The sequence below is a fragment of the Aquimarina atlantica genome (assembly GCF_000626715.1).
Classification (GTDB): Bacteria; Bacteroidota; Bacteroidia; order Flavobacteriales; family Flavobacteriaceae; genus Aquimarina; species Aquimarina atlantica.
On record NZ_AQRA01000002.1, the window covers coordinates 1 to 230,686 of the forward strand.

Annotated in this window: 232 protein-coding genes and 1 riboswitch (1 of these 233 cut by a window edge); of the genes, 117 read left to right on the forward strand and 115 right to left on the reverse strand. The window is 33.0% G+C overall.

Features of this window, described 5'->3' with window-relative positions:
- Positions 1 to 103: 103 nt before the first annotated feature.
- From ATO12_RS04375 to ATO12_RS25910, 3 genes are all read right to left on the reverse strand, one after another.
- Positions 104 to 772 (reverse strand): response regulator, encoded by a 669-nt coding sequence (locus tag ATO12_RS04375; RefSeq protein WP_034239444.1) that lies wholly within the window; start codon positions 770 to 772, stop codon positions 104 to 106.
- Between the two features lie 16 nt (positions 773 to 788).
- Positions 789 to 2,744: a tetratricopeptide repeat-containing sensor histidine kinase gene (locus ATO12_RS04380; protein ID WP_034239446.1), complete on the reverse strand. Its 1,956-nt coding sequence runs from the start codon at positions 2,742 to 2,744 to the stop codon at positions 789 to 791.
- A gap of 87 nt (positions 2,745 to 2,831) precedes the next feature.
- Entirely contained in the window at positions 2,832 to 2,996 is a 165-nt protein-coding gene (locus tag ATO12_RS25910; protein WP_165583330.1) for a hypothetical protein, read from the reverse strand.
- Between the two features lie 334 nt (positions 2,997 to 3,330).
- On the opposite strand from ATO12_RS25910, the gene ATO12_RS04385 reads away from it, so the two are divergent.
- From ATO12_RS04385 to ATO12_RS04460, 16 genes are all read left to right on the forward strand, one after another.
- Positions 3,331 to 3,879 (forward strand): hypothetical protein, encoded by a 549-nt coding sequence (locus tag ATO12_RS04385; RefSeq protein WP_131248773.1) that lies wholly within the window; start codon positions 3,331 to 3,333, stop codon positions 3,877 to 3,879.
- 420 nt (positions 3,880 to 4,299) lie between these two features.
- Positions 4,300 to 5,475: a molybdopterin molybdotransferase MoeA gene (locus tag ATO12_RS04390; protein WP_034239451.1), complete on the forward strand. Its 1,176-nt coding sequence runs from the start codon at positions 4,300 to 4,302 to the stop codon at positions 5,473 to 5,475.
- A gap of 168 nt (positions 5,476 to 5,643) precedes the next feature.
- Positions 5,644 to 5,979, forward strand: a complete 336-nt coding sequence (locus ATO12_RS04395; RefSeq protein WP_034239454.1) for a winged helix-turn-helix domain-containing protein — start codon at positions 5,644 to 5,646, stop codon at positions 5,977 to 5,979.
- A gap of 16 nt (positions 5,980 to 5,995) precedes the next feature.
- Positions 5,996 to 6,580 (forward strand): molybdenum cofactor guanylyltransferase, encoded by a 585-nt coding sequence (gene mobA, locus ATO12_RS04400; protein ID WP_051575623.1) that lies wholly within the window; start codon positions 5,996 to 5,998, stop codon positions 6,578 to 6,580.
- Positions 6,564 to 6,800: a MoaD/ThiS family protein gene (locus tag ATO12_RS04405; protein WP_034239455.1), complete on the forward strand. Its 237-nt coding sequence runs from the start codon at positions 6,564 to 6,566 to the stop codon at positions 6,798 to 6,800. The genes mobA and ATO12_RS04405 overlap by 17 nt, the downstream gene beginning before the upstream one ends.
- A gap of 23 nt (positions 6,801 to 6,823) precedes the next feature.
- Positions 6,824 to 7,930, forward strand: a complete 1,107-nt coding sequence (gene moeB / locus ATO12_RS04410; protein ID WP_034239457.1) for a molybdopterin-synthase adenylyltransferase MoeB — start codon at positions 6,824 to 6,826, stop codon at positions 7,928 to 7,930.
- 41 nt (positions 7,931 to 7,971) lie between these two features.
- Entirely contained in the window at positions 7,972 to 8,415 is a 444-nt protein-coding gene (locus tag ATO12_RS04415) for a molybdenum cofactor biosynthesis protein MoaE (RefSeq protein WP_034239460.1), read from the forward strand.
- Positions 8,416 to 8,753: 338 nt separating this feature from the next.
- The gene (gene moaCB, locus ATO12_RS04420) at positions 8,754 to 9,665 is read left to right on the forward strand and encodes a bifunctional molybdenum cofactor biosynthesis protein MoaC/MoaB (RefSeq protein WP_034239462.1); all 912 of its coding nucleotides are present in this window, start codon (positions 8,754 to 8,756) and stop codon (positions 9,663 to 9,665) included.
- A complete protein-coding gene (gene moaA / locus ATO12_RS04425; protein WP_034239464.1) occupies positions 9,658 to 10,662 on the forward strand; it encodes a GTP 3',8-cyclase MoaA in 1,005 nt (334 codons plus the stop codon). The genes moaCB and moaA overlap by 8 nt, the downstream gene beginning before the upstream one ends.
- 236 nt (positions 10,663 to 10,898) lie before the next feature.
- The gene (locus ATO12_RS04430; protein WP_034239465.1) at positions 10,899 to 11,738 is read left to right on the forward strand and encodes a universal stress protein; all 840 of its coding nucleotides are present in this window, start codon (positions 10,899 to 10,901) and stop codon (positions 11,736 to 11,738) included.
- Positions 11,739 to 11,762: 24 nt separating this feature from the next.
- Positions 11,763 to 13,184 (forward strand): cardiolipin synthase, encoded by a 1,422-nt coding sequence (gene cls, locus ATO12_RS04435; RefSeq protein WP_034239467.1) that lies wholly within the window; start codon positions 11,763 to 11,765, stop codon positions 13,182 to 13,184.
- Positions 13,185 to 13,198: 14 nt separating this feature from the next.
- Positions 13,199 to 13,978 (forward strand): patatin-like phospholipase family protein, encoded by a 780-nt coding sequence (locus ATO12_RS04440; protein WP_034240395.1) that lies wholly within the window; start codon positions 13,199 to 13,201, stop codon positions 13,976 to 13,978.
- Entirely contained in the window at positions 13,975 to 14,607 is a 633-nt protein-coding gene (locus ATO12_RS04445) for a Crp/Fnr family transcriptional regulator (RefSeq protein WP_034239469.1), read from the forward strand. Before ATO12_RS04440 ends, ATO12_RS04445 begins: the two co-directional genes overlap by 4 nt.
- A 151-nt stretch (positions 14,608 to 14,758) precedes the next feature.
- On the forward strand, positions 14,759 to 16,171 hold the full coding sequence (locus tag ATO12_RS04450) for an MBL fold metallo-hydrolase (RefSeq protein WP_034239472.1): 1,413 nt from the start codon (positions 14,759 to 14,761) through the stop codon (positions 16,169 to 16,171).
- Positions 16,172 to 16,247: 76 nt separating this feature from the next.
- Positions 16,248 to 16,805, forward strand: coding sequence for a YeeE/YedE family protein (locus tag ATO12_RS04455; protein ID WP_034239474.1), 558 nt, complete (start codon positions 16,248 to 16,250; stop codon positions 16,803 to 16,805).
- A gap of 4 nt (positions 16,806 to 16,809) precedes the next feature.
- On the forward strand, positions 16,810 to 17,223 hold the full coding sequence (locus ATO12_RS04460; protein ID WP_034239476.1) for a DUF6691 family protein: 414 nt from the start codon (positions 16,810 to 16,812) through the stop codon (positions 17,221 to 17,223).
- Here ATO12_RS04460 and ATO12_RS04465 read toward each other — a convergent pair.
- From ATO12_RS04465 to ATO12_RS04535, 15 genes are all read right to left on the reverse strand, one after another.
- On the reverse strand, positions 17,212 to 18,216 hold the full coding sequence (locus ATO12_RS04465) for a 2-hydroxyacid dehydrogenase (protein ID WP_034239478.1): 1,005 nt from the start codon (positions 18,214 to 18,216) through the stop codon (positions 17,212 to 17,214). The two genes, ATO12_RS04460 and ATO12_RS04465, sit on opposite strands and share 12 nt — an antisense overlap.
- A complete protein-coding gene (locus ATO12_RS04470) occupies positions 18,197 to 18,862 on the reverse strand; it encodes a hypothetical protein (protein WP_034239481.1) in 666 nt (221 codons plus the stop codon). Before ATO12_RS04470 ends, ATO12_RS04465 begins: the two co-directional genes overlap by 20 nt.
- 19 nt (positions 18,863 to 18,881) lie before the next feature.
- Positions 18,882 to 19,403, reverse strand: a complete 522-nt coding sequence (locus ATO12_RS04475; protein ID WP_131248774.1) for a hypothetical protein — start codon at positions 19,401 to 19,403, stop codon at positions 18,882 to 18,884.
- A 4-nt stretch (positions 19,404 to 19,407) separates the two neighbouring features.
- A complete protein-coding gene (locus ATO12_RS04480) occupies positions 19,408 to 19,851 on the reverse strand; it encodes a hypothetical protein (protein ID WP_034239486.1) in 444 nt (147 codons plus the stop codon).
- A 102-nt stretch (positions 19,852 to 19,953) separates the two neighbouring features.
- Positions 19,954 to 20,397, reverse strand: a complete 444-nt coding sequence (locus ATO12_RS04485; protein WP_034239488.1) for an Hsp20/alpha crystallin family protein — start codon at positions 20,395 to 20,397, stop codon at positions 19,954 to 19,956.
- 100 nt (positions 20,398 to 20,497) lie between these two features.
- Complete coding sequence (locus tag ATO12_RS04490) at positions 20,498 to 20,920, reverse strand: hypothetical protein (RefSeq protein WP_034239490.1); 423 nt, start codon at positions 20,918 to 20,920, stop codon at positions 20,498 to 20,500.
- A gap of 277 nt (positions 20,921 to 21,197) precedes the next feature.
- Positions 21,198 to 22,154 (reverse strand): hypothetical protein, encoded by a 957-nt coding sequence (locus ATO12_RS04495; RefSeq protein ID WP_034239493.1) that lies wholly within the window; start codon positions 22,152 to 22,154, stop codon positions 21,198 to 21,200.
- Between the two features lie 64 nt (positions 22,155 to 22,218).
- Entirely contained in the window at positions 22,219 to 23,589 is a 1,371-nt protein-coding gene (locus ATO12_RS04500; RefSeq protein ID WP_034239495.1) for an MBL fold metallo-hydrolase RNA specificity domain-containing protein, read from the reverse strand.
- A gap of 11 nt (positions 23,590 to 23,600) precedes the next feature.
- On the reverse strand, positions 23,601 to 24,437 hold the full coding sequence (locus ATO12_RS04505; RefSeq protein WP_034239496.1) for a restriction endonuclease: 837 nt from the start codon (positions 24,435 to 24,437) through the stop codon (positions 23,601 to 23,603).
- 35 nt (positions 24,438 to 24,472) lie between these two features.
- Complete coding sequence (locus ATO12_RS04510) at positions 24,473 to 24,895, reverse strand: hypothetical protein (RefSeq protein WP_034239499.1); 423 nt, start codon at positions 24,893 to 24,895, stop codon at positions 24,473 to 24,475.
- Between the two features lie 76 nt (positions 24,896 to 24,971).
- Positions 24,972 to 25,823 (reverse strand): universal stress protein, encoded by an 852-nt coding sequence (locus ATO12_RS04515; RefSeq protein WP_034239500.1) that lies wholly within the window; start codon positions 25,821 to 25,823, stop codon positions 24,972 to 24,974.
- A gap of 66 nt (positions 25,824 to 25,889) precedes the next feature.
- The gene (locus ATO12_RS04520) at positions 25,890 to 26,738 is read right to left on the reverse strand and encodes a universal stress protein (RefSeq protein WP_034239501.1); all 849 of its coding nucleotides are present in this window, start codon (positions 26,736 to 26,738) and stop codon (positions 25,890 to 25,892) included.
- An 85-nt stretch (positions 26,739 to 26,823) separates the two neighbouring features.
- Positions 26,824 to 27,678, reverse strand: a complete 855-nt coding sequence (locus ATO12_RS04525) for a universal stress protein (protein ID WP_051575624.1) — start codon at positions 27,676 to 27,678, stop codon at positions 26,824 to 26,826.
- 40 nt (positions 27,679 to 27,718) lie between these two features.
- Positions 27,719 to 28,570, reverse strand: coding sequence for a universal stress protein (locus ATO12_RS04530; protein WP_034239503.1), 852 nt, complete (start codon positions 28,568 to 28,570; stop codon positions 27,719 to 27,721).
- A 12-nt stretch (positions 28,571 to 28,582) separates the two neighbouring features.
- The gene (locus tag ATO12_RS04535; RefSeq protein ID WP_034239505.1) at positions 28,583 to 29,431 is read right to left on the reverse strand and encodes a universal stress protein; all 849 of its coding nucleotides are present in this window, start codon (positions 29,429 to 29,431) and stop codon (positions 28,583 to 28,585) included.
- A gap of 140 nt (positions 29,432 to 29,571) precedes the next feature.
- On the opposite strand from ATO12_RS04535, the gene ATO12_RS04540 reads away from it, so the two are divergent.
- The 9 genes from ATO12_RS04540 (at position 29,572) to dsrP (ending at position 40,798) form a co-directional block, all read left to right on the forward strand.
- Positions 29,572 to 31,968: a heavy metal translocating P-type ATPase gene (locus tag ATO12_RS04540; RefSeq protein ID WP_034239506.1), complete on the forward strand. Its 2,397-nt coding sequence runs from the start codon at positions 29,572 to 29,574 to the stop codon at positions 31,966 to 31,968.
- 2 nt (positions 31,969 to 31,970) lie between these two features.
- Entirely contained in the window at positions 31,971 to 32,576 is a 606-nt protein-coding gene (pdxH, locus tag ATO12_RS04545) for a pyridoxamine 5'-phosphate oxidase (RefSeq protein WP_051575625.1), read from the forward strand.
- A 551-nt stretch (positions 32,577 to 33,127) separates the two neighbouring features.
- Positions 33,128 to 34,390: an alginate export family protein gene (locus tag ATO12_RS04550; protein ID WP_034239510.1), complete on the forward strand. Its 1,263-nt coding sequence runs from the start codon at positions 33,128 to 33,130 to the stop codon at positions 34,388 to 34,390.
- 7 nt (positions 34,391 to 34,397) lie between these two features.
- A complete protein-coding gene (locus ATO12_RS04555) occupies positions 34,398 to 34,637 on the forward strand; it encodes a hypothetical protein (RefSeq protein WP_025664352.1) in 240 nt (79 codons plus the stop codon).
- A 4-nt stretch (positions 34,638 to 34,641) separates the two neighbouring features.
- On the forward strand, positions 34,642 to 36,966 hold the full coding sequence (locus ATO12_RS04560; protein WP_034239513.1) for a molybdopterin-dependent oxidoreductase: 2,325 nt from the start codon (positions 34,642 to 34,644) through the stop codon (positions 36,964 to 36,966).
- 3 nt (positions 36,967 to 36,969) lie between these two features.
- Positions 36,970 to 37,668, forward strand: a complete 699-nt coding sequence (locus tag ATO12_RS04565) for a nitrate reductase cytochrome c-type subunit (protein WP_034239515.1) — start codon at positions 36,970 to 36,972, stop codon at positions 37,666 to 37,668.
- Positions 37,661 to 38,287 carry a cytochrome c3 family protein gene (locus ATO12_RS04570; RefSeq protein ID WP_034239517.1) on the forward strand — a complete coding sequence of 209 codons (627 nt, stop codon included), beginning with the start codon at positions 37,661 to 37,663 and terminating at the stop codon, positions 38,285 to 38,287. The genes ATO12_RS04565 and ATO12_RS04570 overlap by 8 nt, the downstream gene beginning before the upstream one ends.
- Before the next feature lie 44 nt (positions 38,288 to 38,331).
- Entirely contained in the window at positions 38,332 to 39,453 is a 1,122-nt protein-coding gene (locus tag ATO12_RS04575; RefSeq protein ID WP_025664356.1) for a 4Fe-4S dicluster domain-containing protein, read from the forward strand.
- A 124-nt stretch (positions 39,454 to 39,577) separates the two neighbouring features.
- The gene (gene dsrP, locus ATO12_RS04580) at positions 39,578 to 40,798 is read left to right on the forward strand and encodes a sulfate reduction electron transfer complex DsrMKJOP subunit DsrP (protein ID WP_034239519.1); all 1,221 of its coding nucleotides are present in this window, start codon (positions 39,578 to 39,580) and stop codon (positions 40,796 to 40,798) included.
- A 54-nt stretch (positions 40,799 to 40,852) separates the two neighbouring features.
- Here dsrP and ATO12_RS26580 read toward each other — a convergent pair whose 3' ends face one another.
- Complete coding sequence (locus tag ATO12_RS26580) at positions 40,853 to 40,987, reverse strand: hypothetical protein (protein ID WP_255409737.1); 135 nt, start codon at positions 40,985 to 40,987, stop codon at positions 40,853 to 40,855.
- A gap of 656 nt (positions 40,988 to 41,643) precedes the next feature.
- On the opposite strand from ATO12_RS26580, the gene ccoS reads away from it, so the two are divergent.
- From ccoS to ATO12_RS04620, 8 genes are all read left to right on the forward strand, one after another.
- A complete protein-coding gene (gene ccoS, locus ATO12_RS04585) occupies positions 41,644 to 41,838 on the forward strand; it encodes a cbb3-type cytochrome oxidase assembly protein CcoS (protein ID WP_024768150.1) in 195 nt (64 codons plus the stop codon).
- Position 41,839: 1 nt separating this feature from the next.
- A complete protein-coding gene (gene ccoN / locus ATO12_RS04590) occupies positions 41,840 to 44,041 on the forward strand; it encodes a cytochrome-c oxidase, cbb3-type subunit I (protein ID WP_034239522.1) in 2,202 nt (733 codons plus the stop codon).
- Positions 44,042 to 44,046: 5 nt separating this feature from the next.
- Entirely contained in the window at positions 44,047 to 44,232 is a 186-nt protein-coding gene (locus ATO12_RS04595; protein WP_024768152.1) for a CcoQ/FixQ family Cbb3-type cytochrome c oxidase assembly chaperone, read from the forward strand.
- Positions 44,229 to 45,119, forward strand: coding sequence for a cbb3-type cytochrome c oxidase N-terminal domain-containing protein (locus ATO12_RS04600; RefSeq protein WP_034239524.1), 891 nt, complete (start codon positions 44,229 to 44,231; stop codon positions 45,117 to 45,119). The genes ATO12_RS04595 and ATO12_RS04600 overlap by 4 nt, the downstream gene beginning before the upstream one ends.
- Positions 45,120 to 45,194: 75 nt before the next feature.
- Complete coding sequence (gene ccoG / locus ATO12_RS04605; protein WP_034239525.1) at positions 45,195 to 46,616, forward strand: cytochrome c oxidase accessory protein CcoG; 1,422 nt, start codon at positions 45,195 to 45,197, stop codon at positions 46,614 to 46,616.
- 122 nt (positions 46,617 to 46,738) lie between these two features.
- A complete protein-coding gene (locus tag ATO12_RS04610) occupies positions 46,739 to 47,185 on the forward strand; it encodes a FixH family protein (RefSeq protein WP_034240398.1) in 447 nt (148 codons plus the stop codon).
- A gap of 3 nt (positions 47,186 to 47,188) precedes the next feature.
- Complete coding sequence (locus ATO12_RS04615) at positions 47,189 to 47,890, forward strand: sulfite exporter TauE/SafE family protein (protein ID WP_034239527.1); 702 nt, start codon at positions 47,189 to 47,191, stop codon at positions 47,888 to 47,890.
- A gap of 357 nt (positions 47,891 to 48,247) precedes the next feature.
- Positions 48,248 to 49,132, forward strand: a complete 885-nt coding sequence (locus ATO12_RS04620; protein WP_034239529.1) for a sterol desaturase family protein — start codon at positions 48,248 to 48,250, stop codon at positions 49,130 to 49,132.
- 73 nt (positions 49,133 to 49,205) lie between these two features.
- Here the strand turns inward: ATO12_RS04620 and hemN are convergent, their stop codons facing one another.
- From hemN to ATO12_RS04640, 4 genes are all read right to left on the reverse strand, one after another.
- Positions 49,206 to 50,570, reverse strand: coding sequence for an oxygen-independent coproporphyrinogen III oxidase (gene hemN, locus ATO12_RS04625; protein ID WP_034239530.1), 1,365 nt, complete (start codon positions 50,568 to 50,570; stop codon positions 49,206 to 49,208).
- A gap of 97 nt (positions 50,571 to 50,667) precedes the next feature.
- Positions 50,668 to 51,504: a universal stress protein gene (locus tag ATO12_RS04630; protein ID WP_034239533.1), complete on the reverse strand. Its 837-nt coding sequence runs from the start codon at positions 51,502 to 51,504 to the stop codon at positions 50,668 to 50,670.
- An 84-nt stretch (positions 51,505 to 51,588) separates the two neighbouring features.
- A complete protein-coding gene (locus tag ATO12_RS04635; protein ID WP_034239535.1) occupies positions 51,589 to 52,650 on the reverse strand; it encodes a response regulator in 1,062 nt (353 codons plus the stop codon).
- On the reverse strand, positions 52,647 to 53,882 hold the full coding sequence (locus ATO12_RS04640) for a PAS domain-containing sensor histidine kinase (protein WP_034239537.1): 1,236 nt from the start codon (positions 53,880 to 53,882) through the stop codon (positions 52,647 to 52,649). The genes ATO12_RS04635 and ATO12_RS04640 overlap by 4 nt, the downstream gene beginning before the upstream one ends.
- 106 nt (positions 53,883 to 53,988) lie before the next feature.
- Between ATO12_RS04640 and ATO12_RS04645 the strand changes: the two genes are divergently transcribed.
- The 8 genes from ATO12_RS04645 to ATO12_RS04680 all read left to right on the forward strand — a co-directional run bounded on the left by ATO12_RS04645 (position 53,989) and on the right by ATO12_RS04680 (position 58,893).
- Positions 53,989 to 54,396 carry a hypothetical protein gene (locus tag ATO12_RS04645; RefSeq protein ID WP_034239539.1) on the forward strand — a complete coding sequence of 136 codons (408 nt, stop codon included), beginning with the start codon at positions 53,989 to 53,991 and terminating at the stop codon, positions 54,394 to 54,396.
- An 18-nt stretch (positions 54,397 to 54,414) separates the two neighbouring features.
- Positions 54,415 to 55,299, forward strand: coding sequence for a DnaJ C-terminal domain-containing protein (locus ATO12_RS04650; protein ID WP_034239541.1), 885 nt, complete (start codon positions 54,415 to 54,417; stop codon positions 55,297 to 55,299).
- Between the two features lie 10 nt (positions 55,300 to 55,309).
- Positions 55,310 to 55,603, forward strand: coding sequence for a chaperone modulator CbpM (locus tag ATO12_RS04655; protein WP_034239544.1), 294 nt, complete (start codon positions 55,310 to 55,312; stop codon positions 55,601 to 55,603).
- A 200-nt stretch (positions 55,604 to 55,803) separates the two neighbouring features.
- The gene (locus ATO12_RS04660; RefSeq protein WP_034239546.1) at positions 55,804 to 56,691 is read left to right on the forward strand and encodes an RsiV family protein; all 888 of its coding nucleotides are present in this window, start codon (positions 55,804 to 55,806) and stop codon (positions 56,689 to 56,691) included.
- 60 nt (positions 56,692 to 56,751) lie between these two features.
- Positions 56,752 to 57,051: a thioredoxin gene (gene trxA / locus ATO12_RS04665; RefSeq protein WP_034239549.1), complete on the forward strand. Its 300-nt coding sequence runs from the start codon at positions 56,752 to 56,754 to the stop codon at positions 57,049 to 57,051.
- Between the two features lie 2 nt (positions 57,052 to 57,053).
- Positions 57,054 to 57,698 carry a deoxyribose-phosphate aldolase gene (deoC, locus tag ATO12_RS04670; protein WP_034239550.1) on the forward strand — a complete coding sequence of 215 codons (645 nt, stop codon included), beginning with the start codon at positions 57,054 to 57,056 and terminating at the stop codon, positions 57,696 to 57,698.
- A 6-nt stretch (positions 57,699 to 57,704) separates the two neighbouring features.
- The gene (gene deoD / locus ATO12_RS04675; protein ID WP_034239553.1) at positions 57,705 to 58,403 is read left to right on the forward strand and encodes a purine-nucleoside phosphorylase; all 699 of its coding nucleotides are present in this window, start codon (positions 57,705 to 57,707) and stop codon (positions 58,401 to 58,403) included.
- A gap of 283 nt (positions 58,404 to 58,686) precedes the next feature.
- A complete protein-coding gene (locus ATO12_RS04680) occupies positions 58,687 to 58,893 on the forward strand; it encodes a hypothetical protein (protein WP_034239555.1) in 207 nt (68 codons plus the stop codon).
- Positions 58,894 to 59,021: 128 nt separating this feature from the next.
- On the opposite strand, the gene ATO12_RS04685 is transcribed toward ATO12_RS04680, so the two are convergent.
- Positions 59,022 to 59,861 (reverse strand): universal stress protein, encoded by an 840-nt coding sequence (locus ATO12_RS04685; RefSeq protein ID WP_034239557.1) that lies wholly within the window; start codon positions 59,859 to 59,861, stop codon positions 59,022 to 59,024.
- 132 nt (positions 59,862 to 59,993) lie between these two features.
- On the opposite strand from ATO12_RS04685, the gene ATO12_RS04690 reads away from it, so the two are divergent.
- From ATO12_RS04690 to ATO12_RS04700, 3 genes are all read left to right on the forward strand, one after another.
- Positions 59,994 to 60,266 carry an acylphosphatase gene (locus tag ATO12_RS04690; RefSeq protein ID WP_034239559.1) on the forward strand — a complete coding sequence of 91 codons (273 nt, stop codon included), beginning with the start codon at positions 59,994 to 59,996 and terminating at the stop codon, positions 60,264 to 60,266.
- 132 nt (positions 60,267 to 60,398) lie between these two features.
- Entirely contained in the window at positions 60,399 to 61,052 is a 654-nt protein-coding gene (locus ATO12_RS04695) for a WG repeat-containing protein (protein ID WP_034239562.1), read from the forward strand.
- A 19-nt stretch (positions 61,053 to 61,071) separates the two neighbouring features.
- On the forward strand, positions 61,072 to 61,737 hold the full coding sequence (locus tag ATO12_RS04700; protein ID WP_034239565.1) for a peroxiredoxin: 666 nt from the start codon (positions 61,072 to 61,074) through the stop codon (positions 61,735 to 61,737).
- Positions 61,738 to 61,933: 196 nt separating this feature from the next.
- On the opposite strand, the gene ATO12_RS04705 is transcribed toward ATO12_RS04700, so the two are convergent.
- The 5 genes from ATO12_RS04705 to ATO12_RS04725 form a co-directional block, all read right to left on the reverse strand.
- Positions 61,934 to 62,383 (reverse strand): YHS domain-containing (seleno)protein, encoded by a 450-nt coding sequence (locus ATO12_RS04705; protein ID WP_034239567.1) that lies wholly within the window; start codon positions 62,381 to 62,383, stop codon positions 61,934 to 61,936.
- 87 nt (positions 62,384 to 62,470) lie between these two features.
- The gene (locus tag ATO12_RS04710; RefSeq protein WP_034239568.1) at positions 62,471 to 62,989 is read right to left on the reverse strand and encodes a DUF350 domain-containing protein; all 519 of its coding nucleotides are present in this window, start codon (positions 62,987 to 62,989) and stop codon (positions 62,471 to 62,473) included.
- 5 nt (positions 62,990 to 62,994) lie between these two features.
- Positions 62,995 to 64,014 (reverse strand): hypothetical protein, encoded by a 1,020-nt coding sequence (locus ATO12_RS04715; protein WP_034239570.1) that lies wholly within the window; start codon positions 64,012 to 64,014, stop codon positions 62,995 to 62,997.
- Between the two features lie 2 nt (positions 64,015 to 64,016).
- On the reverse strand, positions 64,017 to 64,997 hold the full coding sequence (locus ATO12_RS04720) for a LuxE/PaaK family acyltransferase (protein WP_034239573.1): 981 nt from the start codon (positions 64,995 to 64,997) through the stop codon (positions 64,017 to 64,019).
- A gap of 116 nt (positions 64,998 to 65,113) precedes the next feature.
- Complete coding sequence (locus ATO12_RS04725; protein WP_034239574.1) at positions 65,114 to 65,461, reverse strand: T9SS type A sorting domain-containing protein; 348 nt, start codon at positions 65,459 to 65,461, stop codon at positions 65,114 to 65,116.
- A gap of 450 nt (positions 65,462 to 65,911) precedes the next feature.
- On the opposite strand from ATO12_RS04725, the gene ATO12_RS04730 reads away from it, so the two are divergent.
- Complete coding sequence (locus ATO12_RS04730; protein ID WP_034239577.1) at positions 65,912 to 67,318, forward strand: MATE family efflux transporter; 1,407 nt, start codon at positions 65,912 to 65,914, stop codon at positions 67,316 to 67,318.
- 73 nt (positions 67,319 to 67,391) lie between these two features.
- Here the strand turns inward: ATO12_RS04730 and ATO12_RS04735 are convergent, their stop codons facing one another.
- Positions 67,392 to 70,661, reverse strand: coding sequence for a CHAT domain-containing protein (locus ATO12_RS04735; RefSeq protein WP_034239579.1), 3,270 nt, complete (start codon positions 70,659 to 70,661; stop codon positions 67,392 to 67,394).
- Positions 70,662 to 70,785: 124 nt separating this feature from the next.
- Here ATO12_RS04735 and ATO12_RS04740 point away from each other — a divergent pair, with 124 nt between their 5' ends.
- Together ATO12_RS04740 and ATO12_RS04745 are read left to right on the forward strand one after the other, a co-directional pair.
- On the forward strand, positions 70,786 to 71,367 hold the full coding sequence (locus tag ATO12_RS04740; protein ID WP_034239582.1) for an RNA polymerase sigma factor: 582 nt from the start codon (positions 70,786 to 70,788) through the stop codon (positions 71,365 to 71,367).
- A gap of 96 nt (positions 71,368 to 71,463) precedes the next feature.
- Positions 71,464 to 72,198 (forward strand): tetratricopeptide repeat protein, encoded by a 735-nt coding sequence (locus ATO12_RS04745; protein ID WP_034239584.1) that lies wholly within the window; start codon positions 71,464 to 71,466, stop codon positions 72,196 to 72,198.
- 236 nt (positions 72,199 to 72,434) lie between these two features.
- Here ATO12_RS04745 and ATO12_RS04750 read toward each other — a convergent pair whose 3' ends face one another.
- Positions 72,435 to 74,282: a thrombospondin type 3 repeat-containing protein gene (locus ATO12_RS04750; RefSeq protein ID WP_081801971.1), complete on the reverse strand. Its 1,848-nt coding sequence runs from the start codon at positions 74,280 to 74,282 to the stop codon at positions 72,435 to 72,437.
- Positions 74,283 to 74,793: 511 nt separating this feature from the next.
- Between ATO12_RS04750 and ATO12_RS04755 the strand changes: the two genes are divergently transcribed.
- Entirely contained in the window at positions 74,794 to 75,408 is a 615-nt protein-coding gene (locus tag ATO12_RS04755; protein WP_034239588.1) for a DUF6261 family protein, read from the forward strand.
- Positions 75,399 to 75,566 (forward strand): hypothetical protein, encoded by a 168-nt coding sequence (locus ATO12_RS25915; protein WP_165583331.1) that lies wholly within the window; start codon positions 75,399 to 75,401, stop codon positions 75,564 to 75,566. The genes ATO12_RS04755 and ATO12_RS25915 overlap by 10 nt, the downstream gene beginning before the upstream one ends.
- A gap of 166 nt (positions 75,567 to 75,732) precedes the next feature.
- On the opposite strand, the gene ATO12_RS04760 is transcribed toward ATO12_RS25915, so the two are convergent.
- The 5 genes from ATO12_RS04760 to ATO12_RS04780 all read right to left on the reverse strand — a co-directional run bounded on the left by ATO12_RS04760 (position 75,733) and on the right by ATO12_RS04780 (position 85,965).
- On the reverse strand, positions 75,733 to 77,703 hold the full coding sequence (locus ATO12_RS04760; protein WP_034239591.1) for an autotransporter outer membrane beta-barrel domain-containing protein: 1,971 nt from the start codon (positions 77,701 to 77,703) through the stop codon (positions 75,733 to 75,735).
- 39 nt (positions 77,704 to 77,742) lie between these two features.
- Entirely contained in the window at positions 77,743 to 80,562 is a 2,820-nt protein-coding gene (locus tag ATO12_RS04765; RefSeq protein ID WP_034239594.1) for a TonB-dependent receptor, read from the reverse strand.
- A 516-nt stretch (positions 80,563 to 81,078) separates the two neighbouring features.
- Entirely contained in the window at positions 81,079 to 82,383 is a 1,305-nt protein-coding gene (locus ATO12_RS04770) for a hypothetical protein (RefSeq protein ID WP_034239596.1), read from the reverse strand.
- Between the two features lie 41 nt (positions 82,384 to 82,424).
- Positions 82,425 to 85,223, reverse strand: a complete 2,799-nt coding sequence (locus tag ATO12_RS04775) for a TonB-dependent receptor (protein ID WP_034239598.1) — start codon at positions 85,221 to 85,223, stop codon at positions 82,425 to 82,427.
- Between the two features lie 382 nt (positions 85,224 to 85,605).
- Entirely contained in the window at positions 85,606 to 85,965 is a 360-nt protein-coding gene (locus ATO12_RS04780; RefSeq protein ID WP_025664391.1) for a toxin-antitoxin system YwqK family antitoxin, read from the reverse strand.
- A 269-nt stretch (positions 85,966 to 86,234) separates the two neighbouring features.
- Between ATO12_RS04780 and chrA the strand changes: the two genes are divergently transcribed.
- The 5 genes from chrA (at position 86,235) to ATO12_RS04805 (ending at position 93,297) form a co-directional block, all read left to right on the forward strand.
- Positions 86,235 to 87,365, forward strand: a complete 1,131-nt coding sequence (chrA, locus tag ATO12_RS04785; RefSeq protein ID WP_034239600.1) for a chromate efflux transporter — start codon at positions 86,235 to 86,237, stop codon at positions 87,363 to 87,365.
- 280 nt (positions 87,366 to 87,645) lie between these two features.
- Positions 87,646 to 88,845 carry a porin gene (locus ATO12_RS04790; RefSeq protein ID WP_034239602.1) on the forward strand — a complete coding sequence of 400 codons (1,200 nt, stop codon included), beginning with the start codon at positions 87,646 to 87,648 and terminating at the stop codon, positions 88,843 to 88,845.
- A 77-nt stretch (positions 88,846 to 88,922) separates the two neighbouring features.
- Positions 88,923 to 91,313, forward strand: a complete 2,391-nt coding sequence (locus ATO12_RS04795) for an inorganic phosphate transporter (RefSeq protein ID WP_034239604.1) — start codon at positions 88,923 to 88,925, stop codon at positions 91,311 to 91,313.
- 221 nt (positions 91,314 to 91,534) lie between these two features.
- Positions 91,535 to 92,218 (forward strand): response regulator transcription factor, encoded by a 684-nt coding sequence (locus ATO12_RS04800; RefSeq protein WP_034239607.1) that lies wholly within the window; start codon positions 91,535 to 91,537, stop codon positions 92,216 to 92,218.
- Positions 92,218 to 93,297, forward strand: a complete 1,080-nt coding sequence (locus ATO12_RS04805; RefSeq protein WP_034239609.1) for a sensor histidine kinase — start codon at positions 92,218 to 92,220, stop codon at positions 93,295 to 93,297. The genes ATO12_RS04800 and ATO12_RS04805 overlap by 1 nt, the downstream gene beginning before the upstream one ends.
- Here ATO12_RS04805 and ATO12_RS04810 read toward each other — a convergent pair.
- Positions 93,235 to 94,290, reverse strand: coding sequence for a glycosyltransferase (locus tag ATO12_RS04810; RefSeq protein ID WP_034239612.1), 1,056 nt, complete (start codon positions 94,288 to 94,290; stop codon positions 93,235 to 93,237). The genes ATO12_RS04805 and ATO12_RS04810 overlap by 63 nt on opposite strands.
- Before the next feature lie 327 nt (positions 94,291 to 94,617).
- Here ATO12_RS04810 and trmB point away from each other — a divergent pair, with 327 nt between their 5' ends.
- The 5 genes from trmB to ATO12_RS04835 all read left to right on the forward strand — a co-directional run bounded on the left by trmB (position 94,618) and on the right by ATO12_RS04835 (position 97,830).
- The gene (gene trmB / locus ATO12_RS04815) at positions 94,618 to 95,292 is read left to right on the forward strand and encodes a tRNA (guanosine(46)-N7)-methyltransferase TrmB (RefSeq protein WP_034239614.1); all 675 of its coding nucleotides are present in this window, start codon (positions 94,618 to 94,620) and stop codon (positions 95,290 to 95,292) included.
- Between the two features lie 14 nt (positions 95,293 to 95,306).
- Entirely contained in the window at positions 95,307 to 95,936 is a 630-nt protein-coding gene (locus tag ATO12_RS04820; RefSeq protein ID WP_034239615.1) for a LysE family translocator, read from the forward strand.
- On the forward strand, positions 95,927 to 96,271 hold the full coding sequence (locus tag ATO12_RS04825; RefSeq protein WP_034239617.1) for an MGMT family protein: 345 nt from the start codon (positions 95,927 to 95,929) through the stop codon (positions 96,269 to 96,271). The genes ATO12_RS04820 and ATO12_RS04825 overlap by 10 nt, the downstream gene beginning before the upstream one ends.
- Positions 96,272 to 96,447: 176 nt before the next feature.
- Positions 96,448 to 97,587, forward strand: a complete 1,140-nt coding sequence (locus tag ATO12_RS04830) for an Mrp/NBP35 family ATP-binding protein (protein ID WP_034239619.1) — start codon at positions 96,448 to 96,450, stop codon at positions 97,585 to 97,587.
- Between the two features lie 3 nt (positions 97,588 to 97,590).
- Positions 97,591 to 97,830, forward strand: coding sequence for a NifU family protein (locus ATO12_RS04835; protein WP_034239621.1), 240 nt, complete (start codon positions 97,591 to 97,593; stop codon positions 97,828 to 97,830).
- A gap of 50 nt (positions 97,831 to 97,880) precedes the next feature.
- On the opposite strand, the gene ATO12_RS04840 is transcribed toward ATO12_RS04835, so the two are convergent.
- From ATO12_RS04840 to ATO12_RS04850, 3 genes are all read right to left on the reverse strand, one after another.
- Positions 97,881 to 99,008: an acyltransferase family protein gene (locus tag ATO12_RS04840; RefSeq protein WP_205625223.1), complete on the reverse strand. Its 1,128-nt coding sequence runs from the start codon at positions 99,006 to 99,008 to the stop codon at positions 97,881 to 97,883.
- 116 nt (positions 99,009 to 99,124) lie between these two features.
- A complete protein-coding gene (locus ATO12_RS04845) occupies positions 99,125 to 100,303 on the reverse strand; it encodes a helix-turn-helix domain-containing protein (RefSeq protein WP_034239622.1) in 1,179 nt (392 codons plus the stop codon).
- Between the two features lie 13 nt (positions 100,304 to 100,316).
- A complete protein-coding gene (locus ATO12_RS04850; RefSeq protein ID WP_034239624.1) occupies positions 100,317 to 101,219 on the reverse strand; it encodes a metallophosphoesterase family protein in 903 nt (300 codons plus the stop codon).
- Between the two features lie 177 nt (positions 101,220 to 101,396).
- Between ATO12_RS04850 and ATO12_RS04855 the strand changes: the two genes are divergently transcribed.
- From ATO12_RS04855 to ATO12_RS04875, 5 genes are all read left to right on the forward strand, one after another.
- On the forward strand, positions 101,397 to 102,128 hold the full coding sequence (locus tag ATO12_RS04855) for a sulfite exporter TauE/SafE family protein (protein WP_316932914.1): 732 nt from the start codon (positions 101,397 to 101,399) through the stop codon (positions 102,126 to 102,128).
- Between the two features lie 124 nt (positions 102,129 to 102,252).
- Complete coding sequence (locus ATO12_RS04860) at positions 102,253 to 103,035, forward strand: MlaE family ABC transporter permease (RefSeq protein ID WP_034239626.1); 783 nt, start codon at positions 102,253 to 102,255, stop codon at positions 103,033 to 103,035.
- Positions 103,035 to 103,787 (forward strand): ABC transporter ATP-binding protein, encoded by a 753-nt coding sequence (locus ATO12_RS04865; RefSeq protein WP_034239628.1) that lies wholly within the window; start codon positions 103,035 to 103,037, stop codon positions 103,785 to 103,787. The genes ATO12_RS04860 and ATO12_RS04865 overlap by 1 nt, the downstream gene beginning before the upstream one ends.
- Positions 103,788 to 103,815: 28 nt before the next feature.
- A complete protein-coding gene (locus tag ATO12_RS04870) occupies positions 103,816 to 104,784 on the forward strand; it encodes an MlaD family protein (protein ID WP_034239630.1) in 969 nt (322 codons plus the stop codon).
- Positions 104,785 to 104,804: 20 nt separating this feature from the next.
- Positions 104,805 to 105,293, forward strand: coding sequence for a hypothetical protein (locus ATO12_RS04875; protein ID WP_034239632.1), 489 nt, complete (start codon positions 104,805 to 104,807; stop codon positions 105,291 to 105,293).
- A 90-nt stretch (positions 105,294 to 105,383) separates the two neighbouring features.
- Here ATO12_RS04875 and ATO12_RS04880 read toward each other — a convergent pair whose 3' ends face one another.
- The 3 genes from ATO12_RS04880 to ATO12_RS04890 are packed head-to-tail and all read right to left on the reverse strand — an operon-like array spanning position 105,384 to position 108,410.
- The gene (locus ATO12_RS04880; RefSeq protein WP_034239634.1) at positions 105,384 to 106,058 is read right to left on the reverse strand and encodes an ABC transporter ATP-binding protein; all 675 of its coding nucleotides are present in this window, start codon (positions 106,056 to 106,058) and stop codon (positions 105,384 to 105,386) included.
- Positions 106,059 to 106,065: 7 nt separating this feature from the next.
- Positions 106,066 to 107,328 carry an ABC transporter permease gene (locus tag ATO12_RS04885; protein ID WP_034239636.1) on the reverse strand — a complete coding sequence of 421 codons (1,263 nt, stop codon included), beginning with the start codon at positions 107,326 to 107,328 and terminating at the stop codon, positions 106,066 to 106,068.
- Positions 107,328 to 108,410: an efflux RND transporter periplasmic adaptor subunit gene (locus ATO12_RS04890; protein WP_034239638.1), complete on the reverse strand. Its 1,083-nt coding sequence runs from the start codon at positions 108,408 to 108,410 to the stop codon at positions 107,328 to 107,330. The genes ATO12_RS04885 and ATO12_RS04890 overlap by 1 nt, the downstream gene beginning before the upstream one ends.
- 202 nt (positions 108,411 to 108,612) lie before the next feature.
- On the opposite strand from ATO12_RS04890, the gene hpf reads away from it, so the two are divergent.
- Positions 108,613 to 108,915 (forward strand): ribosome hibernation-promoting factor, HPF/YfiA family, encoded by a 303-nt coding sequence (hpf, locus tag ATO12_RS04895; RefSeq protein WP_034239640.1) that lies wholly within the window; start codon positions 108,613 to 108,615, stop codon positions 108,913 to 108,915.
- Between the two features lie 563 nt (positions 108,916 to 109,478).
- Entirely contained in the window at positions 109,479 to 110,330 is an 852-nt protein-coding gene (locus ATO12_RS04900) for a M12 family metallopeptidase (RefSeq protein WP_034239642.1), read from the forward strand.
- A gap of 103 nt (positions 110,331 to 110,433) precedes the next feature.
- Here ATO12_RS04900 and tyrS read toward each other — a convergent pair whose 3' ends face one another.
- Entirely contained in the window at positions 110,434 to 111,729 is a 1,296-nt protein-coding gene (gene tyrS / locus ATO12_RS04905; protein WP_034239643.1) for a tyrosine--tRNA ligase, read from the reverse strand.
- 267 nt (positions 111,730 to 111,996) lie between these two features.
- On the opposite strand from tyrS, the gene ATO12_RS04910 reads away from it, so the two are divergent.
- A complete protein-coding gene (locus tag ATO12_RS04910; protein WP_025664410.1) occupies positions 111,997 to 112,179 on the forward strand; it encodes a hypothetical protein in 183 nt (60 codons plus the stop codon).
- A 102-nt stretch (positions 112,180 to 112,281) separates the two neighbouring features.
- A complete protein-coding gene (locus ATO12_RS04915; protein ID WP_034239646.1) occupies positions 112,282 to 113,301 on the forward strand; it encodes an NAD-dependent epimerase/dehydratase family protein in 1,020 nt (339 codons plus the stop codon).
- On the opposite strand, the gene ATO12_RS04920 is transcribed toward ATO12_RS04915, so the two are convergent.
- Genes ATO12_RS04920 through ATO12_RS04930 form a run of 3 tightly spaced genes read right to left on the reverse strand, consistent with a single transcriptional unit; the run spans position 113,267 to position 115,853 of the window.
- Positions 113,267 to 113,782 carry a DUF4296 domain-containing protein gene (locus tag ATO12_RS04920; protein WP_034239649.1) on the reverse strand — a complete coding sequence of 172 codons (516 nt, stop codon included), beginning with the start codon at positions 113,780 to 113,782 and terminating at the stop codon, positions 113,267 to 113,269. The genes ATO12_RS04915 and ATO12_RS04920 overlap by 35 nt on opposite strands.
- Positions 113,779 to 115,119, reverse strand: a complete 1,341-nt coding sequence (locus tag ATO12_RS04925; RefSeq protein ID WP_034240401.1) for a dihydroorotase — start codon at positions 115,117 to 115,119, stop codon at positions 113,779 to 113,781. Before ATO12_RS04925 ends, ATO12_RS04920 begins: the two co-directional genes overlap by 4 nt.
- A 2-nt stretch (positions 115,120 to 115,121) precedes the next feature.
- On the reverse strand, positions 115,122 to 115,853 hold the full coding sequence (locus ATO12_RS04930) for a polyprenol monophosphomannose synthase (protein WP_034239650.1): 732 nt from the start codon (positions 115,851 to 115,853) through the stop codon (positions 115,122 to 115,124).
- 96 nt (positions 115,854 to 115,949) lie between these two features.
- On the opposite strand from ATO12_RS04930, the gene ATO12_RS04935 reads away from it, so the two are divergent.
- Positions 115,950 to 116,603, forward strand: a complete 654-nt coding sequence (locus ATO12_RS04935) for a DUF4271 domain-containing protein (RefSeq protein ID WP_034239651.1) — start codon at positions 115,950 to 115,952, stop codon at positions 116,601 to 116,603.
- 34 nt (positions 116,604 to 116,637) lie between these two features.
- The gene (locus ATO12_RS04940; RefSeq protein WP_034239654.1) at positions 116,638 to 117,384 is read left to right on the forward strand and encodes a uroporphyrinogen-III synthase; all 747 of its coding nucleotides are present in this window, start codon (positions 116,638 to 116,640) and stop codon (positions 117,382 to 117,384) included.
- Positions 117,385 to 117,460: 76 nt separating this feature from the next.
- Here the strand turns inward: ATO12_RS04940 and pckA are convergent, their stop codons facing one another.
- Both pckA and ATO12_RS04950 read right to left on the reverse strand, forming a co-directional pair.
- Positions 117,461 to 119,017: a phosphoenolpyruvate carboxykinase (ATP) gene (pckA, locus tag ATO12_RS04945; protein ID WP_034240404.1), complete on the reverse strand. Its 1,557-nt coding sequence runs from the start codon at positions 119,015 to 119,017 to the stop codon at positions 117,461 to 117,463.
- A 69-nt stretch (positions 119,018 to 119,086) separates the two neighbouring features.
- Entirely contained in the window at positions 119,087 to 119,485 is a 399-nt protein-coding gene (locus tag ATO12_RS04950) for a DUF423 domain-containing protein (protein ID WP_034239657.1), read from the reverse strand.
- Between the two features lie 137 nt (positions 119,486 to 119,622).
- On the opposite strand from ATO12_RS04950, the gene ATO12_RS04955 reads away from it, so the two are divergent.
- Both ATO12_RS04955 and ATO12_RS04960 read left to right on the forward strand, forming a co-directional pair.
- Positions 119,623 to 120,993 (forward strand): saccharopine dehydrogenase family protein, encoded by a 1,371-nt coding sequence (locus ATO12_RS04955; protein ID WP_034239658.1) that lies wholly within the window; start codon positions 119,623 to 119,625, stop codon positions 120,991 to 120,993.
- Positions 120,994 to 121,139: 146 nt separating this feature from the next.
- Positions 121,140 to 121,610 (forward strand): Lrp/AsnC ligand binding domain-containing protein, encoded by a 471-nt coding sequence (locus tag ATO12_RS04960; RefSeq protein WP_034239661.1) that lies wholly within the window; start codon positions 121,140 to 121,142, stop codon positions 121,608 to 121,610.
- Between the two features lie 60 nt (positions 121,611 to 121,670).
- Here the strand turns inward: ATO12_RS04960 and ATO12_RS04965 are convergent, their stop codons facing one another.
- The 4 genes from ATO12_RS04965 to ATO12_RS04980 all read right to left on the reverse strand — a co-directional run bounded on the left by ATO12_RS04965 (position 121,671) and on the right by ATO12_RS04980 (position 127,788).
- Complete coding sequence (locus ATO12_RS04965; protein WP_034239663.1) at positions 121,671 to 122,363, reverse strand: zinc metallopeptidase; 693 nt, start codon at positions 122,361 to 122,363, stop codon at positions 121,671 to 121,673.
- A gap of 109 nt (positions 122,364 to 122,472) precedes the next feature.
- The gene (gene ald / locus ATO12_RS04970) at positions 122,473 to 123,588 is read right to left on the reverse strand and encodes an alanine dehydrogenase (protein ID WP_034240406.1); all 1,116 of its coding nucleotides are present in this window, start codon (positions 123,586 to 123,588) and stop codon (positions 122,473 to 122,475) included.
- A gap of 346 nt (positions 123,589 to 123,934) precedes the next feature.
- Positions 123,935 to 126,748, reverse strand: a complete 2,814-nt coding sequence (leuS, locus tag ATO12_RS04975; protein ID WP_034239665.1) for a leucine--tRNA ligase — start codon at positions 126,746 to 126,748, stop codon at positions 123,935 to 123,937.
- 104 nt (positions 126,749 to 126,852) lie between these two features.
- A complete protein-coding gene (locus ATO12_RS04980; protein ID WP_034239668.1) occupies positions 126,853 to 127,788 on the reverse strand; it encodes a 2-dehydropantoate 2-reductase in 936 nt (311 codons plus the stop codon).
- Positions 127,789 to 127,987: 199 nt separating this feature from the next.
- On the opposite strand from ATO12_RS04980, the gene ATO12_RS04985 reads away from it, so the two are divergent.
- From ATO12_RS04985 to ATO12_RS05015, 7 genes are all read left to right on the forward strand, one after another.
- Positions 127,988 to 128,866, forward strand: a complete 879-nt coding sequence (locus tag ATO12_RS04985) for a cell division protein FtsX (protein WP_034239670.1) — start codon at positions 127,988 to 127,990, stop codon at positions 128,864 to 128,866.
- Between the two features lie 59 nt (positions 128,867 to 128,925).
- Entirely contained in the window at positions 128,926 to 129,330 is a 405-nt protein-coding gene (locus tag ATO12_RS04990; RefSeq protein WP_051575626.1) for a hypothetical protein, read from the forward strand.
- Entirely contained in the window at positions 129,314 to 129,577 is a 264-nt protein-coding gene (locus tag ATO12_RS04995) for a DUF3098 domain-containing protein (RefSeq protein WP_034239671.1), read from the forward strand. Before ATO12_RS04990 ends, ATO12_RS04995 begins: the two co-directional genes overlap by 17 nt.
- 64 nt (positions 129,578 to 129,641) lie before the next feature.
- Positions 129,642 to 130,436, forward strand: a complete 795-nt coding sequence (locus tag ATO12_RS05000) for an undecaprenyl-diphosphate phosphatase (RefSeq protein ID WP_034239673.1) — start codon at positions 129,642 to 129,644, stop codon at positions 130,434 to 130,436.
- A gap of 12 nt (positions 130,437 to 130,448) precedes the next feature.
- Positions 130,449 to 131,156 (forward strand): tRNA pseudouridine(55) synthase TruB, encoded by a 708-nt coding sequence (truB, locus tag ATO12_RS05005; RefSeq protein ID WP_034239675.1) that lies wholly within the window; start codon positions 130,449 to 130,451, stop codon positions 131,154 to 131,156.
- Positions 131,157 to 131,189: 33 nt separating this feature from the next.
- Positions 131,190 to 131,882, forward strand: a complete 693-nt coding sequence (locus ATO12_RS24620; protein ID WP_051575627.1) for a hypothetical protein — start codon at positions 131,190 to 131,192, stop codon at positions 131,880 to 131,882.
- Positions 131,883 to 132,548: 666 nt separating this feature from the next.
- Positions 132,549 to 133,253, forward strand: coding sequence for a hypothetical protein (locus tag ATO12_RS05015; protein WP_051575628.1), 705 nt, complete (start codon positions 132,549 to 132,551; stop codon positions 133,251 to 133,253).
- Positions 133,254 to 133,363: 110 nt separating this feature from the next.
- On the opposite strand, the gene ATO12_RS05020 is transcribed toward ATO12_RS05015, so the two are convergent.
- The gene (locus tag ATO12_RS05020) at positions 133,364 to 133,978 is read right to left on the reverse strand and encodes a thioredoxin family protein (protein WP_205625224.1); all 615 of its coding nucleotides are present in this window, start codon (positions 133,976 to 133,978) and stop codon (positions 133,364 to 133,366) included.
- A 287-nt stretch (positions 133,979 to 134,265) separates the two neighbouring features.
- Here ATO12_RS05020 and ATO12_RS26330 point away from each other — a divergent pair, with 287 nt between their 5' ends.
- The 4 genes from ATO12_RS26330 to ATO12_RS05040 all read left to right on the forward strand — a co-directional run bounded on the left by ATO12_RS26330 (position 134,266) and on the right by ATO12_RS05040 (position 139,039).
- The gene (locus ATO12_RS26330) at positions 134,266 to 136,539 is read left to right on the forward strand and encodes a WGR domain-containing protein (RefSeq protein ID WP_205625225.1); all 2,274 of its coding nucleotides are present in this window, start codon (positions 134,266 to 134,268) and stop codon (positions 136,537 to 136,539) included.
- A gap of 134 nt (positions 136,540 to 136,673) precedes the next feature.
- Positions 136,674 to 137,981 carry a leucine-rich repeat domain-containing protein gene (locus ATO12_RS05030; protein ID WP_051575629.1) on the forward strand — a complete coding sequence of 436 codons (1,308 nt, stop codon included), beginning with the start codon at positions 136,674 to 136,676 and terminating at the stop codon, positions 137,979 to 137,981.
- Between the two features lie 51 nt (positions 137,982 to 138,032).
- Entirely contained in the window at positions 138,033 to 138,596 is a 564-nt protein-coding gene (locus ATO12_RS05035) for a DNA-3-methyladenine glycosylase I (protein WP_034239677.1), read from the forward strand.
- 38 nt (positions 138,597 to 138,634) lie between these two features.
- Positions 138,635 to 139,039, forward strand: a complete 405-nt coding sequence (locus tag ATO12_RS05040; RefSeq protein ID WP_034239679.1) for an ACT domain-containing protein — start codon at positions 138,635 to 138,637, stop codon at positions 139,037 to 139,039.
- A 1-nt stretch (position 139,040) separates the two neighbouring features.
- On the opposite strand, the gene upp is transcribed toward ATO12_RS05040, so the two are convergent.
- The 4 genes from upp to ATO12_RS05060 all read right to left on the reverse strand — a co-directional run bounded on the left by upp (position 139,041) and on the right by ATO12_RS05060 (position 141,899).
- Positions 139,041 to 139,694: a uracil phosphoribosyltransferase gene (upp, locus tag ATO12_RS05045; protein WP_034239681.1), complete on the reverse strand. Its 654-nt coding sequence runs from the start codon at positions 139,692 to 139,694 to the stop codon at positions 139,041 to 139,043.
- Between the two features lie 88 nt (positions 139,695 to 139,782).
- On the reverse strand, positions 139,783 to 140,421 hold the full coding sequence (aat, locus tag ATO12_RS05050; protein WP_034239682.1) for a leucyl/phenylalanyl-tRNA--protein transferase: 639 nt from the start codon (positions 140,419 to 140,421) through the stop codon (positions 139,783 to 139,785).
- Between the two features lie 221 nt (positions 140,422 to 140,642).
- Positions 140,643 to 141,014: a DUF3127 domain-containing protein gene (locus ATO12_RS05055; protein ID WP_025664437.1), complete on the reverse strand. Its 372-nt coding sequence runs from the start codon at positions 141,012 to 141,014 to the stop codon at positions 140,643 to 140,645.
- A 12-nt stretch (positions 141,015 to 141,026) separates the two neighbouring features.
- The gene (locus ATO12_RS05060) at positions 141,027 to 141,899 is read right to left on the reverse strand and encodes a flavin reductase family protein (RefSeq protein ID WP_034239683.1); all 873 of its coding nucleotides are present in this window, start codon (positions 141,897 to 141,899) and stop codon (positions 141,027 to 141,029) included.
- A 134-nt stretch (positions 141,900 to 142,033) separates the two neighbouring features.
- On the opposite strand from ATO12_RS05060, the gene ATO12_RS05065 reads away from it, so the two are divergent.
- Together ATO12_RS05065 and ATO12_RS05070 are read left to right on the forward strand one after the other, a co-directional pair.
- Positions 142,034 to 143,221, forward strand: coding sequence for a sensor histidine kinase (locus ATO12_RS05065; protein WP_034239686.1), 1,188 nt, complete (start codon positions 142,034 to 142,036; stop codon positions 143,219 to 143,221).
- A gap of 81 nt (positions 143,222 to 143,302) precedes the next feature.
- Positions 143,303 to 143,662, forward strand: a complete 360-nt coding sequence (locus ATO12_RS05070; RefSeq protein ID WP_034239687.1) for a hypothetical protein — start codon at positions 143,303 to 143,305, stop codon at positions 143,660 to 143,662.
- Here the strand turns inward: ATO12_RS05070 and ATO12_RS05075 are convergent.
- From ATO12_RS05075 to greA, 3 genes are all read right to left on the reverse strand, one after another.
- Positions 143,659 to 144,069 carry an acyl-CoA thioesterase gene (locus ATO12_RS05075; RefSeq protein WP_034239689.1) on the reverse strand — a complete coding sequence of 137 codons (411 nt, stop codon included), beginning with the start codon at positions 144,067 to 144,069 and terminating at the stop codon, positions 143,659 to 143,661. The genes ATO12_RS05070 and ATO12_RS05075 overlap by 4 nt on opposite strands.
- 4 nt (positions 144,070 to 144,073) lie before the next feature.
- Positions 144,074 to 144,463, reverse strand: a complete 390-nt coding sequence (locus tag ATO12_RS05080) for an HIT family protein (RefSeq protein ID WP_034239690.1) — start codon at positions 144,461 to 144,463, stop codon at positions 144,074 to 144,076.
- A 126-nt stretch (positions 144,464 to 144,589) separates the two neighbouring features.
- Positions 144,590 to 145,066 carry a transcription elongation factor GreA gene (gene greA, locus ATO12_RS05085; RefSeq protein ID WP_034239693.1) on the reverse strand — a complete coding sequence of 159 codons (477 nt, stop codon included), beginning with the start codon at positions 145,064 to 145,066 and terminating at the stop codon, positions 144,590 to 144,592.
- A 120-nt stretch (positions 145,067 to 145,186) separates the two neighbouring features.
- Between greA and ATO12_RS05090 the strand changes: the two genes are divergently transcribed.
- Positions 145,187 to 145,618: a Rieske (2Fe-2S) protein gene (locus ATO12_RS05090; RefSeq protein WP_034239694.1), complete on the forward strand. Its 432-nt coding sequence runs from the start codon at positions 145,187 to 145,189 to the stop codon at positions 145,616 to 145,618.
- Positions 145,619 to 145,646: 28 nt separating this feature from the next.
- Here the strand turns inward: ATO12_RS05090 and ATO12_RS05095 are convergent, their stop codons facing one another.
- From ATO12_RS05095 to ATO12_RS05140, 10 genes are all read right to left on the reverse strand, one after another.
- Positions 145,647 to 146,057 carry a hypothetical protein gene (locus ATO12_RS05095; RefSeq protein WP_131248776.1) on the reverse strand — a complete coding sequence of 137 codons (411 nt, stop codon included), beginning with the start codon at positions 146,055 to 146,057 and terminating at the stop codon, positions 145,647 to 145,649.
- 60 nt (positions 146,058 to 146,117) lie between these two features.
- Positions 146,118 to 147,257 (reverse strand): 2-iminoacetate synthase ThiH, encoded by a 1,140-nt coding sequence (thiH, locus tag ATO12_RS05100; RefSeq protein WP_051575630.1) that lies wholly within the window; start codon positions 147,255 to 147,257, stop codon positions 146,118 to 146,120.
- Positions 147,257 to 147,607, reverse strand: a complete 351-nt coding sequence (locus ATO12_RS05105; RefSeq protein ID WP_034239698.1) for a four helix bundle protein — start codon at positions 147,605 to 147,607, stop codon at positions 147,257 to 147,259. Before ATO12_RS05105 ends, thiH begins: the two co-directional genes overlap by 1 nt.
- An 87-nt stretch (positions 147,608 to 147,694) precedes the next feature.
- Positions 147,695 to 148,468, reverse strand: coding sequence for a thiazole synthase (locus ATO12_RS05110; protein WP_034239700.1), 774 nt, complete (start codon positions 148,466 to 148,468; stop codon positions 147,695 to 147,697).
- A 3-nt stretch (positions 148,469 to 148,471) separates the two neighbouring features.
- Positions 148,472 to 149,119: a thiamine phosphate synthase gene (locus ATO12_RS05115; RefSeq protein ID WP_034240428.1), complete on the reverse strand. Its 648-nt coding sequence runs from the start codon at positions 149,117 to 149,119 to the stop codon at positions 148,472 to 148,474.
- An 11-nt stretch (positions 149,120 to 149,130) separates the two neighbouring features.
- Positions 149,131 to 149,907 carry a hydroxymethylpyrimidine/phosphomethylpyrimidine kinase gene (locus tag ATO12_RS05120; RefSeq protein WP_034239701.1) on the reverse strand — a complete coding sequence of 259 codons (777 nt, stop codon included), beginning with the start codon at positions 149,905 to 149,907 and terminating at the stop codon, positions 149,131 to 149,133.
- A gap of 18 nt (positions 149,908 to 149,925) precedes the next feature.
- Complete coding sequence (locus ATO12_RS05125) at positions 149,926 to 150,528, reverse strand: thiamine phosphate synthase (protein ID WP_034239703.1); 603 nt, start codon at positions 150,526 to 150,528, stop codon at positions 149,926 to 149,928.
- An 83-nt stretch (positions 150,529 to 150,611) separates the two neighbouring features.
- The gene (thiC, locus tag ATO12_RS05130) at positions 150,612 to 152,471 is read right to left on the reverse strand and encodes a phosphomethylpyrimidine synthase ThiC (protein WP_034239705.1); all 1,860 of its coding nucleotides are present in this window, start codon (positions 152,469 to 152,471) and stop codon (positions 150,612 to 150,614) included.
- Positions 152,472 to 152,547: 76 nt separating this feature from the next.
- Positions 152,548 to 152,769, reverse strand: a complete 222-nt coding sequence (gene thiS, locus ATO12_RS05135; RefSeq protein ID WP_240486098.1) for a sulfur carrier protein ThiS — start codon at positions 152,767 to 152,769, stop codon at positions 152,548 to 152,550.
- A 51-nt stretch (positions 152,770 to 152,820) separates the two neighbouring features.
- Positions 152,821 to 152,920: riboswitch (TPP riboswitch) on the reverse strand.
- Between the two features lie 63 nt (positions 152,921 to 152,983).
- Positions 152,984 to 155,203, reverse strand: coding sequence for a TonB-dependent receptor (locus ATO12_RS05140; protein ID WP_034239707.1), 2,220 nt, complete (start codon positions 155,201 to 155,203; stop codon positions 152,984 to 152,986).
- Between the two features lie 370 nt (positions 155,204 to 155,573).
- Between ATO12_RS05140 and ATO12_RS05145 the strand changes: the two genes are divergently transcribed.
- Positions 155,574 to 158,006 (forward strand): hybrid sensor histidine kinase/response regulator, encoded by a 2,433-nt coding sequence (locus ATO12_RS05145; RefSeq protein ID WP_034239709.1) that lies wholly within the window; start codon positions 155,574 to 155,576, stop codon positions 158,004 to 158,006.
- Here the strand turns inward: ATO12_RS05145 and ATO12_RS05150 are convergent.
- From ATO12_RS05150 to ATO12_RS05185, 8 genes are all read right to left on the reverse strand, one after another.
- The gene (locus ATO12_RS05150; protein ID WP_034239712.1) at positions 158,003 to 159,364 is read right to left on the reverse strand and encodes a sigma-54-dependent transcriptional regulator; all 1,362 of its coding nucleotides are present in this window, start codon (positions 159,362 to 159,364) and stop codon (positions 158,003 to 158,005) included. The two genes, ATO12_RS05145 and ATO12_RS05150, sit on opposite strands and share 4 nt — an antisense overlap.
- Before the next feature lie 170 nt (positions 159,365 to 159,534).
- The gene (locus ATO12_RS05155) at positions 159,535 to 159,870 is read right to left on the reverse strand and encodes a hypothetical protein (protein WP_034239713.1); all 336 of its coding nucleotides are present in this window, start codon (positions 159,868 to 159,870) and stop codon (positions 159,535 to 159,537) included.
- A gap of 194 nt (positions 159,871 to 160,064) precedes the next feature.
- Positions 160,065 to 160,466 (reverse strand): alternative ribosome rescue aminoacyl-tRNA hydrolase ArfB, encoded by a 402-nt coding sequence (arfB, locus tag ATO12_RS05160; RefSeq protein ID WP_034239715.1) that lies wholly within the window; start codon positions 160,464 to 160,466, stop codon positions 160,065 to 160,067.
- On the reverse strand, positions 160,463 to 162,028 hold the full coding sequence (locus ATO12_RS05165; RefSeq protein WP_034239716.1) for a DUF4301 family protein: 1,566 nt from the start codon (positions 162,026 to 162,028) through the stop codon (positions 160,463 to 160,465). The genes arfB and ATO12_RS05165 overlap by 4 nt, the downstream gene beginning before the upstream one ends.
- Complete coding sequence (locus tag ATO12_RS05170) at positions 162,012 to 162,593, reverse strand: AAA family ATPase (protein ID WP_034239718.1); 582 nt, start codon at positions 162,591 to 162,593, stop codon at positions 162,012 to 162,014. The genes ATO12_RS05165 and ATO12_RS05170 overlap by 17 nt, the downstream gene beginning before the upstream one ends.
- Positions 162,554 to 163,186, reverse strand: coding sequence for a nicotinamide riboside transporter PnuC (pnuC, locus tag ATO12_RS05175; protein ID WP_034239720.1), 633 nt, complete (start codon positions 163,184 to 163,186; stop codon positions 162,554 to 162,556). Before pnuC ends, ATO12_RS05170 begins: the two co-directional genes overlap by 40 nt.
- Entirely contained in the window at positions 163,170 to 163,430 is a 261-nt protein-coding gene (locus ATO12_RS05180; RefSeq protein WP_034239722.1) for a hypothetical protein, read from the reverse strand. Before ATO12_RS05180 ends, pnuC begins: the two co-directional genes overlap by 17 nt.
- A gap of 55 nt (positions 163,431 to 163,485) precedes the next feature.
- Positions 163,486 to 164,127 (reverse strand): 4'-phosphopantetheinyl transferase family protein, encoded by a 642-nt coding sequence (locus tag ATO12_RS05185; RefSeq protein WP_034239725.1) that lies wholly within the window; start codon positions 164,125 to 164,127, stop codon positions 163,486 to 163,488.
- Between the two features lie 131 nt (positions 164,128 to 164,258).
- Here ATO12_RS05185 and ahcY point away from each other — a divergent pair, with 131 nt between their 5' ends.
- Entirely contained in the window at positions 164,259 to 165,569 is a 1,311-nt protein-coding gene (gene ahcY, locus ATO12_RS05190) for an adenosylhomocysteinase (RefSeq protein WP_034239727.1), read from the forward strand.
- A 101-nt stretch (positions 165,570 to 165,670) separates the two neighbouring features.
- Here ahcY and ATO12_RS05195 read toward each other — a convergent pair whose 3' ends face one another.
- From ATO12_RS05195 to mutY, 10 genes are all read right to left on the reverse strand, one after another.
- A complete protein-coding gene (locus ATO12_RS05195; RefSeq protein ID WP_034239730.1) occupies positions 165,671 to 166,006 on the reverse strand; it encodes a hypothetical protein in 336 nt (111 codons plus the stop codon).
- 39 nt (positions 166,007 to 166,045) lie between these two features.
- Positions 166,046 to 166,648, reverse strand: coding sequence for a hypothetical protein (locus ATO12_RS05200; RefSeq protein WP_034239732.1), 603 nt, complete (start codon positions 166,646 to 166,648; stop codon positions 166,046 to 166,048).
- A 197-nt stretch (positions 166,649 to 166,845) separates the two neighbouring features.
- Positions 166,846 to 167,106 carry a 50S ribosomal protein L27 gene (gene rpmA, locus ATO12_RS05210; protein WP_034239735.1) on the reverse strand — a complete coding sequence of 87 codons (261 nt, stop codon included), beginning with the start codon at positions 167,104 to 167,106 and terminating at the stop codon, positions 166,846 to 166,848.
- Between the two features lie 49 nt (positions 167,107 to 167,155).
- Positions 167,156 to 167,719 (reverse strand): 50S ribosomal protein L21, encoded by a 564-nt coding sequence (gene rplU, locus ATO12_RS05215; protein ID WP_034239738.1) that lies wholly within the window; start codon positions 167,717 to 167,719, stop codon positions 167,156 to 167,158.
- Positions 167,720 to 167,819: 100 nt separating this feature from the next.
- Entirely contained in the window at positions 167,820 to 168,293 is a 474-nt protein-coding gene (locus ATO12_RS05220) for a DUF4199 domain-containing protein (protein ID WP_034239739.1), read from the reverse strand.
- A 98-nt stretch (positions 168,294 to 168,391) separates the two neighbouring features.
- Positions 168,392 to 169,267 (reverse strand): DMT family transporter, encoded by an 876-nt coding sequence (locus ATO12_RS05225; protein ID WP_034239742.1) that lies wholly within the window; start codon positions 169,265 to 169,267, stop codon positions 168,392 to 168,394.
- A 94-nt stretch (positions 169,268 to 169,361) separates the two neighbouring features.
- Positions 169,362 to 169,934 (reverse strand): gliding motility lipoprotein GldD, encoded by a 573-nt coding sequence (gldD, locus tag ATO12_RS05230; RefSeq protein WP_034239745.1) that lies wholly within the window; start codon positions 169,932 to 169,934, stop codon positions 169,362 to 169,364.
- Positions 169,915 to 171,246, reverse strand: a complete 1,332-nt coding sequence (locus ATO12_RS05235; protein WP_034239748.1) for a gliding motility-associated protein GldE — start codon at positions 171,244 to 171,246, stop codon at positions 169,915 to 169,917. Before ATO12_RS05235 ends, gldD begins: the two co-directional genes overlap by 20 nt.
- 24 nt (positions 171,247 to 171,270) lie before the next feature.
- Positions 171,271 to 171,732, reverse strand: coding sequence for a single-stranded DNA-binding protein (locus ATO12_RS05240; protein WP_025664476.1), 462 nt, complete (start codon positions 171,730 to 171,732; stop codon positions 171,271 to 171,273).
- 217 nt (positions 171,733 to 171,949) lie between these two features.
- The gene (gene mutY / locus ATO12_RS05245; RefSeq protein ID WP_034239752.1) at positions 171,950 to 173,008 is read right to left on the reverse strand and encodes an A/G-specific adenine glycosylase; all 1,059 of its coding nucleotides are present in this window, start codon (positions 173,006 to 173,008) and stop codon (positions 171,950 to 171,952) included.
- Positions 173,009 to 173,138: 130 nt separating this feature from the next.
- Here mutY and ATO12_RS05250 point away from each other — a divergent pair, with 130 nt between their 5' ends.
- The 5 genes from ATO12_RS05250 (at position 173,139) to ATO12_RS05270 (ending at position 176,837) form a co-directional block, all read left to right on the forward strand.
- Positions 173,139 to 173,429: an HU family DNA-binding protein gene (locus tag ATO12_RS05250; protein WP_024768281.1), complete on the forward strand. Its 291-nt coding sequence runs from the start codon at positions 173,139 to 173,141 to the stop codon at positions 173,427 to 173,429.
- Positions 173,430 to 173,715: 286 nt separating this feature from the next.
- On the forward strand, positions 173,716 to 175,254 hold the full coding sequence (locus ATO12_RS05255; RefSeq protein ID WP_034239757.1) for an Rne/Rng family ribonuclease: 1,539 nt from the start codon (positions 173,716 to 173,718) through the stop codon (positions 175,252 to 175,254).
- 349 nt (positions 175,255 to 175,603) lie between these two features.
- Positions 175,604 to 175,855 carry a hypothetical protein gene (locus ATO12_RS05260; RefSeq protein WP_034239759.1) on the forward strand — a complete coding sequence of 84 codons (252 nt, stop codon included), beginning with the start codon at positions 175,604 to 175,606 and terminating at the stop codon, positions 175,853 to 175,855.
- A 57-nt stretch (positions 175,856 to 175,912) separates the two neighbouring features.
- Positions 175,913 to 176,134: a hypothetical protein gene (locus ATO12_RS05265; RefSeq protein WP_034239762.1), complete on the forward strand. Its 222-nt coding sequence runs from the start codon at positions 175,913 to 175,915 to the stop codon at positions 176,132 to 176,134.
- A gap of 223 nt (positions 176,135 to 176,357) precedes the next feature.
- Positions 176,358 to 176,837, forward strand: a complete 480-nt coding sequence (locus tag ATO12_RS05270) for a hypothetical protein (protein WP_034239766.1) — start codon at positions 176,358 to 176,360, stop codon at positions 176,835 to 176,837.
- A gap of 821 nt (positions 176,838 to 177,658) precedes the next feature.
- Here the strand turns inward: ATO12_RS05270 and ATO12_RS05275 are convergent.
- From ATO12_RS05275 to ATO12_RS05295, 5 genes are all read right to left on the reverse strand, one after another.
- Positions 177,659 to 179,386 carry a helix-turn-helix domain-containing protein gene (locus ATO12_RS05275; RefSeq protein ID WP_034239768.1) on the reverse strand — a complete coding sequence of 576 codons (1,728 nt, stop codon included), beginning with the start codon at positions 179,384 to 179,386 and terminating at the stop codon, positions 177,659 to 177,661.
- Positions 179,387 to 179,648: 262 nt separating this feature from the next.
- The gene (locus ATO12_RS05280) at positions 179,649 to 179,858 is read right to left on the reverse strand and encodes a hypothetical protein (protein WP_034239771.1); all 210 of its coding nucleotides are present in this window, start codon (positions 179,856 to 179,858) and stop codon (positions 179,649 to 179,651) included.
- Positions 179,859 to 179,981: 123 nt separating this feature from the next.
- The gene (locus ATO12_RS05285; RefSeq protein WP_081801972.1) at positions 179,982 to 181,691 is read right to left on the reverse strand and encodes an AraC family transcriptional regulator; all 1,710 of its coding nucleotides are present in this window, start codon (positions 181,689 to 181,691) and stop codon (positions 179,982 to 179,984) included.
- A complete protein-coding gene (locus ATO12_RS05290; RefSeq protein ID WP_034239777.1) occupies positions 181,688 to 182,557 on the reverse strand; it encodes a thiopeptide-type bacteriocin biosynthesis protein in 870 nt (289 codons plus the stop codon). The genes ATO12_RS05285 and ATO12_RS05290 overlap by 4 nt, the downstream gene beginning before the upstream one ends.
- A gap of 101 nt (positions 182,558 to 182,658) precedes the next feature.
- Positions 182,659 to 184,944: a lantibiotic dehydratase family protein gene (locus ATO12_RS05295; protein ID WP_051575631.1), complete on the reverse strand. Its 2,286-nt coding sequence runs from the start codon at positions 184,942 to 184,944 to the stop codon at positions 182,659 to 182,661.
- A gap of 373 nt (positions 184,945 to 185,317) precedes the next feature.
- Between ATO12_RS05295 and ATO12_RS05300 the strand changes: the two genes are divergently transcribed.
- The 18 genes from ATO12_RS05300 to ATO12_RS05355 all read left to right on the forward strand — a co-directional run bounded on the left by ATO12_RS05300 (position 185,318) and on the right by ATO12_RS05355 (position 196,279).
- The gene (locus ATO12_RS05300; protein ID WP_034239780.1) at positions 185,318 to 186,493 is read left to right on the forward strand and encodes an HlyD family secretion protein; all 1,176 of its coding nucleotides are present in this window, start codon (positions 185,318 to 185,320) and stop codon (positions 186,491 to 186,493) included.
- 143 nt (positions 186,494 to 186,636) lie between these two features.
- Complete coding sequence (locus tag ATO12_RS05305) at positions 186,637 to 188,820, forward strand: peptidase domain-containing ABC transporter (protein ID WP_034239782.1); 2,184 nt, start codon at positions 186,637 to 186,639, stop codon at positions 188,818 to 188,820.
- A gap of 80 nt (positions 188,821 to 188,900) precedes the next feature.
- Positions 188,901 to 189,233 carry a hypothetical protein gene (locus tag ATO12_RS05310; protein WP_025664488.1) on the forward strand — a complete coding sequence of 111 codons (333 nt, stop codon included), beginning with the start codon at positions 188,901 to 188,903 and terminating at the stop codon, positions 189,231 to 189,233.
- A 96-nt stretch (positions 189,234 to 189,329) separates the two neighbouring features.
- A complete protein-coding gene (locus ATO12_RS05315; RefSeq protein WP_025664489.1) occupies positions 189,330 to 189,512 on the forward strand; it encodes a hypothetical protein in 183 nt (60 codons plus the stop codon).
- Between the two features lie 76 nt (positions 189,513 to 189,588).
- A complete protein-coding gene (locus tag ATO12_RS26335; protein WP_034239785.1) occupies positions 189,589 to 189,903 on the forward strand; it encodes a hypothetical protein in 315 nt (104 codons plus the stop codon).
- Positions 189,904 to 190,443: 540 nt separating this feature from the next.
- On the forward strand, positions 190,444 to 190,590 hold the full coding sequence (locus ATO12_RS25920) for a hypothetical protein (protein ID WP_165583332.1): 147 nt from the start codon (positions 190,444 to 190,446) through the stop codon (positions 190,588 to 190,590).
- Positions 190,591 to 190,608: 18 nt separating this feature from the next.
- On the forward strand, positions 190,609 to 190,770 hold the full coding sequence (locus ATO12_RS25925) for a hypothetical protein (protein ID WP_165583333.1): 162 nt from the start codon (positions 190,609 to 190,611) through the stop codon (positions 190,768 to 190,770).
- 532 nt (positions 190,771 to 191,302) lie between these two features.
- On the forward strand, positions 191,303 to 191,485 hold the full coding sequence (locus tag ATO12_RS05325) for a hypothetical protein (protein WP_025664492.1): 183 nt from the start codon (positions 191,303 to 191,305) through the stop codon (positions 191,483 to 191,485).
- A 46-nt stretch (positions 191,486 to 191,531) separates the two neighbouring features.
- Positions 191,532 to 191,714 (forward strand): hypothetical protein, encoded by a 183-nt coding sequence (locus ATO12_RS05330; protein WP_025664493.1) that lies wholly within the window; start codon positions 191,532 to 191,534, stop codon positions 191,712 to 191,714.
- Between the two features lie 10 nt (positions 191,715 to 191,724).
- Complete coding sequence (locus tag ATO12_RS25930) at positions 191,725 to 191,862, forward strand: hypothetical protein (RefSeq protein ID WP_159025429.1); 138 nt, start codon at positions 191,725 to 191,727, stop codon at positions 191,860 to 191,862.
- Between the two features lie 106 nt (positions 191,863 to 191,968).
- Entirely contained in the window at positions 191,969 to 192,532 is a 564-nt protein-coding gene (locus tag ATO12_RS05335; RefSeq protein ID WP_034239788.1) for a hypothetical protein, read from the forward strand.
- A gap of 151 nt (positions 192,533 to 192,683) precedes the next feature.
- Positions 192,684 to 194,219 (forward strand): vitamin K epoxide reductase family protein, encoded by a 1,536-nt coding sequence (locus tag ATO12_RS05340; protein ID WP_034239791.1) that lies wholly within the window; start codon positions 192,684 to 192,686, stop codon positions 194,217 to 194,219.
- Positions 194,220 to 194,367: 148 nt separating this feature from the next.
- Positions 194,368 to 194,523 (forward strand): hypothetical protein, encoded by a 156-nt coding sequence (locus ATO12_RS25935; RefSeq protein ID WP_165583334.1) that lies wholly within the window; start codon positions 194,368 to 194,370, stop codon positions 194,521 to 194,523.
- Positions 194,524 to 194,545: 22 nt separating this feature from the next.
- Positions 194,546 to 194,701, forward strand: coding sequence for a hypothetical protein (locus ATO12_RS25940; protein WP_165583335.1), 156 nt, complete (start codon positions 194,546 to 194,548; stop codon positions 194,699 to 194,701).
- 44 nt (positions 194,702 to 194,745) lie between these two features.
- Positions 194,746 to 194,916 carry a hypothetical protein gene (locus ATO12_RS25945; RefSeq protein ID WP_165583336.1) on the forward strand — a complete coding sequence of 57 codons (171 nt, stop codon included), beginning with the start codon at positions 194,746 to 194,748 and terminating at the stop codon, positions 194,914 to 194,916.
- 54 nt (positions 194,917 to 194,970) lie between these two features.
- A complete protein-coding gene (locus ATO12_RS05345) occupies positions 194,971 to 195,159 on the forward strand; it encodes a hypothetical protein (protein ID WP_034239793.1) in 189 nt (62 codons plus the stop codon).
- 123 nt (positions 195,160 to 195,282) lie between these two features.
- Positions 195,283 to 195,759 (forward strand): hypothetical protein, encoded by a 477-nt coding sequence (locus ATO12_RS05350; protein ID WP_034239796.1) that lies wholly within the window; start codon positions 195,283 to 195,285, stop codon positions 195,757 to 195,759.
- A 40-nt stretch (positions 195,760 to 195,799) separates the two neighbouring features.
- The gene (locus tag ATO12_RS05355; protein ID WP_034239798.1) at positions 195,800 to 196,279 is read left to right on the forward strand and encodes a regulatory protein RecX; all 480 of its coding nucleotides are present in this window, start codon (positions 195,800 to 195,802) and stop codon (positions 196,277 to 196,279) included.
- Positions 196,280 to 196,333: 54 nt separating this feature from the next.
- On the opposite strand, the gene ATO12_RS05360 is transcribed toward ATO12_RS05355, so the two are convergent.
- The 4 genes from ATO12_RS05360 to ATO12_RS05375 form a co-directional block, all read right to left on the reverse strand.
- Positions 196,334 to 197,728 (reverse strand): S41 family peptidase, encoded by a 1,395-nt coding sequence (locus ATO12_RS05360; RefSeq protein WP_034239800.1) that lies wholly within the window; start codon positions 197,726 to 197,728, stop codon positions 196,334 to 196,336.
- A 303-nt stretch (positions 197,729 to 198,031) separates the two neighbouring features.
- Positions 198,032 to 199,231: a serine hydrolase domain-containing protein gene (locus ATO12_RS05365; RefSeq protein WP_034239803.1), complete on the reverse strand. Its 1,200-nt coding sequence runs from the start codon at positions 199,229 to 199,231 to the stop codon at positions 198,032 to 198,034.
- Between the two features lie 48 nt (positions 199,232 to 199,279).
- Positions 199,280 to 200,680 carry a S41 family peptidase gene (locus ATO12_RS05370; protein WP_034239807.1) on the reverse strand — a complete coding sequence of 467 codons (1,401 nt, stop codon included), beginning with the start codon at positions 200,678 to 200,680 and terminating at the stop codon, positions 199,280 to 199,282.
- 95 nt (positions 200,681 to 200,775) lie between these two features.
- A complete protein-coding gene (locus ATO12_RS05375) occupies positions 200,776 to 201,969 on the reverse strand; it encodes a helix-turn-helix domain-containing protein (RefSeq protein ID WP_034239809.1) in 1,194 nt (397 codons plus the stop codon).
- 312 nt (positions 201,970 to 202,281) lie between these two features.
- Here ATO12_RS05375 and ATO12_RS25950 point away from each other — a divergent pair, with 312 nt between their 5' ends.
- Positions 202,282 to 202,446: a hypothetical protein gene (locus tag ATO12_RS25950; RefSeq protein ID WP_165583337.1), complete on the forward strand. Its 165-nt coding sequence runs from the start codon at positions 202,282 to 202,284 to the stop codon at positions 202,444 to 202,446.
- A 121-nt stretch (positions 202,447 to 202,567) separates the two neighbouring features.
- Here the strand turns inward: ATO12_RS25950 and ATO12_RS05380 are convergent, their stop codons facing one another.
- From ATO12_RS05380 to ATO12_RS05395, 4 genes are all read right to left on the reverse strand, one after another.
- The gene (locus ATO12_RS05380; protein WP_034239812.1) at positions 202,568 to 203,452 is read right to left on the reverse strand and encodes a cupin-like domain-containing protein; all 885 of its coding nucleotides are present in this window, start codon (positions 203,450 to 203,452) and stop codon (positions 202,568 to 202,570) included.
- Between the two features lie 165 nt (positions 203,453 to 203,617).
- A complete protein-coding gene (gene bioB, locus ATO12_RS05385; protein ID WP_034239814.1) occupies positions 203,618 to 204,721 on the reverse strand; it encodes a biotin synthase BioB in 1,104 nt (367 codons plus the stop codon).
- Between the two features lie 83 nt (positions 204,722 to 204,804).
- Positions 204,805 to 205,767 (reverse strand): alpha/beta fold hydrolase, encoded by a 963-nt coding sequence (locus ATO12_RS05390; protein WP_034239817.1) that lies wholly within the window; start codon positions 205,765 to 205,767, stop codon positions 204,805 to 204,807.
- A gap of 83 nt (positions 205,768 to 205,850) precedes the next feature.
- Complete coding sequence (locus ATO12_RS05395; RefSeq protein WP_034239819.1) at positions 205,851 to 207,011, reverse strand: beta-ketoacyl synthase N-terminal-like domain-containing protein; 1,161 nt, start codon at positions 207,009 to 207,011, stop codon at positions 205,851 to 205,853.
- A gap of 128 nt (positions 207,012 to 207,139) precedes the next feature.
- On the opposite strand from ATO12_RS05395, the gene ATO12_RS05400 reads away from it, so the two are divergent.
- A complete protein-coding gene (locus ATO12_RS05400) occupies positions 207,140 to 207,589 on the forward strand; it encodes a cytochrome c oxidase assembly factor Coa1 family protein (protein ID WP_034239821.1) in 450 nt (149 codons plus the stop codon).
- A complete protein-coding gene (locus tag ATO12_RS05405; protein WP_240486099.1) occupies positions 207,570 to 208,580 on the forward strand; it encodes a hypothetical protein in 1,011 nt (336 codons plus the stop codon). Before ATO12_RS05400 ends, ATO12_RS05405 begins: the two co-directional genes overlap by 20 nt.
- Here the strand turns inward: ATO12_RS05405 and bioA are convergent.
- Genes bioA through ATO12_RS05425 form a run of 4 tightly spaced genes read right to left on the reverse strand, consistent with a single transcriptional unit; the run spans position 208,577 to position 212,048 of the window.
- Positions 208,577 to 209,842, reverse strand: coding sequence for an adenosylmethionine--8-amino-7-oxononanoate transaminase (gene bioA / locus ATO12_RS05410; protein WP_034239826.1), 1,266 nt, complete (start codon positions 209,840 to 209,842; stop codon positions 208,577 to 208,579). The two genes, ATO12_RS05405 and bioA, sit on opposite strands and share 4 nt — an antisense overlap.
- Positions 209,843 to 209,884: 42 nt before the next feature.
- Positions 209,885 to 210,505 (reverse strand): dethiobiotin synthase, encoded by a 621-nt coding sequence (gene bioD / locus ATO12_RS05415; protein WP_034239828.1) that lies wholly within the window; start codon positions 210,503 to 210,505, stop codon positions 209,885 to 209,887.
- The gene (locus ATO12_RS05420) at positions 210,502 to 210,903 is read right to left on the reverse strand and encodes a putative signal transducing protein (RefSeq protein WP_034239830.1); all 402 of its coding nucleotides are present in this window, start codon (positions 210,901 to 210,903) and stop codon (positions 210,502 to 210,504) included. Before ATO12_RS05420 ends, bioD begins: the two co-directional genes overlap by 4 nt.
- Entirely contained in the window at positions 210,900 to 212,048 is a 1,149-nt protein-coding gene (locus tag ATO12_RS05425; RefSeq protein ID WP_034239833.1) for an aminotransferase class I/II-fold pyridoxal phosphate-dependent enzyme, read from the reverse strand. Before ATO12_RS05425 ends, ATO12_RS05420 begins: the two co-directional genes overlap by 4 nt.
- A 159-nt stretch (positions 212,049 to 212,207) precedes the next feature.
- Here ATO12_RS05425 and ATO12_RS05430 point away from each other — a divergent pair, with 159 nt between their 5' ends.
- Together ATO12_RS05430 and ATO12_RS05435 are read left to right on the forward strand one after the other, a co-directional pair.
- A complete protein-coding gene (locus tag ATO12_RS05430) occupies positions 212,208 to 214,010 on the forward strand; it encodes a M61 family metallopeptidase (protein ID WP_034239836.1) in 1,803 nt (600 codons plus the stop codon).
- Positions 214,011 to 214,017: 7 nt separating this feature from the next.
- Positions 214,018 to 214,557 (forward strand): GNAT family N-acetyltransferase, encoded by a 540-nt coding sequence (locus tag ATO12_RS05435; protein WP_034239838.1) that lies wholly within the window; start codon positions 214,018 to 214,020, stop codon positions 214,555 to 214,557.
- Here ATO12_RS05435 and ATO12_RS05440 read toward each other — a convergent pair.
- From ATO12_RS05440 to atpD, 5 genes are all read right to left on the reverse strand, one after another.
- Positions 214,535 to 217,378, reverse strand: coding sequence for an alpha/beta hydrolase family protein (locus ATO12_RS05440; RefSeq protein WP_131248777.1), 2,844 nt, complete (start codon positions 217,376 to 217,378; stop codon positions 214,535 to 214,537). The two genes, ATO12_RS05435 and ATO12_RS05440, sit on opposite strands and share 23 nt — an antisense overlap.
- Positions 217,379 to 217,497: 119 nt before the next feature.
- Positions 217,498 to 218,361: an alpha/beta hydrolase gene (locus ATO12_RS05445; protein WP_034239841.1), complete on the reverse strand. Its 864-nt coding sequence runs from the start codon at positions 218,359 to 218,361 to the stop codon at positions 217,498 to 217,500.
- A 126-nt stretch (positions 218,362 to 218,487) separates the two neighbouring features.
- Positions 218,488 to 219,252, reverse strand: coding sequence for a LytTR family DNA-binding domain-containing protein (locus ATO12_RS05450; protein WP_165583338.1), 765 nt, complete (start codon positions 219,250 to 219,252; stop codon positions 218,488 to 218,490).
- 130 nt (positions 219,253 to 219,382) lie between these two features.
- Positions 219,383 to 219,661 (reverse strand): F0F1 ATP synthase subunit epsilon, encoded by a 279-nt coding sequence (locus ATO12_RS05455; protein WP_025664517.1) that lies wholly within the window; start codon positions 219,659 to 219,661, stop codon positions 219,383 to 219,385.
- A 71-nt stretch (positions 219,662 to 219,732) separates the two neighbouring features.
- Positions 219,733 to 221,241 carry a F0F1 ATP synthase subunit beta gene (atpD, locus tag ATO12_RS05460; RefSeq protein WP_034239846.1) on the reverse strand — a complete coding sequence of 503 codons (1,509 nt, stop codon included), beginning with the start codon at positions 221,239 to 221,241 and terminating at the stop codon, positions 219,733 to 219,735.
- A 271-nt stretch (positions 221,242 to 221,512) separates the two neighbouring features.
- Between atpD and ATO12_RS05465 the strand changes: the two genes are divergently transcribed.
- Complete coding sequence (locus ATO12_RS05465; RefSeq protein ID WP_034239848.1) at positions 221,513 to 222,787, forward strand: sterol desaturase family protein; 1,275 nt, start codon at positions 221,513 to 221,515, stop codon at positions 222,785 to 222,787.
- A 51-nt stretch (positions 222,788 to 222,838) separates the two neighbouring features.
- On the opposite strand, the gene ATO12_RS05470 is transcribed toward ATO12_RS05465, so the two are convergent.
- From ATO12_RS05470 to ATO12_RS05485, 4 genes are all read right to left on the reverse strand, one after another.
- Positions 222,839 to 224,323 (reverse strand): SGNH/GDSL hydrolase family protein, encoded by a 1,485-nt coding sequence (locus ATO12_RS05470; RefSeq protein ID WP_034239851.1) that lies wholly within the window; start codon positions 224,321 to 224,323, stop codon positions 222,839 to 222,841.
- 32 nt (positions 224,324 to 224,355) lie between these two features.
- Entirely contained in the window at positions 224,356 to 227,118 is a 2,763-nt protein-coding gene (locus tag ATO12_RS05475; protein WP_034239855.1) for a TonB-dependent receptor, read from the reverse strand.
- A gap of 239 nt (positions 227,119 to 227,357) precedes the next feature.
- Positions 227,358 to 229,205, reverse strand: coding sequence for a glutamine--fructose-6-phosphate transaminase (isomerizing) (gene glmS, locus ATO12_RS05480; RefSeq protein WP_034239858.1), 1,848 nt, complete (start codon positions 229,203 to 229,205; stop codon positions 227,358 to 227,360).
- 22 nt (positions 229,206 to 229,227) lie between these two features.
- On the reverse strand, positions 229,228 to 230,686 hold the 3' portion of the coding sequence (locus tag ATO12_RS05485; RefSeq protein WP_034239860.1) for a DUF4270 domain-containing protein. The gene runs 185 nt beyond the window's last position; only the last 1,459 of its 1,644 coding nucleotides appear in the window; its start codon lies beyond the right edge, outside the window — the gene reads right to left on this strand; it ends in the stop codon at positions 229,228 to 229,230.

The window sequence follows — 230,686 nt, forward strand, 5'->3', positions numbered from 1 at the left end:
CTACTTTGGAGTAGTGTTTTAGTACCTCTAACTTCAAGCTTCCGACACCTGTCACCCTGAGCCCTTCGATAAACTCAGGACAGGCCTGTCGAAGGGCAAACCTCTACAAAAGGCCTAAGTCTTTGGTCATTGCTACCAGGTGAATGGCATTTTTGGCTTTAAAATTATATTTTAATTTATTAAGTCGCTTCTCTATAGAGCTGGTACTATTAGGAGAAATTTGATTTTTCTTAAAATGATTCCCTATCTCTTCCTGGGTAAGGCCATCAGACAAGTGCTTTAATAATAAAATATCATAATCCTGGAGCTCGAAAACATTATTCTTACTCATTGCACTTTCTAATTGTGGGGATACGTATCGAATGTTGTTAAACACATCGGTAACCGATTTTACCAATTCGTTTAGTCCATAGCGTCCTTTGCATACATAACCATCTATGCGTTGTTCTGCAAAAAACGATTTAATTTTACCGGGTCTATCTTCCATAGAATAAATAATAACTTTAACATTAGGTTGGATCTCTCGTATGGCTTCTACTAGTTCAATCCCCGAAGCCAATTTTCGTTCTCTATGACTCTCTTTAAACGAAAGATCTGTGATCAACAGATCAAATGGGGCATCATCACTAATTGCTCTTCTAAATTTTAACAGAGCATCATCACAATATTGTGCTTGTTGTATTTCATCAATCCCAGTTCTTTCTCGAAGAATGTGTGCGATACCATGGCTAATACTACCAAGATCTTCTGTAACTAAAACTTTCTTAAACATAAGCTCTATATTATAATTAATTTGGAAAATTTATCTTTGCTTTAAAGCCTTTTCCTTTTGCTGATTCAAAGATAAATGATCCCCCGATCGTTTTTATACGGTTTTCCGTATTTTGGAGTCCGTTACTATATATTATTTCTTCTGCGGCTACGCCAACACCGGTGTCAGCATACGTGATTACTACCCCTTTGGGCGTTTTCTTAAATGTGATTGCCACCAGCTCGGCATGGCTATGTTTTTTCATATTTACCATTAATTCTTGCAAAGTACGGTGTACAATGATCTTTTTTTCGGGGTTTATTGCCTGCCAATTAATCTCATCGATATCTTTAATAATAATCTTGGTACCATTGGTACTATAACTACTTAACATACCATTAAGTTCGGTAGCATATTCCTCTCCTGTTCTAAAACTATTATGCTCCCTAGAGATATCCCGGGTGGTATGATATATTTCTTCTAATTTATCTAATACTTCAGGGTCATTTTGATCATTTTGCATCTGTATCATCACCTGGTATACATCATTGGCCAGCTCATCATGTAGTTTTTTAGAGATACGTGCTTCTGCATTATAGACTTCTCGTATTTTTTCTCGCCGTAGTCGCTGCCTGTATAAATAAAACACCAGTACTCCTATTAAAAAAACAAACAGCGTACTAAACAGATAAATCACCTGTTGCCGTTCTTTCCTGGCCGTTTCTGCTTTTAGGACCAGGTTTTCGTTGGTGAGTTTATCGTTTTCATACCGGGTTACCGCATAGATCTCCCGGTTGCTTTGGTTTGCTTCTCTTAACTGAATATGGATTTCTTTAAATTCCTTAGCCTCTTTGTTAGTTGCTTCTCTTAACTCAAATATATATCCTAAAGCCTTAAGGATCGATGTTAAGCTGTTCCATTTTTTTGCATTTTGATAGGCCGTTTCTGCATATTGTAACGCTTTGGTTTTATTTTTATCCAAATAATATTTGGTCAGATATATATTACTTGTCACTAACCCTTCAATGTCATTGATTTTCTTTCGTATATCCAATGCATTAAGTAATAAGGTTTCAGAATTCTTGTTGTCTTTATTTTCTAGCCATTGTACATATCCTAGATTACTAAGTACTCTTGTATATTCTTTTTTGTCTTTTTGCACTATAGGATTAGATACTAGTTCAGAAAAAATCGAAATTGCTGACTTATAATTCTTTTGATCTGCAAGAATATTAGCCTTTGTATTCTTAAAAATCAAAATGTTATTAACTCCTACTGCTCGCACAGATACACTATCCTTAGCAAGAGCGAGTGCTTTCCCATTATATTTTAATGCTTCACTATAATTTTTTTGCTGCCTATTTGCTACTGAAATGATATGGTATAAACCTGCAAGGCTTCTTATGTCTGAAGTATGTTCTAAATATTTCACTCCATCTACTGCTGTCGTCTTACTCCCCGAATAATCCCCTAAGAAAGTTTGAATATTTGCCATACTTAGCAAGATTTTACCTGCTTTAAGAGTATCTTTATCTATTCTCGATATTCTAAAAGCTTCATTATAATAGTTAAAAGCATTAGCCAATTGATTATTTTTTTTATAGTATATCCCTAATTTATTAGATGCCCTTGCCATATATATAGTATCACGATTTTGTTTTGCCAAATCATATAGCTGATGTGTGTATATAATGGCACTATCATATAATTTAGCTTTACCTAATAACCAGGTTTTTTGCATTAACCCTTTATAAATCAAAGAATCTTGCTTGGATAACCAAGCACCTTCTAAAAAAGAGCTAACATGATACAATCGCATTGATAGAGGCAAGGAATCTACATTACTTAAACTATATCGTTGAAGTATATTCTCTAATTGTTTTGAAGATAACAAAGTTTCTACTTTTGTTTGGCCAAAAATAGGTTTAGCGCTACATAAAATCAGTAGTGCAATTGTTATAATAAAGAAGAGATCGACACGCCAAAGTTTCATCCCTCTAAAATACTAAATAAAATCCGGTGTATACAGCAAATTTATACTATATACACCGGATTAATAACTTATACTATTTTCTTACAATTACTGGCCTCCTCCTGTATCTTCATTGGTATCAACTGTTCCATCTCCTTCAGTAGCAACTGTCTCAATAGAAATATCTTCTGTATCGTTAATATTATCTGCAGTACAAGATGCAAGGTTTGCCGTGATAAAAAGGGTCATAAGTAGGTATAAAAAAGTTCTCATAATATTTTATTTTTTTAAGATTTAACATGGGGATTGCTGCCTGGTTCTACACCAGGGATTTGGGATAGCAATCAAATAGTGCGGGAATATTCCCTCGTTTTTTCGGAAAGTTGAAATCCGGTGCGGTAGTGTTTAGCCACTTTCCTTTTGAGCTTTTACCATCGCGCTACGGATTTCCGTAACATCTAAATCCATACATTTACTATGTTAGCAAAATGAAACTGGAACTAATTGTTGAAGCGAATTTATAAAGACCCCAAGTCTATATCGGTAAACAATTCCAAGGATTCCAAAGATTCCATTGAAATCCTAAAGATTCCAATAACCTATGCCTATGAGAACAAAAACAAGTGTGACGTACAAGAATGAGATTCTTGAAAAGTACAAAAGGGAAAAAGGAGGAGAAATGAACTGTTATCTCCAGGAACCAACCCGAAAACAAATTAAAGAAGCCTGCTTATGGCTACTAAACCGTAGAAAAGAGAAGTATGACGAAAGTATTCTAAATCGCTTTTTTCAATTTGAAGAAGGAGAAAACAAAGCATACGCTATCGAACGTGTTCACGGTGACAAATTTAAACCCATTATCAATTTTTTAACAGGAGAAACAAAATCAACCACTCCTGCTAATCTAGAGTTAATCGCATGGCTTATCGATTTTAAGCCAAGACCCTTATCTATTTACTTAAAATCAAATACTGAGAATGAAATAACATTACCTGAGTCGTTTCAGAAAACAGAAAATGCCTACTATCTTAAAAATGAAAACCAGGTTGTAGATATCATTCCTGAAACCAAAGTGATCGAAAAAACAGATAAGAGTATTACCATTATCTCGCAGATCAATCCCACGCTTAGGATTACGACTATCGTATCTTTATAGATGAGGGATTCCGTAAAAAAGACCTATTAACTTATATTAAATTAAGTTTAGTATAAGTCGAGCAAGTAACAAGTGTAGTCATAGGGTGTCTGTCAAAATGTAATTGGAAAAACATGATTTTATAATCATTGACAAGGCCCAGACTAACTTTTAAAGAGTTTATTCAAGGAATAGGATCAACTCAACCCTAAGTGTAAGACCCCATAGGTGCATACTGAACATGATTCGGTATTCTTGTGGGGTCTTTTTAATGATGCATACTGGTTATCGACCATAGTACATTCATCCTAATTAATCAAACCTCACAGGTCTTAGAGACCTGTGAGGTTTAAAATCCTATCAGGTAGCTACAAAACTTTTCAGAATAAAGTTTTACGAATCAAATTTCGCTGTATCTTTGTATACACAACGAAATTACCTATGATAGCTGTAGAAAAAGCCCTTGAACTCATCAATAATAACATCAAAAAAACAGATGTAATTATTACAATACCTATATCAAAAGCATTGGGATATGTACTGGCAAAAGATGTCCTGTCTCCCATTAATATGCCACCTTTCAGGCAATCTGCAATGGATGGATATGCTTTGGGATCTGTCGAAGAGAAAACATTTGATCTAATCGGCGAAGTAAAAGCCGGGGATAATACCGATCCCAATCTCGAACCAGGTAAAGCGATTAGAATTTTTACGGGTGCTCCTGTACCATCGCGAGCAAAGGCTGTTATCATGCAAGAAAAAGTAGAAATACAAAATAACCAGGTACTATTACAAGAAACTGTACTGCCTAATGCCAATATTCGTCCTCTTGGAGAGCAAATAAAAAAAGATGATATCGCGCTCCCCGAAGGGACTGTAATTACTGCTGCTGGTGTAGGATACCTTGCATCTTTGGGAATCACCCATGTACAGGTTTATCAAAAACCTTCTATAGCAATTATCGCTACAGGAAATGAATTAGTACCACCAGGACAAACTCTTAAATATGGACAAATCTATGAGAGTAATTCGATCATGCTATCGACTGCTTTGACTGATGTAGGATTTGCCGATATATCTTATTTTAAGGTAGAAGACGAATATGATATCACGCTTGCCCTTTTAGAAAATACAATAACGCATTATGATGCGGTTTTAATTTCTGGAGGAATATCAGTTGGAGATTATGATTTTGTAGGTAAAGCACTAAGAGCATTAGATGTCGATGAAATTTTTTATAAAGTAAAGCAAAAACCAGGAAAGCCACTTTATTTTGCCAAAAAACAAGGTACAACCATATTTGCGCTACCTGGTAATCCTGCTTCTTCACTAAGTTGTTTTTATATCTATGTACTCCCTGCGTTACTCAAAATCTCTGGATATAAAGAGTATCACTTAAAACAAACTACTGCTAGTTCTAACCTCAAATATGCAAAAAAAGGTCAAAGAGCAGAGTTTTTAAAAGCATATGCCGAAGAGGATAAAGTAACCATCCTTGACGGACAAGCATCTTCTATGCTACGATCTTTTGCCCAGGCCAATGCCTTGGTTTATCTTCCCGAAGATGTAACAGAAATTAATATTGGTGATACGGTACAGGTGATCAATTTGCCATAAAATTGGTGTGAATGTAAGGATTAGACCTCACAGGTTTTAAAAACCTGTGAGGTCTGGTTCGAATTATTTTTTTGTAGTATTAACTTTTTCAGTTGGCTAAAAATCTTTTAAAAGAAAAACATCTCTAAAAAAATCGTTGTATCTTTGAAAACCTAACGGTTTTATGATATGGATTATGTAATAAAAAGTAGAATTTGGATAGAATCTGAACATGGTGTGTTTTTGGGCGAAGGAAGAGTAAAATTATTAAAAGCGATCGCTCAGACAGGTTCTTTAAGCAAGGCTGCCGGTGATTTAGGTATGTCATATAAAAAAGCCTGGAACTTATTAGACAGCATGAACAAATCTACCAAAGAACCTTTGGTGATTACTTCTACCGGTGGTAAAGGCGGTGGCGGGGCTAATCTCACTCCGTATGGCGAGAAAGTCATTGAAACATTCGATACCATTAATCAAAAATGTTGGGAATTTCTGGATAAAGAGCTAAAGCAAATCTCGCTATAACCATTGTAACATTTATATGATTGACCCAAAAAATATAACAGGAATTATCCTTGCAGGAGGTAAAAGTTCTAGAATGGGACGAGAAAAAGGATTGATCTTACTCGATGGTAAGCCTTTTATTCAACATAGTATTGATGCATTGCGCCCATTGGTTAATACCATACTCATCGTTAGCAGTAATGCTGATTATGACGCTTTTGGAGTTACAAGAGTTGAAGATATTATAATTGAATCCGGACCATTAGCAGGGTTACACTCTGGATTAACGCATAGTAAAACAGAACATAATTTGGTTATTAGCTGTGATGTTCCTTTAGTGACGACTAAATTCTTAAAAAAACTACTATCCTATGAAAAAGAAGATTATGATATCATTCAATTTGAAGCTGAAGGGAAAAGTATTCCGCTAATCGCATTGTATAAAAAACAATGTGCAGATCGATGCCAGGAATTACTGGCAAATGGCGAGCGACGTTTACGCAAACTCGTTTCCGCAGTAAAAACAAAAACCATTACTGTACTTGAAAAAGAACGTCTTTTGGTAACCAATATGAATACCGTTGAGGATTTAAAAACAATTACAAATGCAATTGACCATTAAATATTTTGGTATGCTGGCCGAGGCCACAACAATTAATGAAGAATACTTGCAAACCGAGGTTTGTTCGGTTTCTCAATTAGTAAAAAAACTAAAAAATCAATACCCAAAATTAGATAATGCTGATTTTAAAGTTGCAATTGATCAACAATTAGTTGACCAAAATCATATTATTAACTCAGAAGTAGAAGTAGCTTTGTTGCCCCCATTCGCTGGTGGATAATTTAATTATTCAAAATATAGATTATGAATTCTTTTAATCCCAGATATCATAGACAAATCATCTTACCCGAGATTGGTACTGCCGGTCAGGAAAAACTAGATACTGCTAAAGTATTAGTGATCGGGGCAGGTGGACTGGGGTGCCCTGTACTACAATATCTTACAGCAGCGGGAGTAGGCACAATTGGTATTGTTGATTTTGATACTGTAGATATCTCTAACTTACATCGCCAGATTTTATATGGCACCGATTCTTTGGGAATAAACAAGGCTGTAGCAGCAAAACAACGCCTTACAGACCTTAATCCTACGGTAACTATTCATACATATACAGAAAAACTTACTCCAAAAAATGCCATACCCCTTTTTTCTGACTATGATATTATTGTTGATGGGACCGATAATTTCTCTACCCGATATCTAGTTAGTGATGCCTGTATTATTACAGATAAACCGCTGGTATATGGAGCTATTTTTAAATATGAAGGGCAAGTCTCTGTATTTAATTATCAAAATGGTCCTTCTTATCGATGTTTATTTCCCGAACCTCCAAAAGCAGGAAGCGTTCCTTCTTGCTCAGAGATAGGTGTTCTGGGAGTATTACCGGGTATTATTGGTAGTATGCAAGCCAACGAGGTTCTTAAAATGATTTTAGACCTGGGTGATGTACTTAACGGAAAACTGCTAATGTACAATTGCTTAACTACGCAATTCTCATCTTTTACTATTAATCGTGTTGCAGCAGAAATCTCTAAAGTACTCGATGCTGCACATTGTTTTGAAACCACAGATTACGATCTTTTTTGTGGTGTGAAGCAAATTTCAGAAATCACTGCCCAAGAAGCTTTTTTAGTAAAAAACGCTCAATTTATAGATGTTCGTGAAACTCATGAGCAACCAAAAATCGAATATTTAAATCCTATCTATATCCCATTAGGTAGTCTCGAACAAGAATTACATACTATTTCTAAAGAAAAAGAAACGATAGTCTTTTGTCAATCCGGTATTCGAAGTAAAAGAGCGTTAGACATCTTACTTCAGAATGGATTCGAAAACATATCTCATATAAAAGGAGGAGCTATTGCTTTACATGAAATTATACCAGACCTCACAGGTCTTAGAGACCTGTGAGGTCTAAAGACATTTGGATTAAAAAGATCTAAAAAATAACTATGGAAAAAAAGAAACCAAAAAATGTATTTGTACAAGGTCCTATTTCGTCAGAATTTATAGGAACATCTATTGCAAAACATCAAACTAAAACCAGTATAGGAGCCCATAATATATTTTTGGGGCAGGTTCGAGCAGATGAAATTGATGGTAAGATCGTTACAGCTATTGACTATACCGCTTATGAAGAAATGGCAAATCAAAAGTTTCATGAAATACGAGAAGCCACTTTTGAAAAATTTGACCTTACCTGCATGCATATTTATCATAGCTTAGGAACGGTAAAAGCCGGAGAGATTTGTCTTTTTGTGTTTGTATCTTCCCCAAGAAGAAAAGTAGTTTTTAAAGCCCTGGAATATGTGGTTGAAGCTATTAAAGCAGATGTTCCCGTTTTTGGAAAAGAGATTTTTGAAGATCAAACACATCAGTGGAAACAGAATAACTAGTCCTATTTTATGAATTCTAAAAAAACAAGAATCGAAAAAGAAATGATGAATGAAACAAAATAACTCATGGTTTGTCATTCCAGCCTAGGCTGGAATCCAAAATAAAACTAAGTGCTAAAACTTAAAGATTAATATTCTTTCGTTTCATGCTAATTAAGAAGATTTGAATGGATTTAGTTTTAGATTGCCATGATTAGATCACATTATGGATCCCAGCCTACGCTGGGATGACAAAATAAGATAGAAAATAATATGTTTGCCATTCTGATGTATCCCAGACTGGCATTCTAAATATAGTTAGTATAGAAATACTAATTATAAAAATTGAAATACAACATATGGTAGACATCACTCATAAAACATCTACATTAAGAATTGCGACAGCTCAAGCAATTGTAAAGGTTAGTAAACCCGAAACTATAGCAGCTATAGAACAAGGAACTGTCCCAAAAGGAGACGTATTTGCTATGAGTAAAGCCGCAGGATTGCTTGGTGTAAAAAAGACTCCGGATTTACTTCCGGATTGTCATCCATTACCTATTGAATATACCGGAATTGAATATACCATTGAAGGATTAGAAATTACAGTTTTGGTTACTATAAAAACAATTTACAAAACTGGTGTAGAGGTAGAAGCTATGCATGGAGCAAGTGTTGTAGCTCTAAATATGTATGATATGCTAAAACCAATTGATAAAGGTGTCGAGATTCATCATATCAAATTGATCAATAAAAAAGGAGGGAAATCTGATTATAAAGATAAATTTAGAAGAGATCTTAAAGCTGCTGTTATTGTTTGTTCTGATACTATTGCTGAAGGAAAGAAAGAAGACAAAGCTGGTAAAGCGATCATCACAAAATTAGAACAATGCGAAGTTGACATCTTAGAATATGTAATCATTCCCGATGAAGCAAAAATCATACAGGAAAAAGCAAAAAAATATCAACAACAAGGAGCAGATCTTATTATTTATACGGGGGGTACCGGTCTCTCTAAACGAGATGTTACTCCGGATGCTTTACGACCGCTTTTAGACCGAACCATTCCCGGTATCGAAGAGGCTGTACGTAAATATGGGCAAGATCGTATGCCCTACTCTATGTTATCCAGAAGTGTAGCAGGAACGATCAAAAATACTCTGGTATTAGCATTACCAGGCTCTACTAATGGAGCAAGAGAGTCTATGGATGCTATTTTTCCTGAAGTATTGCATGTGTTTAGAATTTTAAAAGGAGCGAGACATGACTAAGTCAAACATACTTACAGATACCTTTGGCAGAAAGCATAACTACCTACGTATTTCGCTCACAGAGCGTTGTAATCTTCGGTGTACCTATTGCATGCCTGCAGATGGAATTCAATTATCCCCAAAAGATCATCTTATGACTTATGAGGAAATTTATACCATCGCCAAAGAATTTGTAAATATGGGGGTTACCAAAATTCGATTAACAGGAGGAGAGCCTTTGATACGCAAAGATGCTGCTCTTATTATGGAAAAACTCTCCTCACTTCCTGTTCAATTAACACTAACTACCAATGGCGTGATCGTGGATAAATTTATAGATCACTTCAAAAAATGTGATATTAAAACCCTTAATGTTAGCTTGGATTCTCTCGATACTCAAAAAAATAAAGAAATTACTCGTAGATCATATTTCGAAAAAGTATATCAGAATATCATTTTATTGGTTAAAGAAGGTTTTCAGGTAAAAGTGAATTGTGTTTTGATGAAAGGGTTTAATGATGATGAAGTTATTGATTTTATTAATTTGAGTAAAAACCTACCTGTGCATGTTCGATTTATCGAGTTTATGCCTTTTGATGGAAATCAATGGAATATGGAGAGGCTGGTTTCTTTACAAGAGATTCTTTCTAAAGTACATTCTAATTTTGAAAAGAATGTTATTGTAAAACTCTATGACGCCCCTAATGACACTACAAAAAGTTATCAAATAAAAGGATATCAAGGCACTTTTGCTATCATAAGCTCTGTGACTAATCCATTTTGTGATGGTTGCAACAGAATACGTCTAACTGCAAACGGGCAGATAAAAAACTGTTTATTCTCTTCAAAAGAATCAGATCTTTTGACCAAACTAAGAGCAGGAGAATCAATAATCCCTATCATTCAAAACGCAGTACAAACCAAATTTAAAGTACGCAATGGGATGGATACATTGGAGAAATTTAACCAATCAGATATGCATTCTAATAATCGTAGCATGATTGCTATTGGAGGTTAACTTTTCCTGGATAAAGATAATAGGTTAACATCATGACCAATATCATAGTTGTTTTATGCTATCTGGTTTATTTTTAGAACTATAAATCTTTTACACATGAAACGAATATTAAGAAAATTAAAAATTGCTTCACAAAAGAAGATGTTTAAATTTTCTTAATGTGAGAACGGAGTGGTTACATACGTTCTCAATTTTATAATTAATGTGTTATCAAGTAATTACTAAAATTTAAACGTATGAAAAATATCCTTCTCCCTACCGACTTTTCAGACAATGCCAGAAACGCAATACATTATGCTTTAGAGTTTTTTAAAAATGAACTCTGTACTTTTCATCTATTTAATGTACAAAAAGCATCTAAGTATACCACAGATGATCTTATGGCTGCTCCCGCTAATACCACAATACACCAAACGGTAATTAGTGATGCTAAAAAGAAACTTAGCCAAATGGTCGAAGAATTAACCGACCAATATCCAGACGAAAACTATACATTTAATACTGTTACTGATTATGATGTCTTTATAGATGCTATACGACAAGCAGTTAAATCTAAAAATATTGACCTAATCATTATGGGAACAAATGGTGCTACAGGAGCATCAGAAGTTGTATTTGGCAGTAATACACTTAATGTTATTCGCAAAATAGATTGCCCCATAATTGCCATTCCGCAAGGGTATAAATTTAAAGATCCAAAAACCATTTTATATGCTATTGATTACTGGGATCATTTTAATACAGAAGGTATCGAACCTTTAATGGATACTATCATAAAACATAAATCTTCTTTACGAATTCTTAAAATCAAAGAAGATGATACTATTACTGTAGCCGATTTTGATGACAAAAAACATATGAAGGAGTTTTTTAAAGAAATAAATCATACCTTTCATTCTATTATCAATGTACCAACTGCTTTGGCTATAAATAGTTTTGTACAAATTATGGATATTGATATGACAGCTATGTTTATTAAAAGAGAAACCTTTTTGGATCGATTTTTTAAAGGATCTGAAACTTCTAAAATAAGTTATGGAACAAGAGTGCCTCTTTTGATTATGCACAGCCAATAAATCTTATAAAACTCATACAATAAAATGTTATTATATATTGCTACTACGCTGTATATCCTGCTGGGAATTTTTATTGTTATACGACTGCTTTTAAATGGAATGCGGCCTACAAAAACACTGGCCTGGCTTCTTACTATTTTTACGATTCCTGTTGGTGGCATCTTTTTGTACCTTATGCTTGGCAGAAATCGTAGAAAAAATAAATTATTCCGGTTAAAACATACACCAAAAGTAACCTCATACATTACAAAAGCATTAGATCAATATTCTCCAATAACAAAAGAAGAATATGCAGAACACCACAAAATCATTTCTCTAATTACCAAAAACTCCTACTTTGCCCCCTGCACGGGAAATGATATAAAATTGCTTAAAAATGGTGAGGCTACTTTTCAGGCGATATTTGATGCTTTAGAGAACGCAGAACATTTTATACATTTAGAATATTACATTTTTGAAGAAGGCAAATTAACATCTGATCTTTTTGAGCTTTTTCAGAAAAAAGTAAAAAACGGAGTAAAAGTACGTGTACTATATGATGGTATAGGTAGCATGTCTTTGAGCAAGAAGTATGTTAAAAAACTACAATACATCGGTGTCGAAATCCATAAATTCTTGCCTATAAAATTTGGCAAATTTTTATCATCGATAAACTATAGAAACCATCGTAAAATCATTGTAATAGACGGTAAGATTGCATTTACGGGAGGTATTAACGTGTCTGATAAATACGTAAAAGGTGATGCTAATCTAGGAGTTTGGCATGATATGCATTTACAACTCAATGGTCCTGTTGTTCACAGTCTTCAGGCTATTTTTGCAATGGATTGGTATATGATAAGCGCTAATGATGAAGTTATGGATACTTCATATTTTCATACCTATAAAAAAACAGAAGGTTCTACAGCTCAAATCGTACATAGTGGCCCGGATTCTGATTTTTCGGCAACCCAACAGATGTATTTTTCTATAATTAATGAAGCCAAAGACTATATCTATATTACAAACCCCTATATTATCCCTGGAGAATCTATTCTCGATGCATTAAAAGTTGCCTCAATGAGTGGTATTGATGTAAGAGTATTGCTTTCAGAAAAATCGGATAACGTTATAGTCAAATGGTGTATTCGTTCTTATTTTGAAGATTTGCTACAGGCGGGAGTAAAAATATACTTATTCTCTGAAGGTTTTATACATAGTAAAACCATTGTAGCCGACAATACCATATCATCTGTAGGAACAACTAATATGGATGTTAGAAGTTTTGAACAAAACTATGAAGTGAATGCAGTAATCTATGACGATAATTTTGCTATAGAATTAAAAGATGATTTTTTAAGAGACATAAAAAATAGTAAACAACTGGATTTTAACATTTTTAAACAACGTCCCTGGAGTGAAAAATTAAAAGAAGGTTTTGCTAAAATCTTTAGTCCGGTTTTGTAAATTTATTGATGAAAATGAAAGCATTTAAAAACATAGGGATAGTACTTTCTGGCGGAGGATTTAAAGGTGTTGCGCACATAGGAGTTATACACGCCCTTGAGGAAGCCGGAATAACTGTTGATTTTGTTTCAGGGACAAGTGCGGGAGCTATAGTAGGCTCACTATATGCAGGTGGTTATTCTCCAGAAGAAATAAAAAATTTCTTTACCAAAACCCCTTTGTTCAAATTAAATCGGTTCTCCCGAAAAAAAGCTGGCTTTTTAGATTCTGAAAAATTCTATAATGACCTGCTTACTTATTTCCCCGAAAATTCCTTTGAATCCTTACATAAAAAACTATTTGTTACAGCAACCAACCTTATAGAAGGAACAACAAAAGTATTTAATACAGGAAAGTTGATAAAACCTTTGTTGGCATCTGCTGCATTTCCTGGTGTTTTTACTCCGGTAACTATCAATAATGAGTTATATGCAGATGGTGGAATTTTAGATAATTTCCCCGTATCACCGCTCAAAAAACATTGTGATCTAATTATTGGTGTAGACGTATCCCCAATCAGGAAGCCAAAAATTTCTGATTTTAAGCATTCATACAATGTTATGCAACGAGCCTATTATCTTAGAGCCATGCCAAATGCCGAAGTTAAGTTTAACCTCTGCGATATAATAATTCAACCAAAAAAATTGGTTAATCATGGTATTTTTAGCAGTAGTAGCTTAGATAAAATATATGATCTTGGGTATCAGGAAGCAAAATTACAATTAGGATTATTCCTAAAAAATCAAGAAGGATGATTAAAGAAATAAAAAATAAATATGGCCACCTTTTTGAAGACGAATTGCTCGAAGAAATTAATCAGGTAGGAACTTTTAAAGAAATCCCCGAAGGCTTTGAACTCATCAAACCCGGAAGCTATATTAAGTTTATGCCCTTGATCATTAGTGGGGCCATAAAAGTGCTTAGAGGAGATCATGATGGTGACGAATTATTGTTATATTTTTTAGAACAAGGAGATACCTGTGCTATGACATTATCTTGCTGTCTGGGACATCATAAAAGTGAAATTAAAGCCATTGCAGAGACTGATACCAAATTAGTAATGATTCCTATTAAAAAAATGGAAGAATGGACAACAAAATACAAATCCTGGAGAAACTTTGTTTTTAGCAGCTATCATAAGCGATTAGTAGAAACCATTGAAACCATCGATAGTATTGCCTTTCTAAATATGGATGATCGTTTATTAAAATATCTTAAGGATAAAGCCAAAATCAGTCATACCAAAATCATCAATACTACACATCAGCAAATTGCATATGATCTTCATACGTCTAGAGTAGTAATCTCCCGATTGCTTAAAAAACTTGAAAAAAAAGGTATTGTTAAACTTAACAGAAACAATATCGAAGTATTAGAACTGTAAACTGTTGGTATTCTTTATAAAGAATACCGTTTAAACAAGCTTTGTAACAATTGTTACTGTATTGCAATAATAATTGCCTTATTTTTGAAAAATAAATAATAAATGCATAGCTTCTCTTCCTAAAATCAAGAAAAGCTTAAAAACAGAATACATGAAGATAGAACAAATATATACAGGATGTCTCGCCCAGGGAGCTTATTATATTGAAAGTAACGGTGAGGTAGCAATTATAGACCCTCTACGAGAAATAAAATCATATACAGAAAAAGCAGATGAAGATAATGCAAAAATCAAGTATATTTTTGAAACTCATTTTCATGCAGATTTTGTAAGTGGTCATGTAACACTGGCCAAAGAAACTGGTGCTGATATTATTTTTGGTCCTAGTGCCAATCCTTCTTTTGAGGCAACAATTGCTGAAGATGGACAAGAGTTTCGACTAGGAGAAATTACCATAATTGCGTTACATACTCCGGGGCATACTATGGAGAGTACCACTTATCTACTTAAAGATGCTACAGGTAAAGATCATGCCATTTTTAGTGGAGACACCTTATTTCTTGGCGATGTTGGTCGCCCGGATCTCGCTCAAAAAGCTGCACATATGACCAAAGAAGATTTGGCAGGAACACTTTATGACAGTCTGCGTACCAAAATTATGCCTCTGGCAGATGATGTTATTGTATATCCTGCGCACGGTGCTGGTTCTGCCTGTGGTAAAAACATGATGAAAGAAACGGTAGATACTTTGGGAAATCAAAAGAAAATGAATTATGCGCTTAGAGCAGATATGACCAAAGAAGAATTTATAAAAGAAGTGACTGATGGATTACTGCCTCCTCCCTTATATTTTCCGCTTAATGTAAAAATGAATAAAGAAGGTTATACCGATATAGACGAGGTAATTCAAAAAGGGACAAGACCGTTTTCTCCAAATGATTTTGAAGCTCTCGCCAATGAAACCGGAGCTGTAGTTCTAGATGTAAGACATCAGACCGAATATGTAAAAGGGCATATCCCGAGATCAATATTTATAGGTATAGATGGTGGATTCGCACCTTGGGTTGGAGCCTTAATCGCAGATGTACAACAACCTATTTTATTAGTAACACCAGAAGGAAGAGTAGAAGAAACAATTACCAGATTATCACGAGTAGGATTTGATAATACCCTGGGATATCTCGAAGGTGGTTTTGAAGCCTGGAAAAAAGCAAGTAAAGACTATGATACCTTAACTTCAATCTCTGCATTAGAATTTAAAAATGCTTTAGAAGAGGAGAATACTCCTGTTTTTGATGTACGTAAAGAAAGTGAATTTATAGCAGAACATATTGACGACGCACATAATACACCATTGGATTTTATTAATGATTATTTAGCCGAATTTCCTACCGATAAAACTTTCTATGTACATTGTGCAGGAGGATATCGCTCTGTAATTGCAGCATCTATATTAAAAAGTCGTGGTATTCATAACCTTATAGATATAGCCGGAGGTTTTAAGGACATAAAAGAAGTAGGCATTAAAACTACAGATTATGTGTGTCCTTCTACCATAAAGTAAAATATAACAGTTTTGTAACCAGAGTTACAGACAACTCGTTTTCAATTTAATTACTTTGCCTAAAAAATTAATATAAATGAATTGGATTTATAATCCCTGGCCGTGGTATGTATCGGGACCACTAATCGCATTAGTATTATTTTTATTGCTAATGGTTGGAAAAAGATTTGGTATGTCATCTAATCTAAGAACAATATGTACTATCTGTGGAGCGGGAAAAACATCAGATTTTTTCAGATTTGACTGGAAGGCTCAACAGTGGAACCTTATTGTGGTACTTGGTGTCATTATAGGAGGGTTCATTGCCAATACTTTTTTATCGGTAGACAATTCTGTATCTATTGATCCAAAAGTCGTTTCTAACCTTCAATCCAAGGGGTTTAATAGTGCCGGAACGGAATACATGCCTGATATGTTATTTTCTAATGAAGCCTTAACAGATCCTAAAATACTCTTTTTACTCATAATCGGCGGACTATTTGTAGGCTTTGGAGCCAGATATGCCGGCGGGTGTACTTCGGGGCATGCTATCTCTGGATTAAGCAATCTGCAATTACCTTCTCTTATTGCTGTGATTGGATTTTTTATTGGCGGGCTGACCATGATACACTTTATTTTTCCTTTAATTTTTTAAACATATGCGTTCAATTATATATTTAGGTATTGGTATTTTCTTCGGAATTGTTTTATTCAAATCTGAAGCTGCATCGTGGTTTAGAATCTATGAAATGTTTCAGTTTGGATCCTTTCATATGTACGGAATTATTGGCTCTGCAGTAGGATTAGGTATTCTCATTACTCAAGTTATAAAAAGATTTAAAATAAAATCGTTTTATGGCGATCCTATAACTTTTGCTCCTAAAGACAGAAGTTTTAAAAGATATATGTTTGGTGGTATCCTATTTGGATTAGGGTGGGCTCTAGCAGGAGCGTGCCCCGGGCCCATGTTTGCGCTTTTGGGAGCTGGTTATGTACCAATTCTAATTGTACTTATCTCTTCTATACTGGGTACTTTACTATACGGAGTAGTTAAAAACAAACTACCCCACTAACTCTGGCGTCAATTCGTTTTTGCCTGGTTTATTTTGTTGCCAGCAATTAATATTATAAATAGTTGTTTCTGCAATAGTAGTAAGCGCTTCCTGGGTAGCAAATGCCTGATGAGGAGTAAGAATCACATTGGGCAAATCAATAAGTTTTTGTAGTGTTTTATCCTTAGATTTGTTTTCAGAATGATCATAAAAAAAGATTCCACTTTCATGTTCATACACATCTGTACCATATCCAGCTATACTTTTTGATACTAAAGCTTGTAATACATCTTGTGTATGCACTAATGCACCCCTTCCAATATTGATGAGAACTGCTTCTTTTTTCATCTGTTGAATTCGATCCATATCTATAAGATGATGTGTCTGACTATTAAGTGGTGTGCATAAAAAGATAATATCAGATTGCTTACATAAATTGTCGAGGTTCATATATGATACCTGGTATTTTTCTTCTAATTTTTTATCCTCATAAATATCATGGCCAATGATATCACAATTAAACCCATGCATAATTCTGGTAATTGTTTTTCCTATTCTTCCGGTTCCAATAACACCAACAGTTTTTTTATTGATATCAAAACCTACAAGGTGGCTCAATGAAAAATTATATGTGCTCACTTGAGCATTAGAAGATATGAGTTTACGACTAAGGGCTAACAATAATGCAACGGCATGTTCTGCTATGGTTTGCGGAGAATATCCGGCTGCATTAGCCACTTTGATTCCTAACTTTTTGGCTGTATTAATATTGACATTATCATATCCTGTAGAACGAAGCGCTATATGTTTGACTCCAAACTCTTTTAATCTTTCTAAAACCATAGAAGATCCATCATCTGCAGAGAAAATAGATATAGCATCAAAACCTAACGCAAGCTCAGCTGTTTTTGGAGTTAGTCGTTCTGGCACATATTTAATTTGATGCTTTTCGTTATTTGCTTTTTCCAGAAAGGGGATTTCAAAATCCTTGGCGCTATATATCAATATCTTCATTAGTATGTTCTTCAATAATTAATAATTGTTGTCCTTTTAGTGCCCAAACCAACACTTTAACATAGTCACTTACTGCTTTTTTAATATTTTCAGGTTCTGTAATATCTATTGATCCTTTCCATATTAATTCTTTTTCTTTATCTGGGCAAATGCAATATAGTGAAGATTCTGCATGAAAAATTTGATATTCTTCATAATAATCTTCATCATAATATATATCCTGATTTTCATAATAGTCATCCCTAAAACTGTCAAATGTTTTATCCAGGTTTCTATATGCTTTTACAACGGTTACTTTATCTTCGACTCCTAATACTTTAGAAAGTAAAATCGCATCAAAGCCATTTTCTATAAGTTGAGACTCAAGAGCCATCATTTCTTTTTCGGTTTTTGGAGAGGTTGTAAAAGAACTCTCAAAATAATCTAAACTTCTTATGGCATTAACACCACTTTTCTTCAGTTCTGTTGCTAATTTCTTTTCGAATACTTTTCGGGCACTTTCATCTGGAGTAATCCCAATAACCAGAACTTTTTGAGCCTCAAACGTATCAATATCGGGATTTTTCCAGTTTTCGACTAATTCGCTAGATGAGCAACTGTACAGTAATCCACTAATAGCTAAAAGATATATATATAATTTGTTCATGTTTTCTTGGTATAGGTTATTAAAATGTATGTAAACTTTTTGGCTTTATAATTTTATCTAATCGTTCTACTACTATATTGGTATATTCTGGTGTTTTTTCGATAATAGATTCGCCAGATATTACATCAACACCTTCTAAGGCTATATTACTGCTTCCTACAGTAGATAGGATAATGAGCTTGTCTAATTGATCCGGATGGTTTTTAATAAACTTTTTTACATTTCTCGGTGGGCTTCCATACTCCCACGAATTAATGATAACTAAAGCATCCCACTTGTCAATATTTACAGTAAACATCGTATACACATCTATTATCTTAAAATGAACTGCATCATTTTGATAATGCCTAATGACCCCCTGAACCAAAGAATCTTTGAATCTACTTCCTTGTGAGGCTATCAAAACTTTAGTTTCGAGATTAGCATCATTAACTTCAAAAGGGATTACAGTATCCATAGAATAGGTATACTCATACCACACCCAAAATCCGGCAAAGAGTATCAAAACAGAAAACACTATGATTTTTAGTATGCGTCTCATCTACTTAACTCAATAGACGTTTTTGTTTGCCTTCTTTCATTATAGTTTTTATCAAATCAAAAACCTTTCTTTTGGTTTCTTTATAACTATTTAGGTATTTACTTACTGCCATTGTTAACTCCCAATGATCTTCTTTGTATTGTTTTTCCTCTACAGGTTGATCAATTCCATCTAACAATATGGTAAGTTCATTATGGTGATTAATTATTTTTTTTAGTAATGGATCGAGACCTTTCCTGCTAAGAGATAGTTCTTGTAGTATGTTCTTACTTTCTTCAAAAATCTTTTTTGAAATTAGTTGTATTGTATGGTTTTCTATAAGTTCATCTAAAAAATGCTGTTCATCTTTGATGAATTTAAGTTCTGACACCCAGTTTAGAGAAATCTCATGTAATTCTTCCGGGCTTCGCCATTCTACATATTTTATATTGGGTTGCTTTGCTTTCATGATTTCCTGATTATTAGTTTAACATCTTAAAATCACCATCTATAAATAAAAAAAGACAGAGAATAATGTCCCTAAATCTATTCTCTGCCTTTCTTGTATAGATTAATCTATTTCAATTACCTTTTTGGGTTGTTCTTTTGCTTCTTCCTTTTTTAGAAGATTAAGAGTAAGCACCCCATTTTTGTAGACAGCTTTAACCTTTTCATCCTGGTTTACGCTAGTTGGTAACTGTAATTTTCTATCGAACTCATTATAACTAAATTCTCTACGTGTGTACTCTTTATCCTCTTCTACTTCTTCTTTACTTTTTTGAGCACAAATGTGTAACACATCATCTTCCATAGTTACTTCAATATCCTTTTTTGAAAAACCAGGAACTGCGAGTTCAATTTCAAAATTATCCTCGTTTTCTTTGACATTCATTGCAGGAAGATTTCTGTCTTTTACAAAAAAATCGTCTGCAAAAAAATCATCTGTATCTAACCATGTAGAAACACGGTCATTGATCCAGGGAAATCTACTTTTGTTAAATTTAATTAATGACATAATGTTAAGGTTTAATTAGAGTTATTATTACATTAAAATTAAGTAGATAACAGGTAGATTAAAATGATAATTATCACCTAAGCAGCCTTTTAACCTATATTTAACTTTGTTTTTTATTCTTTTTTAAAACTCCACCCGCGTACAGAAAAACTTCAGATTTTAACCTACTGAAATTTTTATAGAAGTCATCAAAAGTACGTCTTACCAGAATATGATTTTTATAGTAAAAATTGTCACAAGAAATAGTATCGCATTCTAACATACCTCCTAATTCACTTTCGTGTGTTCTTATACCTTGATTTATGTGCTGTATCTCTTTCTCTATCTCTTCGATTTGCTGTTTAAACTCTTGTAATCGTTCAAAAAGATTAGGAGTAGTAGGTTCAAAAACGTAAGAATTTAATAATTGATTAATAAAATGTATTTCGCCTTCGATAAATCGAAGACTTGATTTCCATTTTAAGATATCAAAATGAATTTCTTTTAATTCTTTATCAGAGGTATTATCTGTTGCTGCCATCATATTTTCTAGGTTTTAAAACTTGCTAAAAAGATACTTAACTTTAAGTGATCAAAAAGTGATAATTATCAGGTTTTGTGACTTTTAACAGGAATTAGTTTACAAAGCGTAATACTATCTTTTCGAGTCTTTCGATTTTGTTCGAAACAGATCAACAACACCTATAATAATAAGACCTCAACTACACTCGTCCTTACACTTATAAGTCATTTCATATTTTATTGTTATGACCTTAAAGCATTATTAAATAGTGATTTGAATGTTCTGTGATTGTTAGTTTTTATCCTTTAATTATATCTATAATATCTAATCTTTTTCGTATCCTTTCTGGGTATTCTTTTACTTTACCTATTCGTAAAAGCATTTGTATTTCTTTATCTATCTTTAATGATGTTTTTAATAAATCATAATATTCTTTTTCTTCTAATATTTGACTCATAGGATGAACCGCAATTTGGCTATCTATACATTCTAACCAAACTTGTTCTAACAATCTTCCTGTTTTTATCAATTCGGCTTTACCATAAGAATCGGATGTGATCAAAATATATCCTGAACAAGAATTTAGCTGTTTTTTTACACGCTTAATAGAACTTTTTATGAATGTTTTTCTCGTGACTGATTTTTTTGTAAAAAAAAGATTGAATAAAAAACGTCTAATTCCTTTTATTTCTAATGCTTCAGTTGTCATTCCATCTTTTCTATGTTTTTCTTCTCTATAAGAAAAAATCATCCATTTTGCCAATTCTCTAAGCTTACTAATATCTTTCATCTGAAAACTATACGCATCTAAAGAGTAATCAATGATTTTTTTGGTTTCTTTATTTTCTATTGGAAAGTACCAAATACTATCTGATAGGTTAATTAATTTTGTTATTGTTGTATCGTCTATTTTTATATCTAAATATGGTTTTCTAATTGTTAAACGTTTCTTTATCAATTCAATATTTCGATTTGTTTTTATCAAACTATTATCTTGTTGAAGATCAAGGATTATTTCGGCATCATTAATTGTTACAGCCGAACTATACCCTAAATCTTGTGCAGACAACACACAGTTTTCTACAAATGCCCCTATTGAAATCCATGTTTCCCTATTGTTTGGATCAACAAATGGTAATACTCTAGCATAATTAGGGTACACTTTAATCTTATTATTTTTTGGTATCTCAACAGTCCACATTTGAGCATTATGACTACTTGGAGCATAAGAGCCGTATGTTATTATTTCTTTCATATCAGTAGTTTAAGAATAACTAAGTTTTTTTATTCCTCGCAGTAGCTCTGGTTATCATAAAAAATCAAACCAAAATCTCTATAACCTCATGTAGTTTAGGAATCTGAACTTTCCATTGATATGTATCTTGTATTTTTACGCGCAATACATCTGCAGGAGTTGCTTCGCCATGAATCAAAAATACTTTTTCGGGAACATTCTTAATCTCACTCATCCAATCTAACAATTCTTTCTGATCTGCGTGGGCAGATAGACTTTCTATATTATAAATCTTTGCTTTTACAGGATAATATTTACCAAATAGTTTGACCTCATGAGCTCCTTCTTGCAATTGTCTTCCACGAGTTCCTTCTGCTTGAAACCCCACAAGTACAACAGAGGTATTAATATTATCTATAAGCTGTTGTAAATAAGTAAGTACTCTGCCTCCGGTAACCATTCCGCTACCCGCAATAACAATTTTGGGACGGGGATTATCGACCACTTCCCATGTTTCTTTATAAGACATTACAATATTGGTATGATTGCAAATAGCATGATATTCGTTCATAGGTAATTTATGCCAGTCGGAAAAGCTTTCAAAAACAGAAAGCACATTGTTTCCCATCGGGCTATCTACATAAACAGGAAGGTTGGGGATTCGATTTTTTTGATATAATTTCCAAAGTATATACATCAAAGCTTGTAATCTCTCTACCGCAAATGAAGGAATGATTAAAACTCCTTTATTATACAATGTATCATTAATCAAAGTGATAAGTTTTTCTTCGACATCTTCATGAGGGTGTAACTTATTACCATAGGTGCTTTCTATAAAAAGAAAATCGGCCCAATCTGGTTTTTCTGGAGCATAAAGTAATACATCATCTGCTCTTCCCAGGTCCCCAGAAAACACCAATACCTTTCCGTAAAGATGTAACTCTATAAAAGTAGATCCTATAATATGTCCGTTATATCTAAATCTAAACTGTATATCTTGAGATAACGAAACCCATGTATCTTTCTCTTCTCTTTTAAAATATTTAATTGTTTTCTCTACATCATTCTTGGTATAAAAAGGTAATGCAGGATCATGCTTAGAGTACCCCTCTTTATTAGCTTTTTCGGCTTCTTCTTCGTGTATCTTTGCACTATCTCTTAAAATAATTTCTGTAATTGCCAATGTAGGTGCAGTAGCTACAATATCACCTGTAAATCCTTGTTTAATTAACCTTGGTAAATAACCTGTATGATCCAAATGCCCATGTGTAAGCAGTACTATATCAATCGCAGAAGCATCGATAGGCAAATCTTGCCAATTTAATTCTCTTAATTCTTTAACTCCTTGAAACATCCCACAATCGATCAGTATATTTTTTTGAGGAGTTTCGAGATAAAACTTAGATCCGGTAACCGTTCCTGCAGCTCCTAAAAAGTGAATTTTAATTGATGGCATAAGACTTTATTTTATGCTGTACATAGCATTTTTATTTCATTTACAATTTTTTGTTTTCGCTGTTCAGAAATGCCTAAATGATCCAGAAAAAAAATCTGTTCTATCAATTGTTTTGCTAAAACAATATTTCGGCTTAATAAAAATTGTTTTTCACGATTTGTTAAAAGCGTAGAAACCGTTATTGGATATAACCCTAAACGATCGATTCTATCTTTAAGGCTATTTTCTATAGGATAATCCCAACTTAATAAATATAAGCCCGCACACTCACCATATTGAATTGCTTCTTTTGTAAAACGCGTGTTGGTCACAACCCAACCATGATTAGGTATTATTTCTCCATTATTTTTATGGTGTGTTTCAATATCCCTAAATCGAGAATGTATATACAAAGGGACTTTTACATTACAATTACGCCCTTCTTCGCTATGAAACTTACATTCTATAACCAGATAGTCACTACTTTTTCTGGCTATTACATCAACTTCATGAGAGACACACATACCTTGAATGATTTGCCCAACTTCTACTTGATAACCCGAATACTGCAATATAGATGCAACAAAACGTTCGAAAGGAAAACCTGTTGGTCCTAATTCATAAATTGCTTTTTTTAGTTTGTATTTTGAAGCAAAAACAGATTTCTTCTTTTTTAGTAATGCAAAAGCTCGATTATAAATCTCTCTGGTAGAAATTCCTTGATATAATTCGTCTCTAACGACTCCCAGAATATGCTCTATTGCTTTATCATCTGCACCACTTCGTTTTAAGGAATTGCGAAGTTTTCGGAGTGAAAATTTAACTTTTTCTCCAGAAGATTTTATAACATCAAAATTTTGGTTTTGCATTAAAATTATTCAAATATTAAATACAACTAAATATCTTAATGAATACGTTGTTGATCTTTTTTGAAATATGACCTCATCAAAGCCTTGGTCTGATTATCGGTCATACTATCTGCTTTGAGCACATCTTTTACCTTTTCACCAACATCTTTATAGTGGGTTGTCAATTCTTTATTAAATTTTTCTCCTGTCTCTGCAGGTCCATAAATCACAATTCTATCTGCATCTTTTATAAGAGGAACAATCTTCTTAAAATAGGCTTTAAATTGATGTTTCTCTCGTTCGAGATATTTACTATCCTGAACTACATCCTGCGGTCCTCCTTTAAGTCGTGTTCCAGAACCACCGTGAATACGAAAGTTTTCAATTTCTGAAAGTACAGTAGTCATATCCTCGCTATCTTCTTTAACAGAAATGATATGAGCCTTTTCTTTATCTATCCAAATTCCTATATGTTTCATTTGTTTAATTTTTTTATGGTTAAAAAGTATTAACAGCAGTTATTAAGTGCAAACTGCCTGATCATAGAATATCTACTTAATTTGCCAAATCATGTAAGGCCAGTACAGGTACTTGAGAATGATGTCCCAAATTTTTCACCATTGGTCTTGAAAATATACTTCCAAAAAAACTGTGTTTTCTATTAATAAAAGTAATCATATCACTCCCCCGGCTTTCTACAAAACTGTTAAGCCCTCCTTTTACATCTATATTATGCAGTGTATGAAAAGTATATTCTATACCATCCAGATATTCTACAAGTAATCCCTTATTGTTTTCTTGTTCTTCATCAAGATCATCATCATTTGTAACATGAAGAATTCTTATTTCGGCATTTGTGATTCGTGCTATTTCAATTAGATATTGAAGTTCTCTTCGCTTAATCTGAGTTCTATAATCTGTTGGAAATACAATTTCTTTTGGTTCCTTATAATTAGTATTTTCTGGTATTGCCATAACAGGGCAATTTCTTACTTTTTCCATCACTAAAACTGTATTACTACCGTAAATCAGATCTCCAGCATTAGTCGTTCCTTTGGTTCCCATAACGATCATTTCGATATCCTTTTTTTCTACGGTATCTTTGATCGCACTCAATACATTATTGAATTGAGATATCATAAAAAATTTATGGTTAGGGTTATCATCTCTAAAACTTAACCTTTCTTCGATTTTACTTAAGCCCTTTTCTGATTTCTCTTTGGCCTCTTCATAAAGTCGTTCTCCTGGTTCGGGAATCATCATACTTTCTAATGCATAACCTGTTGCATTAAACACATTAAGCACGTAAAAATCACATGTTTCGTTTTTATATAGCTCTATAGCATAGAGTATAGCATTCCACGCGTTTTTTGAAAAATCCGTGGGCAACAAAATCTTTTTTTTCATCACTTAGGTCTTTAGGATTAGTCTTATAAATGTATGGGAATAGCCTTGTAAAAACTATGACAATTATCAGCTTACCTCAGGAATAACTAAGAAAGGAATAGTTGTATGAAATCCTATTTTTTTTATTACCGGTTCGTGAGTGATATTTTCTATAAGACTATGTTTATATTTTGACATACATAGCATATCAACATTCATCTCATCAATAAATTCATTAATAAGTTTTGCTTTTTGAGTAAACCGGGGAATCCAATGAATACAATAGTTATAGTCTTTGAAATTTTCTTTAAGACTCTTAAGATTATGTTCTTGTATTTCGTCTAATTTTTCTTTTTCATGAATATGCATTATCCTAATATTTGAAGAAAACGCAGTAACAATCTCTATAAGAGGTTTTAGAGACTCTATGCTATAGAGGCATTTAAAATCTGTTGCAAAAGCAATCTCTGTAGGTTTTTTAAAATCAAATTCATCTGGTACCGCCAATATCGTACAATCCTTAATATTATTAATGACTTTAACTGTATTGCTTCCTATAAGAACTTCTTTAGCACCACTGGCTCCCTTAGTCCCCATAACTACAAGATCAATATTTTTACTTTTTATAGTTTTGTTAATGGTATCGGTAAGTTTTTTGGAAACAGAAATAGTCTCAAATGTATGCTTAAAATCTTCTGTATCTCTAACTATAGAATGAAGTGTTTCGGTAAGCTTTTCCTGCGACTCATTGCTTAATTCCTGATATAACAAATCTCCTTTGGCAGTATTAATCCTACTCGTTAAAACCGGAGTATCTACATCAAAAGTATTTAAAATATAAAATTGACACTCTTGATCCTGAAATAATCGGGTCGCATAAAAAAGTGCACCATAGGCATTATTAGAAAAATCTGTGGGAACAAGTATCCTTTTCATTGTTTTTCAGTTTTACAAATTATATCATAAAACTAGTTGTATAATAGCAAGAATACTATGACAAATCTCATGTCTGTATAAACTCTTAAATCGCAGTATCAGCCGGGATCACTAAAAAAGGGATTATAGTACTAAATGTCATTTTTTTGATAATCGGTTCTTTTATTATTCTTTCTACAAAACTGTGCTCATAATTAATCATTACCAGAATATCGATTTCTAGTTCTTCAATAAATTCCTGAATAGCATGTTCTACAGTTGAAAAATCAGGCATGACATGAAAATCATATTTTACACGTTTAAAATAATGTTCTAATGAACTAGAATTATAATGCTGAGAAGGATCTAATTCGGGTTCATCATATATATGAATCATCCTAACAGTTGCATTCTGACTTTTTGCTAATTCTAGTATTGGAGCGATCTCTGCCTTATGATACATTCGCTCAAAATCTGTTGCAAAAGCTATTGCCGAAATTTCTTTAAAATATGAATCATCAGGAATAATAAGGATTGGACAATGAGATACATTCTTAACCACTTTTTGTGTGGTACTCCCCAAAAAAATATTTTTACTCCCGGTCGTTCCTTTAGTACCAATAACAACAATATCAAAAGTACTATCTTCTAGAAGTTTGTTCATGTTTTGAACCAAAGATCCTTTTTTACTTATAGTTTTAAAAGTATGATGTAATCCTGGTGTAGAATTATGGATATCTTCTAAAGTCATTTTTAGTCCTTCCTCAGACTCCATCTTAATCGCTTCATAAAGATGACCAATACGCTGCGAACTCACCACACTTATAAGCTGTACTGGTTCAAGATCATATGTATTTAACAAATAAAACTCACAAGTAACATTTCTATATAATTCTATAGCATACAATATAGTATTCCAAGCATTATCAGAAAAATCTGTAGGGATTAGAATTTGTTTCATTTGTCTATATTTATCAGACCGACCGGGTCTAGAATTAATATTACGATATCCTTTCTTTAGAAGGAATCACCAAAAAAGGAATATTGGTATGATAGGCTACTTGGTTAATTACTGGTTTGAATAAAAGATTTTCAAAGAAAGAATGCTTATTATGGATCATGACCAATAAATCGATTTTGTACTTTTTCTGAAAATCTTCTACTGCCTCTAGTACATCCACACCTTCAGCAATGTGAAAAACATGAGTATTATTTTTAAAATATTTATCCAGGTCTTCTTTAATCTTTTGCTGTTCAACTCCTAAGGAAACTCCAGAATATGCATTTAAGATATTGAGTTTACAAGTGTATTTATCACAAATTTCTTTTACTAAAGGTAAATATTTATTATCAATACTAAGATTATAATCTGTTGGGAACAAAATATCTTTTGGTTTTTCAAATTCAAAACCAGAAGGAACTGCAATAACAGGGCAATTTACTTTTTTTATCGTATACATCGTATGTGTCCCTATAAAGACTTCTTTGGCACCAGTAGCCCCTTTGGTTCCCATTACAATGAGATCAATATTATATTTTTCGACAACCGACTTGATTTCTCCTATTAGCGTATTAAAAACCGATAATCTAACAAAACTGTGTTTAGGGTTATTAAATTCTTCTTTGATTTTTTCTTCTGTTCGTTCGATATCCCGTTTAGAATTTATCATTGCAATATCTTCCATGCCATACGGTGCAGGGTTCTCGATAAGATACCCTGTATGATAGGATACAGGCGTAAATGTATTGAGCAAATAAAAAGTAACTTCTTCATCTCTAAACAAACATAAAGCATATCTAATCGCATTAAATGCATTATCAGAGAAATCGGTAGGTAATAAAATTCGTTTCATCTCTATATAATTTTAATATCGTTGTAAATTTTGCATCACTAAAAAAGGAATCTTAATATGCAGTCCTATTTTATCAATTGTAGATCGATCTAAAAGATTTTCTAAATAAGAACGTCTTGAGTTTACCATTACCAAAAAATCTATTTCATTACGTTCTATAAACTGGTTTATAGCATAGGTAAGATCTTTTGCCGTCTCTTGATGAAATACTAATTCTGCATTAGGTAATGATGCTTTTAAAAAATGTTTATTGTCTTCTTGCCTGATAGAAAGCTTGTCAAAGTTCGAGATATATAAAAAATTAATAATAGATCTGAAGCTTTTAGTTAATGTGCTAAATAATTTTAGTTCTCTTCGTTTAAATGGTAATTGATAATTTGTAGGAAATAGAATATTTTTTGGCGCATTATAACTACAATCACTTGGGACTACCAATACAGGGCATTTTACATATTTAAGAACCTGTAAAGTATTACTTCCAAAAGTAAGCTTTCGGTCATTAGTTTCTCCTCTTGTTCCCATAATCAGAATATCCATATTTTCTTTATCTACCAAATCATTAGCTTCATCAATTAAGCTTCCAAACATGGATAACAATTTATACTCATGTCTAGGATTGGGTGAAATATTCTTTATTTCTGAAAGCGTTTTCTCTAGTGCTATATTCGAGTTTTTATGCACTCTTTCCTTTAGTTCATCAAAAATCTCACGAGAAACTACGGTGTTATGGTCGTATACCTCATCGGCATAAGCATGTAGAATAAAGAAATCACACCGTTCATATTTAAAAAGTTCGACAGCATATCGTAAAGCATTCATGGCATTTTCTGAAAAATCTGTGGGGACTAATATTTTTCTCATAGTTTACTTTTTTTGATATGTTGTACTCAAAACTAGGTAATTGCAGATGCAAAAACTATGATTTTTGTCAGCATAAGAATCATGACATTTGTCATATTATATAAATGCATACTTTTTGATATTTGCAGCAAACAAATTCTATGTCAGAGCATACTTGTTTTCACTGTGGAGATGATTGCAGTAAGACGGTAATCAAATTTGATCAAAAAACATTCTGTTGTAATGGGTGCAAAACTGTATTTGAAATTTTTTCGACTCATGATTTATCCTGTTATTATGACTTACAGTCTGCTCCTGGCGCCATTCCTGAAGAAATTCAAGGAAAATACGATTATCTCGACACTCCTGATATTGCTGAAAAATTAATAGAATTTAAGGACGGTAACACCCAAATCATCACACTATATATTCCACACATGCATTGTAGTTCCTGCATTTGGATATTAGAAAATCTACACAAGCTTCAACCAGCGATTACTGCATCTCAAGTTAATTTCCCAAAAAAAACAGTTCGTATTACTTTTAATAGTGATCGTGTCTCCCTTAAAGCATTAGTTGTTTTACTTAATTCTATAGGCTATGAACCCTATATTAGTCTGGATGACTACACCACAGGGAAGACACAAATAAATCGAAGTTTGATTTATAAACTAGGTATTGCCGGTTTTGCTTTCGGAAACGTGATGTTTTTATCGTTTCCTGAGTATTTTGAAGTATCTGAATACTGGTTAGAACAATACAAACATGTTTTTCGTTGGTTAATGTTTACTTTTTCATTGCCTGTTGTATTTTATGCTGCGCAAGATTATTTTATTTCTGCCTATAAAGGAGTACGATCTAAAATATTAAATATCGATATTCCCATTGCTTTAGGGATTCTGGTTCTTTTTCTAAGAAGTACTACAGAAATAATTTTTGATTGGGGCACTGGTTTCTTTGACAGCCTTACCGGGCTGGTATTTTTTCTGTTACTAGGAAAATTTTTTCAGCAAAAAACGTATTCCTTTTTATCTTTCGAAAGAGATTATAAATCTTATTTCCCAATTGCAGTAACAAGAATTGCTATTGCAAAACATAAAAAAGAAAGAAAGGAAGAAAATATACAAGTCTATGACATTAAAAAAGGCGATCGATTATTGATCAGAAATGGAGAGTTAATTCCTGTAGATGCTATTCTTATCGAAGGTGATGCTCAAATTGATTACAGTTTTGTAACTGGCGAAAGTGAATCGGTCACCAAACAATCAGGTGATACTCTTTTTGCCGGAGGTAGACAACTTTACGGAGCTATAGAAATCGAAGTTTTAAAATCTGTAGAACAAAGCTATCTTACTCAATTATGGAGTAACGATGTATTTAATAAAGATAAAACGGCTTCATTTACCAATCTTACCGATACGATAAGTAAATATTTTACAATTACAATCCTGTGTATTGCCGTACTTGCTACTTCTTTTTGGTTATTTGTTGATTCTTCAAAAGCTGCACAGGTATTCACAGCAGTACTTATTATCGCCTGTCCATGTGCATTAGCACTAGCAAGACCATTTGCCCTAGGCAATATCCTTCGCATCTTCGGAAAAACCAAATTCTATCTCAAAAATGCAGATGTTATAGAACGATTAGCTAAGGTAGATACTATGATTTTTGACAAAACCGGTACCATAACCACTACAATTACGAACGAAGTGACTTATGAAGGAATGCAACTAACGCCCGAAGAAGAATCCTTGCTTAAAAACACCTTACGCGCATCAAATCACCCTCTTAGCAGAACGCTTTATGATATATTGGCAGAACAAGATATTTTAACTCTAGACGAATATCATGAACATATCGGAAAAGGAATTGAAGGTAAACTTGAAGAGGACACTATCAAAATAGGGTCTGCAAATTTTGTGGGACAGAACATTAATTCTGAAATTAAAGACACTACAGTTCATATTAGTACTAATGAACAATATAAAGGCCATTACGTTTTTCATAATCAATATAGAAAAGGAGTTAAAAAAGTATTTGATCAACTATCTGAAGATTACAAACTCGCTATTTTATCGGGAGATAATGAAGGCGAAAAAGAATATTTAAAAAAACTACTCCCCAAAAACACTTCTTTACTTTTTGATCAAAAACCAGACGATAAACTAAACTATATCAAATCATTACAACAACATAACCAAAATGTCATCATGGTTGGTGATGGATTAAATGATGCCGGAGCCTTAGCCCAAAGTGATGTAGGTATAGCCGTTTCAGAAAATGTAAATGTGTTTTCTCCTGCATGTGATGCTATTCTTGATGCTTCAAAATTTGATACTATATCGGTTTATCTTAACCTATCCAAAAAAGCGATTGCGATTATTAAATCAAGTTTCGTTCTGTCGTTTTTATATAATATAATAGGCTTATACTTTGCTGTTACGGGGCAACTCTCTCCTGTGATAGCAGCAATACTAATGCCATTAAGTTCTATCTCTATTGTTGCATATGTTACCGTACTTACCAACTGGTCTGGAAGAAAATTAATATCAAAATAACAATGAATACTCCTGATGACCATAATCCGATTCAACATTTTCAGCAATGGTTTTATGAGGTAGATAAAGCTCATCCCGAGGATGAAGCTAATGCAATGTTACTCTCCACCATCGGGGTAGATGGTTTTCCCAAAAGTAGAATTGTATTATTAAAACGCTTCACCTGGGAGGGTTTTATCTTTTTTACTAACTATAACAGTGAAAAAGGAAAGGCCATAGCACACAACAATAAAGTTTCTATTGCCTTTAATTGGACAGCAGCAAAAAAGAACGTCTTAATTGAAGGAGAAGCAGAAAAAATTGCCGACAACTTATCAGAAGGATATTTCGAATCACGACCAGAGGGTAGTAAATTAGGAGCCTGGGCTTCTGATCAAAGTAAAGTAGTTTCTTCGCGCAAAGTTCTAGAAGATCAACTAAAACACTACGAAACTAAATTCAAAAATCAGACTATTCCAAGGCCAGAGCATTGGGGAGGATACATGATTAGGCCCAATAGATTTGAATTTATAGAACACAATGAGATAGAAGAATATACTTGTACCATAATATACAAACTTCTACCAGATTATAAGTGGCTTAAGGACATAGAATATACTCATAAATAGATACTAGTATTCGTTCATCATGACCATATTAAAAATATAAATTTCTGAGTATTTCACTTTAATTTCCAAAAAATTGAATCTATACAACAATTATTTTGCTAAATATCTAATGCCAAAATTAATTTTTCTAACAAAGTCTGTTTTATATAAAACCATCTATAATTAACATTTTTTTTGGTTATAATATTAGCACACCGCAAGTTAGACGTGCCTTCAAAAAAGAAAGGAATTCTTTCTTAAAATTCTATTCTTATTTAGATTTAATTAATATACAAACTTTATGACAATTATCATGCTTTAAGATCCTATTTGGGAATAGTTTTATCCGTATATTATAAGGTGAAAAGACATCTAACTATTTGTTTATTTCTAATTTAAGAAAAATAAATAGTGTACTCAGAGTATTATTAAAAATGAGAATAATGGTTGAATTTGCACCTTGTATTTAATCAATTTTTTTACGTTAAAAAAACTAAAACTGATTGATATCATTGCACGCAATAATAAATGAACCAATATTTACCGTAGTTAATTTATAATCAAATCTTACTATGAAACTCGTTAAACTTAGTACCCTCATTTTTTTCACATTACTTATTACAACTACTAATGCTCAATTAAAAATCGATGCCGAAGTACGACCACGATTCGAATACAGACATGGATTTAAAACACTGTTCCCAGATGATGCAGACCCCGCAGCATTTGTGTCCCAGCGCACACGATTAAATGCTGGATATAAAACAGAGAAACTAAATTTTTACGTAAGCCTTCAGGATGTAAGAGTATGGGGAGATGTGCCTCAACTCAATACAGCAGATAAAAATGGTTTTAGTGTTCAACAGGCCTGGGGAGAAATTCTTTTTAACCCCAACATTTCATTAAAATTGGGTCGCCAGGAAATTTCATATGATGATCAACGTATTTTTGGAAATGTCGGTTGGGCACAGCAAGCAAGAAGCCACGATGCTGCTCTTATAAGATACAACAAAGATAGTTTTAAGTTTGATCTGGGTTTTGCATTTAATCAGGGAGAAGAATCCTTAACAGAAACTACACTTACGACACCAAATACATATAAAAGTATCCAATACGCCTGGCTACACAAAGATTGGGAGAATTTTTCGGGAAGTTTCCTTTTTCTTAACAATGGATTACAGTATACAGATGATACCAATTCTGATAATAATGAAACCAGATATAGCCAAACTGTAGGAACTCATTTAAAATATAAAACAGGAAAACTTGGTTTTACATCTAATCTTTATTATCAATTTGGAAATGATCTGGGTGATAATGACTTAAGTGCATATTTATTAGGCCTAGAGGCAGATTATAAATTATCAGAACAATGGAAAATATTACTTGGAGGAGAACTACAAAGTGGGAATGATAATGGAGCACCTGCTAATGGAGATAACGAAGCATTTACTCCTTTTTATGGTACCAATCACAAGTTTAATGGATTAATGGATTATTTCTATGTAGGAAACCATATCGGGAACGTAGGACTAATCGACTTGTATCTAAAAGCTAATGTAAAATTTAATCAAAAATCTACATTAAATGTGGCTGCTCACAATTTTATGGCCGCCGCAGATTTACCAGGAGATGAATCTAAACAACTGGGTACAGAAATAGATCTGGTTTATTCCTATAATTTACAAAAGAATGTAAACATCAAAGCTGGATATTCTCACCTCTTTGCTTCAGACGGAATGGAGGTACTGAAAAATAATTTTGATGGGAATACCAATAATTGGGGATGGATCATGGTGACAATTAAACCAACTCTATTTACAACCAACAAATAATAAAATTATGCCAATTAAGAGTTATTTAGCCCATCCACAAAAAGGAGAAAAAAATGAGCTTATCAATGCACTATCTTCAATAGAGCAATGTGAAGTCATGCCAGCCAATAATAAGGATGTACTCATCTTAATTACAGAGACTGAAAATGAAACTGAAGAAGCAATTCTAAAAGAAAAACTGGATACTATAGAAAGTCTAAAATTATTGGCTATGGTTTCTGGATTTAATACACCACAAAACAATTAGTATTATGTATACCTCTCTCACAAATAGAAGAAAATTCATAAAAAAGATGGCTATGTTGTCTGCCATGACCGCTGCAGCAACTATGTTTCCGGGAATCTTATTTGCAGACGAACAGGAAAAAGGATTGCCAAGCGGTGATATCGATTGGACAAAAGCTCCATGTAGATTTTGTGGTGTAGGATGCGGAGTGCTTATAGGAACCCAAAACGGAAAAGCTGTTGCCGTAAAAGGAGACCCTAAGAGTAGTGTTAATAAAGGATTACTTTGTGTAAAAGGATACCATCAAATCATGTGTATTCAATCAAAAGATAGGCTAACTCATGCATTGGTAAAGAAAAATGGTCAATATGTTAAAACTCCAATCAATGAAGCTTTAGACATTGTTGCCAACAAAATGAAAGACACTATTCAAAAACATGGTAAAGATAGTGTCGCGATGTATACTTCTGGTCAATCTACAATTCCTGAAGGATATGTTGCTTCAAAATTAATGAAAGGTGCAATTGGTACAAATAACTTAGATTGTAATGCCCGTTTATGTATGGCAAGTGCTGTAGCTGGTTTTTTAACCACTTTTGGTGCTGATGAACCTATGGGCTGTTATGACGATATCGACCATGCCGACTATTTTATTACATGGGGTAATAATATGGCAGAAATGCATCCCGTATTATTCTCCAGAATGCTCGAACAAAAAAATAGAAGAGGTGCTAAGATTATTGATTTTGCAACACGTACAACACGTTCTAGTACTGCATCTGATAGATCTATATTATTTGAACCTCAAACAGATTTGGCCGTTGCCAATGCAATTTGTTATGAAATTATCAAAAATGGATGGGTAAACAAGTCTTTTGTAGAAAAACATTGCAATTTTAGCAAAGGACTAACCAATATGGGATATGGCCTCGAAGATAAATACAAATTTAAAGACAAGCCGCAAAAAATAGATTTTGAAGCTTATAAAAAATTCTTAAACGATTATACTCCAGAAAAAGTAGCTAAGTACTCAAAAGTATCTGCAAAAGATATTAAGTATTTAGCCGCTATATACGGAGATCCAAATAAAAAGGTGGTTTCTTATTGGTGTATGGGAATGAATCAACACACCAGAGGAACGTGGATGAACAACTTAGTCTATAACATCCATTTACTTACCGGAAAAATTTCACAACCGGGAAATGGACCATTTTCACTAACAGGGCAACCATCTGCTTGTGGTACGGCAAGAGAAGTAGGTACTTTTACGCATAAGTTACCCAAAGGAGTCGTGATGAACGAAAAACATAGACGTCTGGCTGCAAAAATATGGAAAGTACCTTATGAACGTATCCCTGCTAAACCAACGTATCATGCCACAGAAATGTTTAGAGCAATTGATCGTGGAGATATTAAATTTATTTGGACACAAGTAACTAACCCGTTGGTTTCGATGCCAAAAACAAGCAGGTATAGACCGGGTATGGAGCAAGACTCCTGTTTTGTTGTAGTTTCTGATGTTTTTCCTACACCAACATCTGATGTTGCAGATGTTATTTTACCAGCATCATGGCATATAGAAAAAAGTGGATTGTACGGAAACTCTGAACGAAGAACACAACATTGGGATAAAATGGTAGATGGCCCAGGAGAAACCACTCCTGATGCATGGATGACCATTGAAGTTGCAAAACGAATGGGATATGGTGATTTATTTCCATATAGTGAAGAAAACCATGTTGAAGAAATTTATAATGAATACCGGCAGTTTCATGAAGGAGCAAAACACGGGATGGCACCTTTAGAAGTTCTGAAAAAAGAATCTGGTGTAATATGGCCATATGTAAACGGAAAATCTACACAATGGCGTTTCAATGCAAAATATGATCCGGCTTGTTCTAATGGCGAAGATTTTCATTTTTATGGAAAACCAGACGGAAAAGCAGTCATATGGCAACGCCCATATGAACCGGCTCCAGAAGAACCCGATAATGAATATCCTTTTTGGCTAAATACCGGAAGAGTTGTTGAACATTGGCATACGGGCTCTATGACCCGTAGAATCCCTGTTTTACATAAAGCGATGCCAAGTGCCTATGTAGAGTTTCATCCCGAAGACGCAAAAGCATTAGGAATTAGAGATGGCGAAAATATAAAAGTAACATCTCGTAGAGGTTCATGCATATTACCTGCATCCATAAATAAAAGAGGGTTGCCTACCAAAGGCCAGGTCTTTGTGCCTTTCTTTGACGAAAACATGTTAATTAACGACGTTACTTTGGATGCTTTTTGCCCAATTTCTAAAGAACCTGATTATAAAAAATGTGCTGTTAAAGTTGAAAAAGCATAGGCTATGAAAAAGAGACTCGGAATCATATCACTTTTTTTAGTATTGTTCATAGCCTTTATCACTATTTGGAATTATAGTTATCAAGAAGGTTTGGAAGAAAGTTATATCCCTATTGAGGAAAGCTCAACCGAAACATTTATTCCTTTAGAGAGTGGTGTGTTCAAACGTTCTGGATTGGCATTAGAGTATGCAAATATGCCTGTTGATGAAGAACATCAAAGATCACTTGATACTTATTATGATAACAGGGCATATCCTGGGGCACCACCCAGTATCCCACACCCTGTTAAGGAAGAAATGAGTTTAGGGGCAAATACCTGTTTGCAATGTCATGAAAACGGAGGTTTCGTTACCAAATTTAATGCGTATGCACCAGTTACACCTCATCCAGAAATGGTTAATTGCAGGCAATGCCATGTAGTACAAAACACTAAAACTCTCTTTACCGAAAATGGTTTTGCAAAGGCTCATGCTCCAAAAGTTGGGATAAATAATGCTTTACCCGGGAGTCCGCCAATGATACCGCATCAAATACAAATGAGAGAAAATTGTTTGTCTTGTCATGCCGGACCCGCAGCTCCAAAAGAGATCAGAGTATCTCATCCAGAGCGTACAAATTGTAGGCAATGTCATGTTCCTAAAGAAAAAACGGTAACAGATATTGAAGTTTTCACAAGAGCTAATAGTATTGAAAATGAATAGATATAATAACATACATATTCTGATATATACTTTCCTTACCGTTATATTATTTTCTTGTAAACACGGAGAAGGTGAATACCATAATATTACAGATAAAATAGAAGCCAAGAGCAAAAATTATCACGGCACCTCTATTTCCTCAGAACAGTATTTAGAAGGTATAAAGACAATCAAAATCACAGAAGGAGAGCACACATTTTTGATTCCTGAACGTAAAAGCGAAATCAAATCATATGCCTGTACCGAATGTCATACCAAACCATTAGAAGAATTAAAAAGTGAAAACCCTTCAAAAAAAGCACACTGGGATATCAAGCTGGCTCATGCAGACCTAAATACTATGAATTGTATTACTTGTCATAATGGTAATGATATGGATAACTTAACCAGTTTAACAGGCAAAGACATTGATTTTAATAGAAGCTATACATTATGTAGTCAATGCCACAATAAACAGTTTAAAGATTGGAAAGGTGGTGCACATGGCAAAAAACTAGGAGGATGGGCTCCTCCCAGAGCATCAATGACCTGTGTAAATTGCCATAACCCACACAAGCCTGGTTTTGAGACCAGGTGGCCTGCCGGGTATAATACTCAAAAAGTAAAAGAACGAGAATAGTTTAGTTATCACACTTTTATGTAATATCTCTTAACAATTTAACAATGAGCGACAATACTAAAAAATGGTTTTCTCTAAACCTAAATAGCAAAAAGAAACAAAATACAGGTTCTTGCGGTTGTGGAAAAACATCTGGTGGATGCGGCTCTCATACTAAAGATCAAATTAGTGATAAAGAATTTGATGCTGCGGTAGATGCAGCTATTGGCGACGAACGCAAAAAAGATGGTTTTGACCAGGTTTTTGATGTACAAATGGATCGCCGAACTGCTTTTAGGAAATTGACCGCTAGTTTAGTCATCGGAGCTGGAGCAGTAAGCACATCTTGTAATCTGACTTCTGGAGAAGAAACCAAAGAAAAAGCACAAATCGATTGGGAAGAACAGTTTAAAGGCAACTACAAATTAATGACCGATGAGGAGAAAAAAGCCACTGTGGATCGATTAGTACGTTCCTACCAGTTACGAAAAGGGAAAAATATAAGTATGTCTTCTAAAAATGCAGAGAAAGATGTGCTTTTTGGATATGCTTTTAATATCTCTAAGTGTCAAGGATATATGGATTGTGTAAGTGCCTGCGTTGAAGAAAATAATCAGGATCGAAATTCGCAGATGGAATATATTCGAATTCATGAAATGAAAGATGGAAAAGGCCTTAAGTTTGATGAAGCCGATGACAATTATTACCATGAAGTCCCCGCAGAAGGTCATTTTTATATGGGAACACAATGTTTTCATTGTGACAATCCCCCTTGTGTAGAAGTTTGCCCTGTGCAAGCTACATGGCGTGAAGAAGATGGATTAGTAGTCGTAGATTATGACTGGTGCGTTGGCTGTAGGTATTGTATGGCTGCTTGCCCATACGACGGCCGACGATTTAATTGGAGTACTCCCGAAGTTCCTGAAAATGAAATTAACAAAAATCAACATTACTTAGGGAATCGTATGCGTAAAAAAGGGGTAATGGAAAAATGTACTTTCTGTGTACAGCGTTCACGAGCTGGTAAAAATCCTGCTTGTGTAGAAGCTTGCCCAACAGGGGCACGAATTTTTGGAAATTTATTAGACCCCGACAGCACAATACGATGGGTTCTCAATAATAAAAAAGTATTTAGACTAAAAGAAGATCTTGGGACAGAACCTAAGTTCTGGTATTTTATGGATTAACAAAATTGCGTGAGGGATTGAAACGGCATCCTTTTCTGTTACTCTGATTTTGTCGAAGAATAAGAAGTAACAGAAAAGATATAGTGGAAAGCCCGACCCTGTGGGCACGCCAAAAAAACAACACATGAAACGACTTAAAGTTTTTGGAAGCTTAGTTAAAGATAGCTTAGATACTACCACTCAAGGCTCAAAAAAATACCACATCTGGATGGCATTTTTGACCTTTATTATGCTCATTGGGATGTATTGTTATTCTTTACAAATAGAACACGGCCTAAGCGTCACAGGGATGACCGACAGAGTAAGCTGGGGACTGTATATTTCTAATTTTACATTTCTGGTTGGTGTTGCTGCAGCTGCAGTAATGCTCGTTATGCCAACTTATGTATTAAAAGATATTGATTTTAAACAAGCTGTGCTTATTGGCGAAGGGCTGGCCGTTGCAGCATTGATTATGTGCTTAGCCTTTGTTGTAGCCGATATGGGTGGGCCATCTGTATTGTGGCATATGATACCGGGAATCGGAGTCTTTAATTTTCCAGCTTCGATGTTAACCTGGGATGTTATTGTACTTAACGGATATCTATTTTTAAATATCTCTATTCCGTTTTATATTTTGTTCAGACGCTATCAGGGAAAAGTACCTAATCCAAAAATCTATGTCCCGGGAGCGATATTATCTGTATTTTGGGCAGTAGGTATTCATTTGGTAACTGCTTTTTTATATCAGGGATTACAAGCTCGTCCTTTCTGGAATAACGCATTATTAGGGCCTCGATTTCTGGCATCTGCCTTTGCTGCAGGGCCTGCCTTGATTATCCTTGTTCTAGCCATCATAAGAACATTTACAGAATTTAAAATAGAAGATAAAACGATCAAAAAAATTGGTATGATCGTTACTGTAGCAGCCCAAATCAACCTGATCATGTTAGTGTCTGAATTGTTTAAAGAATTTTACGCCCCTACACATCATAGTGAAAGTGCATACTATCTATTCTTTGGTTTACATGGTAAAACTGCATTATTACCTTGGATATGGACAGCGATTCCTCTAAACGTTTTAGCAACTGTGTTACTAACTTTTGGTAAGCTGCGTAACAATTTAAAGGTGTTATATTTCTGCTGTTTTATTCTTTTTATAGCCATCTGGATAGAAAAAGGATTCGGCTTGATCGTTCCTGGTTTTATTCCCGGGCCTTATGGAAAAATTTCGGAATATACTCCTACGGGAATAGAAATTGGAGTAACTCTTGGCATTTGGGCTTTAGGAGCTTTTATTTTTACCATACTTGCGAAAACTGCTATCAAGATAGAAACAGGAAAATTACAATTTAGAAAAAAATAAAGAAGGCCGAATTTTTAATAAAATTCGGCCTTTTAGTATCTAATAACTCGTAGCTTAATGTGCGTAGCGCTTAACTCCGGTGAACAAAGTATCTTCATAATTATAAAGCTTTGGTACACAATCCAAAAACATATTTTGTTTTTGAGTTGCTGTTTTTAGTTGTTTTCTGATATTTCGTAAAGTTCTCATGATGGTTAGTTTTTGATCCCAAGTTATTGGGATAGATTGATAAATATTTGTTATCTATATCGCCTTTTCGAATTCCAGGTATATCCGATAGGAGCGTTTAATTTTCTTGTAATTCTGTTACTGTCTATAGTTCTCATGATTTTTGTTTTTTTGATTGATGTATAAATTGTTGATTTTCTAATAGGTGTTAAAATTATCTGTATCGTCTTTTCGAATTCCAGGTGTATCCAATTGGTGCATTTAATTTTCTTGTGATTCTATTACTGTCTATAGTTCTCATAATTTCCGTTTTTTGATTGATGTATAAATTGTTGATTTTTTAATAGTTGTACTTAAAACTATCTATAACGTCTTTTTGAATTCCAAACATAACCTTTGGTTGCCGTTAATTTTTTAGTGATTTGATTGTTGTCTAAAGTTCTCATAATTTCTGTTTTTATAATTGATATATACCTACTAGACGTCGATAAATCATTTTCGTTACAGTACTATGTATAAAAAGGTACTATTTTAACAATTATTAACATTATATGTGTATAAAAGCTGTACAAAACCGGATATTCTTATTAAGAACGGTCTTAAATAATAAAACCTGATAAATGTCATTTTTTTAGAAGGTGTTCGCCCATACTTTTGGCTTATAATCAAAAGTAAGTATGGGTGTAATCTATATACTCTTAACGATTAGTATTATCGTTGCCATCGTCTTTTTTATTAGCTTCATAATATCGGTCAGAAATGGTCAGTATGATGATGTCTATACTCCTTCTGTTAGGATGCTTTTTGATGATGAACTTATAAAGGAAAGTAAAGAAAAATCTTCGGAATCCACTAAAACTAAACAATCTTAATATGGAAATGGAACAATTCTATTACGATAATAAAATCGTAAAAAAATTCTTATATGCCACTCTATTCTGGGGTATTGTTGGGATGTCTGTAGGCTTACTACTGGCGTTTCTATTTTTATTCCCAAATCTAACAGACGGAATCTCATGGTTAAGCTTTGGGAGATTAAGACCATTACATACCAATGCTGTTATTTTTGCATTTGTTGGTAATGCTATTTTTGCAGGAGTATACTACTCTACTCAACGTTTGCTAAAGACCCGTATGTTTAATGACACGCTTAGTAATGTTAACTTCTGGGCATGGCAATTGATTATCGTTGGTGCGGCTATTACACTTCCGTTAGGGTATACCACTTCAAAAGAATATGCTGAGTTAGAATGGCCTTTTGATATTGCCATAGCTGTTGTTTGGGTAGCCTTTGGATGGAATCTTATAGGAACCATTTTAAAAAGAAGACAACGCCATATGTATGTTGCTATATGGTTTTACCTGGCCACTTTTGTTACGGTTGCTGTTCTTCATATTTTTAATAGTCTTGAGTTACCTGTTAGTGCTTTAAAAAGTTATTCGGTATATGCAGGTGTTCAGGATGCACTGGTACAGTGGTGGTATGGTCATAATGCAGTTGCATTCTTTCTTACTACTCCTTTCTTAGGATTAATGTACTATTTCATTCCAAAAGCGGCTAATAGACCTGTATATTCCTATCGATTGTCTATTGTTCACTTTTGGTCTTTAATATTTATCTATATCTGGGCGGGACCTCATCACCTTTTATATTCATCTTTACCCGATTGGGCACAGAATCTTGGTGTAGCATTTTCTGTTATGCTAATTGCTCCATCCTGGGGAGGTATGATTAATGGATTACTAACATTAAGAGGTGCCTGGGACAAAGTACGTACCGATCCTGTATTAAAATTTATGGTAGTTGCCATTACTGGTTATGGTATGGCTACTTTTGAAGGACCAATGTTATCTCTAAAAAACGTAAACGCCATTGCGCATTTTAGTGATTGGATTATTGCACACGTGCATGTTGGTGCTTTAGCCTGGAATGGATTTTTAACCTTTGGGATGGCGTATTGGTTAATTCCAAGATTATTCAAAACCAAATTGTGGTCAACGGGGTTGGCTAATGCTCATTTCTGGATTGGTACTCTGGGGATCATCATGTATGCATTACCAATGTATGTTGCCGGATTCGTACAAGCTTCTATGTGGAAACAATTTAATCCAGACGGAACGCTTACTTATGGTAATTTCTTAGAAACTGTAAATGAAATTATCCCAATGTATTGGATGCGTGCCATAGGTGGAAGTTTATTCATCTTCGGAATGTTTATCATGTTATACAACGTTATTAAAACTATAAAAAGTGGTAGTGCTGTGACAGATGAGCTTGCAGAAGCTGCTCCACTTACCAAAGTAACTAAACACAGAACCGCTAAAGAAGGATATCACACCTGGTTAGAGAGAAGACCTGTAAAACTAACCATTTTTGCTACTATAGCCATCTTAATTGGAGGTATCGTACAAATAGTTCCTACTTTAATGGTAGAATCTAATATCCCTACGATTACTAGTGTAAAGCCATACACTCCTCTTGAGTTAGAAGGAAGAGATATTTATATTAGAGAAAGTTGTGTATCCTGTCATTCACAAATGATTAGACCTTTCCGTAGTGAAGTAGAACGATATGGTGAATACTCTAAAGCTGGCGAATATGTCTATGATCATCCTTTCTTATGGGGAAGTAAACGTACCGGACCTGATTTAATGAGGATTGGAGGGAAATATTCGGACAACTGGCACTTAAATCATTTTTATGATCCGCAAACAACCTCATCGGGATCTATTATGCCAAGCTATAAATGGCTGATCAAAAACAAACTTGATCGTTCTCAAACAGAAGATAAAATGAATGCTATGGTGACTTTGGGTGTTCCTTATACTCCAGAAGAAATCGCCAGAGCACAACAATGGATGGACGAACAAGCAACTACAATAGAGAAAAATTTGTATACCGATCCTGATTTTGTAAAAACCTATGAAGCCGATAAAAAATATGCACAAGAAAACGGGTTGGATTTTATCGAGATGCGTGATAGAGAAGTTGTAGCCTTGATTGCTTATATCCAAAGGTTAGGAACCGATATAAAAGTTAAAAATAAAGAAACCGTAGTTCAAACTAAAGAATAAACGCCATGCTAAAATTTATAAAAGGCCACATGGAAAGTATAGAAGGTATTGAAATCTATCCAATGATTTCGCTACTTATCTTTTTCATCTTCTTTGCCGCATTATTCTGGTGGGTTTTCACCGCAAAAAAAGAGCATATAAAAGAAGTAAGCCAAATTCCATTAGAAACTGAAAACGAAAACGTGTTATGAGAAGTACTGCATCCTATATAAGAATTATTGCTTTTCTATTCTTAGCATACCTATTAATAGAAATAACAGTAGAATCAGGAGAACAATCTGCATTTATAGCACAACCTCTCACCTGGTTAGTATTAGGTATGGTTTTATTGTTTATTGTAGCAATAGAAATTAGTTTAGAAGCATTAAGAAGTATCCTCTTTCGTTCTTTAAAACCTGATGCGCAAGAACGCTACATTCTGGCCGAAAAAGCTAAAAAGGAAAAACAATTTAAATGGATTAAAAGTATCTATTTAAAACTCCTGGATAGTAAACCTGTTGAAAAAGAAGAAGAAATTATTCTGGATCACAATTATGATGGGATTAAAGAACTTGATAATAATCTTCCACCATGGTGGGTATACGGCTTTTATGCTACTATTATATTTGGTATCGTCTATTTGGTACGCTTTCATGTATACAATGATTATACCCAGGCAGAAGAATATGAAACCGAAGTAGCCGAAGCTAAAATTGCTATTGAAAAATACAAAAAAACGGCTAAAGATCTAGTAGATGTAAATACAGTTACATTACTAACAGATGCTTCTGATATTAGTGCCGGAAAAGCAGTGTATACTACCAATTGTGTTGCTTGTCATAAGGCAGATGGTGGCGGAGGTATCGGACCTAATCTTACCGATGAGTATTGGATTCTGGGAGGTGGAATTAAAAATGTATTTAGAACAATTTCTGAAGGAGGAAGAGATGGAAAAGGAATGGTTGCCTGGAAACAAACTCTTAAGCCTGTTGAAATGGCACAAGTAGCGAGTTATATCATTACATTAGGAGGTACAACTCCAGCCGAACCAAAAGAACCTCAGGGAGAAATTTGGACTGATCCCGATGCCCAGAAATAAAAAATAGAAGGAAAAATTTCTGAAACCGCTTTGGATTTGATAAACATAGCGATCAATATATAAAATTAAAAACCATTGGAAACACCCGAAAACGAGAAATTTAGAGATTCTATCGGTACCATAAACGAAGAAGGTAAACGTGCCTGGGTGTATCCTAAAAAACCCAGTGGTAAGTATTACAATTATCGTAAGTGGGTAAGTTATGGCTTATTAATATTTCTATTTGCTGCTCCTTTTATCAAAATTAACGGTAATCAGTTTTTATTATTTAATGTCCTCGAACGTCGTTTTAATATTTTTGGAGCACCATTTTGGCCACAGGATTTTCATTTATTTGTCATCTCTATGCTAATAGGGGTCATATTTATTACCCTTTTTACAGTAGCTTTTGGTAGATTATTTTGCGGCTGGGTTTGCCCCCAAACTATCTTTATGGAAATGGTTTTTCGCAGGATAGAATACTGGATCGAAGGTGATCGCGGAAAACAAATTCGCCTGAACAAACAACCCTGGAATGCAGAAAAGATTCGAAAACGTACTCTTAAATGGATTATATTTTTTATCATTTCGTTCTTAATTGCTAATATATTTTTAGCCTATTTAATCGGGAGCGATGTATTGTTAGGATACATCATTGATGGACCACTACAACACATAAGTACCTTAATCTCCTTACTTATATTTACCGCCGTTTTCTATTTTGTATTCGCATGGTTTAGAGAACAGGTTTGTATTATTGCTTGTCCTTATGGGCGGTTACAGGGAGTACTACTTGATTCTAAATCAATTGTAGTGGCATATGACTATAAACGTGGAGAAAAAGAAGCAGGGAGAGCTAAGTTTAAGAAAAATGAAGATCGTATTTCTACCGGAAAAGGAGATTGTATTGATTGTTTTCAGTGTGTACATGTTTGTCCAACAGGAATCGATATTCGTAACGGCACACAACTAGAATGTGTAAACTGTACTGCCTGTATTGATGCCTGTGATCATATGATGGAAAAAGTAAACCTTCCGAAAGGATTAATACGATATGCCAGTGAAGATAACATTGCCAAAAAAGCCAAATTTAAATTCACCCCAAGATTAAAAGGATATAGTGCTGTTCTCATAATTTTAACTGGTGTTTTACTGGGAATGTCATTTCTAAGAAACGACGTAGAAGCAAACATCTTACGACTACCAGGACAATTATACGAGAGAAAAGAGAATAACATCATTAGTAACGTATACACCTATAAATTGGTTAATAAAACTACAACAGAAATTGAAGATGTTCGTTTCGAATTGATGTCTCATAAAGGAAAAATAGAGCTGGTAACTCACAAAAATTTTAGTGTTCCTAAACAAGGAATTGCCGAAGGTACTTTATTTATTGAAATTAATGGTGCAGCACTAAAAGGTGATAGTGACCGATTAAAAATCGGAGTATATAGTAATGATAAATTAATTGAAACAACAACTACCGCATTTTTAGGACCTAGAAGTTATAGATAATAAAAAATATAAATTACAGTGGATTGTAGCCTTTGCCCGAATGACAAGTGTATTTTGATATTTTGTTCCTTTTCATCATTCTGGCATGGGCCCAACCCATAACCGAACTAAAGAAAAATATTATGAAAATAAACTGGGGAACCGCCATTGTATTAGTATTTATAGGGTTTATCTCTTTTATCCTATATTTTGTTGTGAAAATGAATACCAATACAAATTATGAGCATGATTTGGTAACAGAAGATTATTACAAACAAGAACTCGCTTTTCAGAATGAAATCAATGCTGAAAAAAACTCAAAAGCCCTACGAAAAGACATTATAGTAAAAAAAACAGCCAAAGGTCTGGTAATTTCATTTCCGGAAGACAAAAACTACAGTGATATTTCTGGAACCATATCCTTATATAGGCCATCGAATAAGAAGCTAGATTTCGAAATTCCTATTTCACTCTCTGCTTCAGAATTAATAATTGAAGATAAAAATCTATTAGAAGGACGTTGGAATATCACCATCGATTGGAAATACGATAACATTTCATATTTGTATAAAAAATCACTTACATATTAAAAAATGCTTATCTCTGCATTCATACTAGGCTTATTGGGTAGTTTTCACTGTGTAGGAATGTGTGGCCCCATTGCCTTTATGTTGCCGGTAAATAAATCTAATACTATTCAAAAATTCTTTCAGGTATTTCTATATCATTTTGGGCGATTATTGTCGTATAGTATCATTGGATTATTCTTCGGAATTATAGGAAAGAGTTTAAATATTTTCGGGTTACAACAAAAATTATCTATTGCAGTTGGCGTTTTGATGATCATAATTGTAATGATCCCTTATCAAACTTTTTCTAAATACAATTTCTCGAAACCGATCTATAAAATCATCTCCAGAGTCAAAAATGCTCTAGGCTTAGCCTTAAAAAAGAAAACACCAGATACTTTTCTTTCTATTGGCTTCTTAAATGGTTTCTTGCCTTGCGGCTTAGTTTATATGGCTGTTTTTGGAGCTATTGCCTCTGGTCATATCCTTAAAGGTAGTTTATATATGACTTTTTTTGGATTAGGAACCATCCCTTTAATGACAATGGCTGTATATGCCGGGAATTTTTTAACCCGAAAAGCCCGACAACATGTTCAAAAAGTTATTCCGGTGTTTGTAGTCATAATTGGATTATTATTTATCATACGTGGCCTTGGATTAGGGATTCCATACCTTTCTCCCAAGCCTGCAACCGAAATAGTTTCTGCAAATTTTGAGTGCCATTAACTACTTATTTTAATAGATTATATTTTAATTATAACAGAACATAAAACCTGTGTTTTATAACACAATGACCTTAACAGAATACTCTTCTCTACTTGCCCCAGTATATATTGTAACCTTTGTTACTGAAACAAAGAATGAAAAACGTTAATTTTATAAGTTAAAACAACACGTATTTACCTAATGAAAAGATGAAACTTCATTAAAAAAGTGGTACTCAATTTATGGTAACAATTATTCGGAATACTATATTGTTTTTGGCACTTTGATACATCGGCATTAAAACTATTCATTATCTGTGTAGTGAAGTTATTGTAATGATTTACTTTTTGAACCAGATGAGAGAACAAAAAAATAATTATGGAAAAATATGTAAATGCATTCGTCGACTCTTTTATAGGTAATGTACAATGGACCTGGAAATCAATACTATTTGAGGTTCCCTGGTACATGAATTATTTCTGGGGTCTTATTATTATATCACTTGTAGTATGGGGATTGGAAATTGTTTTTCCGTGGAGAAAAAATCAATCCATTTTTAGAAAAGACTTTTGGCTGGATGGTTTTTACATGTTTTTTAATTTTTTCCTTTTTGCTATTGCTATAAGTGGTTTTTATAAGCTACTTGAAGTGATTTTTACAGACATTGGGATTTCTGCAAAAACATTAACTTTAATTGATATTTCCAGCCTTTCTACAGGCGTACAACTTTTATTGTTTTTTATTGTACTCGACTTTGTACAATGGTTTACTCATATTTTACTTCATAAGTATCCTTTTCTATGGAAATTTCATAAAATACATCACTCTGTTAAAGAAATGGGATTTGCAGCCCATCTAAGATATCACTGGATGGAAAACATCTTTTATAAACCTCTTAAAACTATTGGTGTAATGGTTTTAGGCGGCTTCGAACCAGAGCAGGCTTACATTGTACATTTTCTGGCCATTACAATAGGTCATTTTAATCATTCGAATATAAAAATCACCTGGGGACCGTTTAAATACATTCTCAATAATCCTGTCATGCATTTATATCATCATTCTTATGCACTACCTAAAAATTCTTATGGGGTCAATTTTGGGATTAGTCTAAGTCTTTGGGATTATATCTTTAAGACCAATTATATTCCCGAGGATAGCGGGACAGTAGCATTAGGATTTCCTGGGGATGAAAAAATCCCAAAAAGTTTCATTGGTCAAATCATTTATGGCTTTAGAACATCAAAACAGAAAAAAGAATAGTTTGTCAAATTTTTAAGATAAGTCCGCTATCTCAACAAGGCACCTCTCGTAAAATTAAACTCCACAATGTGAATTAAACAGTCATCGAGAACAACATCGTCTCTGGTATTTTACGTTGTAATCTAAGGTCAAAAGCCATACAAATATTACGAACAAAAGGTCTACCTTTTTCTGTGACACTTATATGTGAATCATTAATTGTCAATAATTGATCTGCTTCTAATTCTTTTAAGTTCTGTAAGACCTCTGGTAATTCTTTAAAATACATATGATCATCTTCCCATTTGGTATAAAAATGGCACATCAAATTAAGAATATGCTTTCGTATGATCTGATCTTCTATAGTTAAAATATGCCCTCGATAAACAGGAATAATACCTTCTCTTACCAAATGTTGATATTCTTCTACTCCTTTTACATTTTGGGCAAAACCATACCAACTATCGCTAATTGCAGATACTCCCAAACCAATCATTGCATGTGTTTTGGAGGCAGTATATCCCATAAAATTACGATGTAGAGTTTGATTTTCCATAGATTGGTATAACGAGTCATTTTTTAATGCAAAATGATCCATCCCGATTTCTACATAACCTACTTCAGAGAGTAGCTTTTTTCCTACTTCATATTGTTTTCGTTTTTGCTCTCCTGTTGGGAGATCTGATTCGTTAAAACCACGTTGCCCATTACCTTTTTGCCATGGCACATGTGCATAACTGTAAAATGCCAACCGATCGGGTAGTAATTCTTTAGTCTTTAAGATCGTATGAACGACCGCTTCCTGAGTTTGAAAAGGTAACCCAAAAATGATATCATGTCCTACCGAAGTAAAACCAATTTCTCTGGCGGTCTCTGTCACATATTTTACATTCTCAAAAGGTTGAATTCTATGAATTGCTCTCTGTACCGTTTCATTATAATCCTGAACTCCAAAACTTACTCTTCTAAAACCAACATCATACAACGCCTGCAAATGTTCTCGAGTAGTATTATTAGGGTGTCCTTCAAAACTTAATTCACAATCTTTTGCTTGTTCTACTCCCGAGAAAATCCCATTAATTAAGTACTGCAAATTATCTGGTGAAAAAAACGTAGGTGTGCCTCCTCCCAAATGTAACTCTTTAATTTTGGGCTTAGTCTCAAAAATATTAAGGTATAATTGCCATTCTTTTAAGACCGTATTTATATAAGGTTCTTCTACATCATGTCGTTTTGTAATACGTTTATTACAGCCACAAAAAGTGCACATACTTTCACAAAATGGCAGGTGAATATATAAACTTATCCCTTCTTCTTCATTACTTTCTACAAATGACCGTTGTATAGATGATGTCCATTTTTTTAATGAAAAAGTATTGATATCCCAATACGGAACGGTAGGATAACTTGTATATCGAGGTCCCGGAATATTATATTTGTGAATTAAATTAGTGCACATTTTTTTTGTTTTTAGAACTGTTCTTAGTTTTCAACATGGTTGGTTTCAACCTAATTGGTCATACAACCCAACTATTTCTTCTTTTCTCATTTATAAGTCACTCATGCAATACCAAAAAAGGAATATTGATGTGATAACTTATTTTTTCGACTGTAGGGTGAAATAAAATACGTTGGAAGAAATTAAGGTTTTTGGCAATCATAGTAATCATATCGATATCCCTGCTTTCAACAAAACATTGTATAGCTTCTTCGATATTGGGATTAGACAGGAAATGAAAACTATGTTCTATAGTATCAATAGAGTCATCTAAAAAATCTTTATTCTTTTTTTGTCGATCGGTTAATTCTTGTTCTTTTTTAGCAACATGCAAAACCCGTAAAGCAGCTTCATTTAATGTAAGAGTATCCATAATCGTATTTAATACTCTACTTTTATATAACATATTATAATCTGTAGGAAATGCTATTTCTCTAGGCTTAGTATACCTGGCTTTTTCGGGTATTACCAAAACCGGGCATTTTACTTTTGTAATTACATCTCCTGTATTACTACCTATAGTTTTTTCTTTAATCCCCGAAGCTCCTTTGGTTCCCATAACAATAAAATCAATATTCTTTTCCTTGACCTGTTTTCTAATCGCATCTACAAAAAAGATATATTCATTAATGGTAAAAAAGCTATGTTTTGTATTTAAAGGTAATTTCTCTATTCTCTTAAGCAATGATTGCATTTGCCCTGTATCGCTTTGGGTGCTTTTTTCTAAGACTGTTTTTTTTGAACCATAAAAAGAATCTCCTCCTATCATTTCTTCAAAGGGAGAGACATGTAACAAATAAAAATTACATTTCACCCTTTTAAAAAATGACAATGCGTATGTAATAGCATTCCACGAATTTTCAGAAAAATCTGTAGGGATCAGGATGTTCTTCATTTTTAATACTTTCTAATACAACAAATGTATTAGGATGTACTCATGAAAAATATGATAAAAATCAGTTTGGGTACTTTTGTATTTTTATTCTACTAACTGAAGACCAGGTAAATCCAAAATTTTTATGTTACGCCCTTCAATCTCAATCAATCCATCTTTTTTAAAACTGGATAGTGTTCGTATCAAACTTTCTGTTGCAATTCCGGCAACACTAGCCAAATCATTTCTGGATATTTTTATGTTATCCTTAGGTTTTTTATTCAATACATCGGCAAATTGAAGTATGGTTTGAGCTGTTTTTTTGCGTACCGAACTATAAGCCATTTGTAATAGCTGTTCTTTAATTTCGGAAAGATTATCGGTAAGTAACTCCATCAACTCAAGAGAAATATTCTTACTTTTTTCAAGAATCTCTTTCAAATTATTTTTTGATATTCCTGCTAATTCTGAGTCTTCGACTGCTGTTGCCGATTCTAGATAGGGTGTATTATCTATAAACGACGTGAATCCCAGGAAATCATCGGTTTTGTATAAAGTGGTGATTAGTTCTTTACCATTCTCATCCATTTTATGACTTTTAACAACCCCTTTTAGGATTAGGTATATATTATTAGAATGCTCTCCTTCTTCATAGATGACCTCTCCTTTTTTAAATTTAGAAATCTCACCATGATCATCAAAAAAATTCTTAAGCTCATGTAAATTTCTAAGTACACTATCGTCAGAAGTATTTGTAGTAGTAGGAAGTTCTTGATCTTTAACAACTTTAGAGAGTATTGCCGCTTTTGCAAGACGACTTTCGATTGCACTTAATAGTTCTTCCTCTTCAAAAGGTTTGGTTAGATAATCATCGGCTCCCAAATCCATTCCTTTTCGAATCTCTTTATGCTCTGTCTTTGCAGATAGAAATATAAAAGGAATATGATTGGTTGCTATATCATAGGATAGTGCCTCAAGTACTCCATATCCATCAACCTCTGGCATCATAATATCACAAACAATAATATCTGGCTTTTCTTCTTTTGCTTTAGCAATACCTACTTTTCCGTTTGGAGATGTGATTACTTTATAATCTGAAAGCTCCAATAGTTCTGCAGTATTTTCTCTAAGTGCCGTATCATCTTCGATTAAAAGAATAGTTTTCATGACTCGTGGGTATTGGTTGTAGGTATAGTAACTGTAAAGGTAGATCCTTGATTTTCCTTACTTGTAAAAGTAATACTCCCACCCAGGTTTTCCAAATGGGTTTTCACAATATTTAATCCAATACCAGTTCCTTGATCTAACAAGGCGTTTTCTGCTCTAAAATATCGTTTAAAAATGAAGTCCTGTTCTTTTTTAGGAATACCAATACCATGGTCGATAATCTTAAATGTAAGGATATTATCTTCGAAACACACCTGTAAATCAATTACTGTATGTTCTCCAGAATATTTGATTGCATTATTAATTAGATTTGTAAGTACAAGTTCTAAAATCTTTTCATCAAATTCTATAACATAATCATCAATATCCTTAGGGTAATTTATTCTCTGTCCGTCTTTTAGTAACATATTAGCATCATATACCACTTCGTTAACCACTTTACTAAGTGGGAACTGACTATACTTATAAGTTACTTTTCCTGTTTCGAGTCGTTCAATAGATAAGAAATCATTAAGGATATTATCCAGATATTTTACTTTGTTTTTTATAGTATCGAGATGTTTTTCTCGCTTTTCTTGTTGTTCTGTTTTGGTATATTTACCCGTAAGTGTGGCCGAAGTAAGAATACCACTTAATGGTGTTTTAAACTCATGTGAAACGAGCGAAAGGAATTTTGTTTTTAGCTCACTTAAATCTCTTTCCTTTTTTAAAGATTCTTTAGTTTGAGCTTCGGCTTCCATACGAAGTTTTACTTCTTCTTTTAATTCTTGTATGGTCTGGTGTAGTTCTTCTGTACGTTCTTCTATTTTTTGCTCTAGCTTAGCGTTTAAATCTTGTATTTGCTGTTCTTGTTCTTTTCGAAGTGTAATATCGATCACAAGAGCCATTACATAATTGTTACCATAAATTGCAAATGGATTTAAACCTGCTTCTACCGGAAACTCAGAACCATCTTTTCGTATCCCAAAAAGATCTCGTCCTGCTCCCATATGTCGTTTTTCACTATGCTCTACAAAACCATCAAAATGTTTTTTGTGGCCATGATGGTATTTTTTTGGTATCAACGTATTAAGGTGTTTTCCTACTAACTCATCGGTATCATAACCAAAAATAGTATTAGCAGATCCATTAGTCGCCACTATTGTCTGTTTTTCGTTCACCACAATGATACCTTCTGAAATGGCCTCAGAAAGTAATTTGAAAATGTTATTATCTTTTTCGAAAACTTTCATGTTTCAAAAGTAATCATTTTGATTTGTTACCAGAACTGATTTATATCATAAAAAATATGAACTGATCTGATTACATTTATATTCATTAACCGATAATTTTTATGATATGAATACTGCTCAGAACACAGGGATTACATTTTATCAAAACCTTGGCAAGCTATTTTATGCTATTGCTGCGTCAGATAAAATAGTTCGTAAATCAGAATACGATTCTTTACGTAAAATTGTAAAAACAGAATGGTTAAATGTAGATGATATTGAAGATGAGTTTGGTGTCGATGCTTCTTTTCAAATCGAGATTGTTTTTGACTGGCTTGATTATGAAGAATTGAGCGCAGAAGAGTGTTTCATTCAATTTGAAACTTTTTATAAAGAACACAAATCTCGTTTTACACAAAGATTAAAGCAATTGATCTGGACTACAGCTAATGCTATAGCTGGTGCATTTTCTGGTAAAAACAAATCCGAATTAATGATGCTCGGGCGATTGAAATTAATTTTTGAAAAACAATAATTAATTTTTGGTTAGCATATGGAGTTTATTGATTACTATAAAATATTAGGGGTTTCAAAAACTGCTTCGGATAGTGACATTAAAAAGGCATATAGGAAATTGGCTAGAAAATATCATCCTGATTTAAACCCTAATGATAAAGAGGCAGAAAGGAAATTCAAAGAAATTAATGAAGCCAATGAAGTTTTAAGCAATTCTGAAAACCGAAAAAAATACGATCAATACGGTAAAGACTGGAAACATGCTGAGGAGTTTGAAAAAGCTAAACAATCACAGCATCAGTATAAAAATACCGGGCAACAGCATTACAGAAATTATTCTGATAGTGATTTCTCTGATTTTTTTGAATCTATGTTTGGAGGCTCCAGAAGAAGTACTGCATATGGCAGAACCCGATACAGAGGAGAAGATTACAATGCAGAGTTACATCTTAATTTAATCGATGTTTATAAAACACACAAAAGAACATTAACGGTTAACAAAAAAAATATTCGAATCACAATTCCCGCAGGAGTTGAAAACGGGCAAACCATAAAAATCAAAAACCATGGAGGTCCCGGAATCCAAGGTGGACCTAATGGTGACCTGTATATCACTTTTGTTATCGAAAACAAAACTCCTTTTAAACGCAATAAAAGTGACCTTTACCTACATGTTGACATTGATCTATATACAGCAGTATTAGGAGGTGAAATTATGATTGAAACTCTTGACGGAAAAGTAAAACTAAATGTAAAACCCGAAACTCAGAATGGCACCAAAATAAAGCTAAAAGGAAAAGGGTTTCCTGTATATAAAAAAGAAGGACAATTTGGGGATCTCTTTGTTACATATACTATCAAAATTCCAAAAAACCTGTCTGAGCAACAAAAAGAATTATTTAGAACATTATCCAAGCTTTAAATGTATTATAATGACTAAAGGACATCTTATACCAGTATTAGAATTCTGCACACGCCACGAGATAGAATTCTCTTTCATAAACTCATTACATGAGTTTGGATTAATTGAAATTACTACAATTCGGCAAACTGCATTTTTAAACTCTGAAGAATTACCCAGACTCGAACAAATTATACTATTCAATAAAGAATTAGAAATTAACCTCGAAGGTGTCGAAGTCATTATGCGTTTGTTAGAACGAGTTCATCAAATTCAAAATGAAATGAATATACTTAAAAACAAATTAGGACTATATGAAAATTAGCTTTTATAGCAGTTCAAAAATTTAATCTGTATAGATCAACTTTTAAAAAAGTGGGGTATTACAGGTTTTTTAATTACACACTACATAACAAAAGGTGGGTTTCATTAGAAGCTCACCTTTTTATTCATTAACCAAGCTGATCAATATCATATTTTTTGATGGTTCGCTATCTTACTTTTATAGAAACTAAAAACTTTTGTATGAAAACTCTTATCACTTGTTTCGTTTTTTTAAGTTTAGTCGCTTGTAAAAAACAAACTCCTATTCAGAAACCATCAGAACAAAAAGAAACTGAACAACAACATACAGAACAAAAAGCAGAAGATACCGTATCTGTTTTCTCTGAAGAAAGCCTCGAGCTAGATCAGGAAAAAACAAAAGCAATAAAAAGAGAACGATTAATCACTGCCAAAGATGATAAAACTCAATTACAAGAGTTAGTAGTTTCTAAAAGCTTCTTAAAAGAAGAAGATCTTTATGTTTTAGATTACCAATACCCATACCTAAATGAGAAAATTGATCCCTTATACTCGGTATTTAATGATTTTATTTCGGAAAACTATCTGAATATTGAAAAAACTGAAAATCAAATCCTTGAAGACAAAGAGTTACTTTGTGATACCTTAAAAATTAATAGGTTTAGAGATAAGAGGGTAATTGATTATAAAATTTATAGTGTAAAAAATGATCGTATTAGTGTTGTACTTTACAAAGAGAATTATTATTCTGGGATGCTATATTCTACCTACCTCTTTGATTGTATAAACTTTGACCTTAAGAAACATAATTTCATTTATTTTGATGATTTCTTTGAAACTGGTACAGAAGAAGAAGTATTTACAACTATTAATACAATTATAAAGGACGGTATTAGTTCTGGCGAATTGTATTATGACTGTTGGGAACTGTCAAAAGGAGATTTTAAAGCTTATAAAAACAATTTTGTTGTAAATGATGATACCGTAGAATTTTATTTTGATGATTGTGTTATTTGTCCTTCCTATACAGGAACGTATTCTATAGAAATTCCTATTAAAAACATAATGCATCTTATCAAAAAATATAATGACCGTCCTATAGTAAGTTAATTTCTTTAATTAAAAAATTTCTCGGCTCATTATTATAACTTAGCAATTAAAAGAGAATAGATGAAAAGTAGTTTTAGCAATATCATAGAATCAAAAACACCTGTATTAGTAGACTTTTATGCAGATTGGTGTGGCCCTTGTAAAATGCTTGCTCCTATTCTTAAGGAGGTTAAAGATGAACTAGGAGACAAGATCAAGATTGTAAAGATAGATGTAGACAAAAACCAACCTTTGGCATCAAAATACCAGGTTCGCGGTGTTCCTACAATGATTTTGTTTAAAGATGGCAAACAGCTTTGGAGACAATCTGGAGTATTGCAAAAAAATGATTTGCTTGGCATAATACATTCACACCAATAACCATGGCATTCAATACATATATAGATCACACATTATTAAAAGCAAATGCTACTGTTGATGATATTAAAAAACTTTGTGCAGAGGCAAAAGAACACCATTTTTACGCCGTTTGTGTAAACAGTTATTACGTTGCTTTGGCAGAGAGTGAATTAATGCATACAGATGTTAATATAGCCGCTGTAATAGGTTTTCCTTTGGGAGCTACAATCACTAAAGTAAAAGTGTACGAAGCCCAACAATGTATTGATGAGGGTGCAAATGAAATTGATATGGTACTTAATATCGGGCTATTAAAATCTGGATATTATAAAATCGTAGAAGAAGAGATAAAAGCAATAAAAAAAGCAATTGGAAAACATGTTTTAAAGGTAATTTTTGAAAACTGTTATCTCACAGACGAAGAAAAGAAAATCGCTTGCCAATTATCTCTCAATGCTGGAGCAGATTTTATAAAAACATCAACTGGTTTTGGTACTGGTGGTGCTACTATAGAGGATATACAATTGATGAAAAATGAAGTGAAAAATGCAATTCAAATAAAAGCTTCTGGAGGAATCAGGGATGCAGAAACAGCAAAACAATATATTGATTTAGGTGTATCCAGAATTGGTACCTCATCTGGGATCACTATAGTAACTTCAAAATAAAATAAGATGAGTTTACATATTGCAGCACAACCGGGAGACATAGCAGAAACCGTCTTATTACCAGGAGATCCTATTCGTGCAAAATGGATTGCACAAACCTTTCTCGACAATCCTATCTGTTATAATGAAGTTAGAGGGATGCTAGGGTATACCGGAAGTTATAAAGGTAAACCAGTCTCTGTACAAGGAACCGGAATGGGGATTCCCTCTGCTCTAATCTACAGTCATGAGCTTATTAATGATTATGGAGTTAAGAATCTAATTCGTGTAGGCTCTGCAGGTTCATATCAAAAAAATATTAAGCTTAAAGATATTGTTATTGCAATGGCCGCTTCTTCTACTTCGAATATCAATACTGCACGATTTACAAATTCTGACTATTCTCCTACTGTAGATTTTGAGTTATTTATGAAAGCAATACAATATGCAAAAGATAATAACATTTCTATTAAAGCCGGAAATGTATTATCCTCTGATGAATTCTACGAAGATGATCCTAACTCATATAAGCGCTGGGCAGAGTTTGGAGTGCTTTGTGTCGAAATGGAAACAGCTGGATTATACACTATTGCAGCAAAACATAATGTTAAAGCCTTAGCTATTTTAACGATATCTGATTCATTAGTCACAGGAGAAAAAACTTCTTCAGAAGAAAGAGCAACTACTTTTAATAAAATGGTTGAAATTGCTCTAGGAACTCTTTAAAAACTCTGTTATCTATGGCTATGATACCATTTCTAACTTAAATTTACTCAATAAAACACATTTACACCACCTAATTACCTCATAAACAAATTCTTGTTTATTTTCCTCATGGTTCCTTTTTAGAGTAATTTTCAAAGTTAAATTAGTGTAAAACAATCAAAAAGAGGAATATTAGAACAATTATTTTTTTACTTTAGTATAGGTTTTTCTGTAAAAATTGGACATACACCCTAGATGTCTTTAAATGATCAAAGGTTTAATCAATATTTAATTTTTTTATATAATGAAAAAGCAAATTTTAAACATTGTAAAAGTTTTAAGTAAGGACGAACAAAAGGATATACAAGGGTCTGGCGGCTCATTTCCTTATCCTCCTGTATCAGAGTGTAATAAATATGTAAATCAACAATCCTGTGAGGCTAATCCACAATGTGTGTGGGGTGATTGGACTTTTGAAGGAAATGGTACAGAATCTTGTGCAAAACCTTAATTTATAGTTATACCATTTTATTTATTCTATAATTTTTAATACCAACACCTAAGGTGAAATGTCTATTTTGCTTTGCAGGGTAGTATAAACCTCACAGGTTGTAAAAAAACCTGTGAGGTTTTTTTTATCTATATTTTAAATGTGATTACAGGTTTGTTTGCATGATTTGCAATATCCTCGCCTATACTTCCATTAAAGAAATGTGCCAAACCACGACGACCATGGGTAGGAATCGCAATGATATCTGCATTAATCTTTTTACTATAATTAAAAACTCCGCTTTCTACACTATAGTCGTTAAAGTAGGTTACCTTATCGTACATATCCAGATTACCAGAATCTGCTTTAAAAAGAAATTCTTTTACTCGTTCTTCTATTTGATTCGAACTTCTAAATTGTTCTCCCGGTAAATTAACATATAGCAAATGTACATTAGCATCTAGAGTTTTAAATAACTTCATTGCATTATGATAGGCTTTAATATTTTCTATCTTAAAATCACAGGCAAATACAACTTTATTTAAAGCAAAATTATCGACAGGATTCTTTATTACCAAAACAGGGATGTCGGATGTACGTACTACTTTTTCTGTATTTGATCCTATAAACACCTCTTCTCGTAAACCGCTAATACCATGAGATCCCATTACAATTAAATCTGCTTCATTTTCATGGGCAACTTCATTAATCTCGCTAAAAATCTTATAGTTTTGTACAGTCTCTGTAACCTGAATACCTTTTAGGTATTCTTTATCCAGAAAAGTGCTAAACCTTTTTTCGGCAAGTTTCATATAATACATTGCTTCATTTGCCTCTTGAGTTTCATTTTTAATCAATACAGCTTCAGACAATCCCAGCATATGCAATACTATGATTTCAGCATTTTGTTGTTTAGCTAATAGTGCCGCAACCTGTAATGCGTATTCTGAATATTCTGAAAAGTCTATGGGTACAAGAATTTTTTTCATGATTATCTGTTTTTATAATATCAAAATTAGAGGATGTTATTGCCAATTAAAATGATAATTATCATATCAATACAATACATAACATACCTTAAAAATAATTTTTTATAGTACCTTTAACTATTACTATACGCAATGCAAAAACATTATAATATTACAGTAAAAGGAAAAGTTCAGGGAGTCTGGTATAGAAAAAACACTCAGGAAAAAGCCATAGCGCTACAAATTACAGGAAACGTAAGAAATCTTCCTAACGGAAATGTTTACATAGAAGCCGAAGGAGATAAAAATCAACTTAATCTCTTATTAGAATGGTGTGCTATAGGTCCTGAATTTGCAAAAGTAGATGCCGTATCTTTTGAAGAAGGTGACTTGCAACTTTTTAAAAGCTTTGATATTTTGCGTTAGTTCCCCTTTTTAGGCTTTATTGCTAATTAAATCATAAATTAATTTAAGCTCTTGTTAAGTATGACATTTCTCATTTTAATCTGTTTAAACAGATAGTATTTTTAGGTTATAATCTTTAAAAATACATCAACAATGAAAAATGTACTTATTTTATTCATGAGTATACTTATTTTTCCTTTTTCAGGGTTTACTCAGGTTTTAATAGATATTGAAGAGATTACTCCTTTTCATGAAGAAGTTGCCGCGATACGAAAAGGTAATAAATGGGCTTTTATAAATACAAATGGAGAAATTATAATTGACTATAGAGATGATTTGGTTTGGCATTCAAATCCAGAAGCAACAACCAAAAAAAAGAGTCAAAAACAATTTATACCCTACCCTAGCTTTAGTGAAGGATTATGCATGATAAAGCAAATGAAAAATGGGGTTTATTATTATGGTTATATCGATAAAAGAGGAAAAACCAGTATTCTGCCCGAATTTCTAAATGCTACATCTTTTAATAAAGGATACGCCATCGTCTTAAAAGTTTCTAAAGAAGAATTGGGAAGAAATCACCTACTACACAAAAAAGTAGTATCCTATAGTTATGATGAGGTAATTATTGACTCTTCTGGCACTGTCAAAATACATTTAACAGCACCTAAGAACTTTACCTTAACAAAAAATAAACTAAAGTGGCCCCCTGCTATCGAATCACATTTTATTGCACCAAATCTTGTAGCAGTAAAAAACAAGAATAACTCCTGGAATCTACAGAATGTAGATACTTCTTCAAATTAACATTAAAAATATTTATATTATGGAATCAACAGAAGTAGAAACAAGTAGCATGCCTAGAATAGGCGATGATGCACCAGATTTTGACGCGCTAACTACACATGGTAATTTAAAATTTTCTGAGTTTGCAGACGGAAAATGGGTGATCTTGTTTTCGCACCCAGCAGATTTTACACCAGTATGTACAACAGAATTAAGTGGTTTTGCAGAAAGAAAACAAGAGTTTGAAACTCTAAATACTAAACTTATTGGGCTAAGCATTGATAGTATTCATTCTCATCTTGCTTGGGTAAATAATGTAAAAGAAAAAACCGGAGTATATCTTGACTTTCCGATAATTGCAGATCTGGATATGAAAGTTGCCAAATTATACGGCATGTTACAGCCTAATGAAAGTGCAACAGCAGCTGTTCGAGCCGTATTTTTTATAGACCCATACCAAAAAATCAGACTTATTATGTATTACCCGCTTAATGTAGGACGTAATATGGATGAAATCCTTAGAGTATTACAAGGTCTACAAGTGTCTGATGAACATAAAGTAGCTTTACCACTGAATTGGAAAAAAGGAGATAAGGTAATCGTTCCTCCTCCTAAAACTCTAGAACAAATGGAAGAAAGAATACAAGATACTTCTTGTGAAAAAATAGATTTTTATCTAGCTAAAAAAGAATTACATCTCAACTAAAAATAATAGATATTGAGAATACAACCAAGCCTCTCATCTTTTGATAATTCTGAGAGGCTTTTTACTACCAATAACAGATTATCTTTATTATACAAAAACAACAAAGCCTACCAGAGTTTCCTCCTAGCAGGCTTTGTCAACTAACCAATCAATTATTGAAAAAACTTAGCATTACATGCAGCTCAATAAGACTGCATTACTTTTTTATTTTAATTTTTTGCCAATTCGTATCTGCTTTCTTTTGCAACTTTGGAGCATCTTCTTTTATCCATTTATCCAATGTATTAATTCCCCATGCATTATAAAACAGGTATAACTTACCATCTCTTATTTCAAAGGTTTTAGGATTTATATCTACTTTTTCGCTATTCACTGCTACTGCATAGGCACAATACCCTCCATATTGTGGAACATATCTTTCAGGATTATTTTTAAACTTCTCTAGATTTTCCTGATTTGCAAATTTGTAGTTTACTTTATCATGAGTAGCTACAAATTTACTACTTCCTTTAACTGCTTTGTTATTAAAGTATTCTGTTACATCGTACCCTTCTGCTACAAAATCTTTATTCGTATTATAATCTATTTGTTGAGCACTTACTGTTGCTATAAAAACAAAAAATAGTATCGCTATGTATGGTTTCATGTATTCGTTTTATTACGCTCTCACACATTAAGTCGTAAAAAAAACCAATCATTACATTTTTAACATAATTATAAGGTAATTAAGCTATTACAGCAGAAAATTAGTAGTTTCTGGATACGGTATAAGAGCACTAATCAATAGACTAATGCTATCTTTTGCAATTAAGGTAATGGATAATAATGTAGCAGTAACTATTACAGCAGAAGCTACATTATTTTGTTGAATATCTTTAAACTCATTTACACCTTTGGTAAGAGCAGAAAAAAGTAAAAAAACCGAAGTATTAATGAGCAAGGCAAATATAAAACCGATACCTAGATATAAGCCAGAATATTGAATAATTTCTCCAAGCATGATTTCATTTTCTCCAGACATCGATAGTCGAATCATATTGGTTATCGATGGGATAATCTCTCCTAGAATCATACCAATCGATAAAATAATTCCTGCTGCAAAAACAGAAAAAGCCATATTATCTTCTCTAAAGGAGATATTTTTAAAAAATACGCTTTGCAGGATTTTAAAAGAAATAAACAGTATGAGTACAGAAACGACAATAGCAAGTACTATTTCTATAAAAGCAAGGGTTAATAGTTTCGTTTGCATGATTTTTAGGTGTTAGTTAGTACAATATACCAATGATTTACGTTACCAAAATTTTTGGGTAATGTGCCAATAGTAAAATGTTTATTTGTGGTCTCCCACAAGTAATATCGTTTTCCATTCTGCACTTTATATATTCCTTTTGCCGGGATATGTAACCCAAGAACAGAGTGCTTATAATAATCGCTATTAAGAATAGCTACATCATATCCAAAATAACTAAGAATAGCATAAATAATTACGGTTCTGGTATCACAATCTCCTTTTAGATTCCCCATAAAACCTACAGGGTTTTGGATTCCGAAAGGAATATTACCGATACAACAATCAGGACATTCTTCTAATATCACTCGAATAGATTCTTCATATTTTTCTGGAGATTCACAATCATTTTCAAAAACAAAAGCATACGGAATATCTTGTATAAATGTCACTACCATTTCTGCAAACTCAAATTGATTTAGTTTACTTGAGTTTTTAATGGTAGTAAGTTCTTTAAGAATTAAATCTAGTCTCGGCGTATCAGAAGTTGCAAGATATTGATACAACTTACCCCAGGATTGCTGTTTATGTTTTTGTACGGTATTATAATATTCTTTTCTAGACAAAAAATAATCCTTTTCCCGAATCGAAAATTTTCCTTTATAAGTGTTACCATAATTATCTGTCCATTGTCGATTCTGCCGTAATAGTACTATAGAATCGCCTTCTTCCAGAGCTTTCTCTCGATAAATGTATTCTGAAATATCAGATTTTTGGCTTTCTATAAATATCGGAATAGTATCCAACATATGTCGTAATCCTAGTATAGATCCCAAAACAAATGTACTATACAATATATAACGCCATTGAAATCTTTTTTGATTGCTCTCTAATTTTCCTAATAACCACGAAAGCAATACTAACACTAATGCAAAGGCCCAAAACAAAGAAATAGAGAAAAAAGCTTGTACAACACTACTGCTCACCAAAGAGATTAATATAATCGCCGGAAACGAAAAACAACCTAGTTTCTTTTTAATTGCCATATTTATAGTGCCATTAAATTACAGCCTCTGATATCACTATGATCAAATCTACCAATAATTTCGAAACCTTCATCGGTATACGTTTTACCTAAATCCTGAGTAGCGATAAAAGAGCATGAATTTATATTTGCCAGATCTATAACATTTATACCTCCTGTTTTATTAACTCCTAATTGAGTTAAAGCATCTTCGGGATTTCTGATCGAAACTTTCATCCAGGGAGGGCAATAAAAAAGTCCATCTTTTTTAGAATAGGCTTGCGATAATAATTCTGTCATCCCATATTCGCTATGAATCTGAGAAACGCCAAAACCATTTTTAAGAATCTTATGTAATTCTTCACGAATCATTTCTTTTCTACGACCTTTCATACCACCAGTTTCCATAATTATTGACCTCTCATTTAATCGTACATCATAATTCTCAACAAGGTCTAATAAAGCAAATGAAACTCCCAAAAGCAGTATTTTTTTATCTTCTGCGATAAGTTGCCGAAGAGTCTCTATCAATTTTTTAGTATCATGCAAATAAAACCCACTTTGCGGATGATTACTATCATTGATCAATTTTTCGGCCATATATACCAAAGAAGAGCCATCTCTTTCTAAATAAGAAGGTAGTAATGCCAAAACTATATAATCTGTAATATCACCATAGAAATGTTGAAATCCTTTTCTAAAACTTCTTTCATACACTGTAAGATCACTAACATAATGTTTACTGGTCACATTACCTGTTGTACCGCTGCTGGTAAAAACTTTATGTATAGAAGCTCTACTGCTTACAATTTTCTCTTGTTTAAAGAATTGAATTGGTAAATATGGAATATCATCAATACATTTTACCGAAGCTTTTGCTATTCCTAAAAGATTACAAAACCTCTGGTATGTTAAATTGTTACTGTATTGATATCTAAAAACACGTAGGGCCGATCTCTCAAAATCTGTGTTGTTTTGAATAGAAAAAATAGTATCAGCCTGCATAAGATTTGTTCAACAAATTTTGTAGAACAAAGGTATAAAAAGAGCGCCTTTTTAGACTTGTTTTTTTACATTATAAAAAACAAGACGGCTCAAAAGAAAGTATTTTAAATCAAAAATTATTTAATAATAAGTTTCTTAGTAGCTTTAAGATCACCTTCGGTAACTTTAATTACATATACACCAGGATTTAAATGGGTAATATCTAATTCTTTACCAATTAAAACTTTAAAAAGTACTTTTTCTCCTAAAACTGTAAAAATTGAAACTGTCTTGGTAAGGTTTTTAGTAGAGGTAATGTATAATACACTTCCAGCAGGTGCTGGATTGGGGAACAAACGCAATCCTTCGATTTTTATGCTCTTCGAAGCTTGTGTTTCGGCCGTATCAGACTGTGCTTGGATTCCTGGAGCAAAGGAAAAGCAGATAAGACTAATACATGTAAGCAGCAAGTAGATTTTTTTCATACAAAAATTTATTTTGGGGCAATAAATATACAACATAAAAATTAAAAACATTACAAATTATTAGCATACTTGTGTATAAAACCCAGATTTAATGGTAGTTCTGTACACAAATTACGGTTTTCACTTACTAGATATCTTGATTTTATTCTTACCATCAAAATTATCATTTCTATCCTTAATTTTATCTTTTTTATACTGCAGCTATGCTATATTTTTTTAAAAAGATATCATCATAGATTTGAGAATTTAAAATTCTTACTGGCAAAAAAATCAAAATGAATTCAAATTTAAATTTTGTAAATCAAAAATAATGCCTGATATTTGTTTCATTATGAAGTTATAAAAGAATTATGTACATAATTGTGCGCATAGAGACCTCTCGATTTAGAAGCTAAGAATTCCTTCTTTAGCATCTCTTATTTATATTTTCAATTCGTAATTCTTATTATAATGACTCAAAAAAAACTTACACTTACACGTATATTTTCATATTTCAAAATTGCACTAACTGGTAAAGAACAAGAATTCACTTCAGGGAGTATTCGCAGAGCAGTTTTCATGCTTTCTGTACCTATGGTTCTAGAAATGATGATGGAATCTATCTTTTTTCTTGTAGATGCTTACTATGTTTCTAGTCTTGGGGCGAATGCTATAGCTACTGTAGGATTAACAGAATCTGTACTTACTCTGGTATATGCTATTGCTATTGGACTTAGTATGGGAGTTACTGCAATTGTTGCTCGCAGAGTGGGTGAAAAAGATATTAGTGGTGCCTCTCAAACAGCAATACAATCTATTCTTTTAGGAATAGTAATTGCTGCAATAATTAGTTGTATCGGTATTCTTTTTCCGAAAGAAATACTTGGACTCATGGGAGCCGAACCCGATCTTATCGCAGATGGATATGGTTACACTCAAGTATTATTAGGTGGAAACGTGACCATCATGCTTCTGTTTTTAGTTAATGCTGTATTTAGAGGCGCAGGTGACGCTTCTGTAGCAATGCGAGTGTTAATCTTTTCTAATATATTAAATATCATTCTGGATCCGATTTTTATTTTCGGGTTTGGCCCTGTTCCTGCTTTTGGTGTACAGGGAGCTGCGATTGCTACAACTATAGGTAGAGGTAGTGCCGTAATATTTCAGTTACTCATTCTTTTTTATGGCTGGAGTAAGATCAAAGTGGCTTTTAAAGATATTGTTTTTAGAGCCGGAATTATGCTTAATCTAGTTAAAGTCTCTTTGGGAGGGATCGGACAATTTATTATCGGAACATCTAGCTGGGTATTCTTGATGCGAATTATGGCTGAATTTGGTAGCGAAGTACTGGCAGGGTATACAATTGCTATTAGAGTATTAATGTTTACGCTAATGCCTTCCTGGGGAATGAGTAATGCTGCGGCTACATTGGTAGGTCAAAATTTAGGTGCTGCAAAGCCAGAACGTGCCGAGCAATCGGTTTGGAAAACAGGAAAATACAATGCCTATTTTATGGCTATTGTATCTATATTTTATCTCTTATTTGCAGAAGTAATTATAAGAATCTTTAGTGATGAAGCATTAATCATAGAATATGGAGCCTTAAGTTTACGTGTAATTGCTGCAGGTTACGTATTCTATGCCTACGGTATGGTGATCATACAATCTTTTAACGGAGCAGGTGATACCAAAACTCCTACTGTCATTAATTTCTTTTGCTTCTGGGTATTCCAACTTCCATTTGCATACCTGGCAGCCTTAATCCTAAATTGGGGCGCAATGGGTGTATTTCTTGCGATTACCTTTGCCGAAGTTTTAATCGCAGTGATTGGGATTATCTGGTTTAAAAAAGGAAAATGGAAAGAAGTAAAGGTATAGTATCATTCCTCATATATGATGAAGTTGAAAATTAGTTCTCACAGATCGTCATGAAGATTTGTGAGAACTAATGTTATTTTACCTTAATCGTATTCATTCGTTTTCTGTACAGAAATACTCCCAAAACTAGAATCACACAACATGTTAATATCCCAAAAATCCAATATAATGTATTATTTGTACTCAAAGTAATAGGGTCAGAATTACCAACAAGATAAAACCCGCTCCAATAAAACGGATGCATATAATTTATATGAGCAGTATTTAGATATTTTAATTTAGCCTGTTGTAAAGCTTTAGCTTTGTTCATTCCAGTCTTAAGATTAGCATAGAAATATTTCATCAACTCTGGAGTAGTTTGATCAGATATTTCCCAATTACTTAATAATAAGCTTTTGGTTCCTGCATATTGAAACGCATTTCCCAAGCTCATAATACCTTCTCCTTTAGCAATTTTTCCTGTTCCTGTATTGCATGCACTTAGGACAGTAAGTTCTGCGGGGATAGTTAGTGCAAATAATTCATGACTATATAGCTGATCATCTTCTAATGAGTCGTTGCTTTTGGTAAAGTATAACTTAGAATTTTCCGGATGTTCATTATTTACTTCTCCATGCAAAGCCAGGTGAAGAATACTATATTGAGATGCATTTTCTTTAAAATTAGCTTCATTAGCTTGTGAACCATAATAATACTTTCCGTCAATAATATCTGCGATAGCTTTTATCTCCTTTCGAGTACCGGGCAAATCCTCTATCGCACCTCTTAAATCAGATAATCGCAAGGTATTTGTAGTTTCTAGTTGTGTACTGTCTGTAAATGAAAAAGCAAGACATTCTTGTAGGGTAGCTACCTCTGTGGGATTTTTGTCCTTAGCAAACAAAACATTGGCAGAATTGGCATAAGAAATTGCGTGTTTACGAAGCAGGTAAGGGAAATGCTTAGGGTCATTAGAAACTTCTTTTTGAGTATGTAATACATCAAAATTAAGATGCCATATGGGGCCATCAGGTATAACAATTAATTGATTTCCTTTAATTTTTGATGCTATTGGTTTAAATAAGGCAGTATATAGTTGTGAAGCCAAATCTTTATAGGATTGTACATTTCTGGAAATAATAGTTTTATGAAAATCTTCTATATCCTGTTGCAGCTTAGACGTATCTATTTTGGTAAGATCTATAGCATTTTTTGAGATGGTAAAGATATATGCCATACTATCTGTGGTAAAAAATTCTAGTAACGTAGTGTTATCCGGGAGTTGTTTTTGAACATTTTCTACAGACAAAAAAGTAGTATTGTATTTTAAACGGTAATATTTTGGATAGGTATTTTCTAAAACTGTATATAACGAATCCTGCTGAGTTCTAATCCTGAATATTTTGTCTTCGAATAAGGCAAGTTTTGTACTATCTATATTGGTGTTAGATTGCTCTTTGACAATTTGTGAGGTATAAAAAGCAAAATCTGTTTTTAAGTTTTTTTCGAACTCTACGGTTTCTAAAGGTAAATCAGAAAACTGTTTGGCATTACTTTCTTGTAGTAGTTCCTGTAAGGTATTGGCTTTACTCTTTTCGCTATAATAAAAAGCCCGGGATAAAGCTTCAGGGTCTTTTGTAGCCTGATATAATAGGTAATTCGTTTCTATAGCGTTCGCATAAATTTCTTTAACGGTTTTTGAAAAAGTAAGTTTATCTTGATAATCCTGAGTGGTTTGTCTAACATAAGTGATTAAAGAATCTATTTCTGAATAAGATTTTATAGCCTTTTGTAAATTGGAAATTTCTCCTTTTTGTTTATATAAAGCTTTATGGATTTTTCCTTTGATCTGGATAGAGTTTAATGCTATTTTTATATCCAAAAACTCTGTTGTTTTCTCTTTTTTTAGAGGTATAACATTTGTGTTTATTGCTTTTTTACAGTATTCTAATGCTTCTTTATATTTTTTATTTCTGTATGCAATTGTTGCAAAATTATTATAAATTTCAGAATTATATGGATGACTTTCTCCTAAGATTTTAAAATTAATATTTAAAGCTTTTTTAGAGAAGAATATTGATTTGTCATAGATGTTTTTTTCTAAATAACATTCAGATATGTTAGCATATATATCTGAAATTTTAGGATGCAATTCTCCATAAGCATTTTTGTAAATTTCAATAGATTTATTAAAGTATTCTATGCCTTTATTGATATCTCCGTTTTTAAAGTGTACTACAGCAATATTATTATAACTTCTTCCCAAACTAGGATGTTTGTCATTATAAGTATTAATAAAGACTTCTTTTGCTTTATGATAATATTTTAAGGCTTCTTCTGGATTTTCTTTTATTCTAAAAATATTTCCCAAATTAATAAAAGACATGGCAGTTGAATTATGCTGTTCTCCATATATTTTTCTTCTTATTGTCAATGCTTTTTTATGATAACTTAATGCTTTATCATATTTTCCTAATATTTTATAAGTATTTCCTATATTATTGTACAACGAAGCTGTTAATTTTTCTTCTTCTTTTTCTAGATTTAATTGAATCTTTAATGCTGTTTTATAACTCTCTAATCCCTTGTTAAAATTACCTTTAGACATGAAAAGATTTCCTAGGTTATTATAACAAAATACATTTTTAAGATGATTGTGATGAAATACTTTTTTTTGAAAATCAATTGCTTTATATAAGCTTTCAGTGGCCTTGCTATAATCACCTTTTTTCCAATAGATTACAAAAATATTATTATAATAGATTCCGATATTGTCATTAATTTCGTTTTTATTATGTTTAGCTATTTTTAATGCTTTTCTATAGGAATTTATAGCTAAATCAAGTTCGTAAGTTTTGGAATAAGTTCTGCCTAAACAATTATATGAGTCAGCAATATCTTTATGATTTGCTTTAAGAATTTGAGATCTAATTCTTAAAGCTTTTTTAAAGTATAATAATGCTTCAGAATAATTTCCTTTTTCGTAATGATACCATCCTATATTATTTATAGCATTTGCTTTTTCTTTATGATTATCAGAAAACTTTGATTCGCAAATTTTTAAAGCTTTTTCAGCAGACAATAATGAACTATCCAGATCAATATTATCAGTATATCGATAATTAATTGCAATTTTATTATAACAAGAAGCTACTTTTTCCCAGGATTTAGTAGTTTTATAAATATCTAGTGCTTTCTTAAAGTATACAACAGCGTTATCAGCTTTTAACTTTTCAGATAACGAATCTGCTTTTTTATAATATTGATTGCCAGTAATAGTGTATTTTACAGATTGTGCAGATAAAAAATTACTAAAAATAAATAAGAATACTATACTAATTTTTACACCGAAAAAATATTTCATACATTCTAAGATTTGCTAACAATTCGTTAACCACAAAGAACTTAAAATTGTTGTTTTTTAGTTTACATTTAGAGCAATTTAACCATATCATAACATTGTAGACAGTATACAATACTTAAGACTTATGAAGGATAAAAAAGATCAGGAAATCTTAAGAGGCATATTGGCAGGAGATAGAGCAGTAATCAAAACCTTTTATAAAGAAAATTTTAACTATATCAGAGGGTATGTTGTACAAAATTCAGGAAGTAAGGAAGATGTAGAAGATGTGTTTCAGGATGCTTTAATGATATTATATGAAAAATTAGAATCAGGCCCTCTCGAACTTCATGCTTCTTTACGCACCTATTTTTTTGCTATTTGCAAAAATCTATGGAAAAAAAGATTACGAAAAAAAAGTAAAGTATTTACTACCGATACAGTTTTTGAAATCTCTGAAGAATTAGATGACGATATATTGCAAAGGATAGAAAATCAAGATAGAGAACATATTTATCATAAATATTTTTTACAATTATCCGCTACTTGCCAAAAATTATTATCCTTAGTTTTTGAAGAAAAGAGCATGCGGCAAATTGCAGAGAAAACAGGATACTCTGAAGGGTATGCCAGAAAGAAAAAGTTTGAATGCAAAAAACACTTGATGGATCGCATAGAAAGTGATCCTGCTTACAAAGAATTAAGAATACATACTACACAAGAATAGAGATTATGAAATGAGCCATAATAACCCGGTTAATACCAACCAAAATGATTATTGGCGAATTCCATCTGACGGATAAAAGCAAAATAAAATAAACAGATGAAAAGATCCTTATCAAGTTTTGACAAAATAGAAGATTTTCTGGCTAATCGATTATCTGCAAAAGATAAAGCAGCTTTTGAAAAAGAGATGGTTCTACATCCTGATTTGGAACTTGAAGTAGAAAAACATAAGGTTTTACGAGACGTGTTGCAAAACAAAAAAAGCTTACATTTTAAACGGCAACTGCAAAGTATCCAACAAGAATTTTATACGGAAGAAAAAAACAATACAAAACAGAAGCTGTATAGATACCTTAGAGTAGTAGCCATTGCTATTATAGTACTAGGGTTAGGTGGGATACTATGGAATACCTATATTGCCCAAAATAAGCTCCAAGACTTATATATAACCTATTATTCGCAATACCAAATCTCTGGTAATTACAGAAGTGAAGTAGAAGATACATGGAAAGTCGTAATACAACATTATACCAAAAAGGAGTATACTAAAGCAATTTTAACTTTTGAAGCTAAAAACCTGACATCAATTCCCGATGAAATAAAATTATGTCTTGGTAACGGTTATTTGTATATAGAAAAAGAAGAAGAAGCAAGACGTATGTTTGCTAATATAGATCCCGAAAGCGGGTTTTATGAAGATGCGCTTTGGTACCTGGCACTAACCCATATAAAGATGAAAAAAGATAAAGAGGCTATAGTTGTTCTCGAAAAGATTATAAAATACAATGGAAAATATAAAAATAAAGCTATAACACTTAAAAATAGCTTATAAAATTAATTAAAAATCTTTTCTTTATCCTAGTTAATTTTCATAGCCAAGTGATATAAACTTTTGGTATAACAAAAAATAAATAATCGCAAAACCATAAAACAAAATCAAGTATCTAAAATTAAACGTTTTATTAGACCTCACAGGTTTTAAAAACCTGTGAGGTCTAGATAATATACTTATGAATCAAGAACAATTATTTCTTGTCTTATCCTTAGAAATTTTTGATTAGTTTGTACCTATTTACCAACCTTATAGGTTTTTGTACCGTTTTTGATGATATAAAAACCTTTGGGTAACTGTTTGATGATTTCTTTTTCTTCGGTTTCATTACGCACAGTATGGCTTGATTGTAAATTACCGTATATATCATAGATTGCTATAGTGTAAGGCTTTTCTACTTCAGAATCCGATTGTAGAAAGTCCTTTAGTTTAGAGCAGGTAATACATCTAACATAGGTTGGGATATTTACAAAATTATTACTTCTGTTTTTATCTCCTCCTCCTGGCTCTACGTCTATTACGATATAATACTGTCCTTGCGCCGCTCTAAAATCATCATAATTCACATTTGCCTTCACAACATAGGTTTGGTTTGCCTGTAAACTAGGAATAGTAACTGTTTTGTTGTTCGCTTTTAACCCTTGTGTACTATTGTATCCCTGAGATAGATAGAAATTTACGTCTACCGCTTCAGATGGGGCATTACCGATATTTTCTATAGTAAAAATCATGTTTACAGAGCCAGATGCACCACCTTGGGTAAAATTTAAAAAATGCTTTCTAAAAGGAAAAGTCCCTCCTGCAAATCCAGGATTTAATAGATTTAATTGAGAAGGACAACTACTACAGGTACTGGTTACTATCGTATTAGATTCTGTAAGGCGTAAATCATATTTGGCATTGTTGTCTATAGGATCACATACATCTCCTATACCATCATTATCCGTATCTAATTGGTTAGGATTATATTTGTTAGGGCAATTGTCATTGCTATTAGAAATGCTATCACCATCACGATCAGTATCACATACATCTCCAACACCATCTCCATCGAGATCTGCCTGATCACTATTACTGTTATTAGGACAATTGTCACAAACATTTCCTTTACTATCTCCATCATTATTTGCTTGATCTGGATTGTAGTTAGTAGGGCAGTTGTCTATTTCATTAGCAATACCATCACTATCGTCATCGCAAAAGATATTAACAGGATTAGTGCTAAAAATATCTCTTGGATAGGTATCTCTATCAATTTCAGGTGTATTCCTAGTATCTACTATATATAGATAATCTATTTTCCCATCTAATTCTCTTCTATATACTTTGTTTTTAGATAATGGTTCAAAAGAATCTACATTAAACCTAAAGATTGGCAAATTATGAAATTCATTAGAACATAAGGTTGATAGAGCTTTAGCTTCGGTATTTCCCAGATATCTTACTTTGTGTTGTTTATCATATTGTCCAGGGCATACTTGTATGGGGTTATCACTAAAAAGAGATCTGTCATATGTATCTCTATCGGCTGCAGTAGTATTATATGTTTTCGTAATTAACATATAGTTAATTTTATTACCATCTTTCCTAATATATATTCCTCCCTTATTTAGTTTGCCTTGCATATGTATGTTTGTAGATAATATCGGTAAACTTTGATGATTATTAGTTTTGCATAAATTTTGAGCAGCTTCACTAAAAGTAGTTCCTAAATTTTTATAATCATGTCTCTTACCATATGGATTATTGCAAATATCATTGATTAATGTAAAGTCGTTAAAACCATAAGCGTCCCTTTCGTCATTATATGATGAAATCTTAGTAATTAAAAAGTAGTCAATATCACCCGAATCGTTTAATTTATAAATTTTACCCACTAAAAGAGCTGTCGAAGATCCGACAACATTAAATCTAATTGTTCTAAGATTACTCACATTAGTATTACCAGAGCAATACACATTAACTGCTTCAGATAAAGTAGCTCCCAATCTTTTTGTTTCATATCCTCTATCTGTATTAGCTCTAATAACAGAAGAAATCATGAATATTGTAATTAATAGCAAAAAGCATTTCAAGTTTTTCATAATAAAAAGGTTTTAAAAGTTAGATTTATATTTTATACGGGTTAATCCCTTTTAAAATAAAAATGTTACTGCCAAAAAAACGTTGTTAATGATTACTTAACATAGCTTATTTAGAATAGAACATTAAGTTGTTAAGTCTTTTGTTTTTAGTATATAAAAATTAACCTCTTTACAATAATGCCTCTACCTTTTGAGAATTGTTCTAACATTTCTAAAAAAAATGTAAAATATATTCCCAGTTCCGAAAAATGAAACTGCTGTACTTTATCCTTGTATCAACAAAAGATAAAAAACATAGAACGTATTGAGGTTAATATGACAGAAATCCCGAGAGGTATAGCCCCTTAAATAAAACACGCCCCAGAATTTCGGACACGGTTTTCCGAGTTCGAAAAGTAATCCCCGGTTTTCTGGGACGATTTTCCTTGCCGGGAAAGTGATGTCAGAAAACCGGGGGCAATTTTCCTAAACATAGAATCATTCTAAATAACAATTATAAATATTTACATACATGAACACATTAGTAGTAACACCACAAGTAAAGAGTTTTAAAAACGGAGAATTTTCTAAATATATCCGAACACTTCTTCAATTAAGTGAAGAAGAAGATTTGGATACCATGGAGCTTTCTGACTTTGTTAAAGAGCTTAATACAGCATATAACAATTTTAAGAAGGTATATAAGAAAAATCGCGGGAGTATACTTACCCCCGAAATGGTACGATATGATAACCAAAGGGATAACAGTCTTAAATTATTACAACGCGGTACAAAACTTATTGCAGATTTTGCCGGGGATGAAAAAGATCGCCATCAGGCTAATCTAATTTATGCCACTATAAGCAAACATGGCAAAGAAATCTACAATATGGCATATAACCAGCAAGGCGGGGTAATGGACGAAATTATAGAGGATATAGAAGGTAGTACAGAATTAAGTGCCGCAATAGATAATTTACACCAGCGTAAATATTTTGATGAGATGCGCACAGCCCATAAAGCTTTTGACAGTGTTTTTAAAGCACGGGTAAAAGAACAACAACAAGAGCAAACCACAGTAAGTATCACCGAGTTGAGAAAACTAACAACCGTGCATTACGGGAGCTACTGGATTGGGTGTTTATAAGAGCTAAAACCAAAGGGATAGATCTTTTTGAAACATATATCGGCAATCTTAATGCGCTTACCATTCAATATAACCAATCAGTAGAACGACGCCTTAATGGTAACTCAAGTACCAATCAGGAACTTGATGATGACTTTGATCAGGATCAGGGAGAATAATATCAATTCTAATACAAAAACGCTTTCTTAGACCTTCAAGGTTTCGAAAACCTTGAAGGTCTATACCCACAAACCTGGATGTTTTTGATTAAAAAGCCATTCTAACATAAAAAAACACCCTCAAAAATATGAGGGTGTTTCTATAATGTGGCTAATTCTAAATTTCTTATAGGCCAGCAGACCTCCAAGTCCATGCAGAAATATCTACTTGATTTCCTGTGTTATAAGGATTTGTTGTAGTAGCATCTGCTCCATCAATTTGTACATTAGATAAAGCTCCAGCATCTTTCATATCAACATTTGTTGCGTACCCACTTAAGAAGATATTAGTGATAGTTGCTCCAGATTGTTTTTTAAACTGCAGTGCTGTACCATTTTGTGTAGAGATAGCGGTAAAGTTTATTAACTTAGGGTTTTCATTAGCTCCATCAGCTTCTAGAGCCGTCGAGAAACCAGCAATTGTATGAGAAACATATGTGTTTGTTACTGTACCATTCCATCCTTCTGTCCAATCTACAGCATCATCAGCGTTGTTTTCTAAGTAAAGATTTGTAGCAGATACTGTTCCTCCAAAGAATTCAACTCCATCATCTGCTCCATCAACAACAGCTATATTTTCTACAACTGTACCTGATCCAACAGCATAAAAAGAAACACCATTATATTGAGAGTCAGGATTGATTTGAGCACCTGTTCCTTTGATTACTAAGTATTTTACAGATCCCGAGTTGTCTGCATCATTTGTGCCTCCGTAAATAAATCCACCTACTTCTGCAACTGCATCTACACCAGCTGTTGTAGTAGCTTTACCACATATAGTAAGACCACCCCAATCACCAGGGTTACCATCTTTAGAAGACATTACTACTGGATTAGCAGCAGTACCTTGAATGTCTATTTTACCTCCTTTTAGCACTGCGATGTATACACTCACTCCTCCAGCTCTAGCAGTAATTTTAGTTCCAGCAGGAATTGTTAATGTAACTCCGTCCTGAACTAATAAAAAAGATTCTAATTCGTAAGCTACAGATGCATCTAAAGTTAGATCACTTGTTAGACTTCCTCCTAATTTACCAGTAAGGCTCAATTGAGCTCCTATCCAAGTCCATCCTGTAATATCCACAGTAGCCGCAAGATTATAAGCTTTTGCAGGATCTGCAGTAGCACCATTTAAATTCACATTAATTAAAGCACCACCATCTTTCATATCTACAGAAGTTTTATATCCTACAAGCGAAAGTCCTGTGATAGTAGCTCCTGATTGTTTTTTGAACTGTAAAGCAGTACCACTGCCTCCATTTGCTTGAAAAGTATTTACTGCGGTAAGATTATTGATCTTAGGGTTTTTGTTTTCTCCATCGGCTTCAACTACAGTAGAGAATCCATCATTTGTATGAGCAACATAGGCATCATCAATAGTACCATTCCAACCTTCTGTCCAATCAATAGAATCATCTTGGTTATTTTCTAAATAAAGTTTTTTAGCAGATACTGTTCCTCCAAAAAATTCAACTCCATCATCTGCTCCATTAATTACAGCAATATTTTCTACAACTGTTCCTGATCCAACCGCGTAAAAAGAAACTCCGTTATATTGAGCATCTGGATTAATTTGAGCACCAGTTCCTCGAATCACTAAATACTTAATAGATCCAGAGTTATCTGTATCATTTGTACCACCGTAAATAAATCCACCTACTTCTGCAACTGCATCTACACCCGCTGTCGTAGTAGCTTTACCACATATAGTAAGACCACCCCAATCACCAGGATTACCTTTTTCAGAAGACATAACCACTGGACTAGCAGCAGTACCTTGAATATCTATTTGTGCTCCTTTTAATACAGCAATATATGATTCTGTACCACTAGCTTTAACTAGAATATTAGTTCCTGCAGGAATTGTTAATTTAGTACCTTCTTTAACTATAAATTTACCTGTTAGTTCATAAGTTGTACTAGCATCTAAAGTAAAATTTTCCTCTAATTCTCCATTCATTTCACCTTTTTTAAGTTTATCTGCTGTAGTTTCTGCAGATGGAGGAGTAGGAGCATCATCATCACTACTACAAGACGAAAATACAAATGCACCTAAAGCAAGAGTAATCGTGCTGATTTTTAAGATTAACTTTTTCATTTTGTTTTAATTTTTGTTCGTATTTAATTTTTGAGTATTCTAAAATGTATAATTAAGGCTTAGACTTATCGTACTTCCTTTTTTATAAGAAAGTATTGTTTCTTCCGCCTCATTAACTGGATTGTTATTAGTGTCAAACCTAATTCCAGCTTGATTTTCTTGAGCTATTAATTGAGTTTGTTTAATTTTTGGATTTAGCAAGTTTCTTGCTGTTAATTTAACTTTCAATTTGTCATTGATTTGTTTACTAAGAATAAGATCCATTGTTACAAATCCATTTTCAATGATTTCTTCGTTATACAAAGTTTCTTTATTAGCAACATCATCAGGCGAACCTAAAGCAAATATTCTATCTGAAGCATAGTTTCCTGTTAAGGTAGCGATGAATTCTTTTTCTTTTTGATTAGAATAGCTCAGAGACCCATTTACAATCCAATCTGATGCGCCTTGTAGGCCAGATTCGGTTTTGTTTTTATATCTAAACTCTTCAAATTGCCCTGCATCTCTATCTTCTCCTTTAAGGTCTTGTGAATGCCACATTCGAGTAACATTAACATTTAAATTCAGGTTTGCTTTATCTTCGATTTCAACAAGATTAATGCGACCTTCAAGTTCAACTCCATATATATCAGCTTTTTCTGCTGTGTTAAAATAAGAGAACACTCCTGCTGCTCCTCTGGTTTGTGCCAGGTTAATTGGATCTTCTATTTTTTTATAAAAACCTGTTAATGATATTAGCTCCTTAGATGTTGGGAAAAATTCCCATTTTAAGTCATAATTATAATTAGTTGAAGGTTTTAAATTAGGATTTCCTCGAGTGACCCTCCCTGTAGGAGAAACATATTCGAAAGGCGCTATTTCTTTAAATTCTGGTAATGTAAAGGTTTGACTAGCCGCTAGTCGAATATTGTGTTTTTCATTAACCTCGTACTTAAGACTCATACTAGGTAATAGATTACTATATTCATTAAAAATGAAATTATCACTCCCAGAAAAGTTGGCCACGTTAAAGAAAGGTACATCTAATTGGTCTTCTTCATATCGAATACCTAGATTAGCAACTAATTTTTTAATTCGTATATCAAAATTAAGGAAGGCTGCTTGTTCTTCTAATAAAGCTTCATAAGTATCATTCTGATCTCTAGGAATAAAAGTTCCATTATCTACATTTTGAAAATTCAAACCTTCATCCAGATTGTCAAAAGAGTTAATAGACAAGCCTACACTACTTCTAGAAAGTGCTAAACCATTAAATCTGGATTCAAAATCTCTTTCTTTTTTTCTATAATTGATTCCAATATCAAATTTTGCAGAATAGAATTCACTATCGGTCATTACCCTGTTATACTTAAGGAATCCATTTATTTCTTTATCTTTAATTTCTTGAGATGATTTTCGTTGCTGAAAACCTCCCGTATTACCAAACCTAATATCATTTAATCCATAAATATTAAGTTCATTTCTAATACGATTAGGTTCGTCAGCATTTACAACATTATATCCTATACCCCAGTCTATTTCATCCTTTTCTGTAATACTATGATCACCGAATAATTGATTGATAAAAAGAGTAGTTTGTCTAAACAATTGATCTCTAACAAATTGAGATGCATTATCAGCAACTGGCGTTTCTTCAAAAATACCTGCTCTACCTCCTCTCCCAAACTCATTAAGTTGATCCTCTCCTTTATTGATGAATAAAGAATTGAATTTCAACTTAGTGTTACTGCCTATTCGATATGCTAAATTTAGAAGACCTGTTGTATTAGTAGTATTTATAAAACGCTCGGCATCCGGAATAGTGTCATTAACAAAGTTTGCTCTGTATTCTTTAAATTCTCCAATCCTTTGTTGATTGGATTTTGAATATGATCCTGTAAAAAACACGGATAAGTTATTCCCAAACATTTCTACTTTTTCTCCTGCTGTAACAGAAATACCAAAATTAGCCGGAGTATTTGATGTCTCTGGATTCCAGCTCTCTTGTGTTAGAGCTGTTTCTGTGTTTAAGTTACTAGAATAAAATCCTAAAGTTGTATTATTAGTGTTTTGCGTACTCCTAAAATTATTCCATGTATCACCATCGATAACATTAGTGTTTACACCTCCACTTACACTGATAGTTAGTTCTCCATTACCAGAATATTCTTTAGAGACTATATCAACATTTCCAGAAGCTTGATCTCCATAAAACAATGAAGAATACGTTTTACTTACTCCGATATTTTGAATAATATTTGCAGAAAACAAACCTAAATCTATATTTTTTCTTTCGACATCTTCAGAAGGAACAGGTAATCCATTCATAGTTGTTGAAAGGTATCGGTCTCCAAGACCTCTAATAAAAATATCACCAGACCCCTCTACTTTGTTTACTCCAGATATTTTTGCCGTAGCGGCAGCGGCATCAGATACTCCCTGTTTTGACAATTGTTCTGCTCCAATACTTTCTTTAATTTGTACTGCTTGTTTCTGTTCTAAAAGCAACGCTTCTTCACGTTCGCGATTAGTAACCACTTTTATTACAACTTCTTCTAATGCTGCAGCTGTAGCTCCCATAGTAGCATCTACTACCGCTACTTTATCTGCTTCTACTACTACATTAGGTATTTCTACTGTTTGGTATCCTGTAAAACTAAACGATAGCGTATATGTCCCTACAGGAACTCCCGTAATCTCATATAACCCATCAAAATCTGTAGACGCTCCTTTAGCTGTTCCTCCTACAATTACATTCGCAAAGGGAAGAGGTTGATTGTTTGATTCTTTATCTAATAATTTTCCGGCGATAGTCCCGGTTTCTTGTGCAAAAATAGCGCCTATAAAAAATAGTGCCAGTACTGTAAATCTTTTTCTCATTATGTGTTTTCAAAATCTGATACAAATAAATACGGTTTTACAGTAATTGTCTTTACCCCACTATTATGGTTAGTTTAAGGGATTGTGATGTAGGAAAAATGAAGAAAAAAGTGAAATCTGTAGGATTTTTAGGGAATTTTGCGCCTAAAATTCTATACTATTAAATTACTAATAAACTACTGAATTATAAGGTTTACCCACATCTATCGAGAGCTTTTTAGCTATGCCATTTTTTGAGTCTCGAATATTGACGAGTATACAAAATCTGTTTTTTATAAATTATTAGAGAATTGTTATGAAGATGTTAAACCGGATAAATTCACAGAATCTGCCTTAACAATAAGATAAAATACGATAACAAAATATAAGATGGTAAGGTAAACACTCTTTACATTTATGGTCTTTTAATCTGATTATTAAATATTTGCAAATAATTCATTCTGAAATAAGCAAAAAAAGAAGCCTGGCGATTAGCCAGGCTTCTACAATTCAAATACTTAAATATGGGATATTATATTATTGACGAGTCCAATCTGATGTCCAGGTATCACTCTCTTGTAATGCTCCTGCATAGTTAGCAGCGTCAAAAAATGCCCCTAATGTAGAAGGATCAAAATTATCTACACCATCTACCGCAGTAGTATACGAATAAGTTCCTCTAAAACCACTTATTTCAAAAGCACTGGGAACATCTGTTCCTGAAGGATCTTTAGAATAATTGTTAAAAGTTGCAAAATCAGCCAAATCTACTGTTGCAGTACCTGCGCTTAACTCAAAAGATGTTGAATTATCAATAATTGAGTTACGAATAGTAAGTTCATTATTATTTAAATTCGTAAATGTCTGACTATCATTTAATTCTACTCCTTTAGAAAAACCTTTAATAATCATATTATAAATAGAAACTTTCGTTCCTCTTCTAAATAAGATTGCTTCATTTTTTCCATCTCCATCTTCTGCACCGATTAGCGTAATATTAGATAAGGTAGGATTAGAGAATGGTGTAGCAGCATTATTAGATTTTAGGTTATCGCCCTCAATTCCATGATCTCCTTCTCTAGTAGATTGTTGTACAATCCAAAACTGTCCGTTTCCTACCCATCCATCGGTCCAGTCAAAAGAATCATCAGCAGCACCAGTTACTACTGCGTATTTTAAATTTACAGTTCCTCCAAAAAACTCAATTCCATCATCATTACCATTAAAAGCCTGAATATATTCTAAAGTAGTTCCACTACCCACACCATATAATGAAAGTCCATTATACTCAGAATCCGCATTAATTTTCCCTCCAGTATATTCTAAACGTACATAACGTAGTATTCCTGAGTCATCTGCCGGATCGGTTCCTCCATACGTAAGGTTTGCAACTTCTGTTGTTGCTGTAGTACCTCTGTTGATAGGGGCTTTACCCGCTAATAATAATCCTCCCCAATCTCCAGGGTTAGGAGTAGATTTATTAGAAGTAAATACAATAGGTTGTGCTGCAGTACCTTCGGCTATAATTTTTGCTCCTTGCTCGATAGCTAGGTATGCAAACACACCACCAGTATTTCCTCCTATAATCTTTGTTCCTGGTTCTATTGTTAATGTAACTCCATCTACCACAGACACACCCCCTCTTAGCTCGTATACTTCGCTTGATTTTAAGGTAAGATTTTCTTTAATTTCACCTTCTAATATTTCTGTTCCAGAAGTATCACCACCAGAACCTCCCTGGTTGATTGTGATATCTCCGATATTATCTTCTTGTATGGTACAAGCACTAAATAAAACTGCTGTTCCGATTACTATTCCCGTAAGTAAATTTTTAGTTTTCATTTTATATAATGATTAATTTTAGTTGTGTTTTCTGTTTATAATTAAAGTTTAAAAGTAACGCCAAGGCTAAAGTTGATTCCATTATCAAATTTATAGGTAGTAAATTCCTGACCTAAATCTTCCTGATCCTGGTATCGTTCTATCGATGGGTTTAATAAGTTTTTAGCTTTAAGGCTTATTTCTACATGTTTTCCAATCTCATCTTTGAAATTAAAGTTTAATACTCCAAATCCTTTTTCGAAAATATCTCCTACTCCATTTCCTCCTGCAGAATACACACGATCTCCAAAGATGTTGAAATCTATTCCTGAAGTTATTTTATGATTATCAAAAGTCTTAGAATATGATAAATCTGTATTAACAAGAAAAGGAGAAGCTCCTTGTAATTGTCTTTCTACATTAGTTGGTGCGATATTAGAACCATTAAATGTGGTAATCGTTGGGTCAATTTCTACCTGTGTATACATTATTGTAGTATTAACACCAAAATTTAAGTTGTTCCAGATGGTTTCTTCTGTATTAAAAAGATTACCCAGATTCTTTTTAAATTCTAATTCTGCTCCAAAAATGATCGCATTATTAGAATTAATAAATGTATTTACATTTGAAGCTGAGGCTACAAACACTTTTTCGATTGGGTTTTCGATATACTTACCAAAAAGTGTAGCTGCAAGTAATTCGCCAGATTGTTCTGGAAAATGTTCCCACTTGATATCTATATTATAGTTATCAGAGTTTTTTAGTATTGGATTTCCTAAAGTTGCTTCAGTAACATCTTCATCTAAGAAAGGTGCTATTTCTGTAAATTTTGGTAATGTAACTGTTTTACTAGCTGCAAAACGAAGGTTTGATGTTGAGTTTAATTCATACTTCAAGCTTATACTAGGTAGAATAAAAGTTTCATCAATTTTTCTAGTTCTAAAAGGAGATGTTTCTAAGTCTTGTTGTTCTCTATAGAATACATTTTGTTCAAACAATTCTGCTCGAACACCTCCATTGAAGGTTAGTTTCTCTGTTAATGCATATTGTAAGTTAACATACCCAGCAATGGTCGATAAATCTGCCTCATAAATTCTTGTTGGATTAAGGTTTTCTAAAACAACGTATGCTCCGTTAAGAAAATTGGTTTCATTTAATAGTGCATCTGGATTATTAAAATCTACATTACTATTTCTCAAATTATTAAGGCTGTAGTTTAATTGATTAGATTCAAAATCTCTATCTTTTGATCTTCCTGCTACTCCAAAAGTTAATTTGTTTTTAAAGTTATCATCTTCATCTTTTCCAAAATTGATATCAAAATCAATTTTTCCAGAATAATCATTTTCATTTAGTTCCTGATAAAAACGTTGGTTATTTGCTAAATCAGGACTTGTTCTGTCACCAAGCAAAAGAACACCTTCGTCAATTTCTGTAAATACCAATTGACGTCTATCGGGTATTAAGCCTTTTGCTTTGTTATAAGCAACTCCCCAACTTAATTTATACTTACTTTCTTTAAATCTATGTTCTCCCGTAAGTTGTTGTGTAAGCAGGTTATTTTGTTCATACGTTCCTCTTCTGGCATAAATTGTAATATCTGCTGCTTCACTACCTATACCAATAAATTCTCTTAATTCGTCTTGAGTATCGTTTACAAACAAGGTAGTTGCCAATATTTTGTTATTAGTATTCCAGCGATACCCCAAACTTCCCAATACGGTAGTATTGGTACTGTATTGATATCGATCAGTATTGTCGAAATTTGTAATTACTCCTCCTTGAGAATTAAAAGAAGCTTCTGTTCCATCAAGTGCGGTTTTATGATCCTGGCTAAAAGATGCAGTAACCAATACATCTAATTTCTGATCTTCTGCTATCGTAAAGGTTTTACCACCGGTTATACTCATACCTCCATCAGGAGCATTAAATCGTTTTACCGGATTAAAAGAAGTATCAAAAGGATAGTAATCTATTTCTGTACTATTATAATTGTAATTCGGAATATCTAAGAAAACAGGAACTCTTCTAGATCCATCATCTAATCCCCATTCATCGTATTGCCCTCCATTAAGTAAGAAAAAATCATTACTAACAGCATTAGAATTTACTCCCGAACTAAAACCAACTTCTAAAAAGCCTTTCCCCGGACGATCTTTGGTATCGATATTTACACTTGCTCCGGCAAAATCACCATATATATTAGGAGAATATGTTTTATAAATCCCTAAATTCTCAACTATATCGGTCGGAAAAATCCCAAGATCAATAAGTTTTAATTTTGGGTTTAATGACGGGATAGGTAGTCCATTTAAATAGGCATTGTTATAACGATCTCCTAATCCACGAACATATAATTTATCACTCTGTCTAGAAATACCAGTTGCTTTAGTTAAACCTGTAGCAACATCACTTACTCCTTTTTTAGAAAGTTCTTGCGCTCCTATCTTTTGTTGAATAGTCACTGCATTTTTTTGTTCTAATAAAATAGCTGCTTCAGATTCTTTTTTGGTAGTCGTTTTAATTACCACCTCATCTAGTGCAGCTGCACTTGCCGCCATTGCAGTATTAACAGTAGTAGCTTCATTTGACTTTACGATTACATCTTTAATGTCTAAAGTTTCATATCCTACAAAACTAAACTCTAGTACATATGTCCCTGGTTCTACATTTTCAATAGTATACAAACCATCAAAATCTGTAGTCGTTCCTTTTGTTGTTCCTTTAATTAATACATTAGCAAAAGGTAAAGGTTGATTATTAGATTCCTTGTCTAATAATGTTCCGGTAATCGAACCGGTTTCTTGCGCGAAGAGTATTCCTACAAAAAATAACGCAAAAAGTGTAACAATTTTTCTCATTTAACTTGTTCTGAAATTCCCGGCAAAGAACGACAGGTAGTGTTAAATGTGTGTTATTCAAAAATTAATTATGTGTCATATTAATGTTAGGTAATTGTTATCAGCCCATGTTTATAGCATGTTTTCTTAACATTAATAATTTGTTAGGGGTAACTGTAAAGGATTGAGAATAAAAAAACAATAGAGAATTTCTCTCTTCGATAAAAACTTACTTAATTGTTAAGAAAAGCCTCTGTTATATAGGGAATGTAAAAAAATATTAAAAATTTCTTAAGAGTAAAAAGTCAAATTGTAGAGGTAGCATTGTTGTTTTTTGAAGATTTTACCTACAAAAAAGACTTCCATTTAGGAAGTCTTTTTTGTGTATTTTTTGTAGTAAAATCTAGTTTTTATAATTCACAACTACATTGTCTTTACCCGACCAAGTTGTTACATCAGCAATTTGATTTTTATCATAATTTACTTCAGATAACTTATCTGCATTCCAGAAAAACCATTTCCCTGTTTTTACTCCATTATCATATTGTCCCATGGCAATTTTCTTTCCAGTAGCATCATACGATTTCCATTCTCCATGAAGCTTACCTTCTTTATTATAGAAACCTTGTTGTCTTACTGTTCCATCTTCAAAATAAAATGTACCTTTAATCTGGTCGCCTTGCTTTTCAAAAGTAGGTTTTACATCCTGAGCCATTACAGTCGCCGAAAATAAAATGGCCATTGCTACTATTATCTTTTTCATGATTTTAAATGTTTTATTATTATTTGGGATGTCGACTTATATTATAAAAGTAATACATATTTTACATTTAAACAACATTTCGGTAACATTAAATTAACATTAAACTCATAAATACCTTATTTTCATTGTTTTACATCATTAAAAAACATCTCTCTGTAATATTCAAAACCATCAATCCTATCCCACTTTTATTATCATGACCAGTATTATATTTATACTTTTGATGACGTTATATTATCTGTATCATTTCATATACCCATTATATTTAAATGAATAACAAGAAAAGACTAATTGAGGTTGCCATTGTTTTTTTTAAGCTAGGTTGTTTTGCTTTTGGTGGTCCAGCAGCACATATCGCCATGATGGAAAACGAAGTAGTTGATAAAAGAAAATGGATGGATAAACAACATTTCCTGGATCTTATCGGAGCCACAAATCTGATTCCTGGACCTAATTCTACCGAAATGACTATGCATTGCGGTCATGAACGAGCCGGAATTGCCGGTCTGTTTGTCGCCGGAGCCTGTTTTGTTTTTCCTGCGGTTGTTATCACGGGAATTTTAGCATGGTTCTATACTTCTTATGGACAGCTACCAGAAGTAACTCCTTTTATTTCTGGCATCAAACCCGCAGTACTTGCTATTATTTTATCGGCAATTCTAAAATTAGGAAAAAAAGCATTAAAAAACTGGGAATTAGGCATAATTGGAGTTTTAGTATTAATTATTAGTTTATTAGGAGTAAATGAGGTTATAGCATTGTTAGGCGCAGGTCTTTTTGGAATTTTATTTTTTTATTCTAAATCTAAATTAAATACCTCATCTAAATCCATTGCTCCATTCTTCATATTTAATATTTCTACATTTACTTTTATTAAACTTTCTTCTATAAAAGTTCTTTGGACATTTTTTAAAGTCGGCGCTATATTATATGGTAGTGGTTATGTTTTGTTTGCCTATCTAGATGCAGAATTAGTTACAAAAGGCTGGTTAACCAGATCAGAATTAATAGACGCCATTGCAGTTGGTCAATTTACACCAGGTCCTGTTTTATCTACTGCTACCTTTATCGGTTATCAATTAGCTGGATTTTGGGGAGCCGTAGCAGCTACACTAGGAATCTTTCTTCCTTCTTTTCTTTTTGTATTACTTCTTAATCCATTAGTACCTAAAATGAGAAAATCTAAAATACTTAGCGATTTCCTCGATACAGTTAATATTGCCGCAGTTGCTATCATGTTATCAGTATTGTTTGTAATGTCTTTAGATACTTTAACCGACTGGAAAGCAATAAGTATTGCCACTACAAGTACTATTATGATTTTTGGGTTTAAGAAAGTAAATCCTATGTGGATTGTACTTGGAGGGTCACTTTTGGGATACGCGTTAAGTCTTATATAGAGCCACTTTTAACGATAGCTTAAAGTTTTGGTAACATAAAAACTCGCCAAATAAAATATTTTTGGCGAGTCGCAAGACAAAATGTAGTTTCAAAATATCATATTAGTTTTTGTCGACTTAGATTTTTGAAATACAGGGCTAACCGTTTTCGGTTAGCCTTTTTCGATTTGCATAAATACTCAAAAAAAAACAATTTAATATAATCATTATAAAACATTAAGTTAACATTAAGTTAACATTGATACAGGTTCTTTGCAAGCGACAAAAACTAGTATCGATTATGAAATTAAAGAATACACTAACAGCGTTAGTTCTATTTACGCTTTGTTTTGTAAATGCTCAGGAAACTACTGAGACTAAATTTGGAAAAGGAATTTTAAATGTTGTTGCCAAAGATAGCTCATGGAGCATGAAATTTGCAACCAGATTTCAATTACTTTCTACTACCGGTTGGGACATTAACGATGATAATTATAGCAAGCCAGAAACCAACTTCCTCGTAAGAAGAGCGCGTTTAAAATTTAGCGGTTTTGCTTATAGCCCAAAAATTAAATATAAAATAGAATTGGGGGTATCTAATAGAGATATTTCTGGAGCTTCAGAATTTACTAGCAATGCTCCACGTTATATTCTGGATGCCGTTATAAAATGGAATTTCTACAAAAACTTTACACTTTGGGCGGGACAAACTAAACTACCAGGAAATGTAGAACGTGTTATTTCTTCGGCAAACTTACAATTAGTAGATCGTTCTAGATTAAACAGTCGTTTTAACATAGATCGTGATTTAGGAATACAGTTACGACACCACTTTAAATTATCGGATAAATTTATTGTTAGAGAAGCTTTTGCCATTTCTCAGGGAGAAGGAAGAAATATTACCAGCGGAAATTTAGGTGGTCATCAATATACAGGAAGATTAGAATTATTACCTTTTGGGAAATTTAAAAGTAAAGGAGATTATAAAGGAGGAGATCTTAAGAGAGAACAAACCCCTAAATTAATGCTGGCGGCAACTTATGACTTTAATGCAGATGCTGTAAAAAACAGAAGTAACCTAGGCTCTTATATGCAAACCAGTACTGGTTTTTATGAAACCAATATTTCTACCATATTTGTAGATGCTATGTTTAAGTATAAAGGTTTTTCTTTTATGGGAGAGTTTGCCGATAGAGAAGCTGATGAAGCAATTGCAACAGAAGAAGATGGAACACCAACCGGAGATATAGTTCAGGTAGGTAATGCGATAAATCTTCAAGCTGGATATTTGTTTAAAAGTAATTGGGAAATAGCAGGACGCTATACTAATCTTAATTACGATGCAATTGTTGGAAAAAATCTTGAAGAACAGTATACCCTTGGGGTATCAAAATATGTAGCTGGTCATAACTTAAAAGTTCAATCTGATATAAGTTATACCACTGAAGATGGTAATGGTAGTGGGTTAATGTATAGATTACAATTTGATATACATTTCTAAATCACAAGCTAATACATAACAGTTTGGTAACATTAAGCTGAGAATTGATTATAATATTTGCACCTTAAACAAAAAGTATGGATAATATTTATTTATTAATGGTAGTCGCGCTAGCAATATTAGCGATTGCCGACCTTATTGTGGGAGTTAGTAATGATGCTGTTAACTTCCTGAATTCTGCTATTGGATCTAAAGCAGTGTCTTTTAGAACAATAATGATTGTTGCCAGTATTGGTATTGCAGCCGGAGCCGTTTTCTCTAGTGGATTAATGGAAGTAGCGAGAAAAGGAATTTTTAATCCTGGTGAATTCTATTTTGATGAAATCATGATCATTTTTATGGCAGTTATGATTACCGACATCCTCCTTCTCGATTTTTTTAATACGCTGGGGATGCCAACTTCAACAACAGTATCTATTGTATTTAATCTTTTGGGAGCGGCAGTTTCTATCGCATTAATTAAAATTGGGGCTGATCAAGGGTTAGCTTTTTCTGATCTGGGAAACTACATTAACACCAAGACAGCAACAAAAATTATTAGTGGTATTTTGCTCTCGGTAGTGATAGCATTCTCAGTAGGTGCTATTGTACAATTTATAACTCGTTTATTACTATCCTATAATTTTGAAAAGAAAGCTAAATGGGTTGGTGCTTTATTCGGTGGAATTGCATTAACTGCATTGTTGTATTTCATTTTCATGAAAGGAATTAAAGGAACCAATTATGCCAAAGCAATAGTTGATGTTGTATACAATGGCGGTCCCGAAGGCTTATTAGATTGGGCCAATACTTATTTTGGTAATACGTATGAAAACGTAAAGGAATTGGCAAAAGCTCAGAAAAACCTTTTCAAGATAGATGGTGATGCGGGAACAATCAAAATGACCTTAAGAGGGTTTTTAGAAACTTATGTATTTCAGATCGTAGCTGCTGGTTTTGTATTGTGGTCAGTGCTATCTTATATCCTCATTAATTTCTTTAAAGTAAATATTTATAAGCTTATTATTATTGTTGGTACATTCGGATTAGCATTAGCTTTTTCGGGTAATGATTTGGTAAACTTTATTGGTGTACCTATAGCAGGTTGGCAATCTTATGAAGCCTGGGTAGCTTCTGGGGTTCCTGCTGCAGAGTTTTCTATGGATGTTTTAGCCAAAAAAGTAGATACTCCAACTATATTATTATTTGGTTCAGGAATAATAATGGTACTTACATTATGGTTTTCAAAAAAAGCCCGATATGTTGCTGATACCGAAATTAACCTTTCTAGAGAAGGAGAAGCTAAAGAACGTTTTAAACCAAATTTTCTATCAAGAGGTGTTGTAAGAGGTACTGTTTTGATATCTCAAGGACTTGGTGCAATTACGCCAAAACCTGCAATGGAGTTTATAGAAAAACGATTTACCAAACCCGTTATAGATTTACCCAAGAACAAAACCTATGAAATGCCTGCATTTGATATGGTAAGAGCCGCAGTAAACCTTATGGTTGCCGGAGTCTTAATTTCTATTGCAACTTCTATGGGATTACCACTTTCTACAACTTATGTTACTTTTATGGTAGCAATGGGTACCTCATTAGCAGATAGAGCTTGGGGAACAGAGAGTGCAGTATATCGTGTAGCTGGAGTACTTAATGTAATTGGTGGATGGTTCTTTACCGCTATAAGTGCATTTGTAGCAGCTGCAACAGTAGCGTTTTTGATTAATCTTGGTGGCCCTATAATGGTAGCAGTATTATTACTTATTGCTGTATTGCTTTTGGCAAGAAATACTATAAATTATAGAAAAAGAGTTAAGGCCGAAAAAGCAGAAGATAGTCTTAAAAACTCTGAGAGTAGCTCTGTTCAAGGAGTTATCGAAGAAAGTGCAGACAATATCAAATCCTTTGTAAACAGAGGAAATAAAATTTACACAAGCACAATAGAAAGCCTTGTGAAATATGATTTAATTGCTCTAAAGAAAAGTAAAAAAGGAATTGCTAAACTAGATGAGGAAGTTGAAGAACTAAGAGACAATATTTTCTACTTTATCAAGAATCTGGATGAATCTAGTGTAGGTGCCAGTAATTTTTATATTAATATTTTAGGATACCTACAAGATATGTCTCAATCTTTAGAATATATCACTAAAGCAAGTCATAAACATGTAAACAACAATCATAAAAAACTTCGATTTAATCAGATCAAAGATTTAAAAGAAATCGAAGAACAATTAAACGAGTTGTTTGGACAAATCAAAAAAGCATTTAGTGATAGGGATTTTGATCATATCGACACCATTATTAATGAAAAACAAGAACTCTTTAATAAGGTAAATCAAAAAATCGACAAACAAGTTGCCAGAACAAGAACTGAAGAAAATAGCCCAAAAAATACCACCTTGTATTTTGGATTACTATTAGAAACCAAAGATCTTATTACTGCAACAATGAACTTGTTAGAGACCTATAGAGAACATAAACAGTAGATCTTATCACTAAAAAATTGTAAAAAAGGCTAAATATATTGATGTTTAGCCTTTTTTATTTTTAACTTCACTATATGAATTTGACATAAAAAACAATCACGTTAAGCAAATGTTACCTACTCACACGACTAATGTTAGCTTATCGTTACCAAATCTATATAAATATGTATACTTCGTATTAAGTGGTATATTTATCCAATGTTATGTAATGCTATACTATAATGAACAAAAAAGATATTTCGATACTATTAGTTGATGACGAACCTGATATTTTAGAAATTGTCGGGTATAACCTTACTGCAGAAGGATACACAGTAATAACTGCAGAAAATGGTGTTGAAGCTGTAAAAGCTGCAAAAAAGAAAAAGCCGCATCTAATTATTCTTGATGTAATGATGCCAGAGATGGATGGTATAGAAGCCTGTGAGCATATAAGAAAGTTACCAGACTTACAAAATACAATCATCACCTTCCTTACTGCACGTGGTGAAGACTATTCTCAAGTTGCTGGTTTTGATGCCGGAGCAGATGACTATATCACAAAACCCATTCGCCCAAAAGTTTTAGTTAGTAAAGTAAAAGCTCTATTAAGAAGACTTAAAGAAGAAGAGTCTTCAGACAATGTAGTTAAAATAGGAAATTTAGTCATTAACAGGGATGAATACAAAATCGTTAAAGACAAAAAAGAAATTGTATTGCCAAGAAAAGAATTCGAATTACTATCTTTATTGGCCTCTAAGCCTGGCAAGGTTTTTAAGCGAGAAGATATTCTTGATAAGGTTTGGGGTAATGAGGTTATTGTAGGTGGCCGTACAATTGACGTACACATTAGAAAATTAAGAGAAAAAATCGGCGATAATAGTTTTAAAACTATTAAAGGAGTAGGATATAAGTTTGTAGTTTAATGGCAGAAAACTTTAAAAAGTCGTATAGATTTGCATATCTATCTTCTTTATATATAACCATATTATTAACGCTCGTATTGAGCGTTTTTTTATACACCCAATCACTGTTTAATCCATTTATTATAATTGGTTTTATAGTGTTTTGTTATCTGATTTGTTTTCTTATTATTCAATATAGAGTAGAAAAGTTTATTTATCGTAGAGTACGTAAAATCTATGACGATATCGAAATGTTAGAAGTAGATTCTATCGGAGAAGGCCCCGTAACTACAGATATGAGAACTCTTATCAAAGAGGTCGAAAAGTTTGCTCAACAAAGAAAAACAGAGATCGAAACCCTAAAAATAAGAGAAGCTTATCGTAAAGAATTTATGGGTAACGTTTCTCATGAGTTAAAAACACCCCTGTTTACAGTTCAGGGATATATTCTTACCCTCCTCGATGGAGCAATGGATGATCCCGAAATTCTTGACAAATATTTAAATAGAGCCAACAAAGGAGTTGAACGTTTGATTTATATTGTAAATGATCTGGATATGATTACCAAACTTGAAGTAGGTGATCTTAATCTTAATTATACCAATTTTGATATTGTAGAATTAGTACAAAGTGTATTTGATTTATATGAAATGAAAGCTGCAAAAAAGAACATCGCTCTTACGTTTGATATGAATTATGAAGAACCTATACTTGTACATGCCGATAAAGAACGTATACAACAGGTACTTTCTAATTTGATTGTAAATTCAATAAAATACGGAAAAGAAGATGGCACTACAGAAATAAGCATCGAAGATTTGATCCGTAATAAAACCATTGTTAGAATTACAGATAATGGCGAAGGAATTGCACAAGCCCATATCCCACGATTATTCGAGCGTTTTTATCGTGTAGACAAAAGTGGGTCGCGTAAAGAAGGTGGATCTGGTCTGGGATTAGCTATTGTAAAACACATTATCGAAGCGCATCATGAACGCATTTATGTAGAAAGCGATTATCGAGTAGGAAGTGAATTTTCATTTACTTTGGAAAAAGTGAAAAAGTTCCCTATAGTCAATGTCGGTACTAAAACTACTTAGCCCTCTGTATGCATTTAAATCCCTTAGTTTTGTTAATGTAAACTCGTTCTGATTACAACTAGGAACCAACTTATTAACAGTTAAACGCTCTGCAAGATACTCTTGCTCAAACTGCCCTGGAGTAGGTATAAAGAAAGCTTTTTTCTTTAGTTTTGCAAGATCCATTACAGTTGTATATCCAGATCTCGAAATAATCAGGTTACTACTATTAATAGTATCTTCCAGATCTTTTCCGGTTAGATAATTATGAATAGTAATATTATTTTTCACAAACGTTTGTTGGGTTTCTTCAATAAGTCCACGTACAAATACTATCCTCTTATCACTTTGTTCAAATTCATAAAATAGTTTTTGTTCTAGTAAAGTACGTTGTGGTTCTGGCCCAGAGAGCAATACCATAATATCGTATTTTTTAGGTACAATTTGATACTCAAATCTACTTAATGGCCCGAGGTAAGTTACAGGAATATTATTTCTCCTGGGATGCCCTAATTCACCACTAAGATTAGGATCATCTGCCATATCAGGAACCCAGCACACATCAAATTTCTTAATATACTTGTTATGTAACTTCGTACTTATAGAAGTAGTTTTTCCGCTTAGTACAGTAAGTTGATGTGTGATAAATACCGAAGGAATACTCTTATGCCGTACTCCCATTCTGTTATCCGAGATAATACCACAAAATTTTTCCTCTTCAATGATTTTTTTTATTGCTTTTTTTTCAGCACTAATGGCATGAGCAATTTTAGGACTGTTTAGCAACATTTTTAACTTGAAATTACTCCCTTTTTTAGAATACTCTATATTATAAGAGGGGAGTTCTTTGGTAAGTAATTTAGGAAACTCCTTCTTTAATAATGATAAGGCAACGCCATCAGAAGCAATAACAGGCTCCAGACCTTCTGCTAGTAATGCATTGATAATAGGAATACATCGGGTTGCATGACCTAGTCCCCAATTAAGAGGAGCAACAAGTACTTTTTTATTCAAACGTTCTAGTATTTAAGTTGTTATCGTAACTATCAATTTGATTCTTAATAATAAAAGTAATCCTATTTTCTTATGCATATATTTCCTTAATTTTACCAAAAAATTATCTTTAGTGAAATTTTATACTCAAAAACAACAGTGTATTGATGATTTAATTGAATCTGAATGATAACAAACACAAGTATTTCTTGTAGTAAAATCAGGTATAATACAGATATTCGACACAAAAAATCACATCAACCGTATTTAAAAAGACGATATCGAAAAGAGTTGGTGTAACACAAATCGAATTTAAAAGACAAGTAAGTAAAGAAATAAAGAGGATAAGTGGGTAGTAAGAATAAATTAAAACGATTTAACGAAAACAAAACCTTTCATAATGTAGTAGAACCTACCAGAGAGGATGTAATCAATAATACATTAGGATATAAAGGAAAATGGAATGATAAATTTTTCAAAAACCAAAATCCAATTGTTCTAGAGTTAGGTTGTGGTAAAGGCGAATATACGGTAGGATTAGCCGAGCAATATCCCGATAAGAATTTTATTGGTATCGATATCAAGGGAGCCCGTTTTTGGAGAGGAGCAAAAACCGCAATAGAAAATAAGATGTCTAACGTAGGGTTTATAAGAACTCAGATAGAATTAATCGATCATATTTTTGAAGAACAGGAGATCGATGAAATATGGATTACCTTCCCGGATCCGCAAATCAAATACAAACGCACAAAACATCGATTAACCAATCGCGATTTCTTACAACGTTATAAAAAAATCCTGAAACCAGATGGCATTGTACATCTTAAAACAGATAGCGAATTTATGCATGGATATACTTTAGGGTTATTGCATGGCGAAGGACATAAAGTACTCTATTCTAATCATAATGTGTATCATAATGAAGGATCTCCAGAAGTTGTAACTTCGATTCAAACTTTTTATGAAAAACAATATTTAGAACAAAATAAACCTATAACTTACATCCAGTTTAGGATCACGTAATTACCTCAGTAATTTTGGAAACTACCAAACTATTTTTAGTTACATTTTTTGCATCACTAGTTGGAGTAATTCCTCCTGGATTGGTAAATATGACTGTAGCTAGAACTTGCCTGGAGAGAGGTAAAAATAATGGGATTTTAGTTGCAATTGGTGCATCAATAGTTGTAATATTTCAAGCGTTGATAGCCATTCTTCTGGCTAAGTATATTTTCTTCAATCCATATGTTAAAAATATATTACTTCGTACAGGGGCAGTTATCTTTTTTTTCATGGCCATCTATTTTTTTGCAAAAGCAAAACAAAAAAGCACAAAAATAAAAGTATATCGAAATAATGACACCAGAAGTTTTTTTAAAGGTGTTATGATGTCTGCAATTAATGTATTACCCATACCCTATTTCTGCGCTATTGCTGCGGGAATGAGTGTTAGTGGAAAAATAGAATACGACACCTTGCGAATTACTGCCTTTATTATAGCAGCTGGAGCAGGAACCTTTGTAACCCTCTATTTTTATGTGTTTTCTTTCCTTAAAATCGAAAAGAAAACCGCATCTATTACCAAATACTCTAATTATTTTATGGGAATATTAATGTTGATTCTAGTAGTGATAACCTTAGCAAGAATTATATATACATGGGAATAAAGAAAAATGATTCTGATACAAATTTTTTTGAAAGAGTATATGAAGTTGCCAAACTTATTCCGTATGGCAGAGTCACTTCTTATGGAGCTATCGCAAAATGTTTGGGTGCCGCACGTAGTGCCAGAATGGTAGGTTGGGCTATGAATGCCTGTGGAGGCCGTGAAGATGTTCCTGCTCATCGTGTTGTAAATAGAAAAGGAATGCTTACCGGAAAACATCATTTTCAAGGGACTAATCTAATGCAACAGTTACTCGAAAATGAAGGTGTTGAAGTTATAGATAACCAAATTATAGATTTCGAAAAATTGTTTTGGGATCCTATGAAAGAGTTATAATACTTCTAATATTTCCTAATTTTTCAAAAATTTACAAATATTAGGATATAATCAATAGCGATACAGCTATAAATCATTTCAATTTATAGGCTTTATAATCTTAACTTTTCGACCTATCTTTGTGCTTAGGATCAAACCTGATTTGATCAAATTAGTTAGAAAAAGAAATAATACTCATGAAGTTAGAGAAATCGGATATCTTAAAAGCATTAGAGACTATCACTGTAGCTGGCGAAGGTAAGAACATGGTAGAAAGTGGTGCAGTAAAAAATGTAATTACTTTTGGTGATGAGGTCATTGTAGATTTAGTGTTGACCACCCCGGCATTGCATATTCGTAAACGTGCAGAGGTAGATGTAATGAAAGTTATTCATGAAAAAGTATATGAGAAAGCAAAGGTTAAAGTTAACCTTAAAGTCGAAGCACCTGCTGCTCAGCCTCAAAACAATGAGATTAAAGGAAAACCTATCCCGGGAATTACCAATATTATTGCGGTAGCTTCTGGTAAAGGTGGGGTTGGTAAATCTACAGTTACCTCTAATCTTGCTGCTACTTTGGCCAAAATGGGGTTTAAAGTTGGTGTATTAGACGCAGATATCTACGGTCCCTCTGTTCCTATAATGTTTGACGTAGAACGTGAACGACCTCTTTCTGTAAAAGAGGATGGAAAATCTAAAATGAAGCCTATAGAAAATTATGGGGTTAAGATTTTATCTATTGGATTTTTTACGCAACCTAATCAGGCAGTTGTTTGGAGAGGACCAATGGCAGCAAAAGCATTAAATCAAATGATTTTTGATGCCGCATGGGGAGAGCTCGATTTTATGTTAATCGATTTACCACCCGGTACAGGAGATATACATTTGTCTATTATGCAGTCGCTACCAATAACAGGAGCAGTGGTTGTTAGTACTCCTCAAAATGTAGCATTAGCAGATGCAAGAAAAGGAGTAGCTATGTTTCAACAAGACAGTATTAATGTACCTGTCCTGGGGATTGTAGAAAATATGGCGTATTTTACACCAGAAGAGCTTCCTAACAATAAATATTATATCTTTGGTAAAGAAGGAGCTAAATACCTCGCAGAGGATCTCGATGTTCCATTTTTGGGAGAGATCCCATTAGTACAAAGTATACGTGAAGCTGGAGATGCAGGTAGACCTGCTGCATTACAGACAGCAACACCAATAGAAAAGGCTTTTGAAGAATTGACAAAAAATGTGGTTCAGGAAGTAGTGAACAGAAATGATAATCTACCTCCAACCGAAGCAATTAAAATAACAACAATGGCAGGTTGTTCTGCTGTAAAAAAATAGAAAATGACTTCTGAAGAATTAAAAATTAATGTAGAAAAGGCCCTGGATGAAATAAGGCCGTTTTTGGAGAGTGATGGAGGAAATATTTCTTTAATTTCTATTGAAGATGATAAGATCGTTAAGGTTCAATTAGAAGGTGCATGTGTAGGGTGTAGTGTAAATCAAATGACGCTTAAATCTGGAGTAGAAATGACGATTAAAAAATATGCTCCTCAAATCGAATCAGTACTCAATGTAGAATAACTATAGAATTACTTAATAATTAAAAGCCCTATGCTTAAGGAGTTTATTCCTTAAGCATAGGGCTTTTTTAGTCCAAAAAATGGATGCAAAACTGGTATTCTTAAAATGATTAAATGATAAATCATCCAACTCCCTAAAAATGTACCAAAAACTAACACTGTGAACTTAGAGATAAATCCCCAATCAAGATTCATGACATAATACCCTATTGCAATCATAATCGTTTGATGTAAAATATAAAAAGGATACACTGCACGGTTACAATATGCTAATTTTTTACTCTTCCTATTTAGGAATTTTGCCCCATAGCCAAATAGTACTAAAATCCAGGACCATAAATTAATTACTTTAATCAATGCTTCAGAAAAATGCACGAATGTGCTATCCTCTAATGCCAACCATATCCATATTTGTGTATTAAATGTAATAATCCCTATGATTAGTGCTTTAGATTTTATTCGATTCACACTACTCCAGAATTCTTTTCCAGATGCGATGAGAACAAATCCAAAGAAAAATAAAATGAGACTATTTATAAAATTGAACCAATCATCGATTAAGGCATGAGTGACAGGAAAAAAAGGCTCTAAAAATGCTTCAGTTAAATATAATGGTATAATAAAAAGATATAATCCATACGTTTTTTGCACATTTTTTCTAACCCAAATAATTAGTTTAGTCGGATTTTTTTTGATCCAGATAAACACTGGTGATAGTATTAATGAAAATATCAAAAGATACGGCAAAAACCAGAGATGATGCCAACTAAAATTTCCTTCTGGATATATTCCAGCATATGCTATGGTGGTAAAATATTCTACTAGCGAACCAGAAAACTGATGGTTTGCCATACGTTCAAAATATACCTGTGGAGGGACAATAAACAACATTCCAAAAAGTAATGGAATTGCCAATCTTTTAATACGTTCTAGGTTGAATTGCCATAAATTTCGGGAAGAAAGCGCATAATAAGTCCCCATACCCGATATCACAAATAAAATAGGTAAACGCCATTGATTTAAGAAAAGCATAGGCCAGCGAAGCCAATCATAAATTATGTTGTTTTTAATATGAAAGCCCCAAGGCACAAAAAACATTCCTACATGATAAAAAATTAATAACCCAAATACAATAACTCGCAACCAGTCGAGATCATATCGACGAATTTGTTTCTCCATAATACTTAAAAATTTGTTTCGTCAAAAGTGGAGTATTTTGCTTATCACCAGGTATTAAAAAAAGAGTATTGCGTCTAGAATTATAATTCTAGACACTTTTTAACTGATGTTTAATCTTAAGAAACAGATTTTTGAAATTTCACAAATGCTTTAGGAGACATTTCTACATGTTTTTTAAAAGCATTATAGAATGTAGCTTTTGACTTAAAACCAACAGAATTACCAATAGCTTCGATGGTAAGGTGATTATAATTTTTATCTAATAATCTTTTTTTTGATTCTTCAATTCTATATTGATTTATAAAATCATTAAAATTCAAATTAGTATTTACATTTATAATTTGAGAAATATAGTTAGAATTAGATCCTAAGTTTTTTGCCAAATCTTTTAATGAAGCTGTAGGCAACAAATAGTATGCTTCGTCTTTGATATACGCTTTTATTTCTTTTATAGAGCTTTGGTCATTTTTAATTTTTGAAGTCTCATACTTATCAGCTATCCATGAATTTTCAAAAAATCGCGATTCTGAAAGTAGCACAAAAGTTGTAATTAAAATAAGTGAGGTAAGAAAGATAAAAATATAGTGATCACCCGCATCATCTTCAAAGTTTAGAAATACTAAAAACACAAGGATAAATGTTGCCAAAAAACCAATAATTGTATTTCTAGAAAAATCATATTTATTAACTTTTATACTATTTGCATTTTTAGTTTTACTAGCATAAAAATGCTTTACTATAAGCCGTATAGATAGTATAATATAAATGATAAAACTGGATAAGACAAGCCATCTAAATTCATCTTTTATCCATAGGTAAGAATAATTCGTGTTATCAGGAACAGGAATTCTTTGTATTTCTGAAAAATATGCTCCCAGATATGCATTAATCTTTACAGAAACAGGCTGTGTATAGTATGCTATCTGAGACAAAAAATATACTGTAGATGGGAGAACATGAATCCAATGCTTCTTAAAAGTAATTGAATTTCGTTCTAGAAGTGCATAAATAAACAAATATATCGACGGCCCCAAAAGCAATACCAGTGGCTCGGTACTATCATTTACATGTGGTACATATTTTAAAAGACCTGTGTAGCACAAAAAAACATCAATTGCAATAATAGATTGCAGTAATAAAGACCACCCATATATTCTAAAAGCAGTATTTTTCGAGGTTCTAAAAAGAATTACCAAACTTAGTAGTATTCCTAAAAACACACCTAAAAACATAAAATATGATACCGGATTATGACGTATCGGGATTTTATCAATTATGTATTGAATACTTTCCATCAAATAAGATCATCTATTCTGTGATAAACTCGGTAAGCTTTTGAGGTCCTTCCAGAGGGACTCTAATGATTTTTAATATCCCATCTTCTGTAGTAGAAATTTGCCACTTCATTAAGGTGATACTACCATTTTCGATTTCTATCCCTGTAATAGATCTGGGATGAACACAACTCCCATCATTAAACAGCGCTAGTTCTCCTGCTTCTGGGAATCGAGGTCTGTGCGTATGACCAATAATAGTTAACAGGTTCTTGTTATTGGCAATCCATTTTTTAATTCTACGTTCTATTCGTATCGTTTCTTTGTAGTTTTTTGCAGGACTGGTTGGGTCTGCAATTCCTACTACCTGAAGAGGTTTCCATAAAACCCGTACAAGAAATCTATTTATTCTCCAACCTATATAATTCATAAAATCTGCCTGGTGGCCATGAATCAAGAAAACCTCCTGTCCTGTATTCTTATGTTTCAACACAATAGCTTCATTATATTTTATATCAGGAAACAAAGGAACTTCTTTATCTGTATCTGTTTTTTGATCAAAATAAGAACTAAGGTGTTTTTTTACATATTTTGGATCCCGATATACCATATCATGATTACCCCAAATCAAATTCAATCTATGATCTGCATGAAATAATTGTAATAATTCGTATATATCTTTATGTGCTCTAAATATGGTTTCGAAACTTAAATTCTCCCACAGCTCATCTCCATCACCTAATTCACAATAGGTAAATCCTTCGGTATAATAATGTTTTAAAGCATGGAAATAAATATTGCGGTTATTAGCAAACTCATCTGCAAAACTATTATCTCCCCGGTGACAATCACTAAAAAAGATAAACTTAGACGTATCATCAAACGGAATTACTTTGGCATTTTTATAAGCACGATCCAAACGGGATTGAGAAGACATACACTACGTTTTTAGTAAATATACAATACTATATATTTTATTTGTGCTCGACTATCTAAAAAAATATCCAGAATAAAAATAATAGATTCAATACAAATTTTATTTCAAGTTCTTTAATATTTATCATAAATGTTGATTTAAATAAAATAAATTTGAAAACATTTCATTCTACATCTCATGATGCTATCTAGATATCTGCCTATTTTCGTAATACTAGCTATTCTTTCAGAAATATTAGGAACAGTAGGAGGTTTTGGCTCTTCGGTATATTTTGTTCCTATTACCAACTTTTTTCTTGATTTCCAATCTGTTTTGGGAATAACAGCATTATTTCACTTGTCTAGCAATACGACCAAAATTGTATTTTTTAGAAAGGGATTAGATAAAAAGATAGTATTAGCTTTAGGCATACCAGCTATAATATTTGTTTCTGTGGGAGCATATTTCAGTAAGTATATAAACCCAGAAATACTTACATATATTCTAGGTTTTTTTCTGATAGGATTAAGCCTATTGTTCCTTATTTTTAAACAATTTAAGGTAAAATCAAATACTAAAAGTGCAATTATAGGGGGATCTTTGTCGGGATTAAGTGCAGGGCTTCTAGGAACAGGAGGTGCAATAAGAGGCATTACTATGTCTGCTTTCAAAATGAATAAGGACAAGTTTATAGCTACTTCGGCAGTAATTGATTTGGGAGTAGATTTTAGCAGAACAGTAGTATACTATTTTAATGGGTATATACATCAACATGATATGTACTTAGTTCCTATTTTAATTGTTGTGAGTATTACAGGAACCTGGATAGGAAAGAAAATTCTAAATAAAATCTCTCAGGAACAATTTAGAAAATTTGTGCTATTTCTGATATTAGGAATAGGAACTATAAGTGTAATATCAAACCTTTAATTTTTCTTTTTTCCAGTTATTATTTCTTATTTTTCAAAATGTTTAAACCCTAGCTACCTGATTTATGTCATTTTTATTAGCAAATGCTACTCCTATCTTTGAATAACATTGAAGCAGATTATTTATGACACGATCACTTCGCATAGTAGAAAGAACCAAAGCTTTTTTTACAGAGATAGGCGATTTGTCATATTTCTCAGGACGTTTTTTTAAAGAAGTATTCACAAGGCCTTTTGAGTTTCAGGAACTATTACGACAATGCTATAATATGGGTAATCGTTCTTTACTTTTAGTTGGGGTAACCGGATTTATTTTAGGGTTGGTTTTTACACTTCAGTCTCGACCTACTTTAATGGAGTTTGGTGCAGAGTCCTGGATGCCTTCTATGGTAGGGATTTCTATTGTAAGAGAAATCGGACCTGTAATTACTGCTCTTATTTGCGCAGGGAGAATTGGTTCTGGAATCGGTGCCGAACTTGGGTCTATGCGAGTAACAGAGCAAATTGATGCGATGGAGGTATCAGGAACAAATCCCTTTAAGTATCTTGTTGTTACTCGTATTACAGCAACAACTTTAATGCTTCCTATATTAATTATTTTTGGGGATGCAATTGCTTTATTTGGTTCTGCTATTGTCGAAAATTTAAAAGGAGCTGTCTCCTATCAACTATATTTTAATCAAGTGTTTGATGCCATAAAGTATAGTGATATCATTCCTGCTACAGTAAAATCATTCTTTTTTGGATATGCTATAGGACTGGTCGGATGTTACAAAGGATATTACTGTAAAAAAGGAACGGCTGGTGTTGGTGAGGCGTCAAACTCGGCGGTAGTATATACTTCAATGTTATTGTTTGTCATTGATTTTATTGCAGTATTTCTAGCAGACATATTTTTTGAAATTTAATGAAACCTAAAAAAAATATAACTTCTGTTCTTGAGATCAAAGATCTAAGAAAAAACTTTGGTGATAATCACGTGCTCAACGGGTTTAGTTTGCAATTATTTGAAGGAGAAAACCTGGTGGTGATGGGCAAATCCGGTTCAGGTAAATCGGTAATGATCAAATGCCTCGTAGGGTTAATGCAAGCAGATAGTGGTAGTATACGAATAAAAGGGCAAGATATTACTATTTTGGGACAAATAGAACTAGATCTGCTTCGTACCGAAATTGGTTTTTTGTTTCAAGGTAGTGCCTTATATGATTCTATGACGGTTCGTGAGAATCTAGAGTTTCCTTTACGCAGGCATAAAGATAAATTGAATATGACTGGCCATACTGAAGCTTTAGTTATAGAAGCACTCCAAAATGTAGGTTTGGCACATGCAATAGACTTAATGCCATCAGAACTATCAGGAGGAATGCAACGCCGAGTAGCACTAGCGAGAGCCTTGATTCTAAAACCTAAAATTATTCTTTATGATGAACCTACAACAGGATTAGATCCAATAACTTCTAAAGAAATTATAGAATTAATGCGTAGTATTCAAAAAAAATACGGAACCTCATCATTAATTATTACACATGATGTGGATTGCGCCAGAGTTATTTCTAACAGAATTATTTTGCTCGTAGACGGAATTAATTATGCAGAAGGAACATATCATGAATTATCTCAATCAAATGATCCCCAGGTAAAAGCTTTTTTTAAGCATTAGAGAATAGATAAAACTAAAGTGAAACGCTATGAAAAAAACAGCATCTCAAAAGTTGAAACTCGGTGTCTTTGTCGTGATCGGTACAGTATTACTTATCGCTGCACTATACTCTATCGGAAATCGGCAAAACCTATTTGGTAGCAATATTAGAATCATGACTCAATTTACAAATGTTAACGGTCTCGAATTAGGAAATAATGTTCGGTATTCTGGAATCAATGTAGGAACAGTAAGTAAAATTAAGATGATAGACGATACTCGAATTATAGTCGAAATGCTTATTCGAGAAAATATAGGAAAACATATTAAAAAAGATGCCGTAGCAACTATAGGATCAGATGGCTTAGTGGGCAATATGATTATAAACATTATTCCCAGAGAAAGCAAAAAACTTCCTGTGGTTTCGGGGGATACCATACTATCTTACAGCAAAATAGGAACAGATGATATGCTCACCACTCTTAACGTTACTAATGAAAATGCCGCCTTACTTACAGCTGATTTACTAAAAATAACAACAAAAATCATTGAAGGTAATGGAACTATAGGGTTATTGATCAATGATTCTATAATGGCAAAAGATCTGAAACAAACTATTTTTCAATTAAAAAAGACAAGTACGGGAGCATCACAAGCTATTACCGAACTTAAAGACATCATCTCTTCGGTTAAACAGGGCCAAAGTGTAGCAGGTGTTTTGTTGCAGGATAGCATATCTGGTCAGAAAATGAAAACCATAGTAAATAACCTAGAGCAATCTAGTGTTGATATCAGTCGGATAACAACAAATCTAGATGTCGTATTACAAGACATAAAAGAAGGAAAAGGAGCATTGCATTATCTAACTTCTAACCCAACCCTGGTTAAAAATATTGATTCTACCATCTATAATATTAAAGAAGGAACATATCGTTTTAACGAGAATATGGAAGCTCTAAAACATAATTTTTTATTTAGAGGTTACTTTAAAAAACTAGAAAAAGAAAAGAAAAAATAAGAATCTTAAAAAAAACAGCCATGAAGATTGAACATCTTGAAGAACGAGTTAATGATTATAGAAATTCTATAAAAACAGTTGTCGATAAAAGAATGCTTTGGAAAAATAAAACCAAAGATATTCTTCTTAAAACCTTACAGGGAATTGTACAACAATATGATATTGGATGGAAAGTTCAGGAATTGAGCTGGATTCATAATAACGAAGCTATAAATATTACTTTTGATTCATTTCCTCAAGAATTAATTGATTGTACAAACCTAATACCAGCATATCAATTTTTACCAGGAGGAGCTTTGATTTTTTCACAATCCTATAATGGTGATATTTATGTTTTTATGTTATTCCCCGAGATCGAAAATAAACCTCAAGAAAATAGCATGATCGAATTAGGGGTGTATGCTCCAGAATCGATAACTCAAAAATTTATTATTGAAAAAGTAGATGAATTTTTAAAAGAAATTATTAAATGGGAAGTACCTTCACTAAAGAATAAAGTAGGCTATTGATCCGATTCTTTATAATTGGTTTCGATAAGTGTATTAGCATACATCCTATAACCAATATTATTTCTAGAATTGTTTTTTATAAAAAAATTTTCAATTTATAATCCTACCATCTCCCATTTCTATAATTCGATCGGTTTTATTTGCAAAATCTATGTCATGGGTAACAACCAGAAGTGACAATCCTTCTTCATCACTTAATTGTTTAAAAACATTGAACACATTTTCAGAATTATAACTATCCAGATTCCCTGTAGGTTCGTCTCCCATAATGATAGCTGGATCATTTATTAGCGCCCTCGCAATGGCAACTCGTTGTTTTTCCCCTCCAGAGATACGTGAAGCTCTTTTTTTGGCAAGATGATCAATGTTAAGAATCCGAAGCTTATTCATAGCATCGTGCTCAATTTCTTCTATAGATTTTTCAGCTAGTTTTTTGGCAGGAAGCATTACATTTTCTAATACCGAAAATTCGGATAACAGGTAATGAAACTGAAATACAAAACCTATATGTTTATTTCGTATATAAGAGAGTTTTTCTCTTTCTTGACCAGTGATAAGCTCATTATTGAGATACAATCCTCCTTCATAATCTGTATCCATAGTTGATAAGATATACAACAAAGTAGATTTACCACACCCAGATTTTCCCATAATAGAAGCAAATTCTCCCTGGCTTACCTTAAAAGAAATATCTTTTAATACATGAAAAAGTACTGGTTTCCTAAAATACTTGTTGATGTTTTTGGCTTCGAGAACTGTTTTCATAATATTATTATTGCCCCCTAATAATACGTACAGGGTCTATTTTTTTTGCTTTCTGAGAAGGTAAATACCCCGCCAAAAAAGTTGAAATCATAGCGAATGTAATACCAATACCATAAAACCAAAGATTATGATTAATAGGATAAGTAGTAATAGTTGGTAGTGCTTCTGTTTCAAAAGGTAGTTGATCGATAAGATGAGATAGACCAAATCCGATTAACAATCCTAAAACTCCGCCAACAACGCCAATGATCATAGCCTGGCTCATAAAAATTAACTGCACATCTTTTCCCGAAAAACCAGTTGCTTTTAGAATAGCGATATCATTCATTTTTTCGTAGATGAGCATATTTAGAATATTGTAAATGCCAAATCCTGCCACAATCAATAGTGTTATAGAAACGGCATAGGTAATTAGATTCCTAATCGTGGTTCCTGTTTCAAATTGTGCATTAGCAGTATTAATATCAATTGCTTTAAGCTTAAACTGTTGCTCTACTTTTTCTCCTAATGCAATGGCTTGGTCAATATTGTGAAGTTTTACATTGATATCTGTAATATAATTTTCTGCTTCTCCCAGAATACGCTGTACAGTTTTGATAGTAGTAAAACTTTGAATGTTATCAATATCAGCAATCCCACTTTGGTATATCCCTACAATTTTTAACGGAAAAACATCTCCTTTTATGGTACTGATCTGTACTCTATCACCAATATCTAGAGACATTTTTTTTGCAACACCTGCCCCCAGTAAAATACCATTATCATTATGTTGCAAAGCTTGTGGAGTTCCTTTAACGATATAATCCCTGAAATTAAAAAACTCTACTTCTTTCATAATATCAACACCTGTAAGATTACCTCCCAACTCAATAGATCCTGAGATATAAAATATTTGTGATTTAATTTGCGGTATTGCTCCTCTAACCTTGGGATCTTTATTAAGGTATTTAATGATCGGAAGTGCATTATGAATTCTCTTTTGACTTTGTTTTGGCTTAATCGAATGCACTACATTAAATGTATTTTGAAGTTCATCATATAAGTCTACAGGTTGTTTTTTTGAAGGTTCAATCTCATTAAAAATATGAATATGAGGTGTCTGATTAAGAATCAAATCATCTAACATCTTATTCAGCCCAGTCATAAAACAAACCAAAGTAATATATGCACCAATACCAAAAGTCACACCCAAAGCTGCAGTTGCAGTTTGTTTGATTTTGGTAACCAGATGTGTCCTGGCAATGTTTAATATGACTTTCCAATTGGTCATTATTCGGGTTTATAAATCCAGGTATCTTTGGTAATACCTGATAAGATTTCTATAGTATCCATACTCTGAAGCCCAATAACAATTTCTACAGTTCCTTTTTCTGTTTTCACCTTAGTATCATCAATTAGGTATTCTTTTGGTATAGTTAGCGCTTCTTTTTTTTGAGCTATGATAATATTTGCCTCTCCAGATAACCCTGGGTATAATACTTCTGGGCTTTTATCAAAAAGAGCTTCAACCATAAAGGTTTGATTGCGTTCATCTTTTTTAGGGTATATTTTATTCACTTTTGCGGTAAATACTTCTTCATTATATGCATCCAGAGTTATTATGACTTTTTGATGTTTTTTAATTTTCACAATATCCACTTCATCAACGAGCATCTCGATAACAAAAATAGTGGCACTACCCACTGCTGCTATGGGTTCTATAGTATTTATAATTTCTCCAGGATTTTTATATAGGCCATACACCTTACCATTAATCTTACTATTAATGGTAAAATCTTTGGTGGTTATTACAGAGGTTTTATAATTGTTTTTTGCTTGTTGTAACCGAGTCTTAAGTTCTTCTCGGGTTCTATCATACTTATTTTTTAACAGACTTAAAGAATTTGTAGAAAGTTCATAGGTAAGTTTTTTGGTATCATACTCTATTTTAGAACCTATCTGTTGGCTCCACAGATTTTTCTGACGGCAATAATTTATAGAATCATTAGTCATTTTAAGAGTTGCCGACTTAATTTCCTCTTCTATACTACTAAGAATTGCTGCACTACCATTATAGTTTTTTTGGGCAAGTTCAAACGACAACTTAGCATTTTCTGTATTTAACTTAGGGTTGCTATTTATAATCTGGAGTAATGGAGTTCCTTTTTTAACCTCATCTCCTTCTTCTACAAGATTTTTATCTAAAATACCGTGTACCGAAGCATACACCTGATACAAGCTGTCTGGTTGGATCGTAACCGATGAGTATACCATTTCTGTAACACCTGTTACCACGGGAAGAATTTTTTCTTCTTTATCTGCACAGGACATAAGAACAGTCGTAAAAAACACCCATAATACATGTTTAGACATATATACATATTTTTATCTAATTTCGTCGAAAAGACTGATTTTCGGAATGATATTTGTCATATTAAAAAAAAATGATAGTCTTTATTTTAGCATAGAGATTAGAACAAAATACTAGCTCTAATGAAGCTCAGAAACTATGTGAATTTTATACCAATATAGGGCAGTATAGGTCTAACAATTAAGAACCATAAAATACAAACAAATGCAAATCAATATTCAATTTGTGCAAATGCCAACCAGTGAAACTATGGAAGGTTATGTACATGAAAAACTAAATAAATTATTCAAAAAATATGATTGGATAATTAAATCGGATGTGTTTTTTAAAAAAGAAAATGACCCAAAAGGGAAAGGTAAAATCTGTGATGTAGAATTAAGTTTACCGGGACCAAAAATATACGCTACATCTAATGAGAAAAATTTTGAATTTGCTTTTAAAGAAACACTTAGTGATCTAGAAAGGCAGCTCAAAAAACGAAAACAAGAAATGAAGCCATACATCTAGGCATTGCATTTCTGAAATGAATCAAAATTTAACAGTCTAAAGTTCAAAAACTGACATTTGTCATGTTTTATGAATCTTAACAGAACTACTTTAGCTAATGGTTAACAAATGATTTCTTTAAATTTTTAGTTAAAAAGAAATGAGTTTTGTTGTAGAAATACAACAAGTTTAAAACAAAGAAATTAACTCTATTTCTAGGCGAATAGTTCGTAAATTAGATTTAGCAATACATTAAATTAAACATTAGGGACTAGTATACCTACTAATAAAATTAATTTCTTTGAAGAAAACAGGTAAGTGAATGCTTACCTGTTTTTGTTTTATATATACCTACCTTTAAAGTTTATCAATAAAAAAAATTATTGATTATAACAAAATAGGTAAGTGTCTGTTTTTTAATGCAATTCAATTCTTCACTACAAGACAACCATAACAATGCTACGCTAAACACTTGATTTACAAATAAAAGAAAGGATTTCTAATCCGATCCAAATACAATATCAAGTATCTATTGATCGTTAATTTCTACATATAAACACAAATTCAACTTAAATTTTTACATTATGAAAACTAGTAGATTGTTAAGCCTGTCGGCTATTACATTATCTGTATTACTATTTACCAATTGCCAAACAGAAGATGAATCTGTATCTACAGAAATTAATCAGGAATCTTCTAAATCAGAAGCTTCTGCAGAAGTTTATCCATTAACAGGAAATGAAAAAATAGTTACCAAAATGTTTTTTGGAGAAGAAACAGAATTTAACCAAGTAGATAACAATCTTATCCTTGGCGATATGATATTGTCTCCAGAACAGGTAGAAGAAACGAACATTCTGGAAAAAGGAGTGATCCGAAGAAACAGACATTGGCCAAAATCGGGAAGCTATTACTATATTCCTTATACTGTTGATAGTAATTTACCAAACAAAGGTCGCGTAACTAGCGCTATTAATCATTGGGAAAGTAAAACCAAAATACGGTTTATAAAAAGAACAAATCAAAGAGCTTATATTCGCTTTAGGTCAGGATCAGGATGTTCTTCTTCTGTAGGTAGAACGGGGGGCAGACAAAATATCACTCTAGCTTCTGGGTGTTCTACCGGAAACACTATTCATGAAATCGGACATGCGATTGGCATGTATCATGAGCAACAACATCCTAAACGGGATAACTATGTTACTGTAAATTTTAACAATATCAAAAGTGGTAAAGCGTCTAATTTTAATAAAAGATCTTCTTCTTCAGTTAGAACTTCTACGTTTGATATTGGATCTATCATGATGTATGGTTCTTATTTTTTTAGTAAAAACGGAAAACCAACAATCGTAAGAAAAAACGGAAGTACTTTTAATGTACAACGTCGCGCATTAAGTAGTGGAGATCTAAGTGTGATAAGACGATACTATAATTAATAATCATAAATATAGAAAAGGAGGAAAATATTAAATATTCTCCTCCTTACTTCTTTTTTAAACCAATTCGATTAAGTATTCTAAAAAATTAGATTTTACATATTTATACAACTCTAATCACAAAATAGTTTTTCTTACCACGTTGTAATAAAACGAATTGATCGTTAATTAAATCATTATTAGATATCGAATAACTATCGTTAACCTTTTCTTTATTTACCGAAATAGAATTTTCTTTCAGTGCTCTTCTGGCTTCGCCATTTGATTTAAGAAATCCTGTATGTTCTGCCAGGGCGCCAATCATATCCATACCATTAGCGATCATGTCTTTAGCGATCTCGGCTTGCGGTACTCCATCAAAAACGTCTAAAAAGGTGGCTTCATCCAAATCTTTTAGATCTTCAGATGTAGATTTTCCAAAAAGAATTGCAGATGCTTTAATCGCATTATCTAAATCTTCCTGAGAATGTACAATAACCGTAACCTCATCTGCCAGTTTCTTTTGTAAAATTCGCTGGTGTGGAGCTTCTTTATGAGCAGTTACAAGGTTTTTTATTTCTTCTTCGGTTAAAAACGTAAAAATCTTAATGTATTTTTCGGCATCTTCATCACTGGTATTTAACCAATATTGATAGAATTTATACGGTGATGTTCGTTTGGCATCCAGCCATACATTTCCACCTTCAGACTTACCAAATTTTGATCCATCAGATTTTGTAATCAACGGGCAAGTCAAGGCATATCCTTTTCCACCTGCTATTCTTCTAATGAGTTCGGTTCCCGTAGTGATATTGCCCCACTGATCGCTACCTCCCATTTGTAAGGTACATGTATGTGCTCTATATAAATGTAAAAAATCATATCCCTGAACCAATTGGTAGGTAAATTCTGTAAATGACATCCCCTCTGATGATTCTGACGAAATTCGATTCTTAACAGAATCCTTGGCCATCATATAATTTACTGTAATATGCTTACCCACATCTCTAATAAACTCCAGGAATGAGAATTCTTTCATCCAATCGTAGTTATTAACCAATACAGCTGCATTGGGAGCATTACTTTCAAAATCCAAAAATCTACTAAGTTGTGATTTTATAGCTTCCTGATTGTGACGAAGTGTTTTTTCGTCCAGTAGATTACGTTCTGCCGATTTCCCTGAAGGATCACCGATCATACCTGTGGCACCACCGACCAATGCAAAAGGCTTATGCCCTGCTCTCTGGTAATGCGCCAGTAACATGATAGGAACCAGGTTACCGATATGTAATGAATCTGCTGTAGGATCAAACCCCACATAGGCAGATCTCATTTGCTCCATTAGGTATTCTTCGGTCCCAGGCATCGCATCATGCAACATTCCTCTCCAACGTAATTCTTCTATAAAATTTGTAGTCATTGTACTATAATTCAATTAAGAGCGACAAAGATAAAAATATGGATAATATCCAGCTATGAATATGGTAGAAATTGGATGGTATTGACTTATTGTTCTCACCAATTGTAAAACATCTTTTACACTAAAATATTCCTTCTTCTTTTCTCTTAAAAAATTCTTGGCTACAATCTAATTATTGCGTTTTCGGCTTTTCACTGAAAACAGGGGGAATGCAGTCTACAAATAATAATAATTTTCATTTCTATTAATTAAAAATCAATTTATATCATGAAAAAACAAGCAAGCAATTCAAAAAAATTGAATCTTAAAAAATTAGAAATCACAAAATTAAATGGTCTACATACTATTTATGGAGGGGCACCAACTCTAGGGAAAAGTGATAATCAAACACCAACCACTACAGAAGAACCTGATCTTGCCACATGTAGATGTACTGATTATTGCGATTAAGAATATAAAAGACCTCAATAATTTTTTTAAATCATTGGGGTCTATTATTTAACCAAAAAATGTGCATTATTTGTTTACTTTAGTATCGTAGAATTACATACTATGATATTAGTTACAGGAGCAACAGGTTTAGTAGGAACACATCTACTGGTTAGACTTATTCAGGAAAAACAACAAGTGCGTGCCTTATACAGAACCGAGGCCAAAAAAGAACATGCTAAAAAAGTGTTCTCCTCTTATTTCACAAGTGAGGAAAAACACTTGTTTGATACTATAGAATGGGTAAATACTGATATTAATAATATTCCTGTTCTAACTCAAGCTTTTGAAGGAATTACTCACGTATATCATTGCGCTGCCAAAATTAGTTTTAATCCATCTCACTATAAAAAATTAAGAAAAGCTAATATCCATGGTACAGCAAATATTGTAAACCTTTGTTTACTCAAAAAGGTAACTAAGCTTTGTTATGTAAGTTCAATTGCAACACTTGGTGAAAATTTATCCAGTTCTCATATTGATGAAAAAGCAGAATGGAATCCCGAAACTCCCAATTCTGTGTATTCAATTACCAAATATGGTGCAGAAATGGAAGTCTGGAGAGGAATACATGAAGGGCTTACTGCAGTAATTGTAAATCCTGGTATCATTATCGGTCCCGGTTTTTTTGATAATGGCAGTGGATATCTCTTTAAAAGAATTTATAAAGGAATGAAGTATTATACTACAGGAACCACCGGTTATGTAGCCATAAGGGATGTTATCGATATTATGTATAAACTTACTACGGGGTCCTATAGTAATCAACGTTATATTCTGGTTGGTGAGAATTTAAGTTACAAAAGTGCTTTTGGTATGATCGCTCAGGCACTGAACAAACCATTACCAAAAAAGAGAATTTCTCCCTTTTTGATGAAAATCGCTTATTATGTACAACATATTGGTTATATTTTGTTTAGAACCAACAGATCCATATTTAGATCCTCTATACGAAGTGCATTTTCTACAAAATACTATGAGAATGACAAAATAAAAAAAGAGCTTATCTACAGTTTTACTCCGATTGAAAAAAGCATAAAAGAAACTGCTACTGTTTTTTTAAAGGAAGAGGAGGGGTATTAGTCCTCTTTTTTTTAGCTTCTTCTATCTTGTCTTCGATTACATCTTCTGTAATAGCAGGTAAATCCATAAGCTTAACTGTATCTTTACTTTTTGCAATAGAATCTTCAATTTTAATTTTCTTAATAGAATCTTCTTCCTTTTTCAGCTTCTCATATTTTGCTGCCTCTTTATCCAAATTAGCCTTTACACGAACAAAAATCGCTTCATATTTTTCTATCTGACCAGAATACCAGGCATTATTCTCGGCAAAAATAATACTATCTATACCGTGTTTTTTCAGAATAAAAGCTTCAGGATTAATATTTTTTTCCTCAAAAGTTTTTCTGTTAGAGCTTTTTGCTGCTCTTACAAAAGCAATATCAGTTAGAATCTCAACCATACGGTCTTCTTCTATAAATGATTCTGGTTTAGGGCTTTTATCTATACTCTGGCAAGAAATAATAGCCAGAAAAGCTACAGTATATACTACATTTCTAATCATCTGTCAAAAGTTAGTCGTTGTGCGTGTCGCACATCATAGAATTTAAAGTTCTTATATACCAAACTTCCATTAACAAAAGTATGCGTAACTCTTGACTTAAAAGTAGTTCCTTCAAAAGGTGACCACCCACATTTATATGAAATATTATCTTTATTTACCGTCCAGGGTGCATTTATATCGACCAAAACAGCATCTGCATAATATCCTTCTTTTATAAAGCCTCTTTTCTCGATCTGAAATAATATCGCCGGATTATGACACATTTTTTCAACGATTTTTTCTAAGCTTATTTTATCCTGGTGGTAAAATTCTAACATAGCAGGAAGAGCATGCTGCACCAATGGACCTCCAGATGGTGCTTTGGTATACACATTATCTTTTTCTTCTTTGGTGTGCGGAGCATGATCTGTAGCTATTACATCTATTTTATCCTTTAGCAATGCTGCAAACAGTGCATCCCTGTCTTTTACTGTTTTTACAGCAGGATTCCACTTAATCAATGTTCCTTTTTCTTCATAATCTGTATCAGAAAACCACAAGTGGTGAATACAAACTTCGGCTGTTATTTTCTTTTCCTTAAGCGGAATTTTATTGGTAAACAGTTCTAATTCCTTTGCTGTCGAAAGATGAAAAACATGCAATCGCGCTCCCGTTTTTTTAGCCAGTGCTATCGCTTGTGACGAAGACAAATAACACGCTTCTTCACTTCTTATAATAGGATGATACTTTACAGGAATATCATCACCATACTCTGCTTTATACTTTGCAGTATTACTCTTAATCGTCTCTTCATCTTCACAATGCACTGCGATTAACAAGTCTGTAGATGAGAATATTTTTTCTAATACTTCTGGATTATCGACCAGCATATTTCCTGTAGATGACCCTAGAAACAGTTTAAGCGCTGCCACTTTTTTGGGGTCTACCTTCAGAATTTCTTCTAAGTTATCATTTGTACCTCCAAACATAAAAGAATAATTTGCATAGCTTGTTTTTGCAGCGATTTCAAACTTTTCTTCGAGTTTTTCTATTGTTGTTGTTTGTGGTACCGTATTAGGCATTTCTATAAAAGAAGTAATACCTCCAGCTATAGCGGCCCTGGATTCAGTTTCTATAGTTGCTTTATGTGTTAATCCAGGTTCTCTAAAATGCACCTGATCATCAATGACCCCTGGTAATAAGTATTTGCCTTCGGCATCAAAAATGTGAACATCTGGTGATTTGGCACTTATCTGCGGTGCAATTTCTTTAAAAATACCATTTTCTATATATACATCTCCATTAAAAATCTGCCCTTCATTAACGATGTTAGCATTTTTAATAAGCACATTATCCATAATCATATTTCGTAGCGATTAAATAAGCTGTTAAATTTCATTTTTATAACCCCAAAAACAGCTTCAGAAATAATTCCTTTGCTCATTTTTGATGTTCCCCTGGTTCTATCGGTAAAGATTACAGGGATTTCTTTTATTTTAAATTTTAATAAATACGCCTTAAACTTCATCTCTATTTGAAAGGCATATCCTACAAATCGAATTTTTTTAAGATTTATTTTTTCTAATACTTCTCTTTTATAACAGACAAATCCTGCTGTTGTGTCATGAATATCCATTCCTGTTATAAATCGAACATATTTTGAAGCTCCCCAAGACAATAAAACTCTACTCATTGGCCAGTTCACTACATTTACTCCTGTCACATATCTAGACCCAATAGCGACCTGAGAAGATCCTTTTGCACAAGCATTATACAATCGTATAAGATCATTTGGATTATGAGAGAAATCTGCATCCATTTCAAAAATATACTCGTAAGATCGTTCTAACGCCCATTCGAAACCAGTAATATATGCTGTACCTAAACCTAATTTCCCTTCTCGTTCTATTAAGAAAAGAGATTCTGGGTATTCTAACTGTAACTCCTTTATCTTATCTGCAGTTCCATCTTGTGAATTATCATCTACAATAAGAATATGGAAATCACGCTGAAGCGAAAGCACATTTTTAATGATACGCTCCACATTTTCAATTTCATTATAGGTAGGGATTATAACTAAGGCATCCACCATCTAGGCTATTTTTCAGGCAAATATAACTAAATAATTACTAGTTATTTTCTTGTTTTTATGAGTTAATTGATCGTAATTTTGATCCCAGAACAGAATATGGAATTTATTTTACGAGAAATAACATCAACAAATTGGCTTACTATCATAATCACAGTATGCCTGATGCTGCTAGCTACAGCCAAAAGAGTGAATATGCTTCGCTTTACCGATTTTATGATGCTTTTTAGTAACAGTAAATATATTATATCCTATCAAAAATTAAATAAGCTTTCTTCTTTATTTAATGCAATCTTACTATTGTTTCAGGTTGTTTCGGTATCCTTGTTTCTATATTTATGCTTTGGTGTATTCGAATGGAAAGTCACACCCAATCAAATTACATTGTATTTTAAGATTGCAATCATATATACAGTTATCGTTATTTGCAAATTACTTGTAGAAAAAATAGTTGCAACTATTTTTTCTATTGACTCTATAATTGATGAATATTTATTTTACAAAGTGTCATATCGTAATTTTATGGGAGTCATACTGTTACCCGTTAATATTGTATTTATTTATGCTTTACAACCTTCTAAAATTGCATTTATAATACTTCTAATTTTATTAATTATTCTCAATACAATCATGCTCGTTTCTTTTTATAAGAAAAACGAAAATATTATTTTGAACCACTTATTTTATTTTATTTTGTATCTTTGCGCACTTGAAATCGCACCCTATTTTATACTGTATAAGCTTATTAGTTAATTAGTAGGATCTTTACAAAAAAGAAAGAAAATATATGAAAGTGAAGACAATTTTGGTTTCACAGCCGGAGCCTAAAGTGGAAAATTCACCTTATTTTGATTTAGAAGAAAAGGAAAAAGTAAAAATTGACTTTATCCCCTTCATTCATGTAGAGGGAGTTGACTCAAAAGAAGTAAGGTTACAAAAAGTAGATTTATCATTATATACTGCTATTATCCTTACTAGCCGTAATTCTGTTGATCATTTCTTTAGAATAGCAGACGAAATGCGTTATAAAGTACCTGATACACTCAAGTATTTTTGTCAAAGTGAAGCCGTAGCATATTATTTACAGAAGTATGTTGTATATCGAAAAAGAAAGATATACGTTGGAAAACGTACGTTTCAGGAACTATCTCCTTTGATTAAGAAATATAAAAATGAGAAGTTTTTATTACCTTCTTCAGATAAGTTAAAGCCGTTAATTCCTGAAACATTAGATAGTCTAAAAGTAGAATGGAAACAAGCTGTTTTTTACAGAACTGTGGTAAGTGATCTTTCTGACTTAAGGGATGTATTTTATGACATTTTGGTGTTTTTTAGCCCATCTGGAATACAATCTTTATTCGAGAATTTTCCTGATTTCAAACAAAATAATACCAGAATTGCTGTGTTTGGAAACTCAACAGTTAAAGCAGCCGAAGAGCACAACCTGATTGTTAACATTCAGGCACCAACTCCAGAGACACCCTCAATGACAATGGCGCTTCAAAAATATATTAAAGAAGTAAATAAGAAATAGATAGTTTTATTTATTTTCAATGTATAAAAAAAGGGATCGAATATCGATCCCTTTTTTAGTATTACAGTAAAAAATCTTATTCAAATTGTTTAAAATTCTTTTTGAAAGAATTTACCAGTTCTTCAGCCTTAGCATCATAAGCTTCTTTATCTGCCCATGTATTTCTTGGATTCAGAATATCTGAAGGCACATCAGGGCAGCTCTCTGGCATACTAAGATCAAAATGTTTATCAGTAACATAGGTTACATCATTAAGTTTACCTTCTAAAGCTGCATTAATCATTGCACGGGTATATTTCAATTTCATTCGGCTCCCTGTACCATATGCTCCACCGGTCCATCCTGTATTTACCAACCAGACATTAGCTCCTGTCTTTTCGATTTTATCCATTAGCATATCCCCATATTCTTTTGGGTGCAATGGCATAAAAGGTGCGCCAAAACAAGCAGAAAAACTTGGTAACGGCTCATTAACTCCTGCTTCGGTTCCTGCAACCTTAGCTGTATATCCACTAATAAAATGATAAGAAGCTTGCTCTTTGGTCAACTTAGAGATAGGAGGCAATACCCCAAAAGCATCTGCAGTAAGAAAAAAGATATTGGTTACCTTTTTACCTCTACTAGGTACTTTGATATTTTCTATATGATCAATCGGATAGCTTACTCTTGTATTTTGAGTAATACTAGAGTCTGTATAATCTACAGCACCATTATCATCTATAATTACGTTTTCTAATAATGCTCCTTTTTTAATCGCATTATAAATTTCAGGTTCTTTTTCTGAAGAAAGGTCTATTACTTTGGCATAGCATCCTCCTTCAAAATTAAATACAGTATCTTCTTCTGTCCAGGCATGTTCATCATCTCCTATCAATTTCCTTTTAGGATCTGTAGATAAAGTAGTTTTACCAGTTCCTGATAATCCAAAAAACAAAGCGGTTTTACCATCTTCTCCTTCATTAGCAGAGCAATGCATAGGTAAACAATTACGCTCTACAGGAAGAATAAAATTTAAGGCAGAGAAAATGCCTTTCTTGATCTCACCAGTATATCCTGTTCCTCCTATTAAAGCTATTTTTTTAGAAAAATTAAGGATTGCAAAATTATGTTGTCGTGTACCATCTACTTTTGGATCTGCCATAAATCCGGGCGCATTAACGATCAACCAATCGGGATCAAAAGACTCTAATTCTTTTTTTTCTGGCCTTAAAAACATGTTATATGCAAACATATTAGACCATGGATATTCATTAAGTACTCGAATATTTAATTTATATTCTGGGTCGGCACATGCATAGCTATCACGTACAAATACTTCTTTTCCTGAAAGGTAATTTGTTACTTTATCATACAATGCATCAAATGCATCTTGATCAAAAGGAATATTAATATCCCCCCACCACACTTTATCTTGTGTGATATGATCTTTAACAATAAAACGATCCATAGGGGATCGCCCAGTAAATTCGCCTGTATTAATTGTTAATGCACCTGATTTGGTAATTTTCCCTTGACCTTTTTGCACTACTTCTTCCTGAAGATTTTCTGAAGGTAATTGGTAGCGCATTGTAGCATTTTCAATACCGTAATTCTTTAACGAAAACGTTTTCGTAGTTGGATACAGTCGTTCCATATATAATATGTTGTGTTTGTTATGTACGTGCAAAATTATAAATAATAATTACACCAACCGATAAAAAAATCACTTAATCTTTACCAATGAAATTACGAAGAAAATCCACCCAAGTATCAGCAGTAAACCTCCCAAAGGGGTAATAAAACCTATACTTGACAGAGAAATTCCCAAAATTTCATCGATCACCAAAAGGTATATTGACCCAGAAAAAAGGGTTATTCCCCCCATGAAAAAGTAAAAAATACGCTTTCTGGTAACCTCTTGTAAAACAGACATATTCCCCAAAATAATACAAACGATAGCATGATACATTTGATATCGTACTCCGGTAGTAAAAGAATTAATACTTTCTGGATCTACTAACTTCTTTAATCCATGAGCTCCAAAGGCTCCTAATAGTACCGCAAGTAATCCCATTATGGCACCGGTAATCAAAATTGTTTTGTTTGCTGATATTTTATTCATAATTGACTATAACAAGTATTAAATTTTAAACTTTAGACAAAAATTCTTCAAAAATATAATTAATACGTAGTTATAGAGAACCTAATCTTTATGGTATTTATTACATTCGTATCAAAGTTATCAAAATATCAGAAGGTATGCGAAAGATCTTAGTTATTGGTGCAGGTAAATCTACTGCAGTTCTCATTAAATATTTTCAGGATAAATCCAGTTCAGAAAATTTATATATTACTATTGGTGATATTTCTATTGAAAATGCAAAAAAACTAGCTAGTGATCACCCTAATACAGAAGCAGTACTTCTGGATGTTTTTGATCAAGACTCACGACAAAAAGCTATTCAAAATGCAGATATTGTAGTATCAATGCTTCCTGCACGGTTTCATATCGAAGTAGCTAAAGATTGTTTACAGTATGGCAAATGCATGGTTACCGCATCATATGTTAGCCCAGAAATGCAAGAACTCGATGCAAAAGTTCGTGAAAAAGGACTCGTCTTTATGAATGAGATTGGTGTAGATCCAGGCATTGATCACATGAGTGCAATGCAGGTTATTGACAGGATTAGAAATCAAGGTGGTAAAATAATTTTGTTTGAATCTTTTACAGGTGGTCTGGTAGCTCCCGAAAGTGACACTAACTTATGGAATTATAAATTTACCTGGAATCCTCGTAATGTAGTTATTGCCGGACAAGGTGGTGCTGCAGAGTTTCTACAGGAAGGAACATATAAATATATCCCCTATCATAAATTATTTAGAAGAACAGAGTTTTTAGAAGTCGAAGATTATGGTCGTTTTGAAGCCTATGCAAATCGAAACTCTTTAAAATATCAAAACATCTATGGATTAGATGATATCTTAACTCTATATAGAGGAACTATAAGAAGGGTAGGGTTTTCTAGAGCCTGGAATACTTTTGTACAGTTAGGAATGACTGCAGATGATTATACCCTTGCAAATTCAGAGAACATGAGTTATCGCGATTTCACAAATAGTTTTCTTGCTTATTCTCCTTCGGATTCGGTAGAGCTAAAACTTCGTCACTACCTTAAGATAGATCAAGATGATATTATGTGGGATAAACTTCTGGAGCTTGATCTTTTTAACCCCGATAAAAAAGTAGGTATCCCTAATGCTACTCCAGCGCAGATTCTTCAGAAAATATTGATGGATAAATGGACTCTGGATGAAGGAGACAAGGATATGATCGTGATGTATCATAAGTTTGGTTATGAGATTAACGGCAAACACAAACAGATAGATGCTACTATGGTAAGTATTGGTAAAGATCAAACTTACACGGCAATGGCAAGAACTGTAGGTTTACCAGTTGCAATGGCTACATTACGTATTCTGAACAAACAAATCACTACTCCTGGAGTACAGATTCCTATTCAGGAAGAGGTGTACACTCCTATTCTCAAAGAACTTGAAGAGTATGGTATCATATTTAAGGAAAAAGAATGTGATTATCTTGGTTATAATCCAGATGGTGTAAAAGGATAAGCTGAATTAAAGAATTAACACTTTTTAATTCAATCTAAAATCTATTAAGTGGTTAACTGATTTAATTTTTCGATAATTCTTATTTTTATATTTCAATTACAAACCATTAATTGTATTTTTAGTTAATAATTGTAATTTCATACTTTATGAAAGGCCAAAACCAGACCTTAAAAATTGATGGTATCGACAAAGAGATTTTACGTAATCTCATGGAAGATGCTCGAAGACCAATTCTTGAAATCGCCAGAAAAGTAGGAATATCAGGAGCTGCAATCCATCAAAGGCTTCGTAAATTAGAAGCTTCGGGGCTTATTGCCGGATCAAAGTTTATTATCGATCCCAAAGTACTGGGATATAAAACAATGGCTTTTGTAGGTGTATACCTTGATAAAGCAGTAAGCAACCCAAAAGCTGTAAAACAATTACGAGACATCCCAGAGGTAATCGAATGTCATTACACTACAGGAAATTGGTCTATTTTTATTAAAATACTATGTAGAGATAATGAACATTTAATGGTTGTATTAAATAAAAATATTCAAGCTATCGAAGGTGTATCCCGCACAGAGACTTTTATATCATTAGACCAGCAAATTGATCGACAGATTAAGATATAGCCTTAGGACGGCATACCCAAACCCGAATATATATTCCCCAAAATATAACCTAAGCTTTTTTTAATCCCTTCTACCCATAAAGATAGAGATAAAATACAGCAAGGTCGCCAAAGAACCTAAAGCAGCAACTACATAAGTACGTGCAGCCCATTTTAATGCATCTTTAGCACCAGCATGTTCTTGTGCAGTAAGCATATTATTATTTTCTAACCACGCTAATGCTCTATTACTAGCATCATATTCTACAGGAAGTGTAATAAATGCGAATAATGTGGTTACTGCAAATAGTATGATCCCAATCAGAAAAATAGTATTTCCTAAGATCATTCCTGATGCCGAAAGAACAAGTCCTCCCATAATCACAAAATTAGAGAGCTTGCTTGCAATTCCTACCGCAGGTACAATCTTTGATCTCATGGTTAACCAACTATACGATGTGGCATGTTGTACAGCATGACCACATTCGTGGGCAGCAACTGCCGCTGCCGCTGCATTACGCTGATTATACACCCCTTCACTTAAATTTACTGTCTTATTTAATGGATTATAATGATCTGTAAGCATTCCGGCAGTAGAAACCACCTGCACATCACGAATCCCATTATCTTGTAGCATTTTTGTTGCAATTTCTGCACCGCTCATGCCATTTTGTAGGCTGATATTAGAATACTTTTTGAATTTACTTTTAAGTTTATTGCTTACATAGGTACTCACCAAAAATATGACTCCCGCAATAATATAATACCCCATCATAACTATTCACTTTTTTATTGTAATTAAATTTGGAATATAAAATACAAAAACCTCGCCATAATAACGAGGTTTTTGATTAAATAAACTTGAGTTAGCCAATAAATCGAGTTTAATTCAAATATACATTTACATCTTTTAAAGGAAGATTAAAAGCCTCAGATATCGCAGGATATACGACATCACCATTAATCACGTTTAGTCCTTTTTTAAGTGGTTCATTTTCGTTACAAGCTTTTTTCCAGCCTTTATTTGCCAATTGTACTGCATATGGCAAAGTGACATTAGTTAATGCCAAAGTTGACGTATATGGTACAGCTCCTGGCATATTTGCGACAGAATAATGCACTACATCATCAATAATATATACCGGATCCTGATGAGTTGTTGGTTTTGTTGTTTCAAAACAACCTCCTTGATCTACTGCCACATCCACAACCACAGTTCCTGGTCTCATTTCTTTAAGCATATCTCGAGTAATTAATTTTGGTGCTTTTGCTCCTGGTATTAATACTCCTCCGATAATTAAATCAGCATCTTTTATATGTTTACGAATATTATATTCGTTAGAAAATTCTGTTTTCACATTTGCTGCCATTACATCATCTAAGTAACGTAATCTCTTCATACTGATATCCAAAATCGTTACATCAGCCCCCATTCCTGCAGCCATTTTAGCAGCTTGAGTTCCTACTACACCTCCACCAAGTACTAATACTTTTGCTGGCGGAACACCAGGAACACCACCAAGAAGAACTCCTCTTCCTTTTAATGGTTTTTCTAAAAACTTAGCTCCTTGCTGAATAGACATACGTCCCGCTACTTCACTCATCGGAGTTAATAGTGGTAAGCTTCGATCAGGATCTTCGACTGTTTCGTATGAAACACAAACCGAACCGCTTTCAATCATCGCATTCGTTAATTCTTCTCCAGAGGCAAAATGAAAATATGTAAATACTAATTGATCCTTTTTGATCAATTTATATTCTGGTTCAATAGGTTCCTTGACCTTAATAATCATTTCGGCAATACTATACACCTCTTCTATAGTAGGCAAAATTTTAGCGCCTGCTTTGATATATTCTTCATCTTCAAAACCACTTTGAAGGCCAGCATTTTGCTGTATGAAAACAGTATGACCATGTCTAACAAGCTCCATAGTCCCGGCAGGCGTTACACCTACTCTGTTCTCGTTATTTTTGATTTCTTTGGGAACACCAATTACCATATCTTTAATTTTTGTGCCGAAAATATATGTTTTTCGCAAAATACACAATTAAAAAACTCCAAAAAATACAATCTTAACAATTTTGAAGAATCATTGATTTTTCCTAAAAAAATTAGATTTTCAACAGTTTATTTCAATTTTATTGAATTTTTTTCGATATAAATCAAAAATCACTTACAGATCAATATTTTCTGTTTTTGTATTGGTAGTCATTTTTTTGAATAAAAAATAATTAACCCCATAAATTAACATCAAATTATAGTCAAATCATCATATAAAGACAGGCTGACAATTACACTTTAACCCATAAGCATTTTAACAAAGTAATACACTAACAATCAAATCGCTAACCAACCACATTTACAATTTTACCGGGTACTACGATTACCTTTTTAGGTTCTCGACCCGCAAGTTGTTCTTGTGTTTTTTCATGAGCCATCACTGCTGCTTCAATCTCATCTTTGCTTAGCTCTAATGATAACTCCATCGTAAAACGCATTTTACCATTAAACGAAATAGGGTATTGCTTAGTACTTTCTACCAGGTGTTTCTCTTCAAATACAGGAAATGCAGCCGTCGATATAGATTCGTCATGCCCTAACTTTTGCCATAATTCTTCAGCAATATGAGGTGCATAAGGAGAAATTAATACGATTAAAGGTTCTAAAACTGCTCTAGAAGTACATTTCTGAGCTGTTAATTCATTTACTGCAATCATAAAAGTACTTACCGATGTGTTAAACGAGAAGTTCTCGATATCTTCTTCTACCTTTTTGATCGTTTTATGCAATGTTTTTAAATTTTCTTTGGTAGGTTCGGTATCGGTTACACCAAACGTTTCTCCATCATGATATAGTTTCCAGAGTTTTTTAAGAAAAGAATGTACCCCTGTAATCCCTGCAGTATTCCAGGGTTTTGCCTGTTCTAATGGCCCCAGGAACATCTCGTATAATCGTAAACTATCGGCTCCATACTGCTCGCAAATACCATCTGGATTCACCACATTAAACCATCGTTTAGACATTTTTTCTACTTCTCTGCCAACGATGTATTTTTCGTCTTCTAACTCAAAATCAGCATCATTAAACTGTGGTTGCCATTTTCTTAAAGCATCTATATTAAGTTCATCTGAGCTATTGATCAAACTTACATCTACACGAAGTTCTTCTGTTTCATATTGATCCTTTAATCCTTTAGAAACATAGGTATTAGATCCACTAATTCTATACACTATAGCACTGGTTCCTAAAATCATTCCCTGATTGATTAGCTTTTTAAACGGCTCATCAACTGTAATGTATGCTCTGTCTTTTAAGAATTTGGTCCAAAAACGAGAATATAATAAGTGACCTGTTGCATGTTCGTTTCCTCCTATGTACAAATCTACATTTTGCCAGTATTGCATCGCTTCCGCGGAAGCGAATTCATGATCATTATTAGCATCCATATATCGAAACGGGTACCACGAGCTTCCTGCCCAACCTGGCATCGTATTTAATTCTAAAGGATGAATATTAACGTTATCAATGTCCTCATTTTTTGCCAACTCGCCCTTGAGGGCGTCCCATGCCCAAATATCGGCACGACCTAATGGTGGCTCACCTGTTTCTGTTGGCAAGTACTTTTCTACTTCGGGTAACGCCAACGGCAAATGTGCAACATCAATCATTTGTGGCATCCCGTCTACATAATACACAGGAAACGGCTCTCCCCAATATCGTTGACGACTAAATACGGCATCACGCAATCTATAATTGGTTTTTCCCTGCCCTTGACCTAGTTTTTCTAACTCATAAATAGCAGTTTTGGTCGCTTTCTTATAGTTTAATCCATTAAGGAAATCAGAGTTGGCTATAATCGTTTTTTCTTTATCGGCAAACGCTTCTTCAGAGATGTCTATACCTTCAAAAATATTAGTGATCGGGATATCAAAATGCTTTGCAAAATCATAATCTCTCTGATCTCCACATGGTACTGCCATTACAGCACCGGTACCATATCCAGCCAATACATAGTCTCCGATCCAGATCGGTACAGGTTCTTTGGTAAACGGGTGCTCTGCATATGCCCCTGTAAACTCACCACTAATCGTTTTTACATCTGCCATACGCTCGCGCTCACTACGTTTGGCCGTTGCTTCGATATAGGCTTCTATAGCCGCTTTCTGCTCAGGAGTTGTTATTTTGGCAACTAATTCATGTTCTGGAGCTAATGTCATAAATGTAGCACCAAAAATAGTATCAGGACGTGTGGTAAATACTTCGATCACCTCATCATGTTCTTTAACCTTAAAAGTCACACTGGCACCTACAGATTTTCCGATCCAGTTGCGTTGTGATTCTTTAAGAGAATCTGTCCAATCGATAGTTTCTAATCCTTGCAATAATCGTTCTGCATAAGCTGAGATGCGCATACTCCATTGCGTCATCTTTTTACGAATCACGGGATACCCTCCTCGCTCAGAAACTCCGTTTACAATTTCATCATTTGCCAGTACGGTTCCTAATTGCGGGCACCAGTTCACTTCGGTTTCTGCCAAATAGGTTAACCTGTATTTTAATAGTACTTCTTGTTTCTCTTTGGAAGAAAAATTATTCCAGTCTGCAGCCGTAAATGCTGTTATATCTTCATCACAAACTGCATTTATTTTTGCGTTTCCTTCTGAGGTAAAGATAGCTTCGAGATCATCAATCGTTCTTGCTTTATCTGTATCTTTATCATACCACGAATTAAATAGCTCTATAAAGATCCATTGTGTCCATTTATAAAAATTAGGATCACTGGTTTTTACTTCGCGACTCCAATCAAAAGAGAAGCCAATTTTATCTAATTGCTCACGATAACGAGCTATATTTTCTTTAGTAGTTATTGCAGGATGCTGTCCTGTCTGGATTGCATACTGCTCTGCTGGTAATCCAAAAGAATCATATCCTTGCGGATGTAATACATTAAATCCTTTATGGCGTTTATATCTTGCATAGATATCACTGGCAATATATCCCAGCGGGTGCCCAACATGTAATCCTGCACCCGATGGATATGGAAACATATCCAATACGTAGTATTTAGGTTTATCACTGTTATTATCAGCTTTAAAAGTGCCGTTTTCTGCCCAATAATTTTGCCACCTGGCTTCAATAGTATTAAAATCGTAGCTCATTACGTTTATTTCTGTATTACCATTTTTATGAGAAGTGCAAAAATATGGTATATACTAATATTATTGTGTCTAATTTGAAGAAATGTAATAATATTAGGGGTCTTTTATTTATTTTTTAAAGTTCTGGCTTTAGTCTCCATAGGTAATAAGCAACTATATATAAACGTATTTGCAGGTGTTGAAATATTTAATTTAGCTCCTTGTTTTACGATAAAGCCATTAAAATTATCTAATTCTGAAGGCCTACCCTCCATGATATCACGTTGCATAGAAGCGGTAGAATCATAGGGTTGCTTACCGATAAAAGCCAAAATCCGAGATACGATATCTTCTGGTAACGAAACTCCTTTAGCAATACCTACTTTATAAATCTCGGTAGCTGTCTGTTCTAAAATACGATAGGTTTCCGGATTTTCATATACCTCTCCGATTGTAGCACGAGTAAGTGCACCAATACCACTAACTGTAGTAATAAACATAAATTTGCTCCAGATATCTACTTCAATATCTTTAGAAATTGTATTACTAAACCCCGCTTTGTCGAATACTTCTTTTACTACCTGCAAGCGATCTGTTTTACTTTTGTCTAATTCCCCAAAAACAACTTCGGGTTGATGACCAAAATGAGCAATGATACCAGGATTTTCTATCTTGCTATAGATTTTACACAATCCTCCTAAAACATGTTTTTTATCTACTACAGAACATACTTTTTCCGCATTATCGGCTCCATTTTGCAATGGAATAACAACTGTATCTTCTTTTAAAATAGGATGAATTGATTTTGCTGCCTCGGCTACCTGCCATGATTTGGTACAGATTAGCACGATATCTGCTTTTTCTATAGTATCAATTTGATCTGTTGCATAAAACGGGTGAGTTACAAAATCCCCATTGATACTTTTAACTTGTAATCCATTATTTTTAATAGCTTCGAGATGTTCCCCTCTGGCTACCAAAGTTACTTTTTGTTCTGAATTAGCAATTTTTCCTCCAAAATACCCCCCAACTCCACCAACTCCAATGATAACTATATGCATATTTTAAATCTATTTTACAGTGTAAATGGTATAAGATTATTTTTAAGTATACGTTATTCAAATGTAATCAAACTATATCATAAAAACAGATCCCATTCTGTAATGGGGTTAACTTGAGTAATTTATTCTAAAATGAGGTGCGTTTTAGAATAAAAAGTCTCGCTAACTTTATTATTTTTACGCACAAATCAATTTATTTATGAGCTCATCTTTTGAAAAATACCAAAAACGACGACTAATCTCTTCTTATTTTTCTGTGGTTATTAGTATTTCTTTGGTGTTATTTTTATTGGGCTTATTAGGCTTATTGGTATTAAATACTAAAAAGGTAGCGGATCATTTTAAAGAAAAAATTGCACTTACTATTTATTTAAAAGACACTGCCAAAGATGTTGAAATCAAACAATTGGAAAAAACTCTGGCGCTGGCAGAATATACTAAATCGACTGCTTTTATTTCTAAAGATCAAGCTGCCGAAGAACATAGTAAAGATATCGGAGAGAATTTTATGGATTTTCTTGGGTATAACCCGCTTCAGAATTCTATCGACGTATATTTAAAAGCAGATTTTGTAGATCAGGCAAAAATTGAAGAAATAAATGCTTCTATCATCAAAAAAGATTTTGTAGATGAAGTGATTTACGATAAACCTTTGATTTCATTATTAAACGATAATATAAAACGTATTAGTTTTTGGGTACTTCTCATTAGTGGTATTTTCACTTTTATTGCGGTATTGCTTATTAATAGTTCTATACGTTTATCGGTGTATTCAAAAAGATTTATCATTAAAACCATGCAAATGGTAGGAGCTACAAAAAAGTTTATTCGCAAGCCTTTTGTATGGAAAAGTGTGCGATTAGGAATGATAGGAGCAATTGTAGCTTTAATTGGTGTTGGGATTGTATTATATTATCTTAATAAAACATTCCCAGAACTGGCATTGCTTGATGACAAAATCTTACTTATTATTTTATTTGCCGGTATTTTTGGGATTGGTGTACTTATTACATGGATCAGTACATTCTTTGCTACACAACGATTCTTAAACCTAAGAACCGATGAATTATACTATTAATGTAGATTAACCTGAACAGGTACATTTACTAATTTAAAACTACTAATCTAGATGCACTAATGGGTAAAATTGTTAAAATATACCTTTCGATCATTTTTGTACTTTTTGTTGCGTTTATGGTAGCAGTAATACAAACATTTCGGCCTGTACGTAACGTGCAACCCGATGATGTTATGAAGATTGAAGGAATTGTAACCAACATACAGGAAGGACCGGGGTTTGATATTGTAATTACCCTTAAAAATGATAAACACCATTACTATATTAATCGTGGATTACAATATCAACTAACTGTAGAACAATTACGTTCTGATATTCTTAATAAAAAAGTTACTTTGTATGGTATAGAAAGATGGACTATATTTACCCGTGATAAAAATATGGGACATATATCAAAATTAATAGTTGATGATACTATAATATTTAACGAAATTGATAACGATGAGCATGAAAAAACAATCTAATAAAAATACGCCAAAACCTGATTTTATTTTTGAAAAGAAAAACTATATCGTTATGGCTATAGGGATAGCGGTAATTGCTCTTGGCTTTATTCTCATGGCAGGAGGAGGAAGTGATGATCCTAATGTTTTTAATCCAGACATCTATAATTTTAGAAGAATTCGATTAGCCCCAACCATTGTTTTAATTGGTTTTGGTATTGAAATTTATGCTATTCTTCTAGATCCCAATAAGAAGAAAAAACAGTAATGTATCATTTTATTTTACGGTAGTTATATCTTTGCGTCAAATTTAAGAAATCCCAAAATTCTCTATGGAAATCATCGATGCAATTATTCTAGGCATAGTACAAGGGCTTACCGAATTCTTACCTGTTTCTTCTAGTGGTCATCTCGAGCTTGGCAAAGCTATTTTAGGTGATCAAAGTGTACCAGAAGAATCTTTACTTTTTACTGTGGTCTTACATTTTGCAACCGCACTAAGTACTATTGTAGTGTTTAGAAAAGATATAGTAGAGATTGTAAAAGGACTATTGAAATTCGAAAAAAACGAAGAAACTCTCTTTTCTTTTAAAATCATTATTTCTATGATTCCTGCTGTTTTAGTAGGTTTATTTTTTGAAGAACAATTAGAAAAACTTTTTGGAGACAATATTATGTTTGTTGGGTTTATGTTGCTCATTACAGCTGCGCTATTATGGTTTGCAGATAAAGCAAAAAGCACTCGAAAATCGGTTAGCAACTCAAATGCATTCGTAATTGGCGTTGCCCAGGCAATAGCAATGCTTCCCGGAATTTCGAGAAGTGGTGCTACAATATCTACTTCGGTATTATTAGGAAATGACAAAACCAAAGCCGCTCGCTTTTCTTTCTTAATGGTTATCCCCTTGATTTTTGGAAAAATTGCCAAAGACATACTTAGTGGTGATCTTACATTCTCATCAGAAAATAGTATTCCTTTGGCACTTGGCTTTCTGGCTGCGTTTATCTCAGGACTTTTTGCATGTACCTGGATGATTTCTTTGGTTAAAAAGAGTAAGTTAACTTATTTTGCCGTATATTGTATACTTGTTGGCTTATTAGCCATCAGTTTTGGTTTTATTAAATAGCCCCCATCTATAATGCTAACCGAACAAAATTACAAAGACGGTCAAGTTCTTTTGATCGATAAACCATTGCAATGGACATCTTTCCAAGTTGTAAATAAACTTCGTTGGCTTATCCGGAAAAATTTTGGTATCAAAAAAATTAAAGTAGGCCATGCAGGAACACTAGATCCTCTTGCAACAGGATTATTACTTATCTGTACAGGAAAATACACTAAGCGCATACAAGAATTTCAAGGACAAGCCAAAGAATACACTGGGACAATATTACTTGGCGCAACAACACCTTCTTATGATTTAGAAACCGAGATTGATCAGACTTTTCCTGTAGATCATATTTCTGAAAAAATTATTCATAAAACGACATCTCTTTTTATTGGAGAAATAGAGCAGTACCCTCCTATTTTTTCGGCTTTAAAAAAAGATGGTAAACGGTTATATGAATATGCTAGAGAAGGAGAAACTGTAGAAATTAACTCTCGAAAAATTACTATAACCGAATTTGAAATCACTAAAATCAAATTCCCCGAAGTAGAGTTCAGAGTTGTATGTAGCAAAGGGACATATATCAGATCATTGGCACATGATTTTGGAAAAGCATTAAATAGTGGGGCTCACTTAACTGTTTTAAGAAGGACTAAAATAGGATCGTTTTCGGTTGAAAATGCGACTACAATTGAGTCTTTTGAAAACCAGTTACGCCCAAAAATTGAAACTACATAAAATATTGTAGAATAAAAGTAGTTATAATTACCTATGGAATTTGTAGAAAAACATAAAGCTTTGATTATCACATCGATGTTGATGGGAATCGTTGTTCTAAGTCTTTACAATATCAATATGATAAATAAGCAAAAAGAACAATCTGAAATCTTAATGGAAATCCCCGAAGAGTTTCTTGCCGAAGAAGAAGAGCCCGAAGAAGAACTAATCGCTCAGGAAGATCGACAATTAATTGCTGCCAAAAGAACACATGCTGCTTTTAATGAGGATTTTGAAGACCCAGAAGAGTTTGAACAGCGAATGAAATCGTTAACAGAAGCTGAAACTTCTGCAGAAGAAAGTGAAGAAGCTGCACCAACAGAAGGAGAGGTTCCTATTGATGAAAAGGAAGAAAATGAAGCTGAAAAAAAGGATAAACCAGAACCCGAAGGTAAAGAAACCAACAATAGAAATAGTTCTCTTACTTATAGCTTGAAAAACAGAAAATCTATAGACCTACCCAATCCTGTATATACATGCAATGGAAGTGGTAAAGTAGTAGTAAAAATTGAAGTCAACAAAAATGGATATGTCGTTAATACCAAAATAGATAAGAGAAATTCTACTACCAGAAACGAGTGTCTTTTTGACAATGCTATGGATTATGCCAGAAAAGCTCTATTCTCTCGTTCTGATATCGAAGAACAAAAGGGCACTATTACGTATTACTTCAATTATGGTGGTTAAAGTAATTTAATTTATTAGTTATTCATATAAGGCAAGTTAGTGTTTCACGATACTATTTAGTGTTGAAATTTTTCTCTTTAAACAAATTTCAAATACTAAATAAGTGAGAAAGAAAAGCTTTTATTCAGCTTAAATAAGGTGTCAATCAAACGTATAATCAATCCCCTTATTGTTTTTTTAGAATCTTTATTATTTTATTCAGACTACTATCATAGTTTTAATTACTTCTAAGACCAATACATCTAAATATGAAACGATACTCATTATAAACCTTAAACTATATCTAAGATATATTGAAAAAAACCAATCTATTAATAAAACTTACATTTATAATGGTTTTGGTAAAAATTCACTCGTTTTTTGGAGTTGATTTTCTTTCAAAATCATCCTGTCCAGAGTAGATTTTCTTATATGAATTTTATGTTATTTTAAAGTTACTATTTGTAAAAAATTTAACCAAAATAATTTACAATATACTGATTTTCAGTATTTTACATTTCATTTATTTTTCAGAAAAAGAAAATGATCTTCAACTACGGAGAACCCGTATCCTACTTATATTGGTTATTACCTAACTTTATATAAAAGCATTTTACACTTTGTAACATTGATAGAAATCTGTGTAAACAAAAAAATTAACCAACTTTATAATAAATCACAAAAATCATGAAAAAAACAATGACAAAAAGGCGTTTTAATTTATCATCAAAACTTGTATTATCTATTTTTATTTGTTTAACAGCTTGTCAATCAAATTTAGATGATGAAATAGAAACAAGTATTGAGAATAATGTAGAAAAAGCAGGAACTGGAGCTAACAGAGATATCAAGCTTGATTTTTATTTGGGTGATAATGGATTAGGGAATCAGCAAGGTAATGTCGAGAGTACTGGATGGGCTGCAAATAAGCAGAATCAATGGTCAGAATGGGGAGGAGATTCAAACTTTTATGATCCAGATTGGATTGTCTTAAACCTGATTACCAGAACCTCAAAAAATTTAAAAAATCTAGATTTTAGGATTGCTATTCAATTATCAGACGGAGGTAGTTCTGGTAATAATGCTGGCTTAGTTAGATATACTCCTTGGGCAAGCCAAGGGGGAGGATGGTCATCATGGGCTACAGATTCGAATGCATATGATTTTGATGCTGTTAGGTTTATGATACAAACAAGACCATATGCAGGATTAACTGTAGAAGATGTTCGGTTTGGAGTTCAATTAACAGATGGCGGAACCAGTTCTTCAAAGAAAGGAATTGCTAAGTATACTCCATGGTTATCACAAGGAGGAGGCTCTACAGGATATGCAGGAGATTCAAACTTTTATGATCCTGATGCTATTAGGGTTAAACTAGAAATTATTAAGTAATTAAATTTACTTCAGGAAAAATCTAATCTTATTACAATACGCTAATTTTTTTTGAACGCATTTTACCAAACCTCATAAGCTAAAACTTATGAGGTTTTGATATTATACAATTATAACAAACTTGCTAGGTCCTCTGCAATATTTGCACCTTTGTCCTTGTTATACCAAACTTGTAAATCTTGTTTAAACTCTGGGTCTAAGCTACCGTGTCTCTCTTTATAATCATTTACCATTTGTGTTGCTACAGAAGGTCTGGGGCCCCATGAATTTAATACTTCTTTGTTTTGATTATCATACACAATTAATTTAGGTATTGATTTTCCTCCGTTGGTTAAAAAATTATTCATCAACTTATCGTGATCATCTCTAGAGATAATTTTTAAATCTATCCCATCATTTAATTCTGCAAGTTTATTTAATACAGGTAATACATGTGCAGCATCTCCACACCATCCCTCTGTTAATACCACCCAGGTTACATTTAGATCGGCATTAGAAAATGAAGTACTAATCGACTCATCTATTTTTAAAGTCTTATCCCATCGTTTCATTCTACGATCATTAAGCATACTATAATTTGTTAATGCTTCAGACTGTTCGTGACCAGTAGATTTATTTTCGGTTAGTAAGTCACTAATCAGGTTCTTGTATTCCTGGTATGTATAGGAATTATCAATTCCTTGAGTTATCAATTCGGGTATTGTCATTGTAGTAGGTTGTTCCATAATTATAGGTCTCAAAAATAGGTAAAACAATATTTTTACATCAAAAACGCATAGATCAAAATCATATAACTATCAATTTTTGAAGGTTTCCTATACATAGACGATAGTTATCTTTAAAACTTACAGATATTCTATTTACCCTGAAAACAGTGAGTACGTTTATACGGTTAATAGTGTACTCTACATACGATTAGATTTGAATCTTTGTATTCTAATCTTTTTTTAGATTTTGATATAAAACAGACATACATATATGCTAAAAAGTAGCTCATAACAAATATAATTATATGGAATCTCCCAAAAATACCGGATCAAAAAACAGTAAAACAAAAACAGATAAAGATTACGCTATAGAATTTGAATCTGCAATGAAAAACTGGGGAGAATATTATTCAGACTGGGCAGGATGCAAAAATATTTATGTTGGCGAAGATCGAGAGATAAAAGGTAATACCATCTATCCCGAAAGCGGGGATTGGGTTGTAAATGACATAAGAGGTAAAAGTGGTACCTATGGCATTGATCATGAATCTTCTAGAATCTATAAAGTAAAACTAAAAAACCCAGAACACTACCCCGAAGTAGATTATAAACAACAAGCATTAAAACTAAAAGTCGATGCGGTAGCACTTATGGAACGATACCATTGGTTCTCAATGTTTTTTAGAGATTGGGCACATCAAACCGAAGTAACTCCCTATAGCATATGGGATACTCCCGATGACATAGACAAAGACTATGAAAATGAAAAAATCGAATTCGTAAATGATCCTCATTTAGCTTTATATTGGTTGTTACATTTTGGTTTTTCCTTAGATAAAAGATATGAGGAAGTAAAAAACATAGTACTTACTAATCAATTAGAAGAACAACTAGAATATTTTAAAATGGCTCTTGGTTTTTTTAATGCAACCGATGCTTTTTATGATCTACAGATACATGACGAATATTCTTATTGTGATGAGGAGGATAGTTTTGAAAGCTTATTCTTAAGAAGACGTTCATACTTAGTGTTTAATACCCAATCTTATGAATATAGAGGGAGAGAAGATAATATACAACAATGGTGGTTGTCTATAATTATATATCCCGAGGCAGAAAAAAACATGATCAAACGCATGCGATGGCTAAAAAACAACTTGAAAAAATATAATAAATGGGCTGAGTTTGATGAAATAACCAAAACGGCTACAACACAAGAAATTAGTTTACTATCTTATACATTGGCATGTAACCCCAATACAAAAGACAAAACAAAATATGCTAATCTTTTTTTAGAAGAACTCCTCGACGGAAAGAAAATCTGGAAAGAAAACATACGGCGTAAGTTTGCACAAATCATGATTTGGGATTTAAAAGATCTTTTTACAGAAAAAGATATTCTTAAAAAAGTGGTCAATTTTTACTTCAAAGGCAATACTGCTTCCAAAGAATATGCAGATTTATTAACTGTAATGGGAGAATCTACTCCAGATTCTGATACCGTTCAAAAGATTTTAGGGAAACTCACTAATATTTTTAAAGATTATGATGATTTTGAAATGAATACCGCCGAAAAAGAACGTTTATATAAAAAAACAGACGCTGTATTTTCTTCTCTAGAAGAAAAACTACTATATCAGGTTATAGAAAACATTAGTGAATATGAACTATCAAAACGTGCTTTTCATTTTCTGTACCTAAATGATCTTCCCGGGAAACAAAAAACTATTACACAACTGTTTTCTAAATTAGGATTATATCATCATGATATTCTCGAAATTTTCACAAAAGAGTTTCCTCACTTAATCAAAGATGAGAATGATCCCAATATCAAAATTGTAAAATCATGGTTTATACTATCGGAAAGTAAATTTGAAAGTAAGTATAATGCAGAAAAAGCTCCTGGAGTTGCCTGTATGTTTTTCCTGAATGTTTTACACTTACCCGATATTTTTAATTTCGTTGTCAACACATTATTACTTGATGAAGACACCCTTCAAAAAATACCACACTTATCAGAAGCTATTTTCACAAAATTACTTTCTAAAGAATATGACACTAAAATAAACCCTACTAATAGCTTTAATAAAGAGCAAATTGAAACTATGCTCGAAAATACCTTTACGTTTTTGGAAAAAAACCATTCCAAAATTCCCGGAGGCAGCACTGAAGCCATTCGTACCATTTATTACTGTGAGAATCCACTAGCAAAAAACTGGATCAAAGAACATCACAGAAGCACCAGTGTCGAAAAACGTTTTGGAAATATGACCATAGATATGGACGATCTTACCGAAGAAATAAATGATGCTTTAGAAAGTGCTCTGGAATTTATTAGAGATGCAGAACAAAATATTTATTTAGAATATAAAGATGAAAAATCAGCAAAATTCTGGAAAATAGTGCACTACCAAGAAATTTTTACTATAACTTATGGTAAAATAGGCACAAAAGGACAATCAAAAACAAAAGAATTTAAGGATATAGACACGGCACATAAAGAAGGAAAAAAGCTTATTGAGCAAAAAATAAAGAAAGGGTATATATCGACCACTGAAAAATATTTTTATCAGAAATAAAAACAAAAAAATATGATTTTAAAGCGAATAATCAGGAATTTAAATAATAACTTTACAAGAAGGGCATTATACACTTCTCACATTACAGACTCATAGCATTATTTTAAGGGGTTTTCGGTAGAAAATTTAAATACATGAAAAAATCATTTACTCTAATTATACTATTACTAGGAAGTATAACAGCTATTGGTCAGGAAAATAAAATTTATACCACATTACAAGAAGCATTAGTTAATAAAGACCAGGTGTACAAGCTAGACCTTAGCTATACTAAGCTTACAGAATTATCTGATTCTATAGCTCAACTAAAACATTTACAATACCTTAACCTTGAAGGAAATAAAATAAATAAACTACCCGAATCTATTGGAAATCTAAAAAAATTAAGAACACTTAACGTAAAAAAGAATAAACTCGTTGAGCTACCGGGATCTTTTGGTGATTTACAAAACATAGAGGTTTTGTTTTTATCTGAAAATCAAATTCTTACACTCCCCGAGTCCATTGGGAATTTAAAAAAACTAGGATGGTTATTCTTAAAAAATAATCAAATCAAGATGTTACCCGAATCCTTTGGTAATCTTGCAAGTCTAAAAAAATTGGATTTAAGACAGAATCAACTTGTCGAGTTATCTAATACTTTTAGTAATCTTACCAGTCTACAAGAACTTCTTATAGAAGGAAATCGACTTTCCGAATTACCGTTAACATTTGGGAATCTAAAAAATATAGAAGCACTAAATCTATCTGGCAATCAAATTGATGAATTGCCCGAATCTTTTGGTGATCTAAATAGTTTAGAATGGTTGATTTGTAAAGAAAATAAATTAGATCGTATTCCTGAAACGTTTGGAAACCTTTCAAAATTAAAACTTCTGTACCTAAATGCTAATAAAATAAGTGAGTTACCAAAATCCTTTCAGAATCTTACTAATTTAAAAGATCTCAACCTATCTGGTAACAGACTTTCTAAATCAGAAAAAGAAACCAGCAAACAATTATTACCAAATTGTGAAATTAATTTTGAGAACAGCTACTACTCTTTGCAGAAGGCCTTAGAAAACAAAAAAAATGTTGATATCCTATATCTTTCGGATAGTGAACTCACAGAATTACCAGAATCAATAGGAGAGCTTAAAAACTTGCAAAAGCTATATCTTATAAGTAATCAACTTAAAAAATTACCAAAATCCTTTGAGAAACTAAAAAAACTAGAAACTCTTTCCTTGTCTTATAACAGTATTACAAGCTTACCAGAATCCCTGTATAAGCTTAAAAACTTAAAACAACTCTATTTAGATAGTAATAAACTCTCTTCTTTGCCAGAGTCTATAAAAGATTTAAAAAAATTAAAAGTCATTCATCTATCTGGTAATAATTTATCTGATCTGGAAAAAGAAAAAATTAAAAAACTACTGCCCGATTGTTCGATTTCTTTTTAAAATAAACAGTATTTTAGAATCCTGATCCGTAAAACAAACTAAGAATATACTATGCAAAAACACAGATGTGGCTGGTGTGTTGGCGATCCGCTATATGAGGCCTATCATGATACTGAGTGGGGGGTACCATTACACGACGAGCAGCTTTTATTTGAATTCTTAATCCTCGAAACTTTTCAGGCAGGTTTGAGTTGGATTACCATTTTACGAAAACGAGAAAACTTCAGGGTTGCTTTTGATAATTTTGATTATAAAATCGTTGCTAAATATAACGATACAAAGAAAGAAGAATTATTACAAAATGCAGGAATCATTCGCAATAAACTAAAAGTAAATTCTGCAATAACCAATGCTCAGAATTTTATTAAAATACAAGAAGAGTTTGGCAGTTTTAATACATATATCTGGAGTTTTGTAGACGGAAAACAAGTTCAGAACAGTTGGCCTCATTATAAAGATTGCCCGGCGACTACAGAAATTTCTGATATGGTAAGTAAAGATTTAAAAAAACGAGGGTTTAAGTTTGTGGGTTCTACCGTTATCTATGCTTTTATGCAGGCTATTGGTATGGTAAACGATCACGAAGTAGGTTGTTTTAGATACAAAGAAGTTTAACGGTTTATCACATACCAAACCAATAAAAACATCAAAAGATGAGTGGAGAAACTAATTTAACTACTTTAATCAGAAATATGTCTCCTGTATTACGAGCTGGTGAGTTTGTTTTTTCTACGGTAAAAAATACAGATCATATTCCCAGAGAAGATAGTATTGGTGAATTTAAAGAACCCGAAGGAGTAACTATTATAATTGATCGTAAAAAGGCAGAACACCTTAATCTTTCTTATGAATATATTGCTTCATGGATAACTTTAGAAATTCATTCTTCACTTGATGCAGTAGGTCTTACAGCTATTTTTTCGACAGAATTAGCAAAACATAAGATTAGCTGTAATGTAATTGCCGGCTATTATCATGATCATATTTTTGTTCACAAAAAAGATGAAAATAAAGCAATTAATGTGCTAAAGAATCTATCTGAGAATTATAAAGGATAGTTTACAGTTTTACCCCAAAAGATAAATCTCCTGCATCACCTAGGCCAGGAATAATGTAGCTCTTATCATTTAATTTTTGATCAACTGCAGCAATCCAGAGATGAGTATTTTTGGGAAAAACATTTTTAATATATGATACCCCTTGCTCTGAGCCTATTACAGAAACAATATGCACTTGCTCGGGTATACCATGTCTTTTCATCGCAGTAAATGTATTTTCCAGAGTTTTTCCTGTTGCTAGCATTGGATCTGCCAAAATCAGGGTTTTATTTTTTAAAGAAGGTGAAGCCAGGTATTTTACCACAATTTCAAAATCATCATCATTATCTTTATGATCTCTATATGCCGAAATAAATCCGTTTTCTGCTGCATCAAAATAATTCAATAATCCTTGATGTAATGGCAATCCAGCTCTAAGAATAGAACACAATACAAGTGCATTTTTAGGCACAGAAATTTCTTTGGTTCCCAATGGGGTTTGAACTGTTTTAGTTTCATAATCCAACCTTGTGCTTAGTTCGTAACTTAGGATTTCGCCTATTCGTTCGATATTCTTCCTAAAACGCATGGTGTCTTTCTGTATAGCGATATCTCTTAATTCTAAAACAAATTGATTTAAAATTGATTTTTTTAATCCTAAATTATGAATAACCATTGATACTGCATTTTAAGAAGTTATTAAACCTATTTTTTAAGTTACTTTTTGAAATCATTAAAGATCAGAATAGATTCCTAATCCTATATTATTTCAAATATTTTATAAACGTGGCCCTGGTAATTTCTCTGGCACCCAGGCTTGCCAAATGATCGGTATACACCTGGCAATCGATCAATTGTATCTCCTTTTGTATTAACCACTCTACCAAGGTAATAAAACCATATTTAGAAGCATTACTTACTTTAGAAAACATGCTCTCACCACAAAATACTTTTTTCTCTTCCAACAAAATCCCATACAAACCTCCTACTAAAACAGATTGCTCCCAAACCTCGACAGAAATAGCATATCCTAATTCATGAAGTTTTGCATATGCCTTTTGCATATCGTTTGTAATCCAGGTACCTTCTTGTTCTGGACGTTTGATTGTGGCACAGTGTTGCATAACACTTTCGAATGCCTTATTAAATGTTACTTCAAACTTATTTTTTCTGATAAGTTGACGCATACTTTTACTTACTCTAAGTTCTGATGGAAAAAGTACCATTCTGGGATCTGGGCTATACCATAGGATTGGTTGATCCTCGTCATACCAGGGAAAAATCCCATTATGATATGCCTCTAGTAATCTATCAACAGAAAGATCTCCTCCTATAGCCAAAAGGCCATTAGCATCTGCAAGAGTAACCGACGGAAATTGTATTGAATCTGTTAAAATGTACAAAATATACTTATAAACCTTTATACAACGTTAAATATCAATCAGTTGTTTGAATTGACCAAAAAAATCGCAATATTTGTTAGGACCTTTTAAGATAAATTTTGTTCATCATTGCTTTTTTGAGTTTTATTAAAAGGTTAACCTAAAACCACAATAATGAAAAGTCCGATATTATCTTATATCGGACTTTTTTCTTTTTATTAAATAGTGTATTTAAAACCTATTTAGAATGGTAAATCATCATGTTCTTCTTCAGAAAAATCTTTTGCAGGTTCGAAAGCATCTACCGGTGGAGTCGGAGGAGCACTTTGAGCCACAGGCTGCAAGCTCTCAATTCTCCAACCCTGGATAGAATTAAAATACTTAGTTTCTCCTTGTGGATTTACCCACTCACGACCACGTAAATTAATACTTATTTTCACATCCTGACCAACTTGAAAAGGATTTAATAAGTCACATTTATCCTGAACAAACTCTACCATGATATGTTGTGGGTATTGCTCTTCAGTAGTAACTACAATTTCTCTCTTTCTAAAACCATTGCTTCCAAAGGTTTGAGTCTCACCGATCATCTTTACTTTACCTTGTACTTCCATCTTATTGAATTATTATTTTGCTGCTAAAATGTTCCATGCCGTATCTATATCATCCTGATCGAGATACTGCTTTGCAAATTTATGAATTTCTATTAGGTTAGCCTCCCGAATTTTATCCTTAATATCATTATGGTTATTAACAAATTCTAAAGCTTCAGATTTTGCTGGTATTCCTTCTACATTTCCTAACTTACCTAAATCATTTCCTGTAAAAACAGTACTGTTTCTTACTTCTTCTGGCAATGCATCTACACCAATCCCTATTGAGCTTAATGGTTTAGGCACTTCAAACATTCCCATATTGGCTCTACTATACCAATTACCACCCATACGAGCAACCTGATCTATTTTATACTGATCTATTCTATTATTTTCGTCCATAACATCCTCATTAATATGCATAAGAACAACCTCGCAAATAATAAGATTACCAGCTCCTCCTTCAGTACCCATAGGAACTACCTGGTTAACCTTGCACTCAAACTGTACCGGTGACTCTCCTACACGATATGCTTTGACTTTTTCTGAAGGAACCATAGTAAGCCCCGATTTCACAAATTCGTTAACTCCTTCTGGATACTCTGTACTTGATAATGACATCTGCTGTACAATATCATAATTCACAATATTAATGACTACTTCTTTGGTAGATTTTGCATTTTCTAAGGTATGTTTAGTCGTATTATCTCTAACTCTCCTTGCCGGAGAAAAAATAAGAATCGGTGGATTCGCACTAAATACATTAAAAAAACTAAATGGAGATAAATTAGCATTGCCATTTACATCCATCGTGCTGGCAAAAGCTATAGGTCTGGGACCGATTGCTCCAAGAATTAAACCATGTAATTTTCCTGTAGTAACCTCTGACGGATCGATTGTAATCATAATTTGTTTTATATTGAGCAAATATACCAAAGTTTGATTCTAGAATCGTTAAAAAAACAGGTTTTAGAATCTGTTTTATAAACAATAAAATCGTTTTAAAACGTTTATATTTAGGATTTAGTTAACTAGTCTGTATGAATTTTTCTGATGAGCGTAATTTTTCGAGCTATTTTATTATTATAGCTGTTTTAGTAATAACTGGTCTCGTTTTATGGAATACATCTCTATTCATGCAACGTCTTAAGGATGACGAACGAACAAAAGTTGAAATCTGGGTACAATCCCAGAAAGCATTAGATAGTGAACAATCTGATGACTATCTAGAGTTATCTATTGTAATAGGAGCAACAAATAATTCTATCCCCATAATTATTACAGACTCTAACGGTGATTTTATTAGAGATTCTCTGGGGAAACCCGACCCTAGTTATTTTAAAAATTTGTCACAAAATGTGGTTAAGAACGAACAAAAGTTGAAATCATATTTAAAAACGCTAAAATCAGAAAATGACCCAATAGAACTCGATCTTAAAGATACTGTTCAATATATTTATTACGGAAATTCTGATATTTTAAATAAATTGAAATATTACCCAATGACCATTGCCATCATTATATTTCTGTTAATTGGAGTGATTTATTTCTTTTTCACCACCTCTAAAGCTAGTGAACAAAACAAACTTTGGGCAGGTATGGCCAAAGAAACTGCCCACCAAATTGGTACACCACTATCCTCGTTGGTAGGATGGAATGAAATCCTGAAAACCGAAAATGTAAACCCAGAATATATCGTAGAAATAGAAAAGGATATTGAGCGACTAAAGATAATTACAGAACGTTTTTCTAAAATTGGTTCTATTCCCAATCTCGAAGATGTCGATATTGTAGAAGAAACCCGAAATGCTTATACATATCTTCAATCCAGAAGCTCTAAACTTATTAATTTCTCACTCAATTTACCCGATAAACCTATTCATGTTTCTTTAAATCCTCAATTATATAGCTGGACAATCGAAAACCTTGTAAAAAATGCTATTGATGCTATGCGAGGGAAAGGAGATCTTAAAATTGATCTTATAGATGATGCTAAGCGGGTATTTATACGAATTAAAGATACTGGTAAAGGTATTCCTAAAAGCAAATTCACTAAAATTTTTGAGCCTGGATACACATCTAAGAGCAGAGGATGGGGTCTTGGTCTGTCCCTATCAAAAAGAATTATAGAAGAATACCATTTAGGAAAAATTAAAGTTCTTAAATCAGATATAGGTAAAGGCACTACTTTTCAAATCACACTTCGCAAATCTGGAGTTACTTCTTAATATTAAATTTTCTTAAAAAGGTATAACAATATTTTTTTCACAACGTTATAGAATACCTATTAAACGCCAAATCTAAACAAAGTGAAAACTGAATATATTATTTTAAAAGAAACAACTCTTAACAATAATTGTCCAGAATGCTACTCTACTGATGGCATGGTGCTTTCTTTCAAACAACAAAGATTAATATCAAAACTTCTGGTTAAAACCAAAAGTAATGTTATCGAAAGTATTAACTGTAATAAATGCGAAAATCAAATTTTCCCGGGGCAATGGACTACAGATATAGAAAGAGTATATGATTACCATAAAAAAACAATCACTCGTCAATCTGGATCACTGCGTTTTACTAAATTGTTTTATGTTTTATTATTTATTACGATTGCCATTGCTGCTTTTGCATACATCTATTTTTACAGATCTGATCTTTTAGGAATCTAATATTGTTTCATAATCTGTCGTAATTCATCTGTAATCAAAAAGGTTTTGTCTGCATTAAAATCAAAACAAACCGCTACATCATGACCTTCTGCGCAAAGTACTCCTTCATCATTATACAAATGATGATGTAAGCCAAAACTAGAGTTTTTAATAAACTCAACTCTAGTTTTGATTATTACATTTCCCGGAAAAAACAACGGGTTTTTAAAATCACATTGCGTAGAAACCAGCATAGGCCCTTTTTTAGTTTCGGCATATAATGTTGCCAAACCGGTTACTTCCCAGAATTGAACACGTGCACTTTGCATATATTTCATAAAATTCACATTGTTCACATGCTGATACGTATCCATCTCACTCCAATCAATTCGAAGTTGTAGAGATAGTTTAAAATCTGATTCCTGCATACACTTATAAATTCGATTGAATTTCTTTTGCCAGTGCTTTAAATTCTGATTCTGACATAGAGACTTTATGCTGAAAAGTCATCTCTTTCATTTCATTTAGCGGAATTAAATGTACATGTACATGTGGTACTTCTAAACCTACAACGGCAATACCAACACGTTTACAGGAGACTGTTTTTTCTATAGCTTTTGCTACTTTACGAGAAAAGCGCATTAGCTCTAGATATTCGTCTTCATCAAGATCAAATATTTTATCTTCTTCTTTTTTAGGAATACAAAGTGTATGTCCTTTTGCATTTGGACTAATATCCAAAAAGGCGTAATAATTCTCATCTTCGGCCACTGTATATGATGGAATTTCGCCATTTACAATTTTAGTAAATAGGGTAGACATTAATTAAATTTTAGTTGGGTTACGGTTTTCGAAATATAGTTTATTTATCTGTAAGTCAAAACCATAAAAAAGCCTTTTTTAAAAAATTAAAAAAGGCTAGTAATAAAACTTAAAAAATTGTTTCTTTTAATCTCTTGTAATCTCTACAACATCAAACTTCATAATCCCGTTAGGCACTTGTATTTCAGCTATTTCGCCAACACTTTTCCCTAACAAACCTTTTCCGATAGGAGAATCTACAGATATTTTTCCTGTTTTAAGATCCGCTTCACTTTGTGCTACCAGTTTATAAGTCATTTCGGCACCATTAGTTTGGTTTTTGATCTTTACAGTAGAATGTATAAGAGCCTTAGACGTGTCTAATTGAGATTCGTCTATTAAACGTGCATTCGAAAGAGTTTCTTCTAATTTAGAAATTCTCATCTCTAACAATCCCTGTGCTTCTTTTGCGGCATCATACTCGGCATTTTCACTTAAATCCCCTTTATCACGCGCTTCGGCTATCGCTTGAGAAGCTTTTGGGCGCTCTACATCCTTAAGCTGACCTAGTTCGTCTCTTAGTTTTTTAAGCCCCTCGGCAGTATAATAAGATACTTTGCTCATAACTTCATCGTTTATATAAATACAAAAAATCCCATAAGAATGGGATTTGTTATTCAAAGATAACAAAAATTTTACTGAAGACTACAAATTTACGTAATTTGCCAATACAATAGTAATGTTATGAAAAAGACTTTATTTTTTGCAGGTATTTTTTTGATTTTATCATGTGGTAGTGATGATAATGGAGATAACAATCAATTTCTACCTCCATCCAGTGTTAATTATCAAATTAATCTTAATTTACCTCAATTCAACTCACTTAAATTTCCGAGTAATCATTTGGTAGATAACTCAGAAAACGGAAGTATTAAAGGAGTTATCATTTATAATATTGATAACACTCAGTATGCTGCTTTTGAGCTTAGTGACCCTAATCATGCTCCCAGCTCCTGTTCTACTCAGACAATTGATGGGATCACCGCTACTTGCAATTGCGATGACGGAAACAGTTACAATATTATTACCGGACAACAAACCTCTGGAGATGGTCAATTTGGATTAAGGCGATATAATGTGAGGCGAGAAGGAAACATCTTATTTATCTCTAACTAATTGTGCAAAGAAAAAAAGCAACTTGATTTTAATCAGTATCTTGTTTTTTTGAAATCACAATTTTAAAAGAAAGCGGAAAATCAAAATCTTTTAGCTTAAATTCATACTCATCGTTCCAGGATGAAGGTGCATATGTATATGCTGTTTCCCCTTGTAAACCATACCTGTAAACTTCTATTTCTCCACAATTATTTCCTTTAGAAAGCGATAGTTGCACACCTGTTTTTGTTTGGCCACTGGCACCATGTGTTGGGCGTTTATGAGAATAACCTGTTAATAGAATAGACAAAGAGTCTGTAAGCATTATTGGTACATTAGGCTCTAGTTCAACCAGTATCGGGTTTGCATATTGTATTGTTCCTGCACCCTCTTCTTGTTGGGCATAACTTAAATGATTCCAAAAAAGAAAAAGAGAAATTACAGCAATTATCCTACTCATAATAATAAAATTATACATCCTATACCCGAAACAGTTTTTAGCCCTTAAATATATTATAATTTATTTCCAATTATAGGCCCAATCTTTCCAAACTACTTCTAGTCCTTTATTTTTAAGCATTTTTACTATATCTCCTGTAGAACGTTCATCAGAAATCTCGAATTGTTCTAAGGATTGTGGCTCTACGACATAACCTCCCGGATTAGTTTTAGATTCGGCACTTATAGAAGTGATCCCCAGATTTACAATATGTTCTCTAAACACCTCACTTTCTCGAGTAGACAAAGACAATTCTACATCTTCATCTAACAATCGAAAAGCACATATTAACTGTACCAAATCCGAATCTGTCATTGCTACTTTTGGCTCTAGCCCACCACTATGTGGTCTTAGTCTCGGAAAGGATATCGAATATTTTGTTTTCCAATATGTTTTTTGCAAATAATTAAGGTGTAAGGCTGTAAAAAAGCTATCTGCCCTCCAATCCTCTAACCCAAAAAGAGCTCCTAATCCTATCTTATGAATTCCTGCTTTACCTAATCGATCAGGGGTTTCTAATCGATAATCAAAATTAGATTTTCTTCCTTTGGGATGATGTTTTTTATACTCAGACTTATGATATGTTTCCTGATATACTAATACGGCATACAAACCATTACTAATCAATAATTCATAGTCAGACTGATGTAATGGTTGTACCTCTATCGTAATATTGGCAAATTTTGATTGTATGAGTTGTATGGCATTATTGATATACTCTACTCCCACTGTCTGATTAGCTTCTCCTGTAACCAAAAGAATATGATCATAGCCTTTGGATTTTAGGTACTCTACTTCTTTTAGAATTTCTTTATCGGTTAATGTTCTTCTCGGAATTTTATTAGTCATACTAAATCCGCAATACGTACATATATTTTGGCACTCATTACTTAAGTACATCGGGGTATACATCTGGATGGTGTTGCCAAAACGTTTTTTAGTAGTATAGCTACTTATTTGCGCCATATGTTCTAAATATGGTTTTGCGGCAGGAGAAATCAATGCCTTAAAATCTTCAAGATCTCTTTTAGGTTTTTCTAGAGCATGAACAACATCTGCTTCTGTCTTAGAAAAAATACTTGAAAGGGTTGCTTCCCAATCATATTGCTCGAATATATCTTTGAAACTGGTATCAGGTAACGGGTATCGGGCATCTGTCATTACTTAATTGCTTTAACTAAATTAAACAACATCTTCCTGATAAAAACTACCTTGTTTAACAGATCATTTGCTTGTTCTTTTTCTAAATAGCCTAAATCTTTTGATAAAATCAAAGGATATTCGACCTCTGAAATAGATCCAGAAGCAATTCGTAAGAATCTTGCAAATTCTTTGTTGAAATCATGACCACAACCTTCAGATATATTGGTTGGAACAGAAGTGGATGCTCTTCTTAGTTGTGATATAATCCCAAACCTCTCGTCATCAGGAAACCGCTTAGTTAATTCATAAATTAGTAAACATAATTTATGGCTTTCTTTCCAAACTTTTAATTCTTTAAAATCTCTCATAAACATATTTTAATCAGTTTCTAAGTATCACTTTTCGACATTACCCCCAATACCAGAAACCTGATACCCAAATTCTGATACCTCTTTTTAACCTTGTGTTAAAAATGATGTTAACGGGCTACTTGCCTCTGCATATTGTCTAACAGGGGCTAATTTTGAGTTATATGCCATACGACCTGCCTCTACAGCCATTTTAAATGCTTTTGCCATCGTTATTGGTTGTTGAGATACTGCAATAGCTGTATTTACCAATACTGCGTCTGCACCAATCTCCATCGCTTGTGCCGCATGAGAAGGGCTTCCGATACCAGCATCTACAATTACAGGAACATTACTTTGATCTATGATAATCTCTAAAAACTCTAATGTTTTTAACCCTTTATTACTTCCTATTGGAGCACCCAAAGGCATCACACATTGTACTCCCACTTCTTCTAAGCGTTTACACAAAACCGGATCTGCATGAATATATGGCATGACCACAAATCCTTGTTTTACCAATTCTGAAGCAGCTTTTATGGTTTCTATAGGATCGGGCAATAAATATTTTGGATCCGGATGAATTTCTAATTTTATCCAGTTTGTCTCTAAAGCTTCTCTTGCTAATTGTGCTGCAAAAATAGCCTCTTTAGCATCACGAACTCCAGATGTATTAGGAAGTAAATTAATCCTGGGGTGATCCAAATGTTTTAATATATCATCATTCTCATTATTAACATCAACTCTTTTTAATGCTACTGTTATTAATTCACTTTCTGATATAAGTAATGCATCTCTCATTAACTGAGAAGAGCTAAATTTTCCTGTCCCGGTAAATAAACGGGATGAAAATTCTTTATCTGCAATTTTTAATTTTTCCATTTCTTAACGATTAGCTGGTAGCTTTTGAACCATTAGTTTTTTTATAGTTTCTATTTTTTTCTCCAGATTTACCTGATTTGTCAACTCTCCCGAAACAGCAATTCCTGATATTCCTGTCTGCATAAGTGTGGTGATATCCTTTTCTGTAATTCCTCCTATTGCAACAACAGGTATTTCTGCATTTTCATTTTTAAGTTGACCAAGAATATTTTGACAGCCATCAATTCCTAACACCGGACTTAGTTTTTTTTTGGTTATCGTATGCTTATAAGGACCAAGACCTATATAATCTACACCATCTTTAATATGTTGTAAACAGTTTTCTATAGTATTTGCAGTACCACCTATAATAAAATTATCACCCAAAATTTTTCTTGCCTCTCGAGGATTCATATCATTTAATCCCAAATGTATACCATCTGCCAGAACAGCTTTTGCCACACTTACATTATCATTGACAATCATAATAGCATCATATTGATCACAGATATTGCGGCATTGTATTGCCGTATCCAGGTACGTTGCTATGTCTTCATCTTTAAGACGTAGTTGTATCCATTTGCAACCAGCTTTGCAAGCATTCTTTATATTTTTAAGATGTTCCTGTGGAGTTTTACCTTGTGAAATATATTGTAAACCTACTTCTTTCATAATCTTTACCATTAAATTCTATGATACCCCAACAGGCTATTGTTTGAGCTTAATACTTTTTCGGTATACCTTTTTCCTCTATAGCAAGCTTTGAGTAAAGGAAACCCTAATGCCAAATATGTTATAATTGCAGAAGAAAGTACACAGCCACTTCCATGTTTTTCTGATATGTTTTGTCTTTTTGGATTAAACACAAACTGTTTCTCATCGCTGGTAAACAACTCATCTTTTCCGATCGTTTCTTTTCTATGTCCTCCTTTAAGAAAAAGATTCGTTTTATTAGCAATATGAGCGATTGTTTCTTCAATAGTTTTACCTGTATACAACCTTTCTATTTCATTATAATTTGGTGTTAGAAGGTAAATTTTGTGTAATACTTCCTCAAATTGTTTTTCGATGGTATTCTGGTTATTTAAATCGCCATTATAAGAATGAAAATCAAAATCTGAACTAGATTTTAATACTGGATCTAAAACAATTTTAATTGCATTATTTTTTTCTAATACAACATCAATAATTTGATTGAGTACTTCCCAGTTTTGAACGATTCCTATTTTTACAAAGTCTATGGCAAACCGATCAAATAGTATATCTATTTGATTTTTAATCACATCAAAATCTATCCATTCGCACGATGCAAATTCAACATCATTCTGGATCGTATTTGCGGTACAAACAGACAAACCATAGCCTTTTAATGCTTCAATTGTTTTAACATCTGCAGTAAGCCCGGCTCCGTTAGATGGATCAAAACCTGCTATGGTAAGTATGTACGGCCTTTTTATCATTCCTACTAAGAGTTGGCTTTACGTAGTTTGTATTGTTTTAAGCTTATTATAAATCATTTTGAAACTTTCTAACGAATCCTCTGTATTCCATATTCCTCCTAAAACACCTACTCCTTTAAATCCCAGATCAAATGTTGCTTGTAATGTGTTTTCATTAATTCCGCCCATCCCTATTACAAATTCATTTAGATCAGTAACATCAAATCCTTTCCCTGCGTAACCTGCTTTTGAAATTGAACTAAAAACAGGGCTTAACAAAACATATTTAAAAGTAACCGGGCAACTTTTTATATCCTCTTTAGAATGAAAAGAGCTACTTACTTTATAACCCTTGGCTTTATAACTACTACTATATTCTTCTAGTTTTTCTTCTAAATCCAATCGTGGTTGCTCCTGAATATGAATACCTCTCAACTTAAATTCTTCGCATAATTCATGAAATTGATGTAGCATAATACGGTTGTGGTATTTTGCATCAATTTGATTGAGTAAAGTTCTGTATCCTTCAATATTCATAGTTGGTTTACGAAAATGTAGTATTTCTAAACCATTATCGAATAGTGAATTGATTTTATCGGCTTCACTTTCTAATTCTCGTTCTGAAGTTAATACGATTAGCATAGATTCTAAATATCAGGTTTTAGCTATCGGGTATCAGGTTTTAGGCATCAGGGTTATGAAACTCAACACCTAACTACTGACACTTATAAATATACTTCGCTTCCTTTTTCTTTAAATTCTTCTGCTTTTTCCTGCATCCCTGTTTCGAGTGCTTTTCGATCATCAATTTCTTTTTTTGCTGCATAATCACGTACTTCCTGAGATATTTTCATCGAACAGAATTTTGGACCACACATACTACAGAAATGAGCGATTTTTGCACCTTCTGCCGGTAGTGTTTCATCATGATACTCTCTTGCTAATTCTGGATCCAGAGATAAATTGAATTGATCTTCCCATCGAAATTCAAAACGTGCTTTACTCAAGGCATCGTCTCGATGTTGTGCTCCTGGATGTCCTTTTGCTAAATCTGCAGCATGTGCTGCCAGTTTATAAGTAATCACTCCCGTTCGTACATCGTCTTTATTTGGTAATCCCAAATGTTCTTTTGGAGTTACATAGCACAACATGGCAGTCCCATACCAACCTATCATAGCGGCTCCGATTCCCGAAGTGATATGGTCATATCCGGGAGCAATATCAGTAGTCAAAGGACCTAAGGTATAAAAAGGTGCCTCTCCACAAGCTTCTAATTGCTTATCCATATTTGCTTTGATCATATGCATTGGTACATGTCCTGGTCCCTCGATAAAGGTTTGTACATCGTGTTTCCAGGCAATTTTTGTTAACTCTCCCAGTGTTTCTAATTCTGCAAACTGTGCCTCGTCATTAGCATCTGCAATACAACCCGGGCGTAACCCATCTCCCAGCGAAAATGCTACATCATAGGCTTTCATGATCTCACATATTTCTTCAAAATGTGTATATAAAAAGCTTTCTTTATGATGTGCAAGACACCATTTTGCCATAATAGATCCTCCTCTAGAAACAATACCTGTAATACGCTTTGCTGTCATAGGTACATAGGCTAAACGCACTCCTGCATGAATGGTGAAATAATCTACTCCCTGTTCTGCCTGTTCGATCAATGTATCCTTAAAAATCTCCCAAGTCAAATCCTCGGCTTTACCATTTACTTTTTCTAACGCTTGATAAATAGGGACTGTTCCTATAGGTACAGGTGAGTTACGAATAATCCACTCACGGGTTTCGTGTATGTTTTTTCCTGTAGAAAGGTCCATGATATTATCTGCTCCCCAACGACATGCCCATACTGCTTTTTCTACTTCTTCTTCGATACTTGATGTTGTTGCAGAATTACCAATATTAGCATTAATCTTTACCAAAAAATTTCTCCCTAAAATCATAGGTTCACTTTCTGGGTGATTAATATTAGACGGTATAACAGCTCTACCCCTGGCAACTTCTTCTCTTACAAATTCTGGAGTAATTACCTCGGGAATACTAGCTCCAAAATCTTGACCAGGATGTTGTTTAGAAAGACGTTTTACTTCTTGAAGTTTTTGATTTTCGCGTATCGCAACGTATTCCATTTCTGGAGTGATAATGCCTTGTTTTGCGTAATACATCTGAGAAACATTCTTCCCTTTTTTAGCTCGTTTTGGCTTGCGAAGATGGTTAAATCGAAGATGATCCAGACTAGAATCATTTAGTCTTTCATTACAGTATTCTGAAGAAAAACTATCTAATTCTTCTACATCTCCACGATCCAAAACCCATTGCTCCCGAATAGGTTCGATCCCATTATGTACATTGATCTCTTTTGAAGGATCGGTATATGGGCCACTCGTATCATAAACAGTAACCGGTTGATTAACGGTTCTTTTTCCTGTAATGCTATCGACAGTATCACTTAATTCGATCTCTCGCATTGCTACTTTAACTTGTGGATGAATAGCTCCAGGTACATAGATTTTTTTTGAACTTGGAAAAGGTGTGGTACTAATAATAGTGTCCTGTGGTGCTGTATCTTTTTTCTTCATGAATATTGTATTTCAGGTTTTGATCATACCCTTAGCTGTTAGTTTTTCTTATAGTATTAATGATTTGTAATTAATCCTACCCGCCTTGAGTAGCTTTTATGATTACTATATCATCATCGTTTTCTATCATTGTTTGTTCCCATTTTTCTTTAGAAATGACTTCATTATTAATGGCAATAGCAATTCCGTTAGGAAGAATATCTAATTGCTCTAACAATTTTTTTATTGAACTGTTTTCTAAAATTGATTGGGATTGATTGTTAACGTTTATGGTCATTTTTTTATATATTAATTCCATAAACTTTAGGTCGTAATTGCCTAAATAGAGAAGAAAAACCACACTCATACAAATGTGATATTTACTTTTCCCTTCGTCGGTACTAACCGCATCAGGTTCAAAGGGTATTTCTCAGACCTAACCAAAGTTAAGGACACCCCTAAAGTTTATGTTATAAAAGTAATAAAACTTATATAAAAAAGAAGGTTAAAGTCAAGTTTTAACCTCTTCTTATTTAAAATTTCAATGTTGCTCCAAGCAAAAAATTAATTCCTGCCTGCGGATAAAAACCTGCTCCCTCGATGGTAGTTACCGTACCAGGATTAGAAAAATCATCATCAAATGTAAAAAAGTATCCATTAGACACATATTCCTGATCAAAGACATTATTAACCAATCCTGTTAATACTATTGATTTAAAAACAGGAATATTTTTTATTTCATATACCACATTAAGGTCATTTATAAAGAAACTATCGAGTTTCGAAACTTCACTATCAATATTACCCATGTATTGCTCTCCTACAAATTTAGACAGCAATCCTAATTGAAGGTTTTTTATTGGGCGATACATAAACATATTACCTGCTACAATATTAGGAGAATATGAGATGTTTGTATCTCCCAGGTTGACAAAACTACCATCCCTAGAGGTTATAAAATCTTTATTCTTATTTGTACTTAATGAAACATTGGGTTTAATTACAAATTGATCAGATAGTGTAATATCTGCATCTATTTCGATTCCCAAACGATAACTTTCTCCACTGGTAGCTCTAATTGGTGCACCTACATCATCTAGTGCTCCTGTTAATACCAATTGATCTCTATACCACATATAGTAAAGGTTGGTATTTACTACTATTTTGTTTTTTGCCAATCGCCATCCTAATTCAATATCATTAAGTCTCTCTGCCGTATCTATATCATTTTCAAAATCATCTCTTCTTGGTTCTCTATTAGCTCTGGCATAGGATACATATACTTGATTTACATCATTTACTTGAAAAGTAGCTCCCATTTTAGGGTTAAAGAATGCATAGTTTTTATCTACTTGAAGCGCAACTCTTTTTGAAGTTAATCCTGAAGTTTTATAATTTACAAAACGTCCTTGCAAATCTAAAAATGCACTCCATTTATCATTAATTCTATAAGTGGTTTTGCCAAAAACCGAATATTCGGTTTTCTTTCCGTTTCCAAAATAGTATTTATCTCCACTCTGAAAACCGATAGGATTCTCTGTCCAAACAATTTCACCAAAATGATCTCCATCGTAATAACTATAGAATCCGCCAAAATCGATATCAAGATTATTATCTTTATAATTCACACTAGCATTTGCAACATAAAAATCGTTCTGCAACCATCTTCTACGAAGGTAATCGGTTTGCGTAATTTCTTCTCCGTTAACAGTAACAGGATTTACTCCTAAAAATGCTAAAGTAGCCTGATCAGAAAATAGTACATTACCATAATGCCACTCATCTACATATTGCTCAAAAAAACCTCGGCCATATGTATAATTTAAACCTAAGTTTGTTGACCAGTTGTTGTCATACCTTTGATTCCAATGCAATTGGTAATGATCTTGTTTATAATTATCAACTTCATTCTCATAAAACCCCTGAAGGTTTCCTTCGGCATCATATTGAAATCCTATTGGGTTAAATCGTCTGTCATTTTCTAAAGTAGTCTTGTCAATACCATTCCATGATTGATATGTAATCTCATGTCCACCAAAAGTAATTGCTTTAATCAAAGTATTATCGTTTACATAAGACCCTTGTACGAAATATGATTTTAAATCTGAAGAAGCACGGTCGACATAGCCATCTGATGCTATCGCAGATAGGCGTCCTGCTATTTCTATCTTTTCGTTAAGTAACCCTGTACTAAATTTTAAGTTATGTTTTCTGGTACCAAAGGATCCCACAGTATTCGAAATTTCTGCATTAGCTTTTTCAGAAACAGCATCCGTTAGCAGGTTTAAACTTGCTCCAAAAGCGCCCGAACCATTAGTTGAAGTTCCTACACCACGCTGAAGCTGAAGATTTTCTACAGAGGAGGCAAAATCAGGAAGGTTTACCCAAAATGTACCCTGACTCTCTGCATCATTAAAAGGGATCCCATTTAATGTAACATTTACCCTTGATGCGTCGCTACCTCTTACTCTAATATAGGTATACCCAACTCCGGTTCCTGCATCAGAAGTCGTAACGACTCCTGGTAAATAATTTAATAAAATAGGAATATCCTGACCCAGATTGCGTGTTGCTAGTTCCTCTTTAGACAAATTAGAATGGGTGATAGGTGAATCTGCTTCTACTCGTACAGATTTTACTAAAACTTCATCTAGTTTTTCTATCTTGGTTTGAGTAGAATCTGTTGATTTTTCCTGAGCCGTAAGGTTAATGCTCAATAATAAAAGTGTAAGATATAATAATACGTTTTTCATCCGTAAACATTCATTACGAATAAAAGGGGTTATTATTCTGTTATAAAATTAGTACTTTAAAAAAAGCCTGATACCATTAAGAATACACATTCTACTTAAAGTTTTGGTGTTTTCTATAGTGCCATCTTGCTTATTACAAAAAAGGTACGATGTACCTTTTTTGGTTCCACAGTCCCTTGGCAACATTACTCGCCCAGGTTCATCGGGTATGATCTCAGCCTTTTACATTTAAAACTTAAAAAGCACCCCTTTGAGATTTTGGCGCAAAAATACTGTGTTTTATTGATTTATTGTACATTTATTTGATGTAATGTAGAATCTATACTAAAACAAAGCAATGCTTTAGGATTTTTGAAGTTATAAAAGGGTTATGAAGAATACGAAAAGATCAGTTACTTTTAAAATTATTGCGGGTTATTTACTTGCCGGCTTACTTGCCGTAACTGCATTTTGGGTTATCTATCAGCAATTGGGCAATTATACTCAAATCACCGAAATCAAAAATCAAAATAACGAGAAACTCTTCCTTGTTGGCGAAACCATAACAGGATTATATGAAGCTGAAAGCTTAACAAGAAATATCATTCAAACTTCTGACGTTAAAAAATTTATTACTTATAAAGCCAAAATAGATACCATCTTAAAAACGATTAATCAGGTTTCTGAAATCTCTGATGATACCTTACAAACCCGAAAAATTGATAGTATTAAACTTCTTATTGATAGTAAAAATAAAAACCTCGAAGAGCTTATTAAAGTTTATGAGCAGCGAAAACAAAAAGGGCTATATGAGACTGCTATTGATGAACTGGAAAAAGTAAACAAAAGTTTTGGCGGATATACCAAATACGATATCCGATTTAAAAAATATGATCCTCGTACAAGAAGAGCATTGATAAATATTCTAGAATTAACCAAACAAGATAATGCAAAACGACTTACCAATCAGACCGTCGATTCATTAGCAACTTCGGTAAAACAAGTACTTGCTGAGCTTGAGCAAAAGGATAGAAAATATAGGCGTGAAATAACGCTAAAGGAGAACAATCTTCTTAAAAAAGATCAAATCATTACAAAACAGCTAAGAGATTTACTTGCTTCTATTGAGCGTAATGAAAGAAATGAATATTTTGCACGTCTAGAAGCTTCAAATCAGGTTTTAAATGATACTGCAGATATTATTGTAGTAATTGCAGCCATTAGTCTGCTAATAGCGATTATATTTCTGTTTTTGATTACTAAAGATGTTTCTAAAAGTCAAAAATATCGTAATGAACTCGAAGCCGAAAAAACATATACCGAATCTCTTTTAAAAACACGGGAATCTTTGATTAACACGGTTACTCATGATCTTCGCTCTCCTTTAAATACGGTTATCGGATATTCGGATTTATTAGAAAGAACCGGGCTAGACAATAAACAAAAACACTATCTGGATCACTTAAAAAAATCATCAGATTATATTCTTCATCTGGTAAATGACCTTCTTGATTTATCAAAACTTGAGGCCGGTCGAATGGTAATTGAAGAGCTTCCGTTTTCTCCACAAAAATTAATAGAAAATACAATCTCTAGTGTTATTCCTATAAATGACAAGAAAAATCTTGATATCAGAATTATAACAGATCCTCAACTAAAAAACCAGTATTTAGGAGATCCTTTTAGAATAAAACAGGTATTAACAAATTTGGTAAATAATGCTTATAAATTCACTAATGAAGGTTCTATAACAATTGATAGTAAGGTTATTGAAAATGGTTTATCGGAAAAACAATTGGTTATATCTGTAAAAGACACAGGAATAGGAATTACAAAAGAACAACAGCATTATATTTTTGAAGAGTTTTCTCAGGGAGATGATAATACCGAGAAAAAATATGGTGGTTTTGGTTTGGGTCTTGCCATTACCAAAAAAATAATTAAACTCTTAAAAGGTAAAATCGAATTAGAGAGTGAACTTAACGTAGGTAGTAAATTTACATTTTATATTCCTTTTAAACAGTCTGGCACGTTAATCCCCGAGGAAGAATCAGAAGTTACAGAAATACAAAACTTTACAAACAAGAAGGTTTTGATCGTTGATGATGATCCCAGTCAATTAGCATTAACTAGTGAAGTAGTTACATTAGCTGGTCTGACTTATGATATTTGTAAAAATGGTATTGAAGCGATCTCATTATTACAAACCAATACATACGATCTTGTACTTACTGATATTCAAATGCCAAAAATGGGTGGTTTCGAGCTTTTACAATCTATAAAAAATAATGCAAATCAATCTAATATACCAGTTGTTGCATTATCTGGTCGAACAGATACTTCTTTTGCAGAATATCAAAATGCCGGATTTGCTGCAAGTTTAAGAAAACCATATGCTCCAAAAGAATTAATTGACCTTATTGCCAAGGTACTTAGTGTTGATTTAACCAATTATAATGGGACAAATCATAATGATTTTAATCTTTCTGATGAGCAATATTCTCTTAGTGATTTAATGCTTTTTGCTCAAGGTGATTCTGACTCTTTATATGCAATTTTAGATACATTTTATGAAACTACCATTGACAATGTTAAAGAACTAAAAACGACAATCAGAAAAAAAGACATCCATCATATTAAAAAAATTGCTCACAAAATGCTTCCTATGTTTAAACAGATAAAAGCAAAAGAAGTAGTACCTATTCTAGAAAAACTAGAAGATCCTGATCAATATCATCTCAATAAAAAAGCTATACTAAATCTAACCAATGATGGCATCGAAAAAATTGAAGATTTAATCGATAAACTAAAAGTAGAAAATTAAAGACTAATATCGTACTGTTTTAATTTATTGTATAGCGTTTTTCGATCTATCAAAAGCATTCTGGCAGCTTTAGCTTTATTTCCATTTGCTTTTTCTAAGGCATCAAGAATCAATTCTTGTTCATTTTGGTTTTTAAACAATCCATAAGTTTGTTTTGCATTATGAGGAGCATACGCAATATCATTTGGCAATACATCTAATGTAATCATATCGCTTTGAGAAAGAAGAACAGATCGTTTTACCATATTTCTTAATTCTCTTAAGTTACCAGGCCAATTATATTTTTTAAATGCTTCTAATACTTCATCGGTGAATCCAACTACATGTTTTTCTAATTCGATATTTGATTCTTCAAGAAAGTGATTTGCAAAAAGCATCAGATCTTCAATTCTATCTCGTAATGGTGGTACTTTAATAGAGAATTCATTTAACCTATGATATAAATCTTCTCGAAAATCTCCTTCTTTTACGGCATGACTAAGGTCTTCATTAGTAGCAACTATTACTCTAATATCTACTTCTATTTCTTTATTACTCCCTACAGGTTTGATTTTTCTTTCCTGAAGTGCTCTTAACAATTGAACTTGCAGCTCATAACTTAGATTACCTATTTCATCTAAAAATAATGTTCCTTTATTTGCAGCTTCAAAATGCCCTACTTTATCATTTACAGCACCGGTAAAGGATCCTTTTATATGCCCAAAAAACTCACTAGAAGCTATTTCTTTAGGAATAGCACCACAATCTACTGCAACAAATGGTTTATCTGCTCGCTTACTTGCTTTATGAATACTGCTGGCAACGTATTCTTTACCTGTACCACTATCTCCTATTACTAAAACAGACATACGCGTAGGAGCTACCAAAGCAACATATTCATTTAGTTTTTTGGAAGCATCGCTAACTCCGCGAACAAAAGAATCATTAGCTCTTTTTGGTATTTTAGGCTGTGTTACACTGGTTTCTTTTTCTTTAACTATTTTATCTGATACCGCTCCTTGTTTATGTAGAGCCTTTTCTATAGTATGTAGTATAGTATCTGGATTAAATGGTTTAGAAACATAATCAAAAGCCCCTTGCTTTATTGCACTAACAGCCATATTAATTTCGGCATAACCGGTCATAATAATTACTTGAGTATCGGAGCTATGTTTTAAAATTTCGGCTAATAAGGTAATACCATCACTATCGGGTAATCTTACATCAGAAAGTACAATATCAAAAGTTTCTTTCTTAATTTTTTGAATAGCTTCATTACCAGAAAATGCTGTAAAGACCTTATATTCCTTTTTTTGTAAAAAGGTCTTAAGCATTGTACAAAAAGCCACATCATCTTCAACGATAAGTATCTTAGACATATTTAAAAATTTATTCCTAAAAAAAGCTATTGTATAAAATTACGATTTAAAATACTTAGTTCGAATAAAAACATAAAAAAAGAGACCCTTGGGATTGAGTCTCTTTTTTAGCACTAAACAACTTTATATCGTCCTTGGTTGCAAAACGATATCCTTTTCTACCCCTAGATTTAAGATTTATTGTCGTTTGGCTTTATCCATTCGCCATTAGCGCTTGCAAATACAACTTTTGTATTATCGTCTTTATCTTGTAGGATAATTTTATACGTATTATCCTTAGACATATATGCTTTTACAATCCTTAACTCTGCAAAATCTTTGGCAGCTGCTTCTTGAATTGATAATGGCAATTCTACAATATTGATTTCAGTATATTCTTGCTGCTCATACTCATAATCTCTAAACTCAAGATCATCACTAAGAACGGCTAATTCGTCCTGAGCAACAACACCCTGTGCCGAAAAGATACTTACTACAATCGCTACTATCATTGGTAACTTTTTCATTTTGGGTTACTGAATTATTTCTACAGTTAATAAATAGTAATAATTGTTCCAAACATGTAACTACAATCAAATATGATTTAAATTACTGAAAATCAAATAATTATAATTTTTACATATAGAAACATATCGGTGTAGAAAATGTAGAATCCACACAAAAGTGTAGAAATATTACACGCTTTTAAAAAAAGATTAACTCATAAAGAAGGTTTTTTACGATTAGCTTTCTTTAATGAATGCTTTTGTTTACTATCCAAACGTTTTTTGATAGCTGCCCTAGAAGGTTTAGTTCGTTTTCTTTTTTTAGGAATATAGAGATTGGCCTTAAGAATTTCCAAAAGCCTTTTAATCACCAGTTCTTTATTTTTATGTTGACTTCTGCTATCACCACATTGTAATAATAGAACACCAGATTTGGTTAACCGTGAAGACAATTTCTGGCTCAACCGTAATTTTTCGTCATCGGTAAATCCTGCAGATGCCATGATATCTAAAGTTAGTTCTATTTTTGAAGATACTTTATTTACATGTTGACCTCCTGCTCCTGAGCTTCGAATGGCTTTAAATTTTAGTTCATTTATGATTATAGAAGTATTCACGAAAAAAGAGTTACCTGGTGTGCCGACTTAAGTAAATCATTTACTGTTTTTACCGGGTTAAATGTAGTTAATGGCACTTCTACAAACACACTAATCCAATTTGCCATTGCACCATTCCATAACCCAGGAAGTTCTAGCGCTTTCAGAATCTTACCATTCATAGTTTTTTGGGTAATAAATCCTGCATCAGGATCTACAAAATCAAGTAGATTGAATTTCTTACCATTATAATCCCGTACGCCACACACCAGATCAACCGGATTAAAATGAGTAGCACTACCAAGAATCTCTTCTTGTCTTCGATCTTTTTTATCAATTTGTGGTGCCTCGATAATCTGTAATACCAATCTTCCATTTTCTCGCTTTATCCAAAATGGTCCTCCTCCTGGCTCTCCTTCGTTAATTACCATACCACAAACCCGAATAGGTCGATTTAAGGATTCTCGTAAAAATTGAAGTTTATATTTATCAGAAAATTTATCAAAATCTAGCGGTAATCTTACATTAAGCTGGTGTACTAAAAACTTTTTGATGTCTTTTAACTCTGCTTCTGAAGGCTTCTTTTCATCAATTGCATTTAATATTCTAAATACTTCGTCCTGAATTTCGATGAGCTTACCAGCTAATACTTTTTTATATCCAGAAACTTCATCTTGGTATTTACGTACCACTACATTATCTATATTTTTAATATAAATAATATCTGCATCCAAATCATTTAAGTTTTCGATCAATGCTCCATGTCCTCCTGGTCTAAATAACAAACATCCATCTTCTTTTCTAAACGGTTCATTATCTTCGGTTACTGCAATAGTATCTGTTTCTGATTTTTGAAATGAATAGGTAATACTAAAATTGGTATTGGTTTTCTCTTCAACTTTTTTCTTAATTCTTTCAAACTCATCTTTAAAAGCTTCGAGATGATCTTTAGAAATCGTAAAATGCAGTTTAGAATCACCTTTGTCGTTAGTATTATAACCGGCTGCTTCATATAAATGTTCTTCAAAAGAGGTTGCTATGCTATCATCATATTTATGAAAAGGGAATAACCCCTTGGGAAAGGTTCCATAATTTAACCCTTTTTCTTTTAGCATCATTTCGACAAAAATATACAATTGTTTCCCTTCGGATAACGATCTAAATTTAGGATAGGCACTTTTTACTTTTTCCATAACTATATCATAGAATGGAAATTTTTCCAGGCCTATTAAAAAAAGACGTATTGCATTTGCTTTTTCATGATTTGTATAAGAATTAAGACTTTCTTTTTTAAAATCATAATTATCAAGAAACCGAAATAAATCTTTAAACATTCGTGTAGCTGCACCTGATGCAGGGACAAACTTTATCGTTTCGAGATGCTGCATTCTAGAATTGTATAACTTGGTAAGTTCTGACTGGTAATGTTCAGAAAATTTAAGGATTCCATTATCCAATGTTGCTGCACTTCTTAATGCTACAAAAGGAATTTCATTTTTAAAAGTTTCTATTTGTGTAAGTACTTTATCAATCGTTAATCCTTTTGATTTGATTAACTTAATATCTTTATCTGTTATATTCACTTCTATCTTCTATTAATTGGCTAATGTGTGTCAATGCTTTTTTAAAACGAGATATTTTATCTCCTTTTATGACGATGTATGGAAGATTATGTTTATCAAGACATTCTTTAAATCTTAAAAACATTTCTTCTCGTTCGTGGGGTTTGTCTCTTAGATCATCGGCAATCCAAGGAATGTCAATATAAGTCAAAAGATACAAATCATAAACATTTTCTAATGAAATTTTATTTAAGATTTTGGGAACAACCCCATCGTAGTATGCTTCTGAATACACTTTGAGCTCTAAAAGATTTGTGTCACAAAACAATAGAGTGTTAACGTTTTGAGCGATTTCATTTTCTAATTTCATTTGTCCTTCTGCAATCTGAAGCATATCGTCATATACACATACTTCTTTGGTTTCGTCCCATTTTCTTTGCAAATATTCTCGCATATATTCGGGAACACACTCTGTATTATAATATGCTGCCAATTGCCTGGATAAAGTAGTTTTACCCGTACATTCTGGACCAAACAATACTACTTTTATACAATTGCTGGATCGTTGTCTAAGCTTTTCTTCCATGTGATATATCCAAAAATTGCAATAATCGTAAACACTACATATTGCAAACTGGTAAATGTAAATCCTTTATAAAAATATAATGGTATCGAAATAACATCTCCGATAATCCAAAATACCCAGTTTTCAATTTTTCTTTTTGCCATTAACCACATCCCAACAAAGAATATTGCTGTAGTTAAGGTATCTATATATGCCGCCCAATCATTTAACTTGTCAAAAACGACATAAACTCCATACACAAAAAGTAGGGTCATGACAAAAATTATGGCCGATATGTTCTTTTCTTCTACAGTTGTTCTTGCAATAGGAGTAACATGTCTCTCATCTATTTTTCGGGTCCAGATGTACCATCCATAAATACTCATTATGAAATAATATACATTGATCATCATATCTCCTAATAATGACCATTGCAATAACAAATACACGTAAATTGCTGTACTTATAATACCCGTTGGATATACCCAAATCTTATTAAACCAAGCAAAAATTACACTTAGCAGACCAAAAAATGCTGCTATAATCTCGAGCGTTATATGTAAATCGGAGTATTCTGAATACTGCCCAAATAAAAATTCAAAAATGGGATTCATAATCACTTCTATTACTTTTTACCATTTTCATATACACTAAAACGTGATCCATATCTCCAAATGCGTTTTTAATTTCTAAAGTCAAAAAAGACATTACTTCATCATACTCTCCATAGATTTGAGTACTTAAAGGGTTTTCTAAAACTGTAAACTCAGATGCTCTTAATCGTTTTATAAAATGAATAATATGTTCTTCAAAATCAGCTTGAAGCGGGGTAAGGGTTAATTCTATTGATATTTGCATCTTATCTTTTTATATGATATTTCCCAAAAATATGCATCTAATTGTACACTCAAATTTACATTTCCGAAGCTGGTAAAGCGTATACACAGGTAAATCCCTCAAATTCTACAAATGTCATATCATAATGTGTTATTTCATCTTTATAATTAACTGCTCCATAAACAAATGGATAGTCTAATGTAAAAGGAGAAATATAAATATGTTGCTCAAAACTCAAGCCTGCCGTTGCATATAATTTATACAAAGATTCTTTAGCTCCCCAAATTATAGTTAATGCACGAGTCTTATCCAGATTTTGTTTTCCTAGAGCATCATTCTCAAAATCATTCACAAATTTATGGGCAATTCTATGAATCTTTTCTCTTTGTTTTTCGATATCAATTCCAACAAGTTTATCACTAATTATGACTCCTGCATACTCATAAGAATGAGTAATAGAGATCTGTTTTCCATCTTTAAGATGTGGTTTTCCAAATTCATCATAATACAGATCATGATCGGTATAACCAAATGCAGCCAACAGGTGTCTAACACTCATAAAACCTCTGCGGTGCATATCAGATTTCATATTATCTACTCTATTCTGGCAATGTTGCGTTAATTCTATTCCCTGGCAGAGAGCATCATAAGATTCTTCAATCTTCCAAATCAACACATTAGTACTTTCATCTACTGTTATAGTTTTGTAAAGAGGCATTTAAATTCTTAAAGTTATTATGTACCTTTGCAAACCGAAAAAGGAATATTATTCCATTTTTCGGGAAACGAATTTAGAACAATTTAGTGCGAAATACCAGAAAGCACTTCATAAACATAAAATTAACTACTATGAGTACTAAAACTGTACCTTATGTTCCTTACAAGGTGAAAGATATTTCATTAGCTGCCTGGGGAAGAAAAGAAATCGAATTAGCTGAAGCAGAAATGCCAGGACTTATGTCTCTTCGTGAAGAATATAAAGATGAGCAACCTCTTAAAGGTGCTCGTATTGCGGGTTGTCTTCATATGACTATCCAAACTGCAGTGTTAATAGAAACACTTCAGGCTCTTGGTGCAGAGGTAACCTGGAGTTCTTGTAACATTTTTTCTACTCAGGATCAAGCTGCAGCTGCAATTGCAGAAGCAGGTACTCCAGTATATGCCTGGAAAGGTATGAATGATGAAGAATTCGACTGGTGTATAGAACAGACTCTATTTTTTGGTGAAGATCGTAAACCTCTAAATATGATTCTTGATGATGGGGGAGACTTAACTAATATGGTTTTAGATAAGTATCCTGAATTAGTAGAAGGAATCAATGGTTTATCTGAGGAAACAACTACCGGTGTTCATAGATTATATGAGCGTATGGCAAATGGAACACTTCCAATGCCAGCGATTAATGTAAACGATAGTGTTACTAAATCAAAATTTGACAATAAATACGGATGTAAAGAAAGTGCTGTAGATGCGATTCGTCGTGCTACCGATGTAATGCTTGCTGGTAAACGTGTTGTTGTTTGTGGATATGGAGATGTAGGTAAAGGTACTGCTGCATCGTTTAGAGGAGCAGGTTCTATAGTTACTGTTACCGAAATTGATCCGATTTGTGCTTTACAAGCAGCAATGGATGGTTTTGAAGTAAAAAGACTAGAAACTGTTGTTGGAAATGCAGACGTTGTTATTACCACTACCGGAAATAAAGATATTGTTCGCGGAGAACACTTTAAAGCAATGAAAGATAAAACCATTGTTTGTAACATTGGGCATTTTGATAATGAGATCGATGTGGCTTGGTTAAATTCGCAAAGCGAAAAAGTTGAGATCAAACCTCAGGTAGATAAGTACAATATTGGAGGTAATGATATTATACTTCTTGCCGAAGGTCGTTTAGTAAATCTAGGTTGCGCAACGGGTCACCCAAGTTTTGTAATGAGTAATTCATTTACCAATCAGACATTAGCACAGATTGAGCTTTGGACTAATATCGAAAATTATGAAAATAAAGTGTATATGCTTCCAAAGCATTTAGATGAAAAGGTAGCAAAATTACACCTGGCTAAAATTGGAGTAGAACTTACTGATCTTAGTAAAGAGCAAGCTGAGTATATTGGTGTAACTGTTGAAGGACCTTACAAGCCAGAATATTACAGATACTAAATTAAGGTCGCTGTAGTTTTATATACTACTTAGGCTTTTAGAATAAGAAACCCCTTATCTTTCGATAAGGGGTTTTTATTTACAATAACAAAGGTGTGTTATTATTTCTTTTTCCTAAAGATATAACTCATCCATACAGGATCATTCTCTTCAGAAACAATAGATTGTCGATCTACGAACTCCCAATTCGCAGCATTCATATAATTCAATAAATCAGAGGTTTTCTCTAAATCTTCTAGCTGCTTAATGGTTATTTGCTTACCCACCAAAGATGTTTGTTCCTCTACCTTAATCCTTTTTACTTTACCTCTATTATTTGCTTTTTGAATTACAATAACCTCTAGATAGTCATATTTAGGAATATCTTGCGAAGTAGCAGTAGAAGCTATGCATAAAAAGAAGATAACGGATACTGTTTTGGTTAGTATAGTATTCATAGTTTTCTATTTTTGAGTTATACCAAAGGTTAACTAATATTACTTTGCCTTTTTAAGGATATATTTAGCCATTTCCTTAGCTAGTTTTGCATAACTCTCGGCTATTCTGTATCCAGAGTTATAATCGGCTCCATAAAAATTACTTCCTGGTACTTTAAAATACTTTGTAGAGAATAATATTTTATCAGGATTACCAGTTTCATATACAATAATCGTTGCATTTACTTTAGAAGGTTGTTTCATAACACCCACATTATAGCCTGGATAAATCCATGTTGTTTTTACTTTCATAGTATGAGTAGCACCTTCCAGGTTTTTTTCAACTTTAACGGCTCCACCATCAAAACGCTTATTGAAAGATTCTATATATTTTGGTTCATATAAATTTTCACGATCAGCAAACCAGGATTTTTTAAATCTTTCACCTCTACCAGCTTCTTTAGCTTCTCGCTTATCCATTTTGTCTTTTAGGAACTCTTCTTCTGTATCAAATTTGTCTACTTTAAGGTTTTCATAATCGAAAACCAAATTATACGCTGTGATACCTTTTAAATTTTTAATACTTCCTTCCTGGTCTTTTCTTTTTTGACTAAAAGAAAGGGTAACAGTCATTAACAATGTTAATAATAATAACTTTTTCATGATTAGGTTTTTAAATTTGATGATAAATATATTTCTTTTTTTTAAGAATAAAAGAAAAGTCTTTAACAGCTCGATTCTTAGAGGTTAAAACAGAAAATTCTTTAAACTCAAAGTAGCTATTAGGAAATTTATGACAAACAAAAAACCCTTTTCTTAATACAGAAAAGGGTTTTTTTATATTACAAAGGAAAGATCCTTTATGCTTCAAATGGAATTATAGAAACATAGGATTTATTGTCTTTCTTTTTAGTAAATTTCACTAAACCATCTACTTTAGCATGTAGCGTGTGATCTTTACCTGCATATACGTTTTCACCTGGTTTGTGGGCTGTACCTCTTTGTCTTACAATGATGTTACCAGCCACGGCAGCTTGTCCACCAAATATCTTCACACCTAAGCGTTTCGATTCTGATTCTCTACCGTTTTTCGAACTACCAACTCCTTTTTTATGAGCCATTTTCTTTCGGTTTTATATTGTTAATACTTACAGGATTACCTGCCGTTTTTTATTTTCCTTGTAAAGCTTCAATTAGTTCTGCTTTCTTCATAGAAGAAATCCCAGAGACTCCCTGCGCTTTAGCCATTTCTTTTAATTCAGCTACTGTCTTAGTGCTTAAATCTTCTTTATCAGCTTTTGGCTTTGCTGCTTCTTTCTTAGGAGCAGCTGCTTTAGTTTCTGCTTTTGGAGTAGAAGCTTTTACTTCTTTCTCTGCTTTAGCTTTTGGCTCAGCTTTTTTAGTTGCAGTTTTCTTAGCTCCAGAAGTTACTATACTTTCGATAACAATTTCTGTAAGAGATTGACGGTGACCATTTTTAACACGGTATCCTTTACGTCTCTTTTTCTTGAAAACAATAACTTTATCACCTTTAAGGTGTCTTGTGATTTTTGCTCCTACTTGAGCTCCATCTATAGCTGGGGCGCCTAAAGTAATTTTATCTCCATCAGCCGCAAGAAGAACTTTATCAAAAGAGACTTTATCTCCTTCTTCTCCTGCTAAACGATGTACAAATACTTTTTGGTCTTTTGCAACTTTAAATTGCTGCCCTGCTATCTCTACAATTGCGTACATAGCGTAACGTTTAATTAATTATTTTTATAAATAAAGAACTGCGCCTATTTCTAATTAGGCGGGTGCAAATATACTGCTAATTAATTAAATGACAAATATTTTATACCTCTACAGGCTTCGAATTGTGATTTTTTTTAGGATTCCAACTTTCTTTAAACAATTGCATAAAAGATAATGTAAGCACAAAAGTAGTGGCAAACCCCATAACTGCTGCAACAAACACAACTATCCCTACTCCCACATGATAATGCGAACTCCAATTTGCCAGCATTTCTGGTAAAAAATTAGTGTTGATATTAGTTACATAAATCGCAAAGAAAATAATAAAAACGATTGTAGCATTAAACCCTGTAAAAAGTCCCGCCATAAATCCTTTTTGATATTCAAAATCACTTCCCTTTTCTTGCTTGTAATTTTTCATGGCTTTGTACAAACCAAGGGCAACTATAATACCATTACCCAAACTAAAAACAGGTTTTGTTTGTACACCAATCAAAGAAAGAAGTAAAAAATATACAATAAGTCCAGCAGCAATAAGGAGTCCATAGGTAACAGGAATAGTTGATTTCTTCATGGTTTCACTCTTTAGGATTCTCTCTTAAAAGTAAGAAATTTAAGAGTTTTTTAACCTTAACAACTTGTTAATTTATTGTTTAACAATAAGATAGACCACTACTTATTCCTATTAGCTAAGTATACTCCCAAAATAATAACCCCAGAAGCAAGCACTTGATACAGTGTAAATTTCTCATTATCTAATATCCCCCACAGCATGGCTACAATAGGAATAGTATAAGTTACGGAAGTCGCAAATACCGGGGTACTGATCTGTACCAGTTTATTAAACAATACTTTGGCAATACCTGTACCTACTATAGCAAGTATAGATATATACACCAAACTCACATGTACTTTTGGGTTAGTAACTACTTCGGCTTTAAAAAAACCTGAAAAACACAACACGATTAAAGCAGGGATCACTAATACAATAAAATTTCCGTTAGCAATTGCCATAGGTGGGATATGCTGCATATACCTTTTTATGATATTTACATTTATTGCATAACATACCGAAGCACAAAGTACTAATAGTGCATACCAATAGTTTTGATTAGGGTTTACTGAAGCTCCTTCTAATATCAGGGCAACACAGCCTATTAGCCCCACAATCACACCAAAGAATTGATTTTTACTAAATCGAATAGAGAAAATCAACATCCCCAGGATCAAAGTAACCAATGGCGTAGTAGAATTAAGAATTGACGCTATACCACTATCAATTTCTGTCTCAGCAAAGGCGAATAAAAAAGCAGGAATAAATGTTCCTGCAAAGGCAGATATGATCACCCATTTCCAGTCTGACGTCGCTATTTTTCTCATGCTTCTAAATCCAATCAGAAACAAAAATGTTGCTGCAAATAATGTCCTTAGCGCACCCAATTGTAATGGCGTAAGGCCGATCAATGATTTCTTGATAAGAATAAATGAACTACCCCAAACCAGAGAAAGTACTGCCAGATAGATCCATTTTAGTTTTGTGTTTTGCATTTTTGCGAAGTAAGTTGCAAAAGTGATAAAATTATAAGTACACAGAATACCTTTTGGAAGAAAATTAACTATTAAAAAGCGTATTTGAAGTTTTTTACTCTTTCCAACGAAGTGTTTCCATAAAATACCTCATATCATTACGCAAATAATTTGCGGCGGGAAGTATAGAATCATAATTAGGTTTCACTTTAAAATATATAGAACCTACTATAAAATGCCGAATACTATCGGTCGCATAAAACTGAGATGCAGAAGCAGCATCACCAGAAACCTCATAAAACATACCATATACTTTATTTTCTTCATTTGCATATGGTGTTTGCACAATCCCATCTGCTTTGATTACATGTTCCTGGGTAAGGTTTTGAGCATCTCTAAGTAACGAATCCAGATTATTGTTGATTTCATAATAAGAAATATACATCGTGGCTCTTAATTTTTTATACTCCAGATTGTACCAGCAATTTTTATTTCTTCTCGCTCTTCGAAGTTCTGAAAATTCGTTTTTTTCAAAAGAATAAGGACAAGGTAATGCCAGCTCTTTATACTTGGGAGCAGGATAACTTAATCGTAGCATCCCTTCTGGTTTAGGCAATACTTCGCCCCCGCAAGAAAATAGCATACAAACACTGGTCACTATAAAAAATCTAACTATTTTCGTTTTCATTAATGGTCAATTTCACTTGTTTTATTCGCTTGTTATCCAACGATTCTATTTTAAAAGCATACTGATTTACCGCAATAATTTCTCCACGTTTTGGGAAACTTCCTGAGATCTCCAGTAACAATCCTGCAATAGTTTCTGCATCTCCTTTCTTTTCTTCAAAAACACTGTTATCTTCCAGTTTCAGTACTTTATAAAAATCTTTTAAAGCTGTTCTTCCTTCAAAAACATAGTTTTGATCATCTAATTTCGAAAATATCAAATCTTCATCATCAAACTCATCACTAATATCCCCTACAATTTCTTCTATAATATCTTCGAGAGAAATCAAACCACTGGTTCCTCCGTACTCGTCTACAACGATAGCCAGGTGATTTTTTTTATCTTTAAAATCATTAAGTAAATCATCTAGTTTTTTATTCTCTGGTACAAAATAAGGAGTTCTTAACAGAGATATCCAATCAAAAGAAGGTGTATTAATATAAGGCAATAAATCTTTTACATACAGAATTCCAATTACATTGTCGATACTATCTTCATATACCGGAATCCTGGAATATTCTTTTTCGATAATCTCAGGAAGAATTTCCTGGTATGCAGCTGCACTATTTAATGCAAAAATATCCATCCTTGGATGCATTACCTGCTTAGCATCTGTGTTTCCAAAAGATACAATACCTTCTAATATTTTCTTCTCTTCGTCTGTAGTATCTTTGTCTGAGGTTAGTTCTAATGCCTGTGACAATTGATCTACACTTAAATTCGATTTCTGTTTCCCTAATCGGTTATGAATCCTAACAGTAATACTACGCATTGGCATACTAACCGGCGAGATAGCCCAATCCAGAATTGCCAGGGGTCTTGCCATAAATTTGGCAAACTTCACCTTATTTCTACTGGCATATAGCTTAGGTAAAATTTCACCAAACAATAAAATCAAGAATGCTGCGACTCCGACCTCTACTACAAATCTCACATTAATCAAACCCAGCCAAACATAATCAAGATTGCTAAAATATACCTTACCCAAAGTATCAAAAAGCAACACTATCGCTATATTGATAAAGTTATTTGCTACTAATATGGTAGCCAATAACTTTTTTGGGTTATCTAGTAGTTTAGACACAATCCTAAGATTCTTAGACGCATTCTCTTCATCTTTAAGATCTGTAGGAGTTAAAGAAAACAGAGCTACTTCGCTACCCGATATTAATGCAGAAAAAATAAGCAGCACTACCAGTACAACCACATTAATAGTTTGCACAAAATCAAAAACAAATAGTGAAATAAATAACGGTTCAGGATCAGGGTCCAAATTATCTTTGTTTAGTTAGACATATCAGAACGGAAGATCATCATCTTCTGTTGCTGGTGAATTAGATGAAACTTCCTGCGAATTGCTTGTAGCAGGTGTGTTAGTTTGAGGTGTATTCTGAGGTTTATGCTCAGAAGGCTGGTTCTCATTCTTAGGTGTAAGAAAAGTAAAATCTGTACATTGTATTTCTGTACTATACCTGTCTTTTCCTTGCTCATCTTGCCATTTTCTGGTTTTAAGACGGCCTTCAATATATACCTTATCTCCCTTATTAAGGTATTTCTCACAAATTTCTGCAGCTTTATTCCTAACCACGATATTGTGCCATTCTGTAGTATTTACGCGTTCTCCTGTGCTTTTATTCACATACGAATCATTAGTAGCAAGAGGAAATCTGCCTATGCAACTACCTCCTTCAAAATAATGCATCTTTACCTCATCACCCGTATGCCCTATAAGCATTACTTTATTTAGTGTTCCAGACATTTTAGTTTATGGTTTGTTGTTTTGGTTTATCACTGCAAAGAAATGACAAACTGTATTAAATAACGCTATCCTAATACTTCTTATTTTTTAAAGTAACTTCAAATAGCTTTGTTTATAGTAAATGTAATAAAAAAATTAATATATAAATGATCCCTCAATGGTCTTAACTTAGGTTTTAGATCTTTTTAACCTGTTGTACTTTGGGGTTCTAAACTCATCAGTTTTGCTGAAAAAAGGTATCTATAAAATTACCCAACAGAATAGGAACGGGATAGGTATGTATTTCTTCATAATCAACAATTTTTTGATCCTCGTTTATTTTTGAAGGTATATCTGATTTAACAATATAAAATCGCGTATATAAATGCTGATGAGATAATTTATGCACAATAGCCTCTTGTTGGTGCGGGATAATCTCATACTCCTTATCTTTTATCATTTCTCTAAAAACAGCATGAGATGCAATAGCATCTGTATCTATGGCATCACTTTCTATTAAAGGAAACTCATATAATCCTTTCCATATACCATTACCTACTCTTTGTTGGATGATCGTTTTCTTATCTTCTGTAAAAAACACCAAATAGTTAAAGTAGCGTTTCTTAATTTTTAGTTTTTTGATTTTGACTGGTAATATATCTACTTTTCCATTTTTAAGTGCTTCGCAACTATCTTGTAGTGGACATACAATACAATATGGACTTTTGGGTTTGCATTGTAATGCACCAAACTCCATAATTGCCTGGTTATAAGATGCAGGTTCTTCATGATCCATTAGGGTTATCGCAAGCTCTTTAAATTCTTTTACTCCTTTTGTACTATTAATAGGAGTATCGATTCCAAAATATCGTGACAATACCCGATATACATTTCCGTCTACTACAGGAACTGCTTCGGCATAACATATCGAAGCAATAGCACTCGCTGTATAATCGCCAACTCCTTTTAATTGTATGAGACCTTTATATGTATTAGGAAAAACACCATTTAAATCATTTGCAACATATTTTGCAGTAGCGTGCAGATTTCTGGCTCTAGAATAATATCCTAATCCCTGCCATAATTTTAACACTTCTTCTTCATTTGCATTTGCAAGATCAAATACCGTTGGAAAAGCTTCTGTAAACGACATATAATAAGGTAATCCTTGCGCCACTCTGGTCTGCTGAAGTATAATTTCACTGAGCCAAATATGATATGGATTTTTAGTTTCTCGCCATGGCATCGACCTTTTATTTTGTAAGTACCACGTAATGAGTTTTTTAGAAAATATCATAGTAAAATTATAAGTTTTGCAAAATTAAACGTTTAAAGATGAAAATATCATCTTAAGTATTGATATTTTGGATTTTAAATTCTTATATTTGCCCCCTTGAAAATTTAAAAACCCCTAAATAGGTAATATAATGACTAAAGCAGATATTGTAGCAAAAATTTCAGAAAAATTAGGAATAGAAAAAGGTGATGTTCAGGCAACGGTTGAAACCTTTATGGAAGAGGTAAAAAGCTCACTAGAGAGTGGAGATAATGTATACCTTAGAGGATTTGGTAGTTTTATAATCAAAACCAGAGCAGAGAAAACAGGCCGTAATATTTCTAAGAATACTACGATCAAAATTCCTGCACACAATATACCTGCGTTTAAACCTGCAAAAGTATTTGTAGAAGGTGTAAAAACTAACGTAGAAGTAAAATAAATAATTTATAAATATAAAACAGTACACACTATGCCAAGTGGTAAAAAACGTAAAAGACACAAGGTAGCTACGCACAAGCGTAAAAAAAGAAGAAGAGCCAACCGCCATAAGAAAAAGTAGTTTCTAACTACTTTTTTCATTTAAAAAGTTAAGTTCTTTGAAATCGAAATAAGACATAGTACCCCACTACCGGTATTTTTGTTTTATTTCAACGGAATTGTAAAAATTCCTGTGAAAAAATTGTTTAATCCATCTCGATAATTATCGGGATAAAAATCTAATCAGAGTGAACAAAGAATTGATCATTAGGTCAGGTTCCTCTACGGATTTTGCCTTATTAAAGGATGGAAAACTAATTGAATTACATAAGGAAGAAGACGACAGCGATTTTTCGGTGGGTGATATTTTTATTGCCAAAATCCGTAAATCTGTCCCAGGTCTAAATGCTGCATTTGTTAATGTAGGCTATGAAAAAGATGCGTTTTTGCATTACCACGACCTTGGTCCTCAAGTATCTTCTTTACTTAAATTCATAAAACGTGTAAGCACAGGTAAATTAAAAAATTATTCTCTTAAGGATTTTCCTTTTGAGAACGATATTGATAAACACGGTACTATTACCAATGTGTTAAAATCAAATCAATCACTATTAGTACAGATAGTAAAGGAACCGATATCTACCAAAGGCCCTCGAATTAGCTCAGAGCTTTCGATTGCCGGTCGATATATTGTTTTAGTTCCTTTTTCGAATCGAATTTCTATTTCTCAAAAAATAGAATCTTCAGAAGAAAAAGAACGTTTAAAAAGGCTTGTAAAAAGTATTAAGCCAAAAGGTTTCGGAATTATTGTACGTACAGTAGCAGAAGGCAAAAAAGTAGCAGAACTAGACAAAGATTTAGAAAATCTAATGGGACGATGGCAAAGCATGTGTAAAAAAATGCACAAAGCCCATCATCCTTCAAAAGTACTAGGTGAAATGAATAGAGCATCTTCTATATTAAGAGATGTATTTAATGACACTTTTACTTCTATTGTTGTAGATGATGAAGATCTCTGCAACCAAATCAAAGAGTATCTGCAAGAAATTGCTCCAAAAAAAGAATCAATTGTAAAACTTCATAATCCTAAAATACCAATTTTCGAAAAATATGGTATTGAACGGCAAATCAAAACAAGTTTTGGCAAGACGGTGTCTATGAGTAAGGGTGCTTATTTGGTTATAGAGCATACAGAAGCGATGCATGTAATCGATGTAAATAGCGGTAACCGATCTAATAAAGCCAAAAACCAAGAAGATACTGCACTAGAGGTAAACCTTATTAGTGCAGCTGAAGTAGCCCGCCAACTGCGTCTTAGAGATATGGGAGGTATTATTGTAGTCGATTTTATCGATATGAATAATGCAGATAACCGTAGAACCCTCTTCAATCAATTACGAGAAGAGATGAAAGACGATAGGGCGAAGCATAAAATTTTACCGCCAAGTAAATTTGGCCTGATTCAAATCACGCGACAGCGTGTTCGACCAGAAATGAATATCAAAACCCGGGAGGAAGATCCCAACGGAATAAATGGCGAAGTTGAGGCGCCTATAGTATTGGTAGAAAAAATTAAAGTCGAATTAGAAAAATTAATTAAAAAAGATCATAAAAAGATAACGCTAAGTGCGCATCCTTTTATTGCAGCTTTTTTAACCAAAGGATTTCCATCCACCCGATCAAAATGGTATTTTAACCATAAACGATGGGTAAAGATTGTACCTAGAGACGCTTACACGTATTTAGAATATCATTTTCACGATAAAAATGGTGAATTGATAAAATAAAATTAAACCCGGCCTGATGACAGTGCTGGGTTTTTTTGTTTTTGATGGTTAACACACCTGTCAAAGAAAACCTCTGATTGCTTCTCGATACACTACACCCAAAAGCGTGGCACTCGAAGGGACATTACATTTTAATTAATGTAATGTGTCATTCCAGCGTAGGCTGGAATCCATAATCACGTACTACAAATATGAATCTCGGATCAAGTCCAAGTAACAAACATAACAATCTCTTCTAAATCACATTTCTTCTCTTACCTCATTAGTCTGTTTTGATAAAAACCGATATACCTCCCTTGTTTTCAAGCACATTACACCCTTACATTTGGTTCAACAAAACCTATCTCCTATGGAAACCAATCCATATCAAAATAAAGCCGAATTTATGTCTGATATCCTACAGGCATTGCATCTTAAAACCGATGAATTTATGTATAACCTGGTACATCATAGCCCCTACGAAATTATACTGTATAATTGGATTAATAAGCTCTATGCGCAGGGTAAATCCAGCGACGATGCAATACAATTGATCTATAAAGCAAGAAATATAGTACTTCTTAAAAACAATAATTTGTGTAATAGTCCAATATTTCCCTAAACCCTTTGATAAACCCAGAACAAACCTGCTTAGAGATCAATCATAAACTGCCTGCTTATGCTTTTTATACGTTACAATCAATTACCTGCAAATCAAAAAAAACTGGTGAATCATAAAATGACAATGAGAACAAAAGCACCCCCAGAGATTGTACATAATGTGCTTACCCGGATCAATCCTCCTGTAAAAATTAACGGTAAAGATGTAATCACAATGTATCATATATTAGACAACATACAACAAAAAATAAAAGAAGAGGAGAAGAGTAATGAATCATGAATGTCGAATAATGAACACTGAATATTGAATAACGAATATTGAAGAATGAGAAATTAGGAATGAATGGTCGAAGTTAGATGTTATTTTTATTCTAGCTCCCAAATCCCAACACCTGACTCCTAACTCCCGACTTCGGACTTCTGACCCCCGTCTCCTGACCCTTGACTTCAGACATCTCAATACTCAATACTAATATCTCAATACTAAATTAAATCATAAAAAAATGAGAAATATTATCGAAGATCAACTTACCAAAGATGAGAAAGAAAAGGCAAAAATGCTGGTTACCCAGTTGGAAGCCATATTTATGGATAAGCTATCGGCATTAACCGAAAGAGAGCGCCAGGACTACAAGGCGATTAATGAAAAAAACAAATTGTTTGTTAATAAGGTTTGGGATTATCGCCAACATAGTAGTGTATTAAGCTCTCCCGATGTAGATTGGAAAGAGTTTGAAAAAGATTATAATGCTCGCGTATTTACAGAAAGTCTTTTGGGACGTATCGAGAGCCTCGCCTATCGTTTAGAAAGTACCAAAATCTTGCATGATTATGATAATTACCAGGATGCATTAAATGATTATTCATATTCACAATATAGCAAAGGTGCAGGTAAACCCGGATTTACCGAAAAAGTAGCAGAGCTAAAACAGTTTTTTGCCCGTACCAAAAGTGCTCCTAAGACCGATGAAACAGAAGAATAGCTTTTCTTTTAACCCGGATTGTCAATGGCATTTAGTTAAGTTTTAGGTCACACTGAGCCCTTCGATAAACTCAGGACAGACCTGTCGAAGTGCTTTTAAACCTTACCCTTAACTAAACGACATTGCCCGGATTATGCAATAGTTTAACCCAAAAGATCTTCTGATGGACCAAAAAGGCCCTCGGTTTAACTCGGTTCATGCAATTTTTAACGCATTGGGTTAAAAATTGCACTGCGGAGGTTAAAATTTTAAGGTAAAGTCTTGAAATTTTAGAGTATCCTTTTAAAAATTGAAAGCAACAGCTTAAAAACTTCGTCAAAAAGGCCCGTTAGAAGGTCAAAAAGACGCATAGCATGGCCTTGGTAGTTAAAAAGAGGGTATACCGGAGTAAAAATTTAGATGCTGTAGTTAAAGATTTTGCTCTAATCAGACCTCACAGGTCTCTAAGACCTGTGAGGTCTAGCGTTTTATACCGCCAAATCCAAAACTCGTGACTTTGCATCATAATACTACTCCTAGTCGTGGATTCCGGATCAAGTCCGGAATGACAAGGATGATGGATTCTAGAGTAGATTAAAACAATAAGCAAGTATTTAATATATCCTAACTCTCAAAAGCTTCTCGATACACCGCGCCTAAAAGCGCACCACCCGAAGGGACATTACATTTTAATTAATGTAATGTATCATTCCAGTCCTTCGACAGGTCTGTCCTGAGTTTATCGAAGGGCCCAGGATAAACTAAAGGCTGGAATCCACAATCACGTACTACGCAATGTAGATTCCGGATCAAGTCCGGAATGACAAAACCAACCCAAAATCTCACTCCTCCAGCTTTTTTATGAAATACGAGGGGTATATCCCCGTTTTTTTATAGAACGTTTTAGAAAACGCCTCTGCGGTATTAAAACCGACCTCTTGCGCAATAGCTTTAATCGTATATTTCCTGAATTTTGAATCAGACTGTAGTTTCTCTACTACAAAATCGATACGTAGGTCGTTGATGTATTGGCTTAATGTCTTTTGCTTATACGTATTAACCACCAACGATAAATAGCTGGAGTTAGACCCAAAGCTTTTGGCCAGGTCTTTAGAATTAATATTAGAAGCAAGGTACTTCTGCTTTTTCTCAAACTCTTCTAAATGTGCCAGCAGTTGCTCTAAGGTATCGGGGCTTATGGTAGTGATCCCGGTTTTATCTTTAGGTGCTGGTGTAGTTTTTTGTGGTGTATTGGTATCGAGTAGTTGCAAAAATCGTTTTTTATAACGGCGCTGGTTATAGTAATAATAGCCCACCCCACCCAGGCTTAGTATCAACAAAGAAGAGATCACCAGGATTTGAGTAGCACTGCTACTCTTTTCTGCTTCTAACGAGGCAATAATTTCTTCTTTTTCATTAAGCAAGTTAGGAATATCAAATTCTTTCGTTATTTTTTTATTTATGCTTTTATACCTTTCATCTAAAATACTATCAATTTCGAGTAATTGATTGATATAATATAATTGATTATTCTTATCATCCTTTGATTTATAATAATCAATCAGCATTTTATGGCCTTCTCTCATTTCTACAAAAGCGTAATTCGAACGCTTGTATGATTGGTCTATTTTTAACAGATATTCAAGATGTTTTTCTTTGTTATCAAATTTCTTATAGAGTTTAGCTAGATGTGTATAAGCATCAATAAATAATTCTTCACCTATTAATGGTCTATATTTCTCAATAACAGGTATTGATTTATTGATACTATCCAATGAAGCTTGGTAGTTTTTCTTATGAAATAAATTAACTCCTTCATTAAAAGTGAAGAAATCAAGAATTTCATCTTTTTTCTCATATGCTAAAAGAAATCCCTTTCTATTATAGTAGGTAGCAGAATCAAAAAGACTTATTTTTCTATAAGAATCCGCTAAACGTAATATTGTTGTAAGATGTCCCTGAGTTTTTATATTATTGTCATCTTCATATTGTAATACCTTTTTATAAATTGAGATAGCTTCTCTAACTTCACCAATCTCTTCTTTTATGCTAGCAATATTATGTTTGGTCAAATAATAAAAACTTATATTATTTGTTTTTTTAGAATATTTTGCCGCTGCCAAAAAGCACTCTAACGCTTTATAATCATCTCCCATTTCTCTATATGTTACTCCTTTAACCGAATAAGAAATTGCAGGAAATCTTTTATGATTTAAGTTTTTACTTACAGCAATAGAACTATCCAAATATGCCAATGTTGTAGGGAAATCTTCACCACGATAATAAGATACTAATTGATATCCTTTTGCCAATCCTAGAGAGTCCTTTAATTCTTTTGCTTTGGCAAGTAATGTATTTGAATATATTTTGTATTTGAGCGTATCGGGATAATACTCATAGCTTAAATTTTCTAGTTCATTAATAGTTTTATCCTTTAACGAATCCGGGATTTGAAATTTTTGACCATACCCAAAAAATGAGAACAAAAAGATAAACAGGGCAAGATAGGTGGTTCGCATAATCGGTTTTGGTTCGTCTACCAAAAGTATTGAAATAATAGATAATACCATTTATTATTTGGATTTACCGTAATAAAATGGTCTTTTTTCACCTCAGTTTCAGAATAAAAATAAACCGTAGCCCTGCTATGCTTGATTTTTCTTCTTCACTGAAGCAAAAAAATACTAATTTTCTTTTCTAGCAAATTCAAACAACAAATGGTATAATCTCTAAAAAAATAATCGTCCTGGCTTAGACACGCCAGGACGATTATTTTTTACTACTTCTTGATGAACAAAATCAGTAATAATGTATTACAATTGTAACGTATGTTTATCTATATGCAGCAAGGTCTTTAATATCTGTTTGATTACCGCATTGAGGAGGATATATACTTCGACAACCTGGCCCAGATTGATCACACCCATGTATACCTCCTGTTTCTATGTTACCAGCTTTTATCTGTGATAATTTATGAGATGTTAATAAGGTAATGTTTAGTTTTTTTAATCCCAGCTTCTTTGTTTGATGTTGATTTTTCATGAGTTTTTATGTTTTGAGTTCAAAACAAATGTAGGGGATAACCTTAAAAAAATAAGGCAAAAAAAGGAAGTACCAGTCTGTATTCTAAGAAATCAGACTTTTAAAAAACTAAAAATCAACACTTTATCTATTTTCCTTTTCAAGCTGCTTGATAAAGTAAGAAGGGTAAATTCCCGTCTTTTTGTAGAAAGATTTAGAAAAAGCTTCGGTAGTATTAAACCCAATTTCGCGAGAAATCGCCTTGATGGTATATAATCTAAATTTGGATTCGCGCTTTAATTTTTCGATTACATAGTCAATACGCAATTCATTAATATACACACTAAAACTTTTTTGCTTATAGGTATTAATGATCTTAGATAAGTATTTAGAATTGGTCTGTAGTTTTTTGGCCAATTCCCCGGTAGTAATATTAGTCGATAAATAGCCTTGTTTATCTTCAAACTTTTGCAAGCCCTTTAAGACTGCGTTTACAATATCCTCAGAAATCCCTATCGCTTCTGGTGTGGCAGGATGCTTATCCGATACTTCTTTTGACATAGCAGTATCCAGGATTGGTACATGCATCAATTCTTTAAAACGTTTTCTATACCTCACATTTTTGGTATAGATCACAGCCACAATAATGATTAGCACTATAGCAAAAATAACAGCAATAATAAATTTTACACCTGTCTTTTTCTCCTTTTGTTCTAGAGCATCAATTAGATTTTGCTTTTCTTCTAATAGTTTAGGGGTATCATATTCTAATACGATCTTTTTACTCAGGTTTTTATAATTGGTATCCAGGATACTATCTACTGCAAACAGTTTATCAATATAGTATAGCTGCTTATTTTTATCATCTATCGATTTATAATAATCAATCAATAGTTCATAGCCCTCTCGCATTTCCTTAGAAACAAACCCCGAACGCTCATAAGATTGATTAATTTTTAATAAATACTCCAGGTACTTTTCGTTTTCACCAAATTCTTTATAGAGTTTTGCCAGATGTATATAAGCATTAACCAATGACTCCTCTACTCTTGGCTTATATTTCTCAATAAACGGTAGTGCTTTATAAATACTATCTAGTGACCTCTGATATTGTTGTTTATAGAATAAATTAATACCTTCATTCAGTACAAAAAAAGGGTAAATATCTAAACTATCTTTAAGTGATTCTTGTATTCCTTTGGTATTATAAAAAGTAGCAGAATCTCTGTATTCTAATTTTCTATACGAATCTGCTAAATGTAATATAGTTGCTAAATGCCCTTTTCCACCTATATTATTACCTTCTTCATAGTCTATGACCTCTTTAAAGATTTTAGCTGCATCATTAAGTTCTCCAATTTCTCTTTTTATACTACCAATATTGTGTTTGGTTAAATAATAAAAGTTTTTATTATTGGATGCGCTGGAATATTTTAAAGCAGCCAAATAATTATCTAGTGCCTTATCATAATTTCCTATTTCTTTATATATACCTCCTTTTATAGAATAAGAAATCGCAGGAAATCTTTTATGATTTAAGTTTTTACTAAATGCAATTGAGCTATCTAAATTCGTTAATCTAACAGGAAAATTCTTACTATTATTATAAGACACTAGTTGATACCCTTTCGCCAATGCTAAGGAATCGTTTTTCAGTTTTGCTTTGGCAAGGAAAGTATTCGAATAAATCTCGTATTTAAGGGTATCACGATAGTATTGATAACTTAATTCTTCAATCTCATCCAGAGTCTTACTCTTTAACGAATCCGGGATGGTAAACGTACCCGTATCCTGGGCAATCCCCGGGATCATATATAAAAAAAAGATACTAACGATAAGTACTCGTTTTTTCATGATACGGTATAGCTTACTTTTGTTTTTTGATATCGTACTAAAAAATCATAACACACCAACTCATAAAATCGTTGTTTGGATCTAAAGGCACGGTTTACCAGCATATGTATATAACTGCTTAGCAAATCGTCTAATGGCATTTCTAACTGCTTATCTTGCTGTGCTTTCATAATCTTTTGTACTACTGCTAATGATTGTTTTGCTTTGTGATCCAGCAAATCATCCAGGATATTATAGTCTTCTTGCATAGAAGTTGTCTCCAAAAAAGAAGAAAGCTTGCTTTTTAATCCTCTATATTTTTTATCTAATTGTTTATTAAGTCCTTTATCGGCATGAAATTCTCGCTTAAACGCCAGGCTGTTTCGGGTTACCAACTCTAATTTTTGTTGTTGCTCATAGCCAAAACTGTTTAATAACCTATCGATCGCTTTTACTACAAATAAAAAGTACAATTCTTCATCTTCGATCAACGCTATGGCATCCAGCAACATGGCACTATCATAAAAAAACAAGGTTTCTGAGGCATCTATAGTATTTGTACCATAGCGTTCTAATTCTCGTATATAGGTATCGGTTTGCAGTTTATATACTACCCGCTGTTCTATATAATGTTGCATCGCAGCATTAATCTGCAAAATCACGGTTCCTATTGCTTGTACATCGGGTAAACGAAATCGTATCCTGATATGAAAATCGGGATCTCCGTATCGTATAAAAAACCAGGAATCGATCAGGCCCTGTTCTAATAATTGTGCTGTGAGTGGTTTTATGGTTTCGGTAAGGATGACATCAGATGTACGGGCACCACAATATATTTTATAATATAGCCATTCATCCCCCAGTATATATGTTCTTTTTGTACTCATGTAGTATGCCCTTGTTTTGTGTTTTTAACAAATCCAAAGTACATCTCGATACAATCCTCCTATCGTAGGATCACTCGATGTGACGAAAATGTTACTTTATCTTATGCCTCAACGGCTTTTAATGCTTCGGTGTTCTTTCTTGCCTGCTCTAGTTTTTCTTTGTTATACAGTGAGATTACAAACTGGTTGGTATAACTCATACCTTCTTGCTGTACGATACCTTTTTGCTCATCAGACTGTCCTTCTTCTGCAAATAAAAACTCTTCTAATATGCATGTTTTTTTATTTTTTATAGTATCTAACCACATGTTTATCGAGTTTGTATTCTCCATATGGATCAGCAAAGTATTATCCCCATCGATCAATTGTACCATCTTTGGTATATTATGTTTTGCTCTCCAGGTGGATATCATTGCAATCCTATCGTTTTCATTATTTTCTTTTAGAAAAGGCAGGTTAGCCATAGTGATCTTCCATCGGGCTTTTGCCAATACAAACTCTTTATATACCACTCTGGGTAAAAAAGTATGCTTCTCTAACGCTTCTCCCCAATAAAACCCAAGGCCCGATCGACCACCTTGTTTTTGTATATCACATAAGAAATGATATACCGGCAAGGCATTAACACTATAGTTATGAGCATTGGTCAAACGAGGAATAATTTCTTTATTAAGTGTTTTAGAGCGTAGTATAATATGACCATATCGTACCGATATCATTAAATCTGATATGGCAACCTGCTGCTCTAGAGGGACATTAGATTTTCCTAAATACGGGATTTCATACTCCCGTATGGTTGCTCTACGGATCACATTACCTGTCCTGGATTCTGGTAAATGAACAACTTCGGCCAGGATCTGGTTTTGATTCATTTCTTGTTCTACAGCTGCAATACCCTGTACGTGTTTTAAAATATCCTCGTTTCCGGTAGAAAACCGCCCTAACAGATTCGCCGCAGAGGATCCTCCTACAGAAGAAAATATCATCTTTTCTTCGCCATCAACCGTTGTGATTTGAGCAATCGTCGACATGGTATCGGGCAAATCGCTCCAGTCTAATTCGAGATGTTCGACATCCTTATCTTCGAGCGATAGGGTATACTGGTTCTCTTTATGTATATGTTGTAATTTCTTATTTAAAATTTCCTGTACCGGAGTCCAGTGCATATCCTGTTTTGAAGCTGGTTTTGATGGGATATACAGATCATCTAAAAAAGAAGTAGAATCATTAGCATTCTGATGCTGCAGGTATCCAATACCTACTTCGGTATCTAAAGCAGTAGCCAGGGGGATTTCCTGTGTTTCGTATCGTTTTGTAAATGCATCTTTAAACTTTTGTAAGTGCGTTTCTGACGAAGCACTAGTCATTCTGTTTAACAGTTCTAATGCCCGAGTTAACTTATATCCCCATCGTATATTTAATTGATTAGATTGTGCCTGGGTATACATATCGGTCTGAAAAAGATATTTTAACTCAAAAGGCGTTTCTAGCTGTCCTACCCGTTCACTAAGTTTTAGGTATTCGTCAGATGCATTACCCAGTTTCTGATCTATTTGTTCCAGAAATTTTTTATAGGAATCAATCTCTGTTAGTATAGCATCAGTACCTTCTATCTGACTCAAACAGGTTTCTAACTGTTCTAAAAAATCACCTCCGGTTACAGAGGGTTCTATCTCACTCACCAGGATTTGATTGTCTATCAATTCATCTATAAATTCTGAAGCTTCTTCGTGTGTAATTTCGTCATCAACCAGGAGAGATGCTAATTCGTTTATTTTTTTACCTGTTCTGGCACTTTCGATTATAGCTTCGAGATACTCTGCATAGGCCACTGCCTCTATAGAATGTTCTCGTCGATTATATTGATTATACTTATATTCTATATATCGATATTGATCTCCGATTTTATACAGGCTATTATTGGTATACCACAATAGCTGTTTTTTGATAACTTCTTCTTTGGCCATCTTTTGTGAGAACGCTACCAAAAAGTTCATATCAAACCGCGTTTGCCTTTGATGAGTATCATAATTAGACAATTCTATTGCCGTATCCTTACCAAATGTTCCTATACTACAACCGGCAAATAATCCAAAAGGAGTACAACGCGAACTCATCCTGGATAAATATTTTAATAAAGACGATGCTAATCGTTTCTTCTTTTTAACATCTTTAAGCTGCCCGGATAACCATTTCTCGATTTCAGAAAATAACTCTGGTGATGCCAGAAAAATAGCTTCTCTAATGCTATCATTTTTCCAGACATCTTTAAATCTTTCTACAGGTATCTCCTTCTCTTTGGTAAGGTTATGATAAAAATCTAATGATAAAAGGGGAGTTCTTAGACAAAACTGATCAAAGAAGGTATATGGGTTTTTTTGTTTCAAGAGGTGTTGGTATTATTCTATACTTATTTTAACAGGATATAAATATACTATTTTCTGTTTTAAGATTTCTTTTAGATAATTATAACAAAACTATATGATAATCAATTGATTACCATTTTAAACTAAAAGTCTGTATTCTGGGAATTCAGTGTTTGTTTTCATGAATCACGACTTCTTTCCTTTGTTTTTGGGGCTTTATCGAGGGTATATTTGATCAAATCAAAAAACGTAGCAGTCGCTTTAGTTTCACTTAAAAAAATCAAAACTTATGATACACGTACTGATCAATTTCATTTCACAACTCACCACTTTTCTGATGGATCATTTTATCATCATGTATCAATCCATTGTTAACGTTTAAAGAATATCCGGTATGAAACAGTTATTTCCAAAAGAAATTATAGAAAACACCATAGAGGTGCATCAGTTTGAGCATAGCAGCAGAAGTAAAATGATCTACACGACGATATTGGTTGCTTTTGTCATTGCATTGGCCCTTTTGCCATTTATCAAGATCGATATCTATACCACCGCAAGAGGAATGTTAAGGCCTAGTAAAGAACGTATTGCTATTACTCCACTTCAATCAGGTAAAGTTGTTTATGTAAATATGATTGATAATCAAAAAGTAAATAAAGGCGATACTTTGCTTATGACCAATACTTCGGTAGTAAAAGAACAAATTACCCGGTCCTCGACACAGATCGAAGAGACCGAGCAGTTTATTGCAGATTGCGAATATCTGATCAATACGGCTAAGCCGAAATTTAACAACATACAATCGGCACGTTACCAAAAAGAATATCTGTACTTCACTCAAAAAATACAAGAGCTAAGCACCCGATTTGAAAAAACAAAAATCGATTATCTGCGTAACCAAAAACTGTTTGAAAAAGGGGTGGTTGCCAAAGTCGATTATGAGAACAGTGCTTTTGAGCATCAACTGGCATCGAGTACGCTACAACAATACCGAAAACAACAAAAAAATAACTGGCAGGCTACAGTAACAGAATATCACAACACTATAAGAGAGTTAAAAGGGGGATTAACACAGCTAGAACAAAACCAAAAAGAACTGGTGATCATAGCACCTATAGATGGGATTCTTAAAAATGTTTTGGGTATCGAGCCGGGTAGTTTAATCGCTGGAGGGCTAACGATTGCCGAAATATCTCCTGATACCGGACTGGTTGCAGAATGTTACCTCTCACCATCAGATATAGGATTAGTGAGTCGAAATAAATCGGTGAATTTTCAGATCGATGCTTTTAACTATAACCAATGGGGACTGGCTACCGGAAAAATCCTCGAGATCAGTAAAGATGTAGATATCATTAATGAACGACCTGTTTTTAAAGTACGCTGTGCTATCGACCAGGGACATCTCGAACTTAAAAATGGTTTTAAAGGGAGTTTTAACAAAGGGATGACATTAAGCGCACGATTTCAACTTACACAACGCACTCTGTATGAATTACTTTATGACAAAGTAGATGATTGGCTTAACCCATCGAGTCCCACTATAGCAGAAGCAGTATATGCTAAATAATGACTACTGAATATTGAAAAAATGAATATGGAAATGATAAGTAAAAAAACCTGTTACACTCTTTAAAAACAGTGTTTTGCATGTGAGACAGAAGATGCACAAGTCTCAACACTCACTACTCTTATCTTAAAATTAAACGAATCATGGCTAAAACAAAAATAAAACAACACGATATCACTGATTGCGGTGCGGCTTGCCTGGCTTCAATTTCGGCACATTATAAATTGCAACTACCAATTGCACGTATTCGACAGTTTGCAAGTACCGATAAAAAGGGAACCAATGTATTGGGATTAATCGAAGCTGCCGATAAACTCGGGTTTGAGGCCAAAGGAGTACGTGGGGACCTGGACAGTTTGTCTAAAATCCCTAAACCCGCCATCGCTCATGTGATTGTGAATGAGAAATTACATCATTATGTAGTGATCTATGAAGTGACTAAAGAGTACATCAAAATAATGGATCCGGGAGATGGTAGATTTCATAAAAAAACCCATGAAGAATTTAACAAAGAATGGACAGGCGTATTGGTATTATTACTCCCAAAAGAAGATTTTACAACAGGTAACCAAAAAGTATCGGTTTATAAACGATTCTGGTTTTTATTAAGGCCTCATAAAGGAGTATTGATACAAGCATTTATTGGAGCAATCATCTTTACATTATTAGGGTTCTCTACCTCGATATACATCCAAAAACTTACCGATCATGTTTTTATGGGTACCAGTACCAAACTGCTTAACCTGTTAGGAATTGTTATGGTCACATTATTACTTTTAAAACTAATAGTTGGAGCATACAAAGATGTTTTCCTGATCAAAACCGGCCAACAGATCGATTCGCGACTAATTCTTGGGTACTATAAACACCTGTTAAAACTACCTCAACAATTTTTTGATACTATGCGAGTGGGAGAAATTATCTCAAGAATCAATGATGCCGTAAAAATCAGAAACTTTATTAATGGGGTAGCTTTAAACCTAACGGTTAATATCCTAATCCTGGTGTTTTCTTTTGGATTGATGTTTACCTACTACTGGAAACTAGCACTGATCATGCTGGCGATTATCCCAATTTATGCAATCATATATATAATCACCAACAAATTGAATAAGCGTACCGAACGAGGGATTATGGAAAAATCTGCAGATCTCGAAAGCCAGTTGGTAGAATCTCTAAACGCTGTAGGGACTATCAAAAGATTTGGTCTTGAAGGCTTTGCCAATATCAAAACAGAAACCCGTTTTATTGGCTTATTAAAAACGGGGTACAAATCTGCATTAAACAGTGTATTTTCTAACTCCAGTACCGGTACTGTTGCACAATTGTTTACCATCATCCTATTGTGGAGCGGTTCCTTTTTTGTGATTCAAAAAGAAATTACTGCCGGAGAACTTATGGCTTTTTATGCCATTATAGGATATTTTACCAGCCCTGTTGCCAGTTTAATTAGTGCCAATAAGCAAATCCAAAATGCATTGATTGCTGCAGATCGTTTGTTTGAAATCATGGATCTGGAACGTGAAGAAGATGAGCAGAAAATAAAACTCACAAAAGATAGCATTGGTGATATCAATTTCTCTAATGTAGGGTTTAGATATGGATCCAGAGTAGAGGTTTTTAAAGATTTTAATCTTGAGATTCAGACAGGAAAAATTACAGCCATTATCGGGGAGAGTGGTTCGGGAAAATCTACCCTCATGTCTCTACTACAAAACATTTACCCTATCCAGAAAGGACAAATATCTATAGGAAATCAGGATCTGAAACACATCGAGAATGGTAGCCTGAGAGATCTGGTAAGTGTAGTGCCACAAAAAATAGATCTGTTCGCAGGTAATGTGATAGACAATATTGCGGTAGGAGAATTTGCTCCCGATGTAGAACGTATTATGGAGGTATGTAAAGCCATAGGTATTCTTGAATTTATAGAAAATCTGCCCAATAGCTTTGCTACATATCTGGGAGAAAACGGGGCCACCCTGTCTGGAGGGCAAAAACAACGTATTGCCATTGCCCGAGCATTGTATAAAAATCCTGAAGTATTGGTTCTGGACGAAGCTACCTCTTCACTAGATAGTACTTCTGAAAATTATATCCAGAAAGCAGTACAAAGCTTACGTGACCAGGATAAAACCATTATCATTATTGCCCACCGATTAAGTACAGTGATTAATGCCGATAAAATTGTAGTACTCGAAAAAGGGAAAGTAGTAGAAGAAGGAAATCATGAAGTATTATATGCCCGACAAGAAAAATACTATGAACTATGGCAAAAACAAATGCCAGTAGTAGATCACATCCCTAAAATAAATGCGGTTGCATAGTTAGAAAATGATTCAGTAAAATTTAATTGATAATTATGTTTTTAAAATGCTAAAAAACTTTTTAATCTAAATACTTGGTTATGAAAAAAATAGAGCGTCAAATTGAAGTCATAGAACGATTAAATCGGTTAATACGATTAGGAAAAACAGGAACTCCTGATCAATTATCCGAAAAATTGGAAATCTCAAAAGCATCTTTGTTTCAGATTCTTGGAGTAATGAAACAACTTAATGCTCCTATTGTATTTGATATCACACTACAGAGCTATGTTTATGAAGAATCTGTAAACTTTACCTATGGTTTTTATACCCGTAAACTTTATGGAGAAGAAGTGCTTGAGGTATCTTCTTATAATGCTCAAAGTATTATGATGCAAGTAGATTTTAAATATCCAAGCTTAAGAATAGTCTAATAACATAAAGAATAAACTTATGAAATGAGCCGTAACAACCGAGATGTGCTATGGCGAATTCCATCTGACAACTAAAAAACAATAAAAAAAGAACAGATGAAAAATTATGATCCACAAAAAAACGAAAGCAACCTAACAGAACGTAAATTAGAAAACGATTTTTTACAACAAGAAATCAATGATCCAGAACTAAAACATGTGATATCCGATGTTATTTCCTACTCTGAAGAGTACGAAATCTATATAGATCATGATGATATGAACGATTGGATGTTGTAAAAAGATCATCAATAGATTTACAATACCTAATCACATTAAGCATTAAACTACTCTATTAATCAAAAAACAAACAATTATGAATATTATCATTAAACAAATCGAAATGATCGAGAGAATCGATCGACTCATACGCCTACAAGCCACAGGAACTCCTGTAGAACTGGCATCAAGGCTAGGAATGTCAAGAGCCCAAACCTATCGGATTATTGATATCATGAAAGAGTTAAATGCTCCTATCACTTATGATTTTACAATACAGAGTTTTGTTTATGAAGAAAGCGTAGGTTTTAAATTTGGGTTTTATACAAAAGAACTCGATGCCACAGAGATTAGATCTGTTAGTGGAGGAAATTCTTTTGAAAGATTACAATACCTGGCTGCTATCATATAAAATGAAATCTAACAAGTACAACCATAGACAAAAGGATTTATATCATTTATTTATAATACTTTCTATAATTATAAATTGTTCAATATAGGTAAACAGAAAAATTATGAAATCAATTCTATTACTAATTGTATATCATACTTATGTTTAACGCAACTATATAAATACACGAACCTAAATTTGAAGAGTAAAATGAAAAATTCTTTTGAATAAAAATCCTGGAAAATTAATGTTCTGGGATTTTTTTATTTCACCCAATCGACTTTATCATTTTAATGCGAATAATGGATAAGAAATTTTCGTCATTTTGAGTGCCAAATCTCTGATTTGGTGTATCGAAAACAAGAAAATTTATAGCTAAAAAGTACTTCTCAACACTAAATTCTTACAGAATTTCACTCGAAGTGACGTATTAATAAATTTTATAAGAGCATCTCATAAAATGAGACCATCGCACGCTATCATTGTAGTATAAAAGAGATAGCGTAGCTGTATGTACAGCTGTAACAACAAAATCATTCATTAATCATTAAATCGTAAAAAATGAAAAACTTAAGTAACAAAGAGGCATTAGAAACCAATGGAGGGTCGGCATTTCCTATTCCTAGCTGGTTACAACCTTTAGCAGATTATTTTTTTGGTGTACCAAAAGAAGAAAAGGAAAACTATAAAAATTCAACTAATCACTAATTATAAAAACATAAAAAAATGAAAAACTTAAACAACTACAACGTTCAGGAACTACAATCAAACGAACTTTTTAACAACAACGGGGGTACCTTATTAATATCTGCTACTACACGTAAAATCATTTGCGAAGTTACCCCAGGTTTTCCCAATTTTCCGATTACTTCATTTACCTTATCATAATCTCGATTATAAAAAGAAAAGATCAAAAGAATTAGATCGCAAAAAAACGAACCATTTGGATTGATAACACATCAGTGTTTGCATTGTAAAAAAAGAGTCTTGAAATAACAAGACTCTTTTTTGTTTTATGCCAAATAGTACTCTTCTTTCCTTAAAAAGTATTAAGAAATTACAGCATATGTATTTCTGAAAAAAAAACTTAACAACCACAGTTTCTATCCTGAAACAAATACCAGATTAGCCCCTAAGAAATAAAAATAGTAAGGCGCTTACTAAGTGTCGAAATGCTATTGATACTATGTTAGTATAGGACAATAGCATGTCTTATTTAAAAATAATCATGAAAAAAATGAAAAAAAAAATATCAGTCTCACAAGATGAGACAGCCCCACCGTATCATTGTACTGTGAAAGGGAAACAACAAAGCTTTTCACGATTGTTGCAACAACAAAAAACAGTTTACATATCGATTTGACGGAATAGATAGTGTAAGCATAAATTAAAAAAATCATTAATCATTAAATCGTAAAAAATGAAAAATTTGAACAACTTAGAATTTCAAGAATTATCAAAACAAGAAGCAACAGAAATTAACGGAGGTATCGTTTGTGGTGGATTCTGTGTAGGAGCTCTTATCGTAATCGGAGTTGGTGCTTTAGGTCTAGGTATATACAATGGATACCAGGATGAAAAAGACAAGCACGAAAAGAAATAAGAAAAAATTTAAAACAAAACATTAATTAATTAAAAAAACAAACATTATGAATACTTTAGAATTAAACGTAACAGAATTATCAAGCAAAGAATTAAGAACCTTAGAAGGTGGTGTTATTGATCCTATCACTGTAACTGCAGCTGGAGCAGCAGTAGTACTTGCAGCTATCGGTGGGCTTTACAAAGCTGGAGAAGCAATAGGAAAAGGACTTTACCACCTTTTTAACTAATATAACTATCATGGGTATATTTCAAAAAGGTAGTGGTGTTGATATTACTCCTTATTTAGAATATGTTGTGCTTGCAATCGTTGCAGTAATCTTTTTCTATAACGCTGGAGTTGCAATAGGTAAATTTATCTATCATATTAAACACTAGATCACTAAAATAACCCTCTGGCATATTGCCAAGAGGGTTGTTTATCTTATTAAAAAACCGCCACAACTCATGCTGAACTTGTTTCAGTCTCAAAAAATCTAATATCATGCAATCAAAAGTCTTAATACATATTATAAAAGAAATAGAAACAATAGAAAGTACAACACAGGTAGAAGAGTTTATTACCGATTTATTTGTGTATACCAAACAAAAAGATAATGATGTTTTCTATAGAAAAGATGAAGATAAAATGTATGCTATAAATAAAATAGCAAAAAACATAACACCTATTTCATTAGATCAAAGGCAACAACAAGCTGATCAATTTAAAAAACTATTTTCTCAAATAGACGTTCAGCATAAAACCGAAGAAAATAATCGAAGCATAAGTATTGATGGTAAAGGCAATATCGTAACCATATCGGGAGAAGTAAAAATATCTAAATTTCCTGACCTTGAACATACAGCAAATCTTGGAGCGTATAAATTATTAAGCAAATCATCTTTGGTAGATATCGATATGGAAAATAACGAAATCACCAATTATGCAGATATTAATATTAATGTACAGGGAAAAAGAATTAAAAATAAAACCGTAATAAAAAACATCGAGGTTTTAACAACCGATATTAATCGATATGATTATTTGCTCAATTATTCGGTAAACTAATCACCTAACCTTCTATGTGTATAGAAATCTATATAAAAGAATCTTTGTGATTTTTCAGATAATGTTGTGAATTCCCAGGTCGTTCTGATCGATCGGCTATCTGAAAATGCATTGCATTCACTCTAATGTATAACCGAAAAAACATTTTATTTTGGATCAAACGGTATTAAAAATTCTTCTGCAACTTAAAAGAGAACTCTCACTAGAAATTCCTAATGAGAAATTAGAATCACTTTTGCTTAGTCATCAGGATTATCCCAGTATTTTTTCTTTTTCTGATACCTTAAAAAAGATAGGTGTCGAAAATAAGGCCGGGAGAATTTCATCGGATCAATTACTGCAATTATCTCCTATTTTTCTAGCCTATTCTATAGAAGAAGGCTTAGTAATCGTCACTGAAATTTCAAGTACCGAAATACGCTATTATAGTGGTAATAATAACACCCCTATTGTAGAAAGTTTTGAGGACTTCTTGCAGAAATGGAATGGTATTGTGCTTTTGATTGATACCGACGCTATTGTTGAGATGTCTAACGAAGATCTGGCTCGCGAAAAACTAAAAAGAACAAAGCATTTTGGAGCTTTGTCTTTGTTAGCTATTCTTATTATTTTATCGATAAAAAGTTATCATGGGGTATTTAACCTGTTCTTACTTACAAAATTAGCAGGGACTCTTATTAGCCTACTAATAGTATATACAGAGGTTAGTATCATACACAAATCTAAATTCTGCAAATCTAATGACCATATAAATTGCGAAGGTGTTCTAAATTCTGGGGCGTCCAAATTTTTTTCCTGGCTTTCGATGTCAGATTTAGGGTTATTATATTTTTCAGGAAGTTTTATATCGATTTGCATAGCCTCGATGACTTTCAATTTTAAAAGTGTTACTTTTTTGATAAGTATACTTTCCTTTTTTGCATTTCCGTATATATTTTTCTCTATTTACTATCAATATAAAATAGTCAAGAAATGGTGTATGCTGTGCCTGGCAATCCAAGGGATATTTTTTATAGAAACCATACTTTCTTCATATTTTCTTTTTAACAACAACTTTGAATCATCTATAAATGGATTTCTTATACCTGGTATTTCTTTTTCACTAATCATTATTATATGGTCCTATCTGAAAAACCCTGTATATAAATATTTTCAATTTAAAGAAAACATGTACAAATATGCAAGGTTAAAAAACAATCCCGAAGTTTTCACACTCTTACAAGAGAAAGAGAACCTTCTTAACACTGCCTTTACTGAAAATCATATTGTATTCGAAAATTCTAAGGACATCGATAAAAGAGCGGCTTTGGTCATAAATCCTTATTGTCACCTCTGTGCAAAGGAATTTCAAAAAATCCTTGAAATCAATAAAACTTCTGATGGGATCAATTTCTCGCTGATTTTTTCTGATACCGACAGCAATGAAATCTCACAATTTCTTATTGAGCTGTATTATAAAATGACAAAATCAGAATTCTTATCTGCATTAAGTAAATGGTTTGAACATAAAAATTTAAATACACTAAAAGAAAAGTATGCCATAGAAATATCTGAAAAATCGAGAGCAACTTATGCTCAACATAAAAAATGGTGTACCCAGAATAATATTTTGCAAACCCCGCTTACCATTTTTAATAACAGGAAATTATCAAATCATTATACCATAGAAGATCTTATCACATTCTAATAGTGTTTTTCTATAATTTTTTTAGAAAAAGATATAGCGTCTCATAAGATGAGACATTCACCTCTTATCATTGTACTATCAAAAGGAAGTAAAAAAACTTTTTACACTTCTTACCATAAAATAATTATTAATCATAAAAACACAAAAAATGAAAAATTTAGAAAAACTTGGAGTTCAATCGTTAAGTACTACTGAAATCAAAGAAACACAGGGAGGTATAATTTTCCCAGGGCTTTACACAAGCTTAGTAACCGAGGCTATCATCTTTGTACACAATGTAAAAAAAGTAATCAAACAATTATAACAAATTGTAAAAATTAAGCGTCATGAAAAATCAAGTTATAAATCAGTACACATTATTATCATCAAAAGAAATTACAACCATTAATGGTGGTTGCGGAGGAGAGGATATTGAATGCCCAGAATTAGAGTTATTACAAGAAGTATTAGATAACTTAAAACATCTACTAGCTGTGCTCTAAGCACTTTAGTATCATTAATAATCATCAATCTTAAAACAAAAATCATGAAAAATTTAAAATCATTCGAAGCATTAAACAACGCTCAATTAAGTGCCATCAATGGTGGTCTGGTTATTCCAAACCTGGGAGATCTGGATACATTTCCAATTGTTCCATTTGGTGACCCTAGAGAGTGGGATAACTATTTTCCTAAACAAGAAACTCCTGGTTTCTAAAACACTTTAATTTCATCAATCATCATTACATCATCAATCTTAAAACGAAATCGCATGAAAAGTTATAAAACTGCATCCTTTCAGGAATTAAATGCATCAGAACTAATCACAATAGAAGGTGGTGCTTTTCTTCCTGCAATTTCTACCTCTGATACACCAGGATTACCTGGACTTGACAACCAATTTAATAAAGATTGGGGATGGGTCGGGAGTGGTCCCGGGGGTCAAAATACTAGCTTGTAAACTAATGAGTAAAGTTAGTGAGTTCATTTTCTCCTATAATCTATTTGGTTATAGGAGAATTATGTTTCTAAACTCTTCTTTATAACAGAATATTCAATTCTAAATATCTTAAAAACATATACCATGACAAACGAAAAAGAACTACTCTATAAAATCCTTGAAAACTTTAATGGAATGGGGAAAATTGAAGCTTATGATCTAACTCATAAGCTAGAAACTCTTTTGTTTTATGCATCAAATCCTATTAATGCCAAGGAACTTAAACAACTTATAGTTTCTGATATGGATCATGATCATGAAATTGACCCTTTTCATTTTACTATTCTTCCAAATGGTAATTTTTGTGAGTTTGTAGGTTGTAATAACTGGATGCATGTTTATAAAGAAAACAAGAGAATATTACCCGATTGGCCTGTTTTTGAAACTTATTATTTTAAAACAAGATATGCTCCTTTAGAACTTAAAAAACTTACCAAAAAGAACCTTTTACAAGATGTAAAAGAAAAAAATGAAGATGAAAAAGTAAGAACCTTTTTAAAACAATATAATGTTTGTAAAAAGGATGTAGTGACCAATAGATTATTAATTTTAGAAGCATAACTTTTGGGGTAATTATAAAAGTCACTGTACATTTGTGGTCATGTATAGAAATCCCATTACATCTATAACCGTAGCCGAGGCGTTGCGAAAAATGGAGCGCTATTGTGCCTATCAGGAACGTTGTCATAAAGATGTAGAGGATAAATTAAGGACGATGAAACTTATCCCAGAGGCTAAAGAAAAAATCATCCTACACCTTCTGGATCAAAATTTTCTTAATGAAGAACGTTTTGCCAAAGCCTTTGCCCGAGGAAAATTTAATATCAAAAAGTGGGGTAAACAACGAATAGTACGTGAACTCAAATTTCGTAACATCTCACCTTACAATATAAAAACGGCACTTAAAGAAATATCAGAAAAAGAGTACTTTGAAACTTTTCATAAGCTTGCCGAAAAAAAATACCATAGTATTACTGAGCAGGACAAAAACAAAAAACGCAAAAAACTTGTAGATTACCTTTTATATCGAGGATGGGAGACAACTCTTGTTTATGAAAAAGTAAATGAGTTAATTCTATGATGTAAAAAGGAGCAATATTTCAATTTAGAAATACTGCCCCCTTTCATAAAATTTCTATTTATTTAAAAGAGTGATTGCTCTTTCTATTCCACTATCTTTTTCATTAACAAAATCATCGTTAGAGAATAATGGAATTTTATTTTCTTCACTTGGGCCAACCCCAATTGCTTCATAAACCTTTCCGTTAGCATCACTATACACCTCATTAGACAATGCTATTGAAGCTCCGTTTGGTAAAGTGTGTGCTAAAATATCAGAAAAAACTCCATTGGTATTATCACCAACTAATGTTACATAAGGCAAATCTTTCATACAAAGTGTAAAAACCTCTGCCGCACTTGCTGTTAAAGGGCTTGTTAATACTACTATGTCTTCCTTAAATTGAAAATCACCTTTGGGAGTCATAGATACCGATGTACTTTTAGTAAAACCGTCTCCTAATTTTGCTTTTTTAGAAAATGCAAGTCGTTCATGATCCAAAAATCGCGAAGCTATATTCACTGAAGCCATGTCGTATCCCCCACCATTAAAACGAACATCTATTATTAATTTAGAAACTGCAGCACCTTTAAGATCATTCATTATTTTGTCTAATACCGAGTTTAATATTTCCATCTCATTTTTTGTGGTATCGCTATACCCTTCCATTCCTAAGATATTAATATATGCGATATCATTGCCAATCATCCCCCACACGATTTTTCCTTTTTCATCAGCCTTAAATTCGTTATCTAAATACTTTACTGCTATGGTTTGTAATTTCTGGTTATATAGTGTATTGTAATCTTCTCCAGATTGGATAAGTAAGTTTCCACTTAAACTTGAATTTAATCTAGAAATCAGATCAGGAGAACCTGCATCGATTGCAATATTATTAGCTTCGTCATCAATACCTACATGCCCATCCTTTAAAAGAAAAACTAACTCCTGTAGAATATCATAAAAATTCTCTGAAGTTACTTGTTCTCTTAGGTTTTTGTATTGCGACCAGTTTACATTTCTTGTTTCAAAAAAAGCATAATAATCATTAAAAATGTTCCAAAAATGATCAAAATTAATCTTTGGATCTTTAGTATTGGCAATCTGATTAGGGAGGCAAAACTCATTTTGATTTAATAACCTCTTAAACTCAATACTAGACGCACTAAGCTCTGGAGCTCCTACCAATTTATCAGGACCAATTAGATCTAGCGGTACACCCCAAGATTCTTCTGGCACAAAATTATTTTCTATAATAGTACATCCAATAGAATTTATGCCATACAGCACTTTTGTTGTGTCGGTAATCTTTACGACATATCCTTTATCTTCGGCTAACCAAAAGCCATTTATAGTTTTTTCTGGTTCGGGCTGAGGTTGATCATCATCAGACTGACAGGCTGTAAATAAAATCACGGATAAGATTAAAAAACATCTTTTTAAATTTTTAATACCGTTGTGTAAATTCATACTAATCAAATTTTTAAAAGTTACATTTCATTGACAAATAAAAAACCTATCGGCTGCATTAAAAACGATCACAATGAAGTACTCGCAAACATCAATTTATAAATAGACCGATATGTAATTAATTATAGCCAAAACTAGGTAGGGCTTATAAAATCGATGTCCGATATTATTAAAATTTAAGAATTCGAAACCTTTTTATTTTTAAACTTAAATTGATTAGACATCAATCCCGTTTTTTTGAAGGTTTTTTTACCTTTTGAAAAGGTATGTTATGTAATCTTTAGAAAAATACCTATTGCTTGTTTATAATTTAATTTCATATTCTTCTAATTTTCTCCATATATCGATAAACTCCTTTATTCCTTCTTTTTTAAGTTCGGTATTGACAATCAAAAGTTTTCCGATTTTAGTTTTGGTGTTGAAAAACATGTGTGTTGCAATTCCAGGATCTCCACCAGTATGACCTATTTGTCCACTAGCCGATATTCCCATGAAAATGCCCATATTATATTCATCGTTATAAGGACTTTTATTTCTTTCGGTATAATGTATATCTGTTAATTGTGGTCTAAATAACTCATCGTAGCTTTGTTTATTTAAGATTTTACCATTGCCATTATAACCTTCAATGAGTTCTGTTAAGTACTTTCCCAAATCAGTCGATGAGGTGATTAAACCTCCATCTGGATAATTCACCAATTGATAAAATGCCAATTCAGTTTCTTCGTTTACATATAGTTTAGAATGTTTTGAAAAATCTACTTCGGCAAAAGACCAACCGGTATTTGACATTCTTAAAGGTTTAAAGATATGTTCATTGGTAAATTCGTTAAATGACTGATTTGTTGCATTTTCGATTACCAGAGTAGCCAATCCTGCAGCAACATTTGAATATTTAAATATTGCTCCTGGTTTTGTTTTTAAAAAATTACTTTTCTTGTACCATTTCTCACCTTTACTTAAAATATTTTCTAAAAATTTAGCCTTAGACATCATTTCATTAGGTGAACGAAAATTACCATTTACTTTAGATTTCCCGTTGTCTTTTTGTTTCAAAATATACCCATTATTATCATATCGAGATGGGTCTCTTATACTAGAAGTATGGGTTGCCAATTGTCTTATAGTAATGCTCTCATTAGGGAAATATGGATTGGTTACATCGAACGGCAAATATTTGTTTACAGGATCGTCTAAATTTAGTTTCCCAAGTTCCTGAACTTTAAGTAATGTAATACCTATAAAAGTTTTAGAAATGGATCCAATATTTTGAATTGTATTTTTCGTGTATCTCTTGTTTCCTTTAATGTCAGAATATCCAAATCCTTTTTCATATAATATGCCATCTTGGTTTACAATGGCTACAGAGAATCCATTAATGTATTTTTTTGAGTATATTTTATTTAATTCTTCGGTTAACTTTCTTGAAATAGAATCATTTGTCTGACAATAAATTGGACTTATGATACTATTTATGACTATTAAAATAATTAATCTATTCATTTGTATTCAATATGATTTTGTTTACTGGTAAAATGAGAATACTTGTATTTAGTTTTTTAATAGTGCTATAGCTTTTTCTATTCCACTATCTATATTATTTTTAAAATCTATTGTAGATAGGAATGGTATTCTATTCTCCTCTGTATCTGGGCCAATTCCTATGGCTTCGAAAACAACTCCGTTTGCATCACTATATACTTCATTAGAAAGTCCTACACTGGCTCCATTAGGTAGAGTATGAGTAAGCACTGTAGAAAATATTCCATTTGTATTTTCTCCAACAATAGTTACATAAGGTAAATCTTTCATACATAGAGCGAATATTTCTGCGGCACTTGCAGTAATAGGACTGGTTAAAAGAATGATATCTCCTGTATATTGAAAATCTCCTTTAGGGTTTATAGACACGACTTGATCAGAAGTAAAACTATTTCCCAATCTCTCTTTTTTAGAGAAAACAAATTGCTCATGATCTATGAATCGAGAAGCTATATCTAGTGAGATTTTATCAAATCCTCCTCCATTAAAACGAATATCCAAGATAAGTTTAGAAACCCCAGAAGCTTCAATATCATTCATAACTTTATCCAATACTTCATTTAGTGCATCAATTTCATTATTAAAATCATTACTATAATCATCCATACCACTTATATTGATATAGCCAATTTCTCCTTCCATAAGTCCCCAAAAAATATTACCTCTTTCATCCTGCTGAAAAATATTCTCAAAGTATTTTTCTGTAATTATAGCAGCTTTTTGATTTATTATCTTTTTAAATTTGTCACTAGTATCAATAACAAGATCACCTTCGAGATGTGCATTCAATTTTGTCATCAAACTTGGTAAACCTGATTTGATTTCAACATTATTCTTCTCATCTGTAATTCTTACATGTCCATCTTCTAGAGTAACTACTATCTGTTCTAAAATGTCATAAAAATTATCTTCTGTAACCTGGTCTCTTATTTTTTGATATATAGACCAATCAACACCCCGTGTTTCAAAAAAAACATAGTAATCATTAAAAATATTCCAAAAATGATCAAAGTTTATTTTTGGATCTTTTGTCTTTGAAAGCTGATTTTTTAAACAACTTTCTTTTTGTTCTGGTAAACGTGTAAATACCAAATTAGACAAAATAAGATCTGATTCTCCTTCAATTGTATTCGCATCTATTTCATTAATCTCTATTCCAAAAAAATCTTCAGACTTAAAATCATCAGAAAGAGCGGTACATCCTGCAGTAGATGTAGAGTATAGTTTGGTTTTATTTTTAGAGATTTCCAGAATATATCCCTTAGATTCAGAGTACCAAAAGCTTTTTTTAGATGAAATCTTCGGTAAATCATCATCAAAATGGCAAGCAAAACCAAGAAATATCAAAAAAAGAAAAACAAACGTCTTTACTATAGAAATACCATAATATTTATTACTTATACACCTCATAACTATAATTTTGAATTTAACTTTCATCAAAACTATAATGACAAAAACGCTTACGCGTTCGGTTTTGTTAAGAGTGAAGAAATCCGAACTTATTTCTATTTATGTCTACTTTTAAATTCACTGGGAGTAAGACCAGTTTCCTTTTTAAATGCACTATAAAATGTAGTCTTTGATTTAAATCCTGCTTCTAATCCAATGGCTAATAAACTATATTTATCAAATTCTTCATTTACAATCATTTTTTTCACTTCTTCTACTCTAAATGAATTGATATAAGCAGTAAAATTATTATTTGTTACTGCATTTATAATCTGAGAAAGATATCCCGGACTAATATTTAGTTTTTCTGCAACTACTTCTCTACTTAGATTAGGGTCTCTATAGATATAATCATCATAAAGAAATGATTCTAATTTTTTAAAATATAAATTACTCTTAGAAAACGTGTGAGAGGAAACCATATCAATATCATTAAACATTTCTGTTTTTTTACCTTGAAGCTTATTTTTATCTAATACATCGGTTTTTGAATTTTTATGGATGAGGTTTTTTCTGTTTAAAATACTCAAAATTTCCTTTCTGTCTGTCACTAATTTCAATCTATAAATCCCATTGTAAAATACCCAGTAGATAAAAAATGAAAGCCCTATAGGTAATATTCCTTTCAAAATATCGGGATTTATATTGAAGTTCTCATCTCTAATTAAATACAAAATAATCCAAATTAAAGTCATAAAAAACACTAATATCCATAGGCTTTTCACCCATTTTAATTGTGAGTTTTTATCCAGTATATCTGATTTTTGAATCAAGATGTATAACCATAACCCCATCAAAAGATTAAAAGTATAATAGCCCAGTTTTTCTAAATCAAACAATAAAGAAAAGATGTATTCTTTATGCTTCATGGCCACGGTGTATGCTCCATAATCAGTCTCTAAATTAACACTCATATTAAGAATGATCGACAATACTATAGGTGCATACAACCACTTAAGTTTTTTGTTTTTCTTTACATCATGAGCTATCAATGTAACAATGTAAAAGAAGAAGGTTACAGGAAAAAGAAAAATCCATTCTATATCATCAATAATTTTAAGTTTAGGGTAAGTTTTGAAAAAACCAATATTATCCAAAAACATGTTTAACATCAATAAAGAAAGTATCAGTATTGAATACCCTAAAAAATTATTTGCTTTACTTCTAAAAAGTGGGGAAAATAAAATCACCAAGCCAAAAATAAATCCCTGAGAGGCACTAATTAGCAGTAAGAGATTTATGAAGTTCATTTGTTATAATTATCTTTTAAATACTATGATTTTAACCTAGGCATATCTATCATTATAAAACTTGCCTTTTACATTAAATTTCACTGATTATCCATACAAAACTATTCATCTTTTTAAGAACTACATGAATTGTATAGAATTAATCCCGAATATCTCTCAAAATCCAAATCACCAAAATCATTAAAAATGATAAGCAGCTACAAAATTTTAGTATGTCTCAAAATATGAGACTCTTGCTTCTTAAGTTTGAACCAGAAAACGATAAAAAACTAAAACATTAACTAGAATTATAAATCTGTAAATTATTTAACTATGAAAAATTTAAACGAATTAAAAGTAAGCGAATTAAGTCTTGAAGAAATCACACAAATAGGAGGAGGATCCTCTATCGGAGATTTAATTGATAAAATAGTAGATGTTGTAGAAACTGCTGCTGAAATAATTAAGAATTTAAAAAAATTCACTCCAACCGTGTAAACATGCTAAGAGATTTTTAATCAGATTCTTCTCTGTTATTAAACATCCTTAGAAAACAAAACCTTGGCATTGAGTAAAAACTCGTAGTCGAGGTTTTGTTTTTTATATAATCCTAAGGATATTATATCTCTTCTTTAGTATATCCGTTTCTTTTATTCGTTCGCAGAACTGCTTTATTGTTTTTATACCTGATCCACTTCTCTCCTCTGGTTTTTCGCATAAAATTATCCAGATATCGCATAAAAAATATATTGTAACAGGCTTTAGAAAACCGAATAACTCCCATGGGTGCAGAACGAATACTCATAGAAAATCCTGGAGTTAAATACGTCATCTGATGCCAATATCCTTCGGGCATATACAATGTTTCGCCATGTTTTAAATTCGCAATATACCCTCTGGCATGTTGTAATGCAGGCCATTTTTTAAAATCAGGATTTGTATAATCTATTCCTTGATGGGATAGTAACGAATGTGGTAATTTATATAAGTATTTTGTTTCTGAAGGAGGAAATAATATACATTGTTTTTCTCCGTGAAAGTGAAAATGAAGAATATTAGCTAAATCTATATCATAATGCATAAAAACTTTAGAGCCACTGCCGCCGAAAAACAAAAATGGTAGTTTTTTCATAAATTTTAATCCTATCTCCTCTGGATATCTAAAATCCTCTTGAAGCCGGGGTACTTCTTTCAGCAAATTATATAAAAAAATACGATAATTGGTCGGTCCTTGTTCTAGTAAATTAAGATATGCTCCCATTCCCATACTAGTATGAGCTTCATTAAATTTACGCTCAGACGAAACGGGTCTGTCATCGTACAAAGGAACGGTCTTATGACCCGCAATATCATTGATATAAGAAAGATTCCATTTGGTATAAGCAGGCCAATCTACAATTAACCGTTCGATTACAACTGGTTTTTGTAGTGTTACATATTTCTTAAGAAATTCCTCTTTGGTAATTGATTTTACCCTTGGTATTTGTTCTAAATTTAATTTCACTTACTAAAAATAAGCCTTAAAAATTAAGGCGATATCTGCCAAAAGTAGGTGATGGCAATATTATACTGATCTACATAAATGTAGTCTGACGATCAAAAAAATAATAAAAAGATGCCGCTAAAATATGTAAACGCGATTAACCTCAACAAAGGTTTTATCACATTTCTATTTATCTGCTATCACTCTTTTAGCTTTTTCTTTTGCTGCTTGGTTTCTTTCGATAGTATGATCTGGTCTGGACCATTTTGGTTTTTCTCCCAGAGGTTCGAATATAGAATCCTCTGCTTCAACTGTTTCTGGTTGAGCTTTTTTAACAAATGGTTTTTGTGGATTAAGACCTAATGTTTTAAACATCTCCATATCCTTATTCACATCTGGATTAGGAGTCGTTAGCAACTTATCTCCTGCAAATATAGAATTTGCCCCGGCAAAGAAGCACATAGCTTGTCCTTCTCTACTCATTTCGGTTCTTCCTGCAGATAATCGTACTTGTGTTTTTGGCATAATGATTCTTGTAGTAGCTACCATTCGAATCATATCCCATATTGCTACAGGTTTTTCTTCTTCCATTGGAGTTCCTTCTACAGCAACTAATGCATTTATAGGTACTGATTCGGGTTGTGGGCTTAATTTTGATAATGCTGCCAGCATTCCTGCTCTATCACCTATTTCTTCTCCCATACCAATAATACCACCACTACAAACGGTTACGTTTGTTTTACGAACATTATCAATTGTTTTTAATCGATCTTCATAACCTCTTGTAGAAATTACTTCTTTATAATATTCTTCTGAAGTATCTAAATTATGGTTATACGCATACAATCCTGCCTCTGCTAATCGCTGAGCCTGATTTTCGGTAATCATACCTAATGTGCAGCATACCTCCATATCAAGTTTATTGATCGTACGAACCATTTCCAGCACATTTTCAAATTCTGGTCCATCTTTAACATTACGCCAGGCAGCTCCCATACATACTCTAGAACTTCCCGAAGATTTTGCACGAAGTGCCTGTGCTTTTACTTGTTGTACACTCATCAGGTCATTACCTTCGATATCGGTATGATATCTGGCTGCCTGTGGGCAATACCCACAATCTTCAGGACATCCTCCTGTTTTAATAGATAACAGGGTAGATACCTGTACGACATTGGGATCATGATATTCGCGATGAATAGTTGCTGCTTTATACAGTAAATCCATCATCGGTAAATTGTAAATATCAAGAATCTCTTGCTTGGTCCAATCGTGTCTAATAACGCTCATAAATCATCTAAATCTAAAAGTCAAATGTAAGAAAATCTGGTGTATTTGTATCAATTAATATGATAAACTCATATCACAAAAAATTAATGCTTTATCTCTAAAAAACTCTCAAACAGTTTAAAAAACTTTTCGGGTTCTTCCAGATACGGGTTATGGCCACTTTTTTCAAACATTACAAACTTTGCCTTAGGCATATACTTTTTATACTGTATTGCAAATTCTGGTGTGGATACACCATCATAACGGCCGGCAATAATTAAAGTTGGGGATTGTATTTTCTTTAATTCTCTTCTAAAATCTATATCTCCCATATCACCTGTAACATGAAAATCGGCATCTCTTCCAACAATAGTATAATACACATCAGAGTTCCATGAGCGTTTTACATCTTTCGGTACAGGTTGCTTTAATTCTGTATTATGATAGTATATATATTTTGTTGGAAAATCCCCATATACTTTTGAAAACTCAGAATCGCTTGATACAAACCCTTCTGATCGTAATGAGTCTACTACTTTCCATTTTTCTGGAAAATGTGTTTTGGCATAATGATTATAACTATCGCAATTTGCCTGCCACATTAATCCACTATGAAACCCATTAATCAATATCATCTTCTCTGTATATTGAGGATATTTTAAGGCATAAGCTTGAGCAACTACAGTACCATAAGAATGTCCTACTACTGTCCATTTAGACAATTGCAACGCTTTTCTAATACCTTCTAGTGTTTCTACATCTCCTTGTATTGAATATTCCTTACTATCTTTGGCATCATCAGACAATCCTCTCCCTAAACCATCAAAAAAAACTACTTGTCGATTTTTATAATATTTCCCAAAATTGCCTTGCAGATAATCATGAGAATTTCCGGGGCCTCCCGCAATAAACACTATTGGATTTCCTTTGCCTTTGGTTTCTACATTAATCTTGTATCCATTAATATTGAGTAGCTTAGACTCAAACTCATCATGAATAGTTTCTTGTGCCTGAACTGAAAAAAGTAAGATAAAACTCAATAAAAAAATAGTGATTTGTGTTTTCATGTATTCTAAATCTTTTTAATGATTTGAGAACGTATATAACTACGCTTCAATACCAAAAATTTTATATTTCAAATATCGCAAAATTAAAGACGCTCGAGCAAAATACTAACGGCATTACCTCCAAAACCAACAGCATTTACTATAATTTTGTTTAACTGTTTAGGAAACTCATCATAAGCTACATAGGGTACTGGTATAAATTCCTGATGTTTCAGCATCAATACTGCAAGCTCCAGGCTTAAGATCCCACTGGCACCAAAGGTGTGGCCAATTTTCCATTTATTCGTCGTTAAAGCGGGCAATGTATCTTTAAAAACAGCTTTAATAGCATTATATTCTGCCAGATCTCCTTTTACTGTACCAGGTGCATGTAATACGATCGCATCTACCTCATCTACAGGAGTTTTTCCTAAGGCCATTTTTATAGATTTTTGAAAACAATCTGCTTCTGTAGATATCGATATATTATGTTTTAATGGTTCTGTAGCATACCCAATACCACCTATTAAAGCTAAAGCATTTTCTTTTATTCCTTTTTCTATACATGCAATAGCAGCACCTTCGCCAAGAAACATAGAATTTCTTTTTTTATCCCAATTCATTGCCTGACATGGATATGCCACCTTATCATTAGATGCGTATATCTTAAGAGCTTTCATTTGTGCAATCGTAAATGGTGTTAACGGGGCTTCGCTTCCGCCTACCAAAAATTGATCTGCCAATCCCGATTGTAACCAGGCAACACCATTAAGCATAGCATGTAATGCTGTAGAACAGGTAATCGAGTGACTTATTTCTGGTCCGCTGGTCTGTAAATCATGAGCAATCCATGATGAGATGTTTCCGAGTGTAGTAGTGGGTGAACTTAATGTAGACGATTTACCATTTTTTAGAAATTCCTGATGGTATTTTTCAAAAAGCCCTGTTGCTCCACGAGAAGAACCAATATTAATTCCAAAATTGCGATCTTCATTCCATCCGGCATTTTTAACTGCTTGCCTGGCTGCATAAACCCCAAAAAGAACCGAGTCATCTAATGCTTCATAATGAGAACTCTCTGCTCTTAATTCTTTTATTTTCTGCTTTACGTTTTGAGAAAGTAGTGCAATTGGGGCTTGTTCTGTCCCAAAATCTTTAAAAGAGATATGATGTGACGAATTTTTATATGCTTTCCATATATCGTCAGAAGAAACTCCTAATGGAGATATAGAAGAAATTCCTGTTATTGATATTTTCTGTTGCAATTTTCAAGTTTTGGCAAATGTACAGGTTTGTTCGATCTTGTTCAATAGTTATATCATTTATCATAAGATTTTAGTAACAAAAAACACATTTTAGATACTTATCTTTATAGGATATAATGATAAAAATTATGGAAGATCATATACAACAAAAAAGTTGGTTTGCCAGAAATTGGGGCTGGGCAGTTCCTGTGGGAGGATGTCTTACTCTAATTGTTTTATTTTTTGTTTTTTTAGGCTCTCTGATATTTGGTGTAAGTGAATTAATTACCGAATCTGCTCCTTATCAGGATGCTCTTTTTAAAGTAAATGAAGATGAATATGTAGTAAATATCCTGGGAGAACCTATAGAGACTAATGGTATAATGAATGGTAATCTTTCTTATAAAAACAACACAGGATCTGCAGATATATCAATTCCTATAAAAGGACCAAAAGGCGAAGCACAATTATATGTTGTAGGTACTAAACAAAATGACCGATGGACGTACAAAGAAATGTATGTGATCATTGATGAAACCGATGAACAAATTGATTTATTAGGATATCAACAAAATGAATATGACAACGAAAACCCATAGTAATTTAGTAGTGTTTGGAGTACCTGTACTTCTTATTTTATCTGTGATTTTGATCACCAAATCACAAATTTTTACTTCAAATACCAGTGCATTATCAATCGGTATTACTCTTGATCTACTTTTTACGATACCTATTGTTTATTTTGTATTAATCAAAAAGAGAAATATTCCTAAAACTACTATCGTTCCTTTTTTTATTCTGGGAATGGTTATCGCTTCTTATATAATTCCACAAGAACATCAGTCTACACTAAATTGGGCAAAAAACTGGATTTTTCCTTTTGTTGAGCTGGGTGTAGGTGTTTTTGTATTTTATAAAGTTCGTCAAACCATACAACGATATAAAGTAAATGCGAAACAAGAATTAGATTTTTTTTCTGCATTAAAGGAAACTTGTAGTGAAATCGTACCTGGTAAAATTTCAATATTTCTTGCTATGGAGGTTGCAGTATTCTATTATGGGTTCGTATCCTGGAAAAAAAGAATCCTAGCAGAAAATGAATTTACCTATCACAAAAACAGCGGAACTATTTCTTTATTAGCGGCACTAATTGTAATCATTGGTGTTGAAACCTATGTGTTACATATTCTTTTATTAAAATGGAGTGTAATTGCAGCATGGATTGCAAGTATATTAAGTGTATACTCTAGTATCCAAATCTTTGGTTTCCTAAAATCTATTATTAAAAGACCTATTACCATAGAAGATAATATCTTACATCTACGCTATGGTATCCTAAGTGAAACTACAATAGACATTAATAACATAGCATCTATCGAAATTACAAACAAAGAAATCGAATTTGATGCTAAGACTATAAAATTATCCCCGCTTGGTGAGTTAGAAAGTCATAATATGCTAATCACTTTGAAAAAAGAAAATATGTTTTCTGGACTTTATGGAATGAAAAAGACATATACAACGATAGCATTTTTCATTGACGATAAAGATAGGTTTGTATCTTCTGTAAAAGACCGATTAAAGAATTAAACATTTTCTAATAACTCGACAATAGTAGCATATACTTTCTGTAACTGTTCCTGAGTAATTACATACGGGGGTAGCATATAAACTGTGCTTCCTAATGGCCTCAATGCTACACCATTTTTCATAAAATAGTCAAATATCTCGTATCGTTTTTTACCATAACGATCCATCTCGATATCCAGATCCAGGGCATAAATCACTCCTGTCTGCCTGGTTCTTTTAATTTTTGGGTGGTTTTTGATTTTAGTATCAAAATCTTTGTGAGACATTGTTATTCTGTTAATACTATTTTGGATTTCTTCGCTTTCTAACAGTTCTATCGCCGCAAGAGCTACTGAGCAGGCTATAGGATTAGCAGAATAGGTATGCGCATGAAAAAAGGCTTTACCAATCGAATCATCAAGAAAAGCATCATAGATTTCCTGAGTACAACTTGTTACTGCCATAGGCACGAAACCTGCTGTTAAAGATTTAGACATCGAAATAATATCTGGTTTGGTTTCTATATGATCAGAAGCAAATGTTTTTCCGGTTTTTCCGAAACCTGTCATTACCTCATCTGCTATGGTAATTATTGTATTGTCTTTACAAATAGAGAGAATTTGATCCAGATATCTCGCTTCGTACATATGCATGGCATTGGCTCCCTGTACCAATGGCTCATATATAAAAGCAGCTACTTCATGAGTTGCAATACATTCTTGTAATTCTTTTATAACGCTATCAATATTTTCAAAATTTGGAGTAGGAATACGTTTAACATTTATAAAAAAATCTTCAAAAGGACCATTGTAAACCGATAATCCAGAGGCAGACATCGCCCCAAAAGTATCTCCATGAAAACCATCTTCAAAAGCAATAATTGTATTTCTTTTTTCTCCTCTATTAAAATGGTACTGTAGCGCCATTTTAATCCCTACTTCATTGGCTGTAGAACCATTATCAGAAAAGAATATCTTTTCCTGATTATCTGGTAATATTTTAATTAATTCTTCAGATAATTTTATAGCAGGCTCATGTGTAAACCCGGCAAATACAATCTGATCCAGCTGCTGCATTTGATGTTGCACTTTCTCTAAAATATAATCATTACAATGACCATACATAGCAGTATACCACGATGCAATCCCATCGATATATATATTCTCATCTTCGTCATAAAGCAAAGCTCCTTTTGCTTTTATAATTGGCAATGCTTCAGGATGTATTTTATGTTGGGTAAGCGGATGCCAAAGATGTTTTTTATCTCTTTCTTTTAAAGTCATATAAGTGTCGCTTCCGCGAAAGCGAAGATTTTTTAGTAAATATTAAAGTGATTGTAATTGATCCCTAAACAATTCTGCATATTCTGAAACCACCATTTTATCAAAATAAGGTTCATTGTCAATTCTTCCTATAACAGAGACTCCTGCCATTTTTTTTATGATACTTTCGGTAGTTTTGTGCTCTTCCCCATTAAAAATAATAGACACATTAAACCCTTTTTCTTTTAAAATCTGGATAGTCATTAAAGTATGATTAATACTCCCCAAATAATGTCTGGAAACTACGATAACATGGTAATCAGATTGTATTAGATCCAGGATGGTATTGGTATTGTTTAATGGTACCAAAAGTCCTCCGGCACCTTCAATAACCAAATCATTATTGGTTTTGGGAAGTGTTATTTTATCGAGTTCAATAGAAATCTCATCAATTTCTGCCGCAGCATGTGGACTCATAGGTGTTTTTAACGCATAGCTATTGCTATGAAATTCAGATTTCGAATTAGACACCAACTCTTGTACTTTATCGGTATCCGAATATTCTAAATCTCCTGCCTGTATTGGTTTAAAGTAATCAGCCTTCAGTGCCTCTACCACAACTGCCGAGGCTATCGTTTTGCCTACTTCTGTGCCTATTCCGGTAACGAATATTTTTTTATTCATTTTAAATAAAATTTGTGATTACAGTCCTCACATCTATATTTTGTTTTTTTATTAATTGGTAATAGAAACAAAAGAAAAAGAACTAGATTTTTAAAACTGTCAATCGTTGAATCCAGAACTATTTTTTCTCCATTACATTTTGGGCAACAAATAGATTCTCCCTGATCATCTATAGCATATTTTTGTATACTTTCTATAATCTGAAGTGCTTTCTGTTCGTCTTCTGCTTTTACTCTCAATTTAACGCCTCCGATAGCATTACTAACCAAAGGATCAGTATCGATAGTATGCATATCCATAGTAAAAACCTGGATTCCTTCTGATTCTATTCTTCCTTTGATAATCAATGCTTCTGCCGAATATTGAAAAACTGCAACAGTTTTAAATGTTTCGCTCATATGTGTACAAAAGTAGCAAGTAGTTCTAAGACTTCCGAGATTTCTTCTTTAGAATTATAAGAATGTAAACAAAATCGCAATCGTTCTTTACCTTGTGGCACGGTAGGTGACAAAATCGGTTTGACATCAAATCCTTTTTTCTGAATCTCGTTTGCTATTTTTTTCACATTTTCATTCCCTGAAATAATACAGCCGTGTATTGCAGAATCACTTTTGATAAATCTTGATGTTAGATTTTTGGATTTAAGCTCTTGCGTAAAAAAAGTAATATTCTCGATAAGTTTTTCAATTTCTGATGTACGCTGAAGTTCTTCATATACCATTTGGATTGTTGCAATAGAATGTGGTGGTAATCCGGTGGTGTATATAAAACTCCTACAAAAGTTCACTAGGTATCTCTTTAAATCATTTGAGCCTAAAATCACTGCACCGTGACAGCCTAAAGCCTTACCAAAAGTATTGATCCTTGCAAAAACCCGATCTTCTACTCCTAATTCCTGGAGTAACCCTACACCATTGTCACCAAATACACCGGTTGCATGAGCTTCATCTACAACAAGATGGTAATTATATTTCTGACAAAATGCGATTAACGATTTTAAATCCGGGGAATCACCATCCATTGAAAAAACCGACTCTGTAACGATATATATTTCCTGATCGTTACTCTCATTTCGATTTCGTTCGACCTGAAACTTTAGATTTTCTATATCATTATGCTTGAATTTATAAGACTTTGCATTACTCATCTGCATCCCATCTCTAATGGAGGCGTGAATTAGCTCATCATAAAAAACAACATCTCCCCGTTGTGGTACTGCAGAAAAAAAACCAACATTGGCATCATACCCAGAATTAAAAATCAAAGCCTCTTCGGCATTATGAAAATCTGCAAGTATTTTTTCGGTTTCTACGTATAGTTTATGATTTCCTGAGAGTAAACGAGAACCTGTCGCTCCGTTTTTTTGTATTGTTTTTTCAAGCAATAATTGATGTGCTCCTTCAAAAATAGTTTTTGAAGACGCAAATCCCAGGTAATCATTAGATGAAAAATCGATTAGATTCTTCTGTACAGAAAGTGTACGAAGTGCATTACTACCCTCTCTATTTTTAAGTTTTTTATAAAGTTTTTCTGGAAGTCGCATAATGATTTCAAAAATAAAACAAATACATCTTACAAACAGTCAGATTTTTAATGAATACAAATTCAAACATAAAACTTAGCATTTTTTCTTATTCATATGGTATAATACCTATATTTGAGTTTCATCATCATTTCACACATAAATCATAAACAAATCACAATGAAACTAGTACAGTTATTAATTGTAATACTATGTGTTCAATTCAATTTCTCTCAGTCAAAAAACCAATATCATATATCTTTTGAAAATGCTGTTCATCACGAAGCTAAAATACAAGCTACATTTTCTGATCTAAAAACAGACACTATTTCTTTACGAATGAGCAGAACATCACCCGGCAGATATGCTCTACATGAATTTGCCAAGAATGTATATGATGTAAAAGTTACAGATAGTCGAGGTAAAAAAGTTATGGTTACCCGCTCTAATCCTCATCAATGGGATATTTCTGGTCATGATGGTACCATTAAAGTATCTTATACGCTATTTGCAGATCGGGGAGACGGGACGTATTCTCAAATTGATGAAACCCATGCACATCTTAATATTCCTGCTACTTTTATGTTTGCTCCTGCATTAAAAGACAGAGTCGTAGAAGTAACTTTTGATCCCAGAAAAGATCTAAACTGGAAAATTGCCACACAGCTTTTTCCTGTTGGAAATCATAAATATACAGCTCCTAATCTACAGTATTTTATGGATAGCCCTGTAGAGATCAGTAATCACTCGTTAAAAGCATTTACGGTTCAGTCTAAGGGTTCAGAATATACCATACAATTTGCATTACATCACTTGGGAACCGAAGAAGAAGCTTCTACTTATTTTGAGAAAGTCAAAAAAATAGTACTACAAGAAAAAGAAGTGTTTGGAGAATATCCAGAATTTGACAACAGAACCTATACTTTTTTGGCTTGTTATATGCCTAATGTGTCTGGCGACGGTATGGAACATAGAAACTCTACCATTCTGACCAGTACTCGTAGTCTTGCCAAAGAAGGAATGGACAGAAATATAGGAACTGTTTCTCATGAATTTTTTCATGCCTGGAATGTAGAACGTATACGGCCAAAAACATTAGAGCCTTTTAATTTTGAAGCCTCTAATATGTCTGGAGAATTATGGTTTGCAGAAGGATTTACAAGTTATTATACTGGATTAATTTTGTGCAGAGCAGGTATCATAAGTCAGGAAAAATATATCGAAGGACTAGCCAGGTCTTATAATTATGTTTGGAATTCTCCTGCCAGAGCCTATTTTAATCCTACAGAGATGAGCTACCAGGCTCCTTTTGTAGATGCCGCAACATCCGTAGATCCTGTAAATAGAGGAAATACATTTATCTCTTACTATTCTTATGGCAGTATGCTAGGGTTAGCACTGGATTTATCCCTAAGAAATTATAAAGATTATCTTACTCTAGATGACTATATGAAACTTGTTTGGCAAAAATACGGAAAGGCAGAAATCCCATACACAGAAGAAGATCTGTTAACTACACTACGGGAATACACAGGAGAGGCATTTGCTAATGAGTTCTTTACTAGATATATCAATAACAGTCAGATACCTGATTATAAAACTCTATTTGCTAATTTTGGAATTTCAATCGTTAACAATCCTAAAAAGGTTTATTTTGCTGGGGTACCCATAATGTTTAAAAGCAACCATGCTTTTATCTCTGATTATCCCAAAAAGGGATCTCCGGCTTACATAACGGGATTAGATAAAGATGATGTTATTCTAAGAATAAATGAAGACGTTATTACAGATGAAAAACAATTATCTGAGGTACTAAAAAAATACACCCCTGGCGAAAAGGTAGCGATAACCTACAAAAGGTTAGGTGTAGAAGTAAAAACTGAAATGGCTTTTACTGCGCATCCTGATATTGAAACCAAATTACTGCAAAATGCTAGTAAAGAAGCTATAAATAAACGCAAAAACTGGTTAAAAGCTAAATAATAACACCATGAATATAACGTACACTGTTATTAGTTCTGAAACAGAATTACAACAGATTTTAGTGCTTCAGCGCAATAACCTACCCATTTCAATTTCTCAAACAGAAAAAGAAAAAGAGGGTTTTGTTTCTGTACAACATGATCTTGATATTCTAAGAAAAATGAATAATAAACAACCTCATATCATTGCTAAGGATGGTGATAAAGTAGTTGGATATACATTGTGCATGTTAAAAGATTTTAAAGATGATATAGAACTATTAAAACCCATGTTTACTGTCATCGAAAATTATATAGATCCTTCGACATCCTACGTAATAATGGGACAAGTATGTGTTGATAAAGCCTATCGTAAACAAGGGATTTTTAGAGGCCTGTATCAAACTATGAAAACCGAATTACAAGACAAATACGATCTCTTAATCACCGAAGTAGCTTCAAATAATTTACGTTCTTTACAAGCACATTATGCTATTGGTTTTAAAACATTAATTACTCATGAGTCTGATGGTGTAGAATGGCATCTTATTCATTGGAACTGGGCATAATACTAGATGTTCGTGTATTTTCTAAATCATAGCCTAAGTCTTTTCCCTTTTGTACTCTGGGCACACCTTTGGTCATCCATTTAGGAGCAGGCTCACCTTTTAAATAATAATCAAAAAACTGCATCATTCTGATAGAAAGGTCCTGCTTGTTTTTTACTTTTTTCAGATTATGAGCTTCCTCATTATAGACCAACAGCCATACAGGTTTTTGTAATCTACGCATTCCCATAAACATTTCTATACCTTGATAATAAGGTACCGCTCCATCGTTGTCATTATGCATCATTAATAATGGAGTTTCTATTTTAGGAATACCAAAAAGAGGTGAGTTTTCAATATAAAGATCAAATCCGTCCCATAGATTTTTACCTAATCTACTTTGTGTTCTTTCGTATTGAAATGCTCTACTCAATCCCGATTTCCATCTAATTCCTCCATAAGCAGAAGTCATATTACTCACAGGAGCACCTGCCATAGCTGCTTTAAACTTATTAGTAACGGTTACCAGATATGCCACCTGATATCCACCCCAGCTTTGCCCTTGTATTCCTATATTATCTCTATCTATATACCCTAATTCTTCTAAAGCTTCTACTCCCGAGACGATACAATTATATGCGCTGGCCCCTGGTTTACCTTCGTCATACACGATATCAGGAACAAACATAATATAATCATTACTTACCAAATAAGATGGGTTTACAATAGATGCACTAGGCCTGGGCATATGATAACTGTGATAGCTATCAGATCGTTTTTCATAAAAATAAGTGATCAAAGGATACTGTTTAGAAGGGTCAAAATCTTCGGGTTTATAAATAATGCCTTCAAGTTTTTTACCATCATATGTTTTCCATGAAAACAACTCTGCAGTTCCCCATTTAAAATCTTTTTGATGTTGGTTTACTACTGTTATTCTATCAGAATTTTGAAATGTATTTGTAGTTACATAAAGATCAGAAAATGTAGTGAAGTTTTGTTTTCTATAGCTATACACTTCGGCATTCTTTGCTTTTTTATATGAGCTAATACGGAACTCTGAAGGTCTGATTTTTTCAATCAATTTTCCTTTTCGCAAAGTATATAAGCCCGAAGCTTTTGTCATCTTATCAAAACTGGTAATTAGCAATTCTTTATTACAATATGTTGCTTTGTTTTTTTGTTCAGGATCCAACATTTCTGTTCTATACTCAACATTGTTTTTCCTTCCATTTTGCGTAAGATTTATTGGTTTTTCTTTCCCAGAAAGAGCAACTCGCCAAATATCAAACTTATCATAAATCAATGCATTTCCTTTTGAATCAAATCCACCAAAGCCGTAAGGAAAGGGTAATGAAGGGTGATCATCATCTTCATCATAAAATGCTACATCCAACTCTTTGGTAAGGTTTGTTTTTTTCAAAGCAGGTAAATCAATCGAAAACCAATGTTTTTCTTTCATATCATAATGCAATGCATATTGTCCATCTGGAGAAAGAATAGGTTGTCTTCCTTTGTTCTTAAGAATCAAATGTTTATTTCCTGTATTGGTATTAATCACATAATAATCTTTTGTCCATGGATAATCCCATGAACGCATTATATCATATGGGGATGTTGTTGCCCCTATTATATATTGCTGTTGTTTATTTTTATCAAAATTAAGTGTTTCGATAGTATGGTCCTGAATATGAACATACTGGTTAGATTTGGTATTATAGTATGATAAAAATGCCTTTTTATTAAGTTGCTCGAACTTTGATTTCTGTTCTGGTTGAATCAATTTATCCTGCCAGTTCCAAACATCTACCTGTGGTATTTCATCTTTTAATAATGTAGTATCTTTTGAGTATACTACTTTTGGCTTTGAGTAAAAATATAACCTATTTCCATTATCAGAGAAAAAAGGTGTTTGATCTTTACTCAATTCCCAGTTTTCTCTAAGGTTTTTATCGGTTACACCTACAAGCTTTTGCAGCTTCTTATTTTTATAATAATACATCTCAAATCTTAAGGAGTCTATTGCTGTAGAATCGACTGCAGATAGGTAAACAAATTGATTTCCATCTTTATATACTGCCAGTTTATCATAAATATATTTTGTAGTATCAATAGCAATTTTTAATCCAGATGTTAAGTGATACTCATAGACTCCAATATCCTTTTGTTTATCTTTTTTATTTTTTAACGTATAATAAAATGTCTTTCCTTTCTCGGGTAGAATAAAATCTTTTATTTGATGAATCGTATCTTTTTGTTTTGTTTTTAGATTATAAACCAAAGCATAATTCTGTTTAAATGCCATTGGAGCATTGTTGTCTATACTATCGTTCTTTTGGTCGGATAAACTTTTTTTCCCTTTCCTCTTTTTTACTTTTTTAAAACTTTCAACAACCAACCAACCTTCTTGCTTTTTAGGTATTTTATATTTTTTCACTCTTAAGATAGAATCATAAATAGCATTATTTTTTACATCATAGATAAACAATGCGTCTTTAGTTCTATCTTCTTTTTTTATTTCTTTCTTTTTCTCTGTTCTGGTAAGTTGATATTTTGGTCTTTTCTTAAAAACTACATAGTTTTCATCTGAGGATATTGAAGTATCATATCCATTAGAATACTTAAATTTAGTTTTATTTTGAGTATTATATATCTCTATATAGCCGTCTCCTCTTTTGGTATTGGTTTCGATAGTAGATACAATTAATTTCCCTTTATCTGATACTTTAACATCAGTAATATTTTTCCATAAATCGTAGTCAGCATGAGTCAATGTTTTTTTCTGAGCAGAAATCAATGAGGTGCTTAGTATAACTACAAAGGTGATCAGTCTTTGAATCATATGTAAGGTTTTAACATTAGAGTGATTAATATGCTCTGGAAAAGTATAAAACCTTTTTACCAAAAAAGGCTGTTTAACATAATTTTATCTAAAAATCAATGATTTAGATTAACTCTCACTTAATTATTAATCATTTCCAGAAATTTATCTATGTATTCTTTTTCGTAATCAAATAGTGCTTTAATATGCTTGCCCTTTATTTTCCAAAATTCTGTATTATCTTTATTTGAAGATTCATATAGTTTTTCACCCAATTTATATGGAACTTGTTCATCATTATGACTATGTATTACCAATACAGGTTTTTTGATTTTTTTGATTTCTTTTTCTGCAGGAAAATCATTATTCATTAACAAAGGTACAAATGCTTTAAAGTTTTCCATATGTAATGCATTTGCATAAACTTTTCCGATATCAGGAAAGGAACTAAACGTACCTTCTACAATGAGACCATTAATTTTCTCTTGTCTTTCTGCTGCATTCATTATTGCAAAAGCACCTCCTAATGATTGTCCCCAAATAATGATAGGGGTATCTACAACATCTTTATGCTTTGTTATTTTATCAAAAACATAAAGAGCATCTTTTTTTAGTTGTACAGAATTATCTGCTGTTCCTGTAGATTTTCCAAAATTTCTTCGCTCAAAACTAAATACCTGAAACCCCTTATCTAATATTGATTTATAATATTTCTGAGATGACATTAAATGTATTCCTTTTCCTGAATAATGTATAATCGTTCCTATAGGGGCAGTAGTAGAATCTGGCTTAAAAAGCACTGCATGAATCTTTACATTTTTATCTATCTCATAATAATATTCTTGATGAGTATATTCGGTTTGAAAACTATCATATGTAAGACCATTAGTTTTGTATATCATTGTATCAGTAAATCTCGAAAATCGAATCCACAAAACAGCTACAATGAGAATAGAAATAATGGTTATCATCAACCATTTTATTGTTTTTACTATTTTTTTCATAAGTGTAATTTTTAATTAATGACACAAATGAAAAGAACTCTGTATTCTGAAAAAAAAGAAAGTTATCGCTACTTATTTTTTGTGGTAAACAAATACATTTTGGGGTGAAATACTATTATTTTTTGGCTAATTAATAGTGCTTTTTACAGATGTAAAGTATGTCTTTGATACGGGAATATAACCTTCAACATTTTTTAACTGAAGCTTTGCATTTTGAGCATTTCCTTTTAATAAAATAATAAAATCTGGATTTATTAAATACGATCTATGTGCTTTGACTAGAGATGAGAGCTGTTTTTCTACATTTGTTAAAGTGTTTCTAAGCATTTTCTCTTTCAATAATTCTTCTTCTACATAATATATATACACATAATTATCTTCAGACCTGACATAAACGATAGATGTTTCTTCTACAGAAAACAACTCCTTTTTTAAAGTGCCTTTCAACCTAATTTTTGATTGTTCTACAGGTTCTTTCTTTTCTGATATCACATTATTCATCGATTTGTAATAGTTCCTCAAGAAAACTGTGACTACAAATATGAGTACACCAAATCCGAGAAATACCATTTTAAACCAGTTTAAAAATAAAGTTAAAGTAAGTCGTTCTGGTTTTTTATTGATAATCACTTCTGTGTAGAAAAAAGCAATTATAACAGCGATAATTACAAAAAATAAGCAAAAAATCAGTTCTTCTGTCCATTTCCAGATTTTGAAACGTGAGTAATATCTATTAGAAAAAATTACGGCAATCAAATATGTAAAAAACACAATAATTCCATACCCTGTAAAGTAGAGGGTTTTAAAAGGGCTTGTAAAATTATTAGACCCTAATGGATGTAGAAAAACAATAATAAAGACCACTATTATGCCTAGAATGGCAGCGATCAAAAAATGGTATCTAAAAGATATTGAATGTGGAAATGATTTATTCAAAAGCATAAAAAAATCCCTACTAATAATTTAATAGGGATTAAATATATAATAAAAAAACCTTAATTAAGTTATTGTTTTAATCTAACTAATCAGCAAGTACAATAACCTTATTATCTTTCATTTCGATAGTTCCCGAAGTAATAGAAAGTAGTGTTGCTCCGTTTCCACCTTTAGTGAATTTATCAGCAACTTCTTCTTCTAGATTCATCTCGCCATACACTTTTACATCTCCTTTTCCTAATAAAGAAACAATAGGTGCGTGATTATCTAACATCTGAAACTCTCCATTTATTCCTGGTACAGCAACTGAAGTTACTTCGCCACTAAATAATATTGCTTCTGGAGTTACTATTTCTAAATACATATTTATAATTGTTTGTTGTTCGTTTCCAGTTGATAGTATAAGAAACTATCAACCATAAACAATTAACCAGATTATGCCTCAGCTAACATTTTTTCACCAGCTTCTATAGCTTCTTCGATTGTTCCTTTAAGGTTAAATGCTGCTTCTGGCAGGTGATCTAATTCACCATCCATAATCATATTAAATCCTTTGATTGTATCTTTAATATCTACTAATACTCCTGGTATTCCTGTAAATTGTTCTGCTACGTGGAATGGCTGAGATAAGAAACGTTGTACACGACGAGCACGTCCTACAGCTAGTTTATCATCTTCAGATAATTCTTCCATACCAAGAATTGCAATAATATCTTGTAATTCTTTATAACGTTGCAATAACTCTTTTACTCTCTGAGCACAATCGTAGTGATCATCTCCAAGAATATCTGCCGTAAGGATTCTTGATGTAGAATCTAATGGATCTACTGCTGGGTAAATCCCTAGCTCTGCAATTTTACGTGATAATACTGTTGTTGCATCCAAGTGAGCAAATGTTGTTGCTGGTGCAGGGTCGGTAAGGTCATCTGCAGGTACATAAACTGCCTGTACAGATGTAATCGATCCTTTCTTTGTAGAAGTAATACGCTCTTGCATTACACCCATTTCTGTTGCTAATGTTGGTTGGTAACCTACCGCCGATGGCATACGCCCCAGAAGTGCTGATACCTCAGAACCTGCTTGTGTAAAACGGAAGATATTATCTACGAAGAAAAGTACATCTTTTCCTTGTCCATCTCCAGCTCCATCACGGAAATATTCTGCTATAGTAAGACCTGATAGTGCTACACGTGCACGCGCTCCTGGAGGCTCATTCATCTGCCCGAATACGAAAGTAGCTTTAGATTCTTTCATTACTTCTTTATCCACTTTAGAAAGATCCCATCCTCCACTTTCCATAGAGTGCATAAAATCATCTCCGTATTTGATAATTCCAGATTCTAGCATTTCACGAAGAAGGTCATTACCTTCACGTGTTCTTTCTCCTACTCCTGCAAATACAGAAAGACCACCATGTCCTTTTGCGATATTATTAATCAACTCCTGGATAAGTACCGTTTTACCTACACCGGCACCACCAAATAATCCAATCTTACCTCCTTTTGCATAAGGCTCGATAAGATCAATTACTTTAATTCCTGTAAATAAAACTTCTGTAGAAGTTGATAAATCTTCAAATTTAGGAGCTTGACGGTGAATTGGAAGTCCTTCTTTTCCTGCTTTAGGAAGATCACCAAGACCATCAATCGCATCTCCAATTACATTAAATAGACGTCCATATACATCACCACCTATTGGCATTTGGATAGGAGCTCCAGTTGCAACTACTTCAATTCCTCTGCTTAATCCATCACTGGAATCCATTGCAATAGTACGCACAGTATCTTCACCAATGTGAGACTGAACCTCTAACACTAGTTTACTACCGTCTGTTTTGTTAATTTCTAACGAATCATAAATCTTTGGTAATTCAGTACCAGCTGCGAATTCTACATCGATAACCGGACCTACAATTTGAGATACTTTACCTGTAACTTTAGACATTATATAACTATTTAATGTTTAGTATTTAACTATGTTAAAAAAATCAAGTACTCAACCATACTGAATACTAGCTTTTTTCAGGCTGCAAATATAGTCTTTTAAAATGAAAAAAATAACTCAATTTCTTTAGTTTTTTTTAAGTAGCTCTTCACTTCTTTTTTCTACTCCCAGAACATCTCATTTTTTGTGGTTATATGGTAGCTTTGAATTGTTTAAATGAATTAGTTTTTCGAAATAAATATTTTCCTTATTTTTAGATAAAACTAGTTAAATGGAAACTTATGCAACAGCATTAAGCTATGCAATACCCGGCTTTATAGTACTTATACTTATCGAATATTTAATTAGCAGGTGGAAAAAAATACCAGTTAATGAAGGTATGGATACAATTTCGAGTATTAGTTCTGGTATCACAAACACGCTCAAAAGCCTGATAGGCCTTACTGTTATTATTTTAAGCTACGAATGGATGGTCGAACATCTGGCTTTAATAGAAATTAAATCCACAATTTTGATATATATTTTAACCTTTATCGGGTTGGATTTTGTCGGCTATTGGTCTCACCGTTTTAATCATACCATAAATGTATTCTGGAACCGGCATATTATACATCACAGTAGTGAAGAGTTTAATTTAGCATGTGCTCTACGTCAAAATGTGTCGGCAATAGTTGCTATTTATTTTTTTCTATATATCCCATTAGCATTAGTTGGAATCCCGGCAAATATAGTCGCATTTGTTGCTCCTATTCATTTCTTTGCTCAATTTTGGTATCATACACGGCTAATCAACAAAATGGGGTTTTTAGAGCATATTATTGTTACTCCTTCTCATCACAGGGTTCATCATGCTATTAATGATGAATATCTGGATAAAAACTATTCTGAAATATTCATTTTTTGGGATAAACTTTTTGGAACTTTTCAAGAAGAATTACCCGATAAACCTCCGATTTATGGTGTAAAAAAACCTGTAAATAGCTGGAATCCTTTCTTTATCAATTTTATGCACATATGGGGGATATTAAAAGATGCTTGGAGAACTCAAAATTGGCTTGATAAAATTAGGATATGGTTTATGCCTACGGGATGGCGACCAGAGGATGTAAAAGAAAAATATCCTATACAGATCATTACTAATCCTTATTCCAGACAAAAATATAAAACAGAAAGTTCTTTAGTATTAAAATTGTGGTCATGGATTCAGCTTGTAATTACGGTAGCACTTATGTATTATTTGTTGATTAGTGTTGGCGATCTAGAGTTTATCGAAATTGTAAATTATGCTATCTTTCTGGCAATTTCAATATTCGCTTATACATCACTAATGGATCGACATATAATTTCTTTATTTGCAGAATGCATTAAGCTTGCAATGGGATTATATTTTATATTTTACTATGGTAGTTGGTTTGATATTGATACCATTTTTCAGGGAGCTACGTTTGTAGTTTTGGGGTATATAATTATATCTTTTTTACTTTCTATATATTTTCAATTAATAGAAAGAAATTACAATTCTCATTCTATTCAGCAAACAGCATAAAAAAACCCACTTTAGAATACTATAGTGGGCCTTATTATTAGATTACACCTTCTATTTTAACAAAGGCGAGTAAAAAGTTGGGTAGTCTGCTGCTTTTACCATTGGCAAATTAGAGCCATATGTAGTATTTATAGATTCTATTGCTTTATTTGCTAAAAAAGCGTAGCCTCTAGCTGTAGGGTGCACTCCATCTAAAGAAAAAGCACCTCCAAAAACCAAATCATCCTGCAGTAAAAAATCATCAAACATCACTCCGTTTTCTGAAGCTTCTTTAAGAATTGTATTTGCATCTACAAATGCTAAACCAGCTTGCTGTATCGCTGTACTTATTATAGTATTAAACGTAGTAGTCGCAGCAGATATCTCCTGTTGTTCGCTAGGTATTAATACCCATTTATCTTCTAAAGGAACCGAAACCCCATTTATTAATGATGGATTCCCCCCAACTGTTGTACCTATAAAAGAAGAACTTGGTAATACCAATAAATCTTCTGCTGTAGCATGCCTGTAATTTGGCAAGCCAGACCCGGTTAGATTTGTTAAACTTTCATCTTCAATTACTACTGCATTTTGCCCTGCTGTAAACTCGATTGTCCTTGCTTTTCTTTCTGCTTCATCAATTCCTCCAAGCCCTTCTACTTGCAATAATCCTGCATTATAGGCTGCATATCCCTGATTAACCGCTCCTGCTGTTGCAGCATCTAAAGGAACAGGGTTATAAGGTACAGTTGTAAAATGCGGTATAGATGTTACATCAGGAATATTAAACGCTACTCCTTTTGCCTGACCAGAAGTTAACGTGGTAACTATTGCATTATAAGCTTGTGTAAACATAGTTTCATCTGTAATTGGATCCGTGCCGTCTCCTCCTGACAAAGCATATCCCAGGACATCATTATTACCGATCCATAACGAGAAAAATGTTGGATTCTGAGCCATAGCATCCCCAAGCACAGATGCTGTAGGGCTAGAAGCGATTCTCACAAAATAAGGATTTGCCATACTTGGTAACCCTGCCACATTACCATATCCTGCTGCAGGTAAATGAAAGCTTTTGGCTCCGGGAATTCCCATATTATTAAAAGGTCCTGATATTACATTTGTTATTTCTGTGGTGGGCACTTCGGGAGTATCATCTCCTGGTGTGGTTCCTAATAATCGTGGTCCAGATTCATTAGGCGGATCTGGATTAGGATCACTATAAAAATAAAATCTTGGGTTTAAAGTAGGAGTTCCTCCTACCAGAGCTCCCCCAATATTATCATTCATTAAAGGTTGTGTAAATTCTCCTCCCCCTGCCAGAGCAAATTGCTTTGCCAAAATATTAGGCATCGAGTTTTCTTGTCCCGCAATAAACAAAGCCCCATCGGTAAATCCGGCAGCCAAAGAATTTCCCAAGGAAACATATTTAGAAAAATCTGCATTCCCCGAGGTAATTACCACTTCTCCTCCTGTAGTAGAGGCATCATCATCTGATTCGCAAGAAATACATCCAAAAATTAACAGAAGTATTAACCATTTATATTGAGTATTCATTTGTTCTTTTTTTATTGTTTTTTAATCGTAGCCTATAAATTATTTATTGACAAACCTATATAATACTGGGATCCAATAAATCCAGTTCCGAATGCCGTAAAATATTCATCCCCTCCAATGTTGGTTGCGCCTGCCTTAAGAGTAGTTTTCAATTTTGGAATCTTATAATTTATCTGGGCATCGATAACTGAGAAAGATGGTATATTTCCATTTCCAAATGATGCTTCCCAGAAGTAACTATCACTCCAACGATAACTTGTATTAAAGCCAAAGTTTTTAAACAAATTTGTATGTCCAAGAGTAGCTTTTACTTTATGTTTTGGAGTATTAAAATTAGTTACGAAATCAGGATCTTTATCTTTATCAAAATCTTGTTCGGCATATGTGTAATTAACTCCTAAATCAAAATCTCCAGGAATTCTGGTGTTTACACCAATTGTTGCTCCAAAAGATTTTATATCTACATCTGAATTTGTATAGGCTTGATACACTTTAAAATCATCGTTCTGTAATGCAAGAAGTGATAATGTTCCGTCTCCCACCTGGCCATACAATGGTACAATCACATTTTCATTAGATATAAAATCTTTATACTGGTTATAATACCCGCTTAGATCAATAATAAATTTCTTTACTTTACCACGATATCCTACTTCGAAAGCAGTGATTTTTTCTGGCTCAACAAGGGTTGCACCAGAAGCCTCTGGCGCTCCATTTGCCACAGAGCTAGCAGAAAACGAGTTTTCGTAAGCGGCTCTTCCTGTTATAGTAACAGTATTTGACCCTACAATTGTTTCTCCTGCACCACTTAAATCACTAAATGTCCTTACATCTCTGTCTAGATTATCTTTAGCTGACCCAACTAATATTGCACGTCCTACATCCAAACCAATATATAAATCCTGTGTAGTTGGGTTTCTAAATCCTGTTTGCACAGAAGCTCGGATATTATGATTTCTTTCAGTACCCAGGGTATATCCTATGGATAATCTAGGCGATAAATTACCATCGAACAATTCTGATTTATCATATCTCACAGACCCTGTTACTTTTACTCTTTCATCTGCAATTTTTTTCTGAATTTGTGTGTATGCTCCGTATTCAGAATACCTAATAGGCCCATCAAAATCTGTAAAGATTGTGCCCGAAGAGTTCAATTTATATTCTCTAAACGATCCTCCTACCTGAATATCTGCAAAATCTCCCGTAATATGACTCAAATTATAATTAACGTCTACATGTCTTAGTTGAGTAGCATCTTGAAATTTTGATCCGGTTAATAGATTTGGATCACTGGTTACTGCTTGAAAAGCTTGTCCAAACTCTGGTGTTCCCGGTATAAATCGGCCTGTATCTGCAGTTTGTCTTGCAATAAGATGGGCTTGTTCTGGCAATTGTCCAGCTAATGTTGCCTGAACAAATGCACCTGCATATTCACCAAACCAGGTTTGGTCGTCTTTCCATTTTCTATTAATATTAATTCCGGTAAATCGTATATCATAAGAATCTCCTGCACTTTCATCTGTTAAATACCCTCTAACAAAAAAGTTATTATTCTTAAATTCTAATTTATGCTGCTGTAAGAAAAAGTTGCGAATCGAATATCGATTTGCTCCTTGATAAATTGTAGTTCCTCTACCTACTTTTCCGTTATAAATAATTTCAAAATCATTAGCAAATGGTCTATAGTGCAATGCCGCATCAAATTTTATACTTTCTGCTTTATTAGCATTTAAGTCTTGCTCATTATACCCTGTTCTACTAACACTTTCGTCTGGCAACAGGTTTTCGGCTCCAGCCGGTAAAATCCCTCTATTTACAAGAGCTTCTCCTACACCTCTTATATTTGTACTTACCTCATCTCCATATACATTAAGCCCATCATAATTAGGGTCTAATCTATTTGTAGCCGGGTTTAAAACATTAATGGTATTGGTTGCGAACCAATCTGTACCTCGCAGATACGAGAAATTAGCTTTTGCAGCGAATTTCTCTGAGAACTTATGCGCAAGTCTAATTCCGTAATCATAAAATTCATTATCTCCTGCTGCTTCTTGCGAGGTAATTCCGCCTTTAAAATACGCACTTATCCCATGGTGGTCAAATGGGTTTTTACTCGTCATGAACAGAATTCCATTAAAAGCATTTGCTCCATACAATGCAGAAGATGCTCCTGGCAGTAGTTCTACACTATTAACATCTAGTTCGGTCATCCCTAACAGGTTTCCTAACACAAAATTAAGAGCTGGTGCAGTGTTATCCATCCCATCTACTAATTGAACAAAACGAGTATTTGCAAATGTTGCAAACCCTCTGGTATTAATCGATTTAAACGTTAAACTGTTAGTATTAATATCTACTCCTTTAAGGTTTTCTAATCCATCGTAGAAATCTACCGAAGGTGTATTTTTAATTTCTTTAATTCCGAAACGTTCAACACTCACCGGGGATTCGAAGATACGCTCTGGTGTTCTGGAAGCCGAAATGATTACTTCATCAAGTTCTGTACCTGCTTTCAATATAATTGTTAAACCTGTAGTTTGCGAAGATATATCCATTGATGAGGATTCAAACCCCACAGAACTGGCTATTATTGTAAAAGGGGGTGATTCCTGAACTGTTAAAGTAAAAATACCGTCAAAATCTGTTACTGTTCCCGAAGAAGAGTTTTTTAATGTAATATTAGCTCCAGGAATAGGCTGGTTACCGTCATCAACAACCTTTCCGCTAATTGTTGTTTGTGCAGTAGCAATAATGCATACCATCATCATTATTACTAATGTAATTTTTTTCATGCCCCTAAGTTTTAATAGTTATGACAACAATATACGTTTTTTTAACAATCATTCAATAAAATAGCTAAAACTTTGTGATTTCATTACTAAAAAAACCATTATACAACATTATCATCATTTAAGGTTTTTTGTTTATAATTCTACCTTTATTAAAAGTTCTAATAAAAGCTAAAAACCCTATCCGAAAAATTTTCAGATAGGGTTATATATTTTAGTTGATCTTTATTTAAGAGAACTCGCTATTCTACGGTTACAGACTTTGCAAGATTTCTTGGTTGATCTACATTTTTATCCAACATGACCGCAATATGATATGACAATAATTGCAGTGGTATAGTTGCAAGAAGAGGTGTTAAAAATTCTTCTGTTTCTGGTATTTCAATAACATGATCAGCCAGTTCCTTTACAGTAACATCTCCTTCTGTAACAATCCCGATAATCTTTCCTTTTCTGGATTTAATTTCCTGAATATTACTCACCACTTTTTCATAGTGTCCTTTTTTGGTCGCTATTACAACAACTGGCATTTGTTCATCAATTAATGCAATTGGTCCGTGTTTCATTTCTGCGGCCGGATATCCTTCTGCATGTATATATGATATTTCCTTCAATTTTAAAGCTCCTTCTAAAGCAACAGGGAAATTATATCCTCTACCTAAATACAGGAAATTTTTTGCATCTTTATAGGTATCTGCAATAAACTTAATGTGATCATTAGACTCTAAAGTTTTTTTAACTTTTTCTGGAATTCTCTCTAATTCCTGCAAGTAATAATGAAAATCACTATTAGAAATTGTTCCTTTTCTCTCTGCCAGTTTTAATGCTATTAAAGATAGCACTGTTATTTGAGTAGTAAATGCTTTAGTAGAAGCGACTCCTATTTCTGGTCCGGCATGAGTATAAGCTCCGGCATGAGTTTCTCTAGAGATTGAGGACCCCACTACATTACAGACTCCAAAAACAAAAGCTCCATTTTCTTTAGCAAGTTTAATTGCAGCCATTGTATCTGCTGTCTCACCACTTTGTGATATTGCAATTACAACATCATCCTGATGTATTACCGGGTTTCGATATCTAAACTCTGATGCATACTCTACCTCGACAGGTATACGAACCAATTCTTCAAAAATATATTCTGCTACTAAACCAGCGTGCCATGAAGTACCACAAGCAATAACAATAATGCGTTTTGCATTTAATAATTTAGCAAGGTTATCATCGATACCTGCCATTTTTATAATCCCTTCTGCAACTCTCATTCTACCTCTATAAGTATCACTAATCGCATTAGGCTGCTCATAAATTTCTTTGAGCATAAAATGATCGTATCCTCCTTTTTCTATTTGCTCGAGATTAATTTGCAATTCTTGTAAATATGGATCTACAAGTTTATCGTCTTTAATACTCCTTACCTTAACTCCCTTATTCCTTCTCACAACTGCCATTTCACCATCTTCGAGGTAAATTGCATTATTCGTATATTCTATAAAAGGAGATGCATCAGAAGCAATAAAAAATTCATCTTCACCAACACCAATAGCTAGTGGGCTACCCAATCTTGCGACAACAATTTCATCTGGTTTTTGCTTATCAAAAACAGCTATTGCATAAGCCCCTATGGTTTGATTTAAAGCAATTTGAACTGCTTTACCCAATTTTACATTTTCTTTGGTCTTTACATCTTCTATAAGATTTACCAATACTTCTGTATCGGTTTCTGAAGTAAACGTATACCCTCTATTTATCAACTCTTTACGAAGAGCGTCATAATTTTCTATGATTCCGTTATGAATCATTACCAAATTACCCGAGTTAGAATAATGCGGATGCGAATTTACATCATTAGGAACTCCGTGTGTAGCCCATCTGGTGTGTCCTATTCCTATAGTTCCTTTTGTAGGAATTTCTTTTAATAATCGCTTTTCCAGATCTGCTACTTTTCCTTTGGTTTTAGACAATTTAATGTCTTTTCCATCGTAAAGAGCTATCCCAGCAGAGTCATAGCCTCTGTATTCTAATCTTTTTAACCCTTTTAAAACAATTGGATAGGCTTCTCTATGCCCTATGTACCCTACAATTCCGCACATAATTTAAGTTTTTAAAATATTGTTAGTTTTCCTTTGATGATGTATAAAAAATATCAAGTTTTAAACGTTTTGATTCGGGAACATTTACTCCATTTCCGTAGAGCACTGTCCCTTCATGGGAAACTATTGATGAGGAGGGAATTATCTCATTCTTAGTTGTGGGGGTATCACCTATTGCGTTTGTTATTATATTTACGTTTTGAGACACTGACACTCCTAGTTTAGCATTTTCAATTTCACCTTTTAAAATGTTTAGGACATGTTGTGTCATTTTTATTCTATAAAATTCTCCATTCTTATCAGAATCACGACTGATTCTTCCCAAATGGTTAACGACAGAAGTCAATGGAGTTTCTACACTAGCACTACCATCCAGAAAATAATCAAGAAGAACTGCTCCTGTCTCAATATTAAATATGAAGATTCTTTCGGGTTCTGTATCTCCTCCAGTTACTTTATTCTGGTTGATATATAATTTTAGACTTGCATCGTTAATTAACCAATCTTGTCTTTTTAAGAAACTAAGCTCATTTTCTTCTTCACCATTTTCATTAGTAATATTACCTCCAAATAAATCGATCACTGCATATGAACCATCACCTCCTTTTAGATACAAATTATCCTCTCCGTTTACCGTATCCTGATTCTCCTCTTTTAGCTCTTCTGCAATCGTTGGATCTAAAGTAGTTTTTATAGCGTTTATAAAAGTATTAGTAAAATTTAAATCCAGTTTATCCTGCTTAGTTGTAGTAACATCATTTGAGGTTTCTTCAAAACTATAATAAAGGGTTATCTGAGCATTTCTTGTGTTAAGATATACTAAATTTCCATTATTATTTACAGGTTCTACCTTAATATAAATTCCTCTAAAATAATTTCTGAAATTATTTACATTACTAAGTTCTGGGCTACCTGCTTTATCCAGGAACAATGTTGAAAACAGAGTTTTTGCTTCATCCGGAAGCTCAACCCTTAATCTAGGAGTTAATCTCTCCCTTTTGGTTGTAGTTTCCCCATTGGTTACGGTTTCGGTTGTTGTAATAATTTCTTTAGCAGAAGGAACAAAATTATTATTGGTGTATAGCAACGTTTGTTCTACTTCTGCTCCAAAATTAGTTTCGACATCATTAGAATAAAAGACTTGTCTTTCATTAGATTCTGGATCAAAATCTCTTAAAAAGTAATTAGATTTATACAACGACAGTTTAACAGGTTGGTTTCCATAAATTGAATCTAATCTATAGGTAGTTGCTGTCTCTGTAACATTACCTATCTGAACCGATGCTGTGCTTATCGCAGTACTAATATATGGTAAACTAAAAACAACACTGTCTAATACTGGATTAGTTCCGAAAGTTGGATTTAATTTTGAGGGTTGAATCTGAGATAAAATACTATATACCGATTGTCCATATATAGGATCATTATAGACTCCTAATAAATTAGAATGCGTAGTTCCTTGTTGATCAATTGGTAAACTG

Coding starts and splice junctions, on each gene's coding strand:
- ATO12_RS05145 (WP_034239709.1), top strand. CDS start 155,574: ATGAAGAATACGAAAAGATCAGTTACTTTTAAAATTATTGCGGGTTAT.
- ATO12_RS04825 (WP_034239617.1), top strand. CDS start 95,927: ATGGGAATAAAGAAAAATGATTCTGATACAAATTTTTTTGAAAGAGTA.
- ATO12_RS04830 (WP_034239619.1), top strand. CDS start 96,448: ATGAAGTTAGAGAAATCGGATATCTTAAAAGCATTAGAGACTATCACT.
- ATO12_RS04890 (WP_034239638.1), bottom strand. CDS start 108,410: ATGTCTAAACATGTATTATGGGTGTTTTTTACGACTGTTCTTATGTCC.
- ATO12_RS04655 (WP_034239544.1), top strand. CDS start 55,310: ATGACTAAAGGACATCTTATACCAGTATTAGAATTCTGCACACGCCAC.
- ATO12_RS04640 (WP_034239537.1), bottom strand. CDS start 53,882: ATGAAAGTTTTCGAAAAAGATAATAACATTTTCAAATTACTTTCTGAG.
- rpmA (WP_034239735.1), bottom strand. CDS start 167,106: ATGGCTCATAAAAAAGGAGTTGGTAGTTCGAAAAACGGTAGAGAATCA.
- ATO12_RS04500 (WP_034239495.1), bottom strand. CDS start 23,589: ATGCCATCAATTAAAATTCACTTTTTAGGAGCTGCAGGAACGGTTACC.
- ATO12_RS04735 (WP_034239579.1), bottom strand. CDS start 70,661: ATGAAATATTTTTTCGGTGTAAAAATTAGTATAGTATTCTTATTTATT.
- ATO12_RS05400 (WP_034239821.1), top strand. CDS start 207,140: ATGGAAGATCATATACAACAAAAAAGTTGGTTTGCCAGAAATTGGGGC.
- ATO12_RS04915 (WP_034239646.1), top strand. CDS start 112,282: ATGATATTAGTTACAGGAGCAACAGGTTTAGTAGGAACACATCTACTG.
- bioD (WP_034239828.1), bottom strand. CDS start 210,505: ATGAATAAAAAAATATTCGTTACCGGAATAGGCACAGAAGTAGGCAAA.
- ATO12_RS05095 (WP_131248776.1), bottom strand. CDS start 146,057: ATGAGTAGGATAATTGCTGTAATTTCTCTTTTTCTTTTTTGGAATCAT.
- ATO12_RS04505 (WP_034239496.1), bottom strand. CDS start 24,437: ATGCAAAACCAAAATTTTGATGTTATAAAATCTTCTGGAGAAAAAGTT.
- ATO12_RS04540 (WP_034239506.1), top strand. CDS start 29,572: ATGTCAGAGCATACTTGTTTTCACTGTGGAGATGATTGCAGTAAGACG.
- ATO12_RS05455 (WP_025664517.1), bottom strand. CDS start 219,661: ATGTATTTAGAAATAGTAACTCCAGAAGCAATATTATTTAGTGGCGAA.
- ATO12_RS05300 (WP_034239780.1), top strand. CDS start 185,318: ATGAAACAGTTATTTCCAAAAGAAATTATAGAAAACACCATAGAGGTG.
- ATO12_RS04470 (WP_034239481.1), bottom strand. CDS start 18,862: ATGAACAAATTATATATATATCTTTTAGCTATTAGTGGATTACTGTAC.
- ATO12_RS05375 (WP_034239809.1), bottom strand. CDS start 201,969: ATGAACTTCATAAATCTCTTACTGCTAATTAGTGCCTCTCAGGGATTT.
- ATO12_RS05075 (WP_034239689.1), bottom strand. CDS start 144,069: ATGCAGGAATCAGATTTTAAACTATCTCTACAACTTCGAATTGATTGG.
- ATO12_RS05065 (WP_034239686.1), top strand. CDS start 142,034: ATGAATTTTTCTGATGAGCGTAATTTTTCGAGCTATTTTATTATTATA.
- ATO12_RS04695 (WP_034239562.1), top strand. CDS start 60,399: ATGAAAAATGTACTTATTTTATTCATGAGTATACTTATTTTTCCTTTT.
- moaCB (WP_034239462.1), top strand. CDS start 8,754: ATGGTAGACATCACTCATAAAACATCTACATTAAGAATTGCGACAGCT.
- ATO12_RS04750 (WP_081801971.1), bottom strand. CDS start 74,282: ATGAAAAACTTGAAATGCTTTTTGCTATTAATTACAATATTCATGATT.
- ATO12_RS04840 (WP_205625223.1), bottom strand. CDS start 99,008: ATGGAGAAACAAATTCGTCGATATGATCTCGACTGGTTGCGAGTTATT.
- ATO12_RS25945 (WP_165583336.1), top strand. CDS start 194,746: ATGAAAAATTTAAAATCATTCGAAGCATTAAACAACGCTCAATTAAGT.
- ATO12_RS05365 (WP_034239803.1), bottom strand. CDS start 199,231: ATGAATAGATTAATTATTTTAATAGTCATAAATAGTATCATAAGTCCA.
- ATO12_RS04645 (WP_034239539.1), top strand. CDS start 53,989: ATGAATACTGCTCAGAACACAGGGATTACATTTTATCAAAACCTTGGC.
- ATO12_RS25930 (WP_159025429.1), top strand. CDS start 191,725: ATGGGTATATTTCAAAAAGGTAGTGGTGTTGATATTACTCCTTATTTA.
- glmS (WP_034239858.1), bottom strand. CDS start 229,205: ATGTGCGGAATTGTAGGGTACATAGGGCATAGAGAAGCCTATCCAATT.
- tyrS (WP_034239643.1), bottom strand. CDS start 111,729: ATGACTACAAATTTTATAGAAGAATTACGTTGGAGAGGAATGTTGCAT.
- ATO12_RS04415 (WP_034239460.1), top strand. CDS start 7,972: ATGGAAAAAAAGAAACCAAAAAATGTATTTGTACAAGGTCCTATTTCG.
- ATO12_RS05265 (WP_034239762.1), top strand. CDS start 175,913: ATGCTTTTTATACGTTACAATCAATTACCTGCAAATCAAAAAAAACTG.
- ATO12_RS04940 (WP_034239654.1), top strand. CDS start 116,638: ATGAAAGTGAAGACAATTTTGGTTTCACAGCCGGAGCCTAAAGTGGAA.
- ATO12_RS04935 (WP_034239651.1), top strand. CDS start 115,950: ATGGAATTTATTTTACGAGAAATAACATCAACAAATTGGCTTACTATC.
- ATO12_RS05250 (WP_024768281.1), top strand. CDS start 173,139: ATGACTAAAGCAGATATTGTAGCAAAAATTTCAGAAAAATTAGGAATA.
- thiS (WP_240486098.1), bottom strand. CDS start 152,769: ATGGAATTAATATATAAAAAAATGACCATAAACGTTAACAATCAATCC.
- ATO12_RS04710 (WP_034239568.1), bottom strand. CDS start 62,989: ATGCAAACGAAACTATTAACCCTTGCTTTTATAGAAATAGTACTTGCT.
- ATO12_RS05020 (WP_205625224.1), bottom strand. CDS start 133,978: ATGGAACAACCTACTACAATGACAATACCCGAATTGATAACTCAAGGA.
- ATO12_RS04390 (WP_034239451.1), top strand. CDS start 4,300: ATGATAGCTGTAGAAAAAGCCCTTGAACTCATCAATAATAACATCAAA.
- ATO12_RS05000 (WP_034239673.1), top strand. CDS start 129,642: ATGGAAATCATCGATGCAATTATTCTAGGCATAGTACAAGGGCTTACC.
- ahcY (WP_034239727.1), top strand. CDS start 164,259: ATGAGTACTAAAACTGTACCTTATGTTCCTTACAAGGTGAAAGATATT.
- ATO12_RS04865 (WP_034239628.1), top strand. CDS start 103,035: ATGAAACCTAAAAAAAATATAACTTCTGTTCTTGAGATCAAAGATCTA.
- upp (WP_034239681.1), bottom strand. CDS start 139,694: ATGGTTATTCATAATTTAGGATTAAAAAAATCAATTTTAAATCAATTT.
- ATO12_RS04885 (WP_034239636.1), bottom strand. CDS start 107,328: ATGACCAATTGGAAAGTCATATTAAACATTGCCAGGACACATCTGGTT.
- ATO12_RS04480 (WP_034239486.1), bottom strand. CDS start 19,851: ATGAAAGCAAAGCAACCCAATATAAAATATGTAGAATGGCGAAGCCCG.
- ATO12_RS05140 (WP_034239707.1), bottom strand. CDS start 155,203: ATGAAAAACGTATTATTATATCTTACACTTTTATTATTGAGCATTAAC.
- ATO12_RS04495 (WP_034239493.1), bottom strand. CDS start 22,154: ATGAAAGAAATAATAACATACGGCTCTTATGCTCCAAGTAGTCATAAT.
- ATO12_RS04725 (WP_034239574.1), bottom strand. CDS start 65,461: ATGAAAAAAATCTACTTGCTGCTTACATGTATTAGTCTTATCTGCTTT.
- gldD (WP_034239745.1), bottom strand. CDS start 169,934: ATGAAAACGAAAATAGTTAGATTTTTTATAGTGACCAGTGTTTGTATG.
- ATO12_RS04445 (WP_034239469.1), top strand. CDS start 13,975: ATGATTAAAGAAATAAAAAATAAATATGGCCACCTTTTTGAAGACGAA.
- ATO12_RS24620 (WP_051575627.1), top strand. CDS start 131,190: ATGGAATTTGTAGAAAAACATAAAGCTTTGATTATCACATCGATGTTG.
- ATO12_RS26335 (WP_034239785.1), top strand. CDS start 189,589: ATGAATATTATCATTAAACAAATCGAAATGATCGAGAGAATCGATCGA.
- ATO12_RS05180 (WP_034239722.1), bottom strand. CDS start 163,430: ATGCAAATATCAATAGAATTAACCCTTACCCCGCTTCAAGCTGATTTT.
- ATO12_RS04745 (WP_034239584.1), top strand. CDS start 71,464: ATGAAAAGATCCTTATCAAGTTTTGACAAAATAGAAGATTTTCTGGCT.
- trxA (WP_034239549.1), top strand. CDS start 56,752: ATGAAAAGTAGTTTTAGCAATATCATAGAATCAAAAACACCTGTATTA.
- ATO12_RS05240 (WP_025664476.1), bottom strand. CDS start 171,732: ATGTCTGGAACACTAAATAAAGTAATGCTTATAGGGCATACGGGTGAT.
- ATO12_RS04770 (WP_034239596.1), bottom strand. CDS start 82,383: ATGAAAACTAAAAATTTACTTACGGGAATAGTAATCGGAACAGCAGTT.
- ATO12_RS04850 (WP_034239624.1), bottom strand. CDS start 101,219: ATGTCTTCTCAATCCCGTTTGGATCGTGCTTATAAAAATGCCAAAGTA.
- ATO12_RS05270 (WP_034239766.1), top strand. CDS start 176,358: ATGAGAAATATTATCGAAGATCAACTTACCAAAGATGAGAAAGAAAAG.
- ATO12_RS05060 (WP_034239683.1), bottom strand. CDS start 141,899: ATGATTACAATCGATCCGTCAGAGGTTACTACAGGAAAATTACATGGT.
- ATO12_RS04610 (WP_034240398.1), top strand. CDS start 46,739: ATGAAAATAAACTGGGGAACCGCCATTGTATTAGTATTTATAGGGTTT.
- ATO12_RS04980 (WP_034239668.1), bottom strand. CDS start 127,788: ATGCATATAGTTATCATTGGAGTTGGTGGAGTTGGGGGGTATTTTGGA.
- ATO12_RS04405 (WP_034239455.1), top strand. CDS start 6,564: ATGCAATTGACCATTAAATATTTTGGTATGCTGGCCGAGGCCACAACA.
- ATO12_RS04395 (WP_034239454.1), top strand. CDS start 5,644: ATGGATTATGTAATAAAAAGTAGAATTTGGATAGAATCTGAACATGGT.
- ATO12_RS05370 (WP_034239807.1), bottom strand. CDS start 200,680: ATGAGGTGTATAAGTAATAAATATTATGGTATTTCTATAGTAAAGACG.
- ATO12_RS05260 (WP_034239759.1), top strand. CDS start 175,604: ATGGAAACCAATCCATATCAAAATAAAGCCGAATTTATGTCTGATATC.
- ATO12_RS04460 (WP_034239476.1), top strand. CDS start 16,810: ATGCGTTCAATTATATATTTAGGTATTGGTATTTTCTTCGGAATTGTT.
- pckA (WP_034240404.1), bottom strand. CDS start 119,017: ATGGAACGACTGTATCCAACTACGAAAACGTTTTCGTTAAAGAATTAC.
- ATO12_RS05290 (WP_034239777.1), bottom strand. CDS start 182,557: ATGAGTACAAAAAGAACATATATACTGGGGGATGAATGGCTATATTAT.
- ATO12_RS04600 (WP_034239524.1), top strand. CDS start 44,229: ATGAGAAGTACTGCATCCTATATAAGAATTATTGCTTTTCTATTCTTA.
- ATO12_RS04455 (WP_034239474.1), top strand. CDS start 16,248: ATGAATTGGATTTATAATCCCTGGCCGTGGTATGTATCGGGACCACTA.
- ATO12_RS04680 (WP_034239555.1), top strand. CDS start 58,687: ATGAAAAAGCAAATTTTAAACATTGTAAAAGTTTTAAGTAAGGACGAA.
- ATO12_RS04715 (WP_034239570.1), bottom strand. CDS start 64,014: ATGGCAATTAAAAAGAAACTAGGTTGTTTTTCGTTTCCGGCGATTATA.
- ATO12_RS04880 (WP_034239634.1), bottom strand. CDS start 106,058: ATGAAAACAGTTCTCGAAGCCAAAAACATCAACAAGTATTTTAGGAAA.
- ATO12_RS05015 (WP_051575628.1), top strand. CDS start 132,549: ATGAAAAAAACAATGACAAAAAGGCGTTTTAATTTATCATCAAAACTT.
- ATO12_RS05035 (WP_034239677.1), top strand. CDS start 138,033: ATGCAAAAACACAGATGTGGCTGGTGTGTTGGCGATCCGCTATATGAG.
- ATO12_RS04755 (WP_034239588.1), top strand. CDS start 74,794: ATGAACACATTAGTAGTAACACCACAAGTAAAGAGTTTTAAAAACGGA.
- mutY (WP_034239752.1), bottom strand. CDS start 173,008: ATGATATTTTCTAAAAAACTCATTACGTGGTACTTACAAAATAAAAGG.
- ATO12_RS04870 (WP_034239630.1), top strand. CDS start 103,816: ATGAAAAAAACAGCATCTCAAAAGTTGAAACTCGGTGTCTTTGTCGTG.
- ATO12_RS04705 (WP_034239567.1), bottom strand. CDS start 62,383: ATGAAACCATACATAGCGATACTATTTTTTGTTTTTATAGCAACAGTA.
- ATO12_RS04795 (WP_034239604.1), top strand. CDS start 88,923: ATGGATAATATTTATTTATTAATGGTAGTCGCGCTAGCAATATTAGCG.
- ATO12_RS04910 (WP_025664410.1), top strand. CDS start 111,997: ATGAAAAAACAAGCAAGCAATTCAAAAAAATTGAATCTTAAAAAATTA.
- ATO12_RS05125 (WP_034239703.1), bottom strand. CDS start 150,528: ATGCTAATCGTATTAACTTCAGAACGAGAATTAGAAAGTGAAGCCGAT.
- ATO12_RS05110 (WP_034239700.1), bottom strand. CDS start 148,468: ATGGAAAAATTAAAAATTGCAGATAAAGAATTTTCATCCCGTTTATTT.
- ATO12_RS05030 (WP_051575629.1), top strand. CDS start 136,674: ATGAAAAAATCATTTACTCTAATTATACTATTACTAGGAAGTATAACA.
- ATO12_RS04690 (WP_034239559.1), top strand. CDS start 59,994: ATGCAAAAACATTATAATATTACAGTAAAAGGAAAAGTTCAGGGAGTC.
- ATO12_RS04775 (WP_034239598.1), bottom strand. CDS start 85,223: ATGAGAAAAATTGTTACACTTTTTGCGTTATTTTTTGTAGGAATACTC.
- ATO12_RS05280 (WP_034239771.1), bottom strand. CDS start 179,858: ATGAAAAATCAACATCAAACAAAGAAGCTGGGATTAAAAAAACTAAAC.
- ATO12_RS04560 (WP_034239513.1), top strand. CDS start 34,642: ATGTATACCTCTCTCACAAATAGAAGAAAATTCATAAAAAAGATGGCT.
- ATO12_RS05040 (WP_034239679.1), top strand. CDS start 138,635: ATGAGTGGAGAAACTAATTTAACTACTTTAATCAGAAATATGTCTCCT.
- ATO12_RS04845 (WP_034239622.1), bottom strand. CDS start 100,303: ATGGAAAGTATTCAATACATAATTGATAAAATCCCGATACGTCATAAT.
- ATO12_RS26330 (WP_205625225.1), top strand. CDS start 134,266: ATGGAATCTCCCAAAAATACCGGATCAAAAAACAGTAAAACAAAAACA.
- ATO12_RS04450 (WP_034239472.1), top strand. CDS start 14,759: ATGAAGATAGAACAAATATATACAGGATGTCTCGCCCAGGGAGCTTAT.
- atpD (WP_034239846.1), bottom strand. CDS start 221,241: ATGTCTAAAGTTACAGGTAAAGTATCTCAAATTGTAGGTCCGGTTATC.
- ATO12_RS05185 (WP_034239725.1), bottom strand. CDS start 164,127: ATGCCTCTTTACAAAACTATAACAGTAGATGAAAGTACTAATGTGTTG.
- ATO12_RS05335 (WP_034239788.1), top strand. CDS start 191,969: ATGCAATCAAAAGTCTTAATACATATTATAAAAGAAATAGAAACAATA.
- ATO12_RS05425 (WP_034239833.1), bottom strand. CDS start 212,048: ATGCGACTTCCAGAAAAACTTTATAAAAAACTTAAAAATAGAGAGGGT.
- ATO12_RS04595 (WP_024768152.1), top strand. CDS start 44,047: ATGCTAAAATTTATAAAAGGCCACATGGAAAGTATAGAAGGTATTGAA.
- ATO12_RS25910 (WP_165583330.1), bottom strand. CDS start 2,996: ATGAGAACTTTTTTATACCTACTTATGACCCTTTTTATCACGGCAAAC.
- ATO12_RS05115 (WP_034240428.1), bottom strand. CDS start 149,119: ATGAAAGAAGTAGGTTTACAATATATTTCACAAGGTAAAACTCCACAG.
- ATO12_RS04530 (WP_034239503.1), bottom strand. CDS start 28,570: ATGAAACGAATTTTATTACCTACCGATTTCTCTGATAATGCATTTAAT.
- ATO12_RS05285 (WP_081801972.1), bottom strand. CDS start 181,691: ATGAAAAAACGAGTACTTATCGTTAGTATCTTTTTTTTATATATGATC.
- pdxH (WP_051575625.1), top strand. CDS start 31,971: ATGAATACTCCTGATGACCATAATCCGATTCAACATTTTCAGCAATGG.
- ATO12_RS04920 (WP_034239649.1), bottom strand. CDS start 113,782: ATGATTAGAAATGTAGTATATACTGTAGCTTTTCTGGCTATTATTTCT.
- ATO12_RS05345 (WP_034239793.1), top strand. CDS start 194,971: ATGAAAAGTTATAAAACTGCATCCTTTCAGGAATTAAATGCATCAGAA.
- ATO12_RS05420 (WP_034239830.1), bottom strand. CDS start 210,903: ATGAGCGAAACATTTAAAACTGTTGCAGTTTTTCAATATTCGGCAGAA.
- ATO12_RS04765 (WP_034239594.1), bottom strand. CDS start 80,562: ATGAGAAAAAGATTTACAGTACTGGCACTATTTTTTATAGGCGCTATT.
- pnuC (WP_034239720.1), bottom strand. CDS start 163,186: ATGAATCCCATTTTTGAATTTTTATTTGGGCAGTATTCAGAATACTCC.
- ATO12_RS05220 (WP_034239739.1), bottom strand. CDS start 168,293: ATGAAGAAATCAACTATTCCTGTTACCTATGGACTCCTTATTGCTGCT.
- hemN (WP_034239530.1), bottom strand. CDS start 50,570: ATGTGCACTAATTTAATTCACAAATATAATATTCCGGGACCTCGATAT.
- ATO12_RS04525 (WP_051575624.1), bottom strand. CDS start 27,678: ATGAAACAAATTCTAATCCCTACAGATTTTTCTGATAATGCTTGGAAT.
- ATO12_RS04965 (WP_034239663.1), bottom strand. CDS start 122,363: ATGATGGGGTATTATATTATTGCGGGAGTCATATTTTTGGTGAGTACC.
- ATO12_RS05430 (WP_034239836.1), top strand. CDS start 212,208: ATGAAACTAGTACAGTTATTAATTGTAATACTATGTGTTCAATTCAAT.
- ATO12_RS04620 (WP_034239529.1), top strand. CDS start 48,248: ATGGAAAAATATGTAAATGCATTCGTCGACTCTTTTATAGGTAATGTA.
- ATO12_RS04790 (WP_034239602.1), top strand. CDS start 87,646: ATGAAATTAAAGAATACACTAACAGCGTTAGTTCTATTTACGCTTTGT.
- ATO12_RS04685 (WP_034239557.1), bottom strand. CDS start 59,861: ATGAAAAAAATTCTTGTACCCATAGACTTTTCAGAATATTCAGAATAC.
- cls (WP_034239467.1), top strand. CDS start 11,763: ATGTTATTATATATTGCTACTACGCTGTATATCCTGCTGGGAATTTTT.
- ATO12_RS05200 (WP_034239732.1), bottom strand. CDS start 166,648: ATGAAAAAGTTATTATTATTAACATTGTTAATGACTGTTACCCTTTCT.
- ATO12_RS05470 (WP_034239851.1), bottom strand. CDS start 224,323: ATGAATACTCAATATAAATGGTTAATACTTCTGTTAATTTTTGGATGT.
- ATO12_RS05445 (WP_034239841.1), bottom strand. CDS start 218,361: ATGAAAAAAATAGTAAAAACAATAAAATGGTTGATGATAACCATTATT.
- ATO12_RS04650 (WP_034239541.1), top strand. CDS start 54,415: ATGGAGTTTATTGATTACTATAAAATATTAGGGGTTTCAAAAACTGCT.
- ATO12_RS04515 (WP_034239500.1), bottom strand. CDS start 25,823: ATGAAAAAAAAGATTTTGTTGCCCACGGATTTTTCAAAAAACGCGTGG.
- ATO12_RS04780 (WP_025664391.1), bottom strand. CDS start 85,965: ATGAAAAAGATAATAGTAGCAATGGCCATTTTATTTTCGGCGACTGTA.
- ATO12_RS05360 (WP_034239800.1), bottom strand. CDS start 197,728: ATGAATTTACACAACGGTATTAAAAATTTAAAAAGATGTTTTTTAATC.
- ATO12_RS04575 (WP_025664356.1), top strand. CDS start 38,332: ATGAGCGACAATACTAAAAAATGGTTTTCTCTAAACCTAAATAGCAAA.
- ATO12_RS04520 (WP_034239501.1), bottom strand. CDS start 26,738: ATGAAAAGGATACTTGTTCCCACAGATTTTTCTAATAATGCCTATGGT.
- deoD (WP_034239553.1), top strand. CDS start 57,705: ATGAGTTTACATATTGCAGCACAACCGGGAGACATAGCAGAAACCGTC.
- leuS (WP_034239665.1), bottom strand. CDS start 126,748: ATGAGCTACGATTTTAATACTATTGAAGCCAGGTGGCAAAATTATTGG.
- ccoN (WP_034239522.1), top strand. CDS start 41,840: ATGGAAATGGAACAATTCTATTACGATAATAAAATCGTAAAAAAATTC.
- ATO12_RS04835 (WP_034239621.1), top strand. CDS start 97,591: ATGACTTCTGAAGAATTAAAAATTAATGTAGAAAAGGCCCTGGATGAA.
- greA (WP_034239693.1), bottom strand. CDS start 145,066: ATGAGCAAAGTATCTTATTATACTGCCGAGGGGCTTAAAAAACTAAGA.
- ATO12_RS05225 (WP_034239742.1), bottom strand. CDS start 169,267: ATGCAAAACACAAAACTAAAATGGATCTATCTGGCAGTACTTTCTCTG.
- ATO12_RS05355 (WP_034239798.1), top strand. CDS start 195,800: ATGTATAGAAATCCCATTACATCTATAACCGTAGCCGAGGCGTTGCGA.
- ATO12_RS05170 (WP_034239718.1), bottom strand. CDS start 162,593: ATGGAAGAAAAGCTTAGACAACGATCCAGCAATTGTATAAAAGTAGTA.
- ATO12_RS04985 (WP_034239670.1), top strand. CDS start 127,988: ATGAGCTCATCTTTTGAAAAATACCAAAAACGACGACTAATCTCTTCT.
- ATO12_RS04760 (WP_034239591.1), bottom strand. CDS start 77,703: ATGAAAAAGTTAATCTTAAAAATCAGCACGATTACTCTTGCTTTAGGT.
- ATO12_RS04730 (WP_034239577.1), top strand. CDS start 65,912: ATGACTCAAAAAAAACTTACACTTACACGTATATTTTCATATTTCAAA.
- ATO12_RS25920 (WP_165583332.1), top strand. CDS start 190,444: ATGAAAAACTTAAGTAACAAAGAGGCATTAGAAACCAATGGAGGGTCG.
- thiH (WP_051575630.1), bottom strand. CDS start 147,257: ATGACAGATGCCCGATACCCGTTACCTGATACCAGTTTCAAAGATATA.
- ATO12_RS04990 (WP_051575626.1), top strand. CDS start 128,926: ATGGGTAAAATTGTTAAAATATACCTTTCGATCATTTTTGTACTTTTT.
- ATO12_RS04570 (WP_034239517.1), top strand. CDS start 37,661: ATGAATAGATATAATAACATACATATTCTGATATATACTTTCCTTACC.
- ATO12_RS04475 (WP_131248774.1), bottom strand. CDS start 19,403: ATGAGACGCATACTAAAAATCATAGTGTTTTCTGTTTTGATACTCTTT.
- ATO12_RS04555 (WP_025664352.1), top strand. CDS start 34,398: ATGCCAATTAAGAGTTATTTAGCCCATCCACAAAAAGGAGAAAAAAAT.
- bioB (WP_034239814.1), bottom strand. CDS start 204,721: ATGAGCGTTATTAGACACGATTGGACCAAGCAAGAGATTCTTGATATT.
- ccoS (WP_024768150.1), top strand. CDS start 41,644: ATGGGTGTAATCTATATACTCTTAACGATTAGTATTATCGTTGCCATC.
- ATO12_RS04860 (WP_034239626.1), top strand. CDS start 102,253: ATGACACGATCACTTCGCATAGTAGAAAGAACCAAAGCTTTTTTTACA.
- ATO12_RS04700 (WP_034239565.1), top strand. CDS start 61,072: ATGGAATCAACAGAAGTAGAAACAAGTAGCATGCCTAGAATAGGCGAT.
- ATO12_RS05150 (WP_034239712.1), bottom strand. CDS start 159,364: ATGTCTAAGATACTTATCGTTGAAGATGATGTGGCTTTTTGTACAATG.
- thiC (WP_034239705.1), bottom strand. CDS start 152,471: ATGAAGAAAAAAGATACAGCACCACAGGACACTATTATTAGTACCACA.
- ATO12_RS05090 (WP_034239694.1), top strand. CDS start 145,187: ATGAAAAAGACTTTATTTTTTGCAGGTATTTTTTTGATTTTATCATGT.
- ATO12_RS04995 (WP_034239671.1), top strand. CDS start 129,314: ATGAAAAAACAATCTAATAAAAATACGCCAAAACCTGATTTTATTTTT.
- truB (WP_034239675.1), top strand. CDS start 130,449: ATGCTAACCGAACAAAATTACAAAGACGGTCAAGTTCTTTTGATCGAT.
- ATO12_RS05390 (WP_034239817.1), bottom strand. CDS start 205,767: ATGAAAACACAAATCACTATTTTTTTATTGAGTTTTATCTTACTTTTT.
- moeB (WP_034239457.1), top strand. CDS start 6,824: ATGAATTCTTTTAATCCCAGATATCATAGACAAATCATCTTACCCGAG.
- ATO12_RS05080 (WP_034239690.1), bottom strand. CDS start 144,463: ATGTCTACCCTATTTACTAAAATTGTAAATGGCGAAATTCCATCATAT.
- ATO12_RS04930 (WP_034239650.1), bottom strand. CDS start 115,853: ATGGTGGATGCCTTAGTTATAATCCCTACCTATAATGAAATTGAAAAT.
- ATO12_RS05055 (WP_025664437.1), bottom strand. CDS start 141,014: ATGGAAGTACAAGGTAAAGTAAAGATGATCGGTGAGACTCAAACCTTT.
- ATO12_RS04720 (WP_034239573.1), bottom strand. CDS start 64,997: ATGCAGGCTGATACTATTTTTTCTATTCAAAACAACACAGATTTTGAG.
- ATO12_RS04925 (WP_034240401.1), bottom strand. CDS start 115,119: ATGGATAATGTGCTTATTAAAAATGCTAACATCGTTAATGAAGGGCAG.
- ATO12_RS05310 (WP_025664488.1), top strand. CDS start 188,901: ATGAAAAAAATAGAGCGTCAAATTGAAGTCATAGAACGATTAAATCGG.
- ATO12_RS04440 (WP_034240395.1), top strand. CDS start 13,199: ATGAAAGCATTTAAAAACATAGGGATAGTACTTTCTGGCGGAGGATTT.
- ATO12_RS04635 (WP_034239535.1), bottom strand. CDS start 52,650: ATGAAAACTATTCTTTTAATCGAAGATGATACGGCACTTAGAGAAAAT.
- dsrP (WP_034239519.1), top strand. CDS start 39,578: ATGAAACGACTTAAAGTTTTTGGAAGCTTAGTTAAAGATAGCTTAGAT.
- ATO12_RS05305 (WP_034239782.1), top strand. CDS start 186,637: ATGGCTAAAACAAAAATAAAACAACACGATATCACTGATTGCGGTGCG.
- ATO12_RS04955 (WP_034239658.1), top strand. CDS start 119,623: ATGCGAAAGATCTTAGTTATTGGTGCAGGTAAATCTACTGCAGTTCTC.
- ATO12_RS04615 (WP_034239527.1), top strand. CDS start 47,189: ATGCTTATCTCTGCATTCATACTAGGCTTATTGGGTAGTTTTCACTGT.
- ATO12_RS05105 (WP_034239698.1), bottom strand. CDS start 147,607: ATGAGAGATTTTAAAGAATTAAAAGTTTGGAAAGAAAGCCATAAATTA.
- ATO12_RS04740 (WP_034239582.1), top strand. CDS start 70,786: ATGAAGGATAAAAAAGATCAGGAAATCTTAAGAGGCATATTGGCAGGA.
- ATO12_RS05330 (WP_025664493.1), top strand. CDS start 191,532: ATGAATACTTTAGAATTAAACGTAACAGAATTATCAAGCAAAGAATTA.
- deoC (WP_034239550.1), top strand. CDS start 57,054: ATGGCATTCAATACATATATAGATCACACATTATTAAAAGCAAATGCT.
- ATO12_RS04550 (WP_034239510.1), top strand. CDS start 33,128: ATGAAACTCGTTAAACTTAGTACCCTCATTTTTTTCACATTACTTATT.
- ATO12_RS25935 (WP_165583334.1), top strand. CDS start 194,368: ATGAAAAATTTAGAAAAACTTGGAGTTCAATCGTTAAGTACTACTGAA.
- ATO12_RS05275 (WP_034239768.1), bottom strand. CDS start 179,386: ATGGTATTATCTATTATTTCAATACTTTTGGTAGACGAACCAAAACCG.
- ATO12_RS05440 (WP_131248777.1), bottom strand. CDS start 217,378: ATGATTCAAAGACTGATCACCTTTGTAGTTATACTAAGCACCTCATTG.
- ATO12_RS04565 (WP_034239515.1), top strand. CDS start 36,970: ATGAAAAAGAGACTCGGAATCATATCACTTTTTTTAGTATTGTTCATA.
- rplU (WP_034239738.1), bottom strand. CDS start 167,719: ATGTACGCAATTGTAGAGATAGCAGGGCAGCAATTTAAAGTTGCAAAA.
- ATO12_RS05315 (WP_025664489.1), top strand. CDS start 189,330: ATGAAAAATTATGATCCACAAAAAAACGAAAGCAACCTAACAGAACGT.
- ATO12_RS05350 (WP_034239796.1), top strand. CDS start 195,283: ATGACAAACGAAAAAGAACTACTCTATAAAATCCTTGAAAACTTTAAT.
- ATO12_RS04430 (WP_034239465.1), top strand. CDS start 10,899: ATGAAAAATATCCTTCTCCCTACCGACTTTTCAGACAATGCCAGAAAC.
- ATO12_RS05155 (WP_034239713.1), bottom strand. CDS start 159,870: ATGAAAAAGTTACCAATGATAGTAGCGATTGTAGTAAGTATCTTTTCG.
- ATO12_RS04960 (WP_034239661.1), top strand. CDS start 121,140: ATGAAAGGCCAAAACCAGACCTTAAAAATTGATGGTATCGACAAAGAG.
- ATO12_RS04875 (WP_034239632.1), top strand. CDS start 104,805: ATGAAGATTGAACATCTTGAAGAACGAGTTAATGATTATAGAAATTCT.
- ATO12_RS04465 (WP_034239478.1), bottom strand. CDS start 18,216: ATGAAGATATTGATATATAGCGCCAAGGATTTTGAAATCCCCTTTCTG.
- bioA (WP_034239826.1), bottom strand. CDS start 209,842: ATGACTTTAAAAGAAAGAGATAAAAAACATCTTTGGCATCCGCTTACC.
- ATO12_RS05195 (WP_034239730.1), bottom strand. CDS start 166,006: ATGAATACTATACTAACCAAAACAGTATCCGTTATCTTCTTTTTATGC.
- hpf (WP_034239640.1), top strand. CDS start 108,613: ATGCAAATCAATATTCAATTTGTGCAAATGCCAACCAGTGAAACTATG.
- ATO12_RS04485 (WP_034239488.1), bottom strand. CDS start 20,397: ATGTCATTAATTAAATTTAACAAAAGTAGATTTCCCTGGATCAATGAC.
- ATO12_RS04900 (WP_034239642.1), top strand. CDS start 109,479: ATGAAAACTAGTAGATTGTTAAGCCTGTCGGCTATTACATTATCTGTA.
- ATO12_RS04630 (WP_034239533.1), bottom strand. CDS start 51,504: ATGAAGAACATCCTGATCCCTACAGATTTTTCTGAAAATTCGTGGAAT.
- ATO12_RS05435 (WP_034239838.1), top strand. CDS start 214,018: ATGAATATAACGTACACTGTTATTAGTTCTGAAACAGAATTACAACAG.
- mobA (WP_051575623.1), top strand. CDS start 5,996: ATGATTGACCCAAAAAATATAACAGGAATTATCCTTGCAGGAGGTAAA.
- ATO12_RS05475 (WP_034239855.1), bottom strand. CDS start 227,118: ATGAAAAAAATTACATTAGTAATAATGATGATGGTATGCATTATTGCT.
- ATO12_RS04490 (WP_034239490.1), bottom strand. CDS start 20,920: ATGATGGCAGCAACAGATAATACCTCTGATAAAGAATTAAAAGAAATT.
- ATO12_RS04375 (WP_034239444.1), bottom strand. CDS start 772: ATGTTTAAGAAAGTTTTAGTTACAGAAGATCTTGGTAGTATTAGCCAT.
- ATO12_RS04800 (WP_034239607.1), top strand. CDS start 91,535: ATGAACAAAAAAGATATTTCGATACTATTAGTTGATGACGAACCTGAT.
- moaA (WP_034239464.1), top strand. CDS start 9,658: ATGACTAAGTCAAACATACTTACAGATACCTTTGGCAGAAAGCATAAC.
- ATO12_RS05405 (WP_240486099.1), top strand. CDS start 207,570: ATGACAACGAAAACCCATAGTAATTTAGTAGTGTTTGGAGTACCTGTA.
- ATO12_RS04385 (WP_131248773.1), top strand. CDS start 3,331: ATGAGAACAAAAACAAGTGTGACGTACAAGAATGAGATTCTTGAAAAG.
- ATO12_RS05120 (WP_034239701.1), bottom strand. CDS start 149,907: ATGATAAAAAGGCCGTACATACTTACCATAGCAGGTTTTGATCCATCT.
- ATO12_RS25940 (WP_165583335.1), top strand. CDS start 194,546: ATGAAAAATCAAGTTATAAATCAGTACACATTATTATCATCAAAAGAA.
- ATO12_RS05465 (WP_034239848.1), top strand. CDS start 221,513: ATGGAAACTTATGCAACAGCATTAAGCTATGCAATACCCGGCTTTATA.
- ATO12_RS25950 (WP_165583337.1), top strand. CDS start 202,282: ATGAAAAATTTAAACGAATTAAAAGTAAGCGAATTAAGTCTTGAAGAA.
- ATO12_RS04510 (WP_034239499.1), bottom strand. CDS start 24,895: ATGAAACATATAGGAATTTGGATAGATAAAGAAAAGGCTCATATCATT.
- chrA (WP_034239600.1), top strand. CDS start 86,235: ATGAATAACAAGAAAAGACTAATTGAGGTTGCCATTGTTTTTTTTAAG.
- ATO12_RS04950 (WP_034239657.1), bottom strand. CDS start 119,485: ATGAATAAAATATCAGCAAACAAAACAATTTTGATTACCGGTGCCATA.
- ATO12_RS04805 (WP_034239609.1), top strand. CDS start 92,218: ATGGCAGAAAACTTTAAAAAGTCGTATAGATTTGCATATCTATCTTCT.
- ald (WP_034240406.1), bottom strand. CDS start 123,588: ATGGTAATTGGTGTTCCCAAAGAAATCAAAAATAACGAGAACAGAGTA.
- ATO12_RS25925 (WP_165583333.1), top strand. CDS start 190,609: ATGAAAAACTTAAACAACTACAACGTTCAGGAACTACAATCAAACGAA.
- ATO12_RS04535 (WP_034239505.1), bottom strand. CDS start 29,431: ATGAGAAAAATATTAGTCCCCACAGATTTTTCAGAAAATGCCATGAAT.
- ATO12_RS04380 (WP_034239446.1), bottom strand. CDS start 2,744: ATGAAACTTTGGCGTGTCGATCTCTTCTTTATTATAACAATTGCACTA.
- ATO12_RS04855 (WP_316932914.1), top strand. CDS start 101,397: ATGATGCTATCTAGATATCTGCCTATTTTCGTAATACTAGCTATTCTT.
- ATO12_RS05325 (WP_025664492.1), top strand. CDS start 191,303: ATGAAAAATTTGAACAACTTAGAATTTCAAGAATTATCAAAACAAGAA.
- ATO12_RS04660 (WP_034239546.1), top strand. CDS start 55,804: ATGAAAACTCTTATCACTTGTTTCGTTTTTTTAAGTTTAGTCGCTTGT.
- ATO12_RS26580 (WP_255409737.1), bottom strand. CDS start 40,987: ATGAGAACTTTACGAAATATCAGAAAACAACTAAAAACAGCAACTCAA.